The organism is Microbacterium sp. (assembly GCF_031179285.1).
Taxonomy (GTDB): domain Bacteria; phylum Actinomycetota; class Actinomycetes; order Actinomycetales; family Microbacteriaceae; genus Microbacterium.
In genome coordinates this window covers 1-219,197 of the sequence record NZ_JAPSHY010000004.1, presented here as the reverse complement: position 1 = coordinate 219,197, position 219,197 = coordinate 1, and the positions used below count along the sequence as shown (strand labels likewise).

Sequence of the window (219,197 nt, the reverse complement as noted above, 5' to 3'; positions counted from 1 at the left end):
GCATTCGCATGGAAAACGTCACCATCGTCGGCACCGAAGCAGGAGTCCTCGTGCTCGCGACCGAGTCCGGCGAGCGTTTCGCGCTCGCCATCGACGACGTGCTGCATCGCGAGATCCGTCGCGCCACCCGCCAGGGCGAGCCCGCAGGTCACCGTCTCGCGGCGAGCCCCCGAGACATCCAGGCGCAGATCCGCGCCGGGCACACGGCGTCCGAGGTCGCCGAGCTCCTGGGCATCGGCGTGGACGATGTCGCCCGCTTCGAGGGGCCCGTCCTCGCCGAGCGCGAGCACATCATCGACCAGGCACTGGCGGTGCCGGTGCTGATCGGCAGCGAGGTGGAGCCCGACGCGCAGCCGACGTTCGGCGCGGCGATCAGGGCGAAGCTCGCCGAGGTGTCGGCGAGCGACGAGCGCTGGGCGAGCTGGAAGGAGGAATCCGGCTGGGTCGTGAAACTGGAGTTCTCCTCGAACGACGTCGAGCACGATGCACGCTGGAGCTTCGATCCGCGCCGGAGCGCGCTGTCACCGCTCAACGCCGATGCGACTCAGCTGTCGCGTCAGGGGTCGCTTCCGGAGGGTTTGATCCCTCGGCTTCGCGCGGTGGACGCCGATCGCCCCTCCCCGTACAAGGACGACAGCCGCTTCGACTCCGGGGCTTTCGGCCCCCGACTTCTCCCGGCACCCGACGCCGTCGCCGATGAGCCTTCTCAGCCGGAGCGAGCGACCGCGGCCGTGCAGGAGGCGGCGATCAACCGCGCTCCCGAGACGCAGACGACCAGTCCGGAGACCGCCGACCTGCTGGAAGCACTGCGGCGGCGCCGCGGCCAGCGCGAAACGGCACCGCTGATCGAGGATGCCGGTGCCGATCGTGAGACGCCCGACCGCGAGCCGAGCCCTATCGCTCTGTTCGACGCTCTCGAACAGGACAGCGGCGAATCAGGTCCGGAACCGTCTTCCCCCACGTCGGAGCAACCGGGCGAAGCCGGCGGGCGGCGACGCCGACGCAACGTCATGCCCTCCTGGGACGAGATCGTGTTCGGGGCGCGAACCGACGAGTAGGCGTTCCGTCGCGCCCGTGACGACCGGTGGCCGTGAGCGGGATCAGCGACCGAACGCGCCGAGTCGGATGAGCGGCACCCGCTGCTCCTCGGCGGTCATTCCGCCGTGCTGGCCGATCATGCCGCGCCCCCGCTGATCCGCCGCGGTGCCGTCGTACACTGCCCAGACCCCTCTCGACGCGACGAGGAGATCGCCGATACGCGAAGACGCGGACGCCGTCACGACGGTCCCGAACAGTCCAGCGGCGATGGCCTCGTCGCGCGCGAGCACGTCCGCGACACCCTCGAGATCGCTCCGCCAGCGAGCGGTGATCGCGGCGGCATCCGTGCCTTCGTCGAGGTAGACGTGCAGCATCCGTGGCTCGCCGCCGATGTGCCGGACGCCGTCCAGTCGCCCACCCTTCTCGTCCAGCACGACCTGACGATGCACGGGCACGTCGACCATGCCGTGATCCGAGGTGACGAGCACGCCCACCCTGGGCGGCACCGGCACGGACAGCGCCGCGTCGATGCTCTCCAGCGCCGCGACCCACTCGCCGGAGGCGATGCCGTGCTTGTGGCCGGCCTTGTCGACCTCGGGGAGGTAGCAGTACACCAACGAGCCGGGGTGCCCGGCTGCCAGTTCGTATGCCGCCTCGACGCGCTCGCCCGGCGACTTCGCGGCCACGAACGCCGCCCCTCGCAGAGTGGCCCTCGTGAAGCCGCTGTCCTCGTACGCGGCGACGCCGACCGCGAAGCTCTCGCGACCTGCCGCGCCCGCCTTTTCGAAGATCGTCGGCATCGCCTGCCAGGTCTCGGGGTCGAGCCCCTCCGATCCCCATCCGGTGAGCTGGTTCACCAGCACGTCGCGCGCCGGGTCGAGCACCCGGTACCCGACGAGGCCGTGCTCTCCTGGCCAGGACCCGGTGAGAATGCTGGTCAGAGCGGCGGCGGTCGTCGTCGGGAAGACCGACGCTGCCACATCCTTCTTCGCCATGCTGCCTGTCAGCGTTCGCGCGTGACCGGCGTGGGCGCGAAGTCCGATCGCACCGAGTCCGTCGACGAGCACGAGCACGACGGACTGCGCCGAGGGCAGCACCGCGGATTCGCCACGAAGCGAGGCGAACAGGTCGTCCGCCACCCCGACGACGCTCCGGGCTGCGCCAGGGCCGGACGGTAGCATGAGGGACATCCGAGCCAGTCTGACACAGGCCACAGCTACGCCCCCAGGAACTCCATGCCCAAAACTCCTCCGCCCGAGCCCGTCGAGGAACGCATCCAGGACATCGACCTCTCCAGCGAGATGCAGGGTTCATTCCTCGAGTACGCGTACTCGGTCATCTACTCGCGCGCCCTCCCGGACGCCCGCGACGGGCTGAAGCCGGTACAGCGGCGCATTCTGTACCAGATGGCCGAGATGGGACTGCGGCCGGACCGCGGGCACGTGAAGAGCGCTCGGGTGGTCGGCGAGGTGATGGGAAAGCTGCACCCGCACGGTGATTCCGCCATCTACGACGCCCTCGTCAGGCTCGCGCAGGACTTCGCCCTGCGCGTGCCCCTCATCGACGGTCATGGCAACTTCGGCTCCCTCGACGACGGACCGGCGGCGGCGCGTTACACCGAGGCGCGGCTCGCGGCGGCAGCTCTCGCGCTGACCGAGAACCTCGACGAAGACGTGGTCGACTTCGTTCCGAACTACGACGGGCAGTTTCAGCAGCCGGCGGTGCTGCCGGCCGCCTTCCCGAACCTCCTCGTCAACGGTGCGAGCGGTATCGCGGTCGGGATGGCGACGAACATGGCCCCGCACAACCTCATCGAGGTCGTGGCGGCGGCGACGCACCTTCTGGAGAACCCGGACGCGTCGACCGAGGACCTGATGGAGTTCGTTCCGGGTCCGGATTTCCCGTCCGGCGCCATCATCATGGGTCTCGACGGCGTGAAGGACGCGTATCTGACGGGTCGCGGCGCTTTCAAGGTGCGCGGCAAGGTGTCCGTCGAGCCGCTCGGACCGCGGCGCACTGGGATCATCGTTTCCGAGCTTCCGTACATGGTCGGTCCCGAGCGGCTGATCGAGAAGATCCGCGACGCCGTGCAGTCCAAGAAACTGCAGGGCATCAGCGACGTCACCGATCTCACCGATCGCAACCACGGCCTGCGCGTCGCGATCGGCATCAAAACCGGCTTCGACCCCAATGCGGTGCTCGAACAGCTGTACCGGCTGACCCCGCTCGAGGATTCCTTCAACATCAACAACGTCGCCCTCGTCGACGGCCAGCCTCGCACCCTGGGGCTGAAGGAGATGCTGAGCGTCTATGTCGCGCATCGCCTGGAGGTCATCACGCGACGCAGCCGCTACCGACTCGCGCGTCGGCAGGAGAGGCTGCATCTCGTCGAGGGACTGCTCATCGCGATCCTCGACATCGATGAGGTCATCCAGGTCATCCGCTCATCGGACGATTCCGAACAGGCTCGCACACGCCTGCGCGAGGTCTTCGATCTCAGCGAGCTCCAGGCGGAGTACATCCTCGAACTGCGCCTGCGGCGACTGACGAGGTTCTCGCGCATCGAACTCGAGGCGGAGCGCGACGCGCTCAAGGCCGAGATCGCGGCGCTCCAGGAACTGCTCGGCAGCCAGGTGCTGCTCCGCGCCGCAGTGGCGAAGGAACTGGATGCCGCGGCCGATGCCTACGGCACGCCACGGCGAACGCTGCTCATGAACGCCGCACCGCCGAAACCGCGTGCGACGAAGGGTGCGGTCGATCTGCAGATCGCCGACGCTCCCACGGTGCTCGTGCTCTCGACGACGGGCCGGGCGGTGCGGATCGATCTCGCCGAGGGTCAGGAGCTCACTCTCCCCGCCCGTCGCAGCAAGCACGACGCGATCCTCGCTACGGTCGAGACCACGGTGCGCGCCGAGATCGGAGCGCTGACCACCGCAGGTCGCGTCGTGCGCTTCTCCCCCGTGGATCTTCCTTCGGTGCCGGCGAGCTCGGTGCAGCTGGGGGCGGGTACTCCGCTGCGAGAATACCTCGGCATCACCTCGCGTACCGAGAAGGTCCTCGCCCTCGTGCGCTTCGACAGCGAGACGCCGATCGCGCTCGGCACCGCGCAGGGCACCGTCAAGAGAATCGTTCCAGCGAGCCTTCCCGTTCGTCCGGACCTCGAGGTGATCGGCATGAAGGCGGGCGATGCCGTCGTCGGTGCGGCCGAGGCGGCGGACGGCGCCGATCTGGTGTTCGTGACCACGGACGCCCAGCTGCTGCGCTTCTCCGCCGCGGCGGTTCGCCCCCAGGGGGCGCCCGCGGGCGGGATGGCAGGGATCAAGCTCGGTGCTGGCGCGTCGGTGCTCTTCTTCGGCGCCGTGCCCGCTGACGCAGCGGAAGCCGTGGTCGCCACGGTGTCCGGCTCCGACGGCATCCTCCCCGGCACCGACGCGGGACGCGCGAAGGTGACGCCGTTCAGCCAGTATCCGGCGAAGGGGCGCGCCACGGGTGGCGTGCGGGCGCACTCCTTCCTGAAGGGCGAGGATCGCCTCACCGTGGCGTGGGTCGGGCCCTCGCCCGCGCAGGCGGTCGACCCGACCGGCGCCGTACGTCGACTGCCCGAACCCGGGGCACGCCGCGATGCCTCCGGTCAGCCCATCGACGGCGTCATCGGCTCCATCGGCCGCACTCTCATCTGATGCGCGGCACCGTCACCCTCGTGTCGGGCCTGCCCGGGGTCGGCAAGACCTCGGTGAGCAGGGCGCTCGCGGCGGGCTTCGACCGCGGTGTCCACCTCGACACGGACGTGATCGGTGAGCAGTTCATCATCACAGGCCTCGTGCTGCCCGGCGAGGAGCCGCACGATGACGCCGAGCGCCAGCTCTCGTTGCGTCGCGCCAACCTCATCGCGCTGGCCACCAACTTCGCCGAGGCGGGTTTCGACGTCGTCATCTCCGACGTCGTGTTGTGGCAGCAGTTGCTCGACACGTACGTCGATGGGCTGGGTCGGGACCTGCGCTTCATTCTTCTCACCGCTTCCCCGGCAGCGATTTCGGCGCGCGACGCCGCCAGAGACAAACAGGTGGCGGACAGCTGGGCTCATCTGCGAGCGGATCAGGATTCGTGGAACTCCCCCGGGGTCCGCATCGACACCACCGACGAGACGCTCGAGGAGACGGTGACGACGATCAGAGGGCACTGGTCAGATGCGCGCGTTCACCTGCGTCGCGACTGAGGCACAGCGGCTTCACACGCTCGGTCAGGCGAGCTCGGTCGGTGCGGAGTCCTCGCCGAGCCGGGCCAGGCCCTCCGAGAGGATGCCGGAGAGAAGACGGGCGTGAGACCCGTCGGGATCGAGGTCGGGATCGAAGACCGTGACCGACGCACCCCAGGCGCGAGGAGCCACGATCTCGAGGAAGGCGACGAGGTCCTGCGGGGCGAGCCCGCCCGGATCCGGGCTGTCGACCGCGGGCATGTGTGCGGGATCGAGCACATCCACGTCGATCTGCAGCCAGAACCCGCGGCCGATCCCCGGGGTGGACAGGACGCGCGCGGCCGCGCGCGGAGCGCCGTGCAGGATGATCTGATCGGCCGGCAGAGTGAGCGCGATGGTCTCGGTGACCTCCGCGAGCTCCTCGTCGTCACGCCGGCATCCGATGTGCGCCGTCGCCGCCTGGTCGAAATACGGGCCGAGACCGTCGATATCAGCCACCTCGGGGATGTGGGAGCCGATGGCTGCGGCCAGATCCTCGCCCGCAAGCGCGCCGATCGATGCGCTGTTGCCCGGATGGCGGAAGTCCGTATGTCCGTCGACGTGCACCAGACCGCCGCCTCCGGTGACCCGGGTCGCGAGGCCTGCCGCCACCACGAGACTGCAGTCTCCGCCCAGGACGAGGGGCGCCCGGCCCTGCCCCCGGAGCAGGGCGAGACGGTGCGCCAGACGGCGGGCATGATCGATCACGGCGTCCTGGTTGCGGATCGATCCCGCCGGCCGCGAGTCGTCATCGTCGACGTATCTCCCTGGCAGCACCACCCCGCCGTCCACCGCTCCGCGGGAGAAGAACGCCTCATGAAGGCCTGCCTCGCGAAGCGCCTCCGGTGCCTTGGCGGTGCCGGGGACCGCGCTTCGTTGCGGCGGCCGCAGTCCGAGGTTCGTGGGGGCGGAGACGAGCGCGATCATGTCCTCATCATCGCAGTCGGGCGCTACGCGTCGATGGCCTCGCGGGAGAGTCGGTCGGCGGAGTCGATGATGAATTCGCGCCGAGGTGCCACCTCGTTGCCCATCAACAGTTCGAACACGCGTCCCGCCGCCTCGGCATCCTCCATGCGCACCCGACGCAGCAGCCTGCCGCCGCGATCCATCGTCGTCGTCGCCAGCTGCTCGGCATCCATCTCACCCAGACCCTTGTAGCGCTGGATAGGTTCATGCCACCGCTTGCCCGACTTGCGAAGCTTCGCCAGAAGTGCGTGCATCTCCTGCTCGCTGTAAGTGTAGATCGTCTCGTTGGGCTTGGAGCCCGGATTCATCACGATCACCCGGTGAAGCGGCGGCACTGCAGCGTAGACCCGGCCCTCCTCGATGAGCGGTCTCATGTAGCGGAAGAAGAGCGTCAGCAGCAGCGTGCGGATATGAGCCCCGTCGACATCGGCGTCGCTCATCAGGATCACCTTGCCGTAGCGAGCGGCACCGATCTCGAACGAGCGTCCCGAACCGGCGCCGATCACCTGGATGATGGACGCGCACTCCGTGTTCGAGAGCATGTCACCGATCGAGGCCTTCTGCACGTTGAGGATCTTGCCGCGGATCGGCAGCAGGGCCTGGAACTCGCTGTTGCGGGCGTTCTTGGCCGTGCCGAGCGCCGAGTCGCCCTCGACGATGAACAGCTCGCTGCGCTCGACCTCGTTGGTGCGGCAGTCGACGAGCTTGGTCGGCAGCGTCGAGGACTCGAGAGCGTTCTTGCGGCGCTGCGTCTCCTTGTGGGCCCGCGCTGAGACCCGCGCCTTCATCTCGGCGACGATCTTGTCGAGCAGCTGTGTCGCCTGGCTCTTGTCGTCCCGTTTCGACGAGCTGAAGCGCAGTCCCAACTCCTTGCGCACGACCTGGGCGACGATCTGCCGCACAGCCGGCGTCCCGAGGATCTCCTTGGTCTGACCCTCGAACTGCGGTTCCGGCAGGTTCACAGTGAGGACGGCCGTGAGTCCGGCGAGGACGTCGTCCTTCTCCAGCTTGTCATTGCCGACCTTCAGCCGGCGTGCGTTCTGGTCGACCTGAGAACGCAGCACCTTCAGCAGTTCCTGCTCGAAGCCCTGCTGGTGCGTGCCACCCTTGGGCGTGGAGATGATGTTGACGAACGAGCGCAGCGTCGTGTCGTATCCGGTACCCCAGCGAAGGGCGATGTCGACGGCGCACACCCGCTCGACCTCGGTGGCGATCATGTGCCCGTCTGTCTGGAGGACCGGGACGGTCTCGGTGAACCTGCCCTCACCCTGGAGGCGCCAGGTGTCGGTGACCGGCGCGTCTGTCGCGAGATAGTCCACGAACTCGGCGATACCGCCCTCATAGTGATACGAGGTCTCGATCGGCTCCTCGCCGCGCTCGTCCTTGATGACGATCTCGAGCCCCGGCACGAGGAACGCCGTCTGGCGGGCACGGGTCTCGAGCTCTGAGAGCTGGAAGGCGGCATCCTTGGTGAAGATCTGCCGGTCGGCCCAGTAGCGCACGCGCGTGCCCGTGACCCCGCGGGGCGCTTTGCCTGCGATGCGCAGCTCGCTCTTGTCTTCGAAGGGCGAGAACGGCGCGTCGGGTCGCTTGTCGCCCGAGTCCTTGAAGTTGCCCGGCTCACCGCGATGGAAGGACATCGCATACGTCTTGCCGCCGCGATCGACCTCGACGTCCAGCCGCTCCGAGAGCGCGTTCACGACCGAGGCGCCGACGCCGTGCAGCCCACCGGATGCAGCGTACGACCCGCCGCCGAACTTGCCGCCGGCGTGGAGTTTCGTGAAGACCACCTCGACCCCGCTGAGGCCGGTGCGGGGTTCGACGTCGACCGGGATGCCGCGTCCTCTGTCGTGCACTTCGACGCTGCCGTCGGAGTGGAGGATGATGTCGATGCGGTTTCCATTGCCCGCGACGGCCTCATCGACGGCGTTGTCGATGATCTCCCAGAGGCAGTGCATGAGCCCGGGCGATCCGTTCGAGCCGATGTACATGCCTGGGCGCTTGCGGACCGCTTCGAGCCCTTCGAGCACCTGGAGATGATGGGCGGAATACTCGGCGGTCACAGTCCTCGATTCTATTCTCGCGAGGTGCCGCTGCCCTGCAGACACTCCCCATCGGCGCTCAGGAGACGGCATCGGCGTACGCGCTGAGCGAAACACGCCGCGATTCGGGCATGCCCACAGGTATCGCGTGGTTGTATTGAGCACGCTCCACCGTGGACCCGACACCTGAGGAGGCACCGAGATGAACGCTACGACCGAACGTGAGACCGCCGCCGTCGAGTTCCGCCTGACCGCCATGGATCGCTGCGATTCCTGCGGCGCCCAGGCCTACATCGCCGCCGAGGTCAACGGCTCTGAGCTGCTCTTCTGCGCCCACCACGGCCGCAAGTACGAAGAGAAGCTGCGCAGCGTCGCCACCAGCTGGCACGACGAGACCGCTCGTCTCGTCGACGCGGTCTGACAGACCCGCCTGACCGCTGTCGTCTGACCCGTTCGCGGTCCGAGAGGCCGCTCGGGCTCAGACGATGACGCGACGCACACGCGGAGTCAGCCGCGTGAGGATCTCCTCGCCGACGGTGCCGATGCGCTCCGCGAGCGCCGTCGCGCTCTGCTCCCCCTGTTCCCCTGGGCCGAACACCGTCACCTGTTCGCCGCGCTGCATTCCCGACCAACCCGCCACCACAGAAGTCGTCTGACCGATGACGCGCAGCAGGCGCGGGCCGACGGGTGTGCCCACCTCGACGCCGCTGAGGCTGGACGGCAGACCGTCGAAGCTGCCGATCCCCACGATCGCATCCTCGCCGTCGATACCGACGACGGGCGCCGTGAGCGCGGCGATCGGACGGATGCCGTCGAGCTCGGGCCCGTCTGCTGAGCGGATGCCGTAGCAGAACGCGCCGATGCGCGAGATCGAACCGCGCAGCTCCGGCCGCCACCATGACGCCGCCGACGCCGTCAGGTGCAGCAGTTCGGGGGCTCCTCCCGCGCGACGAACGGCATCGACGGCTGCGAGGAACACCTCCTGCGACGCGTCGTCCTCGGCATCGCTGGCCTCGGAGAGATGACTCCAGACGCCCACGATCTCCAGGGCTCCCTCGTCCTCGGCGGTCCGCGCCTCCGCCACGAATGCGTCCCAGTCGGCGGGCAGCACGCCGTTGCGTCGCAGTCCCGAATCGATCTTGAGATGGACGCGCGCCCGCCGCCCCAGCGCTCTGGCACGAGCGATCACGCGGCGGAGATACTCGGCGGTGCCGATCCCGAGGTCGACCTCGTGCATCAGCGCCTCTGCGATCTCACCGTCTGTCGAGGTCGCCCACGCGAAGACGCGCTCGCCCACCGACAGCGCCCGTCGGATGCGCAGGGCCGTCGGGACGTCATAGCCGCCGAACCAGGAGACCCCTGCCTCGGCCGCCTCCTCCACTGCCCACCCCAAGCCATGCCCGTAGGCATCATCCTTCATGACGAGCATCAGCACAGACGGCGTGATGCGGCGCTGCACAGCCGCGATGTTCTCACGAAACTGACCGCGCGAGATCCGCAGGATCGGGCGACTCATACTTCCCACTCCCGCTCAGCGTGTGCCCCCGCCACCGTCACCAGCTCCCCGATGCCGAGCCCGGTGAGGGCGGACCATCGGGCGAGCGCGGGCCCGGCTGGGCCAGCCCCGCCGAAGTACGTCACCTCGGTGCCGACCGGACGCTCCTCACCCTGCAGGTCGACGACGCAGACATCCATCGCGACGCGCCCGATGATGGGACGCAGCGCGCCGTCGACCTCGACGTAGGCGTGGTTGCCGAGGGCGCGCACGATGCCCTGTGCGTAGCCACCGGTCACGAGCGCGACGACCGTGTTTCTGGTGGCGCGGTACGTGTACCCGTACGACACCGCGTCGCCCGCCCCGAGCCTCTTCGTCGACAGCACCCGTCCGGTGAGTCGCAGCACGGGACGTGTCACGAGGACGCCATCGGCATCCGGCAGACCGTAGAGGACGCGCGAGTCGATGTCGGGCTCAGCATCGACGGTCGCGGTCACACCCTCCGCCGCCAGCGCGGCGACCTCGTCGTCGGAGTCGACGAGCACCGCCAGAGCGCCGGCCGCCGACACGACGTGCGCGATCGACAGCACGCCGTGACCCCAGGCGTCCCGTCGCAGATCGGCGATACGGCCTCCGGCCTCGACGGCGGCAGCAGCGGCACCAGTGAGGGCCGATCTCGAGAGCACTGCCCGCGGAAGCGCGCTGCTGCAGGTCACCGTCGCTCCATCCGCCTCATGGTTCATCCCGTCGTGCGCGTGCTCGGAATCAGAGCCCGATCGAGCTGAAGTCCTTGCCGTGCACCAGCCGTTCGATCGCCGAACGGGCACCGCCGGCATACTCGTCCAGCGGTACATGGGATGCTCCGGACGCCCACACGATTCCGCGCCGCGATGTCGCCGTCGCCAGGATCGCGTCCGTCCAGTGCGGGTTCAGCGGCAGCACCGGGCCCTGCACGTTCGTCGCGAAGGCATTGTCGCGACGAACGATCTCGCCGGCGGAACCCGCGTGCTCGAAGCTTCCTCGGCCTGCCGCGACCGTCCCGTACGGGAGTGCGCCGTTGCCGAGCGACCATCGTGAGGCATGATCCTCGAACCCGATCACCCTGCCGTCGGCGGTGTCGACGAGGATGTAGCCGACCTTGCGCTCTCGCGTGCGCTGAACCCGGAACGGGAAGATTCCCAGACCCTCGATCGGGGCGCCTTCGAGCGGCTCGACAGACGCGCTCAGCAGCTCAGCCGAGCCGCCGACCGCCAGCAGCGATCCGCCGTCGGCGACGAAATCAGAAAGCTGCGTCGCCCGTGAGCGCAGATCGTCGATCACGGTGCGCATCGCGGAGAGCGGCCCGTTGCCGAAGACGAGGATGTCGGGGTCTGCGGGGATCGGCTCACCCGCGCTGACGCGGTGGACCTCGGCGGAGACCCCGCCGCGCTCGAGACGCACCTGGAGAGAGCGTGCGTTCCCGCGGTCCCCGGTGATACCGAGTTCGTTCGGATAGAGCTGGATGATTCGCACGGTGTCGCTCATCGACGCGCCACCTCCTGGTCGCCGTGACCGAGAAGCTTTCGGCCGATCATCATGAGTTCGTAATTCACGAACCAGGTCTGGCGGCCGGACGGTGCGGGTTCGAGCGCACGCATGAGGGCGACCGCCTTTTCCATGTCGGGCTCCACGACGCCGATGTCGACGCCGGCGTGCTCGAGGCACAGCGCAAGCTGGTATGCCTTCTCGCCGGTCACCACGTCGACGCGCGGCAGTACGTCGAAGTCGACGTCGTACAACCACGAGACGTCGGGCGTACCCTCGTCGATCGCGATGAGCGCCCGCTCGGGTGCACCCTCGAGCGCGTCGAGGTTCATCTGCAGGCTGGGTGCATTCTTGAACATCACGAACTCGACCTGCTCGCCTGCAGGGTTCCTTCGCAGCGGGATGACCTCGCCGCGGCCATAGGCGGGAGCCATACGAGAGAAGCCCGTCGCTGCTCGGTCGACCGAGAAGTCCTCACCGAGCACTCGGGCAGCCACGGTCAGCGCCGCCGCGGCGTCCGCCGCATAGTGCAGTCCGCGGGCCGGCAGGGTGATCTCGGCCTCCGCATCGCCGACGCGGACGGTCACGTCACGCCCGTGCGCGCGGGTGACCTCTGCGAAGGCATCACGCTCCACCGTGCCGGTGTTGCCGCTGCGGGTGTCGACGGCGTTCGCCAGCCCGTGAGCTGAGGCCGCGACGAGCTCGGGCGAGACACCGAAGAACGACACCTCCGCGCGCATGGTGCTCGTGTCGATCTTGCTGAGGTACGGGTCGTCGCGGTTCACCACCACATGACCGGAGGCGCGCGTCGACGCGTCGAGCATCATGTCGGCGACGCGCTCCGTCTCATAGAAGCGGTACAGCTGATCGACCTGCACGTTCAGCGAGAGGATGACCGTCGGAGAGAGCTGATCTGCGAGATCTGCGGCGTAACCCTCGTCGACCTCGAGCACGGCGACATCGGCTCGGATGCGTCCGGTGAGCGTCGCATCAGCAAGCAGCGCGCTCGTGACCCCCTGCGGCAGGTTCGCCCCGGTGGGGTTCGTGAACACGGTGAGACCATGCGCCCTCAGTACCTCGCTGATCATGTGGGTCGTGGTCGTCTTGCCGTTCGAGCCGAGCACGAACACGACGCCATAGCGGAACTGGTCTGCCAGCGTGGGAAGCAACGAGGGCGCGAGCCGGTTCGTCAGATACCCGGGGAACGCCGAACCGCCGCCCCGCAGGCGCGTCGCGAAGCGAGCGAGCTTCCCGGCAAGGACCGGGAACACGTAGCGGATGCCTGCGGAGCGCGCCTGTGGTGCGCCCGACATCATTCGAGGTAGTCCCGGAGCGACTGCGAACGGCTCGGGTGACGCAGCTTCGCCATCGTCTTCGACTCGATCTGGCGGATGCGCTCCCGCGTCACGCCGAACGTGTCACCGATCTGGTCGAGCGTCTTGGGCTGTCCGTCGCCCAGGCCGAATCGCATGCGGATCACGCCGGCCTCGCGCTCGGAGAGCGAATCGAGCAGCTGCTCGAGCTGGCGCTGCAGCATCGTGAAACCGACGGCATCCGCAGGGACCACCGCCTCGGTGTCCTCGATGAGGTCACCGAACTCGCTGTCGCCGTCCTCGCCGAGAGGAGTGTGCAGCGAGATCGGCTCGCGGCCGTACTTCTGCACCTCGACGACCTTCTCCGGCGTCATGTCCAGCTCGCGGCTGAGCTCTTCCGGGGTGGGTTCGCGACCGAGGTCCTGCAGCATCTGGCGCTGAACGCGGGCGAGCTTGTTGATGACCTCGACCATGTGCACCGGGATGCGGATCGTACGAGCCTGGTCGGCCATCGCGCGAGTGATCGCCTGGCGGATCCACCAGGTGGCATACGTCGAGAACTTGAAGCCCTTGGTGTAGTCGAACTTCTCGACGGCACGGATGAGGCCGAGGTTCCCCTCCTGGATGAGATCGAGGAACTGCATGCCGCGGCCGGTGTAGCGCTTGGCGAGCGACACGACGAGGCGGAGGTTGGCGCCGAGCAGGTGGCTCTTCGCGCGCTGGCCGTCACGGGCGACCCACTGCAGGTCGAGTCCGAGCTGGCTCGCCTTCTCGGCGGCCGACATGGTCGACAGCTTCTCCTCGGCGAACAGGCCGGCCTCGATGCGCATGGCGAGCTCGACCTCTTCGGCCGCGTTCAGCAGCGCGACCTTGCCGATCTGCTTCAGGTAGTCCTTGACCGGGTCGGCGGTGGCACCAGTGATCTGCGTGGAGTAGACCGGGACATCCTCGTCGTCGTTCGATGAGATGACGATGGCGCCGGTGGGCAGCGGCTCAGTGAACGCGGGCTTGCTGTTGTCGTCGTCGTCGTCATCGGACGCCGCGTCTTCAGCGGCGGGAGCGGCCGGAGCCTCTTCATCCTCGACGACGTCGTCGGCCTTCTTCTTCTTGACGGGGGCGCGCTTCGCGGCGGCGCGCTTCGCGGCCGTCTGGGCGACGGGCTTGTCGGCGGCAGCCTCGGGCTGCGCGTCGAGCTCGGGCTCTTCGGCGTTCTTCTTCGTCCGGGTTTTGTTGGTCGTGGCAGGAGTCACGTTTCGCCTTTCACGGGGCCGCAGATCCGCCCCGGGACATTTCGGACACTATTAAGACCCTTGTCAAGTCCGTTCTCCGAAGAGAACGATTGACAACGGGTCAGAGTCCTAGTATCGCACACGTGTGACCACGGGAGCGCATTCCGGCGAAGTTCGCCGAAATCCGCTCAGCCGCGACCCGGTTTGTCTTCATCTCCGGACGGGCGGGACGCCAGATAGCGTTCCAGCTCGGCTGCGAGCTCATCGGCGCTCGGGAGGTCGCGCTCGCTGAATCCGCCTTCGTCGTAGGAGTCGTCGTCGGGATTGCGGCCCGCCATGTACGCGTCGTAACGCCGCTCGAGCGTGTGCACCATCTGCTGCAGCTCGTCGTTTCCGATGACCTGCTCGTCGACGCGGGCGATGTAGTCCTCACGACGCTCGTGCACATCGTCCATGACGAGGACGAGGCCCGTCGCCGCCATCAGCCGCTCGGCTGCGGTGATCACGGCGTCCGGATTCTCGGTCTCCGCGAGGTAGTGCGGTACCAGCAGGACGAAGCCGACCGCGCGATCGCCTCGCTCGGCGAAACGGAACTCCAGCAGGTGACCGGCCGTCGCTGGAACCTGCGTGCGCGGGCGCCACACGGAGTGGGCGACGGTGAGCTCGCGGCGGTTGCCGCTGACAGTGGTGCCGATCGGCCGAGTGTGCGGAACCGGCATGGCGATGGAATGCACCCACGTGAGGCCTGAGATCTCGAACTGGGTCGCGAGGTCGAGAATGGTGTCCGCGAAGGCGTTCCAGGCGAAGTCCGGTTCGTATCCGGCCAGGAGGAGGAACGGCTGGCCGAGCGCATCGGTGGCGAGTGACAGCTCGAGTCGTGCCGGACGGAACTCGGTCAGGTGGTCCTGCTCGAACACGATCACCGGCCGCCGGGCCCGGTAGTCCAGCAGCACGTCGTTGTCGAAGATGACGACCGGCTGCGGCGAGGTCGACTCCCGAAGGTGGTCGATGAGCCCCGAAACGGCGCTTCCGGCGTCGGTGAACCCGGTCAGCAGCATCACCAACGGCAGGCCACGGGGCACCACCGGCGCGTTCGCCACACGTTCGTAGAGGTCTCCGGAGAAGGGCATGTCACCATGCTACGAGCAGCGGCCGATCCGAGGGCGGCGGCGGTCTTGCTGAGAGCGAACACCCCTGGCCGGCTCCCGCGCCGTCCCCATGCCTGATCCCTAGGATGGAAGCATGACGCTTCCCGTGCTGTCGCACACGCCTGATCCGTTCCCCGCAGCCGCCGCCGACGCCGCAGTGCTCGTCGTTCCCGACCTCTCCGAATCCACCGAGTCGCTCGCCGGATTCAGCGGTCTCGCCGAGGCCCTCGAAGCGGTCGGGTTCACCGGATCCGCCTCCTCGTTCGCGCGGGTCCATGCTCCCGAGGTCACCTCGCTGCCGTTCGCCGTGGTCGGCGCAGGTCGCGCTCCGACCGCGCACGCGGTGCGCGACGCCGTCGGCACGGCGATCCGAACCCTCACCGGCTTCGGCACGGTGTCCGTCGGGCTCGCAGCCGGCCTCGAGCAATTCGCCCTCCCCGCGGCAGAGGGGGCGGTCTTCGGTGGGTATCGCTTCGACGACTACCGCACGGAGAAGGGGAAGCCTCGAGCCGAGGCCGTCATCGTGCACAGCGACGCGCTCGTCGACGACGACATCGATCGCACGCAGACGCTCGGTGACGCGATCGCCCTCGTGAAGGATCTCGTCACCGTCCCGGCGGAATGGCAGAGTCCTGCTCAGCTGGCGCAGAGCGCGGCCGACAGTGTGGCGAACCTCGACGTCACGGTCGAGATCCTCGACGAGCAGGCCCTCGAAGATCAGGGCTTCGGCGGCATCCTCGGCGTCGGCAAGGGTTCGGACCGCCCGCCGCGGCTCGTCCGCCTCGAGTACTCCCCTGCCGACGCTGCGCGCCACATCGCATTGGTGGGCAAGGGGATAACGTTCGATACCGGCGGGCTCTCGCTGAAGCCCCCCGCCGGCATGGTCGGCATGAAGTTCGACATGGCGGGGGCGGCCACATGTCTCGCTGCGCTTCGCGCGATCGCGACGCTGCGCCTCCCGGTCCGAGTCACGGCGTGGCTGTGCATCGCGGACAACATGCCGTCCGGCCGTGCGACCCGCCCTGGCGACGTTCTGCGGATGCTCGACGGCTCCACCGTGGAGGTTCTGAACACGGATGCCGAGGGCCGCCTGGTCATGGGCGACGGTCTGGTCGCGGCGAGTCGTGAGAACCCCGACGTCATCATCGATGTCGCCACACTCACCGGCGCGATCATCGCCGCGATCGGGCACCGGCACACCGGAGTCATGGGCGACGACGACACGGTGGCGGAGTTCCTCGCGAGCGCGGAGAGGGCGGGAGAGCCGGCGTGGCACATGCCGCTGCCCGAGTACATGGAGGAGTCGCTCGCCTCGCAGATCGCCGACATGGTGAACTCGAACACGAAGGACAAGTCCGCGGGTGCCTCCTTCGCCGGGCTGTTCCTGCGCCGCTTCGTCGGCAAGGTGTCCGACGCCGAAGACGCGCCCCGCATCCCCTGGGTGCATCTGGACATCGCCGGATCCGGCGAGAACGGCGGTGCGCCATACGGCTTCACCGACAAAGGCCCAACCGGAGCGATGGTCCGATCGATCGTCGCTTTCGCCGAAGCATCCCACACGGAGGCATGACATGACCACGCACAACTTCGACCTCGTCGTCCTCGGCGGCGGCAGCGGGGGGTACGCGGCGGCGCTGCGCGCCAGCGAGCTCGGCAAGTCGGTCGCGCTCATCGAGAAGGACAAGGTCGGCGGCACGTGCCTGCACCGCGGATGCATCCCCACGAAGGCGCTGCTGCACGCGGCGGAAGTCGCTGAGCATGTCCGGGACGCAGCTCACGTCGGCATCAGGGCGACACTGGACGGCATCGATCCCGCCGGCGTCCGTGCGTACCGCGAAAGCATCGTCGCGAAGAAGTTCAAGGGGCTCGAAGGACTGGTGAAGGCTCGCGGGATCACCACTGTCGCGGGATTCGGGCGGCTGCAGGCCGACCGCAGCGTGGCTGTCGGTGACGACATCTATGTGGGCGCCGACGTCGTTCTCGCGACCGGTTCCTACAGCCGCACGCTCCCCGGTCTCGAGATCGGCGGCCGGATCCTCACGAGCGAGCAGGCGCTCGCCCTCGACGAGATCCCCGACCGTGTTCTCATCCTCGGCGGCGGCGTGATCGGCGTCGAGTTCGCCAGCGTGTGGCGCTCCTTCGGGGCCGAGGTGACCATCGTCGAGGCCCTGCCGCATCTCGTGCCGAACGAGGACATCGCCATGAGCAAGGGCCTCGAGCGCGCGTTCCGTCGCCGAGGCATCCAGTACTCCCTCGGTGTGCGGTTCCAGTCCGTCGCGCAGGACGACTCTTCGGTGACGATCACCCTCGAAGACGGCAAGGAGTTCAGCGCGGACTACCTTCTCGTCGCCGTCGGCCGCGGGCCGCTGACTGCCGACCTCGGCTTCGAAGAGGCAGGCGTGGTGCTGGATCGCGGCTTCGTCACCGTCGATCAGGAGCTTCGGACCGGCGTGCCAGGGGTCTGGGCCGTCGGCGACATCGTTCCCGGGCTGCAGCTCGCCCACCGGGGATTCCAGCAGGGCATCGCCGTCGCCGAGCGGATCGCCGGCCTCTCGCCCGCCGTGATCCCCGACAGCCAGATCCCGAAGGTGACGTACTCGAGCCCGGAGGTCGCCTCGGTGGGCGTCACCGAAGAGGCAGCCGTCACCGCGCACGGCACTGACGCGATCTCCTCCTACGAGTACAACCTCGCCGGCAACGGCAAGAGCGAGATCATCGGCACCGGTGGCCTCGTGAAGGTCGTCCGTCTGAAGGACGGACCCGTCATCGGCGTCCACCTGCTCGGCGACCGTGTCGGTGAACTCATCACCGAAGGACAGCTCGCGGTGGCGTGGGAAGCGCACCCCGAGGACATCGCACCGCTCATCCACGCTCACCCCACCCAGAGCGAGGCCCTCGGAGAGGCGTTCCTCGCTCTCGCCGGCAAGCCCTTGCACGCCCTCTGAACACCAATCGGTGTCAGGGTCACTAAGCTAGACAAGCGTCATACAACTTCCTGAAGGAGACTCCGTCATGAGCACATCCGTGGTCCTCCCCGCTCTCGGTGAGAGCGTTACCGAGGGTACGGTCACCCGCTGGCTCAAGCAGGTGGGAGACACCGTGCAGGCGGATGAGGGCCTGCTCGAGATCTCGACCGACAAGGTCGACACCGAGATCCCCTCCCCCGTCAGCGGTGTGATCGAGGAGATCCTCGTCGCCGAGGACGAGACCGTCGAGGTCGGCGCGTTGCTCGCTCGCATCGGCGACGGATCGGCTGCAGCTCCGGCATCCGATGCTCCTGCCGCTGCGGCGGCCGAGGCGGAGACTGCTCCGGCTTCGGAGGCTCCCACTGCCGACGCTCCCACGGATGCAGCACCTCAGGCGGAGGCAGCGCCCGCGGAGGCAGCGCCCGCGGAGGCCGCACCGGCCGACGCCGCACCGGCTCAGCAGGCTCCGGCCGAGCAGAACACCGGCGACACCACCGACATCGTCCTTCCGGAACTCGGTGAGAGCGTCACCGAGGGCACGGTCACCCGCTGGTTGAAGCAGGTGGGCGACTCGGTCGAGGTCGACGAGGCTCTGCTGGAGATCTCCACCGACAAGGTCGACACCGAGATCCCTTCCCCCGTCGCCGGCGTCCTGCAGGAGATCGTCGCCGCAGAGGATGAGACCGTCGAGGTCGGAGCCGTTCTCGCCCGCGTCGGCTCGGGAGCAGCGCCCGCCGCGGCAGCGCCGGCAGCTCCTGCTGCCGCTGAAGCTGCGCCCGCGGCCGCTCAGCCCGCCGCGCCTGCTCCGGCCGCTCCCGCAGCCGCTCCGGCCGCTCCCGCAGCCGCTCCGCCCGCACCGGCGGCTCCCGCCGCGGCGGCCCCCGCTGCACCGGCCGCATCCCAGGCTCCCGCACCCCAGGCTCCCGCGCCCAAGCTGGCGCTGCCCACAGAGAACGACAACCTCTACGTCACCCCGCTCGTGCGTCGCTTGGCGGCACAGCAGGGCGTGGATCTGTCCACCGTCACCGGAACCGGTGTGGGCGGCCGTATCCGCAAGGAAGACGTGCTCAAGGCCGCCGAGACGGCCGCCGCGGCCCCTGCCGCTGCGCCCGCCGCGGCAGCACCGACGCCGCTCGAGGTCTCGCCGCTGCGCGGGACGACCCAGCCGATGTCGCGACTTCGCAAGATGGTCGTGGAGCGCGCCGTCGCCTCGATGCAGCAGACGGCGCAGTTGACGACCGTGGTCGAGGTCGACGTCACGAAGCTCGCGGTCTACCGCGACAGCGTGAAGGCATCCTTCCTCGAGAAGACCGGGGACAAGCTGTCGTTCCTGCCGTTCTTCGTGCTGGCGGCCGCCGAGGCGCTGCAGGCGTTCCCCATCATCAACTCCACGGTGGACGGCGACAAGATCGTCTACCCGGCCACGGAGAACGTCTCGATCGCGGTCGACACCGAGCGGGGGCTCCTCACGCCGGTGCTGCGGGATGCCGCGTCGAAGAACATCGCACAGATCGCACACGAGATCGCCGATCTCGCCGCGCGCACCCGCGACAACAAGTTGAAGCCGGATGAGCTGGCCGGTGGCACATTCACCGTCACCAACACCGGATCGCGCGGTGCGCTGTTCGACACGCCGCTCGTGTTCCTGCCGCAGTCCGCGATCCTCGGCACCGGCGTCGTCGTGAAGCGCCCCGGTCTTTCGAAGGTCGACGGCGTGGACGCGATCTCGGTGCGGTCGTACGTGTACCTCGCGTTGTCCTACGACCACCGGATCATCGACGGTGCGGATGCCGCCCGCTTCCTCGGCGCGGTCAAGGCGCGCCTCGAGGCTGCGGACTTCGCCGCCTCGCTCGGCGCCTGACACCGAGCACGATCAGCCTGGCTGGTCCGCGACGCCATAGACGTCGCGGACCAGCCAGTTCTCGTTGAGCCGGACGAGTACCAGCATCAGCTCGGGTTCGCCCGCCTCGCCGTCCTCTGCCGTCGAGGTCAGTCGGACCACCGCGACATCTCCGTACTCGTCGACCACGGTCAGCTCCCGGGCAGCGTCGACGCGCCCCAGGAGGTCCACCACCCCGCTCGCGCCGGCCGCGACCGCGTCCGGGCACCCCACATCGCCCGCGTCGGCGCACGCACGGATCGTGGCGAGCAGAACGCGCGCCGCCGTCACCGGATCATCGTCAGCCGCAGCCGCAGCCGCGGGCGGCGTAGGCGTCTCGCCCGCGGGAGCGGCCGTCGGGTCGGCCGCTCCCGCCGCCGCACCGGGCTCCTCCGGTACGGCGTCATCGACCGGAGGCGACGCGGTCGCATCGCCCGGGTCGTGGGTCCGGGCGTCGGCCCCGCCGTCAGAGGGCCAGAGCATGCCGACGGCGAGCACCGCCGCTGCTGCCGCGCCCGCGACCACGAGCATCCGCCGGCGCCGCGGTCCGCGCTCTCGCCTCACGACCGCAGGTGCCGCGGGGGCCGCCGCGATGAGCGTCGAGTTGTCGTCTGATCCAGTCGCCCGAGTTCGGAGAACCGACGCTCGACTCCCCAGGCGATCGATCATCCCCGTCGCGTGAGCCCGCGCCGCCGCCGCGAGACGTCCGAACCGCCCGGCTGCACCCGCGGGCGGCTCATCGACGAAGGCGGCCCGCTGCGGGGCGAGGTCCCGCGCCCGCTCCGGGGCGAAGACCTCACGCCGGAGCGGGCGCGGCGCGGCGTTCTCGAAAAGGTCCCGCTCCCATTCCTCCCGAACCCGCGACGCGACCCGCGGCTGCTCGAGCCCCTGATGCACGGCGGCCAGCGTGCGCCCCAGCGCGCGGTCGGCCGCTCCTTCCTGCAGACGAGCGACAACGCGCGCCGCGCCGGTTCGCGCGGTGTCACCCTCACCCAGGACGAACACCGGCCGACCCTCGTCCGTGAGCCACCAGCCGCCGGACGTGCTCGCTCCCCCATCGAGCTCGTCGATTCCCCTCAGCAGGCTGCCGACGAGCGTCGCGATCTCGCCGGCCGACAGCGCGACCCCGGCTGCGCTTCGCCTGCCGAGGAACGTCGTGAGCCGCTCGGAGCACCACGGCAGCAGCACATCGTGCCCATCGGCACGCCGCACCACGTCGACCGGACCGGCAACGTGCTCGGCGCCGGCATACCCCCAGCCGTCCCATCCGCTGAGCGACGCCGCGTCGGTCTGCACCGCGACTCCGCCACCGCGGCTGACGAGAGCACCGGCGAAGGGCCCTTCCTGCGCGTCGAGCGTGCGGATCAGCCGGTGCGCCCCCGGCACCAGCATCCGCTCGCCATCGGCGAGGTCGTCGTCTGTCATGCGCTCAATGACATCGCATCCGGCGACGCGACAGGGCCGCCGCATCCCGAATGTGGACGATATCGACGGATCCGAGAGCTGTGCAGGAGAAGAGGCTCCGACCGGAATCCGCCCGGCGCGAACGCCGACATCGGCGGCATCCGGGACTGGGTAGGCTATTGCCTATGGCAAAGCGTGCTCCCGAACCCGAGAAGCGTCCTGGGTTCTTCTCCCAGATCAAGTCCCTCTTCCGGTTCACGCGTGAGATCTACCGCTGGCTGCCGTGGGCGCAGATCGCGATCCTCCTCGTCGGAATCCTCCTCGGTCTGGTCGTCGGCTACCTCATCCCGCCGTTCCAGGTCTGGACGCTGATCCTCTGGGGTATCACCGGCCTCATGCTCGGTGTGCTCGGCGCACTCTTCCTCATGACCCGCCTGTCGACCAAGGCCATGTACAAGAAGATCGACGGCATGCCCGGTGCCACCGGCCACGTCCTCAGCACGAGCCTCGGTCGAAAGTGGCAGGCGTCCGAGACACCGGTCGGGATCAACCCCAAGACGCAGGAGGCGGTGTACCGCACTGTCGGACGCGGCGGGGTCGTCGTGATCGGTGAGGGCTCGCGCGGCCGCCTGACCCGTCTCATCAACGAGGAGCGCACGAAGGTGCAGCGCGTCGCGCAGGGCGTTCCCGTCACCGTGCTCTATGTCGGCCACGGTGAGGACGACGTCGCGATCGGCGACCTCGCGAAGACGATCAAGAAGCTTCCGAAGGTCGTGGACAAGCCCACCATGGCCGCCGTCATCCGCCGCATCGACTCGGTCTCGCAGTCGCTGTCGTCGCTTCCCATCCCGAAGGGCATCGACCCCACCAAGGTCCGCGCTCAGCGTCCTCGCTGATCACTCGCTTCACGCAGAGCCTCGAACGCGGCCATCGTCTTCAGACGGTGGCCGCGTCTGCGTGGCGCCCTGAGGGTGAGACGCATTTCTCTGCGTGAGACACCACGCCTCACGCGATGTCTCACGCAGGACATGATGTGTCAGGCAACACGTGATGTCTCGCAGCAGGTGATGTCTCACGCAGCAGGTGATGTGTCACGCAGCATGTGATGTCTCACACGGAGATCGAAGCATCATTCCGAGAGCGGCTGGCGGGGAAGGCGACGCACCTTCGCCCGGCGCCGCCTGCGCTCGGGGATCATCGAGCGCATCTCCTCGAGCTTGCCGAAGCAGAACAGGCGGTCCTCCGGCTCCAGGACGACGTGCTTGCGCGGGTTCGGGATCACCGACACGCCACGGTGCAGGGTGAGCACCGTGATGTCGCGCTCCCAGAGTCCCGCCTCGCCCAGCGTCTTGCCGACGAGGTCGGCCGCCCCGTGCACGAGCAGCTCCGCGACGCCGTATCCGGTCGAGACCGTCAGTCGCTGGCGCACATCGATCTCGGGGAAGGCCACCTGACCTGCGATGTAGTCGATGATGGCGCCGGCGACGTCGAGGTTCGTCGCCATCTCGATGCCCTGCAGGCCCGGCGAGGAGTTGACCTCCATCACCAGCGGGCCGTCCTCGCCCTCGAGCATGTCGACCCCCGCGACGCGCAGCCCCATGATCTGCGCCGACCGCACTGCGGCTCTCTCGTAGATCGGGTCGAGCTCGACGCTCTCCACGGAGCCACCGCGATGCACATTCGAGCGGAACTCGTCTCCCGCGGCGGAGCGACGCATCGCGGCGACCACGCGGTCACCGACGACGAGGGCGCGGATGTCTCGCCCACGGCTCTCCGAGATGAACTTCTGGATCAGCACGTTCTGCTTCGTCGAGTGCAGGGTCTCGATGATCGCCTCGGCGACCTTCACCTGCGGGGCGAGAATGACGCCGATCCCCTGCGTGCCCTCAAGGAGTTTGATGACGACGGGCGCCCCGCCCACGCGCTCGATCGCCGGGCGCACATCGGCACGGTTGCGCACGAACGCCGTGGGCGGCATGGCGATGTTGTGCCTCGAGAGGATCTGGTTGGCGCGCAGCTTGTCGCGGGCGCTGGAGATGCCGTTGGCGGTGTTGGGCGTGTAGACGTCCATCTGCTCGAACTGGCGGACGACGGCGGTGCCGAAGTACGTGATCGAGTTGCCGATCCTGGGCAGGATCGCGTCGTAGTCGCTGAGCTGCCTGCCCCGGTAGTGCAGGTCGGGCTCGTCGGCGGTGAGGTCGATGGCGAAGCGGAGGGTGTTGAGGACTTTGACGTTGTGCCCGCGCTGCAGAGCCGCGGCCCGCAGGCGTTGGGTGGAATATGCCTGCGGCGCACGGGAGAGCACGGCGATCTTCACGGAGTTTTCCTGCCAGGATGTATCGGGTGAGTAGGTCGTCCCATTCAAACACCCTTACGGGGTGGCGAGAGTGGGTGAGCCTGCCGGACCTGGGCGTCGAGTGGCTGAAGGCCAAGATCGACACCGGCGCGCGGACCTCCTCGCTCCACGCCTTCGACATCCGGGAGTTCGATCGCGACGGTGCGTCGTGGGTGCGTTTCAAGGTCAAGCCCTGGCAGGACAGCCAAGAGGATGCCGTCGTCGTCGAGTGCCCGGTGCACGACCGCCGCATGGTGCGCAGCTCCTCGGGGCACACGCAGGCGCGCCTCGTGGTGAAGCTGCGGATCCGACTGGTCGAGCGGGAAGTGCTCGCCGAGGTGACGTTGAGCAACCGCGACCAGATGGGCTTCCGCATGCTCATCGGGCGCGAGGCGCTGCGCCGCGGATACATCGTCGACCCGGCGCGATCGTTTCTGGGCGGTCGTGCACCACGGGAAGCACGACGACGCAACCGCGGCCGCGACTGATCGACGGCCTGCCGTGACTCAGGCGCGGATGAGCACCGTGCCGACAAGCTTGTCGTGCAGTCCGCGCTGATCCTCGTCCCAGATGACAGCCGGGATGACGACGACGAGCAACAGGGTGCGCACGATCGGGCGCCACAGACCCACCCAGCTGCCGTCGAGCCGCGCCAGGCGCATCCCGAGGATGCGATGCCCGGGGCTTCCGCCGAGCGTCGGGACGAAGACGATCTGCAGCAGCGCGAACACGAGCATCGGGGCGAACTGCGTGAGGCCCGCCTCGGTGGGCAGGGCGAACTGATCGAAGCCGAGGAACGCGGTGGCGAGGATGGTCGCGGCGGTGTAGTCGATCACGAGCGCGCCGATGCGCCGGCCGATCCGGGCGACGCTGCGATGTCCCGTCCGAGGTAGTCCGAGGCGCTCTCCGGGGTAGGTGTTCACAGCATCCGTCACCTCCCCAGCCTACCCAGCGGCGTAACACGCCGGAAACAAAGCGGATACCGTGGGGAAACGGCCTCGCCGTACTGTGCAGAGTGGCCGTGAAGCCCCGATCCGCTATTCAGGAGTCGTTACCCATGTTCAAAGATTCATCTGAGGTGCTGAGCTACATCAAGGAGAACGACGTCAAATTCCTTGACATTCGTTTCACCGATCTGCCCGGCGTGCAGCAGCACTTCAACATCCCGGCGGCAACCGTCGACGAGGACTTCTTCGTCAACGGTCAGCTGTTCGACGGCTCCTCCATCCGCGGCTTCGCGAGCATCCATGAGTCCGACATGCAGCTCATCCCCGACGTCTCCACCGCGTACGTCGACCCCTTCCGCGAGGCGAGCACCCTCGTGATGCTCTTCGACATCTACAACCCGCGCACCGGCGAGATCTACTCGAAGGACCCGCGCCAGGTCGCGAAGAAGGCCGAGAAGTATCTCGCCTCGACCGGCATCGCCGACACCGCGTACTTCGCGCCGGAGGCCGAGTTCTACCTCTTCGATGACGTGCGCTACGAGGTCACCGCAGGCAAGAGCTTCTACCAGGTCGACTCCGAGGAGGCAGCGTGGAACGCCGGCCGCGAGGAGGAGGGCGGGAACCTCGCCAACAAGACCCCGTACAAGGGCGGCTACTTCCCCGTCTCCCCCGTCGACAAGACCGCCGACCTGCGCGACGACATCACCCTGAAGCTCATCGACGCCGGGTTCATCCTGGAGCGCTCGCACCACGAGGTCGGGACCGCCGGCCAGCAGGAGATCAACTACCGCTTCGACACCATGGTGCACGCGGCCGACGACATCCTGAAGTTCAAGTACATCGTCAAGAACACCGCCGAGCAGTGGGGCAAGGCGGCCACCTTCATGCCGAAGCCGCTGTACGGCGACAACGGTTCCGGAATGCACACGCACCAGTCGCTGTGGAACGACGGTAAGCCGCTGTTCTACGACGAGACCGGATACGGCCAGCTCAGCGACGTCGCTCGCTGGTACATCGGCGGCCTGCTCAAGCACGCGCACGCCGTGCTCGCCTTCACCAACCCGACGCTGAACAGCTACCACCGGCTGGTGAAGCACTTCGAGGCTCCGGTGAACCTCGCCTACTCCGCCGGTAACCGCTCCGCCGCGATCCGCATCCCGCTGACAGGCTCGAACCCGAAGGCGAAGCGCATCGAGTTCCGCGTGCCGGACGCCTCGGGCAACCCGTACCTCGCGTTCGCCGCGCAGCTGATGGCGGGCCTCGACGGCATCAAGAACCGCATCGAGCCGCTCGAGCCGATCGACAAGGACCTGTACGAGCTTCCCCCCGAGGAGGCGAAGAACATCCCGCAGGTGCCGAACTCGCTGCTGGATTCGCTGAACGCCCTCGAGGCCGACCACGACTTCCTGCTCGAGGGCGGCGTGTTCACCAAGGAGCTCATCGAGACCTGGATCTCGTACAAGTACGACAACGAGATCCTCCCCATGGCCCAGCGCCCGCACCCGTTCGAGTACGAGCTGTACTTCGGCGTCTGAGCGCTCATCCGACGACGCAGCAGCCCGCCCCGGCCACCCGCTGAGGCGGGCTGTTCCGTCGCCTTCTGCTTGCAGATCCAGGCATCGAACGCAACCCCGTTGGTTCCCTCATGGTTCTGAATATCGTGCTGGCATGGATGGTATGCAGACGATGGAGAGGACCGAGGTCGTCATCGACGGCGTGAGCCTCCTCCTGGCACAAGAACAGGATCTCGACGATCTGATTCAGCGCTTCGAGGCGGCGGCCAACGGGCCGGCACGCTTCGTGGAGTTCGTCGTCGTCGGAAACCGTCGCATGCGTGTGCTCATCACTCCCGGGGCACGCATCATGATCTCGACCACATCGGTGCCGTACGACCCCCGTGACACCGGAGACGAGTCCGCGCCATGGGGCGGCATGTTCGACCTGGAGACAGGCGTTCTCTAGTCAGCGCGCCCGGCTAGGGTGTCGCCTATGGACATTCCTGAGAAGGGCCGACAGGCAGCTCACGCGCTCATCGATGCGGTCTCGCACAACAGCGACGCGGAATCGCCCGACATCGCACAGGCTCACCGGCATCTCATGGACAGCGGTGCGTTGACGGCTGATGCGCCCGACGGAGCCCCGGCCTCGCTGGACCTGACCCATGTGCTCGGCGCGTCGCTCGTCGCGCTCGACTGGCTCGTCGACGAGGCCTCGCTCTCGTCCGGACGCTCGCGCGAAGAGGTGATCATCGCGCTTCGCGAGTACATCGACTCGTAGAACCGGTGGTCATCCGTCCAGTCCGGTGGACGGACGGGCGCGCAGGTGGATGCGCTTGCCCTCCTTGCTGAAGATCGAGAGGATCTCGGTCGGGCCGGACCCGACCGCCGCCAGCCAATGCGGGATGCGGGTGTCGAACTCGGCGGCCTCGCCCGGACCGAGCGTGACGTCCTGCTCGCCCAGGACGAGCCGAAGGCGCCCCGACAGCACATAGAGCCACTCCTGACCGTCGTGCACCTTCAGATCCGGCACCGGCGTGACTCCAGCCGGGTTCCCCGGGAACGTGATCTTGTACGTCTGCACCGGACTGCTCTCGGGGGAAAGCGTCTCGTACCAGGTCTCCCCCGTGCGCCTGGTGGTGCGGGCAACCCTCGGATCGGGCGCCTTGCGCGGCACGATGTCATCGAGCTCGAGCCTCAGCGCCCGGGCGATCGGCACGACGAGCTCGAGGTTCGGGGCGCGTTTGCCGGCCTCGAGCCGCGAGAGGGTGCTCGCGGAGATTCCTGTGGTTCGCGAGAGGTCGGCGAGGGTCATGCTGCGCTTCTCTCGCCAGTTCTTCAGCCGCGGGCCGATGAGGGCGAGCGATTCGTCGGGCACCATGCGATCCGTTCTTGCTGATTCAGCATGAATAGTTGCCATTAGAGTAGCACCGCTCCACGCTGGGATCATGACACGAGACACACTGAACTCCGAATCACCCTCACCGGACCGCGATGCCCAGCTCATCTCCGCCGAGCGCTGGGACGTCATCATCCTCGGCGGTGGCGCCGCCGGCCTCAGCGCTGCCCTGATCCTCGCTCGCGCGCGCCGTCGCGTGCTCGTGCTCGACGCGCAGGAACCTCGTAACCGGTTCGCCCCTCACATGCACGGCGTGCTGAGCCGCGACGGCTACTCGCCTCTCGACCTCGTCGCCGACGGGCGCCGCGAGGTACGCGCTGCGGATGGCGTCATCGTGCACGCTCGTGCAATCGAGGCCCGCGCAGTCGCCGACGGCTTCGAGGTCGACACCGACAGTGGCGCTCGCGCCACCGCTCGACGACTCATCGTGGCGACCGGGGCCCGCGACCGGCTCCCCGAGATTCCGGGGCTCGCCGAGCATTGGGGCCGCGGCGTCGTCGCCTGCCCCTACTGCGACGGATACGAGGCTTCCGGCCTCGCTATCGGCGTGCTCCTCGGCTCGGCCGCCGGCGTTCACAAAGCACACATGCTCCGCGCGTACTCGAGTGACATCACCGTGTTCACGACCCTCGTCGGGTCACTTCCGGAGCACGACCGGCGGGTCATCGAGCAGCGCGGTATGCGTCTGGAGGATCGAGCGGTCTCGCGCGTCATCTCGGACGGAGACCGGCTGACCGGCGTGGAACTCGCCGACGGCACATCGATTCCTCTCGACGTCGTGTTCGCCGAGCCCACCCTGCAACCCCTCGACGACGTGGTCGGCGGGCTCGGCGCCGACGTCACCGAGACGCCGCTCGGTCCGTGGACCGCCGTGGACGCCTTCGGGCGAACCAGCGTCGCCGGAGTCTGGGCAGTCGGCAATGCCGCCAATCCTGGGGCACTCGTTCCGATCGCGATGGGATCGGGCGCGACCGCGGCGCTCGCGATCAACGGGGAATTCATCGCCGAGGAGGTCGAAGCGGCAGCATCCCGCCTCGCCTCCGAGCAGCGAGTGAACGCCTGATGTCGCCGTCCGCCGAGGACGCCGTCACGGACGCCGCTGAATTCTGGGAGACGCGTTACCTCACGCATCGCGACGAGACCGGGAAGATGTGGAGCGGTCGCGTCAATGCGACCGTCGAACGCGAAGTCACCGGGATCCCGCCGGGCACCGCGCTGGAGCTCGGAAGCGGCGAAGGTGCGGATGCACTGTGGCTGGCAGCGCAGGGGTGGAAGGTCACGGCGGTGGACATCTCGGCAGCCGCGCTCGCCGTCGGGCAGGCACAGGCAGAACAGATGAGGCTCGAGGACCGCATCGATTGGATACGCGCCGATCTCGCGACCTGGCAGCCGCCCGGCGTGTACGACCTCGTGACGTCGGCGTTCTTCCACGCCCCCTTCGACTTCCCCCGCGAGGCCATCCTCCGCCGCGCTGCGGCCGCGGTCGCGCCGGGTGGACAGCTGCTCGTCGTCGGGCACGGGCCATTCGCACCGGGCACAGTCCACGGCCACGACATCGATGCTCCGCCTCTACCCACCTCCGACGAGGTGCTGGCCGCACTGGAACTGCCGGAGGACTGGGACGTCGAGACCGACGGGTTCGTGGAGCGGGTGGTCCGACGGCGCGATGGAACCGAGGTCACACTCACCGACACTGTGCTGCGCGTACGTCGAGGGCGCTGACCGGCAGCCGGTCCGAGAGCCCGCCTCATCATCTCGTCGAGGCGGGCTCTCTCGCGGCGCTCGGCGCTTCGTCAAGGGTCTTGGCCGCGCGACCGCCTAGTGTTCAGATGTCGGAAGTTGTCACACGATCGGGGAGACGAATGCGTCGACGCAGAACTGGCAGCAGCTCGGGGCTGCAGACGCTCATGCCGAGGAAGAACTCGCACTCGGGCGCCTGGAAGGTGAACCCGTTCATGTTCGGGCTCCTCGGGGCGCTGGGCGTTCTCGTCGCTCTGCTGATCGGCGGCATCGTCGGCCAGCTTGCGACCGTGCTCGTGTACATCGGCGTCGCGCTCTTCCTGGCACTCGGGCTCGACCCCATCGTCACGCTCATCGAGCGCAAGCTCCCCCGCCCCGCCGCCGTCGCGATCGTGGTCGTCGGGGTGCTGCTGGTCTTCGCCGGGATCATCCTCGCGATCGTGCCGCTTCTCATCGAACAGGTGACGAATCTGATCGAGAACGGCCCGCAGATGGTCGAGGACATCACCACGAGCGCCTGGTTCCAGGACCTCAGCGCGACGTTCGGGACGACATTCCAGGATGCCGCGACCGGCGTGCTCGACTTCATCCGTGACCCCGGGAATCTGGCCGACATCAGCGGAGGTGTCTTCGCGGTGGGTGCGGGGATCGCCGGCGGCGTCACCGCCGTGACCATCGTCCTCATCCTCACCCTGTACTTCATGGCGTCGCTGCGCAGCATCAAGCGCACTGCCGCCCGCTTCGTGCCGGCCTACCAGCGAGGACGCTTCAGCGGACTGCTCGAAGACGTCTCCGGCGCGGTCGGCCGTTACGTGATCGGGCAGGCCAGCCTCGCACTCATCAACGGCGTCCTGAGCCTGATCTTCCTCAGCATCATCGGCGCGCCCGTCCCGGCGCTTCTCGCCCTGCTCGCCTTCATCGGATCGCTGATCCCGCTGGTGGGCACGCTCAGCGCGTCGATCATCAATGCGCTCGTCTGCCTCGTCGTGTCGCCGGTGACCGCGCTCATCGCCTTCGGCTACTACCTGGTCTACATGCAGATCGAGGCGTACATCCTCAGCCCGCGCATCATGAGCCGCGCCGTCGCCGTCCCGGGTGCCGTCGTGGTGATCGCGGCCGTCGCCGGAGGCGCACTCGGCGGCATCCTCGGTGCGCTGGTGGCGATCCCGGTGGCGGCCAGCATCATCATCATCATTCAGAAGGTGGTGTTCCCGGCGCAGGACGACAAGACCGAGGCGCCGGACGGAGACCTGATCGTCAGTACACCCTGACGGCTGCGGGCTGGATACGTACCTCGAACGAGGTCACCTCCCCCATCTCTTCCCCGTCGACCTCGAACATCTGCGGCGAGTCGAGCTCCACCCGGATGCGCCCCGCCTGCAGATGGTTCGTCGAGTTCGTGTCGACCGCCTCCTGACCGTTGGTGAGGAATCGGCGCAGGCCGTTGTCCCAGATCACCGAGCGGACGGTGTCCATCCACTGCAGCGCGCCCTCCGAGCTGATCAGCAGCATGTCCAGAAGACCGTCGTCCGGGAGTGCGTCCGGGAGCAGCTGCAGACCCCCCTGGATCATGCCGCAGTTGCCGATCAGGAGGGTGTGCCCCTCGAGCTCAGCCGGCTCCCCGTCATCCAGTGTGAGAGTGACCCCGGTCATCTCGGTGCCGGCCAGGGCGCGCCCCATCGCCTCGACGTACGCGAACCACCCGGCGCGGTCCTTCAGGTCCTCGTCGGTCTCCACGAGCATCTGCGCATCCAGCCCGAATCCGATCATGACCGTGAAGGCCAGCTCTCTGCCGCCGTACGTCACCCATCCCAGATCGAGCGGCTGCGCCTCGTTCTCGCGGATGCGTTCGAGAGCGGCCGGTATGTCGTTCAGCGGGATGCGCAGGTTCCTGGCGAGAAGGTTCCCGGTGCCCTGCGGCACGACGCCCAACGCGACCTCGGAACCGGCGAGCCCCTCGGTCACGTGGCGCACGGTGCCATCTCCGCCGACCGCGATCACGACCTCGCATCCGGCCGCCACCGCTTCCGCCGCCATGCCGGTGCCGGGATCGTCAGCGGTGGTCTCCCACCACTGCACGGTGTCCCCGAATGCCTGCTCCACGGCCGCGCGCAGCTCTTCGCCGTCGGTCTTCGTGGGGTTCCAGATGACGCCGATGCGCTTTTCACTCATGGGGCAACTCTGCGGGCTCGGAGGTGTTCGCGCAAATCAGCTCAGCCGTAGAAGAGCTGCTCGAACGCACGACGTGCGCGGCGGGTGACAGCGAGGTAGTCCTCCTCCACTGCCGTGGCGGATCGGTCCGGATAGCCGAGCAGTCGCCCGATGGCGTCGAGCTGCCGCCGATCGGCAGGGAGCATGTCGCTCGTCTGACCGGTGAGGATGGTCATCGCCGACCGGAGCCTGCTCGCGAGCAGCCACGCCTCCCGCAGCAGGACTGCGGCGTCCGCAGGAATGAGGCTGGCGTCGACGGCTGCCTGCAGGGCGGTCAGGGTGGAGGTGGTCCGAAGGGCCGGCACGCGATCGGCGTGCTGCAGCTGCACGAGTTGCACGAGCCATTCGACATCGCTGAGAGAGCCGGGGCCGAGCTTCAGATGCCGTCGGGGGTCGGCGCCCTGAGGGAGCCTCTCCCCCTCGACGCGAGCCTTGATGCGCTTGATCTCGCGGAGCCCCTGCAGATCGACCGTCTCCGGGTAGCGGATCGCATCGGCCATCGCGATGAATTTCGCGATCAGCTTCGCACTCCCCGCGACGCCTCGCGCACGCAGCAGCGCTTGCGCCTCCCATGACAACGACCATCGGCGGTAGTACTCCGCGTACGCCTCGATCGAGCGCACGACCGGGCCGTTCCGCCCTTCCGGACGCAAGTCGGCATCGAGGTCGAGCGGAACACGGTGATCGGTCAGGTGCTCGCGAAGTCCCGCGACGATTTGCGCGGCCAGTGACTGCGCTCGCTGCGGATCGATGCCGTTCGCGTCGTACACGAACAGCACGTCCGCGTCCGACCCGAAGCCGAGTTCCGCCCCACCGAAACGCCCCATGCCGATGACGGCGAAGTCCAGAGCATCATCCTCTGGTCCCACCACTTCGCGCCGGACAGCGCGCAGGGCGGACTGGATGGTGGCGTCGGTGATCTCCGTCAGCGCGGTCGCGATCTCGTCGATCGACAGCACGCCGAGCACCCCGCCCATCGCGGTGCGCAGCAGCTCCCGCCTGCGGAGAGACCGGACGGCCCGCAGCGCGTCACCGACGGTCTCGTGACGTGTCTGGATCGCACGGGCCTCCTCGTCCAGCGCGGTGCGGGCGCGCGGTCGCAGGAGCTCTTCGCTGTCGAGCCACGCGACCGACTCCGGAATGCCCTCCATGAGCTCTCCGACGTACTTCGACGACGACAGCAGGCGCGTCAGGCTCTCCGCAGCGCCCGAGGAGTCCCGCAGCATCCGCAGGAACCACGGGGTGTCACCGAGTCGCTCGCTGATGCGCCGGAAGGCCAGCAGACCGTAGTCCGGATCGCTCCCGTCCGCGAACCACCGCACCATGACCGGCATCAGGTGGCGCTGGATCGTCTTCTTCCGGCTGATGCCACTGGTGAGAGCCCCGATGTGCCGCAGCGCCCCCGCCGGATCACGGAAGCCGATGGCGGCCAGGCGATCGCGTGCCTGCTCCGTCGACAGGGTCCGCTCCTCCTCCGGGAGCGAGGCCACCGCGCTGAGCAGCGGCCGATAGAACAGCCGGGTGTGGATGTCGCGCACCTCGCGCCGCACCGTCTCCCAGCGGGCCCACACCCCGTCGCCGGTGTCGGCGAGTCCCGTGCCGCGGGCGAGCACCCGCAGGCCGGCCGGTGTGCGCGGCATCAGATGGGTCCGGCTCAGCTCCCGCAACTGCAACCGGTGCTCCATCAGCCGCAGGATGCGGTAGTCGTCGGCGAAGATCGCCGCCTCGGCACGCCCGATATAGCCGCCCTCGACGAGAGCGTCCAGGCTCTCGAGCGTGCCGCGCGTGCGCAGCGACGCGTCGGTGAGGCCGTGGACGAGTTGCAGCAGCTGCACCGTGAACTCGATGTCGCGGAGCCCACCCGTTCCGAGCTTGAGCTGGTACGGCGCATCGGAGGGGTCGATGTGCTCCGTCACACGCTCGCGCATCCGCTGCACGCTGTCGACGAAATCCTCTCTCGCCGCACTCGACCAGACCTTCGGCTGCACAGCGGCGATGTACTCCGCGCCGAGGGCCGGATCGCCGGCCAGTGGCCGGGCCTTCAGCAGCGCCTGGAACTCCCAGCTCTTCGCCCAGCGATCGTAATAGGCGAGATGAGATGCGAGGGATCGCACGAGGGCTCCCTGCTTGCCCTCGGGACGCAGCGCGGCATCGACCTCCCAGAGGGGCGGCTCCACCGCGATGCCACCGAGTCCGCGCATCGTCTCTCTCGCGAGGCGTGTGGCGATGTCGATCGCCTTCGGCTCGGCGACGGCATCGTCGTCCGCCGTGCCGCCGACGAAGATCACGTCGACGTCGCTGACGTAGTTCAGCTCTCGCGCGCCGGCCTTGCCCATGCCGATGATGGCGAGTCGGGTCGCAGCGACCTCCGCACGCGGGAAGGTTTCGGCGACGTGTGTGCGGGCGACGGCGAGCCCCGCTTCGAGCGCGGCACCGGCGGCATCGGCGAGAGCGGCGGACACGGCGGCGACCGCTTCGGCAGGCCGATCCCTGCCGAGATCGTACGCGGCGATCGCTGCGATCGAGCGGCGGTAGGCGACACGCAGTGCCACGAGCGCTCCGTCATCGCCGCCGACGGCGAACCCGTCGTGGGCGCCGACTGCGGTGAGAAGACGCTCCCGCAACTGCTCCGCCGTCGGCAGTTCGTCGGACGCTTCGCCCAGAACCGAAACTTCGCCGGGATGACGCAGGAAGAAGGCGGCGAGTCCAGGGGACGCACCGAAGACGCGCCACAGTCGCCGACGCGCAGCGGGATCGTCGATCAGCGCGACCAGGGGTGCGGGGTCGCGCCGCGCGACCCGGAGCAGACCGAGCACCGCCGCATCGGGGTCGGCCGCCCCGACGTCTTCGAGCAGCAGCGAACGCTCGCGCCCGAGCAGCGTCGACAGCTCGGTGAGCCCGGCGGCTGCCTCGCTGAGGTCGGCGAACCCGAGCCGTGCCAGCGCCGAGAGGGAGACGGATCCGTCCGGACGGGCCATGGCGCCTCAGAGCAGCTCGAGGTTGCTCTTCAGCTCGAACGGCGTCACCTGTCCGCGGTACGCCTCCCACTCCTTGCGCTTGTTGAGGAGCACGTAGTTGAAGACCTGCTCGCCCAGTGTCTCGGCGACCAGCTCCGATGCCTCCATGTACTCCAGCGCATGGTCGAGGCTGGCCGGCAACGAAGCGTAACCGAGGGCACGTCGCTCGGCGTCGCTCAGCGACCAGACATTGTTCTCGGCCTCCGGCGGGAGTTCATAGCCCTCTTCGATGCCCTTGAGCCCTGCCGCGAGCATGAGCGCATACGCGAGGTAGGGGTTCGCGGCGGAGTCGATACCGCGGTACTCAACGCGCGACGACTGGCTTTTGTTCGGCTTGTACATCGGCACCCGCACGAGGGCCGACCGGTTCGAGTGGCCCCAGGTGACGAAGCTCGGCGCCTCGTCGCCTCCCCACAGCCGCTTGTACGAGTTGACGAACTGGTTGGTGACGGCGGAGATCTCGTTGGCGTGGCGGAGCAGGCCTGCGATGAAGTGGCGCCCGGTCTTGGAGAGCTGGTACTTCGCGCCCTCCTCGTAGAAGGCGTTCTGGTCGCCTTCGAACAGCGACATGTGCGTGTGCATGCCGCTGCCGGGCTGATCGCTCAGCGGCTTCGGCATGAACGTCGCGTAGACGCCCTGCTCGATCGCGACCTCTTTGATGACCGTTCGGAAGGTCATGATGTTGTCCGCGGTCGTCAGCGCGTCGGCGTATCGCAGATCGATCTCGTTCTGCCCCGGTCCCCCCTCATGGTGGCTGAACTCGACCGAGATGCCGAGGTCCTCGAGCATGCGCACCGATCGGCGGCGGAAGTCGTGCGCGGTGCCGCCCGGCACGTTGTCGAAGTATCCGGCCGAGTCGACCGGAATCGGGCCCTCCGGACCGAACGAGGACGACTTGAGCAGATAGAACTCGATCTCGGGATGAGTGTAGAACGTGAATCCGGCATCCGCCGCCTTCGCGAGCGTGCGCTTGAGCACGTGGCGCGGATCGGCGACCGCCGGCTGACCGTCCGGGGTGGTCAGGTCGCAGAACATGCGGGCCGTCGGATCGATCTCACCGCGCCAGGGCAGCGTCTGGAAGGTGGTCGGGTCGGGCTGCGCGAGCAGATCCGACTCATACGTCCTCGTCAGCCCCTCGATCGCCGAGCCGTCGAACCCGATGCCCTCGGCGAAGGCGCCCTCGACCTCGGCAGGCGCGATCGCGACCGACTTGAGGGTGCCGATGACGTCGGTGAACCACAGGCGGACGAACTTCACGCCGCGCTCCTCGATCGTGCGGAGCACGAAGTCCCTCTGCTTGTCCATGCTCACTCCTCGCCGGCGCCCTTGGCGGAACCCCAGCGTTCGTCCGCGGCTTCCTCCTCCGCCCAGGCGCGCGAACGCTCGGCGAGCTTCTCGGGGGCGTGGGTGGCCTCGGCCTCGGTGTCGAACGGGCCGACCCGGTCGACCGACGGCGAGATCTTGCCGAACTCGACTGTCCCGGTCTCGAGGTTGTACCAGTACTTCTCATCGCCGTCTGACATGGTCCGCCCTTCCTCAGCAACTGTCATCGATCCTAATGGCGCTCCCGCCGGTCGCTAAGCTATCGGCCATGGCAAAAGCGATCGGCGTCGACATCGGCGGCACGGGAATCAAAGCGGGAATCGTCGACCTCACGCACGGCACGATGGAGTCCGAGCGGGTGCGTGTTCCCACCCCCAAGGGAGCTTCACCTCAGGACGTCCTCGAGGCCGTGCGGACGGTGCTGAAGTCTCTCGACGTGCACGACTCGACCCTCCCGCTCGGCGTCGCCTTTCCCGCGATCGTCAAGCGAGGAAAGACGCTCTCCGCGGCGAACGTCTCGAAGGAATGGCTGGACTTCGACGCCGAGCGCTTCTTCCGCGACGGTCTCGAACGCAACATCGTGTTCGTGAACGACGCCGACGCCGCCGGCGTGGCAGAGGCAAGACACGGCGCTGCCAGAGACGTCCGCGGTCTGACGCTGCTGACCACCCTGGGCACCGGGATCGGCTCGGCGTTCCTCTACGACGGCGTGCTGATGCCCAACAGCGAACTGGGGCACCTGCACTTCGGCACGTACGAGTCGGTCGAACAGTGGGCAGCGACGTCGGCCCGGGAGCGTGAGGGCCTCAGCTGGGCGGAGTGGGCCGAGCGCCTGCAGGCGTTCTACTCCCATATCGAGTTCCTCTTCAGCCCCGACCTGTTCGTCGTGGGTGGCGGTGTCTCGAAGAACGCCGGCGACTTCCTTCCGCTGCTCGAGCTCAAGACACCGATCGTCCCGGCGATCCACCGGAACAACTCCGGCATCATCGGCGCGGCATCCCTGGCCGGCGACTGACCCCGAACCTGACGTACGAAGGCCCCGTGACTCTGCAGTCATCGGGGCCTTCGTCGCATCGGGGCGAATGGGCCGACCTGTACGCCGGGTTCTGTTCCGGGGTTCTTCGCCCCTTCGACGGCCATCTCTCTCGGCGACACGTTGCCGTGCCGCTCCAGCGGTCTACCCGAGGACTCGGCGGGCCGCGTCAACATCCTCTGTCTGACCTTGCTCCGGGCGAGGTTTACCTGGCGGGCCGTGTCACCACGACCCCCGGTGGTCTCTTACACCACCCTTTCACCCTTACCGGGACGAGCCCGGCGGTCTACTCTCTGTGGCACTTTCTCGCGGATCACTCCGGGTGGGTGTTACCCACCGCCCTGCCCTGTGGAGCCCGGACGTTCCTCGGTGCGGTCTCCCGCCACGCGACCGTCCAGTCGACCCATTCGCGAGACCCATCCTACTTCGCGGCGGTGAGCGCGATCCGCAGGTCCAGCGGCACATCGATGGGGAACGAGCCGAACAGGCGCCGGGTGGCGACTGCGGCTGCGTCTCGGACGGCGTCGGCCGCGGCATCCGCGCACTCTTCGGGCACGTGCAGGATCACCTCGTCGTGCAGGAAGAAGGCCAGGTGCGCCTCGCGCGCGAACGGGCCGGATGCCGGTGCCGGCGTCAGGGCCTGCGGAAGCTGCCGCAGGCGGTGCCTGATCTCGGCGAGCCAGATCAGCGACCATTCGGCGGCGGTTCCCTGCACCACGAAATTGCGGGTGAAGCGTCCCCAGTCCCGCGCTCGGCGGCGAGCGAGGGCCACCTCCGCAGCGTCGGCATCGGCGGCCGTGGCCTGAGACTGCACCGAGTTCCACTCATCCGATGGCCGCGGCGATGAACGCCCGAGCCACGTGGAGACGATCCCGCCGTCCTCGCCGATGCGAGCCGCGTCGTCGACGAGACCCATCGCCCGCGGATACACCTTGCGCAGCCTCGGCACCAGGCGACCGCTGTCGCCGGTCGTCGCACCGTACATCGCACCGAGTACGGCGTACTTCGCTTCCTCGCGCGTGCTCACCGCGCCGGACTCGACGACTCCGGCATACAGGTCGGCGCCGCGTGCGGCCGTCGCCATCGCCTCATCGCGCGCCATCGCCGCCAGCATCCGGGGTTCCAGCTGCGCGACGTCGGCGACCACCAGCGTCCAGCCGGCGTCGGCGCGCACGGCCGGCCGGAGGCTCCGCGGCACCTGCAGAGCACCGCCGCCGGAGGACGCCCACCGCCCGGTGACGACACCACCGGTGATGTATACGGGGCGGAAGCGGTTCTCGTGCACCCACTCCGCCAGCCACGACCACCCGTTGGCGCTGAGCAGCCGGGAGAGCTTCTTGTAGGCCAGCAACGGCTCGATCACCGGATGCTCGTATTTGGCGAGCTCCCACCGCCCTGTCGATTCGGCATGCACTCCCACGCGATGAAGCGCGCGCAGCAGCCGCGGCTGACTGTCGAGGTGCAGCTGGGGATCGCCCAGCAGCTCGCGCACGCGATCGCCGAGCTCCACCATGCGGCTCGGCAGACCACCCGCGATCGGACGCGTGCCGAGCGTCTCGGTGAGGATCGCCTCGTGCGTCGCCACGTCCCACGGCAGGCCTGCCGCGCGCAGCTCTTCCGCTACGAGGCCGCCGGCCGACTCCGCGGCGCACAGCAACCCGAGGCGCCCGTCGGCGGCAGCACCGATGACCTGACGCTGCGCCCTGTACTGATCGAGGACTTCTGCGACAGGGTCCGCTGCGGCTCGCTCCACGACGTCGAAGAGGGCCGGCGCCTCGGCGATCGGCTCCCGAGAGGTCCAATCGGAGGAAGGGGGAAGCGGATGCGGCACGGCGGCGGTGTCGCGAAGGATCGCGTGGCTCAGCATGAGGTCGTGCGTGCGGGTCATCCGAGCGCCGGCAGACAGAAGTCCGGGGTAGATCTCCCTGGCGCTGCGGATGATCCAACGCGGATTGTCCCGCTCCGCGTCGCGGACCCACTCGGCGAGCACGGACCGCTCCACCGTCACCCACTGTCGCTCGCGCCCCGCCTCGTCGACGTCGATCGCCGTGAACCTGCCGGGTCCGCTCTCGACGAGAGCGATGCGGCGTTCCTCGCGCGGCCCGGGCGGTGATGTCACCGACTCATGCGCTTCGGAGCGCGATCACAGGCCGGACTCCTCCGTGCGGACGAGGATGCAACCGCACTCGGGGCACGAGACGACCGCCTCCGGTGCGGCACGCCGGATGTCATTGAGGTCGGTGCCCGAGAGCATCATGCGGCACCCCTCGCAGGTCGCTCGCGTCAGCAGCGCCGCGCCGGAGTTCTTTGCGGCGCGTCGCTCATATTCGGCGACGAGGTCAGCCGGGAGAGAACCGACGATGGCCGCACGGTCACGCCCGAGTTGCGCTACGAGGTCGGTCGCCGCTGCCATGTCCGCCTTCGCCTGCACGGTGATCGCGGTGCCCTCTGCGGTCGTCGCGTCGATGAGCGCCTGCTGCGCGGCGACGGCGGCCTCGGCATCCTCGAGTCGGCCCATCACATCGAGCTCGGCATCCTCGAGATCACTGAGGCGCTTGGCGAGGCTGGCGAGTTCGTGCTCGAGCGCCTGCGCCTCCTTCGAGTTCGCCGAGGCGGCGAGGCGTTCCGCGTCGCGCGCCCGACGCTGCTCGGCGACCGTGACGTCGGACTCCAATCGCGTGAGCTCGGTGCGTGCGTCGTCGCGCGCTCCGGTCAGCGCGGTGAGTTCGCGCAGCTGCTGCTGGCGGAGCGCCGAGAGCTCACTGATCCTCGCGGCCTGCGCCGGTTGCGTGCGCGCACGCTCGGCCTGCGCGATGCGCCGATCGAGGTCGGCGACGTCGAGCAGGGTGCGCTGGTTTTCGGGGCTGGCGTTCACATTCCCAACTTAGCCGCTGGGGCGACATCCCCGTCGACGTACAGCCAACGACGATCCTCACGCACGAAGCGGCTCCGCTCGCGCAGCATTCCGCGTGCGTCGGTGGCGCGCCAGTGCGCCTCGAACTCGACAACGCCGTCTCGATCGAACGGCCCGCCGCGCTCTGTGTCCACGATGACGAGCCGGCGCCACTCGACGTCGTCCTCGAGTTCGATCGAGTGCGGCCGCGTGGACGGATGCCAGCTGGCGAGCAGGTGGTCGGCCCGGCCGAGGGCGAATGCGGTGTAGCGGGATCGCATCAGCCGCTCCGCGGTAGGTGCGGCCGTGCCGTCGACGACAGGCCCGCAGCACCTGTCGAAACGGTCTCCGGAGAAGCACGGACATGGCGCGTCTCGGAGAGCGCCGGCACCTGCTGAGACCATCGCTCCAGCGTACGCTGGAGGCAACCGACTCGAAGGAGCACCGTGAGCACCCCGTCCGTCACCGTCCCCCTGTTCACCGCGCACAACGGCTTCGCCCTGCCCGCGATCGGGCTCGGTACGTACGGTCTCAACGGCGAGGCCGGCGCTGCGGCCGTCACCACCGCGCTCGGCGCCGGCTATCGACTGGTCGATTCTGCCTTCAACTACGAGAACGAGGGTTCCGTCGGGCGCGGGGTCGCCGACGCGGACGTCGATCGCGCACAGATCATCGTGACCACGAAGCTCCCCGGACGCCATCACCGCACCGAGCGTGCTCGGACGAGCATCGAAGAGAGCCGCTTCCGGCTGGGTCTGGACGCGACCGATCTGCACCTCATCCACTGGCCGAATCCGAGTCAGGACGAGTACGTGCAGGCGTGGAGTGCACTGGTCGACGCGCGGTCACGCGGCACCGTGCGCCAGATCGGAGTCTCCAACTTCCTCCCGGAGCACCTCGAGCGCGTCGAGCGGGAGACGGGCGTGCGCCCGGTCGTGAATCAGATCGAAGTGCACCCCTACTTCCCCCAGGAGGACCAGCTCGCGTACCACCGCGACCGGGGCATCATCACCGAGGCGTGGAGCCCCCTCGGGCGAGGGCGGGAACTGCTCGAGGAACCGGTGATCGTCGAGGTCGCGGCAGCGCACGGGATCACCGCGGCCCAGGCGGTGCTGGCCTGGCATGTCGCGCGCGGCACGGTCGCCATTCCCAAGGCCGCATCCCTCGAGCACCAGATCTCGAACCTCGCTGCCGCGTCCGTGCAGCTTGAAGATGCCGAGGTCGCCGCTATCAGTGCGCTCGGCCGCCCCGATGGCCGGCTGTTCGACGGTGATCCCAGGACGCACGAGGAGTCCTGACCCCGGGTCAGACGGCGGCGGCGACCGCCGCCTTCGCCGTCGAGTGCGTGAACACGAAGCCGGTTTTCTCCAGTACGGCGGGCCGCACGTCGGCATCCGAGACCAGCAGCGAGTCCGTCGCCGCCCGGCTCAGGGCCAGCCGCATCGCCCACGTCGGCGCCGGAAGCCAGAACGGGCGGCGCATGCGCTGAGCGAGCGCGCGGCCGATCTCGTTCGCTGACGCCGGTGTCGGACCCGTCAGGTTCACCGGCCCGTCGAGGTCCGCGTCGATGACGTGCCGGATCGCCCTCACCTCGTCATCGAGGGAGATCCAGGGCCAGATCTGAGTGCCGGGACCGACGGGCCCGGCGACGCCGAACGCCGTCAGCCGGATGAGAGGCGCCAGCACGCCCTGTCGGTGGATGACGGGAGCGGTGCGCAGGAGCGCGATGCGCGCGTCTTCTCCGGCTCGCCGTGCTTCCTCCTCCCAAGCGACGCAGAGCTTCGCGAGGAAGGTGTCTCCGGCGGGTGACTGCTCGGTGAGCACACGGCCGGGAGTGGAACCGTAATAGCCGACCGCGGACGCGGAGACGAACGCGGGAGCGTCAGCAGCGAGTGCGCGCACCGCTGTCGCGATTGTCCTGGTGGATCGGCGGCGAGACCCGACGAGTTCCGCCCGGTAGCGCCGCGTCCACGGGAGCCGCCCGACGCTCGCTCCTCCGAGCGCGACGACCGTGTCCGCACCGGCGAGAACGTCCGGATCGAGGTCCCGCTCCCCCGGCGCCCACTGCCGTTCATTCGCGTGTCGCGGCGGACGTCGCACGAGAGTGGTGACCGTGACGCCGTCGGCTCGAAGCGACTCCGACAGCGCCGAGCCGATGAGTCCCGATCCGCCGCTGATGACGATCCGTCGAGCCATGGCCGCCTCCGATGGTCAGCGAGTGTCGCCCGCATACCGGTGCGATTCCCCCACACTAATCGCGACCGGCGAAGGGTGCCGGTGCCGGACTGAACATGGATGGGAGGATGAGTACGACATCAGCCGGAGAGGCAGAGGGAGGACGGCTGGACTGTGGCCATGAACGTTCCCGAATCGATGGCGCCGTGGCTTCGCGCCGTGGCCGGCGAGGAGTACACCCCCCGACCGGCGCGTGAGCTGACGGTGGGCGAAGTCGCCTCGCTGGTCGGGATCAGCATCCGCACCCTGCATCACTGGGATGCCGTCGGCCTGGTGGTCCCTGACGGACGAACCGCCGGAGGCTACCGTGCCTACTCCGCTGATGATGTGGGACGGATCCACCGCGTGCTGGTGTATCAGGAACTCGGATTCAGCCTCACGCAGATCGGCGACCTGCTCGACGACCCCGCCGTCGATGAGACGGCGCAGCTACGTCAGCAGCGGGCCCTGCTGGAGGAACGCATCGGCAGGCTGCAGCGGATGGCGGGAGCGGTCGATCAGATCCTCTCCTCTCGCGAATCCGGAACGACGCTCACCGCCCGGCAACAGGCCGAGATCTTCGGCCGCGGCTGGCGCGAGGACTGGGCGGTGGAGGCCCGCGAGCGCTGGGGCGCCTCCGATGAGTGGTCGCAGTTCGAGCAGAACGCCACCGGCCTCTCGGATGCCGAACGGCGACGGATGAACGCGGAGGGAGAAGCCCTCTACGCCGAACTGGCAGAAGCGAAGCGCGCCGGGGTCACCGCGGGGAGCGACGCGGCGAACAGTCTCGCGGAGCGTCACCGGGCGATGATCGGTCAGATGTTCGCGTGCACGCACTCGATGCACGTGTGCCTCGGTCGCCACTATGTCGAAGACGGACGATTCCGCGCCCACTTCGACGACCTGGAGCCCGGCCTCGGCGGCTGGCTCGCGACGGTCATCGATGCGAATGCCCGCCGCCACGGGATCGACCCGGCGACCGCCGCCTGGGAGTGAGGCCGGCGGTGCGCCCCGCTTGACCCTGACGTCGCGTCAACCCTCACGCTGAGTGACATGATGCCAGCGACGATCATGGAGACGCCGACCGCCAGGACGTGGGGGCAGTCCGTCGACAGCGCCCGTCATCCGGTCGCGCGACGCACTGCCGATGTGCTGCGCAGTCGCTCAGCGACGCCGAATGTCTTCATCATCGACGACGAGGAGAACATCGCGCAGGCGGTCGAATCCGGCATCCTCCTCGACAGCATCCACGCCACGCACTCCGCCGTTCGCCGTGATCCTCGGCTGCTCGGCGATGTCGACCCCGCCGTGCCCCGCTTCGTCATCTCTGACAGCGTCGCGCGAGACCTTTTCGGCGATCAGAAGCAGGCGCGCGTGTTCGCGATCGCCCGCGCGCCGCGACCGTGGTCACTGGACGAGCTCGCGCGACGGCCGGGCGACATCGTCATCCTCGACGGGGTGCAGCTGGTCGGCAACATCGGGGCGATCGCCCGCACGGCCTGCGCGCTGGGGGCCGCGGGACTCATCCTGCTCGAGAGCGGCCTGCGTACTCCTCTGGACCGTCGCCTCATCCGAGCAAGCCGCGGCCTGGTGTTCGCCACGCCCCTCGTCGTCGCGACCCGCGTGCAGTGCGCCGCCTTCCTCGCACGAGAACGGATCACCATCGCCGCCCTCACGGCGGATGCCGCTCAGCCACTGCACACGATCCGCACCGTCGAGGAGCGCCTCGCCCTCGTTCTCGGTGGTGAACGCCACGGCATCTCCGCTGACCTGGAGGCGGTCACCGACCACCGGTACGCGATCCCGATGAGCTCGAACGTCGAATCGCTGAACGTGTCGGTCGCGGCCGGCATCGCGCTCTACGAGCACCTGAGCCGACACCGCACTCAGTGAGCGGATCGGAGCGAGACTGTCGCCGGTCGCGTGCGCGACGGCGTGCGAGTCCGGCGACGTTCCGCTCCCCGTGCGAACTCGCGCACGACGAACGAGATGAGCACGACGCAGGCCATCAGCATCGCGCAGAAGATGACCGCCACCGCCTCGGCGACGTAGAAGGTGGCCGAGAGCGTCGACTCGCCGGCGCTGCGCAGCACGTTCATCATCGCCCGATCGGCGAGGTCGCGGCGACCGGTGTGGCCAGTGCCATCGTGCTGACGTATGCCGTGGCGCGAGTCCGCACCGTGACCAGCGACCCTGCGGCAGCGGTGAGAAGCGCGTAGGTCGCATCGACCGGCGGCTCTCCGGTCTCGACGTCGTCGCGTTCGATTCCTGCGGACATGACGGGCTCCATTCGTTGTCGGGGCATCTGTGTCCACGATCCCCGACGGAGCCGACCGCGTCATCGTACGGGAGTATCAACTTGCCGTAGTCCGCTGGGACTACGACAGGTGCGAGACGGCGACCACCAGATACGGCACGGACATGGACGTCAGGACGAGATTTCACCCACACGACCGACACCTGAACGGCTGCGGCGCCCGTACATCTCTTCTCGTTGCCGATGAAGCGAAGTCCTTACTCACTTCACCAACGTGCTTTCCGGGTCGCAGACCGAGGCTACAGTGGGCCGGTAGAGCCACCATAGACGGCGCCGGGAGTCGATAAGCGTGACAAGGAAGAACTCCCCGGAAGAGCGCCGGCTCGCGGGTGAGGCCTTCCGCGAGATGTTCGACCTTCACTTCGTGCGGGTCCTTCGATTCGTCGAGGGTCAGGTCTCCGACCACACAGCCGCTGAAGACATCGCGGCGGAGGTCTTCAGCGTGGCATGGCAGAAGTTCGACCGACGCGACCCCTTCGGCCTCCCGTGGCTGATCCGCACGGCCATGCACAAGACACGCGACTTCCAGCGCCGGGAGGACCGGAAGAAGAATGCGATGGCCACTGTCGAGCGGATGGCAGAAGTCGCGTCGGAGCCCGTTGACTCGCTTGACATCATCGCCCTCGAAGAGGCCCTGCGTCAGCTCTCCTCCAGCGACTTCCAGGTCATCCGACTGACGTACTGGGACGGGATGACGGCGGGCGAGGTAGCAGAAACCCTTCGGATTCGCCCGGGGTCGGTGTGGACGCGTCTGCATAGGGCCCGCAACCGACTCAGGAACTTCCTCGATGTCGCGCGGAAGGTAGGTGAGGTCGATGAACGACGATGAGCTCGATGAGAAGCTCCGTCTGCTGAATCCGGCGAGCACGCCCTCCGGGGCGCCGCTCACGGCCCGTCAGCTCGCGGTACGGGAACGGATCATCGCCACACCTGTCCGTCGGCGAACGCTGGTACTCGCTGCTGCGATTACCGCGCCTGTGGCGGCACTGAGCGTCATCGTGACGATGCTCTTCGCGGTGCTCGGGCCCGTTGGGCAGCAGCCGGCAGTGGCCTACGGCCCGGCGCCTCTCTCCTATTCAGAATCACCCCTCACCGCAGAGGAGGCCATTCGCATGGCACAGAACCATCTGGCCGAGGCTGTCAGCCCCGTTCCCCCGGCTCCGCAGCGGGCAGCACAGTCCACGTCATGGCGGCTGGTAGTCAGCGACCAGGGTGAACCCCAGGAGGTCACGTTCATCGAGCCCATCGTGACCGAGCTCTCGTGGCAAGCCGACCTCTCCGGGGTGCGGAGAGTAACTGCGGGCGAGACGTACACGGCGGATGGAGACCAGGCGCTGGCATCAGGACTCAAGCCCGGAACGCTCATCGACGAAACCCACTTCGCTGCCGGCGAGTACCCCGCGATACTTCAGGACGCCGCCCTGCTGGATGAGGAACGTATCCGTGGACTCCTGAACGAGTACGCACCCCTCGCCGCCGGCGCGCCCGCGGGCGATGCTTTCTGGGCCGTGCTGGACGTCTTCGGGGAATGGACCCTCACGAACGAACAGCACGCCAGGTTCCTCGGAGCACTGTTGGACTACCCAAACCTCAAAGTGCTCGGGACGACCCAGGACCGGCTCGGTCGCGACGTACTCGGTCTGCAGGCGAGCATGAGCACGCCCGGTGAGACTGCAACGCTGCTCCTGTCGACCACGACGGGCCGAATCGTCGGCATTGAGACTTCGGTCACGAGCGCTGAGCATCCACTGGCCGTTCCCAAGGGGACGGTCATCGCCTACATCCTCTGGAAGGACAACGCATGATTCGTGCCCTCGCCGCTCTTGCCCTTGCCGTCGGCCTCGCTGGCACTCCCAGCGCTGTCGCCGCCACGCAGGCTCCTGCCGAAGACCCTCATCCGGCCGTTAAGTACGCCCTCGCAGCCGAGCCCGGAGGCATCGCCGTGACCGAGACGAGCGGCTTCTGGCCGGAGCTCGGGATGCGCTTGAACGTACTGCCGTCCGAGCCGCAGGCCGCCGCAGTCCTCGCAGTCGGCGATTGCGCCACCGGCGCCATCTGCGCATACTCGGCAGCAGGTCAGGCGGGGGTGAAGCTGACGTGGTCATCCTGCGGCTCGAAGTCGACGGCAGCGCTCGGAATTGTCGGTTCCATCGCGAACGGTCGCTCTGGCACACTCTCGGCGCGTCAAGGAACGACTGTGAGGGCGTCTGCCGGCTCGAATTCGTACGCCAACGTGCCCGTCTCCTTCCGGGCGTCCATCACGAACGTCTACTGCTGAGCACGCAGACGCCGGATGTTCTCGAGCTGCTCCGCAGTGCCCTTCGGACTGGCGACCCGAGACATGCCCGGCGCCCGCGTCATGTCTGCCGATGCGAGGAAAGGCCCGTGGTTGTCAGCCAAGAGCCGCTCTTTCGCGCGCACGGAGGTGCATCTCAACACCCTCGCAGGGACCGGGCCCATCCAGACACCTGTGATGAGTGCTGCAGGGGTGAGCTGAACGAGGCAGCTCACCCCTGCAGCGAGGGTCGTTTCATCCTCGCCGATGAGGACACCCGGCGTGGACTTCACGCCGCCGGCTCTGTCAACCCTGTAGGCGGCTTCCGCGTTCCGGCGTAGGTTTCCGTCACGAGCTACCGCTCGAGGGCGTCAACCGTCCGATCCGCACAGAAGGAGAACACCATGTCCAACATGCCTCCCACGAACCCTCCCGGTTCAAACCCGTACCCCACAGCTCCTCAGCCCGGTGTGGGCCAGCCCGCGCCGGCTCAGCCCGCCGCTCCGCAGCAGCACCACGTCCCGCAGGCAGGGCAGCAGGGCGGCCCCGCCCCTGCCAAGCAGCACAGGCCTCACCGGTCGTCGGAGACCAAGCCTGCGTTCCTCACGACGGAGTTCTACACGTTCATCTTGGTGTCGCTCGCGATCCTGATCGCGGCAGCAGTCGTCGACAACGGCGAGGACGGGCAGGGCTTCGGAGCCGACAAGGCGTGGTGGTACGTCACCCTTCTCGCCGTCGGCTACATGATCAGCCGGGGCCTGTCGAAGGTGGGCAGCCGCTCGCGGAACCACTCCGACCACTGACACGGACGATGGATGCCGACGCCCATGGGGCGTCGGCATCCGCCATGCATACGGGTGCCGTACGTACTCCGCTGTGGACGTCGCACGCATCCATCATGTGCTGGTGCACCAGCAGCTCTGGTTCAGTCTGAACCGTATTGCTGCGATCGTTGATACGAGCTCAGCCAAGCGTGACCGGCTCGGCAAGGTGAGCCGAGAATCCCGGAGTTCTCCGAGTGGGCCCTGCCGGGATCGAACCGACGACATCCACGGTGTAAACGTGGCGCTCTACCAGCTGAGCTAAAGGCCCTGACGTGCCCAGTCTATCCGTCGCCCGATGCGCGACGGATCTGTCCAAGAGGGCTAGGCTGAAATCGGCGCGCGTTGTGCACAGCCGACAAGGCTGCCCGTGTCGCTTCCCGTTTCCCGGCGAGACCCGCCAGCTTGACGAAAGGCTCCACCGTGACCGTCCACGACCAGGATCCGTACTCCCAGGGCCCCCACGACAGCGATCCGGAGGAGACCGGCGAGTGGCAGCAGTCGCTCGATGAGCTGGTGGATGCGAAGGGCCACGGCCGCGGGCGTGAGATCATGCTCAGCCTGCTCAAGCGCTCCAAGGAACTGCACCTGAATGTGCCGATGGTGCCGACCACGGACTACATCAACACCATCGCACCCGAGAACGAGCCGGAGTTCCCCGGCGACGAAGAGGTCGAGCGCCGCTACCGTGCGTGGATCCGCTGGAATGCCGCGGTCACCGTCCACCGCGCGCAGCGTCCGGGCATCGGCGTCGGGGGTCACATCTCGACCTATGCCTCGTCGGCCGCTCTCTACGAGGTCGGCTTCAACCACTTCTTCCGCGGACTCGACCACCCGGCCGGCGGCGACCAGATCTTCGTCCAGGGTCACGCCTCCCCCGGCATCTATGCCCGCTCCTTCCTCGAGGGCCGGCTCACCGAAGACAACCTCGACGGGTTCCGCCAGGAGCAGTCGCGCGCGCCGCACGGCATCCCCTCGTATCCGCACCCGCGCCAGATGCCCGACTACTGGCAGTTCCCGACCGTCTCGATGGGACTCGGTCCGATCAACGCCATCTATCAGGCGATGTCGAACAAGTACCTCGAGAACCGCGGCATCAAGGACACCGCCGACTCGCAGGTGTGGGCGTTCCTCGGCGACGGCGAGATGGACGAGGTCGAGAGCCGCGGCCAGCTCCAGGTCGCCGCCAACGAGGGCCTGGACAACCTGAACTTCGTCATCAACTGCAACCTGCAGCGCCTGGACGGACCGGTGCGCGGCAACGGCAAGATCATCCAGGAGCTCGAATCCTTCTTCCGGGGCGCCGGCTGGAACGTCATCAAGGTCGTCTGGGGCCGCGAGTGGGACGACCTGCTCGCCCGCGACACCGACGGCGCGCTTCTCAACATCATGAACGTCACGCCCGACGGCGACTACCAGACGTTCAAGACCGAATCCGGCGCGTACATCCGAGAGAACTTCTTCGGACGGGATGAGCGCGCGGCGGCTCTGGTCAAGGACTACACCGACGACCAGATCTGGCAGCTGAAGCGTGGCGGCCACGACTACCGCAAGGTCTACGCGGCATACAAGGCGGCCGCCGAGCACAAGGGGCAGCCGACCGTCATCCTGGCCAAGACGGTGAAGGGTTACGGCCTCGGACCGCACTTCGAGGGCCGCAACGCCACCCACCAGATGAAGAAGATGACGCTGGACAATCTCAAGACGTTCCGCGACACCATGCACATCCCCATCACGGACGCGCAGCTCGAGGAGAACCCGTACCTGCCCCCGTACTACAACCCGGGACCGCAGGACGAGACCATCCAGTACATGCTCGAGCGCCGCAAGAACCTGGGGGGCTTCCTGCCCGAGCGCCGCTCGACCCACGTCGGCCTTTCGCTGCCGGACGACTCCGCCTATGCGCTCCCCAAGAAGGGGTCCGGAACGCAGGAGATCGCGACCACGATGGCGTTCGTCCGCCTGCTGAAGGATCTGCTGCGCTCGAAGGACTTCGGCCACCGGATCGTCCCGATCATCCCCGACGAGGCGCGGACCTTCGGCATGGACGCCTACTTCCCCACGGCGAAGATCTACAACCCCAACGGCCAGCACTACACCTCGGTCGACCGGGAGCTGCTCCTGGCCTACAAGGAGAGCCCGCAGGGTCAGATCGTCCACGTCGGTATCAACGAGGCCGGCGCGCTCGCGGCGTTCACGGCGGCGGGAACGTCGTACGCCACGCACGGCGAGCCGCTCATCCCGATCTACGTCTTCTACTCGATGTTCGGATTCCAGCGCACCGGTGACGCCCAGTGGGCGGCCGCCGACCAGATGGCGCGCGGGTTCATCATGGGTGCGACCGCCGGCCGGACCACGCTGACCGGCGAGGGCCTGCAGCACGCCGACGGTCACTCGCATCTGCTGGCGTCGACCAACCCGGCGACAGTGTCGTACGACCCCGCCTACGGCTACGAGATCGCGCACATCGTGCGCTCAGGGCTCGAGCGGATGTACGGCGGCAACCACCCCGACCCGAACGTGATGTACTACATCACCCTCTACAACGAGCCGCTGGTGCAGCCCGCCGAGCCCGAGGGGGTCGACGTCGACGGGATCGTCCGCGGCATCCACCGCGTCGCCGCGGGCGAAGGCGAAGGCCACCGCGCCCAGCTGCTCGCCTCGGGTGTCGGTCTGCCCTGGGCGCTCGAGGCGCAGGAGCTGCTGAAGAACGACTGGGGCGTGGTCGCCGACGTGTGGTCGGTCACCTCGTGGACAGAGTTGCGTCGCGACGGCCTCGCCGCCGATGAGCACAACTTCCTCCACCCGGACCAGGAGCCCCGCACCGCGTACCTCACCGAGAAGCTGCGCGATGCTCAGGGGCCGGTGGTCGCGGTCAGCGACTACATGCACGCGGTGCAGGATCAGATCCGCCCGTGGGTCCCGCAGCGCTTCGCGACGCTCGGTGCCGACACCTTCGGCTTCTCCGACACCCGCGCCGCCGCGCGCCGCTTCTTCAAGATCGACGGACCGTCGATCGTGGTGCGCACGCTCCAGTCGCTCGCCGAGGACGGTGCCGTCGATCGCTCGCTCGCAGCGCAGGCCATCGAGAAGTACCGCCTGCACGACGTGAACGCCGGGACCAGCGGCAACGCGGGCGGCGAAAGCTGAGCCCTCTGTGACAGGATCTCCCGCCACGGCCATGGACAAGGCCGCTACTCTCGCCTGGCTGCGCCGGATCTCCGGCGACATCGCCTCGGTGACGATCAAGCGGCTCGAGGACACCCTCCCCTGGTACGCCGACATGCCACCGGCCCGACGCTCTGCGGTCGGGTTGGTGGCGCAGGCCGGCATCACCTCGTTCATCCAGTGGTACGAAGACCCGACCTCCACCCCGTGGATCGCCGCGGACATCTTCGCGGCTGCCCCTCGCGAACTGCTTCGGAGCGTCAGCCTGCAGCAGACGCTGCAGCTGATCCGCGTGACGGTCGAAGTGACGGAGGAGCGGGTCGCCGGGCGCGGCAACGACCTCCGAGAGGCGATCCTGCTCTACTCCCGCGACGTCGCGTTCGCCGCCGCGGACGTCTATGCCCGCGCCGCCGAGGCTCGCGGCCTCTGGGACGCACGCCTCGAGGCGCTGGTCGTCGATTCGATCCTCACCGGCGAGGCGGACGAGGAACTGCCCAGCCGCATCGCGGCTCTCGGCTGGCACGGTCATGGCGAGGTCGCTGTGCTGGTGGGAACGACTCCCCCCCAGTTCGACGTCGATCAGGTGCGCCGCACGGCTCGCAAGCTCGCGGTCGACGTGCTCATCGGGGTGCAGGGTTCGCGCCTCGTCCTCGTGCTCGGTCGCGCTCGCATCGCAGGTCAAGAGGGCGAGGAGGACGAACTCGGCTTCCAGGAGATCGCCACCCGCCTGGAGCCCTCGTTCGGACCCGGCTACGTCGTGCTGGGGCCTGCCGTGGCGGCGCTCGTGGACGCGAGCCAGAGTGCGCGCGCGGCCCTCGCCGGATTCGCGGTCGCTCGTGCCTGGCGCAGTGCTCCTCGCCCCGTCGAGGCAGATGATCTGCTTCCGGAGAGAGCGCTGGCCGGCGATCCGCTCGCGAAGCAGACGCTCATCGAGCGGATCTTCCGCCCGCTGCAGGCGCACTCGACCGATCTGGTGACGACGCTGTGGAGTTATCTCGACAACGGACGCTCCCTCGAGGCGACGGCACGCGAACTGTTCGTCCACCCCAACACCGTGCGATACCGCCTCAAACGGGTCAGCGAGGTCATCGGCTGGGATGCCACCGGCCCGCGTGAGGCGCTCATCCTGCAGACGGCGCTCATCCTCGGCTCCATCGGCGCCGCCGAGCAGGTACGTCGCCGGCCTGCGCTGCGCCGCCCTGCCCGCTGAACGACCCGCGGCTGTACGCCACACACAAGCGTTTCCCGCAATCTTGTGATGGATCATCCACCACGGCCCGCCGATCGTTGGCAGACTGGTGAGGTGATTGTCGTCGTATGCCCAGGTCAAGGTTCGCAGACCCCCGGATTCCTCTCGCCATGGCTCGAGTTGGACGGGGTGGCTGACCGCCTCGCCGAATACTCGGATGCGGCAGGCGTCGACCTCCGCGAGCACGGCACGGTCTCGGATGCCGACACGATCCGCGACACGCGCATCGCGCAACCCCTCATCGTGGCGGCGTCGCTCATCGCGGCAGACGCGCTGACCGGGCGCGCGGGCCGCCGCGCCGACGGCATCGCCGGGCACTCGGTGGGTGAGATCGCTGCGCTCGTCGGCAGCGGTGTCGTCGACGCAGCCACCGGGATGCGTCTGGTCGGCATCCGCGGTAGCGCGATGGCGGATGCCGCAGGCCGCACTCCGACGGGGATGAGCGCCGTGCTGGGTGGCGACGAGCAGGCGGTCCTTGATCGCCTCGCGGAACTCGACCTGGCACCGGCGAACTACAACGGCGGAGGTCAGCTCGTCGTCGCCGGAGCACTTCCGGCTCTCGCGGCGCTGGCCGAGCAGCCGGTGAAGGGCACCAGGGTCATCCCGCTGCAGGTCGCCGGAGCGTTCCACACCGCGTACATGGCCTCCGCGGTCGAGGCACTGCGCACGGCCGTGGCAGACGTGAACCCCGCTGATCCCGATATCACCCTGTGGACAAATCGCGACGGCTCGACGGTCACCGACGGGGCTCAGGCGCTCACATACCTTGTCGACCAGGTCTCGTCCCCCGTGCGATGGGACCTCTGCATGGCCTCGTTCGCCGAACACGGCATCACCGGGTTGATCGAGCTCGCCCCCGCCGGCGCTCTCACCGGACTCGCGAAGCGCGGACTGCGCGGTGTTCCGACCGTGGCTGTGAAGACCCCCGAAGACCTTGATGCGGCCGTCGCGCTGCTGAACGGAGAAGCCGCATGACCCCGACGCTGACCCAGAACACGGGTCCCGCCTTCACGCGGATCTACTCCTTCGGCGCCGCGCGTGGCGAACTCACCGTACCGAACAGCGACCTCATCGGTCCGATCGACTCCAGCGACGAATGGATTCAGCAGCGAACCGGCATCGTCACGCGATCCCGCGCCGTCAAGGACACCGACGCGATCGATCTCGCGACGGCTGCTGCTGCTGAGGCCATCGACAAGGGCGGCGTGCCCGCTGAACAGGTCGACCTCGTGATCGTGGCGACGGTGAGCAACCCCAAGCAGACCCCGTCGGTGTCCGCCATCGTCGCCGATCGCGTCGGAGCCAACCCTGCGGCCGCCTACGACGTCAACGCCGCCTGCGCCGGGTACGCCTACGCGATCGCCCAGGCCGATGCCCTCATCCGCGCCGGAGCTGCGCGCTACGCACTGGTCATCGGTGCTGAGAAGCTGTCTGACATCGTCGACCCGACCGATCGCAGCATCTCATTCCTGCTCGGTGACGGCGCCGGCGCCGCGCTCATCGGACCGAGCGAGACGCCGGGAATCGCGCCGGCGGTGTGGGGATCCGATGGCTCCAAGGCCGATGCAGTCGGGATGAACCACACCCTCACCGACTTCCGCGACGGAGCTGCCCCCTGGCCGACGCTCCGGCAGGAGGGCCCGACGGTGTTCCGGTGGGCTGTGTGGGAGATGGCCAAGGTCGCCCGGGAGGCGCTCGAGAGGGCCGGAATCGAGGCATCGGATCTCGCCGCGTTCATCCCACACCAGGCGAACATGCGGATCATCGACGAGTTCGCCAAGCAGCTGGGGCTCCCCGAGACCACCGTCATCGCCCGCGACATCGAGACGACCGGCAACACCTCTGCGGCGTCGATCCCCCTCGCCAGCCACCGCCTGATGGCCGAGCACCCCGAACTCTCCGGCGGGCTCGCCCTGCAGATCGGCTTCGGCGCAGGTCTCGTCTTCGCCGCCCAGGTCGTCGTCCTCCCCTGAGAAGCGGGCGATCTTGCCTAGACTGTTCCACGGTTCCGAATACAACCCGCAAGAAAGAGGAATACCACATGGCTTTCACCAACGATGAGGTCCTCGCCGGCCTCGCAGAGCTCATCACCGACGAGACCGGCATCTCCGCAGACGAGGTCGCCCTCGAGAAGTCGTTCACCGACGACCTCGACATCGACTCCATCTCGATGATGACGATCGTCGTCAACGCCGAAGAGAAGTTCGGTGTCACCATCCCCGACGACGAGGTCAAGAACCTCAAGACCGTCGGCGACGCCGTGAACTTCATCGTCGCGGGCCAGGAGTAACTCCGACGGATGCCACCCCGCTCGTCGAGCGGGCGTGGCGTCCTCACCTCCGTCACCCCGACGCACGTCCGACAAGGAACCACACCCCCATGACCAAGCGCATCGTCGTCACCGGCATCGGCGCCACATCCGCCATCGGCGGGACGGCACCGGACAACTGGACCAACCTGCTCGCCGGGATGTCCGGCACCCGCACGCTCGAACACGACTGGGTTCAGCAGTACGAGCTGCCCGTGACCTTCGCCGCTGAGGCCATGGTCCGGCCCGAAGAGGTCCTCCCCCGGCACGAGGCGAAGCGTCTCGACCCCTCCTCCCAGTTCGCGTTGATCGCGGCGCGGGAAGCGTGGGCGGACGCCGGCTCCCCCGAGGTCGCCCCGGAGCGGCTCGGCGTCGACTTCGCCACCGGCATCGGCGGGCTGTGGACGCTGCTGGACGCCTGGGACACTCTGCGCGAGAAGGGTCCGCGGCGCGTGATGCCGATGACGGTGCCCATGCTGATGCCCAACGCCGCGGCGGGCAACCTCTCACTGCAGTTCCACGCACGCGCGTATGCGCAGACGGTCGTCAGCGCATGTGCCTCCAGCACCGAATCGCTGATCCACGCCTTCCATCACCTGCAGGACGGACTCGCCGACGTCGTGATCGCCGGCGGTACGGAGTCCTCGATCCACCCGATCACGATGGCGTCCTTCGCATCCGCGCAGGCGCTGTCCCGTCGCAACGACGACCCGGCGCACGCCTCCCGGCCCGGCGCCATCGATCGCGACGGCTTCGTGATGGGTGAGGGCGCAGCAGTGCTGATCCTCGAGACCGAGGAGCACGCCACGGCGAGAGGCGCGCGCATCTACGCCTACCTCGTCGGAGGCGGCATCACCGCAGACTCGTACCACATCACCGGCAACGACCCGGAGGGAACGGGAGCGGCACGCGCCGTCATCCAAGCGCTCGAAGAGGCCGGCGCAACTCCCGACCAGGTCACGCACATCAACGCGCACGCCACGTCGACCCCGGTCGGTGACCCGAACGAGTACGTCGCCCTCAAGCGCGTGTTCGGAGACCGGCTCGACGAGATCCCGGTTTCCGCCACCAAGGCGTCGACGGGCCACCTGCTGGGCGGAACGGGTGCCCTGGAGGGTATCTTCGCCATCCTGGCGCTCCGGGACCGTGTCGCACCGCCCACGATCAACATGACCCAGCAGGACCCGGCGGTCCCTTTCCTGCTGTCCGGCGATCCGATCCCGCTCGGCGACGGACCCCAGCTCGCGATCAGCAACTCGTTCGGCTTCGGCGGGCACAACGCCGTCGTCGCATTCGCCAGCGCCGACGACTGAGCGCCCCCACATGAAACGGCCCCCGGTTGATCCGGGGGCCGTTTCGTGTGGGCAGGATTCGCGTTCTCAGGGTCCGGGAGTGATCGCCGGCATCCGATACTGACGCCTCCTGTCCGGGTTCGCCGCGGCTGACCGCTTCCGCCTCAGCCGACCTTGTGCAGCCACACCACGCGGGCGTCATCGCTCGCGTGACGGAACGGCTCCAGCTCCTCGTCCCAGGCAGAGCCCAGGGCGATGTCGAGTTCGCGCTGCAGCTCGACCGCGCTGCCGGCGGCGATCTCCATGGCGTAGCGGATGCGATCCTCGCCGATGACGATGTTGCCGGCGGCATCCGTCTGCGCATAGTGGATGCCGAGGTCGGGCGTGTGCAGCCAGCGGCCGCCGTCGCTGCGCGGTGTCGGGTCCTCCGTGACCTCGAAGCGAAGGTGCTCCCAGCCCCGGATGGCCGTCGCGAGTGCGGCGCCGGTGCCGACGGGCCCGTCCCAGTAGAACTCGGCACGGCGGGCACCTTCGAGCACGGGTTGGTCTGCCCAGTCGAAGTTCACCGCACGACCGATAGCGCGTCCGACCGCCCATTCCAGGTGCGGGCAGAGCGCGCGAGGGGCGGAGTGAATGTACACCACTCCGCGTGCGTAAGCCGTCGCCATGATCTCTCCGTTTCATCAGGTGCGTCTTCCCCAACGACCTGAACCACGAAGCGTGGCGAGAATATGCGGTTATAGGGCGATTATCGCCCACTTCGTGCGGAATCACAAGCGTGTCATTCGGGGGACGAAAGCCCCGGCATCGGCCGGGGCTTTCGTCGGAGCCGAGGACTCTCAGGCTTCGCTCATCGCCTGCTTCACCTGCTGGCCCTTGGCGGCGTAGTAGGCCGCACGCGCGGCGTCCCTGCGCGCCTGCTCGGCATAGCCTGCCTCGAGCACGTCCTGCGGAACCTCGACGTTGGGAACGTCGCTGGTGCCGTGGTACTTCTCGATGTAGGCGTCGAGCTCGGGACCGGAGGTCCACGAGGTGATCAGGCAGTAGCGCGGCTCGTCGCCGTTGTGCGTCGCCGCGTGCCAGAGACGCTGCGTGTCGACGATCAGCTGCGCTCCTGCCGGCAGCGCTATGCGGTACTCGATGCTCGGGTCGGTCCGGTTCTCGCGCAGGACGAAGTAGCTGTCCTTGTCGTCGGTGAGGTTGAAGAATCCTCGGACCACCCAGCCGGTACCGTCGGGGTTCAGACGGTTGTTGTCATCCTGGTGCAGGTTGTAGAGGCACTCGCCGTAGGGAGTGGGCTGCAGTTCGATCACCCGGCAGCGGCCGACGTTGGCGCCGGGTTCCTGCGCGCGGCGCGCGAGATTCGGGGCCTTCGCAACCTGGGAATCGATCCAGACGCCGTCCTTGTCGGTGCGCGGCGGCTTGTGGTTCCAGAAGCCGTTGCACTCGATCTCGCCGAAGGCACTGGCCAGCGGCGCGAATCGGGTGTCGCCCGAAGACTTCCAGTCGTTGTACTCGATATCCAGCCACTCTTTGGGGTCGAGCTCCTGGTCGTAGCTGTCGAGGACGACGAAGCCCTTTTCCTCGAGCGCAGCGGACTTGATGTATCCCATGATCGAGTCATGTTCCTTTCATCGGGGGCCAGCACGTTTTAACAGGCCCTGATAAGGCAAGCCTAACAGCGACACCTGTCTGCTCTCCCGAGGACGCCGCCGGTGAAGCGAATAGACTGATCCGGGCACCGGGCGCGTTCCGGGCGCCCTGCGCTACCGGAGGGTGAGTCACGAGAATGAGCACAGCCACGAACGTCGAGGCGACAGCAGTCAACACGATCGAGTGGCTCGCAACCGGATCCGCGACCATCGTCGTCCCGGTCTATCAGCGCCAGTACCGCTGGGACATCGGCGGGTGCGAGCGGTTGCTCTCGGACGTCCGTGCGGTCGCCGCGGAGGACGACGCCCACCGCCACTTCATCGGCTCGATCCTCTCGGCACGTGACACCGGCACGGCGGGCGATCTGATCCTCATCGACGGCCAGCAGCGCCTCACCACGCTCATGCTGCTCATCGCCGCCCTTCACCACGCCGTGAAGGACAGAGATCCGCAGCTGGCGGCGGATCTCCAGCGCGTGCTCGTCCAGCACGATCAGCCGTCACGCACCAAGCTGCGCCCGCACGACGCCTGGGCTGACCTGTACGAATCGGTCGTGCTGGATCGGCGCAGCGATGCCGAGCGCGAGTCGCGTTTCGACGACAACTACGCGTTCTTCCGCAGTCAGGTCCACGCCGACGAAGCCCCCGCGATCTGGCGGGGCCTGCAGAAGCTCGAGCACGTCTCGATCACGCTCGGTGCCGCGGCGAACGCTCAACAGATCTTCGAGAGCCTGAACTCGACCGGCGAGCCGCTGCGCGATCACGAGCTCATCCACAACTACATCCTGATGGGGCTCACCCACGCCGAACAGCTCGACGTCGAAGCCCGCTTCTGGCTGCCCATCGAGCAGCACACCGGCGAGATGATCGGTGCGTTCTGGCGCCACTACCTCGTCATGACGACGGGGCGCGAGGTCACAGCATCCGGCGAGCACGGTGTCTACAGCGCATTCCGGCAGTCCTTCCCCCGCGTCGACCTCGAGCACCTCCAGGCGGATGCCGCGACGTGGCGTCACTATGCCGAGATCTACGCGACGCTGCTCGATCCCTCCCTCGAGAGCGATGCGGAGATCGCTCGCCAACTGCGATACGTGAACACGTTCGGACGCGCCGCCTACCCGCTGGTGCTGAGCGCCTACAGCGATCATGTGCGCGGCCGGGTCGACCGTGACGAGCTCATCGAGACGCTGGAGCGGATCCAGGCGCTCTACCTGCGCCGCACCCTCGTGAATCTGCCCAATGAGCGCCTGATCGCGCGGCTCTGCCGAGCGCGGGCACAAGGCCGGGACTCACTCACCCGCGCTTTCGCGCGCATCACGCCGTCGGACGAGAGGGTGAGCGCCGTGCTGAAGTACAGCGAACTCCCCCACGCCGCCTACGTGCTGGGACGACTCGAAGGGGTCGAGGATCCGTCGGAGTTCGACGTCGAGCACATCGTGCCGTCGGCACCGGGCGATGCGTGGTCCGGTGACGGCGACCGCTCGTGGAAGGAGTTCTCCGAAGACGAGCAGAACAGTCACCGCGCCCTGACGCCGACCCTCGGCAACCTCACACTGCTCGAGCCCGCCCTCACCGAGCGCGTGTTCGGTGCCTCGTACCCCGTCAAGCGCACGGAGGCGTACTCGCGCAGCGCGGTTCCGGCGACGCGCGAACTCGAATCGACCACGCGGTGGGGCACAGCCGAGATCGCCCAGCGCACAGTCCGCCTCACCTCGGAACTCCTGCGCATCTGGGCACGGCCGAGCCTGCCGGAGATCGACGACGACGGACTGACCCCCATCCTGGATGCGATCCGCCGACGCGGATGGCCGGCCGGCTGGGAGCGGGAGTTCGACTATGTCGAGTATCGCGGCGAACGGTGGGAGGTCTACGACGTCAAGCACCTGTTCAACCGGGTGCTCCGCCGTGCGTGGACCGATGCACGGGAGTCAGCGCTGAGGTACAGCGCACAGCACGGCGGACCCATCTACGACGAGATGGCCTGGAAGGGTCACTGGGACGAGCTCGACGGCTCGCACTTCCTGTACATGGGCTGGGACTCCAACTACATGATGAGCACGGTGCAGGGGGTGCTGGAGGAATCGGGCATGGCCGCGGAGGTCTTCGTCAAGTACTCCTACATCGGCAACGTGATGTGATCACGGCGCCAGTCTTTCGGCTCGGGCTGCACCTAGGCTGGGTCCATGCGCGACGCGATGGCGTGGATCACCCTGGCGACGGTGCTCGTCATGGGACCCGCCCTGCTCATGTTCGGCATGGTGCACACGTTCTCTCGCAAACCCGTCGAGCAGAAGTACCAGGGCACCGGCGGCGGCCTGGGAGGCGCCTTCGACGCCATCTGGATCCCGTCCGCTCACGAGGCGGGGATGGAACGCGACCGGCAGACGCGCCGGACGGCACCCGCGCCCGCTCCCGGCGACCCGCCCGATCGGATCGAAGACGGGCGCATCGTCCTCGACATCTGAGCTCGGCCGCCGAGCCGGTCGGTACGACGACGAAGACCCCGCGCTCCGAGGAGCACGGGGTCTTCTTCTGGCGGAATTACTTGGAGCCGCCGAAGCCCTTGAAGCGCTGGTTGAACTTCTCGACGCGGCCGGCCGAGTCCATGATGCGCTGCTTGCCCGTGTAGAACGGGTGGGAGGCCGAGGAGATCTCGACGTCGATGACGGGGTACTCCACGCCGTCGAGCTCGACGGTCTTGTCGCTGGTGACGGTGGAGCGGGTGAGGAAGGTCTCGCCCGAACCGAGGTCGCGGAACACGACGGCCTTGTAGTCGGGGTGGATGTCAGTCTTCATGGGATTCCTTAGTTGCTGCCCTGGATTGTGCCAGGGACGAGGGAAGTCTGCGGTGCAGAAAGCACCAAGGATCGATTCTAACAGATCGCGCTCAGCCCGCAGCGCGGGCCGCGTAGCGCCCGTCTTCGCCGGTGAGGGCGATCGGCATCCCGAACGTGGCGGACAGCGAGTCGGCCGTCAGCGTCTCGGCGATCGGGCCTGCGGCGACGACCTGCCCGTCGCGAATGAGCATGACGTGGGTGAACCCGACCGGGACCTCCTCGACGTGGTGCGTGACCATCAGCATCGCCGGAGTGCTCGGCGACGACGCGTAACCGCTCAGCAGAGCGAGCAGTTCCTCACGGGAACCGAGATCGAGCGACGCGGTCGGCTCATCCAGCAGCAGCAGCTCGGGGTCGGTCATCACCGCGCGAGCGATCTGGACGCGCTTCTGCTCGCCGTCGCTGAGCGTTCCGAAAGTCCGCTCGGCGAGGTGTTCGAGACGCCAGTCCCGCAGCACCCGCATCGCGCGGCGCTCATCGATGTCCTCGTAGTCCTCGTTCCAGCGTCCGAGCACGGAGTAGGCGGCGGTGAGCACGGTGTCGAGCACCGTCTCATCCCGCGGCACGCGCTTGGCCATCGCCGATGAGGCGAATCCGATACGGGGGCGGAGCTCGAACACGTCGGTTCGCCCCAGCGTCTCCCCCAGGACCGTCACGTTGCCGGACGTCGGGTGCATGAGCGTGTCCGCGAGCTGCAGCAGGGTCGTCTTGCCCGCGCCGTTCGGTCCGAGGATCACCCATCGCTGATCGTCCGAGACCTGCCAGGTCACGTGATCGATGATGTTGCGACCCTCGCGGCGCACGACGACATCGGTGAATTCCAGAGCGATCGGCATGCCCTCAAGCCTATCGGCTCATGCCGTCAGCTCCGCGTAGAGCGCGCGCGTGGCATCGGCGATCGCCATCCAGCTGAACTCACTCCTGGCCCGCTCGCGACCGGCCTCACCGTAGCGGCGCGCCTGCTCTGGATCGGAGACGACCTCCGTGAGCACGGCAGCCAGGTCTGCCACGTAACGGTCGGGATCGATGGGCGTCCCCGTGCCGTCCTGCACCTGCTCGATGGGCACGAGACGACCGGTGACACCGTCGTCGACCACCTCAGGAATGCCGCCGGTGGCGGTTCCGACGACCGCGGCGCCGCACGCCATGGCTTCGAGGTTCACGATGCCGAGCGGCTCGTACACCGACGGGCACACGAAGGTCGTGGCAGCCGCGAGGATCGTCGAGAGCTCGTCTCGAGGCAGCATCTTCTCGATCCAGATGACGCCGTCGCGGCTCTGTTGAAGCAGACGCACGCCGTCCTGCACCTCGGCCATGATCTCCGGGGTGTCCGGGGCCCCCGCGCACAGCACCAGCTGCACGTCCGGCGGCAGCAGCCGCGCCGCCCGCAGAAGATACGGCAGGCCCTTCTGCCGCGTGATGCGACCGACGAACACGACCGAGGGCTTGGCCGGATCCATCCCGATGCTCTGCAGGAATGCGGGGTTCTCGACCGGCCGCCACCGGTCGGTGTCGATGCCGTTGTGAATGACGCGCACGCGCGCAGGCTCGACCAGGGGGTAGCTGCGCAGGATGTCGGCTCGCATACCGGCGCTCACGGCGATCACGGCCGCCGCGTTCTCGTAAGCCAGCTTCTCGATGCCGCTGGAGACCGCGTAGCCGCCGCCGAGTTGCTCGGCCTTCCATGGGCGCAGCGGCTCGAGACTGTGCGCGGTCAGCACGTGCGGGATGCCGTGCAGCTGAGAGGTCAGATGGCCGGCGAAGTTCGCGTACCACGTGTGACTGTGCACCACGTCCGCTTCGGTGATCGCCGAGACGATCTCGAGATCGGTGCCGAGGGTCTGCAGCGCGGCGTTCGCGTCGGCGAGCTCCGCCGGTGCCCGGTAGCTGAAGGTTCCGTCCTCGTCCCGGTCCGCCCCGAACGCACGCACGCGGACGTCGATGCTCGCACGAAGGGCGACGACGAGCTCGGCGACATGCACGCCGGCCCCGCCGTAGATCTCCGGCGGGTATTCCTTCGTGATCATCTCGACTCGCATGCATTAGACGCTAGTGACTCACTTGTCCAGACGCTAGTGAGCCGAACCGCGCGCCCCCTAGTGTGGAGCCATGTCCGCTCCAAAGAAGGTCTTCGGGATCATCCTCGCCGGGGGCGAGGGCAAGCGCCTCATGCCGCTCACCGCCGACCGTGCGAAACCGGCCGTTCCCTTCGGCGGACAGTACCGGCTCATCGACTTCGCGATCTCGAACCTGATCAACTCCGGGCTGCGTCAGGTCGTCGTGCTCACCCAATACAAGTCGCACAGTCTGGATCGGCACATCTCGCAGACCTGGCGGATGTCTGCGCTGCTTGATTCCTACGTCGCCTCGGTCCCGGCGCAGCAGCGCCTCGGAAAGCGCTGGTTCTCCGGTTCGGCCGACGCGATCCTGCAGAGCATGAATCTCATCAACGATGAGAAGCCCGACATCGTCGTGGTCATCGGCGCCGACCACGTCTACCGCATGGACTTCCGCCAGATGCTCGACGCCCACATCGAATCGGGCGCGAAGGCGACCGTCGCCGGCATCCGCCAGCCGCTCGCGATGGCGAACCAGTTCGGAGTCATCGATGCGGATGCCGAGAGCGGTCGCATCAAGCAGTTCCTCGAGAAGCCGACCGACATCGCAGGACTGCCCGACTCCCCGCACGAGATCCTGGCGTCGATGGGCAACTACATCTTCGATGCCGATGCCCTGATCGCCGCGGTGGAATCGGATGGCGAATCTCCGACGTCGGGACACGACATGGGCGGCGACATCGTGCCGTATTTCGTGGATCGCGGCGAGGCCGGCTACTACGACATGAAGCAGAACGACGTGCCGGGCTCGTCGCCGCGCGATCGCTCCTACTGGCGCGATGTGGGAACCATCGACTCGTTCTTCGACGCCCACATGGATCTCATCTCGACACTGCCGATCTTCAACCTGTACAACATGGACTGGCCGATCCATTCCCAGACCGTGAACTCGCCTCCCGCGAAGTTCGTGCGTGATTCCGTGGGCCGGATCGGGAATGCGATCGACTCCATCGTGTCGCTCGGATCCGTGCTCTCGGGCACGCACCTCGAGCGCAGTGTCGTCGGCCCATGGACGCTCGCAGGAGGCGGTTCCACGATCACCGACTCGGTGGTCTTCGATCACGTGCAGCTCGGTTCCGGCTCCCGAGTGCACCGCGCGATCCTCGACAAGAACGTCGTCCTCGCCGACGGTGCGACCGTCGGAGTCGACCGCGAACGCGACCTCGCCCGCGGCTTCACGGTGACCGAGTCGGGACTGACGGTGGTCGGCAAGGGCGTCTTCATCGAGCGCTGAGCCTGCGTCGCGAGCGCTGGAGTGACGCTACGCTCGATCGGGTGACCGCAGCGCGTTTCCTCGTCGTCCTCGATGCCGATTCCACCCTGATCCGCAACGAGGTGATCGAGCTTCTCGCCGATGAGGCGGGACGCGGGCCCGAGGTGCAGGCGGCCACGGAGGCTGCGATGCGCGGAGAGGTGGACTTCGCCGCGAGCCTGCGTTCTCGCGTCTCCGTGCTCCGAGGGGTGTCCGTCGACGCGTACGATCGCGTCCTCGCCAGGATCGAGCCGACACCCGGCGTGCACGAGCTGGTGACCGCGGTACACGATCGCGGAGGCGTGGTGGGCGTCGTCTCGGGCGGTTTCCACGAGATCCTTGACCACGTGGCACCGGCGCTGGGCATCGATCGCTGGCGCGCGAACCGACTTCAGGCCTCAGACGGCGCGCTCACCGGTCTCGTCGACGGAGACATCGTGGATGCCGCGGCGAAAGCAGCATCCCTCACGGAATGGGCGGCCGAGCTCGGCCTCGCGCCGCACGCGACGATCGCCATCGGCGACGGCGCCAACGACCTGCAGATGATGTCCGTCGCGGGGCTCGGTCTGGCCTTCAATGCCAAGCCCGCGGTGCGCGTGGCCGCGAACCTCGTCATCCATGCGCAGGATCTGGCGGAGGTCATCCCCCTGCTGCCATGAGGTCGTCCGTCAGTGGCCCATTCCGAGGCCGCCGTCGACCGGGATGACCGCACCGGAGATGTAGCCGGCGTCGTCTCCCGCCAGCCACGTGACGACGCCTGCGACCTCGTCGGGCGTCGCGAATCGCCCTGCCGGGATGTTGGCCTTGTACTGCTTCTGGGTCTCCTCGGGAAGCTCGGCCGTCATGTCGGTCTCGATGAATCCCGGGGCGACGACGTTGGCGGTGATGCCCCGACCCCCCAGTTCGCGCGTGAGCGAGCGGGCGAAGCCGACCAGGGCGCTCTTGGATGCCGAGTAGTTGACCTGGCCCGCAGAGCCGTAGAGGCCGACCACGCTGGAGATCAGGATCACGCGGCCGAAGCGAGCGCGGAGCATCCCCTTCGAGGCCCGCTTGACCACGCGGAAGGTCCCGCCGAGATTGGTGGCCACCACGCTGTCGAAGTCGTCTTCGCTCATCCGGAGCAGCAGAGTGTCCTTGGTGATGCCCGCGTTGGCCACGACGATCTCGACCGGGCCGAGTTGCTGCTCGACCTCGGTGAAGGCCGCATCGAGCGCCGCGGCATCGGTGACGTCGGCGCGCACGGTGAGCGCGCCCTCCGGGCCGTCGCCGCTGCGTGCGGTGACCGCGACGCGGTATCCCTCGCGCACGAATCGCTCGGCGATCGCGCGGCCGATGCCGCGGTTGCCTCCGGTGACGAGGACGACGCGCTGAGCACTCATGATTCCCACTCCTGATCCGGCCGCCGATTCCGCCGACGCGCCGGAATCGATCCTACCGAGCAAGCCCGCACCGCCGCCTGCCTCGCGTTTGACAGGAGCTCCTCGCACCTGGAACGCTGAGGCGGACGAAAGGCGCGAGTGTGAGCGACGACAGCATCCCCACCCCGGCGGAGAACCCATCTGCACCTCCCGCGCCGCCCGCGCCCCTGAGCGGAGCGGCAGCACCGCCGCCCACCGGTTCGTACGGCGCGCAGCCGACCCAGGCATATCCGGGTGCCGCTCCCTCGTACCCGCCGGCGTACCCCGGCACCACCGCGACCCCGTATCCGGGATCCGCAGCGTCGGTGTCGCCCTCGTATCCGGCGGCACCGCAGGCGTATCCGGGTGCAGCCGGTTCCTACCCCTCCGCCCCGCAGGTCTATGGTTCCCAGAACCCGCAGCCGAGCGGCTACCCGGCCTACGGCGCCGCTCCGGCGTACCCCGGCTATGCGCAGCCCCGGCCGACGAGCGGTCTGGCGATCACCGCTCTGGTGTGCGGTCTCGCCGGACTCATCCTCAGCTGGCTGATCTTCCCGGTCCTGGCGTCCGTCGCCGCCGTGATCACCGGGCACATGGCGCTCGGGCAGACCAAGAAGGACCCCGCACTCGGTGGTCGGGGCATGGCCCTCGCCGGACTCATCCTCGGCTACGCGGTCGTCGGCATCATCCTTCTGATGATCGTCCTCTCACTGGTCAGCATGGTGATCTTCGGCGCGTTCACCCTGCCGTTCCTCTTCAGCTCCTGACCGCCCCAAACCGGGGCCACCGGGCTCGCAGCGGCGTAGGCTGGAGTCATCGTGAAGGCACCACGCCACGCCCCAGCTGTCACCTCCCTGCCGCAGGCGCCGCAGGACGAGGTCGCTCACCGCGTCCGCCGCTATGCGCTGACGATGACCATCAGGATCGTCTGCTTCGCCCTCATGGTCCTCGTGCAGCCGTACGGCTGGTACACGTGGGTCTTCGCGATCGCCGCGGCCGTGCTGCCGTACGTGGCCGTGGTGTTCGCGAACGCGGGCAGCGACAACACGGAACCTGCGGCCGAATCGCCGGTGCAGCAGCTCGCGAGCCCCTCGCCGGAATTGGTCGCGCGTCCCTCCGAGCCGCAGATCATCACGATCCACGAATCACGCGAGAAACGACCGTGATCGCCACGGAATGCTCGCGCGCCGGATGCCGGTCGGCCGCGACGCACCAGGTGGTGTGGCGCAATCCCAGGATTCATGCGCCGGACCGCGAGAAGATCTGGCTCGCCTGCGACGAGCACGTGTCGTTCCTGCATGACTACCTCGCCGCCAGGGACTTCCCGGTGACGATCCGTGGCGGAGCTCCCGCGTGAGCGCACGGATGCTGCGCTGGGGCGTCTATGTCCTCATCGCCATCGGCTTCGCCGTCGCGTGCGCCTTCCTCGCGAATTGGCAGTTCGAACGCAACGAGTCCCGCGCCGAGCAGATCCACCTCGTCGAGGAGAACTACGATGCCTCGCCGGTTCCCCTCGCCGACCTCATGGCGGGCGATGAAGGACTCGACCCCGGCGACGAGTGGCATCCGGCGATCCTCCGCGGCGAGTACCTCGCCGATGACCAGGTGCTCGTGCGCAATCGCCCCCACGGCGGCACCAGCGCCTTCGAAGTGCTGGTTCCCTTCCGCGACGCCGACGGACGGGTTTTCATCGTCGACCGCGGCTGGGTTCCGCCCGGCGACGGGGATGCACCGGACGCCGTGCCGTCACCGCCGCCCGGAGAGGTCGAAGTCGTCGTACGGCTGCGGCCCGGCGAGCCGCTCCCCGCCTCCGGCCGAGGAGCACCGGCGGGTCAGGTGCCCACGATCCACCTCCCCACCGTCGAGAAGGCCGTGGGTGAAGCGGTGATCACCGCCGCATACGGCCAGCTGGTGAGCGAAGAGCCCTCGGCGGATGAGCCTCTCGGAACCTTCACCTCCCCCACCGACGACCCGGGCCCTCACCTCTCGTATGCGGTGCAGTGGATCCTGTTCGCGATCATGGGTTTCATCTTCATCGGGTACATCATCCGGACCGAGATCGTGAAACACCGCGAGGAGGTCGAGGGCGTCGTGACGCCGGCAAGACGCCCGCGTCGCCGGGACCACGATGCCGACACCGAGGACGAGCTGCTCGACGTAGGGTCGCGCTGACCGGGACGCCGCCGTCAGGCTCACTCCGAACGCGCGTCCTCGGCCCACGGCATCCGCTTCTCCGGGTTGCGTGAGCTGTCGTCCGGCAGGTGCGGCAGCCGTTCTCCTCCGGCTCGGACGCACAGCCAGCGCAGTTCCTCTCCGCTGTCCGGCAGCGCGCGCCAGGTGCGCCAGACACCCTGGCCGACCCTGATGACGGTGCCGGGGCCCACCTCGACGACATCATCGTCGAGTCCCATCTGCCCGCGCCCACCGAGGAAGACATACAGCTCCTCGACACGGGAGTGCGTGTGCCAGTAGCCTGCTTCCTCGCCCGGCCGGAGGGCGTTCGCCGACAGTCCGATGTACTGCATGGTCAGTTCGTGGTCGACGATGCGACGACCGTCACGCGATCGGCTCTCGTCGAACCCGCCGAAATGGGAGCGCCACTGGTCCAGGGAGCCGATCTCGACCACTTCGTACTCGCTCATGCGCTGCGCTCTCCGCTCTCTCGGACGTCTGTCGATCCGACGACACCCCGTGCCCACGTGCCGTCACTGCGCGATTCGTAGACGAGGCGCGTATGACGGCGATCCGGCGACCCCTGCCAGAACTCGACCCGGTTCGGCACGACGCGCCACAGCACCCATTGTCCGGGCGCGATGCCTTCGCGGGCGGCGGGCGAGCGTGCGGCGAGATCGGCGGCGCTCTCGTCGGGAGACGCCTCATGGACCGCTCCGCTGAGGCGCACCGCTCGCACCTGCGGCTGCCACCAGAAGTTCAGGGCGGCCATAGGGTGAGCGGCGAGTTGTGCGGCCTTGCGCGACGAACGAGGACCGGCGACCGCCCATCCGCGTTCGTCGACGCCCTTCACAATGAGGGTGCGGGCATCCGGGATGCCGTCGAGTCCGATCGTTGCCAGGGTCGCAGCATGCGGCTCGGGCACACCGGCTTCCACCGCGGCACCGATCCAGTCGAGGAACAGCTCGACCGGGCGCGCGGGAAGGTCGTCGAGGTTCAGCGGCGGTGCCGTACCGGCGAGTGCCGGCTGCGCGCGCAGCCAGGCGGAGACATCAAGGGACTCACGGAGCAACTCTTCTGGCACCTTTCGACTATGCCACCGTTGCGGTGTCACCGGGCGCTTCGACGTGCGTTCGTCTGCCATCGTGCGAACCGTGGGGCCGGCGCCTCCAGGTCACGCCAGTTCGATGAGGTCCTGGTACTCCTGGTTCCAGATGTCCTCGACGCCGTCGGGGAGGATGAGCACCCGCTCCGGATTCAGCGACTGCACCGCTCCCGGGTCGTGCGAGACGAGGACGACGGCGCCCTCGTAGTGCGCGAGCGCGCCGAGGATCTCTTCGCGCGACGCCGGGTCGAGGTTGTTCGTCGGCTCGTCGAGCAGAAGCAGGTTCGCAGACGACACCACCAGGGTCGCCAGCGACAGCCGTGTCTTCTCGCCACCGGAGAGCACCCCGGCGGGCTTCAGCACGTCGTCGCCGGTGAACAGGAAGGACCCGAGCACCTTCCGTGCCTCGGTCTCGGTGATGTGCGGAGCGGCCGAGACCATGTTCTCCAGCACCGACCGCGACACGTCGAGGTTCTCGTGCTCCTGTGCGTAGTATCCGACCTTCAGTCCGTGCCCGGGTTCGAGCTGACCGGTGTCCGGCTTGTCGACGCCGGCGAGCATCCGCAGCAGCGTCGTCTTGCCCGCGCCGTTGAGCCCGAGCACGACGACCTTCGACCCGCGGTCGATCGCGAGATCGACGTCGGTGAAGATCTCCAGCGACCCGTACGATTTCGACAGCCCGGACGCCATGAGAGGCGTCTTGCCGCAGGGTGCGGGCTTCGGGAACCGGAGTTTGGCGACGCGGTCGACCTGACGCACCTCGTCGAGTCCGGCGAGCAGCTTCTCGGCGCGTGCGACCATCTGGTGCGCGGCCGCCGCCTTCGATGCCTTCGCCCCGAAGCGGGCGGCCTGCTGCTGCAGCGTCGTCGCCTTCTTCTCGGCGTTCGCGCGCTCCTTCTTGCGGCGCTCCTCGTCGGCCACCCGCTGGCGCAGGTAGTTCTTCCAGTTCATGTTGTAGATGTCGATCATCTGACGGTTCGCGTCGAGGTAGAACACCCGGTTGACGGTCTCGCCGACCAGTTCGACATCGTGACTGATCACGATGAGACCGCCCTTGTACCCCTTGAGGAACTCGCGCAGCCACACCACGCTGTCGGCGTCGAGGTGGTTGGTGGGCTCATCGAGGATCATGGTCTGCGCATCGGAGAACAGGATGCGCGCCAGTTCGATGCGGCGGCGCTGCCCGCCCGAAAGCGTCGACAGCGGCTGGTCGAGGATGCGGTCGGGCAGCGACAGGTTGTGAGCGATGGAGGCCGCCTGGGCCTCAGCGGCGTACCCGCCCTGCGCCTCGAACTTCTCGGTCAGCGCCGCATACCGCTTCATGGCCTTGGCGGCGACGACGGGGTCTTCCGACGCCATCGCCATCGACGCTTCCGTCATTCCCAGATTCAGCTGCCCGAGTCCGCGTGCATCCAGGATGCGGGTGCGAGCGAGGTCCTCGGGGTTGCCGGTGCGAGGATCCTGCGGCAGGTAGCCGAGTTCGCCGGAACGGTCGACCCGGCCGCCCGAGGGCAGCACGTCGCCCGCCAGCACCTTGGTGAGGGTCGTCTTCCCCGCACCGTTTCGACCGACGAGGCCGATCTTGTCGCCGTCCGCGACGCGGAACGACACGTTCTCCATGAGGAGGCGAGCGCCAACGCGAATCTCGAGGTCGTGCACGGCAAGCACAGCAGGTCGTCCGTTCGTCAGGGGGGGAAGCGGCCGATCGGCCAGCCTCTCAGTATAGTTCGCTCCGCCTGAGCGTTCCGGCACGCGGATATACCTCTGTGGTCTGACGCGGTCGATACCCCAGGGCGATGCCCCACCGGCCGCTCACTTCCTAGCCTGCTGAAGTGGACATCATCAACGAGCTCATCATGCAGACCGTCACCTCGCCCTGGCTGTACGTGATCATGCTCGCGGTGGCCGTGATCGACGGCTTCTTCCCACCCATCCCCAGCGAGACGGTCCTCGTCGCAGCAGCAGCCGTCGGCGCGTCGACGGGCGAGGTCAACATCGTCCTGCTGTGCGCCATCGCGGCAGTCGGAGCTGCCATCGGCGACAACATCGCCTTCGCGATCGGCCGCAGGCTCGGCACCGGACGATTCGCGTGGATGCGGCGCCCGCGCGTCGCCGCGGCGTTCGACCATGCACAGCGAGCGCTCGATCGCAGCAGCGCCGCCCTCATCCTCGGCGCCCGATACATCCCTGTCGGCCGCGTGGCCGTGAACATGTCCGCGGGAGCCCTCGGCTTCCCCTGGCGCAGGTTCCTGCCGTTGAGCATCGTCGCCGGTACGAGCTGGAGCATCTTCAGCGTCGCGATCGGCCTGCTCGCCGGCTCCTGGGTGAAGGATCAGCCGCTGCTCAGCGCCGCCCTCGGCATCGCGCTCGCGCTCCTGATCGGATTGATCATCGATCGCGTGGCAGCGGCACGGCGCCGGCGCGCGGCCAGTCTGCAACTGGCAGGATGAAGACCATGGCGCATCGCCGGCAGCGCACGAGGCGCTCACCGCGGATCAGCCGCCGCACCGCCGTCGTGGCGCTGTGCGTGGCGGTCGTCGCGCTGTACTCGGTGCTCGTGCCCATCCATGCGACGCTCTACGGCACGCCGCTGGCCCTCGCGTTCCTCATCGGCGCCGGCCTGTGCGCCGCACCGCTGCTCGCCCTCTCTCATCCCCGCTCGTCGATCGCCATGTTCTGCGCAGCGGCTTTCGCGCTCTCGCTCCTCGTCGATCGCGACCTCGCCGTCTCCTCTCCCTGGCCCTGGTCGGTGCCGGCACTGCTCACCTTCGTCCTGTTCGTCGGAGTCGTCACCTTCGTGAGCGGCGTCCGACTCGGAGCATTCCCGCTGGTCATCGGCCTCGCCGCCTCTCTCTCCGCTCCGCTGCTTCGCCTGGACATCGTGTCGGCGCCCGGGGCCGCCGGCAGCGCGACGGCCGATCTGATCGTGACGGCGTCGGTGACAGCGGCCGCGCTCGTCATCGCCGCCCTGATCGCCGCTCGCATGCGCGTCGCCGAGGAGCTGACCCGCGAGCGAGAACACAGCGCCATCGAGGAGTCACGGCGCGCCCTCGTCGAGGAACGAACCCGCATCGCACGCGAGTTGCACGACGTCATCGCGCACAGTATGTCGGTCATCCAGGTCCAGGCCTCGACCGCCCGATACCGCCTTGCCGGCATCGATGACGTCGCCGCGGCGGAATTCGACGACATAGCGACGACGGCTCGTGCGTCGCTCACCGAGATGCGGCGGATGCTGGGCGTCCTTCGCACCGAGGACCAGAGCGCTGAGCTCGCCCCGCAGCAGGGCATCTCCGACATCCCGGCGCTCGTCGGCACCATCCGCCGCGCCGGCGTCGATGTCGGCCTCGCCGTCGAGGGCGGCGATGCGGCATCCTCAGCGCCACCGGCGGTGCAGATCGCCGCCTTCCGGATCGTGCAGGAGGCGCTGAGCAATGCCGTTCGCCATGCGCCCGGCTCTGCGGTCACGGTCCGGGTGAGCGCCGACGCCACACGGATACGGATCACCGTGTGGAACGCACCGCCCGCGAGCACGCCACCCGACCGTGGCGCAGGTCACGGCCTGCGCGGCATGCGCGAACGCGCCGAGCTGCTCGGGGGCACGTTCTCCGCGGCCGCCGCCCCGGACGGCGGCTGGACGGTCGAGGCCGAACTGCCCAGCGCCTCCGACGGATTCTCGACATCTGCGACCGCGAGCCGGACCGACTCCCGCTCCGACCTCGTCCACCAGGAGGATGATTCGTGACGATCAGTGTGCTCATCGCCGACGACCAGGCCATGGTGCGTGCCGGATTCGCCGCTCTGCTCGACGCCCATGACGGCATCCACGTCGTGGGGCAGGCGGCGACCGGAGCCGAGGCCGTAACGCTGGCTGCGCGCCTGGATCCGAACGTCATCCTGATGGACGTGCGGATGCCCGAGCTGGATGGCATCGAGGCCACGCGCCGCATCCTGGGGCCCTCGTACCCGGCGGCCCATGTGCCGCGGATCCTCATGCTGACCACGTTCGACATCGACGACTACGTGTACGACGCTCTCGAGGCGGGCGCCAGCGGCTTTCTGCTGAAAGACGCGCTCCCCGAGGAGCTCGTGCACGCGGTCAGGGTCGTCGCCGACGGAGACGCGCTGCTCGCTCCCAGCGTCACACGAAGGATGATCGAGCAGTTCGCAGGTCGGCGGCCTCGCACTCCGCGCGCAGCGACGGCACTGTCCGGTCTCACCGAACGCGAACGCGAAGTTCTCGTCCTCATCGGCTTGGGCCGGTCGAACAGCGAGATCGCCGCCGAGCTGTTCATCGCCGAGCAGACCGTGAAGACGCACGTGGGCAAGGTGCTGGCGAAGCTGAGCCTGCGAGACCGGGTGCACGCTGTGATCCTCGCCTACGACGCCGGTCTCGTCGAGCCCGCCTCCTGACTCACCCCCCGGTAGGGGGTCAAGACAGCACCGGCGGGTGATGCCCGGCCGGTCACCGTCTCCATAGTCTCCTGGGACACCGCTTCCCTAGGAGGACTCATGACCATCGTCCAGGCGCCGCCGTCCGCCGCCGCTCCGGCCCGCCCCGCACGGGCGCTTCGCGACACCGGCATCGACTTCATCCGAGCGCTCTGCGTGGTCGGTGTCGTGCTTCTGCATGCCATCATGGTCGGCGTCACCGTCGTCGACGGCACACCGGTGTTCGAGAACGCCAGCGACGGCACGTGGTGGATCGCGCCGGTCAGCTGGCTGCTCCAGGTGATGCCGTTGTTCTTCATCATCGGCGGATTCTCGGGGCTCATCGCCTATCGAAGGGCACGCGGGCGAGGCGAGGATGCCACCGGATTCGTTGCCGGCCGAATGCACCGCCTGCTGCGCCCGGCGCTGTTCACCATCGGCATGGTCGGCGCGTCGCTGGCTGTGCTCGCCATGATCGGCGTTCCCGCCGACCTCATCGCGATCGCCGGTTTCCGCTACGGACAACCACTGTGGTTCCTCGGAGTGTTCCTGCTCTGCCAGGCGCTGCTCCCCCTTCTCGCCGCCGCTCACGGCCGCGCACCGCTGCTCACCATCGGTGCATTCGCGGCCGCCTCCGTCGGCGTCGACGTGCTGCGCGCTGTCAGCGGCATCGACGGGCTCGGATTCCTGAACCTCGGCTTCGTCTGGATCACCCTCCAGCAGCTCGGATTCTTCTTCGCCGACGGTCGTATCGACGCGCTGAGTCGGCGAACTCGTATCACGGCTGCGGCCGGCGCGTTCGCTCTCCTGCTGTGCACCTTCGCCATGGGTGTCTACTCCCCCGACCTCGTCGCGAACATCAACCCGCCGACGGCGGCCATGCTGCTGGTCGGTGTCATCCATATCGCGCTGGTCTCGCTCCACCGCGACCGGATCGAGCGATTCAGCGGGCGGCCCTACGCCGCGGCCTTCACCGCGTTCGTGACGCGGCGCACGATGACCATCTACCTCTGGCATATGCCGGTATTGCTCGCCATGGCGGGGCTCTCCGCGGTCGTCGCGATCACCACGGGCCTCGCGCTTCCCGAGCTCGGCAGCGTCGAATGGTGGCTGGGACGACCGCTCTGGCTCGTGCTCGCGCTCGGTGTGAGTGCCCTCGTCGCAGTCGCATTCACCCGGTTCGAGACGACGCCAGCGCCGCGGGCCGCCGGATCGGCTCGGCGCATGACACTCGCGGCCTTCGTCGGGCTGAGCGCGGTGCTGATGCTGCTGGTGTTCGGCACATCGGTCGCGACGGCGGCCATCGCCGTCGCGCTCATCCTCGGGTCGCTGCGGCTCGCCAGACGCTCCGACGCTCCGGGGCGCCCGGCGGTGCCGCCGCTCCCGGTCCTCGCCGGATAGTCGCTCATGTCAGTCCTCGCGCTGCGAGCGCATCTCCGACCTCGTCGGCATGCCGGAGCGCGAGGACGAGAAGCGGCACCACCGCTCGCACACCGAGCCTCACGCCCCTGGCGCGCTGCGCCTCTCGCAGCCGATCCGCGAACGAGGCGACGACGGGGGTCATCGCGATGGTCAGCGATATCGCCATGGCCACCGCATCGACGTCGACGCCACGGCGCCGAAGGGGTCGAAGCAGGCGGTGCAGCACGGCGAGGATGTCGGCCATCCGCGTCGTGAGCGTCAGCAGAGCGGCCAGCAGGAGGAGCGCGACGACCCGGCCGGTGCTGACGACGGCCAAGAGGGGTGAGACGAAGACGGCAAGGCCCGCCCCGAGCACGACCACGAGCCAGCGCAGCCGCCAGATCTCCCTCCAGAGCACGGCGACCGGCATCGCCGCGACGAGGTACAGCACAGCGATGCCGGCGAGGGTGAGGCCGATGCTCCAGCCGTCGTGCGGGTAGATCGACAGCACGACGGCGACGACCGAGAGCGCGACCAGCTTCGGGCCCGCGCCGAGGCGGTGGAGGATGCTGGATCCCGGTCGATACAGCAGGATCATCCGCACGCTCGCCGGTAGGAATCGACGATCTCGCAGGGCTCGCCCACGTCGATCAGACGGCCGTCCTCGAACAGGAGCACCGTGTCGCAGCGTTCGGCCAGGCGGAGGTCGTGAGTGACCAGCACGAGTTGCGCGCTCTGCGACAGCAGAAGATCGCCGATCCGCCGCGCGTTTCGCAGGTCGAGGAGCGTCGTCGGTTCATCGGCGACGATCAGCTGCGGGCGGGTGATGAGGACGGACGCGAGCGCGAGCAACTGCTTCTGCCCTCCGGAGAGTGACGACGCCGGCACATCGGCGTGGCCGGCGAGCTCGAAGCGCTCGAGGGTCCGCTCGACGAGCCGCTCGATCTCGACGCGGTCCTTTCCACGCACGGAGAGAGCGAGATCCTCTGCGGGTGTCGGCATGAGGATCTGGGCGTCCGGATTGGTGAACACGAACCCCACCCTCCGCCGAAGCTCCGCGCGATCCGTGGTCGAGTCGAGCCCGTGCACGACGACGGAGCCGGCGGCCGGACGCACGAGCCCGTTGAGGAGCCTGGCGAAAGTGGACTTGCCGGAGCCGTTCGCGCCGATCACCGCGATGTGTCGGGCGGAGAGATCGACGCTCACGTCGCTCAGCACCGGACGCCCGTCGACCTGCACCGAGACACCGTCGAGGGAGATCGTCGGGAGCGTCGTATCAGGCGACACGAGGCCGCACATGGACACCGAATGCCGGAGGGTACGCCCGGCGAAGGGCGAGGGTGAGCATGGTCGCGATCCCTGCCTTGAGGAGGTCGCCCGGCAGGAAGATCAGGCTGGAGATCGCGGCGGGCATGAGATCGAGTCCCAGTACCAGCGCCTGAACGGGAATCCCGAACAGATAGACGGTCAGGATGCCGCCGATCGTCGCACCGAGCGCCATGCGCCACCACGTGATCCGGCCGCCCCGGACGATCAGGCCGATCACCACCGCACCGGCCACCCAACCGAGCAGATACCCGGCTGAGGGGCCGAAGAAGACACCGAGCCCACCGCGTCCGCCGGCGAGAATCGGAAGCCCCACCGCGGCGAGAACCAGCACGATCAGCACAGCGAGCGGTGCCCGTCGCGGTCCGAGCACCGCACCCGCGAGCATGACCCCGAGCGTCTGCGCCGTGATGGGCACTCCTCCGGGGACGGGGATCGTGACCATGCCGAGCACAACGATGAGAGCCGCGAAGATGGCGATACGGGCGAGATCGCGACCGGTGTCTTTCTCCGTCATGTGCGCATCCTTCCCAGAGAGAATCGAGTACCTGAACAGCGTTCACCTGAACGACGTTCACTATACTGGGATCATGAACGCCGCACGACACGATCGCCGAAGTGTGGTCGAGTGTGCCCTCCGGTTGCTCGACGAGGTGGGCCTGCCCGACCTCTCGATGCGCCGCCTCGCGTCAGAGCTCGACGTGCAGCCGAGTGCGCTCTACTGGCACTTCGTCAACAAGCAGTCGTTGCTCGCCGCAGTCGCCGACCGAATCCTCGACGCCGTTCCAGAGCCCGACGCCGACTGGACGGTCGCTGCCACCGCCCGCGCCATCCGAGACGCGCTGCTGGCCTACCGTGACGGCGCCGAGGTCGTGATGAGCACCTACGCTCTCCGGCTCGGCGCTCGGCGGGCGCAGGCAGCCCTCGTGGCCTCGCTCGGCGGCGCTGGCACTGACGCGGCGACGGCAGACGCGGCATTCGAGTTCATCCTGGGGCATGTGACGCTGCTGCAGCAGCGCATGCACGCCCAGAGCATCGGCGCCGTCGATGCGGACGCTGCGGACCCCACGGCAAATGCCGATGAGGTCTTCGAGGCGGGAGTCGCAGCGTTCGCCGCGCTCAGCGCGAGCCGTCGCCGAGTCTGAGGCCGGGGATGAGGGAGATCACCAGCAGCGCGCCGGTGAAGAGGTAGACGCCGGGGAAGCCTGAGCCGGCGAGAGGGAACGCGAGGTAGACGAGGCCCGCGATCGCAATCGTCACCGCGGAACCGGTGGAGTCGGAGATCGACAATGCCGAGGAGTTGAAGCCCTCGTTCGCGGGGGTCGAGTACGCGAGGGTGAGCACCGTCAGTCGCGGATACAGCAAGCCCATTCCCGCACCGGCGAAACCCCATACGATCACCGCCAACCACGGCATCTGGCCCGTGGCCGACACCACCAGCATGCCGAGCACGGCCGCCAGGAGCAGCGGGAGACTGATCGAGACGATGCGCGTGCTGCCGAGGCGGTCGCCGTGACGCCCCTGCACAGCCGATGCGGCCGACCATGCCAGTGCCGCGACCGTGAGGGCGAGACCGGCGATCGTCGGGCTGAAGTCGAACCGGTTCATCAAGAGCTTCGGGACGTACGCTTCCGCCGCGAAGAACGATCCGGCCGCGAGCCCGCGCATGAGGATCACACTGGGCAGCCCGCGCCGCGCACGGAGCGTTCCGGTTGGCAGCAGCCGGACGATGGCGAAACCGAGGATCACGACGGCGGCAAGTGCGGCCGGCCACCCGACCGCCGGCGGGGCCTCGGCAGCGAAGCCGACGGCGACCGCCGACACGGCGACGATGACGGCGAGCAGCAGGCGAACGCCGATTCGCGCCCCGCTCGGAACCGGCGCTCCGACGGCAGGATCGGCGTCTCCGCTCGCCGGATCGGCGGCGTACTCCGCCGCGTCCAGCGACACCTTCCGCAGCCGCACGACGACGAGGACGAACGCGAGGACCGTGAGCACCGCGACGCCGAGGAACGCCCATCGCCAGTGCAGGAACTCGGCCACGGCGAGGAAGGGTCCGATCATCGAGGGCACGACCCATGCGGCCGCGAACGCAGCGAAGATCCGGCCGTGCAGCTCGGGCGGATAGACACGGGCGACCACGACGTAGAGCGCCACGGTCTGCCCGCCCGCCCCGAGACCCTGGATGAGGCGCCCGGCGATGAAGGTGTACATGTCCGGCGCGAACCCCGAGACGACCAGCCCGATCGTGAACAGCACGACCGAGGTGTAGAGGGGCACCCGCGGGCCGGTGCGGTCGCTCCACGCACCCGCCGCGACCATCCCGATGACGCCGGTGGCCAGCGTGCCGGAGAACGCGACGGCGAACAGCGCCTCGCCGTTCAGGTCGTCGCTGACGATCGGCATGACCGTGGTGACCGCCAGCGCTTCGATGGCGGCGAGGAAGATCAGAACGACCGACCCGATGGTGATGCCGAGACGCGTGCGATCCCAGATCGTCGCCGGTGCCGCGACGTTCACGCGCGCGCCAGCGGGGCGATGCGTTCCACGGCCTCGGTGATGATCTCCGGACTCGTGCCGAAGTTCAGACGCACATGGCCTCGACCCTCCTCACCGAAAGCGGGGCCGAAATGCAGTGCCACCTTCGCCTCACGGAGGATGCGGCGCGCCGGATTGTCGCCCCAGCCGAGCGGCGAAAGGTCGATCCACGCGAGATAGCCGGCGTCCGGCATCCGATAGCGAGCGTCGGGGAGATGCGCGTCGAGAAGGTCCCCGAGCAGTCGGCGGTTGCGATCGAGGGTCCGGAGCAGTCCGTCGAGCCAGGCGTCGCTCTCCTCGGCGAATGCCGCAACCGACGCGAGCAGACCGAACTGGCCGGTGCGCCATTCCACCTCGACCGGAAGGCCACGCACGACGGCAGCGGTCGCGTCGGAAGCCGTGACCATGAGTGCGCACTTGAGTCCGGCGAGGTTGAATGCCTTGCTCGCGCTGACGACGGCGTATCCGACGGTGCGCGCGGCATCGGATACCGCGAGGAACGGCGTGAACGCAGTTCCCGGCTGCGACAGTGGTGCGTGAATCTCATCCGAGACCACCGATGCGCCGTACTGGGCGGCGAGGTCCGCAAGGGCGGACAGGGAGGGCGCGCTGTGCGCGGTCCCGGTCGGATTGTGCGGGTTGCAGAGCAGGATCGCCCGAGCTCCACCGGTGAGAGCTCTACGGATGCCGTCGAGATCGAGCTCCCAGCCGGTGCCGGTGTCGCGGAGCGGTACACGCTCGACGATGCCACCCGCCTCGGTGACGAGATCGAAGAAGGGTGGGTACACCGGAGGGGTGACGATGACCCGTTCGCCCGGCGCGACCACACGCCGCAGGATCTCCACGATCCCCATGCTGACGTCGGCCGTGCTTCGCATCGACGTGGGATCAGCCTTCCAGCTGAAGCGCCGAAGGGCGAAATCGGCGTACGACTGCGCGAGGGGTGTCTTCGAGGCGATGTACCCGGTGTCGCCGGCGTCGACGGCGCGGCGAAGTGCCGCGGTGATCGTCGGGGCCAGCGGGAAGTCCGTCTCGGCGACGAACATCGGCAGGACGTCGTCGGGATATTCGCGCCACTTCTCACTGGTGCGGGCACGCAGCTCTGCCAGCGGAAGGGCCGTGACGTCGAGCATCCCTAGATGGCGAAGCCGAGCGCGCGCATCATGTCGCGCCCGTCGTCGGTGATCCGCTCCGGACCCCACGGCGGCATCCATACCCAGTTGATCCGGAACCGGTCGACGACCGAGTCCAGTGCCTGAGCGGTCTGGTCCTCGAGCACGTCGGTGAGGGGGCATCCGGCGCTGGTCAGCGTCATATGGATGACGAGAGCATCGTTCTCGTCATCCCAGGCGAGGTCGTAGATCAGTCCGAGGTCGACGACGTTGATCCCGAGCTCGGGATCCATGACGTCCTTGAGAGCCTCGGTGACCTCGTCGTACTTCGCATCGGTGAGCGTCGCGGTCATACGTCCAGCCTACGCCTCGACGGGGGCGGAGGGGTCGAGGAATCGGTCGTAGCCCTCGTCCTCCAGGCGATCGGCGAGTTCGGGCCCGCCTTCCTCGACGATCTTGCCCGCGACGACGACGTGCACGAAGTCGGGTCGGATGTAGCGCAGGATGCGTGTGTAGTGCGTGATGAGCAGCACGCCCAGTCCGGTCGACTCCTTGGCGCGGTTGACACCCTCGGAAACGATCTTCAGCGCATCGACGTCGAGTCCGGAGTCGGTCTCGTCGAGCACCGCGAACTTCGGCTTCAGGACTTCGAGCTGCAGGATCTCGTGGCGCTTCTTCTCGCCGCCGGAGAAGCCTTCGTTGACATTGCGCTGCGCGAACTTCGGGTCCATGCGCAGGTTGGTCATCGCCTGCTTGACGTCCTTCGTCCACGTGCGGATCGCCGGAGCCTCGCCGTCGAGCGCCGTCTTCGCAGTGCGGAGGAAGTTGGTGACGGTGACGCCGGGGATCTCCACCGGGTACTGCATCGCGAGGAACAGGCCCGCCCGCGCGCGCTCATCGACGCTCATCGCCAGCACGTCCTCACCGTCGAAGGTGATGGAGCCGCCGGTGACGGTGTACTTGGGGTGACCGGCGATCGTGTACGCCAGGGTGGACTTGCCGGAGCCGTTGGGTCCCATGATGGCATGCGTCTCGCCGGTGTTCATCGTGAGGGTGATTCCGTTGAGGATCGGGGTGGTCCCCGCCTCGGTCTCGACCGTCACGTGCAGGTCGCGGATCTCGAGAACAGACATTCAGACTTCCTTAATCACAGTCGGGTCGATGAGCACGTCGTCTCCGTCGATCTCGACGATGTACACGGGGACCGGCTCATAGGCCGGGAGGTTCTGGGGCTTGCCGGTGAGGAGCGAGAATGCGGAGCCGTGCGCCCAGCACTCCACCGTCTCTCCCTCGACGAAGCCTTCGGACAGCGAGATGTCGCCGTGGGTACAGGTGTCACCGATCGCATGGATGACTCCTTCGGAGTCCTTGATCACGGTGATGGGGACGCCGTCCGGCTCGACGCGCAGCGGCATGTCCTGCTGGAGGTCGCTCACGGCGCAGACACGCTGGGCGCTCATGCGCTCACCGCCGCGAGCTCCGTCTCGATCGCTGCCAGCAACTCGGACTCGAGTGCCGGGATGCCGAGCCGCTGGACGATGTCGGTGAGGAAGCCGAGCACGACGAGTCGCCGGGCCTCCTCTTCGGTGATGCCACGTGCCTGCAGATAGAACAACTGCTCGTCGTCGAAGCGTCCGGTCGCGCTGGCGTGACCGGCGCCGAGGATGTCACCCGTCTGGATCTCGAGGTTCGGGATCGAGTCCGCGCGTGCTCCCTCGGTGAGCACCAGATTGCGGTTCGCCTCGTAGGAGTTCGTTCCGGTGGCCTCGGGTCCGATGAGCACGTCGCCGATCCAGACGCTGTGCGCCCCGCCGCCCTGCAGCGCTCCCTTGTAGAGTACGTCGCCGGTGGTGTGGGGGCCCTTGTGATGCAGGTAGACCTGGCTCTCGAGGTGCTGACCGGCATCCGCGTAGGACAGACCGTAGAGGTAGCCCTCAGAACCGGATCCCGCGAGCTCGACGTTCGGGTTCACCCGCACGACGCCGCCGCCGAACGTGATGACGAAGTGCTTCAGCGTGGCGTCCGCGTCGACACGCGCCTGGTGAGCGGCGGTATGGATCGCGTCGTCTTGCCACTGCTGCAGGCTGATCACGGTGAGCTTCGACCCGTCGCGCGCGATGATCTCGACGTTCTGGGAGTACTGCGCCGATCCGGTGTGCTGGAGCACGATCGTGGCGGAGCTGTGCTCCTGCGCCTCGATGACGATGTGGGCGTCTGCGCGTCGCTCGGCTCCCTGGCCGGTGATCCCCACGAGGATCGGTTCCACGACCTCTCGCTCGCGCGGGATGCGGATGTGCAGCGCGTCCGGCGATCCCTGCCAGGCGACAGCCGACGTGACGTCCTCGGGGCGGAAGAACTCTCCCCGAGGCGCTGTGCCGACGGCGAGCGGCTCGGCGATGTACTCGGCCGCGTCACCGAAGTCATAGCGGACGCCGTCGTCATCGGCGGCCGCGAACAGCGACGCGAGACGCGCGACGGGGGTGTGCTTCCAGTTGACCTCTCGCCCTGTCGGCGTTCCGAAGTCCGCCGGTTCGAACGAGTGCGGGCGCTCCGAACGGGTCTGGACGGGAACGAAAGCGTCCGTCAACTGAGCCGCCGGGTCGATGTGTCCGCCGCTCTCGGGCGCGTTGCTGTCCTGCGCCGCCACGGGCGCTGTCGTCGGGGCCGTCATCTAGCCGACACTGCCTTCCATGCCCATCTCGATGAGCTTGTTCAGTTCCATCGCGTACTCCATCGGCAACTCACGCGCGATCGGCTCGATGAAGCCGCGCACGATCATCGCCATCGCCTCGTCCTCCGGCATGCCGCGGGACTGCAGGTAGAACAGCTGCTCCTCGCTCACCTTCGACACGGTCGCCTCGTGCCCGAGCTGCACGTCGTCGACACGGATGTCGATCGCAGGATACGTGTCGGAGCGCGACTTGGTGTCGACGAGCAGGGCGTCGCAGCGCACGGTGTTCGCGGAGTGATGCGCGTTGGCATCCACCCGCACCTCGCCGCGATATCCGGCACGTCCGCCGCCACGGGCGATGGACTTCGACACGATCGAGGACTGCGTGTACGGCGCCATGTGGATCATCTTCGCGCCGGCGTCCTGGTGCTGGCCGGGGCCGGCGAAGGCGACGGACAGGGTCTCGCCCTTGGCGTGCTCGCCCATCAGGTAGATCGACGGGTACTTCATCGTCACCTTGGAGCCGATGTTGCCGTCGACCCACTCCATGGTGGCGCCCTCATGTGCGACGGCGCGCTTGGTGACGAGGTTGTAGACGTTGTTCGACCAGTTCTGGATCGTCGTGTACCGAACGCGGGCGTTCTTCTTCACGATGATCTCGACGACTGCCGAGTGCAGCGAGTCCGACTTGTAGATGGGCGCGGTGCAGCCCTCGATGTAGTGGACGTAGCTGTCCTCGTCGGCGATGATCAGAGTCCGCTCGAACTGACCCATGTTCTCGGTGTTGATGCGGAAGTAGGCCTGAAGCGGGATCTCGACGTGGACGCCCTTGGGCACGTAGACGAAGGACCCACCCGACCAGACGGCGGTGTTGAGGGCCGCGAACTTGTTGTCACCGGCGGGGATGACGGAGCCGAAGTACTCCTCGAAGAACTCGGGGTGCTCGCGAAGCGCCGTGTCGGTGTCCATGAAGATGACGCCCTGCTCTTCCAGGTCCTCACGGATCTGGTGGTAGACCACCTCGGACTCGTACTGCGCGGCGACGCCCGCGACGAGACGCTGGCGCTCGGCCTCGGGAATGCCGAGACGCTCGTAGGTCTCGCGGATCTCCGCGGGCAGATCTTCCCAGGTCTGCGCCTGCTTCTCCGTCGAGCGGACGAAGTACTTGATGTTGTCGAAGTCGATCTCGCTGAGGTCGGCGCCCCAGGTCGGCATCGGCTTGCGACCGAAGAGCTGATATCCCTTGAGACGGGTCTTCAGCATCCATTCGGGTTCGTTCTTGAGCGCGGAGATCCCGCGCACCACCTCTTCGGAGATTCCGCGCTTGGCGATTGCTCCGGCGGCGTCTTCATCGTGCCATCCGAATTCGTAGACCCCCAGGCCGTCAAGCTCCGGGCGGTCGATCAGCACATCCGACATCACACTCTCCTTTTAGGTCCCAACGGTGTCATCCGCCCCGACACACCTGATCCCCGTCGAGTCTGCGGGAGCGGGTGCCGCTGGTGGGCCCTCATCACCGGCGCATCCATCGCGCCTAAACTGTTGTCGATGCTTCAGCGCGGTCAGCGCTCATCGCAACAATCCGATTCTACAGGTTCTGCCTGACAACCGGGCCGGTGTCCGCCCCGTTGCATGCACGGACCGGAGGCCCCATGCCCGAGACCCCGACCCCCCGCGTCATCGACGCCCGAACGCGCGCTCCGCGCTTCTCCGGTGCGCACCCGGTGCAGTTCGGTCGCCCGCTCCGGGTGCTCGCCTGGCTCTCCTTCGTCGCGGAGGTCGTCATCATCGGGACAGGCGGCGCCGTGCGTCTCACCGGCTCGGGGCTCGGGTGCTCTGAATGGCCGCTGTGCACCCCCGAATCCCTGGTGCCGACGCCGGAGCAGGGCATCCACGGCGTGATCGAGTTCGGCAACCGCACCATGACGGGCGTCGTCGGGCTCCTCGCGCTCGCGGTGCTGCTGTTGACGCTGCACGCCCTCGGCGGCCGCCGCCCGGTCATGCGGGCGGTCTGGTTCGCCGTCGGCGGCGTGGTCGCGGCTTTGATCGCCTACGCCGCGACCGATCCGTTCGGGCTGCCTGCGTTCGGATTCGCGTCGGGGGCACTGCTCATCGCCGTTGTCGTGGCAGCCGTCGACTCGCTACGCCGTTGGCCGGCGCGACGCGACCTGTCATCGCTCGCCTGGATCGTCCTCGCGGGTGTCATGGCGCAGGCGGTCGTCGGCGGGCTCACCGTGGTGAGCGAGCTGAACCCGTTCATCGTCGGCTTCCACTACACCTCGTCGCTGCTCCTGGTGTGCGTCACCGCGGCCTATCTGGTGCGTCTGGATGCCACGCCCGGCCGCCGCATCGCCACAGCGCCCGCCTGGTTCCGGATCCTCACCCATTTCACGGGATTGGCGCTGGCGGCGACGATCCTCTTCGGCGTCCTCACCACCGCGTCGGGCCCGCACTCCGGCGACGCCGACGTGCTGCGCGAGGGCTTCGACGCGACGGTGCTGGCGCATGTGCACTCCTGGCCGGGATACATCCTCGCAGCGCTCGTCGTGGCACTCGCCGTCGCGGCCTGGATTCTGCGCCTTCGCGCGCGGGGGTGGCTGCTCGTGCTCATGGTCGCGATCGCGGTTCAGGTCGCGGTGGGCGTCTGGCAGGCGCGCGAAGGACTCCCCGAGGTGCTGGTCGGCATCCACATGGTGCTCGCGTCGCTCTCGGCTGCGGCCTACACCGTCGTCGTCCTGCACCTGAAGCGCGCCGACCCCGCTGCGGGCTGAAGCTCCGAGGCACGACAGCATCCGCAACCTCGACGAGCTCGTCTTCAGCCCCGCCGTGGACACCGGCGAGTGATCGCGCCGCCGGCCGTCGTCAGAACGGAAGCAGCGGGTCGATCGCCACGGCGACGAAGATCAGCGTCAGGTAGGTGATCGATGCGTGGAAGACCCGCATCGGCCGCGGCTCCGTGCCGTGCACCGCGCGGTTGTAGAGGCGGTGGGATTCATAGATGAACCAGCCGCCGAAGACCAGAGCCGAGACCGTGTAGACCAGACCCATGCCGGCGATGGGAACCAGCAGCAGCGAACACGCGACGGTCGCCCAGGCGTAGAGGATGACCTGCAGCCCCACCTGCGAGGCGTTGCGGGTGACGCCGAGCATCGGCACGTCGACGTCGTCGTAGTCATCGCGGTACTTCATCGACAGCGGCCAGTAGTGCGGAGGCGTCCACAGGAAGATCAGCAGGAACAGAACGAAGGCCGGCCAGTCGAGCGAACCGGTGACCGCCGCCCAGCCGATCAGGACGGGGAAGCACCCGGCGATTCCGCCCCATACGATGTTCTGCTCGGTGCGGCGCTTGAGGAGCATCGTGTAGATCACGACGTAGAAGAAGATCGCCACGGCCGAGAGAGTGGCCGCGAGCCAGTTCGTGGTGAGCCACAGCCAGACGGTGGATGCCACTGCCAGCGTCCACGAGAAGATCAGCGCACTGCGTGGCGAGATCTCGCCCGTGACCAGCGGCCGGTTCTCGGTACGGTGCATGTGAGCGTCGATGTCGCGATCGAGGTACATGTTGAACGCTGCGGCGGAACCGGCGCTCATCGAGCCGCCGATGACCGTGGCCAGCACGAGCCAGAGGTCGGGCAAGCCGCCGTGGGCAAGGAACATCACCGGCACGGTGGAGACGAGAAGAAGCTCGAGGACGCGCGGCTTGGTCAGGGCGATATAGGCCCTGACGGTGCGGCCGCGGGACTGCTTCACCACGGTCTGATCAGACGTCGTCGAGATCTCGATCCCCTCCTCCGCGCGTGACTGAGCAACCTCTCAAGTGTATGGCACCGAACAGCGTCATCAACGTTGTAACGCCGCGTAGCAGTGCTGCCTACCCCGCTATGCTGAAACCACTCGCGCGCCCGGCGCTGTGCACCAGTCCGTGACGATGCGGATGCGCCAGGGAATACGGGCGCCCTCGAAACTGTCGGAAAGGGCATGACCGTGTCGCAATTGCAGTGGGATGAGATCGATCGGCGCGCGGTGGACACCGCACGGATCCTGGCGGCCGACGCCGTGGAGAAGGTCGGCAACGGACACCCCGGCACCGCCATGAGCCTCGCTCCGGCGGCATACCTGCTGTACCAGCGGGTGCTGCGCCACGACCCTTCCGACACGGATTGGCTCGGCCGCGACCGGTTCATCCTCTCCGTCGGTCACTCCTCGCTGACGCAGTACGTTCAGCTGTACCTCGGCGGGTTCGGTCTCGAGCTCGACGACCTCAAGTCATTGCGCACCTGGGGCTCCCTCACCCCGGGTCACCCCGAGTACGGCCACACCAAGGGCGTCGAGATCACCACGGGCCCGCTCGGCCAGGGTCTCGCCTCAGCCGTCGGCTTCGCGTACGCCGCACGCTACGAGCGCGGCCTGTTCGATCCGGATGCCGCCGCCGGCAGCAGCCCGTTCGATCACTTCGTGTACGTCATCGCCGGCGACGGCGATCTGCAGGAGGGCGTCACCAGCGAGGCATCGTCGCTCGCCGGCCATCAGCAGCTCGGCAACCTCATCGCGATCTACGACTCGAACCAGATCTCGATCGAGGACGACACGAACGTCGCCTTCACCGAGGACGTCGCCAAGCGGTACGAAGCGTACGGGTGGCAGGTGCAGGTCGTCGACTGGAAGAAGACCGGCGAGTACGTCGAGGATGTCGCCGAGCTGTATGCGGCGATCGAGGCCGCCAAGGCCGAGACCGACCGGCCGTCGCTCATCATCCTCAAGACCATCATCGGCTGGCCCTCGCCCGGCAAGCAGAACTCCGGCAAGATCCACGGCTCCGCGCTGGGCGCCGATGAGCTCGCCGCGACCAAGAAGGTGCTCGGGTTCGACCCCGAGCAGAACTTCGCCGTCGCCGACGAGGTGATCGCCCACACCCGCGGCCTGGCCGACCGCGCCGCCGAGGCACGCGCCGCGTGGCAGGAGTCGTTCGACGCCTGGGCCGCGGCGAACCCCGAGCGCAAGGCTCTGCTCGATCGCCTCGAAGCGGGCGAGCTCCCCGCCGACATCTCACAGGCACTGCCCGTGTTCGAGTCCGGCAAGGAGGTCTCGACGCGCGCCGCTTCCGGCCAGGTCATCAACGCGCTGGCCGCCGCGCTTCCAGAGCTCTGGGGCGGTTCCGCCGACCTCGCCGAGTCGAATCTCACCACGATCAAGGACTCGAAGTCCTTCATCCCCGCGGAGTGGTCGACGCACGAGTGGTCCGGCGCCCCGTACGGGCGCGTCCTCCACTTCGGCATCCGCGAGCACGCTATGGGCGCGATCGTCAACGGCATCGTGCTGCACGGCCCGACCCGCGCGTTCGGCGGCACCTTCCTCATCTTCAGCGACTACATGCGCCCCGCGGTGCGCCTTGCCGCGCTGATGAACGTCCCGAGCATCTTCGTCTGGACCCACGACTCGGTCGCGCTCGGCGAGGATGGCCCGACCCACCAGCCGGTGGAGCAGCTCGCGACACTCCGCGCCATCCCGAACCTCACGATCGTGCGCCCGGCCGACGCGAACGAGACCTCCGTCGCCTGGCTGGAGATCCTCCGCCGCCAGGCCGGCCCCGCCGGTATCGCTCTCACGCGCCAGAACATCCCGGTGTTCGAGCGCGGTGACGATGCGGCCAGCGGCGAGACGTTCGCCGCGGCAGCCCACGCCGTGAAGGGCGCCTACGTCCTGGCCGAGGCGCCCAACGGCTCCCCGGATGTCATCATCATCGCCACCGGATCCGAGGTGCAGCTGGCGGTCGCCGCTCGCAGCGCTCTCGCCGAGGAGGGGGTGAACGCACGCGTGGTGTCCGCTCCGTCGCTGGAATGGTTCGACGAGCAGGACGAGGCCTACCGCGAGAGCGTCCTTCCCGCGTCGGTCACCGCCCGCGTGTCCGTCGAGGCAGGTTCCGTCCTCAGCTGGCGCGGCATCGTCGGGGACCGTGGCCGCTCCGTCGGCATCGACCACTTCGGCGCCTCCGCCGACTACAAGACCCTGTTCGAGAAGTTCGGCATCACCACCGAGGCCGTCGTTGCGGCCGCTCACGAGACCATCGCCGCAAACAGCACCAAGGAGAACGCATGAGCACCCCCACCGCACAGCTCGCCGCCGCCGGCGTCAGCATCTGGCTCGACGACCTCTCCCGCACGCGCATCTCCTCCGGCAACCTCGCCGAGCTGATCGAGTCGAGGAACGTCACCGGCGTCACGACCAACCCGACGATCTTCGCCGGCGCGATCACGAACCCGAACGACACCTCGTACGACGCGCAGGTCAAGGAACTCGCCGCTTCCGGCGCGAGCGCCGAGGATGCCGTCTTCGCGGCGACCACGCAGGACGTCCGCGCAGCGCTGGACGTGTTCCGCCCCGTGTGGGAGGCATCCGGCCACGTGGACGGACGTGTCTCGATCGAGGTCTCGCCCGACCTCGCGCACGACACCGACGGCACGGTGGCCCAGGCCAAGCAGCTGTGGAAAGAGATCGACCGCCCCAACCTGCTGGTGAAGATCCCTGCGACCAAGGCGGGCCTGCCCGCGATCACCGAAGCCATCGCGGCCGGCATCAGCGTCAACGTGACGCTGATCTTCAGCCTCGAACGCTACGCCGACGTCATCGACGCCTACTTGACGGGTCTGGAGCGCGCACACAGCGGCGACTTCGAGCTGTCGAGCATCCACTCGGTCGCCTCGTTCTTCGTCTCGCGTGTCGACTCCGAGACCGACAAGCGTCTCTCGGCGATCGGCACGGATGCCGCGAACGCGCTCAAGAGCAAGGCGGGTCTCGCGAACGCGCGACTGGCCTTCGAGCTGTTCGAGCAGAAGTTCGGTGAGAAGCGTGCGCAGGATCTGCTCAAGCTCGGCGCCAACCTGCAGCGGCCCCTGTGGGCGTCGACCGGCGTGAAGGACCCCGCCCTCCCGGACACCCTGTACGTCACGCAGCTCGTGACGAAGGGCGTCGTCAACACGATGCCGGAGAAGACTCTCGAGGCGACCTTCGATCACGCAGAGATCGAAGGAGACACCATCCGCGGCGGCTACGACGACGCACGCGCCGTGTTCGCGGGCCTCAAGGAGGTCGGCGTCGATTTCGACGACGTCACCCAGGTGCTCGAGGACGAGGGTGTGGCGAAGTTCATCGACTCGTGGCACGATCTGCTCGGTCAGGTCGCCCAGGCTCTGGAGACTCAGCGATGACATTCTCGATCCACACCTCCGGTGCCGCCAAGCGCGCCATCGACGACGTCGTCCCCGGGCTCGTCCGTGACCTCGTCGCGTCGCGCATCACCGGAGGCGACGCGACGCTCTGGGGTCCGGATGCGGAGTCCGAGGCGTCGATCCGGCTCGGCTGGGTCGAAGCCGTGTCGATCTCGCGCCCCCTGGTCGCCGAGATCTCCGCACTGCGGGCCGAGCTCGCAGCCAAGGGTGTGACGCGCGTCGTGCTCGCCGGGATGGGCGGATCATCGCTCGCACCCGAGGTCATCGCGCAGACCGCCGGTGCCCCGCTCACCATCCTCGACTCGACGGCCCCCGGTCAGGTGCTCGCGGCGCTCGACGAAGGCCTGTCAGAGACGGTGCTGGTGGTGTCGTCGAAGTCCGGCTCGACGGTCGAGACCGACTCGCAGCGTCGTACGTTCGAGGCCGCCTTCCGCGATCTCGGCATCGACCCCACCGAGCGCATCGTCGTCGTGACCGACCCTGGCTCGCCTCTCGACGCCTCCGCGCGTGAGGCCGGCTATCGCGTCTTCAACGCCGACCCGAATGTCGGGGGCCGGTACTCCGCGCTCACCGCCTTCGGCCTCGTTCCCAGCGGCCTCGCGGGCGTCGACATCGATGAGCTGCTGAATGAGGCCGAGTCGTCGCTGCTGCAGGTGGCCGTCGATTCCGCCGACAATCCGGCACTCCGACTGGCAGCCGCGATCGCAGGGACGAACCCGCGGCGCGACAAGCTGGGGCTCATCACCGACGGCACCCACATCAACGGCCTGCCCGACTGGATCGAGCAGCTCATCGCCGAGTCGACGGGCAAGGCCGGCACCGGCATCCTGCCCGTCGTCCTCCTGCCCGTCTCGCCGGAGCTCGACGCCGTCCCCGACGACCTGCAGATCGTGCGCATCGTGGACGACGCGAACGAGTTCCATCTGCACGAGCGCCACCCCGGCGAGATCCTCGTCAGCGGCACGCTGGGCGCCCAGTTCATCGTCTGGGAGTACGCCACGGCGATCGCCGGCATCCTGCTCGGCATCAATCCGTTCGATCAGCCCGACGTCGAGTCGGCGAAGGTCGCCGCGCGCGGCCTTCTCGACGCCCGCCCTGAGCAGGCGCCGCCGGCTTTCACCGAGAACGGCGTCGAGGTGCGGGTGTCCGATCCCGCCCTCGCCTCATCCGGCACCGTCGAGGGCGTGCTCGACGCGCTCTGGGCGCAGCTTCCCGCCGAGGGCTACGTCTCCATCCAGGCGTATGTGAATCGACTGGATGTGCCTCAACTGCAGGGTCTGCGCGAACTTGTCGCCGCCGACTCCGGCCGCCCGACCACCTTCGGTTGGGGGCCGCGCTTCCTTCACTCCACCGGGCAGTACCACAAGGGCGGACCCGCCCAGGGCGTGTTCCTGCAGATCCTGGAACGCACCGACGTCGACCTCGAGATCCCGGAGCGACCCTTCACCTTCGGGCAGCTCATCGAGGCGCAGGCCGCCGGTGACGCCGGTGTCCTGGCCGAGCACGGCCGGCCGGTCGTCTCGCTGACGATCACGGACTCGTCGGCTGACGTGCTCGCCCTGTTCGAAGCCGCCCAGAAGTAATCCGTTCAGGAGAATCCCCCACCGATGTCTGTTCCCATCTCGCGCGGGCACAACCCGCTGCGTGACCCCGATGATCGCCGTCTCAACCGGATCGCGGGGCCCAGCGCCCTCGTGATCTTCGGCGTCACCGGTGACCTGTCACGCAAGAAGCTCATGCCCGCGGTCTACGATCTCGCCAATCGCGGCCTGCTTCCGCCCGGCTTCGCACTGGTCGGCTTCGCCCGTCGCGACTGGAAGGATCAGGACTTCGCCCAGGTGGTGTACGAGGCCGTCAAGCAGCACGCGCGCACCCCGTTCCGCGAGGAGACGTGGACGCAGCTGCTGCAGGGCATCCGCTTCGTCTCGGGTGAGTTCGACAACCCGGAGTCGTTCCGCAAGCTTCGCGAGACCGTCGACCAGCTGGACGTCGAGCGGGGGACGATGGGCAACCACGCGTTCTACCTGTCGATCCCGCCGAAGGACTTCCCCGTCGTCGCCAAGCAGCTCAAAGACTCCGGTCTGGTCGGCGATGACGACGATGACGACCAGTGCTGGCGTCGTGTCGTCATCGAGAAGCCGTTCGGACACGACCTCGAGTCGGCGCGGGAGCTCAACGACGCCCTCGAGGTGGCATTCTCGGCGGACTCGATCTTCCGGATCGACCACTACCTCGGCAAGGAGACGGTCCAGAACATCCTGGCGCTGCGCTTCGCCAACGAGCTGTACGAGCCCCTCTGGAACCGCAACTACGTCGACCACGTGCAGATCACCATGGCCGAAGACATCGGAGTGGGCGGTCGGGCCGGATACTACGACGGAGTCGGCGCCGCTCGCGACGTCATCCAGAACCACCTTCTGCAGCTGCTCGCGCTCACCGCGATGGAGGAGCCGATCAGCCTTTCCGCCGAGCATCTGCGTGCCGAGAAGGAGAAGGTCCTCGCCGCCGTCCACGTGCCCGATGACCTCTCGCTGGCGACGGCGCGGGGGCAGTACGCCGGCGGCTGGCAGGGCGGCGAGCAGGTCACCGGTTTCCTGGACGAAGACGGGATGAACCCGGAGTCGGCGACAGAGACCTATGCCGCGATCAAGCTCGAGATCGACACGCGACGCTGGGCCGGGGTGCCGTTCTACCTGCGAACCGGCAAGCGCCTGGGCCGACGCGTGACCGAGGTCGCCGTTGTCTTCAAACGTGCGCCGGAGCACCTGTTCGGCCGGTCGAACGCCTCCGAACTCGGCCAGAATGCGCTCGTCATCCGGGTGCAGCCCGATGAGGGCGTGACGATCCGCTTCGGCTCGAAGGTGCCGGGCAACGGCACGAACGTCCGCGACGTCACGATGGACTTCGGATACGGGCATGCGTTCACCGAGGCGAGCCCCGAGGCGTACGAGCGGCTCATCCTCGATGTGCTCCTCGGCGACCCGCCGCTGTTCCCGCGTCATGAGGAGGTCGAGCTCTCCTGGAAGATCCTCGACCCCGTGGAGAAGTACTGGGCAGCCGTCGGCGGTCCGGTGGAGCAGTACGCGCCCGGTTCGTGGGGTCCGGCATCTGCCGATGACCTGCTGGCGCGCGACGGACGAGTCTGGAGACGCCCGTGATCATCGATCTTCCCGACACCACCGTCAGCCAGGTCGCCAAGCAGCTCGTGAAGGTGCGCGAGGAGGGCGGCGCTGTCGCCCTCGGGCGCGTCCTCACGCTCGTGATCTCCGCCCGCAACGGCGTCGCGGAAGCGGCGATCGATGCGGCGAACGATGCCTCCCGCGAGCACCCCATGCGCGTCATCGTGCTCACCACCGGCGACGGCGAGTCCCGTCTCGACGCGCAGATCCGTGTCGGCGGGGATGCCGGAGCGAGCGAGGTCGTGGTGCTTCGCGCCTTCGGCGATGCCGCCAGCAACGAGGAGACTCTGATCACGGGACTCCTGCTGCCGGATGCGCCGGTGGTGGCGTGGTGGCCGGAAGAGGCCCCCGCGGCTCCGGCCCGGTCTCCGCTCGGCCGGATCGCACAGCGACGCATCACGGATGCCGCCACCGCTGATGACGTACGCGACCGTCTTGCGGTCCTCGGCGACACGCACGAGCCGGGCGACACCGACCTCTCATGGACCCGGCTGACTCATTGGCGCGAGCAGCTCGCCGCCGTGCTCGACCAGCCGCCGTTCGACGAGGTGACGGCCGTCGAGGTGCGAGGTGCATCGGCATCGCCGTCGACCGCTCTGCTCGCCGCGTGGCTGCAGATGGCGCTGGAGGTGCCGGTGCGCTGGTCCTACGAAGACCCTGAGCACTGGCAGGAGGGCATCAAGTCGGTGCGCCTGACGCGCGCGGGCGGCGACATCCTGCTGGAGCGTCCGAGCCCCGGTGTCGCCGTGCTCACGCAGCCCGAGCAGCCCGACCACGACCTCCACCTGCCTCGTCGCACGCTGCGCGAGTGCCTGGCTGAGGAGCTGCGCCGGCTCGACCCCGACGTCCTGTACGGTCGAGTGATAACCGAGGGCTGGGAGAAGCTGGGTCCGCCCGAGACAGGAGCGTGAACTCGATGGAAGCTGCGTCCGCAGAGAAGCGGGTCGTCGTCGAAGCCACTCCGGCGGCCGTCGCCGCTCGGGTGGCCGACCGGTTCCTCACCCGGCTCCGCGCGCGTACGCGCAACGGCCGCATCGCGCACATCGCCCTCACCGGCGGCTCGATGGGGGCGGCCGTGCTGCAGGCGACCGCCCGCGATCCTCGATCGGCCGAGATCGACTGGTCGCTCGTGCACTTCTGGTGGGGCGACGAGCGCTATGTCCCTCGCGACGACCCGGACCGCAACTCGCTGCAGTCGCGTCGGGCGCTTCTGGACCACATCCCGGTTCCGGCGGAGAACGTGCACGAGGTCGCTGGCCCCGACAGCGGGCTCTCGCTGGACGAGGCGGCAGAGGCGTACGCCGCCGAGCTCGCCCGCTACGGTGGCGACCAGCACCCGTGGCCGTCCTTCGCTGTCTGCTTCCTCGGCGTCGGGCCCGACGGTCACATCGCGTCACTGTTCCCCGATCGGCCTGAGGTGGCGGTCACCGACGTCGCAGCCCTCGCGGTGCGCGACTCCCCCAAGCCTCCCCCCGAGCGGGTGAGCCTGACTCGACCGGTGCTGAACCACTCCAAGCGCGTCTGGCTCGTCCTCACCGGTGCCGACAAGGCATCCGCTCTCGGACTCGCCCTCGCCGGCGCCAGCTATGCGAGCGTTCCCGCCGCCGGTGCGAAGGGACGAAAGCGCACGGTGTTCTTCGTCGACGAAGCCGCGGCTGCCGAGGTCTCCCCGGACCTCATCGATCCCGCTTACTGATCCTTCTCGGTGCTGTCCCGGTTGCTGCCACGACGGATGCCGAGTTCCTGACTGTCGCTGAGCACCTGGGGGTGGAACCGAGCGAGCCCGACGACGCCCCAGACGGCGATGGCGCCCGCGACGGCGAAGATGACGAGAACCCATGGCGGCGCAGCTGCGGCCTCGCCGAGCACCACCATGCCGATGAGCACGGCGATCAGCGGGTCGACGACCGTGAGACCCGCGATGACGAGATCGGGCGGGCCCGAGCTGTAGGCGGTCTGCACGAAGTAGGCGCCCGCCGCGGCGGCCGCGATGAGGGCGATCACGCACACCACGGTGATCCACTCGAAGTTGCCGGCCTGCACCCGCTTGATGACGACCTTCGCGAGAGTGGCGACGAATCCGTAGAGGACTCCCGCGCCGATCACGTAGAACAGGGCGCGCATGCGGTGCCGCAGGATCAGCCAGCAGGCGCCGAGAATGATGATCACGACGAGCAGCACAGCGAGGATCGTGAACAGCCCGGTGTCGGTGACCTTCTTCTCGGTGGCGAAGATCGCCGCGAAGAAGACGAAGAGGAAGATGCCGCCGACGCAGCACGCGATCGCGGTGATCGACTGCCTGGTGGGCGAATGACCCGAGATGCGGGCGTTGAGGAGCGTCGTGATGACGAGAGCGATCGCGCCGAGGGGCTGCACGACGATCAGCGGCGCCTGGACGAGCGCGGCGAGCTGGCAGATCACGGCGAGGACGAGCATCAGCGTGCCGACGATCCACGACGGCCGTGTCAGCAGGCTGCGCATCTGGCCCATACTGAGGCCGCTCGCCCCATCAGAACCGCTCAGCCGCTCGACTTTCTCCACGCCGCGGTGCTGATATTGCGCACCCAGCGACATGAACACCGCTCCTGCGAGAGCAAGTGGAATGCCGAGCAGCAGCCCCGGGTTCTGGAAGGCGCCGACGAGCTGGTCGCCGACGTCTCCTGCCGTGTTCATCCACACCCCAACACTCACAGTAAGACCCTACCCGGAGGATCGCGCGCAGTAGGGTTGTGGCGTGGCTGTACTTCCGATTCGCATCATGGGCGACCCCGTTCTCCACTCCCCCGCTGCCGTCGTTGAAGAGATCGATGACGACATCCGTCGGCTGGTGGCCGACATGTTCGAAACCATGGATGCCGCCCCTGGCGTGGGCCTCGCGGCCCCGCAGGTAGGGGTCCCCCTGCGCATCTACACGTACGCCTATGTGGACGACGATGACGAGCCGTGGCGAGGAGTCCTCATCAACCCGGTGCTGTGGATGGCGCCCCTCGAACCGGGTGAGCCGGACCCCGATCTCGAAGCAGAAGGATGTCTCTCCTTCCCCGGCGAACGGTTCCCGCTTCGGCGCTCCGAGCGGGTGCTCGTCACGGCGACCGATCTCGATGGCGCCGATGTACGCATCGAGGTCGACGGATGGCGGGCTCGCATCATGCAGCACGAGTTCGACCACCTCGACGGCATCCTCTACGTCGATCGGCTGTCGGACCGCGACTGGAAGACGGTGCAGAAGATCGCGAAGAAGCGAGGCTGGGGTCGCGCCGGCGTGAGCTGGATGCCGGGCGTCGACGACCTCGAGGGATAGCTGTCAGCTGACGCATAGCATCCCCGGAGTTGCGGCATAGACTTCCCGCCGGATAGCGTTCTGAGGCAGGTGTCTTCGCGCCCGCTCACCAGACACCGAGGGAACACATCATGATGAAGCTGCGCACGCGACGCTCGCTGGCCCTGGCAGGCGCGGCCCTCGCCCTCTCGATCGCACTGAGTGGCTGCAGTGCCATCGGCGACATGCTGAGCGGCGCTCCTCAGGACGCGCAGCGTGACGAGGAGACCGGCGCCGTCGTCGAGGACGACACGATCGACATCTTCGCCTTGAAGGTCGGCGACTGCAAGATGGACTCCGGCACCGAGCTGCTCGAGAGCGCCGACGTCGTCCCCTGCGACCAGCCGCACGACGAAGAGGTCTACCACGAGATCACCATGCCCGACGGCGAGTTCTCCGAGGCGAACATCGAAGCGGCATCAGAGGAGTGCGTCGGCGAGCCGTTCACCACGTTCGTCGGCATCGCGTTCGACGTCTCGGTCCTCGAGGTATACCCCATCACTCCGACCAAGGAGACCTGGGAGCAGATGAACGACCGCATCATCCAGTGCGTCATCTATGACGCAGCGGGCCCGGTCGAGGGTTCGCTGGCCGGCGCTGCGCGCTGAGGCCCTTCTTCTCAACGAGGATCTTCCACTGCTGTCCCGATCGTCCCGGTCGTCCCTGCCGCCCCGGTCGTCGCCGCCGTCGCATCGCTGCCGAACCAGATCTTGATCGCGGCCCAGGCGGACGCGGCGATCGGCACGGCGATGACCGCACCGATGATGCCGCCGAGGATCGTGCCGATGGTGAGGGCGAGCAGGATGACGAGGGCATGCAGTCTGAGTGACTTGCCCATCACGACCGGCTGCAGAAGGTCGCCCTCCAGCTGATTGACCGCGATGACGACGATCACGACGATGAGGGCGACCACCGGACCGTTCGCGACGAGGGCGACAAGAGCCGCCAGGATGCCGGCGACGGTCGCCCCGACGATCGGGACGAACGCGCCGAGGAAGACGAGAACCGCCAGCGGCAGGGCGAGCGGCACGTGCATGATCAGGAGCGCGACTCCGATCACGACGGCGTCGACCGCCGCGACGATCGCGGTGCCGCGCACATAGCTGCCGAGGACCTCGATGATCCGTGATCCCGCCTGCAACGTCTTGCGACGGGTGGACCCGCGCAGCCGCGCGGTGAGGAACGACCAGATGCGGTCGCCGTCCTTGAGGAAGAAGAAGAGGACGACCAGGACCAGCACGGACCCCGTCAGTACCTCGCCCACGGCCGACACTCCGGCGATCGCGCCGGAACCGAACTCGCTCGTGGTGAAGAACCCGAGGATGGCCTCCCGCGCCTCGGTGAGTCGGTCCGCGCTGATCGGAAGGTTCAGCCCGGAGAGCCACTTCTGCAGGGCTTCGAGACCCTCGGCGGCGCTGGCGGCGAGCTCGGACCATTGAGATCGGACAGCGAAGACGATCGCCGTCAACACCGCGCCCAGGACGGTCAGCGCGCCGATGAGGGTGATCCAGGTCCCCAGCATCCGCGGTACGCGTCGAGTGTGGAGGAAGTTCACGAACGGGCCGACGGCGGCGGCGATGATGAGGGCGATGAGCACCGGGATCACGACGAGTTTCAGCTGCACCATCGCATAGACGACGGCGGTGGCGAGGATGAGGATGAGGATCGCTTGAGCGCTCCTCGTCGCCACGCGGCCCAGGGAGTCCGACCAGACGCTCGTTCTCGGCTCGGCGTCGGCGTCGAATGCGACCTGCGCTCTCTTCCACATGATTCGACTGTAGAGATCGGAGACGCGAGGACCACAGGGTTGACAATCCCTGTCGGAAGCGGCGCCCGCCATCGGGGCGGAGACCTGAGCGGGGACGGCGTCGTCACGACGAAGGCGCCCCATCCCACTGCTGGGATCGGGCGCCTTCTGCGTTGGCTCCCCGGCTTGGACTCGAACCAAGAACCTGCCGGTTAACAGCCGGCTGCTCTGCCAATTGAGCTACCGAGGAATGTGCTCCGCTGCGCGGGCAACTCGACAAGCTTAGCAAACTCCGAACGATGCTCGTGACACCCGACACGCCTTCCACACGGCGATTCGGGGGGCGATCAGTGTCGCGAATCCGCCTCGGCGTTCGGGGCCCACAGCAGGTCTTTGCCGACCCCTCTCGCGACGACGTGCCCTCCTCGGAGCATCAGCGTCTCGGCGTTCAGTTCGCGGATGAAGGCGGCGTCGTTGGTGACGAGCAGGGCGGCCATCCCCTGCTCCTCACGGCGTCGGGTGATCGCCTCGAAGACGACGGGCCGCACCTCGAGGTCGAGGTTGGCGAGTGGCTCGTCGGCGATGAGAACCCTCGGTTCGAGCACGAAGGAGCGAGCGATCGCGACGCGCTGCCGCATGCCTGCGCTCAGCTCATAGGGGAACTTCGCGGCGGTGCCCAGCGGCAAGTGGAGCTCATCGAGCAGCGTGGCGACCCGGATCGAGAGAGCCTTGGTGTTCACGCGCTTCTCGCGGATGAGGATCGGCTCGGCGATGACCTCGTTGACGGTCAGGCGGGGCGGCAGATCGGCGCCTGCGCCCTGCGGGACGAAACCGGTGAGGTAGGTGAGCACCCGATGCTTGCGCCCGGGCTTTCGCACATCGACGCCGCACACCTGGGCACTCCCCCCGACGACGCGCACAGACGGATCGGTCGAACCCGCGAGCGCCGCCACCAGCGTGGACTTCCCCGAGCCGGTGGGCCCTGCCACGCAGATCAGCTCACCGGGCCCCAGGGCGAAGCTGACACCGTCGACGGCGCGCGTGGGTGATCCGTGCCCGACCCGGTCGATCACCAGATCGGCGCAGTCGATGGCGTTCGAGGACTCGGGCCGGCGGGACATGTCTCCATCCTGCCCTGCGTGGCGGGTACCGCCGGTTACGACTCGGCGAAGCGCTGACGCTCGACGTCGAGATCGCGAAGGCGCATCCGCAGAGCACGTCCGCCGTCGGAGTCGGCTGGCACACGCTGCAGGGCCGAGCTCAGCTCGAACTTGTCCTGCTCGATCCGTCGCACGATCAGGCGGCGAGCGAGGTCGGTGGCCGAAGCGACCGCGCCCTCCTCGTTCTTCGCCGGGAAGGGCGTCATCAGCAGCTCGCCGGCGAGGGAGCGATAAGGCTCCCTCACGCCGTTGACCGCGTCTGTCGCCCAGCCGTGCCGCGTCCGGTCGCCGGCTGCCGCCACCGTCTGCCGCACCGCCTCGAGTGCGGGCGTGCGGAACTCGTGCGCGAGAGCGCTCGACAGCAGCTCCTGCTCCACCTGGTGGCCGTACTGCAGCGCGCCCATGAGCGCATCGCGCTCCAGCGCCGCATCGGCCGTGCGCGGAAGGCTTCTCAGCGTCACCGTCGGGATTCCCCCCGGAGCTTCGGCGGATGCCAGTTCACGCCGAACCGCAGAATGGCCTCCGCCCCGGGCCGCGCGTTCCACTTCGGTACGCACCTCGGTGGGGTCCATTCCGAGTCGCCGCGCCAGCACCCGCTCGTAGCCCGGCCGCAGCAGCTGATCGCGGATCTCGGCGACGATCGGGGCGGCGGCCCGGAGGGCGCCGACCCTGCCCTCGACTGTCGCCAGGTCGTAGCCGGCGAGTCGCCGGTCGATCGCGAACTCGAACATCGGCACCTTGGCCTCCATCAGCCCGCGGACGGCCGCGTCACCCCGCTGCAGGCGCAGGTCGCACGGGTCGAGCCCGTCGGGCGCGACCGCGACGAAGGTCTGGGCGTTGAACCGGTCGTCTTCGGTGAAGGCGCGAAGCGCTGCCTTCTGGCCGGCCTCGTCACCGTCGAAGGTGAACACCACTTCACCGGAGGCGTTGTCGTCTCCCATCACGCGTCGCAGCACCTTGATGTGATCGCCGCCGAAGGCCGTGCCGCAGGTCGCGATCGCGGTCGTGATCCCGGCGAGGTGGCACGCCATCACATCCGTGTAGCCCTCCACGACCACGACACGCCGGGGGTCGCCTCGCGAGATGTCACGCTTGGCGAGGTCGAGCCCGTAGAGCACCTGCGCCTTCTTGTAGATCGGGGTCTCCGGCGTGTTCAGATACTTCGGGCCCTGGTCGTCATCGAAGAGCTTCCTCGCGCCGAAACCGATCGTCTGCCCCGACACGTCGCGGATGGGCCAGACCAGACGGCCGCGGAAGCGGTCGTACACGCCACGCTGGCCGGTCGAGACAAGGCCGGCGGCGCTCAGCTCATCGCGGGTGAATCCCTGCGCTGTCAGCGCCTTCAGCATCCCGTCCCATCCGCGCGGAGCGAAGCCCACTCCGAAGTGCGCCGCCGCTCCGGCGTCGAAGCCGCGTTCGCCGAGGAAGCGGCGGCCGATCTCGGCCTCCGGTGACAGCAGCTGCGCACGGAAGAACTCCGCGGCGGCGGTGTTCGCGGCATACAGCCGGCTGCGACCGCTCGTCTCCGGCGCCGAACCGCCGTCCTCGTAGTGCAACGGGTAGCCGAGCCGGCCGGCGAGGCGCTCGACGGCCTCGGTGAAACTCACGTGGTCCATCGCTCGTAAGAATGAGTACACATCCCCCGACTCACCGCAGCCGAAGCAGTGGTAGTAGCCGACCTGCGGCCGCACATGGAAGCTCGGGCTCTTCTCGTCGTGGAACGGGCACAGCCCCTTCAGCGAACCGACGCCGGCTGACTTCAGTGCGACGCGCTCTCCGACGATGTCGGCGATGTTGGTCCGCGCCTTCACCTCGTCGACGTCGGCCTGGCGGATGCGCGGCATCAGCCGGCTCCTTCGACGACGGGCTGCCGCACAGTGTGCCGCTTCGAACCGGGATGCAGGTGTCGCGGAGTCCAGATCCCGACCTCGGCCGGATCGATCTCGCCGACCAGACGGTTGTGCCAGTCGATGGCGCTTTGGTCGGTGAGGCTGGCGACCTGATCGACGACGACTCTGGCACGTTCGGCGTCGGTGGTCGCCGCGAGGAAGTCGGCCGCGAAGGCGGGTTCGAGCACATCGGCGCCGGCGGACCACAGTGCATCCGTCGACCACAGCGAGTCGGCGAGACGCCGCAGCACGCGGCGCTGCTCCTTGTAGACACCCTTGCGTGCGTCGATGGTCACGATCGCCTGCCCCATGATGCCCTTCAGCACCGCGATCTCGGCCTCGACCACGCGCGGTACGACCACGTGCGCGTTGTAGCGGACGAGCGCCGATCCGCCATAGGCCTCGCGCGTCGCCGAGACGGCCGCCCTGGCGAACCGCCCGATCAGGTCGCTCGTGAGGTTCTTGAGGCGTGCGAGGTCGCGCCGCGAGCGGTCGAAGGACTCGAGCCACATCGACTGCGTCGAGAGCCGGTACAGCGCATCGGCGAGCTCGTCGCGGGTGAAGTCGTATCCCACCCACTGCTGGATCCGGCCGACCAGTGCGTCGTGCGCTGACGGGTCGGAGAGCTGGGCGACGTCAACGTATCCGTTGACGATGGCGTCTTCGAAATCGTGCACGGAGTAGCCGATGTCGTCGGAGAGGTCCATGATCTCGGCCTCGATGCAGCGCAGGCGGCCCGGTGCTCCCTCGCGCATCCAGCGGAAGACGTCCTCGTCCTCCGGGTACACGCCGAATTTCAACCGGCCGCTGGGGTCGGGGACGGGGCTGTCCACCGTCCACGGGTACTTGCACGTCGCGTCCAGACTCGCCCTGGTGAGGTTCAGCCCCACCGAACGCTCGTCGTCATCGAGCACCTTCGCCTCGAGGCGGGTGAGGATGCGCAGCGACTGCGCATTACCCTCGAAGCCGCCGATGTGCGCTGCCCACTCGTTCAGCGCGCGTTCGCCGTTGTGACCGAACGGCGGGTGGCCGAGATCGTGGCTGAGACACGCCGTGTCGACGACGTCGGCGGCGACGCCGAGCGCCGTCGCGAGTTCGCGTCCGACCTGTGCGACCTCGAGAGAGTGGGTGAGCCGATTGCGCGCGAAGTCAGCGGTGCTCGCAGGACTGAGCACCTGCGTCTTCGCCGCGAGTCGGCGCAGCGCCGCGGAGTGCAGGACGCGTGCCCGATCCCGGGCGAAGTCATCGCGCTCGGACCGGTGCGTCTCCGCGAAGAACCGCTCGGCGTCACGCGGATCGTAGCCGTCGGCGCGCGCGCTCCGCGAGGTCGGAGCGGACCCGGCGAACGCGGGCTCAGCCACCACTGTTCTCGGTCTCCGCTCCGCGCATCATCGCAGACGCCGACGCCGCGATCTCCCGCGATTCGAGCCAGCGCTCCGGCAGCGCGGGCCGCTTGGGCCGGCCCGAGCGACCGCGCTGCCCTTCGGCATCCGCTCCCGGGTACGGGGCCGTGTGGTCGAGGCGTGCGAGCAGCTCATCGATCTCGGCGAGGCTAGACGCGGTGGCAAGTCCCGTGCGGATGTCGCCGCCGACAGGGTAGCCCTTGAAATACCACGCCACGTGCTTGCGGACGTCGCGGCATCCGCGATCCTCGTCCTCGAAGAAGTCCACGAGCAGTTCGGCATGTCTGCGGAACGCATCGGCGACGAAACCGAGGGTGGCGTCGACGGGGCGAGACTCGGCACCGAATGCCGCTGCGAGCTCGCCGAACAGCCACGGCCGCCCGAGACAGCCGCGGCCGACGACCACCCCGTCGCAGTCGGTCTCCGCCATCATCCTGACGGCATCCTCCGCCGACCAGATGTCGCCGTTGCCGAGGACCGGGATGCTGGTCACCGCCTGCTTGAGTTCGCCGATGGCGTTCCAGTCGGCGTATCCGGAGTAGAACTCGCTCGCGGTGCGGGCGTGGAGTGAGACGGCAGCAGCACCGGCATCCTCGGCGGCGCGGCCGGCTTCGAGGTAGGTGAGGTGATCGGGATCGATTCCCTTGCGCATCTTGACCGTGAGCGGCACGGAGCCCGCTGCCTTCACGGCCTGGTCGACGATGTCGGCGAACAGCGACGTCTTCCAGGGCAGGGCTGCTCCCCCGCCCTTGCGGGTGACCTTGGGAACCGGGCATCCGAAGTTCAGATCGATGTGGTCGGCGTGATCCTCGGCGACGATGATGCGTACGGCATCCGCGATCGTCTGCGGGTCGACACCGTAGAGCTGGATCGACCGCGGCGTCTCGCTCTCGTGATGGCGGATGAGCCGCATCGTGGTCTCGTTGCGCTCGACGAGGGCGCGAGAGGTGATCATCTCGCTCACGTAGAGGCCGGCACCGTATTCACGGCACAGGCGACGGAATGCGGTGTTGGTGATGCCCGCCATGGGTGCGAGGACGACAGGCACGTCGAGGGCGATCGGGCCGATGCGCAGCGGGCGCACGGAAGCAGGAGCAAGAGTCATGACTCATCCATTCTCCCAGACCTCGGGCCTTCGGCGGGCGGGCGCATCTAGGCTGGGGAAATGACCGAAATCGCAGTCCGCTCGATCCCGTTCACAGACGCGCAGGGGGTCGAGAAGACCCTCGACGATCTCGGTGCAGATGTGGTGCTGGTGGTGAATGTGGCCTCGAAGTGCGGCCTGACGCCGCAGTACGAGCAGCTCGAAGAACTGCAGCGCCGCTATGGCGATCGCGGATTCACTGTGCTCGGGTTCCCGAGCAACCAGTTCCTCCAGGAGCCGGGGTCGGTCGACGCGATCATGGAGTTCTGCTCCACCACGTACGGGGTGACCTTCCCGATCAACGACAAGGTGAAGGTGAACGGCAGGAACGCCACCGAGCTCTACAAGGCGCTGAAGCAGACACCCGATGCCGGTGGCAAGGCCGGGCGCGTCGAGTGGAACTTCGAGAAGTTCCTCGTGCTGCCCGACGGCGAGGTGCGGCGTTTCCGCCCGAAGCAGAAACCCGACGACCCCGAGATCGTTCGAGCGATCGAGTCGGCGCTGGTGAGATAGAGCGGCTGACGTCGCTTCGGAGCTGACCCGGGCCGCTGCGGCGTTGCCTAGGCGTCGATCCACACAGCGGCGTTCACGTCGGCCAATCGCCTGGATGGTTCTCGGCGAGACGGTCTCTACGCCTCTTTATGGCTGTCCGACGTCGTTGCTTCGCGCCTTGGCCGGGGCGTGGCCGGGGAAGTCGGTCTCTCCGATGCCACCGGATCCGTAGAACGCCTCGACGAACTGACCTGCCTGTGTCACGAGCTCCGTCGCTGCGAGCTGACCTGAAGACGGTGCCACCGTGAACCCATAGGTGCCGTCAGCCGGGCCGTTGAGCCACGCGAAGTCATAGCTCGCGCCGCCGTCCGGTTGGATTCGTTCGGTGATTCGAAACAGCTCCCCCTGCACGACGACCTCGAACGGATCCATTTCGCGATTCTAGGTCTGACCGGTCGACGCTCGAGACGCCACCGCATGCGCGGGCAGCGAAGCAGTACGTCAGAGGTTACGGAATCGGCGGGTGAGTGCCTGTCGATTCGCGCTGCCGATCTGGCGTTTCGATCCTTTGATCTCGGAGCTGCTTTTCCGACGGGGATCTGGGGTTTGAATGTCGGTGGTTGCTGTTGTAATGAGGGTATGACGGCGCTGATGGACGCAACGATCGAGCAGGTGGACGCACTGGGTGCGCTCACCGAGTCGGTGGTGGAGATCGAGCGGACCATCAGCAGTCTGCAGGCCGCGCGGGACGGGATGCTCGCGGTCGGGGCGCGGTTGGCGCTGCAGGTCGCCCAGCAGGCCGGGCACCCGGACTTCGGGGATCTGGCGTTGCGGACGGTGGCTGCGGAGTTCGGGGCGGCGTTGCGGGTCAGCGACCGCACCGTGCAACGCCGGATGGCTGCCGCATCGTTCCTGGTGGAACGGTTTCCGTTGGTGTGGCAGGCGCAGGGCGCCGGGCGGATCACCGCCAACCATGCCCGGGTGATCGTCGACGCCGGCGAACACCTCCAAAACCCCGCCGATCGGGATGCGTACTCGGCCCAGTTGGTCGAGTTCGCCGAGTCGGAGTCGCCGAACCGGGTCGCACGGCTTGCCCGTCGGGTCGCGGAACGCTTCCAACCCCGCCCCCTCGAAGACCGGCACCGGGATGCCAGGGAACAGCGGCACGTGTGGGTGAACGATCTGACCGACGGGATGGCGGAGCTGGGCCTGCTCGGCCCGGCGACGCTCGTGCACGGTGCGTATGACCGCCTCACCCAGATGGCACAAAGTGTGCAACGAGCGGATGCTGAGCTCGCCGGTGTCGGGTCTGCTGAGCTCGCCGGGGTCGGGTCTGCTGGTCTCGGGCACGGTGACGCTACCGTCGACTCAGGCACGGAGCGCCCCGACGAGGCCAGCACCGTCGACCAGGACTCCCGCGACCCCCGCACCATCGACCAGGCCCGCTGTGATCTCGCGCTCGACCTGCTCCTCACCGGGACACCCGCCGGGCACGACACCCCCGACGGTATCCTGGCCGCGATCACCGGACACGTCTCCATCACGGTCCCCGTCCTCACCCTCATCGGCCAGGGCGACACCCCGGCGGAACTCGACGGCACCTGCCCCATCGACCCCGCCACCGCGAAGACTCTCGCGGGGGCGGCATCCGGATGGGACCGGATCCTCACCCACCCGATCACCGGAGCCATCCTCACCGTCGACCGATACCGCCCCACCGCCGACCTCAAACGGCACCTGACCGCCCGGGATCAACGTTGCCGGTTCCCGACCTGCGGAATGCCCGCCCGCGACAGCGACCTCGACCACACCCGAGACGCCGCGCACGGCGGGCCCACCACCGACACGAACCTCGGCGCCCTCTGCCGAAGGCACCACACCCTCAAACACCACACCCCCTGGCACGTCGAACACCTCCACGGAGGCGTGTACACCTGGACCAGCCCCACCGGCCGCACCTACACCGACCACCCACCACCGCAAAACACCGTCACCTTCACCGACGACGAGAGCGACATGGTCGCGCCGTTCTAGCAGCGATCCATCACCCGGGGCGGCACGTTGTTCAGGAAGTTGACGTCCTGCGGGGCCACGCGGCCCACTCGGCGGAACGGCCTCGGAGGGCGGACCTCGCAGCCTTGACACCTTCCGCCGGGATGTCTCGAGCGCGAGATAGTCCGGACGAAGCGCCGTCGGGGTAGGTGAGCGAGTAACCGATCGACGGGCGGCGTCCTCTTCCGACGGCTTCCCGGTAGCGCCCCGCGACGACTGCCAGCACGTCCCGCTCGAGGCGATCTGCTTCCGTCGCCCAATCGGAATCGCAGGCGTCGCAGCCGCAGACCGGGTAGCGGAAGTCGTGCAGCACACCGGCGTGCACGACCACGGCGGGGTAGTCGGTGAACACGAAAGTCAGCGCTGCGCACGCCGGGTCGACTGCCCGGACGCGCACGGCACGAATCACTCCTGGTGTCGAGTGGAGGAGATCAGACGCTGCCCCCATGTCATCCACCACTTCCACATCGCACGAGTCGCGCAGATACGCGATGAGTGCGTCGGCGACGATGTGGAGCGGCGCGAACCGGTCCGGATGCGTCACGACCGAGTACGTATCGTCCGGTGGTGAACCGCTCCACCGATCCCCGTACTCGATGATCTGCCCGTCGGCGTCGCGAAAGACGAGCGCATCGATCGACGGGCGCTGGTAAGAGGTCACTCTCTCATGATCCCTCACCCCAGCGAGAGGCCCCGTGTTCGACGCCGCCGGTCACTCGCGGACCAACCGCTCAGACGGCCGCGACCTCGGACTCACCGGCACCGCGCTTGGCCCAGAGGTCCCGCAACACGTTCTCGAAAGCAGCGGGCGGCTGAGCGCCGCTGATGCCGTACTGACCGTCGATGACGAAGAACGGAACCCCCTGGATGCCGTATGCGCGAGCCTGATCCTGGTCCTGACGGACAGCCGGCAGGTAGCGCTCAGAGACCAGAGCCTCTCGCGCCTGATCCGCATCCAACCCCACCTCGGCGGCGAGCTCGACGAGGTCATCGATACGGCCGACATGCCGGCCCTCGGTGAAGTAGGCCGACATCAGCCGCTCCTCCATCTCGTGCTGACGTCCTTCAGCCTTCGCGAAATGCAGCAGCTCATGCGCCTTGACTGTGTTGGTGTGCTGGAGCAGGTCGAACCGGTACTCCAGACCCGCAGACGCTGCGACACCGGTGACATGGGTCAACATCTGCTCGACCTGCTCGCGCGGCATCCCCTTGTGACCCGCGAGGAAATCGACCTCGTCACCGTCGAAATCGACGGGAGTGTCGGGCGAGAGCTCGAACGAGTGGAACGTCACCGTCACCTCCGGCGCGTCCTCGTCGGACGCGACCGCAGTCAGGCCCGTCTCGAGATTGCGCTTGCCGATGTAGCACCATGGGCAGGCGATGTCGGACCAGACGTCGATCGAGATGGGTTCACTCACACATTCATCCAACCGTATGAACCACGGAGGTATTCCGCCGGTAGAATCCACGGATGCTCTCTGCCGACGATCCCCTCCCAGTGCAGCCGGACCGCATCCTCATCGCCGGCGTCTCCGGATCCGGCAAGACGACCCTCGCCCGCCACATCGAGCAGCTGTGGGGTGTGCGGCATATCGAGATCGACGCCCTCTACCACGGCCCCGGATGGGTCCCTCGCCCGTCGTTCCTCGACGATGTGCGCGCCTTCGCCGCCGAGGATCGATGGGTCACCGAATGGCAGTACACGAGCAAGGGCACCGACACGATCCTGGCGCCCCGCGCCCAGCTGCTGCTGTGGCTCGACTATCCCTATCGCGTGGTGCGCACGCGGCTCCTGCGCCGCACGCTCGGTCGCGGCATCCTGCGCACGCCGCTGTGGAACGGCAACGTCGAGAAGCCCATCTGGCGGATGATCGGAGGAGCTCCGGAGGAGAACATCCTGCGCTGGCAGACCGACACCCTGCACACATGGGCGGAGCGGATGCCGAAGGTGGTCGAAGACTACCCTCACCTCACGGTCGTGCGTCTGCGCCACCCCCGCGAGACCGAGCGGTGGCTGCAGGCCCGCTCTCAGGGGCCGGAAGCGCCCGGGGCGTCGACGGCGCCGCCGAAGCGGCGATCCCGCGACAGGTAGACGCCGATGGCCCGCCACAACTCCTCGCGGGAGAAGTCCGGCCACAGCGTGTCGAGGAACACCATCTCGGCGTAGGCCGACTGCCACAGCAGGAAGTTCGATGTGCGCTGCTCACCGGAGCTCCGCAGGAACAGGTCGACGTCCGGCATGTCCGGCACGTACAGGTGCCGACGGATCATCTTCTCCGAGATCGCCGACGGCTTCACCCTGCCGGCCGCGACGTCCTCTGCGATCTCACGCATCGCGTCGACGAGTTCGATCCGGCCGCCATAGTTCACGCACATCGTGAGGGTCAGCGTGTCGTTGCCCTCGGTGAGCTGTTCGGCGTACTGCAGCTCCTTGATGACGCTGCCCCACAGTCGCGGCTTGCGGCCGGCCCAGCGGACACGCACACCCCACTCATTGAGCTGATCCCGCCGTCGATGCAGCACATCGCGGTTGTAGCCCATGAGGAAGCGCACCTCGTCGGGAGAGCGCGCCCAGTTCTCCGTCGAGAACGCGTAGACCGACAGGTGCTTCACGCCAGCCTGGATCGCACCGGCGACGACATCGAGCAGCACCTCCTCGCCCGCCTTGTGACCCTCGATCCGGCTGAGGCCCCGCCGATTCGCCCATCGGCCGTTGCCGTCCATGACGATCGCGACGTGCTCCGGAACCGCCCGGAACTCCGGTGGATGGAGCCCTGTCCAGTCCAGCGGGCGATACGCCACGGCATCCCTGTGCGTATACGGCTTCGGGGTCACCGTGCTCCCTCCCGAGGCGGTTCGGAGATATGGGCGAGCGAGCGGATGCCGCGCTCGAGATGCCACTGGGCGTACGCGGCGACCAGTCCGGATGCCGCGGCCGTCGCCGCCGGAGAGGCGGCGTCCACCGCCTCCCACTCCCCCGCCATCAGCGATCTCAGCAGCGCCAACGTCGTCTCGGCGATCCGCGGGCTGCCGGCGGGTGCGCATTCGGGGCACACCAGTCCGCCGAGCTGACCGACGAACGCGGTATGGGGACCGGGAGCGGCACACCGAGCGCAGTCGTCGAGCGACGGCGCCCAACCCGACAGCGCCATCACGCGCAGAAGATATGAATCCAGGATGCTGCGTGGTGCATGCTCGCCGCGAGAGAGGGCCCGCAGCCCTCCCACGAGCAACAGGTACTGCTGCGGGGTGGCTTCTGCATCGCTCAACCGGTCCGCCGTCTCGACCATCGCGCTCGCAGAGGTGAACCGGTCGTAGTGCGCCGCGATCTCCGCGCCGTACGAACCGAGCGACTCCGCCTGCTGCACGATGTCGAGGGAGCGGCCCTGGTAGAGCTGCACGTCGGCCACCATGAACGGCTCCAGGCGAGAACCGAACTTCGACGAGGTGCGCCTGACGCCTTTCGCGACGGCGCGGACCTTCCCGTGCCGGCGAGAGAGCATGGTGACGATGCGATCGGCCTCACCCAGTTTGTGAGTGCGCAGGATCACCGCTTCATCTCGATAGGTGGGCACCGTTCGATTATCCTCCGTGCGGGACAATAGGCGGGTGACCGAACCGCAGTTCTTCATTCCCCTCTGGGCCGACCTCCTGGGCGTGGGGCTCGGCGGCATTCAGGGTGCGATGTTCGCGTCCGGCTTCCAGGGCCAGCGCCGCCTCGATCTGCTCGGCGTCGCGATCATCGGCATCCTCATCGGGATGGGCGGAGGACTCATCCGCGACCTGCTGCTCGGGCAGCCGCCCGCGACGCTTCAGAACAACTGGTACCTGGTCACGGCAGGAGGTGCCGCGATCATCGGGATGCTGCTGGCCGGCCTGCTTCACCGCGCGAACGCGATCATCGTCGGCCTCGACGCGGTCGTCATCGGGATGTTCGGCGCATTCGGCACCAGCAAGGCGCTGGGACTGGGCGTTCCCGCGGTGCCCGCTGTGTTCATCGGTGTATGCGCAGCCGTCGGTGGCAGCGTCCTCCGAGACGTCATCATGGGGCTGCCGGTCGCGATCATGCACGTCGGTTCGCTCTACGCCGTGGCAGCGGGCCTCGGCTGCACCGCGATCGTCATCTCGCACGCGGTCGGAGTGAACCTCGCGGTGGCGGGCATCATCGGCATCGTCGTCACGGCGATCATCCGGGTGCTCGCGGTGATGTTCGATCTCTCGCTTCCGGAACAGCGCCGTCTCTACCGCCGCAAGGTGGCGGCAGAGACGGGCACCATTCCGATCGTCAAGCCCTGAGCGCGGGAAGGGACGTGCTTCAGACCCCGGCGAGCTCGTGCTGGCGCGAGCGGATCGACCGGTTCACACCCGACACGATCGCCTTGAGCGACGCCGTCGAGATGTCGCCGTCGATGCCGACGCCCCAGAGCCGCTGGTCTCCCACCTGCAGCTCGACGTAGGCGGCCGCCTGCGCGTCACCGCCGGCGCTGAGGGCGTGCTCGACGTAGTCGTAGACCGTGATGTCGAATCCCTGCGCCCGCAGCACCTCGACGAACGCGGCGACCGGTCCGTTGCCGGAGCCGGAGACCGCCAGTTGCTGCTCGTCGTCGCGGAGCACGACGTCGAGCACGACTTCGCCCGACATGTCGCTGCGGGTCTGGGTTGCGAGCAGTTCGAACCGACCCCACTTGGCCGACGCGTCGGCGGCCGGCAGGTACTCATCGCTGAAGATGCCCCAGATCGCGTCGCTGGTGACCTCGCCGCCCTCTTCGTCCGTCTTCGCCTGCACCACGCCGGAGAACTCGATCTGGAGCTTCCGCGGCAGATCGATCGCGTGATCCGCCTTCAGCAGGTATGCCACCCCGCCCTTGCCGGACTGCGAGTTCACGCGGATGACCGCCTCATAGGAGCGGCCGAGATCCTTCGGGTCGACCGGGAGGTATGGCACCGCCCACTCGATCTCGTCGACCGACACGCCCTCGGCCGCGGCCCGGGCCTCCATCGCCTCGAAGCCCTTCTTGATCGCGTCCTGGTGCGATCCGCTGAAGGCGGTGAAGACGAGATCGCCGGCCCAGGGGCTGCGCTCGGGAACCGGCAGCTGGTTGCAGTACTCGACCGTGCGCTTGACCTGGTCGATGTCGCTGAAGTCGATCTGTGGATCGATCCCCTGGGTGAACATGTTGATGCCGAGAGCGACGAGGTCGACGTTGCCGGTGCGCTCGCCGTTTCCGAAGAGGCAGCCCTCGATGCGATCGGCCCCGGCCATGTAACCGAGTTCGGCGGCGGCGATCGCGGTTCCGCGATCGTTGTGCGGATGAAGCGACAGGATGACGTTCTCGCGATGATTCAGATGACGGCTCATCCACTCGATCGAATCGGCGTAGACATTCGGCGTCGCCATCTCGACGGTCGCCGGCAGGTTGATGATCACCTTGCGCTCTGGCGTGGGCTCGAACACCTCGATCACCTGGTTGCAGATGTCGGCGGCGAACTCCAGCTCGGTGCCGGTGTAGCTCTCCGGGGAGTATTCGTAGAAGACCTGCGTTTCGGGGATGCGCTTCTCGAACTCGCGGCACAGCCGCGCACCCTCGAGGGCGATGTCGATGATGCCCTGCTTGTCGGTGCGGAAGACCACATCGCGCTGCAGCACGCTCGTGGAGTTGTAGAGGTGCACGATCGCCTGCTTGGCGCCGGCGATGGCCTCGTAGGTGCGCTCGATGAGATGCTCGCGGGCCTGCGTCAGCACCTGGATCGTGACGTCGTCGGGGATCAGATCCTCTTCGATGAGCTGGCGCACGAAGTCGAAGTCGGTCTGGCTGGCCGAGGGGAAACCGACTTCGATTTCCTTGTATCCCATACCGACGAGCAGTTCGAACATGACGCGTTTGCGCTCGGGCGACATCGGGTCGATGAGCGCCTGATTGCCGTCACGGAGGTCGACGGCGCACCACCGAGGCGCCTGGGTGATGCGGGCGTCGGGCCAGGTGCGGTCCGGCAGGTGGACGTTGATCTGCTCGTGGAACGGCCGGTACTTGTGGATCGGCATCGCAGACGAGCGCTGAGTGTTCTGCATGATGGGGCTTCTTCTCTTCGTCGAATGATCGGGCCAACACGAGCGCCGCGACGAGGAAGGCCCTAGCTCTCAGGACTCGTCGCGGCAGCTAAGAAGAAGCAGACCGCCGAAAGGCATGGGGCAATGCTAGCAGGAGGCGACGTTCGATCCGACGACGTTGAGACGATCGAGCCCGACTCGACACTCCCAGGCATGAGCACATCGCAGCACCGCTACCTCCTCGCCGCAGCATCCGTCGTGGCTCTCCTCGTCCTGAGTGCGTGCGCCGCCGCCCCCGGATCCGCGGCACCGACGAACTCGCCGGCCTCGGGACAGAGCCTTGAAGACGCGCGGCCCGCCCCTCCCCCCGGTCCCGTCTCGGGCACAGGAACGGTGATCGACGCCGGCGGCGATGTGCAGCTCTGCCTCGGAGCGATCATGGAGTCCTATCCACCGCAGTGCCTCGGCATCCCGATCGACGACTGGAGCTGGGACGGTGTCGAGGGAAGGGAGACGAGTGGGGACGTCACGTGGGGCGCGTATGCGATCCGCGGCACCTACGACGGGAAGCGATTCACGAACACGGATCCACCGATCCCGCTCGCGCTGTTCGACCCACCGGCCGCCGAGGATCCGACGGACGGCAGGGACGGCTCGACCGACGAGGCGGAGCTCACCCGCATCCAGGATGAGGTCGCCGCCGCTCTCGGACCCGATGCGCTCAGCGTATGGACGGAGCGCGGCTACGTCTGGCTGGGAGTGGTGTGGGATGACGGCACGATCCAGGATGCCGCAGACGCCGAGTACGGCGAGGGTGTCGTGATCGTCACGCCGGCGCTGCGGACGACCGAATAGCCGCCTCGTCCGTCAGAATCCGAGCCTGCCGAGCTGCTTGGGATCCCGCTGCCACTCCTTGGCGACCTTCACGTGCAGGCCGAGGAACACCCGGGTGCCGATCAGCTCCTCGATGCCCGCCCGGGCGCGGGCGCCGACATCACGCAGTCGCTTTCCCTTGTGGCCGATGATGATCGCCTTCTGGCTGTCCCGTTCCACGACGAGAGACGCGTGCACGTCGGTGAGGTCGCTTCCCTCGCGCGGTGAGATCTCATCGAGGACGACGGCGATGGAGTGCGGCAGCTCGTCACGCACACCGTCGAGTGCTGCTTCGCGGATGATCTCGGCGATACGGTCCGCGTCCGACTCGTCCGTGGTCACGCCTTCGCCGTACAGCGCAGGCCCCATAGGCATGAGAGACAGCACCTCGTCGCAGAGGACCTCGAGCTGGTCTCGCGTGAGAGCAGACAACGGGATGACCGCAGCCCAATCCTCGCGGAGCGAATCCACCTCCAGCAGGCGTTCGGTGATCTCGTCCCGCCCGGCAGCATCCGTCTTGGTCACGATGGCGATCTTCTTGGCGCGAGGATAACCATCGAGCGACGCGGCGATCCTGCGGTCGCCGGGGCCGACCTTCTCGGTGGCGGGAACGCAGAACCCGATGACGTCGACGTCTCCGAGCACCTGCTCCACCAGATCGTTCAGTCGCTCCCCGAGAAGCGTGCGCGGCTTGTGGATACCGGGAGTGTCCACGATGACGAGCTGTCCCTGCGGGCGATTCACGATCCCGCGGATGGCCCGCCTGGTGGTCTGCGGCTTCTCGCTGGTGATCGCGATCTTCTCGCCGACGAGCGCGTTCGTGAGCGTGGACTTGCCCACGTTCGGCCGCCCCACGAACGTCACGAAGCCGCTTCGCATCTGGTCAGTCATCTTCAGATCCTTCCACGTCCGTCGAGGCGCGCTCGACGAACACGGTCGCGATGCCGCGGCCCCGGCCGCGGGAAGCGCCGCCGGTCAGCACCAGTCCGTCGATCGTCGCGGTCGATCCCGGTTGAGGCACCTGCCCGAGCGCCTTGCCGAGCAGGCCGCCGATCGAGTCGACATCGTCGTCCCCGAGCTCCAGGCCGAACAGGTCGCCGACGTCTTCCAACGGCGACCGCGCGTTCACGCGATATCGTCCGTCGCCGAGCTCGACCATCTCGGACGAGACGCGGTCGTACTCGTCTGAGATCTCGCCGACGAGCTCCTCGATGAGGTCTTCGAGGGTCACGAGGCCCGAGATGCCGCCGTGTTCGTCGACGACGAGACAGACATGAACGGCATCGCGCTTCATCTGCTGAAGCAGCGTCTCCGCCCGCATCGACTCCGGCACGAACGTCGCCGGCCGCGCGATGGGTCGTACCGAGGCATTGCGCCACGCGTTCTCATCACGGAACGCGAACTGCACGAGATCCTTGAGATACAGCACGCCGACCACGTCATCGGCATCATCGTCGACGACCGGCATCCGCGAGACGCCCCGGTTCAAGAACAGCGCCATCGCCTCGCTCGTGGAAGCGGTGGCATCGACGGTCACCATGTCGGTGCGCGGCACCATGACGGCGCGGACGAACTGATCCGTGAAGTCGAAGACCGAATGGATGAGGTCGCGGTCGTCGGCTTCGATGAGGTCGTTGGATGCCGCTTCGTCGACCATGCTCAGCAGCTGTTCCTCGGACGTGAACGAGCTGCGCCCCGTCCCCGGCGTCACCCGGTTTCCGAGGATCACCAGCGCCTGCGCGAGCGGCCCGAGCAGGATGCGAAGCCCTCGCACGATCGGCGCGTTGGCGCGGAGGATGCGATCCGCGTGGTGACGGCCGAACGTGCGGGGGCTCGCGCCGACGAGGACGAACGTGATGCCCGTCATCAGGACGGCGGCGGCGAGCATCGCCCACCAGATGTTGTTGAAGATGTCGGTGAAGGCGACGGTGACGAGCACCGCCGCTGTGGTCTCGGCGAGCACTCGGATGAACGCGACCGCGTTGACGTGCGCGTCGGGGTCGGCCGCGATCCTTGCGAGCTGCCCGGCGTTTCGGCCCTCCGACCCCATCTCCTCGAGGTCGGAGCGAGAGGTGACACCGAAGGCCGCGTCGATCGCCGCCATCAGACCGCCGAACGCGACGAGCAGGACCGCGCCGACGAGAAGAAACGCCGCCGTCATCGTCGGTGTTCGGACGCGGCGAAGCCCTCGATGAGCTCGCGCTGCAGACCGAACATCTCGCGCTCCTCCTCGGGCTCGGCATGATCGAACCCGAGCAGGTGCAGCAGGCCATGCGTGGTGAGCAGGATGAGTTCGTCCATGAGCGAGTGCCCGGCCGCCTGTGCCTGCGCTTCCGCGACCTGCGGGCAGAGCACGATGTCGCCGAGCAGCCCGGGCGCCGTGGGGCGATCCTCGCTGCCGGGGCGCAGCTCGTCCATCGGGAAGCTCAGCACGTCGGTCGGGCCCGGCTCATCCATCCACTGCACGTGGAGGGCTTCCATGGCGCCCTCGTCGACGAGGACGATGGCCACCTCGGCGTCGGGACTGACGTGAAGCTGCGCGAGATTGAAGTCGGTCAGCCGCTGCAGCACCGTCTCGTCGACGTCGATGGCCGACTCGTTGTTGATCTCGATCATGACAGCCCTCGTTTCGGCATCCGGTCCCGCGGCCCCGGGCGCTGTGCGCCGCGGCGCTCGGCGCGGTTCGCGAACTCCGCCGCCTGCTCGCGCTCGAATCGCTGCGCGGTGCGACGTTCGTCGTACTCGCTGTACGCGTCGACGATGCGACCGACGAGCGAATGGCGCACGACGTCGTCGCTGGTGAGACGGGAGAAGTGGATGTCCTCGATGTCGCCGAGGACGCGGGTCACCAGCCTCAGCCCTGACGAGCCCTGAGGAAGGTCGACCTGCGTGATGTCGCCGGTGACGACCATCTTCGTGCCGAAGCCGAGCCGCGTCAGGAACATCTTCATCTGTTCGGGTGTGGTGTTCTGCGCCTCATCGAGCACCACGAACGAATCGTTGAGCGTCCGCCCTCGCATGTACGCCAGCGGAGCGACCTCGATCGTCCCCGTCGCCATCAGACGCGGCACGATCTCGGGATCCATCATCTCGTTCAGCGCGTCGTACAGCGGTCGCAGGTACGGATCGATCTTGTCGGTGAGCGTTCCTGGAAGGAAGCCCAGCCGCTCCCCCGCCTCGACCGCGGGACGGGTGAGGATGATCCGCGTGACCTCCTTGCGCTGCAGCGCCTGCACGGCCTTCGCCATCGCCAGGTAGGTCTTTCCCGTGCCGGCAGGACCGATGCCGAAGACGATCGTGTTCTCCTCGATCGCGTCGACGTACTCCTTCTGCCCGAGGGTCTTCGGTCGGATGACCTTGCCCCTGGTCGACAGGATCGCCTCGCCGAGCACCTCGCTCGGGCGGGGCCCGCCCTCGGTGCGCAGCATCCGAGCAGAGTTCGCGACGTCGCTCGGCACGAGATCGTGCCCGGCCTTGGTCATGGCCAGCAGCTCGTCGACGAGGGAGCGCGCCTTTCCGACTGCCGCAGTCGCGCCGCTCAGGGTGATCTCGTTGCCGCGGACGAGGACCTGCACGGCGGGATGCTCCCTCTCGAGCATCCGCAGCAGACGGTCCTGCGGGCCGAGAAGCTGCACCATCGCGACTCCGTCGGCGTAGATCTTCTCCACGGACTCGGGCGTGTTCACGTTCGGGCTCCGCTCCGCGGGTGTGTTCTCGTCAGGCACCGACGCTCTTCTCATTCAGGCCACCGGCCAGCACATGCGCATGGACGTGGAAGACGGTCTGTCCGGCGTTGGCGCCGGTGTTGAAGACGAGGCGGAAGTCGCCGTCGTCCGTGTGCTCCTGCGCGAGCCGGGTCGCGAAGGCGATGAGCTCGGAAAGGAGTGCGGGGTCACCGGCTGCAAGCTCGGTCACGTCGCGGAATTCGGATGTCTTGGGGATGACGAGCAGGTGCACCGGAGCCTGCGGGGCGATGTCGCGAAGGGCGAAGAGGCGGTCAGTCTCGGCGAGGATCTCACCGGGGATGTCCCCGTCCAGGATGCGCGTGAAGATCGAGCGTTCCGTCATGGCCTCAGTCTAGTCGGCGCCTTGCAGACTGAGCCCGGGGCTGCGCTGGTCACCATCGTCCCAGCGCCACCGACAGGACCGCGATGGCGGCGGGACCGGCCGTCGAGGTGCGCAGCACCGTGTCGCCGAGCAACACACGCTCGGCACCGGCATCCGTCAGCCGCCGCAGCTCGTCATCCGCAATGCCTCCCTCAGGCCCGACCACCAGCAGGATGTCCCTGTCATCGGGGGTGATGTCCGACAGCCTCACGTCGGCTGTGGGATCCAAGACCAGCACTCGCTGGGTGGACGCGCGCTCGGCGAGCTGACTCGTCGACTCGGGAGCGGTGACCTCCGGTACCCACGGACGGTGAGCCTGCTTGGCCGCTTCGCGTACGATCGACGTCCAGCGTTCCCTGCCCTTGATCGCCTTCGCGCCCTCCCAGCGCGAGATGCTGCGGGCTGCCTGCCATGGCACGATCGCGTCGACGCCGAGCTCGCACGCGGCCTGGACAGCGAGTTCGTCCCTGTCCCCCTTGGCGAGAGCCTGCACCAGGACGATGCGGGCGCCCGGTGCGTCGAGGACGGACCGATCGTCGATGCGCACATCGACCCGGGTCGCGGAGACATCGTGCACGGTTCCCGAAAGCCACACTCCGGCGCCGTCACCGAGGGTGACCTGCTCACCGACGCGCAACCGGCGAACCACGGCGGCATGCTTCGCCTCGGCGCCCGTGAGCGAGACGACATCGCCCGCGACGGCACCGGAGGCGGACTCGACGATGAAGTGCAGCGGCATGACTCAGTGTCCGCGGAAGCGGTCGCGCAGCTTCGAGAAGAGCCCCTGCTGGAACTGCGCGAGCTGCGGACCGGGTGCCTTCGACTTCTTCGCGAAGTCCTCGATCAATGCTCGCTGAGCGGAGTCGAGCCTGGTGGGGGTCACCACCTGCACACCGACCCGGAGGTCGCCGCGCTGGGTGCCTCGCAGCGGGGTGATGCCGCGGCCCTTGATGGTCAGCACGTCACCGGACTGCACGCCGGGACGGATCTCGAGCTCCACCGGTCCGTCGAGGCCCTCGATGGCGGTCTCCGTGCCCAGGATCGCGTCGGTCATCGCGACCTCGAGCGTTGCGAGGAGGTCATCGCCCTCCCGGCTGAAGGCCGGGTGCGGGGCCACATGCACCTCGACGTACAGGTCGCCGTTGGGACCGCCTGCCTTGCCGACCTCGCCGGAGCCCGGGAGCTGAAGGCGGAGCCCGGTCTCGACTCCCGACGGGATGTCGAGCGAGACAGTGCGGCGCGAGCGCACGCGTCCCTGCCCGCCGCAGGTGGGGCACGGGTACGGGATGGTGGTGCCGTAGCCCTCGCAGCTTCCGCAGGGCTGGGACGTGACCACATTCCCGAGGAGGCTGCGCACCTGACGCTGCACGTGACCCGATCCCCCGCAGATGTCGCAGGTGACGGGTGAGGTGCCCTCCTGGCAGCAGGAGCCATGGCAGGTCTCGCAGAGCACCGCGGTGTCGACCTCGATGTCGCGGTGAGCGCCGAAGACGACGTCGCCGAGCTCGAGGTTCACCCTGACCAGTGCATCCTGGCCGCGCTCCCGGCGCGAGCGCGGCCGCGCTCCGCGTCCGCCACCCTGGGCCGCGCCGAAGAACGTCTCGAAGATGTCGCCGAATCCTCCGAAGCCGCCGAAGTCCCCACCCGCGCCGTCTCCGCCGCCCATGTCGTAACGTCGGCGCGACTCATCGTCGCTGAGCACGTCATAGGCGTGCGTGACGAGCTTGAAGCGCTCGGCCGCATCTTCGCCTGGGTTCACATCCGGGTGGAGCTGCCGCGCAAGCCGTCGATAGGCCTTCTTGATCTCGTCCGTCGAAGCGTCACGGGACACCCCGAGAACGTCATAGTGGTCCGCCACAATCACCTTTCCGCATGTGCGCGTTCATCGGGGAGCCGCTCAGCGACTCGCCTCGTCCTCATCGAGCAGTCGCGACAGGTAGCGGGCGACCGCCCGCGCTGCTGCGAGATTGCTCGGATAGTCCATGCGGGTCGGCCCCATCACGCCGACCCTCGCGGTTCCGCTGGGAGCCGCGTAGTTGCTCGCGACGATCGACGCCTCGCCGAGCCCGAAAGGAGCGTTCTCGGTGCCGATGCTCGCGGCGAGGCCGTGCTCGTCCGTCACCATCTCGCTCATGAGGCGCAGCAGCGTCACCTGCTCCTCGATCGCCTCGAGGAGAGGGTGGATGCTTCCGCGGAAGTCCTGTTCGCGGCGGGCGAGAGTCGCGGCCCCCGCCATCACGAGCTTCTCCTGCCGGAACTCGCCCAGCTCGTCGACGACGATCCCGGCGAGCGTGTGCAGGGCCGCATCCCGCGGGTTCGCGTCCGCACCGGAGAGCAATGTCTGCAGGCGCTCGGCCGCATCGCTGACCGCCCGCCCGGTGATCAGTGCCGACAGCCGCGCACGGAGCACCGCCAGGTCGGCCTCATCGACATCGACGGGAAGCTGCGCGATTCGCTGCGAGACGCCACCTGCATCGGTGACGAGCACCACGAGGAGCCGGTTCGGTGCCAGTGCGACGAGTTCGAGGTGCGTCAGGTGAGCGCGCGCGAACGACGGGTACTGCGCGAGCGCGACCTGGCCGGTGAGCTGCGTGAGCACGCGCACAGTGCGCGCCATCAGGTCGTCGAGGTCGGCGGGAGCGGCGAGGAAGGACTCGATCGCGGTGCGCTGCGCGACGGAGAGCGGGCGCAACTGGGCCAGGTGGTCGACGAAGACGCGGTACCCCTTGTCGGTGGGAACCCGACCCGACGAGGTGTGCGGCGCCGCGATGAGCTCCTCGTCCTCGAGCTGCGCCATGTCATTGCGGATGGTCGCCGCTGAGACGCCGAAGGAGTAGCGGTCGACGATCGTCCTGCTGCCGACCGGTTCATGGGTCTCGACGTAGTCCTGCACGATCGCGCGAAGGACCTGCAGCCCTCGTTCTGTGACCATCGCCTTCCCTCCCGCTGTCCGTACGTGCGCTGGCACTCGAATGATCCGAGTGCCAATTCTACCCCTCGGCGCCTGAGATCGCGCTCGTTCGAGCCGTCAGTCGGTCAGCTCGCGCACGACGGCATCAGCGAGGAGCCGCCCCCGCAGCGTCAGCCGGACACGTCCGCGCAGCGCGGACGCGGCGTCCACGAGACCGTCGGCGATGAGACCGGCGACCTTCGCGCGGTTCTGAGGCGGCAGGTCCGCCACCGCGAACCCCTCGGCGAGCCGGCTCTCGAGGAGGATCCGCTCCAGCATCCGCGCGCTCTCGCCCGGACGCTCGGTGCCGGCGGCCGGTGATGTGAAGGCCGCGAGCCGCTGTGCGTACGCCGCAGGGTGCTTCACGTTCCACCACCGGAGCCCCGCGACGTGGCTGTGAGCGCCGGGGCCGAAGCCCCACCAGTCACTCCCCCTCCAGTACGCGAGGTTATGCCGGGAGCGCAGTTCGGGCCGGCGCGCCCAGTTGCTCACCTCGTACCAGTCGAAGCCGCCGGCGGCGAGACGCTCATCGGCGAGCTCGTACATGTCGGCCTGCACGTCGTCGTCCGGGGTGGGAACCTCTCCGCGACGGATCTGACGGGCGAGTTTGGTGCCGTCCTCGATGATCAGTGCGTAGGCCGAGATGTGGTCCGACTCGAGTTCGAGCGCCGCATCGAGCGATCTGCCCCAGTCATCGAGGGTCTCCCCCGGGGCGCCGTAGATGAGGTCCACGCTGACGGCAAGCCCCGCATCCTTCGCCGCGGCGACCGCGGTGGGCACGTTCTCCGGCTGATGCGTGCGGTCGAGAGCCGCCAGCACGTGCGGCACCGCGGACTGCATCCCGATCGACAACCGCGTCACCCCAGCGGCCGCGAGGGTCTGAGCGACCTCGGGTGTCACCGTGTCCGGGTTGGCCTCCACCGTGACCTCCGCGCCGTCGGCCAGGCCGAAGGCGGCGACCGCCTCCCCCAGCATCCGTGCGAGGTCCCCGGGGGGAAGCAGTGTCGGGGTGCCGCCGCCGAAGAAGACGGTGTCCATCGGGCGGAGCGCTCCCGCGTCACCGAGCACCTTTCGCGCGAGATCGATCTCGCCCGTCAGCGTGGCGGCGTAGTCCTCCTGGCGCGCCCCGCGAAGCTCGCCCGAGGTGTAGGTGTTGAAGTCGCAATAGCCGCAGCGCACGCGGCAGAACGGGATGTGAAGGTAGGCCGAGAAGGGCACCGCCCTGTCGATGGGCAGATCGGCCGGCAGCCGGCCATCGATGGGGGCGGGGTCACCGAGAGGGAGGGACGCGCCCATCAGAGAGTGCGCGCCATCAGACGGGGGTCGCGTACAGCGGGGAGATCGCCCGGAGGTAGCGGGCGAACAGCTCGCGGCGCCGACGCTTCACCAGCGGTGGCAGCATGCGATAGGCGAGCGCGTTGGGAGCGTCGAATGCGCGCACCGTGAACCAGACCTCGTCGTTTCCCTCACGCCAGTCGACATCGAAGGACTCCTCGCCGCTGACGACGGAACCGCCGACGGTGCCGAGCACGAACCCGATCCGGCGGGCTTCTTCGGTCACCGAGATCACCCGGAGCTCCGCATCGGCACGCATCCCCGCCACCCGTCCACGCAGTCGCAGGGTCATGCCCGGACCGACGAACGGGGTGCCCTCGGCGTCGAACCGCTGCTCCACATCGCGCTTGCTCGGCGCGATCGGGTTTCCTTCAGCGTCGAAACTGACACCGGCGTAGGCGGGCCCGGGGGCTGGACGGACGTCCTCGATGCCGAGACCCGCTGCGCGTTGCGCCGTCCATGACAGCAGCGCCTCACCGGCGGACTGGAAGCGTTCGGCACCGCTGCCGATCCGCCACGATTCCTCCGCCGGGATGCTGCGCTCCGGCGGGTACTGCATCAGATCGGGCGCGTGGGTCGCACCCACGGCCGCATAGTCAACCGTGTCGTCTCGGAATGTCCCGCGCCGCATGCGTTCCAGCCTACTTCGCGTTGCCTGGGCGATCACCCCCACGCGCCGCCGGATGCCGGCATCCGGCCGTGAGCTACTTCTTGTCCTTGCCCTCGACGTCACCGGAGAGCGCGGCGATGAACGCTTCCTGCGGGACTTCGACCCGTCCGACCATCTTCATGCGCTTCTTACCCTCCTTCTGCTTCTCGAGGAGCTTGCGCTTTCGGGTGATGTCGCCGCCGTAGCACTTGGCGAGCACGTCCTTGCGGATGGCGCGGATGGTCTCGCGGGCGATGATCCGCGCGCCGATCGCCGCCTGGATGGGCACCTCGAACTGCTGACGAGGGATGAGCTTGCGCAGGCGCTCCGCCATCAGCGTGCCGTACGCATAGGCCTTGTCGCGGTGCACGATCGAGCTGAACGCATCGACCTTGTCGCCCTGCAGGAGGATGTCGACCTTCACGAGGTCAGCGTCCTGCTGCCCGGACGGTTCGTAATCGAGCGACGCATACCCCTGCGTCTTCGACTTGAGCTGATCGAAGAAGTCGAACACGATCTCGCCGAGAGGGATGTTGTAGCGCAGTTCGACGCGCTCCTCGGAGAAGTACTCCATGCCCAGGAGCGTCCCGCGCCGCGATTGGCAGAGCTCCATGACCGTGCCCACGTAGTCCTTGGGCAGCAGGATCGCCGCCTTCACCATGGGCTCGGCGACAGTGGCGACCCGCCCGTCGGGGTACTCGCTCGGGTTCGTGACCATGACCTTCTCACCGGTGTCGGTGGTCACCTCGTAGATCACGCTCGGAGCGGTGGTGATGAGATCGAGATCGAACTCGCGCGCCAGACGCTCCGTGATGATCTCGAGGTGGAGCAGCCCCAGGAATCCGCATCGGAACCCGAAGCCGAGCGCCACTGATGTCTCGGGCTCGTACACCAGGGACGCATCCGAGAGCTTCAGCTTGTCGAGCGCCTCGCGCAGTTCGCCGTAGTCGCTGCCGTCGATCGGGTACAGCCCGGAGTAGACCATCGGCTTCGGATCGGTGTACCCGGGAAGAGCATCGGATGCCGGCTTCCGGGCCGTCGTCACGGTGTCGCCGACCTTCGACAGGCGCACATCCTTCACACCGGTGATGAGGTAACCGACCTCGCCGACGCCGAGGCCCTTCGACGGGACCGGCTCGGGGCTCGACACGCCGATCTCTAGGAGGTCGTGCGTCGCGCGCGTCGACATCATCTGGATCCGCTCGCGCGGCTCCAGGGAGCCGTCGATCATGCGGACGTAGGTGACGACGCCGCGGTAGGCGTCGTAGACGGAGTCGAAGATCATCGCGCGGGCCGGCGCTTGCGGATCGCCGCTCGGCGCCGGGATCTGCTGCACGAGGCGATCGAGCAGCTCCTCGACGCCGACTCCGGTCTTGCCGGACACGCGCAGTACGTCCTCCGGCCGGCCCCCGATGAGTGAGGCGAGTTCCTTCGCGTACTTATCCGGGTCGGCGGCCGGCAGGTCGATCTTGTTGAGCACCGGGATGATGTGGAGGTCGTTCTCCAGCGCGAGGTAGAGGTTCGCGAGCGTCTGGGCCTCGATCCCTTGAGCTGCGTCGACGAGAAGGATGGCGCCTTCGCAAGCCGCGAGAGAGCGGGAGACCTCGTAGGTGAAGTCGACGTGGCCGGGAGTGTCGATCATGTTGAGCGCGAAGGTCTGCCCGTCGAGCTCCCACGGCATCCGAACGGCCTGGCTCTTGATGGTGATGCCGCGTTCGCGCTCGATGTCCATGCGGTCCAGGTACTGCGCCCGCATGTCGCGGTCGGAGACCACGCCCGTGATCTGCAGCATGCGGTCGGCCAGCGTCGACTTGCCGTGATCGATGTGGGCGATGATGCAGAAATTGCGGATCTGCGGGGCCGGGGTCGCGGCAGGCTGCAGCGGAGTGTGAGCGCGTGGGGACATGTCCCCACGATTCTACGGTCAGGGGAGGCTAATCCTCGATTCGCTCGAACCGGTGATAGTCTCCCGAGGTTGCACCGGACCGAACACTGACACTGAATCCCGCAGTCGTCACGACTCAGTCACAGCGCGGAACCGGGCGCCACTTCGCATGAATCCGCGGATGGTGCTTGAATTGCATCCGACCCAGCGTTGCGTCGGCAGATCCCGGGCGCGTCTGTAGAAGAGAAAGAATCATCACCTTGATCAAGTATCTGTTGCGCCGCATCGCGGGGTGGGTGCTGATGATCGTCGTCGCGACGAACATCACCTACTTCCTCGCCTGGCTGTATCTCGATCCTGAGAACAACTACGTCGGGCGCCGGCCGCCGAAGACCGCCGAGGAGATCGCCGCTCTTCTCGAGCCGCGCAACCTCAGCGAGAGCGTTCCGCTCCTCGAGCGCTGGTGGAACTGGTTCTCCGCCATCCTGTTCCGGTGGGACTGGGGGCGCGGGCCGACGGGTGACTTCGTGAACGAGCAGGTCGCGTACCGGATCTGGGTCAGCGCGGAGCTGGTTCTGGGCGCGACGATCCTCACGACCGTCCTCGGCATCGCGCTCGGTGTCTACACCGCATCACGGCAGTACAAGCTCGCCGACCGCATCGGTCAGGCGACGTCGATCATCACCATGAACATCCCGGTGGTGGTCGCCGGCCTCGCGATCGTGCTGCTCGCGATCGGCTTCAACAACCTCGTCGGCGTCCGGGTGTTCTATGTCACCGGTTCCGCCAGTCAGGGGGTCGAGGGCTTCTTCCCGGTCCTCGTCGACGTGCTGCAGCATGTGACGCTGCCGACACTCGCGCTCGTGCTCACCGGTTACGCCGGCATCCACTTCCTGCAGCGCTCACTGCTGCTCGACAACATCAAGGCCGACTACGTGCGCACGGCTCGCGCCAAGGGCCTCACGAAGCAGCAGGCGATCCGCAAGCACGCCCTTCGCACCTCGCTGATCCCGGTCACCACGCAGGTCGCGTTCACGATTCCGCTGGTGTTCACCGGCGCGGTGCTGACGGAGACCATCTTCAACTGGAACGGCATGGGCAAGTACTTCCTGAACGCCCTCAACAACAACGACATCCACGGCACCGTCGCGATCGCGGCGTTCGGCGCCCTGATGACGGCAATCGGCGCGATCCTCGCCGACATCGCCGTGGTGATCCTCGATCCGAGAGTGCGGGTGAGCTGATGTCCGTCGAGATGCTGGGGATGACCCCCGAACTGGGCAAGGAATCGACCCCACCGACACGGCGCAAACGCACGTCGAAGTGGACGCTTTACAGCCGCCGGTTCATGCGCAACCGCGGAGCGGTCGTCGGGCTCGTCGTCCTCGCCGCCCTCGTGCTGTTCGCGATCATCGGCCCGCTGGTCGCGCAGTACAGCCACACCGACCTCGACTTCCTGGCGCTGCGCAAAGGCCCGTCGGCCGAGCACTGGTTCGGCACGAACGGATCGGGCAACGACAACTTCGCCCAGGTGGCCGTCGGCCTGCAGCGCTCGATGATGATCGCCCTGCTCGTCGCGCTCGGCACCACGGTGGTCTCCGCGATCGTCGGCGCGACCGCCGCGTTCTTCCGTGGGCCCTACGAGCGCATCATGCTGATCGTCATCCACTTCATGATGGTGGTGCCGAACTTCCTCATCCTCGCGATGATCTCGAACGACGTCGGCGGCAACTGGCTCGTCATCTCGCTGGTGATGATCTTCGTGGTCGGCTGGTTCATGCCCGCCCGCATCATCTGGACGCTGTCGCTGTCGCTCCGGGAGCGCGAGTACATCCATGCGGCCCGCTACGCGGGCATCTCCGGCTTCCGGATCGTGCTGCGGCACATGCTGCCGAACATCGGATCGCTGCTGGTGATCAACTTCACCCTCGGCGTCGTCTCCGCGGTGCTCACCGAGACCGCCCTGTCGTTCCTCGGCTTCGGCGTGAAGCTGCCCGACGTCTCGCTCGGCGCGCTCATCGGCTACGGCTCGAGCACGCTCGCGAGCGCACCCTGGTTGTTCTACTTCCCGGCGGCGGCTCTGACGATGCTCACCGTCTCGATGGCACTCATCGCCGACGGACTGCGCGACGCCCTCGATCCGACTTCGGCGGCTGGAGGTCGCGCATGAGTACTGTCCTTTCCGTCCGCGACCTCACGGTCACCTTCCCCTCCGAGGCCGGGCGCGTCGACGCCGTCCGCGGCGTCTCGTTCGATCTCGAAGCCGGCAAGACCCTCGGCATCGTCGGCGAGTCCGGCTCGGGGAAGTCCGTCACGTCGCTCGCCATCATGGGCCTGCTCGATGACAACGCCAAGGTCACCGGGTCGATCGTCTTCGACGGGCAGGAGCTTCTCGGCAAGTCCGACAAGCAGCTGTCGACAATCCGCGGCAACGGCATGGCGATGGTCTTCCAGGATCCGCTCACGTCTTTGACGCCGGTGTTCACCATCGGAGATCAGCTGATCGAGGCTCTCACCGTGCACCGCCGCCTCTCCAAGCGCGAGGCGTGGGAGCGCTCGGTCGAGCTGTTGAAGCTCGTCGGCATCCCCGAGGCCGAGCGGCGGATGAAGGCGTTCCCCCACGAATTCTCCGGCGGCATGCGCCAGCGCGTGGTCATCGCCATCGCGATGGCCAACAACCCGAAGCTGATCATCGCCGACGAGCCGACCACGGCGCTCGACGTCACGATCCAGGCGCAGATCCTCGATCTGATGGACAAGGCGCAGGAGGAGACCGGCGCCGCGATGATGATGATCACCCACGACATGGGGGTCGTCGCCAAGACGGCCGACGACGTGCTGGTGATGTACGCGGGCAAGCCGGTCGAGCACGCCCCCGTGAGAGAGACCTTTTACCACACGCGGATGCCGTACTCGATCGGGCTCCTGGGCGCCATCCCCCGCGTCGACAAGACCGAGAAGGTGCCCCTGATCCCCATCAAGGGCAACCCGCCGCTGCTCATCAATCTCCCCGACGCGTGCCCGTTCGCCAACCGCTGCCCGATCGCGATCGATGCGTGCCTGCAGGGCGAGCCCGAACTCCTCCCGGTACCGACCCCGGGCGGTGAGCCGCACACCGCCGCGTGCATCCGCGCGCACGAGATCGAGGACGGCGGCGTTCTGGGTGGCCTGCCCGTCTTCCCGCTGCCCGTCATCCCGGAGAGCCCGCTGGCCGCCCTCCCCCGCGAACAGCGCCCGATCACCCTCGAGGCCGTCAACCTCTCGAAGACCTTCCCGCTGCTGAAGGGCGCTTTCCTCAAGCGCAAGGTCGGCGAGGTGCGCGCGGTCAAGGGAATCAGCTTCGATGTGCGCGAGGGTGAGACGCTCGCCATCGTCGGCGAGTCCGGCAGCGGCAAGACCACCACGCTCCTGCAGATCATGGATCTCGTCGAGCAGGAGGACGGTGACATCCGCATCGCCGGCAAGAGCGTCAAGGACATCCGCAACCGCTCCGAGGAGCGGGAGCTGCGCCGCAACCTGCAGATCGTGTTCCAGGACCCGATGGGTGCGCTGGATCCGCGTATGACCGTGTGGGACATCATCGCCGAGCCGATGTTCGCGATCGGGATGGGCAAAGACGAGGTCCAGGACCGCGTCGAAGAGCTCATGGGACTCGTGGGTCTCGATCCCGCCCACAGCGATCGTTTCCCGACCGCGTTCTCGGGTGGTCAGCGGCAGCGCATCGGCATCGCCCGCGCGCTCTCGACCAACCCGAAGGTGGTCGTGCTGGATGAACCGGTCTCCGCGCTCGACGTGTCGATCCAGGCCGGCGTCATAAATCTGCTCGACGAGCTGAAAGCGAAGCTGGGGCTGTCGTACCTCTTCGTGGCTCACGATCTCGCCGTCGTGCGTCACATCGCAGACCGCGTCGCGGTGATGTACAAGGGGGAGTTCGTCGAACATGGAGACGTGGATCAGGTGTTCGATGATCCGCAGCATCCCTACACCAAGGCACTGCTCTCGGCGATCCCCATCCCGGATCCTGACATCGAGCGCACACGTCAGCGCATCATCCTCCCCGTCGAAGGTTTCGACGCGCTGGATATCGCGGGCTGACGCGCGCGGCATGTGCACAGTCCGATAACGGTTCGGTGCCCATGCGATGCGCGCGTGCGGGGCAGAGCTATTCTGCCCCTATCCCAAGTAAGGCCGACAGGCACTAAGGAGTACCATGAAACGGCATCAGAAGCTGATGGGGATCGTCGCTCTCGGCGGCACCCTCGCACTCGCCATGAGCGGTTGCGCAGCGGGCAACGGTAACGGCGGCGGCGAAGGCGGCGAGGGCGAAGCCCCCAAGACCGTCACCGGAGCTGACTACAACCCCCAGCCGCGCGAGAACCTTCAGCAGGGCGGCGAGCTGCGCATCCCCGTCCCGAACATCGCGGAGCAGACCAACTACTTCCACAGCGACGGCGACGCCCGCATCACGCAGATCGGAACCTGGTTCCGCCCGCAGGTGCTGCTGATGGACCCGGACGGCACGATCAAACCGAACCCGGCGTACCTCGACGACTACAGCTTCGGCATCGAGGACGGCAAGACCGTCCTGCACTTCAAGGTCAACGAGAAGGCAGTCTGGAACGACGGCACGCCGATCGACGTGACCGCGTTCGAGAACACCTGGAAGGCCAACAGCGGCGAGGACGAGGCGTACCTGCCCAACGCCACCGACGGCTGGAAGGAAATCGAGTCGGTCGAGGCCGGCGAGAACGAGCGCGACGTCATCGTGACGTTCAAGGGCGAGTTCGCCTGGCCCGAGATGGTCTTCTCGCAGCTGCTCCACCCCGCGGTGAACACCGCCGAGCTCTTCAACACCGCCTTCCTCGGCGACTGGCACCCGGAGTGGGCTGCTGGCCCCTACACGGTCGAGTCGTACGACAAGACCGGTGGCGTGGTCAACCTCGTCCCGAACGACAAGTGGTGGGGCGAAGAGCCGCTCCTCGACAAGGTCACCTTCATCCAGATGGAGCCGACCGCGGCCGTCAACGCCCTGCGCAACGACGAGGTCGACATGGCCGAGACCGGCAGCGCCGAGCTGCTCGCACAGGTCGAGGACCTCGAGGGCGTCGAGACGTACAGCGGCCAGGCAACCGCCAACGCGCTGTTCACGCTGAACTCCGAGACTCCTGCCCTGGCAGACCTCGAGGTTCGCGAGGCCATCATGACCGCGATCAACCTCGAGCAGGTCAAGGAGATCGCCTTCAACGGCCTGAACTACACCGAGGAGCCCGCAGGGTCCCTCACGCTGTTCTCGTTCCAGCCTGACTACTTCAACGCTCTGGAAGAGGCAGGCCGCAAGGACGGCGACACCGAGGGTGCGAACAAGATCCTCGATGACGCGGGCTGGGTCGCCGGCGACGACGGCATCCGCGAGAAGGACGGCGTTCGCCTGTCGATCGTCTTCCCGAACCACAGCGACACCGAGACGGCCCGTGCGCGTACCGTCGCGGTGCAGGCTCAGCTGAAGGAGATCGGCGTCGAGGTGCAGGTGGACCAGCGCCCGTCCGCTGACTTCGCCGAGGACTACACGACGAAGAACTGGGATCTGTTCTTCCTCAACTTCACGTCCTCCGACCCGTTCGGTGCCGCCTGGTTCTGCCAGCTGTACTGCTCGGACAGCGGTCTGAACCTGTCGGGTACCGGCACCGAGGAGATCGACAAGCGGATCCACGAGGAGATCGAGACGATCTCCGACCCGGAGGAGCAGACCAAGGCCGCGATGAAGCTCGAGGCCGAGATCTTCGCCGAGACCTGGGGTGTCATCCCCGCGTTCAACGGCCCGGAGATCTGGACCGTCAAGGAGGGTCTCGCCAACCTCACGCCCGAGCCCTACGTGGGTCTCGACCTCTTCGGCATCACGCCGGTGGAGAACGTGGGCTACGAGAAGTGATCCCATCGGGCACTGAGCAGGTCTGAGTGTCCCGGAGCGGGGTCGGTGGTTCGTCCACCGGCCCCGCTTTCTCTATGCTGGCTGCTGTGAACGTCCAGGTCGTCTTCGTGCACGGCATCCGCACATCCCGGACGATGTGGCTCTCGCAGGAGGCCCATCTCGAAGAGCGCGGCATCCGGTCGGTGGCGATCGATCTTCCCGGTCACGGTGCGACTCTCGGCGATCCCTTCGCGATCGAGAAGGCCCTCGCTGCCGTCGATCGCGCTGTCCGCACCGCTGCCGTCGACGGTCCGGTGCTGCTGGTCGGTCACTCGATGGGCGGTCTGCTCGCACTTTCCGTCGCGGGAAGTGAAGAGCCCCCGCCGGTCGCCGGAGTCGTCGCGGCGTCATGTACCGCATTCCCCCGCGGTGCCGCCCTTCGCACCTATCGTCTGCTGGCCAGTGCGATGAATGCCCTTCCCGGGCGTGGGTCCTGGCTGACGAAGCGTGTCCTTGCCGCCACCTTGCCGGTCGAGACGCGGGAGCACTTCGGCGCGGGAGGCTATGCGTACGATGCGCAGGATGCCGCCCTCAGCAGCCTCGTCTCTCTCGACCTCACCGCGTCCCTGACGCGGATAGGGGTTCCGCTGTGGTACGTGAACGGTCAGTGGGATCAGCTGCGCGTGAACGAGGCGCAGTTCCTGCGCCTCACCCCTCATGCCGAGCTCATCGTCGTCCCGCGGACGACGCATCTGGTCACCGCGATGCGGCCCGGCATCTTCAATGCTGTGCTGGACCTGGCGGTGGCGTCGATCGTGACCCGGGAGTCGGAGGGCGCCATTTCGCGACCGGAGCCCGACTACTGATAGACTCGACTCTTGGCTTGCGTGTGGGTTCTTCCCTCACGATCGCCGCGCAGCAGCCCTCTTCTGCCGCCGGCACTCCATCACACACCTGTACAGAAAGCGTCCACACGTGGCAAACATCAAGTCGCAGATCAAGCGCAACAAGACCAACGAGAAGGCTCACGAGCGCAACAAGGCCGTCAAGAGCGAGCTGAAGACGCTCATCCGCTCCACCCGCACCGCTGTCGCCGGTGGCGACAAGGCTGCCGCCGAGGCCGCCCTGAAGGCCGCTTCGCGCAAGCTCGACAAGGCCGTCAGCAAGGGCGTGCTGCACAAGAACCAGGCGGCGAACCGCAAGTCGGCCATCGCCAAGCAGGTCGCCGCTCTCTGAGCCGCATCCGCGTGAAGAAGCCCGCCCCTTCCGGGGCGGGCTTCTTCGCGTTCAGGCCGGCTCACTCGCCGAACGGCTGACGGGTGGCGATCACCGTCACCATGCGCTCGAGGGCGAAGATCGGGTCGCGCGCCGCGCCCTTGACCTCGGCGTCCGCGCGAGCGGTCGCCTGGATCGCCATGCCGAGCGACCGCTCGTTCCAGCCGGCGAGGTCGCGACGTGCGCGATCGACCTGCCAGTCCTTCATGCCCAGGCGCTGCGCCAGCTGACGACTGGCTTCGCGGTTGCCGGCCACGCGCGCCATGGTGCGCAGCTTCATGGCGAACGCCGCGACCATCGGCACCGGGTCAGCACCAGACGAGAGCGCATGCCGCAGCGCGACGAGGGCCTCACCGTAGCGACCTGCGATGGCAGTGTCGGCCACCACGAAAGCCGACACCTCGACTCGGCCGCCGTAGTACTTGGTGACCACCTCTTCGGTGATGTCGCCCTCCACGTCGCCGATGAGCTGCTGGCAGGCGGCCGCAAGTTCCGTGAGGTCGTCCGCGAACGCCGAGACGAGGGCGCGAAGAGCCGTGGGAGCGATCCGCTTCTTCGCCGTGCGGAACTCTCCCGCGGCGAAATCGACCCGGTCGCTGTCACGCTTGATGGCGGGGCAGGCGATCTCGATGCCACCGCCGGTGCCGGCGCGCAACGCATCGAGCAGCTTCTTGCCGCGCACCGTCGCGCCGGTGTGGCGGAGAATGACCGTCGCGCCCTCCTGCGGCTGATCGAGGTAGGACACCGCCTCCTGCAGGAAGGCGTCAGAGCATTTCTCGACGCCGGCCACCCGCACGAGGCGGGGTTCGCCGAAGAGCGACGGGGAGGTCAGCGCCAGCAGCGAACCGGGAGCGTAGTCGTCGGCGCGGATGTCACTGACCTCGAGCGCAGGATCTTCGGCGCGAAGGTAGTCTCGCACTCCGGCGATCGCCCTCTCGGCGCAGATCTCTTCGGGGCCGGAAACCAGGACCAGCGGGGCCGGGCGAGGCTCACGCCACGATACCTGCGGGACCTTCGTCGCCTTCGTGCCTGCTCTCGACGGGGTACGCGCAGCGGCCATGCAGCCAGCCTACCCGGGGTCGCCGACGCCCGACCCCGAAGCCGGTTCCTCGTCCACCGCGCGCTCGGTCCACACCTCGAGCCGTCCGTCGCGCACCCCGACGAGGATCAGACCCTGCGTGTCCGTGCGCAGCACGTGCGCGCCTGCGGCCGCGAGGACGTCGAGCGTCTCCTGTCGCGGATGCCCGTAGTCGTTGTCGGCGCCGGCGCTGAACAGCGCCGCCGAGGGGGCGAGTACCTCGTACAGACCCGCGTCCTGATCGGCACTGCCGTGGTGCGCCACCTTGACGACGGGGTAAGGCCCGCGCAGTGCCCCGCTGCCCAGAAGCATGCGCTGCGGGAGTGCCGAGAGATCACCGAGGAACACCGAGCGCGGCACTTCTCCCCCGCCGATGTCGATCACGACACTCGCATCGTTTCCCGCGGGAAACGCGGCCGAGTTCATCCTGGGCCACAGCACACGCCACGATGCTGCGCCCAGGTCGCCGCGCATGCCCGCCGACGCCTCGACGAGCGCGGCCCCGGCCGCAGTAAGGTCGGCCAGCATGCGCTCATCCTCCGGCTCCGCCGCCGGCCCATGCATCACCGTGTCCACCCGACCCATCACCGCCTTCACGCCGCCGACGTGATCCAGGTCGAAGTGCGTCAGCACGAGTAGGTCGACGCGATCGACGCCGAGCGACCGCAGGCACTTCTCCAGCGGTGCCGGCTCCGGCCCGGTGTCGATGAGTGCGATCGAGCCTTTCGAGCGGACCACCAGGGCGTCGCCCTGACCCACGTCGCACGCGGCGATCGCCCAGCCGGCGGGAGTGGTGGCGGTGGCCAGAGGACCCGCGAGAATGAGATGCGCTCCCCCGAGCGACACGCTGATGATCACGACGCCGGCCGCGCCGACCCTGGCGATGCGGAGACGCGCGGGGATCTGTGAAGGTCGAAGCGCCACGAGCGCGAGCGCACCGCTCAGCACCGCTACAAGCAGTGCGCTTCCGATTCCCGGAACGACCAGCAGTTGCGCAACAGGCAGCTGGGCGGTCGTGCCCGCTGTCGAGGCGATCCATGCCGAAGGCAACCACGCGGACGCCACCAGCAGATCCGCCAGCACGGGAATCGGCGCCGCCAGGCATGCGAGCAGCCCGATGACCGTGGCCAGCGGCGCGGCGGGGGCCGCGAGAAGGTTGGCCGCGATGCCGATGATCGACTGCTGCTCGGCGAAGAGCGCGATGATCGGCCCGCAGACGAGCTGGGCAGACAGAGGTACCGCGATCGCCAGTGCCAAGGCCTCCGGCATCCATCGACCGAGCCCCGCGGCCAGCGGGCGTGCGAGCACGACGAGGGCCGCCGAGGCGGCTGCCGACAGCGCGAAGCCGGGGGTCGCCGCCAGCCACGGGTCTGCGAGGAGGATCGCCGTGACACTGAGCGAGAGCACTCCGATCCCCGCGCTCGGGCGACCGAGCATGACGGCGAGCATCGCGACAGCTGCCATCACTCCGGCACGCACGACGCTGGGCTCCGGCGTGACCAGCACCACGAACGACGCGAGTGCGGTGAGTGACAGCACTACGCGGAGCGTGCGGCCACCGCCACAGAGCGCGGTCACCCAGAACGCGGCTCCGACGACGATCGCGCAGTTCGCTCCGCTGACGGCGGTGAGGTGACTCAGACCGCTCGTGCGCATGTCGTCGTTCAGCTCCGGCGTCACCGCGCGGGTATCGCCGACCGCGAGACCCGGGAGGAGCCCCGCCCCGGGCTCGGGGAGGCGTAGCGAACGCTCCACGAAGTCGTGTCTGACGCGTGCCGCCACGCCGAACGCTCCCGACGCGGGTCGAAGGATCTCGGCCCGGTTCGTGAAGATGATGAGCGCCGCCCGCTCGCCGGCATCCGTCGCTTCTGCTTCGCCGACCACTCGCAACTGCGCGCCGAGGTCGAACCCGTCATCGGGTTCCACACCGACGCGCATCGACACCGAGACCGGCGTCGCCCTTCCCGGGGGCCCCGCGTGAGTCGTCTGCACGTCGAACCAGAGCCGGCCGTCCTTCCCGACGGATGAGGATGAGCTGACCTCGGCGAGCACCTCGACCACCCGACCGTCGTGGAGGGCGACACTGTCGCGCGGCGGCTGAGCGAGGGCGACGCCTGCGGCCATCGAACCGGCCGTCGCGAACAGCAGCAGCGCGAGCGCGCCGCGCCCATCCGGCCTCGCCCGCCGCCGTCCGAGCAGCACCCACAGCGCCACGCCGGACAGCGCGGCGCACGCTGCGGCGCACCCCCAGGCCACGGCCGGGGCGAGCACGCAGAGCAGCGCGGCCGACCACACCGTCACCACCAACGGCACCAGCCGCAGCTCGCGTCGCCTCACACCCGCACCCCGTCACGAAGCCCGGCGAGCATCTTCTCGCCGATGCCAGGGACCGCGAGCAGATCGTCGACGGAGGTGAAGCGGCCGTTCTCCTCGCGCCAGGCGATGATCCGCTCGGCGAGTGCGGGCCCGATACGTGGCAGCGTCTCGAGCGCGGCCTGATCGGCGGTGTTCAGATCGATCCGGGCGTCTGCCTGAGGCAGCGGCGGGGCGCCGGGCCGGACGCCCGCGCCACCCACGGGCGGCACGATGATCTGCTCGCCGTCGGTCACGACCCGAGCGAGATTCACGGCCTGCAGATCCGCGGCATCGGTCGTGCCACCGGCCGCGGCCAGCGCGTCGATCAGCCGCGCGTCGAGGTGGAGGACGTACAGCCCGGGTTCGTGCACCTCACCGAGCACGTGCACATACAGTTCACCGTCAGGGACAGCCGACGCGCCGCCCTTGTCGTCGTCCATCGGCAGTGACTGCGCCGGCGGTGCCTGACCGCGGAGGATGCCCATTCCCACCGCGACCGAGAGCACGACCAGCGCGAGCACGATCGCCGCGCCGATGCTCAGCCGCCGGCGCGACCGTCCGTCGGATGCGGGTTCACTCGCTGTCACCCGACCACGCTAGGACTCCGCATCCGTCGGCCCGGCGGCGTATGCCACGATCCGTGGAGAGGGAGTGGCGCCGCGTTCCTGTGCAGACCGGATCGGCTGGCACTCCGGACGCGGCGCCCGAGCTCAGCCCTTGACCGCGAAGCTCACGATCTTCGGTGCACGCACGATGACCCGCATGATCTCCCTGTCGCCGATCGACCGGATCACGCGCTCATCGGCGCGAGCGAGCGCTTCGAGCTCCGCCTCGCCGATCCGGGCAGGGACCTCGAGCTGCGCCCGCACCTTGCCACCCACCTGCACGACCGCCGTCACCGTGTCTTCGACGAGGAGCGCCGGGTCGGCTGAACGCCACGTCACCAGGCCCACCGAGGGCTCGTGACCCAGCATCTCCCACATCTCCTCGGCGGTATGCGGGGCGAACAGATCGAGGATCATCGCAGTGACTTCCGCCGCCTCACGGACGGCAGGGTCGGCAGGGCCGGCACCGGTGTCGATGGTCTTCCTGATCGCGTTGACCAGTTCCATGAGGCGAGCGATGACGACGTTGAGCTTGGTCTGCTCCACCAATCCCGGGGCATCCGCCAGCAGTCGGTGCGTGATCCGCCGCAGCGCCTGATCGCCCTGCGCCCAGATCACATCCGGGTCGCTCGTCACGTCCCGCGCCACGCGCCATGCGCGTGCCAGGAACTTCTGCGCACCAGCGGTGGAGACGTCCTCCCAGTGGATGTCGTCTTCGACCGGCCCGGCGAAGGCGATCGCCACGCGAACCACGTCGGCACCCGGGTCCTGCATGCTGGCGGCGAACTCGACGAGGTTCCCCTTGCTCTTCGACATCTTCGAGCCGTCGAGCAGCACCATGCCCTGGTTGATCAGGGTGGTGAAGGGCTCGGTGAAGTCGATGAGCCCCATGTCGAAGAGCACCTTGGTGATGAACCGCGCATACAGCAGGTGGAGGATGGCATGCTCGACGCCACCGATGTAGGAATCGACGGGAGCCCACCGGTCGGCTTCCGCAGGGTCGAAGGCGACCTGGTCGCTGCCGGGCGAGAGGAACCGCAGGAAGTACCAGGAGCTGTCGACGAACGTGTCCATGGTGTCGGGGTCGCGGAGCACCGGATCGCCCGTCTTCGGGTCGACGGTGCGGACCCAGGATTCGGCCGCACCCAGGGGCGACGAGCCCTTCGGAGACAGGTCGAGTCCCTCGACCCCGGGGAGCCGCACGGGCAGCTGGTCCTCGGGAACGGGGACGATGCCGCCGTCCTCGGTGTGCAGCATGGGGATCGGGGTGCCCCAGAACCGCTGGCGGGAGATCAGCCAGTCGCGCAGGCGGTAGTTCTTCGCCGCGCGGCCGGTGCCGGCCGCCTCCAGCTGCTCGATCGCCCGAGCGATGGCGTTGCGCTTGGAGAGACCGTTGAGCGCTCCCGAGTTGATGAGCCGACCGTCGCCGGTCAGGGCGATCCCGGTGCTGGAGGGGTGCTGCTCCTCGAGGGCCGCACCAGTGTCGATCGGCACGCCGTCCTCGTCGACCTCGATGACCGGCATGGCTCCGGTGATCGGAGCGGTGGTGTCGACGACGACCTTCACCGGCAGGTCGAAGGCGCGCGCGAAATCGAGGTCGCGCTGATCGTGTGCGGGTACCGCCATGACCGCGCCGTGTCCGTAGTCGGCGAGCACGTAGTCGGCTGCCCAGATCGGAAGTCGTTCGCCGTTGACCGGATTGACCGCGTAGCGCTCGAGGAAGACGCCGGTCTTCGGGCGATCGGTGGCCTGCCGGTCGATGTCGGACTCCTTCTGCACCTGCGTCAGGTAGTCCGGGAACCGCTGGCGCACCTCGGCCGGTGCATCGGCGGCGAGCTCGGCGGCGAGGTCCGAATCGGGTGCCACGACGAAGAACGTCGCGCCGTGCAGGGTGTCCGGGCGGGTGGAGAAGACCGTGACGGGCTCGTCACGTCCCTCGATGCGGAAGTCGACGTCGGCGCCGACGGATCGGCCGATCCAGTTGCGCTGCATCTGCAGCACCTTGTGCGGCCAGAAGCCTTCCAGCTGGTTCAGGTCGTCCAGCAGGCGGTCGGCGTAGTCGGTGATCTTGAAGTACCACTGGGTGAGCTTCTTCTTCACGACCTCGGCGCCGCATCGTTCGCAGCGGCCGTCGATGACCTGCTCGTTGGCGAGCACGGTCTGGTCGTTCGGGCACCAGTTCACCGGGCTCTTCTTGCGGTAGGCCAGTCCGCGCTCGTAGAGCTTCAGGAACAGCCACTGGTTCCAGCGGTAGTACTCCGGGTCGGAGGTGTGCAGCACCCTCGACCAGTCGTACGAGGTGCCGAACTCCTTGAGGCTCTGCTTCTGCTGAGCGATGTTCGCGTACGTCCACTCCCGCGGATCGGCTCCTCGCTTGATCGCCGCGTTCTCGGCCGGCAAGCCGAAGGAGTCCCACCCGATCGGGTTGAGCACGTTGTGCCCGCGGTGCCTCCAGAAGCGCGCCACGATGTCGACGTAGGCGTAGTTCTCGGCGTGCCCCATGTGCATGTCGCCGGACGGGTACGGGAACATCCCGAGCACGTACTTGCGCGGGCGTGTGTCGTCGCTGCTCCCTGTGCGGAACGTGTCGTTGTCTGCCCAGTACTTCTGCCACTTGGTCTGGATGGCGTGGGCTGACATCGGCTCGTCTGCGGAAGGTGAGGTCACATGCTCGGACAACGAAAACGACCAATCTGAGAAGAAGAGCGGGGTCAGTTCAGGATATCGGAACCCCAGTGCCCGGGCAGGACGGCGCCGAGCGCTGCCAGCGGCGCCCGCGCCTTGGTCGCGACCTCGGCGACCTCGTCCGTCGCCACCGAACCCCAGGTGATCCCGCCGCCGGCGCCCACCACGGCGCTCTCCCCCTCGATGACGATGCTGCGGATGACCATCGCGAGATCCAGCGAGCCGTCGTCGCCGATGTAGCCGAAGCACCCGGCATACACTCCGCGCGGGCCACCCTCCAGCTCGTGCAGCCGCGTCATGGCAGAGAGCTTGGGAGCGCCGGTCATGCTCCCCGCAGGAAACGCCGCCTCGAGCAGCTGCCCTACCGTGGTGCCCTGAGCTGCGATGCCGCTCACCGTGCTCACCAGCTGGTGCACCGCCGGGTAGCTCTCGACCTGCCAGAGCCCGTCGACGCGGATCGACCCCGGCTCGCACACCCGCGAGAGGTCGTTGCGCATGAGGTCGACGATCATCACGTTCTCCGCGCGCTCCTTCTCGCTGGCGGACAGTTCCGCCGCGAGCGCGGCGTCGCTCTGCGCGTCCCGGCCCCGCGGTCGGGTGCCCTTGATCGGCCGGGTGCGGATCACCCCGCCCGCTGCGTGCAGGAACTGCTCCGGGCTCGCGCTCAGCAGGCTGCGGCCGTCGATCCGGACGAAACCGCCGTGATGCGCGGGCGTGGCCTCCCGCAGGCGGAGGTAGGCGGTGAGGGGATCATGCCGGCCGGCGACCGTGAATCGAGTCGTCAGGCAGAGCTGGTAAGCGATACCCGCACGGATGAGGTCCCGGCACCGCTGGATGAGCCTCGCGTACTCATCCGGTTCGTGCCTGGCGTGCGCGGGGAGCGCCGCGCGGGACGCGACCGCGGGCGTTGAGACGCGGGCCTGGGGGGCGCGCTGCTCGTCGGCGTCGACGAATCGTGCCCAGTCCTCCAGGTCGTCGTCGTCCGCCAGCAGCCAGACGCGATTCTCCGCGTGATCGAAGGCGGCGACCCGCTGGGCACGGATCCACCGGCCTCCCGCGGCGTCCGCCTCTGCGGTCGGCGCCCCGGCCCGTCGCGCTCCGCTCTCGTAGTCGCACCATCCCACCCACCCGCCGCCGAACGGGGGCGAGCCCCGGTCGGGGGTCGTCGACGGTGCCCCGGGTGTGGCGTCGAGACGCACGTCGGCCGGCAGCTCCGCGCGCTCGCCGGTGCCCATGAAGCTCCAGCCCTCCGTCGCGCCGGCTCCGGCATCCAGCCAGAAGACCTCCGCTGACGTGGCCTCGAGAGCCACGAACAGCGACACCGGGTCGACGGGCCGGGCGAGGGCGCGGGCGGACAGGCGATCGAGCACGTTTCCCAGCGTAGAGCCGCGGCGCTCCCGTATCCTCATGGGGTGGATGACCTCCTGCTCTGGCTGTTCGATGTCGTGCGGTCCATCGACCCGGTCACCCGCACGCTTCTGGCCGGCCTCGCGGTCATGCTGGAGACCAGCATCCTCATCGGGCTCATCGTCCCCGGCGACACCATCGTGATCATCGCCTCGATGGGCGTCTCCACCCCGCTCGAGGGCGTCGCCATAGGCGTCGCCGTCGTCATCGGCGCCCTGATCGGCGAGAGCATCGGCTTCGGCCTCGGTCGCTGGCTGGGGCCCCGCATCCGCAGCTCGTGGGTGGGAAGACGCATCGGCGAGCGCAACTGGATCCGCGCAGAGAACTACCTCCGGCGCCGCGGCGGCGTCGCGATCTTCCTCTCCCGGTTCCTGCCGGTCCTGCACTCGCTCGTCCCGCTGACGGTGGGCATGAGCGCCTACCCCTATCGCAGATTCCTCGCATGGACGGCACCCGCGTGCATCCTGTGGGCCGCCGCGTATGTGAGCGTCACCTCTCTCGCCGCGGGCGGGTTCCGTGAACTCGTCGACCGCGTGCACTATGCCGGTTACCTGTTCGTCGGGGCGATCGCCCTGTTCCTGCTGCTGGTGTTCCTCGGCAAGAGGCTGATCTACCGGATCGAGGCCCGCCATATCGACACGGCGGAGACGGACGCCGCGACCGACGTGAAAGACTGAGGCGATGCCTTCCGCTACCCCGGCACCCCGGATCCACTGGTTCGCCCGACTCGAGCACCGCATTCACGTGTGGCGCGAGCGTCGCGCGCGCCGTCGCGGCCGCACCGCGACGATCCTCCCGTTCCCGGGATACGGCGGACCGGGATGGGTGCGCGTCGTCGGCCGGGTGCTGATCGTGCGTCCTCAGCGTGCGGCGAAGAACGGTGAGCCCGCGAGCGTGCGCGGGTGGCGCAGTTTCGTCGGAATCCCGGTGAGCTTCGCGAATGTCAGGATCGACATCGGCGGCACCGTGCATGAGGTGGCCGCCGACCGCGGCGGCGTCATCGACACCAGGATCGAGGCGGATCTGCCCGCCGGATGGCAGACCTTCACGATCTCGGTCGAGGGGCAGGAGCCCGTCGAGGCGACCGCGTTCGTCGCCGCCCCCGGCATCCATTTCGGCGTGGTCTCCGACGTCGACGACACGGTGATGGTGACAGCTCTCCCCCGCCCGTTCATCGCCTTCTGGAACTCCTTCGTCCTCGACGAGCATGCTCGCCTCCCGGTTCCCGGGATGGCCGTGCTGTTGGATCAGTTGCTCCGCGAGCATCCGGGAGCTCCGATGGTCTACCTCTCCACCGGGGCATGGAACGTCGCTCCGACGCTCAAACGGTTCCTCGGCCGGCACCTCTTCCCGGCAGGGGCCATGCTGCTCACCGATTGGGGCCCGACACACGACCGCTGGTTCCGCAGCGGCAGAGACCACAAGCTCAGCAACCTGCGGCGTCTGGCCGTCGAGTTCCCCGATGTGAAGTGGCTGCTCATCGGCGACGATGGTCAGCACGACGAGGCGATCTACACGCAGTTCATGCAGGAGCACCCGGAATCCGTCGCCGGCGTCGCCATCCGGCGACTGCTTCCCGCCGAGGCCGTCCTCGCCGGTGGACGCGCCGAACCCGAGCCGCACGCGGCCGACTCCGCACCATGGGTGAGCGCCGAGGACGGCGCGGGCCTCCGCGACCAGCTGAGCGACGTCGGCATCCTGCGCTGAGACGCAGCTCTGGAAAGCGACGGCACAGCGATGGCGCAGCAGGAGGCGGCCCTCTCCGAACAGGAGTGGCAGGGGCTCGAGGAGGCTCACCAGCAACGCGCCGATGAGCTGACCGCAGAACATCGTGCGCGCGCGGCTCGAGGCGAAAAGCACCCGGTCTGGGACTTCCTGTTCACCTACTACTCCTACAAGCCCGCACAGCTTCGCCGATGGCATCCCGGGGCGGGCGTGCAACTCCAGCAGGCTCCGGAACGTTTGGGGTGGCGCTGGTACCGTGCGGGCTCAGACGAGGCAAGCGCGGTACCCGACGCCGACGCGTTCGCGACCGAGAAGCCGGAGCTCGCAGGACTCATCGAGCGGATGCTGCGACGCACGGCGTCGCGCCCAGGACAGTTCGGATGTTTCGGGCTGCATGAGTGGGCGATGGTCTATCGCGCCGACGAGCACCGGCACCCCGTGCCCCTGCGGCTCGGACGGTCGGGCACGGATGCCGTCGTCGAGAGCCATGATCTGCGGTGCACGCACTTCGACGCCTTCCGCTTCTTCACGCCGGCCGCCGCTCCCCGCAATCGGTCAGCCCTGGATCGGTCGTCACAGCAGCTGTTCGAGCAGCCGGGTTGCCTGCACGCGGGCATGGACCTGTACAAATGGGCGATGAAGCTCGGCCCGCTCGTGCCGGGCGACCTGGTGCTCGACTCCTTCGAACTGGCCCGGGACATCCGCCTGCTCGACATGCAGGCAGCCCCCTACGACCTGGCCGCCTGGGGTGTGGCGCCGGTGCGGATCGAGACGGCGGACGGCAAGGCCGAGTACGTGCGCCGCCAGCGGTCGTTCGCCGAGCGTGGTGCGGTGCTGCGGACCCGACTGCTGTCCGCCTGGCTCGGTCAGGACGCCGGCTCGCATTCGCCGCAGGGCGCCCAGACGGCGCCCGCGGCGGCGAGTTCCAGCCGAAGTGTCAGCACACGCTCCGCTGCCTCCTGAAGGCGCTCCGCCGGCAATGTTCCGGCCTCGACGGCGGCCGTGATCCCGGCGACGATCTGGCTCGCCGTCGCGGGGGTCGAGTGAGCGATCGTGAGCACGAGATCGTTGCCGGCCGAGAGCGCCGCCACCGCATTGGCGACGGGGTCTGCGTATGCGGCGATGCCGGTGGACTGCAGCATGCCGAGATCGTCCGTCACCGTGACGCCGTCGAAGCCCAGGTCGTCTCGGGCGATCTCATGCCATCGTGCCGACAGCGAGGCCGGAGCCGGGTCGACAGCCGTGTACGCGAGATGCCCGAACATGAGAAGCGACGCGCCGGCATCGATGCCGGCCACGAACGGCACGGCATCGGCGGCTCTCCACTGCTCGAGCGTGATGGGTGTCGACGGGATGAGCTCGTGCGAATCGCCGGGAGCGGCGCCGTGCCCGGGAAAGTGCTTCAGCGTGGAAGCGACCACCGGCTCCTCAGCCGTCACCGCTGCCGCCACGCGCTCGGCTGCGGTGGCGGGGTCGGCGCCGAGGGAGCGGCCGAAGATGAACGACGACCGATCGGCGGTCGTGTCGGCGACGACCCCGAAGTTCACGTTCGCTCCCCCGCGGGCGACGAGAGCCGCGCGGCCGGTGAATGCCGCTGCCGTGTCGGCAGGCGGCGCACCCTTCAGTGTCGGCGCGGCCGCGAATCCGTCCCAGTTCAACCGCGAGACCGGGCCGCCTTCCTGGTCGATGGCGATCAGGGGCGGGATGCCGCCGTCGCCGATGAGCGCCGCCGTGACCGATCTGAGCGCGTCCTCCGTCTCCGGTACATTCGCGCCCATCAGGATGAAGCCGCCGAGTCCGCCATCCTGGGCCATGTAGCCCGCAAGAGCGGCGGTGTCGCTCGAGGCGATGTGACCCATGACGACGCTCGCCGCCTGCTCCTGGGTGGTCATGCTCGAGACCATCGCCGCCGCTCGCTCGACGGGAGCCGCAGCCGCCGTCATCGGCACGGGTGCGGCTGCGGGAACCGCTGGCCCGGTTTCTCGCGAGGGGCTCTGCGTGAGGAAGACGGACGCGACGATCGCCGCCGCCGCGGCGGCTCGGATCAGAACAGCCCGGCCCATGTCTTCACTCTATGTCGCGCCCTCTTGCTGCCAGTCAGCAGCCGATGGCCGTGTCGATCGCCAGGGCAGATCCCCGCGGACCGTTGCCGAACCGGATCGTCCGTCCGATCGTGCACGGCTCCCGGAGCGCCGCGACGATGACGGCGGCGACGTCTGCACGCGATACCTCGCCGCGCCCGTCGGGGTCGAGCTCGATGCGGCCGGTCGGTTCGTCGAGGGTGAGAGTGCCGGGGCCCAGGATCGTGCCGTCCAGGTCGGCGTTCCGGAGGTGCTCGTCGGCGGCCCACTTGGCGTCCGCATAGGGAAAGAATCCGTCATCCTCCGCCACACCGTGATCGGCCGTCGATCCGATCCAGGAGACCATGACGTAGCGGCGGACCTCCGCGCTCGCCGCCGCATCCATGGTGCGGATGGCGGCATCGCGGTCGACCGCGTAGGTGCGCTCCGGGCTTCCGCCACCCGCGCCTGCCGACCAGACGACCGCGTCGTGTCCCCGGATGATCTGGGCCAACGCCGCCACGTCGAGCTGCTCGACATCCGCCACCACTGCCGCCGCCCCGGTGGCTTCCACGTCGGCGACATGGTCGGGGTTGCGGATGATGGCGGTCACCTCGTCGCCCCGCTCGACGAGGAGAGGTGCGAGCAGGAGAGCGATGCGGCCGTGGCCGCCGAAGACGATGACGCGGGACAAGGTGTTCTCCTCTGGTCTGCGGATCACGCTCGCGGATCGTGGATCGCGATCGCGGGGTGTGACTTGGAACGATACTCGTCTCGGCTCGAGATCCATTGCGATCAGCCGATCTCGAGCGCTGCCCCCTGTCGCGAGAGCGCCCGCTGCACGCCTCGAGCCGCCGTGCGGCCGGCGCGGTTCGCACCGATCGTGCTCGCCGACGGGCCGTAGCCGACGAGCTGGATGCGAGGATCACGAACCGCGGCGGTCCCGCGGCCGTTCCGGTCGAGCTGGATGCCGCCGGATTCGCTGCGCAGACGCAGTGGTGCGAGGTGCCCGATCGCCGGACGGAATCCTGTCGCCCAGAGGATGACATCGACCCGCTCGAAGCGGCCGTCCGCCCAGCGCACTCCATCCGGTTCGATGCGGGAGAACATCGGCAGCCGGGAGCGGTAGGCGCCCAGCCGCTCAGCGTCACGCTCCTGCGGACGGAACATGAGACCCGTCACGCTGACCACACTCTGCGGCGGGAGTCCCTGGGCCACGCGCTCCTCCACGAGCGCGACGGCCGCGGCTCCGGCCTCGGGCGTGAAGTCGTCCGTCCGCCACACGGGGACGCGTCTGGTCGCCCACAGGGTCTCGGTGATCGGCGCGAGCGCCCCGAGGAACTGCACCGCGGAGGCGCCGCCGCCGACGACGAGGACACGCTTGCCGATGAAGTGTTCGGGGCCCGGGTAATCCACGGTGTGCAACTGCTCACCGAGGAACGTCTCCATACCCGGGTAGTGCGGCAGGAACGGGTGGGTCCATGTCCCCGTGGCGCTGACGAGCGTCCGGGAGCGCCAGCTTCGCGCGCCGGCGTGGACGACGAGAGCGCCGTCTTCGTCGGTGACGCGATCGACGCGGACGGGACGGATCACCCGCAGCCCGTGCTCCTGCTCGTACGCGTCGAAGTACTGCGGGACGACGACATTGGCTCGGCGGCCGTCTCTCGGCGGAGGGGCGGAACCGGGAAGCTCGGCGACGCCGTGCACGTCTCGCATGGTCAGTGCGTCCCAGCGATGCCGCCATGCGCCGCCCGGTTGCTCGTCGGCGTCGAGGACGACGTGGTCGATGCCGAGCCGGGTGAGATGGAAGGATGCCGACAGGCCCGCTTGCCCCGCTCCGATCACCACGCTCTCGAGAATGCTCACAGTTCTCATCAACGCCCGGAGCAGCGCGGTTGTTCCGTTGCGGGCCGCCGCACGATTGGCCTTCGAGCGGATCGGTGTAGTACGCTTTTCGAGTTGCCCCGGCGGTTTCGGGACAGCGTCTGGGCCTGTGGCGCAGCTGGTAGCGCACCTGCATGGCATGCAGGGGGTCAGGGGTTCGAGTCCCCTCAGGTCCACCAGAGAATCCCGCGTGAGATCGCGGGATTTCTTCGTTTCTCGGGGCTCTCCCGCCGCCGACGCTAGCGCGCCCGTTCGCGTCGGTCAACCCGTTCCTTCGCGGGCTCACACGGTCCTACCGTGGTCGCACCACGACGAAAGGACGCGACCATGTCGAACACACCCACCCCTCCGATTCTGCCGTTCCCGGACGGCGAACCGTCCGAAGAGGTCCCGACGACGGAGGTCGACGGCGACGAGCTGCTGGATCCGGATGTCGATGACGACCAGATCGACAGCGCTGCCGCCGACCGCGTGGCAACCACCGACACGTACGACGAGGAAGACGAACTCTGAGTTCCTCAGCGGGCAGGCTCAGCACGCCGCCGAACCTGCCCGCCTGCGTGAATCCGCTCGATCCCCGAGCGGAGGCCTTCAGGTCGCCAGCAGCGGGGGCAGGTGCGGGATAGACACCGGACGCGTCGCTCGGCTCACGCCCTGCATCCGTTCGACCTCTTCGAGCACTTCGAATGCGGAACCGTAGAACGATGAGAGGGGAAGCTCTCGCAGCCAGACCACCTCGACCTCGGTCTCGGCGAGCTCGTAGACGCACGCGACGACATGACGAGGGTCGTCCGCCTGATACCGCAGGTCGTTGATCACCCACTCCGATGGCGTGATCCGTCGCAATGCGAACCTGGGATCCGGTGCTCCTGACATCTGGCGGCCCTCCAAGACTCTCTCCCCAAGGCGAGTGTCCGTGAGTTGCCGCAGGCAATGTAGACCCTTGACACTTCGCCGTCTTGCTGTCAGGCGTCGAAGACCTCGTCCACCATCGTGATGCCTCCGGTCGAGTTCGCGGAGTGCATGAGTTCCTCGATCCACCGCGAGTTGAGGGCGGGCGGTTCCGCTTCGTCGAAGGTGAACCGCAGCGGGATCGCAGGGTGCAGCCAGATGGTCGAACGCCCGCCCGGTTCGTCCTCAGCGTGCTTCCAGGACAGCGTGAAGCTCTCCTGCCGGCGCAGCTTGGTGGCGATGACCACCTTCAGGTGCGCCAGAGCGCGATCCTCGAGGTGGATCGGACGCGCTTCGCCGTCGTACAGGAGTGTGCCCATTCCTGAACCGTAGCGCAGTTCGGAGGATGCCCGGCAGCGTCCTGTGAGCTACTCGCCCGCGACCGTCTCGGTGAGGTGGATGGGAACGACGGGACAGTCCTTCCAGAGGCGCTCGAGCCCGTAATAGACCCGTTCCTCCTGATGGAAGACATGCACGATGAGGTCGCCGAAGTCGAGCAGCACCCAGCGAGCCTCCGCCCGACCTTCTCGGCGGACGCGCTTGTGCCCCGACTCGATGAGTCGGTCTTCGATCTCATCGGCGATCGCAGCGACGTTGCGCTCGCTGTTTCCGGTGACGAGCAGGAAGATGTCAACGAGCGGCAGGGGCTCGGAGACGTTCAGCGCGATGAGGTCCTCTCCGCCTTTGGAGGCGGCGGCGTCCGCTGCGAGTTGCAGCATCTCTTCAGCGGTTTCAGGTGATTGCATCAGAACACATTCGTGGTGAAGGCGACGATGAGAGCGACCGCCAAGGCGAGGGCCAGACCACCGGCGGTGATCGCCAGAGTCAGCATGAGCTTGTTGCCCTTTTCGGGGGCGGGAGGCCGGATGACTTCGCCGGCGGATTTGATCGTGCTGACCGCGGAGCTCGCGGCGATCGGAGTGGGCGACGACGCCGGCGGCAGTTCGCCGTCGATCAGCACGGCGTCGACCTCTCGGCCGTCCGTCGTGCCGTGGGCGTGACCCTGGGAACCGAGGCCCTGCGGGAGCTCATACGAGCCGGTGACGAGCACTTCGCCGGTGGCTGCGACCGGCCCCGAGAGCGAGCCGCCGTTCGTTCCCTGCGTGAAGATGAGGGCGCTCGGCGCGATGTGCTGCGACCCGGTCGAATCGTTCACCGTCAGCAACTCGTCGAAAGAGGGCGAGAACGGCTTGTGTTCGATCTCTTCGCTGAGCAGCCCCTGCCCGAAGCCGGGGTTCACCGTGGGGCGCTCGTCGGCGGTGACCTCGGAATCATCATCGTCTCCGACGTCGGCGAGGACGTCGTCGTCGGATGGCCCTTCGGACGGCGTCGTCCCGATGCCCAGCACGTCGACGATGTCGTCACCGGATGCGTTCTGCGACGGCTCGACGGGCTCGCCCGTCAGCGGAGTCCGGGTCGTCGCTCCACCGGCAGTGGCACTGACCGGGACCGAATCGACCTCGTCGTCGACGACATCGCTCTCGTCGTCATCGGGCGTGCCGAACCGAGGGACCTCCGAGACGATCTCCGCCTCGACGGTCTTTCCCCGGGCGACGTCTTCGGTCGGCGCCACGGGCTCGAGGGCCTCGACCTGGACGAGCTGCTCGGCTGCATCGGCGGGCTCATCGGCCTCCGCGGGCTCGGCGGCCTCCGCAGGCTCGGTGACGCCGCCGGCATCCACCGCGAACGTCGGCTCCGAGGGGGCGGGGACGTCTTCCTGCGGTGAGGGATCGGATACAGGCACCGACCCGGTTCTGCTTCGCTCCTTCTCCCTGACCTGGCGGCGGGTGAGCGGCGTCGAGAAGGCGCCAGCGGGGTCGGTGTCCGATGCCAGCGAGCTGTCTGCGGCCAGCTCGGTCCGCGGCTCGGAAGGAGCCGGCGGAGAAGGCGGCGAAGGCGGCGCTGCCGCGGCAGCGGCCGCCTCGTCGGGGCTGATGACCGGCGTGGAACCGGTCAGCCGGATCTCGCGCAACTGCTTGCGCGTCAGCGGACCCTGTCCTTGCTGATCCGATTTACTCATGCCTTGCTCCGATACAGATGATGCTTCGCGATGTACTGAACGACCCCATCGGGGACCAGGTACCAGACGGGCTCGTCGTCGCGGACCCGCTGCCGGCAGTTCGTCGACGAGATCGACAGGGCCGGCACCTCAAGCTGGCTGACGTCGCTGGGCGGGAGGCCGTCCGTGCTCAGGACGTGTCCTGGGCGGGAGACCGCGACGAAATGAGCCAGGTCCCACAACTCATCATGGTCTCTCCAACTGAGAATTTGCGCTATGGCGTCGGCGCCGGTGATGAAGAAGAGTTCGGCGTCGGGGCGCTCGCGCTTCAGATCCCGCAGCGTGTCGATCGTGTAGGTGGGCCCAGCGCGATCGATGTCGACCCTGCTGACGGTGAAATCGGGGTTGGATGCCGTCGCGATCACCGTCATCAGATAGCGGTGCTCGCTGGGGGTGACCTCTTCCTTCTGCCAGGGGCGACCGGTGGGGACGAAGACCACCTCGTCGAGATCGAAGGAGTGCGCGACCTCGCTGGCTGCGACCAGGTGCCCGTGATGGATCGGGTCGAAGGTGCCGCCCATCACGCCGATGCGCGGAGCACGCGAGGTCATCGTCTTCATAGGGGCCTAGTGGCCGTGCCCTGCCCCGTGGCCGTCCTTGCCGTGCTTCGCAGCCCACGCCTCGGCCTTGGCCGAGTGCCGGTTGGCGACGTTGCGGTACGAGAGCGTGACGAACCCGAGGAACGCGAACACGATCGCGGCGATGACACCGAAGATGAGGGTCTCGAGAGCGACGTTTCCGTGGTGCTCCGTTTCAGCTGCGGCCATCGCCATCTGTGCGACGAGGTTCATCATTGCTCCGTTTCGTGACCGGGTGCGAGAAGACGCCTGTCCATCCTATCGGTCAGCCGCGTGTCTGACCCGAGCCACGCGCCAGCCACTTGGTGCTCGTCAACTCGCCCAGGCCCATGGGACCTCTAGCATGCAGCTTCTGGGTCGAGATGCCCACCTCTGCACCGAACCCGAACTCGCCACCGTCCGTAAAGCGCGTGGATGCGTTGACCATCACCACCGCCGAATCGACCTCGGCGAGGAACCTCTCCGCGTTGCGGGAATCCGTCGTGATGATCGACTCCGTGTGACCGGTGCTGTACCGGCGGATGTGTTCGAGCGCATCGTCCAGCGTGTCGACGACCTTGATCGCGACATCCAGACTCAGGTACTCGGTGGCCCAGTCCTCCTCGGTGGCGGGGATGACACTCGTGACGAGACCCGCGACGACGTCGTCGCCGTGGATGGCCACCCCCTCGCTCTGCAGCGCGCTCGCGACGAGCGGGATGAGGCGGGACGCGGCGGCGCGCAGGACCAGCACCGTCTCGACCGCGTTGCAGACGCTCGGGCGCTGCACCTTCGCGTTGACGACGATGTCGCATGCCCAGTCCGCCGGTGCGGTCTCGTCGAGCACGATGTGCACGTTCCCCGCCCCGGTCTCGATGACCGGCACGGTGGACTCGGTGACGACGGTCTCGATGAGGCCGGCGCTTCCCCTGGGCACCAGCACGTCGATCAGCCCGCGCCCGTGCATCAGAGCCTTGGCGCCATCACGGCCGAAGTCGTCGACGGTCTGGATCGCCTCGCGGGTGATTCCCGCCCCCGCCAGCGCATCCCGCATCACCTCGACGAGGACGGCGTTGGACTCGAGAGCCGCGCTGCCGCCGCGGAGCACGACCGCGTTCCCTGAACGCAGTGCGAGGGCGGCGATGTCGACGGTCACGTTCGGTCGCGCCTCGTAGATCGCGCCGACGACACCGAACGGCACGCGCACCTGCTCGAGGGCGACGCCGTTCGGCATCCGATGCCCGCCGACGACCTGTCCGACCGGGTCGGCGAGGCCGGCCACCTCGCGGACGGCGGTGGCGAGGGCCGCCACTCGCTTCTCGTCCAGCCGAAGCCGATCGATCAGCGAATCGCCGATGCCTTCCTGCCGTCCTCGGACGATGTCGAGCTCGTTCGCGGCGATGATGCGATCGGCGTGCGTCTCGAGCGCCACAGCGATGGCCTCGAGCGCCCGGGCCTTGTCGTTGCTGGTGAGTGCCGCGGTGGCGCGGGAGGCCTCCTTGGCACGCTCCAGGCGCACGCGAGGGGTCTGGTCGGTCATCGGTCCAGTTTAGTCAGCGGCGGGTTCGAACCACGTGCCGATGTCGTCTCCGGCGAGAGCGCGATCGACGAGGTCTGCGCTGGTCACCAGCACCCCGATCCCGGATGCCGCCGCAAGGCGCGCGGCGGAGACCTTCGTCGCCGCTCCCCCGGTGCCGACGCTGTTGACCACGGTGGCGCCGAACTCGAGACCGCTGAGATCGGCGTCCGCCGCGACGACGTCGATCGGCTCCGCCCGAGGGTCGGAGGGAGGCTTGGTGTACAACGACTCGATGTCGCTGAGAAGCACGAGAGCATCGGCGTCGATCAGCCGGGCCACGAGCGCGCCGAGGCGGTCGTTGTCACCGAAGCGGATCTCCTGGGTCGCGACCGTGTCGTTCTCGTTCACGATGGGGATGATCCGCAGCCCCAGCAGTCGCTCCATCGCCCGTCGCGCGTTGCTGCGCGAGGTGGGGTTCTCGAGGTCGCCGGTGGTGAGAAGCACCTGGCCCGCGATGATGCCGAAGGAGTGAAGGGCCTGCTGATACCGGTAGATGAGAACGTTCTGCCCGACGGCGGCCGCCGCCTGCTGGGTGGCGAGGTCGGTGGGGCGCGCGTCGAGCTTGAGGAAGGGGATGCCGGAGGCGATGGCCCCCGATGAGACCAGCACGACCTCTGCTCCGCGTGCGTGCGCCGCGGCCAGCGCCTCGACGAGCACCGGGATGCGCCACGACGACTCACCGCTGATCGACGACGACCCGACCTTCACGACGATCCGCGTGGCGGTGGCGAGATCCGCCCTGACGCGAGCCGTCACTCTTCGTCTCCGGTATTGCTGGCGAGGCGCTTGGCCTCCAGTTCCGCCCGCGCTTCGGCCTTGGCATCCATCCGCTCGTAGTACTGTTCGCGGCGCTCGGTGGTCGTGCGGCGCCCGTTCGGGGCGAGCCGGGGATCGGTGCCGCGGGGAGCGGTCATCAGTTCGGCCGCGGAGCGCATCGTGGGCTCCCAGTCGAAGATGATCCCCTCGCCCTCGCCGATGACGACGGTCGATCCCGGCGTCGCGCCCAGACGGAACAGCTCGTCCTCGACGCCCAGCTTCTCGAGCCTGTCGGCGAGGTAGCCGATCGCCTCTTCGTTCTGGAAGTCGGTCTGCTGCACCCAGCGCACCGGCTTCTCGCCGAGGATGCGATAGATGTTGCCGTACGAGCCGCCGTCGACGCGGATGGTGAAGTCCTTCTTCGACCCCTTGGGGCGGATGACCACACGCTCGCGGGGAGCCTCGACCGCCATTTCGGCGCGATGCTTCTCGACGATCTCCCCGAGCGCGAAGGTGAGCGGTCGGAGCCCTTCATGGGAGACCGTGGAGATCTCGAACACCCGATACCCGCGGGCCTCGAGGTCGGGGCGGACGAGATCGGCGAGCTCACGAGCCTCGGGGACGTCGATCTTGTTCAGGGCGACGAGCTGAGGGCGCTCCAGGAGGGGCGTCTGACCCTCGGGCACCTCATAGGCGGCCAGCTCGGCCAGAATCACGTCGAGGTCGGAGATCGGGTCGCGTCCGGATTCGAGCGTGGCACAGTCCAGCACGTGCAGCAGCGCGGAGCACCGCTCCACGTGGCGGAGGAACTCGAGCCCCAGTCCTCGGCCTTCGCTGGCTCCCTCGATCAGCCCTGGCACGTCGGCCACCGTGTAGCGCGCCTCGCCGGCCTGGACGACCCCGAGGTTGGGGTGCAGCGTCGTGAAGGGGTAGTCCGCGATCTTCGGCCGCGCGGCGGAGATCGCGCCGATGAGGCTCGACTTGCCGGCCGACGGGTAACCGACCAGCGCGACATCGGCGACGGTCTTGAGCTCGAGCACGACGTCGCCCTCGAAGCCGGGCGTGCCCAGTAGCGCGAAGCCGGGCGCCTTGCGCTTCGGTGAGGCGAGGGCGGCGTTTCCGAGGCCGCCCTGTCCGCCCTTGGCGACGACGAACCGCTCCCCCGGGATGATCATGTCGATCAGCACTTCCCCGTCGGGGGTCTTGACGACGGTGCCGACAGGCACGGGCAGCTCGAGAGTCTCGCCGAGTGCGCCCGAGCGGTGATCTCCCATGCCGGGCCCGCCGTTGCCGGACGAACGATGCGGCGAGTGGTGATAGTTCAACAGCGTGCCGGTCTGCGGGTCAGCGACGAGCACGATGTCGCCACCGTCTCCGCCGTTGCCGCCGTCCGGGCCGCCGAGAGGCTTGAACTTCTCGCGGTGCACCGAGACACAGCCGCCGCCGCCCTTGCCCGCCCGCAGATGCAGCGTCACGGTGTCGACGAAGGTGACCATGGGTGTTTCTCCTAGATTCCTGTGCTCGTCTGAGCGCAGATACGCGGACGGGGCGAGCCGAAGCCCGCCCCGAACCGGATGATTGTGCTGTGCTGCGGTTACTCGGCAGCAGCGACGATGTTGACGACCTTGCGGCCGCCCTTCGCCCCGAACTGCACTGCGCCCGCCGCGAGAGCGAACAGCGTGTCGTCGCCGCCACGGCCGACGTTCACGCCGGGGTGGAAGTGAGTTCCGCGCTGGCGGACGATGATCTCGCCGGCGAGGACCTGCTGACCGCCGAAGCGCTTGACGCCGAGTCGCTGTGCGTTGGAGTCACGACCGTTTCGGGTGGAGCTTGCGCCCTTTTTGTGTGCCATGTCCTTGTCGCCTCCGTGCTTACTTGATGCCGGTGATCTTGACGCGCGTGAGCTCCTGGCGGTGGCCCTGACGCTTCTTGTAACCGGTCTTGTTCTTGTACTTCTGGATAATGATCTTCGGGCCGCGGAGGTTGCCGATGACCTCGGCGGTGACCTTGACCTTCGCCAGGGTGTCAGCGTCGGTGGTCACCGTGGTGCCGTCGACGAGCAGCACTGCGGGCAGCTCGATCTTCTCGCCCTGGGCAGCCTGAACACGGTCGAGCTGAACGATCGTGCCGACCTCGACCTTCTCCTGCCGGCCACCGGCGCGCACTACTGCGTAAACCACTTCATACCTGTTTCGTTGGGGAGCACGGGGCTCCGAGAATCTCACGGGAAGACTGTTGCTTGCATACGTCGCCGGGCGACGGGTGCGAATGCAAGACTCTCCGCACCGACCGACGAGGACGGGGCGGCATACGCACCAAGGGACTACTTTACCGGATGCCGGACGATGCCGCAAAGCGGGCTCAGCGGTGTGTTCCGACGACGGCGCATGCGCCGCCGTGAACGTAGGATCGCGGGATGAGCGTTCTCGTCGACGAACCGGTCTGGCCCGCGCACGGCCGGCTCTGGGCTCACCTCGTCAGTGACGAGAGTCTGGCCGAACTGCACGCGTTCGCGCAGATGCACGCGATCCCGGCGCGCTCGTTCGACCTCGACCACTACGACGTGCCCGAGGAGATCATCCCGCGTCTGCTCGCCGGCGGCGCCGAACAGGTCGGCGGCAAAGAGCTGGTGCGGAGGCTGATCGCCTCAGGACTCCGGGTTCCCGCTCGCGACCGGCGCTGACGACTCACCGTTCACGGCGATCGGCGTGCCGGTGAGGCCAGCCGTGCTCACCCGCCGGCGTCCTCTGCCCTGCCCCGGGGCCTTCGGCTCCGGAAGGGCGTCGAGCACCGAGTCGAGGAGCTGCTCGGCCTGGCTCCGGGCGGGCTTGCGCTCGGAAGTGCGCTTCTTGCGTGGCTTCTTCGCGCGTTCCTGCGGCTCCTGATCGACAGCTTCAAGAGGCGCCTGATCGGGGGTGCCCTCGGCGGTCGCGGCGAGGGTGGAGGCGGCGATCTGTGCGAGCGCCGACTTCGCACCCTCGGGGATGCTGTGCGTGACGTTGCTCGCAGCCGGAGCGCTCTGGGTCTGACCGTTGCCGCCGCGCTGGCGCCTTCCCGCCTGACCGCTGCCGTTGCCGTTGCCGTTGCCGTTGCTGCGGTGTTTGACGACCGGGTCGTGGTGCACGATGACGCCGCGTCCGGCGCAGACCTCGCACGCCTCGCTGAACGTTTCGAGCAGACCGAGGCCCAGCTTCTTCCGGGTCATCTGCACCAGTCCGAGCGATGTCACCTCGGCGACCTGGTGCTTCGTCCGGTCGCGGCTCAGGCACTCGACGAGACGGCGCAGAACGAGGTCGCGGTTCGACTCGAGCACCATATCGATGAAGTCGACGACGATGATGCCGCCGATGTCGCGCAGTCGCAGCTGGCGGACGATCTCCTCGGCGGCCTCGAGGTTGTTCTTGGTGACGGTCTCTTCGAGGTTTCCGCCGGAACCCACGAACTTCCCGGTGTTGACGTCGACGACGGTCATCGCCTCGGTGCGGTCGATGACGAGCGAGCCGCCGGAGGGGAGCCAGACCTTCCGGTCCAGCGCCTTCTCGATCTGCTCGGTGATGCGGAACGCATCGAAGGGGTCGGTCTCGTCTTCGTACGCCTCCACGCGCTCGAGGAGGTCGGGGGCGACGCTCTCGAGGTATGCCCGGATGGTCTGCTGCGAATCCTCACCCTGGATGAGCATCTTCGTGAAGTCCTCGTTGAAGACATCCCGGACGATCTTGACCAGAAGATCGGGCTCGGCGTGCAGGAGGGCAGGCGCCTGCTGATTCTCGATCTGCTTCTGGATGTGCTCCCACTGGGTGGTGAGGCGCTGGACGTCACGGGTGAGCTGATCCTCGGTGGCTCCCTCGGCGGCCGTGCGAACGATCACACCACTGGATTCAGGGAGCACTTCCTTGAGGATGCGCTTGAGCCTGGCCCGTTCATTGTCGGGAAGCTTGCGGCTGATGCCGTTCATGGAGCCACCGGGGACGTACACGAGGTACCGGCCCGGCAGCGAGATCTGGCTCGTCAGGCGAGCACCCTTATGGCCGATCGGGTCCTTGGTGACCTGCACGAGCACGCGATCGCCCGGCTTGAGCGCCAGTTCGATCCGTCGCGGCTGGTTGCCGGTCTCGACGCCGTCCCAGTCGACCTCGCCGGAGTACAGCACGGCGTTGCGGCCGCGGCCGATGTCGACGAAGGCGGCCTCCATGCTCGGAAGCACGTTCTGCACCCGTCCGAGGTACACGTTGCCGATGAGCGACGCGTCCTGGTTGCGGGCGACGTAGTGCTCGACCAGCACGCCGTCTTCGAGCACGCCGATCTGGGTGCGGCCGTTCTTCGACCGGACGACCATCTTGCGGTCGACGGATTCGCGGCGTGCGAGGAACTCGGCCTCGGTCACCACGGGGCGACGGCGACCGGCGTCGCGCCCGTCACGGCGGCGCTGCTTCTTCGCCTCGAGACGCGTGGAGCCCTTGATGGCCTTCGGCTCGGTGATGTACTCGACGACGCGCTGACGCTGGCGAGGCTCGTCACGCTGCTCGTCCCCGTCCGATCCTCCGCGACGTCGGCGTCCGCGTCGACCGGAGGCGACGTCGTCCTGCTCACGTTCGGCGAGCCGATCAGCGTTGCGGTCGCTGCTGCGATCACGGCCCGGGCGTGCCGGCAGCGGCACGATCTCCGGGGCGTAGAAGGCGAGTCGCGTGGAAACCTGCGACACGAAGACCTCGGGGAGCAGCCCGAGCGAGACGGCGGTCGGCGGCTGCGGTGAAGCCGCGGCACTGCCGACGTCGGAGTCGGACGGATCGGCAGTCTCTCCGGCGGCCGCCTCGGTGGCGACCGTGTCGGTGGCTACGGCGTCGGCATCCGCATCGGTAGCGATGCTCTCGGCATCCGCCTCCGTGGCGACGGCGTCGGATGCATCCGGCTCGGCGGCGTCCGCCTCGGCGTCGACCTCAGGCGCTGCCGCGTCTGTGACCTGCTCGGAAACCGCGTCCGCCTCGGTTTCCGCAGCCGGCTCGCCCTGGGCAGCGGCGCCACCCGCGACGTCGGCATCGGCGTCGGCCGGGTCCTCGGACACTGTCGCGCCCTGGGGATCGGTGTGCTCCGTCAAAGGCTCCGGGGTGTCAGCCGGGAACTCGAGGGTAGGGGCGTTGTTGTCATTGTTCTCATCGGCCATCTCTGGCTAACTCCCTGCGTGCGGCGCTGGGCCACACGAAATCTCGTGCGACACCCTCGGGTGTCGCGAACTCACTCGATGTGCGACCGGCTCATGGCTCTGGTCACGTGGGGCATAGGGCCCCGAAGTCTGCGGCGATGCGTATCACGGGCGGACCGTGCGGTGCATCACAGGTCATTATCGCATGGGGTGCGTGATCCGCGTGCATCGCCCGTCCCGAAGCGATCGCGTCTCACGTCCCGCGCATAGCCGGCGCTGAGATAATCGCCGTATGAGCGAGCACCGCACCCGCCCCGTCGTCTATGCCGTCTGGCTGATCATCGCCAGCGTGGTCGGCTGGTTCGCGGCGTTCCAGCTCACGGTCGAGAAGTTCGTTCTCCTCGAGAGCCCGGGCACCGATCTGAGCTGCGATATCAGCGCCTTCATCCAGTGTGGCAAGAATCTCGAGTCCTGGCAGGGCGAAGTGTTCGGATTTCCGAACCCGATTCTCGGCATCACCGGCTGGGTGGCGCCGCTCGTCGTGGGCGTCGCCGTGCTCGCCGGCGCTCACTTTCCGCGCTGGTTCTGGCTGACCTTCGGCGCCGGGGTGACGTTCGCATTCGGCTTCGTCTGCTGGCTGATCGCACAGAGCCTGTTCGTGCTGACGGTGCTCTGCCCCTGGTGCATGGTGACATGGGCCGTGACGATCCCGACCTTCTTCGCGACGATGCTCCACCTCGTCCGCAACGGCGCCTTCACGCGGTCCGCGAAGGCGCAGGAGCGCGCCGGCACACTGATGGTCTGGGTGCCGCTCGCCAGTGTCCTCGCCTACGCGCTCATCCTCGTGCTGGCGCAGCTGGCCGGCATCGACATGGTCGGCGAGATCGAGCGGGCCCTGTTCTGAATCGACAAAGCCCGCCGGACCGACTCTGATCGGAACGACGGGCCTCTTGTCGAACGGACGGTTCAGTCGAACCAGATCGACAGCTCACGCGCGGCCGACTCCGGGCTGTCCGAGCCGTGCACGAGGTTCTGCTGCACGGCGAGACCCCAGTCGCGACCGAAGTCGCCACGGATGGTTCCCGGGGCAGCAGTCGTCGGGTCGGTGGTGCCGGCGAGCGAACGGAAGCCTTCGATCACACGGTTGCCCGCGAGGCGGATGGCGACCGACGGCCCGGAGAGCATGAACTCCAGCAGCGGCTCGTAGAACGGTTTGCCCTCGTGCTCTGCGTAGTGGGCCGCGAGGAGGTCGCGGTCGGGATCGACCAGCCGGATGTCGACGAGCGCGTATCCCTTCGCTTCGATGCGGGCGAGGATCGTGCCGGTGAGCCCGCGGGCGACGCCGTCGGGCTTGACGAGGACGAGCGTTTCTTCGGTGGCCATGTCATTCACTCTCTGTCTGAGTCTCTGTCTCGGTGTGGAGCCGGCGGGGCTCAGCGGGGCGTCGTGCGTCCAGCCGGGCCCCCACGATCGTCGCATACGCCCACATGCCGCCGAAAATCAGCGCGACCAGTGCGACAGCCGGGAGGAGGAAGGCCGAGAGCGCGATGATGACCTGCAGCGTCCATCCCACGGTGATCGCCCACGGACGGGTGATCATGCCCGCGGTGGCCAGGCACGCGAGCGCCACCACCGCGGCTCCCACGATCGCCCACCACTGCTCGATTCCGGCGGGCAGCGCCTTGAGGCCGAAGATGGTCAGACCGACGAGCAGCACCACGACCGCCTCGAAGCCGAGCACGATCGGGGCGAGTTTTTGAACGAGCGTCCGCGGCGAACGCGCGGGCCGGACACGAGCATTCACGCGCGCCACCCCGACTTCCAGTCCTCGGCCTCGGACAGCGCGATCGCCTCGCCGGCGAGCACCACCGATCCCGCGATGGCGACGGCGCGGCGATCCGATGACGATGCCCACTCCCTGGCGGCGTCGGCGGCTTCGGCGAGCGTCGGGTGCACGGTGACGCGGTGTCCCGATCGTTCGACGAGGTCGGCCACGGCATCCGCGTCGCTGGCGCGCTCGGAGTCGGGAGCGGTCGCGAAGACGTGCGCGGCGGCGGGGGCCAGGCGCGAGACGATACCGGCGGCGTCCTTGTCGGAGAGCACCCCGAGCACGATCCCCCATTCGTCGAAGTCGAAGCTGTCGTCGAGGGCCTGCGCGAGGGCGGCAGCCCCGTGCGGGTTGTGAGCGGCATCGACGACCACGGTCGGGCCGATGCCGACCAGCTGGAGGCGTCCCGGCGACGTCGCCGCCTGCAGCCCCTCCGAGACGATGTCGCCGGCGATCTGCTGCGCACCGCCGCCGATGAGCGACTCGACGGCGGCGACCGCGAGGGCGGCGTTGTGGCCCTGGTGCGCCCCATAGAGCGGCAGGTACTCCTCGACGTACTCCCCCGCAAGGCCCCGGATGGTGAGGAGCTGTCCCCCGACGGCGAGCTTCTGATCGGCGAGGCCGAACTCCGTCCCTTCGAAGGCGATCGTGGCATCCCTGTCGGCGGCGGCACGGCGCAGGACCGCCGCGGCCTCAGGCGGCTGCTCGGCCGAGACGACGGCCGCGCCCTCCTTGATGATCCCCGCCTTGACGCGGGCGATCTCGGAGATCGTGTCGCCGAGACGGTCGGCATGGTCGATGTCGATCGGTGTGAAGACTGCGACGTCACCGTCGGCGGTGTTCGTCGAATCCCACTCCCCTCCCATCCCGACCTCGAGCACGAGCACGTCGACGGGCGCGTCGGCGGCAGCGACGAAGGCGAGCACCGTGAGGAGTTCGAAGAACGTCAGCGCCGCATCGCCGGCCGCCTCGAGCTCGGCGTCGACGATGTCGACGAAGGGCTCGATCTCGTCCCACGCGTCGGCGACAGCGGCGTCGGCGATGGGTTCCCCGTCGATCACGATGCGTTCGGTGAAGCGTTCCAGATGCGGACTGGTGAACAGCCCTGTGCGCAGACCGTGGGCGCGCAGCAGGCTTTCGATCATCCGAGCTGTGGACGTCTTGCCGTTCGTGCCCGTGATGTGCACGACGCGGTAGGTGCGCTGGGGATCATCGAGGAAGGCGAGGATGCGTGCGGTCCGCTCTTTTCGCGGCTGCACCCATCGCTCACCCGCCCGGGTCAGCAGCGCTTCATAGACGGCGTCGGCGCGCTGGCGTTCGCTCACGATGTCGCCACCGCTTCGCTCACCACGGTGGCATCGATCGTCACGATGATCGGTGCCTTCGCAGCGCCGAGCGCGCGGACGCCCGAACGGAACACTCCGTCGCCGGGACTGGTCACGGTGTCGACGAGCATCTCCATGTCCTCCGTCGCCTGCACCGCGAAGCCGATCGCCAGGGTCTCCCCCGCGATCAGCTCGGCGTGCGCGTTCAGAGCCGCCGCATCCTGCGGCGCGACGTTGAGAGCGAGACCGATGCGGTCGCTGACGTCGAGTCCGGCGTTCTTCCTGGCCTCCTGCACAACGCGGATCGCGTCGCGAGCGAGGCCCTCCGCCTCGAGTTCCGGGGTCGTCCGCGTGTCGAGCAGCACGAAGCCGCCCGACGGCACGATGGCCAGAGCCTCGCCTTCGGGGCGCCCCGTCGTCTCCAGTGCGAGCTCGTACTCGGAAGGCTCCAGAGCGACGCCGCCCGCTGTGACCGCCCCGTCGACCTCCGACCAGTCGCCGGCCTTGGCCGCCCTGATCACCGTCTGGACGTTCTTGCCGAGCCGCGGGCCCGCCGCCCTCGCGTTCACGCTCAGCCGGTGACTGATGCCGTACTCGGCAGCAGTCGTCGGCGTCAGCGGCACGGTCTCGACGGCCTTGACGTTCAGTTCGTCGCGCAGGATCTCCTCGAACTGCGCCAGCGCTTCCGCCTGCGGCGAGACCACCGTGAAGCGCGCCAGCGGAAGCCGCACGCGCAGCTTCTCCTTCTTGCGGAGGGCATTGCCGACACTGGACAGCTCGCGGACGGCATCCATCGCGTCACGGATGTCATCGGCCGCGGGGAAGGCGGCGGCATCCGGCCAATCGGCGAGATGGACGCTGCGCTGTCCGGTGAGGCCCTGCCACACCCGTTCGCTCACGAGAGGCACCAGCGGCGCCGCCACGCGCGTGAGCGTCTCCAACACCGTGTAGAGCGTGTCGAACGCGTCGCGGCTGCGCGGATCGTCGGTCACTCCCATCCAGAACCGGTCACGGGAGCGGCGGATGTACCAGTTCGTCAGCACTTCGGCGAAGTCCCGCAGTCGCGCGGCGGCCGTCGTGGAGTCCAGGCCCTCGAGGTCTGCCTTCACCTCGCGGACGAGGTCACCGGTGCGGGCGAGGATGTACCGGTCGAGCACGTCCGTCGAGTCCGTTCGCCAAGTCGCGTCGTACCCGCCGCCGTCCGCGCCGCCCGCGGCGTTCGCATACGTGGCGAAGAAGTACCACGAACTCCACAGCGGCAACAGGAACTCGCGGACGCCGGCGCGGATGCCTTCCTCCGTGACGACGAGGTTGCCGCCGCGCAGCACGGAGCTCGACATCAGGAACCAGCGCATCGCATCGGAGCCGTCGCGGTCGAAGACCTCGCTGACGTCGGGGTAGTTGCGCAGTGACTTCGACATCTTGTAGCCGTCGCTGCCGAGGACGATGCCGTGGCAGCTGACGCCGGTGAAGGCCGGACGGTCGAACAGCGCCGTCGAGAGCACGTGCATGACGTAGAACCAGCCGCGGGTCTGCCCGATGTACTCCACGATGAAGTCCGCCGGCGCGTGCGCATCGAACCACTCCTGGTTCTCGAACGGGTAGTGCACCTGCGCGTACGGCATGGAGCCGGAATCGAACCACACGTCGAAGACGTCCTCGATGCGCCGCATCGTGCTCCGGCCGGTGGGATCGTCGGGGTTCGGCCGGGTGAGATCGTCGATGTACGGGCGGTGCAGGTCGACCTCGCCCTCGGCGTTGCGCGGCAGTGTGCCGAAGTCGCGCTCCAGCTCTTCCAGCGAGCCGTATGCGTCCACGCGGGGGTACTCGGGGTCGTCGCTCTTCCAGATCGGGATGGGCGATCCCCAGTACCGGTTGCGGCTGATCGACCAGTCGCGGGCGCCCTCGAGCCACTTGCCGAACTGCCCGTCCTTGACGTTCTCCGGCACCCACGTGATCTGCTCGTTGTTGGCGAGCATCCTGTCCTTGATGTCGGTGACGCGGATGAACCAGCTCGACACCGCCTTGTAGATCAGGGGATTCCGGCAGCGCCAGCAGTGCGGGTACGAGTGCTCGTAGCTCTGCAGGCGTACGAGGCGTCCGTCGTCGCGGATCAGGCGCACGAGAGCGGAGTTGGCATCCATCCACAGCTCGCCGGCCACATCCGTGACATTCGGCAGGAAGCGTCCGCCGTCGTCCAGCGAGATGATGGTCGGGATGCCGGCGGCCTCGGCGACGCGCTGATCGTCCTCACCGTAGGCGGGTGCCTGGTGGACGATGCCGGTGCCGTCCGTGGTCGTGACGTAGTCGTCGATGAGGATGCGCCAGGCGTGGTGCGTGCCGTAGGTGTCCGCGTCCGCGTAGTAGTCGAACAGGCGGTCGTAGGCGACGTCCTGCAGCTCCGCACCCTTGAGGGTGGCGTCTACGGCCGCCAGCGCGTCATCGGCCGACTCGTAGCCGAGATCCTTGGCGTAGCCGCCGACGAGGTCGCGGGCGAGGAGGTACCGGTGGGCGGACGCCTCGACCGCCACGCGATCGGCTTCGGGGGCCGCGCGCCCCTGCTTCACGTCTGCGGCGCCCTCCGGCCCCGCAGGCAGCACGACGTAGTCGATGTCCGGTCCGACGGCGAGCGCGAGGTTCGTCGGCAGGGTCCACGGCGTCGTCGTCCAGGCGAGGGCGCGGACGCCGGTGAGGCCGAGCGACTCGGCCTTGGCGCCCACGAGCGGGAACGTCACCGTGACCGACGGATCCTGGCGCATCTGATACACGTCGTCGTCCATGCGCAGTTCGTGCGCCGACAGCGGGGTCTCATCGCGCCAGCAGTAGGGCAGCACGCGATAGCCCTCGTAGGCCAGCCCCTTGTCGTACAGCGTCTTGAAGGCCCAGAGCACGCTCTCCATGTACCCGAGGTCGAGGGTCTTGTAGCCACGCTCGAAGTCGACCCACCGTGCCTGACGGGTGACGTAGTCCTGCCACTCGTGGGTGTAGGCGAGCACGGAGTCGCGCGCCTTCGCGTTGAACGTGCCGACGCCCATGGCTTCGATCTCGCTCTTCTCCGTGATGCCGAGCTGCTTCATCGCCTCGAGCTCCGCCGGGAGCCCGTGCGTGTCCCAGCCGAAGACCCGGTCGACCCGGTGCCCGGTCATGGTCTGGAATCGAGGGAAGACGTCCTTGGCATAACCGGTGAGGAGGTGTCCGTAGTGCGGCAGTCCGTTGGCGAATGGCGGGCCGTCGTAGAACACCCATTCCGGGGCGCCGTCACGCTGCTCGATCGAGGCGCGGAAGGTGCCGTCGGCCTCCCAGAAGTCGAGCACTTCGCGTTCGATCTCGGGAAAGCGCGGGCTCGGTACGACCGAGTTCGTCGAGGAGTCGGCGGCGGGGCCGAAGGAGGAGGTGCGCGGGTAGGTCATGTCGTCTCGCAGTGATCGTCGTGGCGGATGCTGCTGCAGGGACGATCCTCGCGGACCGCGGTACCACCCCACGTGCCCCGCCTCACGGCGGTGCCACTCTCACTGCGGCTGTGACGGGCCTGCCCCGCTCGGTTCTACTGAGTCTCGCGACCGTTCTTCCGAGAGCTCCCCGGTGATGGCCGGATCGATGCTCGTAACCCCAGTCTACGCGCAGGGCCCGGTCCCGGCATCCTAGGCTCGAGGAATGGCACGCTCCCCCGAATCCCCGGTCCCGCCGCGCGTCACGCGTCCGGATCTGCCTGACACGCTCGCGGCGGCCGTTCCGTCCCGCCGCGCCGACCTGCTGGCGGCGCGTCTCGTGCTCGACGGCGAGGCGGATCTCGCGTACGCATCACTGGAGCAGTGCGTGATCACCGCGGATGCCGGAACCGTCGATCTCACCGGCGCCACGCTGCTCGACGTCGCGATGACAGACGTCAGACTGGCCTCTCTCGTCCTTCGCGGCGCGAGCATCCGGCGCCTTCGCATCTCGGGAGGGAGGATCGGGACCCTGGATCTCAGCGGCAGCCGCATCGCCGAACTCGACCTCCGCGACGTCCGCATCGACTATCTGACGCTCAGCGGTGCGCGCGTGGACGACGCCGAGGTGACCGGGTGCAGCATCCGCACTCTCGACATGCCTCAGGCCGAACTCACCCGCGTCCGGTTCACGAGCGCGACGGCCGATGAGGTCGATCCGCGCGGCATGCGCGCCGCCGACGTCGATCTGAGAGGCCTCGACGCTCTGGCGTTCCTCGACGCGAACAGCCTCCGCGGCACGACGCTGACGCCCTTCCAGGTGCAGCAGCTCGCACCGACGATCGCCGCGGGTCTCGGGATCCTCATCAAGGACTGACACCGACGCCGTCTCACTCCGGTCGCGCGCTCGCTGCGAGCAGCTCACGCGTGAAGGGATGCTGCGGCGAGGAGAACACCTCGGCCGTGGCGCCCTGCTCGACGATCCGTCCGTCCTGCATCACGAGCACCTCGTCGGCGACGGCGAGGACGACATCGAGGTCGTGCGAGACGAAGACCATCGTCAGCCCGCGATCCTCCTGCAGGCGGCGCAGCAGCTGCAGAATCCGTTCCCGCACGGAGGGGTCGAGCGCCGACACCGGCTCGTCGAGCACCAGCACATCAGGCTCAGCGGCGAGTGCACGGGCGATCGCGGCGCGCTGCCGCTGGCCGCCGGAGAGTGCGGACGGGCGGCGCCCCGCGAGCACCGGGTCCAGGCCGACCTCGGCGAGCAGTCGCGCCATCCGCCCGGGGCGCTGTCGTCGCGGCACTCCTCCGGCGCTGAGCGCCTCGTCCAGTGAACGCCCGATCGTCCAGCGCGGGTCGAACGCGCCGAGCGGGTTCTGATGCACCAGCTGCACCGGACGAGCACCGTGCCGGAGCAGCTCACCGGAGTCAGGAGCCTGGATCCCGACGATCATCCGCGCGAGCGTGGTCTTGCCGGAGCCGGATTCGCCGACGATCCCGAGCGTGCGCCCGCGACGCACCGTGAATGACGCTGTCGAGACTGCTGCGGTCGACCCGAACGACTTCGACGCCGCCACCGCTTCGACCACCGGCTCTGTCCTTGCCACGGCGACCACGCGCGGCTCGTGCACCGTAGCGGCGATGAGCTCCCTGGTGTGCTCGTGCTGGGGTGCGTGGAGAACCTGGCCGACCGTGCCTGATTCGACGACTCGCCCGTCCTGCATCACCAGCACGCGGTCCGCGACGCGGCGGACGGCGGCGAAGTCATGGCTGATGAACACGACGGCGGTGCCGCTCGCCGCGATCTGTCGCAGCAGATCGAGGATCCGTGCCTGCACAGTGGCGTCGAGCGCTGTCGTCGGCTCGTCCGCGATCAGCACCGACGGGTTCACCGCGAGCGCCGAGGCGATCAGTGCCCTCTGGCGCAGTCCGCCTGAGAGCTGATGCGAGTACTGCGACACCCGCTCCTGCGGATGCGGCAGGGAGACGGCTGTCAGGATCTCGAGCACGCGGGCGCGACGCTCTGCCCGTGTCATGCGCCGATGGATCGCGAGCGGTTCAGCCACCTCGGCGCCGATGGTGCGCAACGGATCCAGTGACACCAGCGCGTCCTGCGACACGAGAGCGATCCGCTCTCCTCGAAGCTTCCGCCATGTGCGCTCGTCGAGCCCGCGAGCGTCGACCCCGTCGATGGTCAGGACGGAGGCGCTCACCGTCGATCCGGAGGGCGTGAGTCCGAGCAGCGCCCGGGCGGTGAGCGACTTGCCAGCCCCCGACTCCCCGACGATCGCCACGCACTCCCCCGGTTCGACGGAGAAGGAGATGGAGTCCACAGGCGTCGTACCGCCGATGGTGATCGTCAGATCGCCGACCTCGAGTGCACTCATGATGAGCGGCCCTCCGCTCGGGCGCGCAGGGTGCGGCCGACGATGGTCGCCGACACGACGGTGAGCGTGATCGCGATGCCGGGGAACACCGAGATCCACCATGCCTGCGCCAGGAAGTTCCGGCCGCTGGCGAGCATCAGACCCCACTCCGGTGCGGGCTCAGCGGGCCCGAGACCGAGGAAGCTGAGTCCGGCCGCGGCGAGGATGCTGGACCCGATGCCGATGGTGGCGAGCACGCTCAGCGAACCGAGAACACCCGGCACCACGTGCCTGGCGAAGGCGAGCGCGGGGGCAACGCCGAGGATTCGCGCCGCTTCCACGTGTTCGGCGGCGGCGAGGGTCCGGGTCTGCACGCGCCCCAGGCGCACATAGACGGGAGCCGCGGCGAGGGTGACCGCGACCGCCACGTTCAGCGGACCCGGTCCGAGCACCGCGACGACGATGAGTGCGACCAGGAACTCGGGGAAGGCGAGCAGAACATCCGTCACGCGCATGGCGGCCACATCGACGATGCGGGGAGCGATGCCGGCCACTGTCCCGATCGCCAGACCGAGGACCAGGGCGAGTCCGGTGGCGAGCAGCCCGATCCCGACGGATCGGCCGGTGCCGTGCACGACCCTGCTGAAGACGTCCCTTCCGCTCTGATCGGTACCGAACAGGTGCTCTGCGCTCGGGGCCTGCAGGGCGCCGCGAACGTCGGTCTGCAGCGGGTCGCGAGCCGAGATCAGATCCGGTGCGACGGCCGCGAGGGCGATGATCGCCAGCACGAGGAGGGCGGCGCCGAACAGCACGCGACGACCGGCGCTCACGGGCGCGTCCTCGCCGTTTCCGCCCGCACCCGCGGATCGATCACCGGATGCAGCAGTTCGACGACGATGTTGACCACGACGAACGCGAACGCACTCAGCAGGATGATGCCGCCGAGCACCGGCAGGTCGCGATCGGTGATCGCGGAGAGGGTGACCCTGCCGAGCCCGGGGCGTGCGAAGACCGTCTCGACCAGCACCGCACCTCCCAGGAGCGATCCGACCAGATACGCCGTGAGGGTGAGAGCGCCCGCCGCGCCGTGGCGCAGCGTGTGATGCACGGTGAGACGGACGTGGCCTGCGCCCCGCGCCCTGACGGAGGTCGCGAACGGTTGGCGCTGCGCATGCTCCATCCCGTCGCGCAGCACCTGCCCGAGAAGGGCCGCGACCGGCAGCGCGAGCGTGACCGCGGGCAGCACGATGGTCGCCGGGTTGCGCGTGCCGGAGACCGGGAACCACCCGAGGCCGAAGGCGAAGACGCTCAGCAGCACCAGACCGATCCAGAACACGGGCGATGAGAGCAGTACCAGCTCCGTCGCCGCGACGATCCCGCGAGAGACGGGCCCCCGCGCCACCAGGGCCGCGCTCAGGGCGAGCACCACCGCGATGAGCATCGCGAGCGCCGTGAGCTGCAGCGTGGAGCCGAGCTGGCGTCCGATCACCTCGGCGACCGGCATCCTGAGCTGATACGACTCGCCGAGGTCACCTCTGATCAGCTGACCCAGATAGGTGACGTACTGCTCGAACACCGGCCGGTCCAGGCCCAGTTCCGCTCGGATCGCATCCTTGACGCCCTCACTCACCTGCGCCTGCGGGCCGAGCATGACGTCGACCGGATCGCCGGGGATGATGCGCAAAGCCAGGAAGGCGAGCGTCGCCGCTCCCCAGAGCACGACGACGACGGATGCCGCGTGCCCGACGATCTTCCTGATCATTCCGCTCCTGACACCGGCATCGTATCGCCGATGCGGGGCCGGATCACTCGACCGTCACACCGAAGAACAACGGGCGACCGTAGAGGTCGAACATCACATCGGAGACGCGCTCGCCGACCGCCGTGATGCTGGAGGGCACGTACAGCGGCACGATGGCGGCGTGCGTCGCATTCCACTGCTGAAGCCGGCCGTACACGTCCGCGCGCGCGGCGGCATCCGTGGTCGACACGCCCTGTTCGAGCAGCGCGTCGATCTCGGAGTCCGAGACCTGGGAGGCGTTCTGGAACCCTTCGCTGTGCAGGTGGTTGCGCAGCAGATCGGCGTCCACGCCGGAGAAGCTCCAGTCGGTCAAGTCGAACGTCTTCGGCTCGTACTGCTCGTTGTATGCGCCCGGTTCGAGCTTCTCCAGCTGCACCTCGAACCCGATCGCCTTCAGATCCGACTGGATGGCGTTCGCGAGCGCCGCGCGGTCGTCCGGCACGGGCGTCCAGGCGATCCAGCGAGCCGACAGTCGCCGGCCCTCCTTCATGCGGATGCCGTCGGCGTCGCGCTGGGTCCAGCCCGCCTCGTCGAGCAGCCGGTTCGCGGCATCGACGTCCATGGGCCAGGTGCCTTCGAGCGACTCGTCGTAGCCCGGCGTCGTCGGCCCCAGCACGCTCCACGCCCGCGGGTACTCTCCGAAGAAGATCTCCTCGACGGCGGCATCGATGTCGATCCCTCGTGCGAATGCCTGGCGTACCTTCTCGTCGGCGAAGACCCCGTGCTTCTCGTTGAGATAGAGCGAATACGGCAGCCCGGGCTCTTCGACCGTTTCCACCGTCACGCCGTCGCCGAGGGTGCCGGCGAGGTTCGGCGGGATCTGACTGACGAGGTCGGCCTCGCCCGAGGTCACGACCCCGGCTCGCACCGACGGCTCCGGGAGGATCTGCACGCGCAGGGTGCCGAACCCGGGCTTCTCCGCGCCGGCGGGAGCCCAGTCGTACTCATCGTTCGCCGTGTACACGATCTCCTGGTCGGGCGTGTACTCGGTCAGCTCGAAGGGACCGGTGCCCACCGTGATGCCGGGTCCGCCCGCTTTCAGCTCGTCCGCCGACTCCGCCAGCGCCTTCGGCGAATAGAAACCGAGTTGGGCGGTGCTCGCCGCCTGGAGGAACGGCGCATACGGCTGCGAGAAGCGCACCGTGACGGTGTGCTCGTCGACGACGTGCGTGCCGGCATAGAACTCTCCGCCCAGCATGCTCGCCGCCTGGGCCGACTCCGTCTCGGGGTCGATGATGCGATCGAAGTTGGCCTTCACGGCCTCAGCGTCGAAGGGCTCGCCGTCATGGAAGGTCACATCGTCGCGGAGCGTGAAGGTGTACTCGGTGCTGTCATCCGAGACTTTCCACTCGGTGGCAAGCCACGGCGCGAAGGTGCCGTCTGGCTTCTGGAAGACGAGCGAGTCGAGCACGGACCGCTGCACCATCGCCGAGATGTCGAGCTGGCTCGTCTGCGGGTCCATATGCCCGGAGGAGAGCAGGCTGCCGTCGACGCCCCAGACGACCTCACCGCCGGACTCCTCCGTGGCGCCGGGGGACGCGCAGGAACTCAGGACGACCGCCGCCAGGGCGGAAACGGCGAAGAAGGGCAGGAGACGACGCCGAAGCGAGATGCGCATGGAGAGTCCTCGGGAAGAACGATGGGTGACATCTCAGTCTACGGCGAGTTTATGGACCGGGTCGATTTACCGGCCCGTGGCGTGAACGGCCTCTCCGCGCGCGTCCGGCAGGACGACGCGATGATGATCCGAGGGGCGCGACGGCTCGTCCGTGTCGCTTCGGCGACCGCGCGTCGCTGCGGCGATCGACAGTTCCTGGATCCGCGGGATCGGGAGCCCGATCATCCGCAGGTCGACGAGCAGGTCGGCGCTCTCTCCCTCGATGCGCCAGCGCATATCCGCCTCGGTTCCGGCCGTCAAGACGCGATCCGAGAACGTCGGCTGCTCGGTGCGGAGGCCGCCGATCTCCGCGAGGACCGCCGCCAGTCGGAAATCGCGGATCTCTGCGGGAATGTCACGGAGGACGTTGTCGGCGAACCCGGATACGTCGGCGAAGCTCCTCCCCTTGCGCAACGCGGCATCGACGTGTCGTGCAGCGTCGACGGTCGCGGTCCACGGGCGAACGACGGCGGAGGGCGCCTGCACGCCCTCGAGAACATCACGAAGCACGGCTGAGGCGATGACACCGGCGCCGAAGTCGTCGGAATTGCCGAATGCGACCGCACCCAGGCCCGTTGCGGCGTGCCAGCGCATGTGCGAGGAGAACCCCGGGAGGCCACCGGCATGCTGGATCACCCGACCGAAGCGGCGATCCTCCTCGATCACGACCCCGTACCCGTAACCGGCGGCCAGCAGATCCCTGTCGCCGAATCGGTCTGCGTGCAGGGGAATCGGCGTGTGCATCTCCTGCAGCTCCCGGCGCGATCGAGGCGCGAGCACCTCGGGCCGGACGGGGTCATCCGACAGAGCGGAGCCGAGGAACCACATCCAGGCCGCGATGTCATCGACGGTGCTGAACATGCTCCCGATGCAGGCCAGCGCCCCTGACCCGACGAACGGCTCGGAGATGAAGGTCTCGCCGTCATCGAACGTGCGCTCACCCTGAGCGAGCAGCGGTGTCGGATAACCGTCCGCGACATAGGCGGTGCTGCCGAGCCCCAGCGGATCCAGGATGCGCTCCCGCACGACCTCCTCCACCGCCCTCCCGGTCACGGATTCGATGGCTCGGCCGAGCAGCGATATCCCGAGGTTCGAGTACTGATATGTCGTCCCCGGAGCGGCGGTGAGCCGGATTCCGTCCGCGAGCATCGCCATCAGCTCCGAACGGGAGGCACCGAGGTTCCGATCGGCCCAGGCGTTGTCCTCGCCGAGGCCGGCACGGTTCGACAGCAGCATCGCACCGGTGACCGTGACGGGAGTGCCGTCGTGGTGCATCACCACGTCAGGAAGGTAGATCGTGATGGGGGCGTGCAGATCCAGGACGCCGTCATCGCGGAGCGCGAGGACGGCGGCACCGAGAAAGCTCTTCGACATCGAGGCGATCCGGAACACCGTGTCCCTCGTCGTCCGGCGTCCGCCGCGGTTCGCGTTGCCGTGGGTGAGGACGGCGCGCACCTCGCCCCTCTCGCAGACCGCGGCGATCGCGCCCGGAGCCCGTCGCCGCGCCCCGTCGTCCATTCCGCGCTCGAGCGCTGCCGTCGCGATGCCGACGAAGTCGTCGGTCGTCATCGGTTCGCCCGATCGGTCACCTCGTCGGCGAAGGCGTCCACCATCCGACGGCTCGCTGTGGTGTTCTCCGTGTCGACGGCCTCCGCCGCGGCGATCATCCCGGCGAGCGAGCGACCCTCTCCGCGAAGCGCGGCATCGTCCCAGCGAGCGAGGTCGGCAGCGGCCGCCTCGGGGTGGAACTGCACGCCGCGCACATGCCGGCCCAGCCGGAAGGCCTGAATCTCGACGGCGTCACTCGACGCCAGCAGAACCGCATCGGGCGGGAGCCGGGTGATCATGTCCTGATGGTTCTCGATCATCGGCGCACCGTCGCCGAGCGCCCGTATCACCTCGTCATCTCGCCCGGCGGCCGTGGGGTGGATCGCGGTCGCGCCGCGCTCGACCGGACCGGTCCGCGCTCGCACCTCGCCGCCGGCGACATGAGCGAGGAGCTGACCGCCGAGACAGATCCCGAGGGTGGGCAGGTCGGCGGCGATGGCCTCCACGGCGAGCGCCCGCTCGGCCGGCAACCACGGCGCCTGCTGGTCGTCGTCCGGCATGAGTCCGCCCCCGAGGAGTACCAGCCCGTCGTACCCCTGCAAGTCCCTCGGAAGCTCCTGCTCCTCGCCGGTCACGGCGACGATCTGGACGCCGCGCTCCTCGAGCCAGCCGGCCAGCCGTCGAGGCCCCGATGACCGGGAGTTGAGCACCACCAGCACGCGCGCCGTCATCGCGTCCGCTCCCGCTGCGTCGTGTCGACAGCCGGAACGAGGGCCGCAGCGGTCGGGGCCGGCGCCAGCCCGTCGAGGAAGGCGATGTGGTCGGCATCCGACGCTTCCAGCACACGCAGGATGTTGCCGTGCGCGGTCGCGGCGAGGTCGTCGTCGGACCAGCCTCTGCGGCGGAGCTCGGCGAACAGCGCGGGATAGCACGAGACGTCTTCGAGGCCTTCAGGCATCTCGTCGGTGCCGTCGTAGTCACCGCCGATGCCCACCGCCGCGATTCCCGCGACGTCGCGGATGTGGTCGAGGTGATCCGCGGCATCCGCGATGCCGACGGGCGGTGGTTGCCCTTCCTGTCCTGCCTGCCACCAGTCGCGCCTCGCCTGTGACAGGAAGGTCGGCACGAAAGCCGCCATCACGACGCCGCCCTGGGCGCCGATGGCTTCGAGGACGTCGTCCGGCACGTTGCGAGGATGATCGCACAGAGCCAGCGCGCCGGAATGACTCACCACCACGGGACGAGTGGTCTCCTCGAGAGCCGCACGCATCGTGGTCGGCGCCACGTGGGCGAGATCGACGAGGACGCCGATGCGATTCATCTCGCGCACGACCTCGCGTCCGAAGTCGCTCAGGCCACCGTGTCTGTTCTCGCCGGTGGCGGAGTCCGCCCATGCGATGGTGTGCGACCAGGTGAGTGTCATGTAGCGCGCTCCGAGGCGTGCGAACTGCCGGAGCACCGCGAGCGATCCGCCGAGCTGATCTCCCCCCTCGATACCGATGAACGACGCGATCCGGCCGTCGGCGATCGCCCGGCGGGCGTCCGCCGCGGTGCGCGCGAATGCGAGCCTCGACGGATGGGCATCGATCAGACGCTGGACGAAATCGATCTGCTCCAGAGTCGCCACCACCTGTTCGGCACCCTCGAGCACGGAATCGACCCACACCGACCAGAACTGCCCTGCCACTCCCCCCGCCTCGAGGCGCGGGATGTCGGTGTGCAGCTCGGGAACAGACCCGGCGAGCGCCTCGACGTCGTAGCCGAGCCCGAGCCGGCTCGCCCAGGCGAGGTCGTTGTGGCCGTCGATCACCGCCGGGTCGGAGATCCGCCTGCGCGCGCTGTCCATCTCGTGCCTTCCCTGCATCGTCGGCGTGTCAGACTCTCGCCGCCATCGAGCGGGCCTGCTCCCCCATCGTCGCGGAGTCGAAGGTCCGCGAGGCGTCATGGATGATCGTGTCGACGAGAACTTCGTGTCCGATTCCTGGCGCGCGCGGCACACGTACCCGTCCTTCCACTGCCACGACGGCCGGATCCACGATGTCATCGGCGTAGTACTTGTCAGACCCGGACACATCGGAGGGAAGCAGGAAATTCGGCAGGGACGAGATCGCCACGTTCGCCGCACGCCCGATGCCGAACTCGTGCATGCCGCCGCACCACACCGGGACACCGGCGTCGGCCGCGAGGTCGTGCGCCGCTCGCGCGATGGTCAGGCCTCCCATGCGCGATACCTTGATGTTGAGGATGCGGCCCGCCGCGAGGGTGATCATCGTGCGCAGGTCGCCCAGGTCGACGATCGACTCGTCCAGGCACACCGCCGTCGCGATCCGCTGCTGCAGCCTCGCGTGGGCGACGAAGTCCCGCGGTGCGAAGGGCTGCTCGATCATCGTCAGGTCCTCCCGATCCAGCGCCAGGAACACCGCGGCCGATGCATCCTCGTCCGGGTAGGCGCCGTTCGCATCGACATGCAGCTCGAGGTCGGGGTATGCGGAGCGAACCGCTCGAACCGGCTCGATGTCCCAGCCCGGCGCGATCTTGAGCTTGATGCGCGGGTAGCCGGCCGCCGTCTGACGCTCCACCTGCGCGAGCAGATCATCGATCGACGGCTCGATCCCCAGGGAGACTCCCGCGACCACCTCTTCCCGGGTTCCGCCGAGTGCATCCGCCAGGGCGATCCCCTGAGAGCGGGCGAACAGATCCCAGAGCGCGCTGGAGAAGCCGGCCTTCGCGAACTCGTTGCCGCGAACCCGCCCCCATGCGGCTTCCATCTCCGGTGGGTCTTCGCCCTCGTGCCCGAGCAGCATGGGGGCGAGATGACCGGTGGCCACCTCCCACGCGGTGGCGGTCGTCTCCGCCCCGTAGAAGGGTTCGCTGGGCGATGCGATCTCACCCCAGCCCACGCGGCCGTCCGCCTCGGTGATCTCGACGAGGATGTGCTCGAGACTCGACTTGCGATGGGAACTGGTCTCAAAGCTGTGCAACAGCGGCAGGCGCAGGGCGAACAGCCGCACTCTGGCGATCTTCATGCGTCCTCGCCGGTGCTCCGCTGCCGCTTCGCCCCGTCGGGTGCGTACAGGCCCAGGCGAGCGACCAGGCGGTCGCGTTCAGCGAGCCTGCGCCGGGCGCCCTTCGCGCTCGCGGTCGTCAGCGTACTCAGCAGGTGGCAGACAGCTGCCACCGGCGTCGGAGAGTCCGCGTAGCTTGCGGATCCGGTGTGGACGCGGATCAGAGTCGTCGCGATCGGGGCGAGCGGTGCATCCTCGCTGTCGGTGATGACGACGAGCTCACCCCCCGCCTCGCGGAACAGGCGTCCGAGGCGAACCGTCTCCTCGCGGTAGCGACGCAGCGAGAACACGATGAGCACGTCGGATGCCCGCACATCCGTCAGCACGGTCAGCGGCTGCAGGGCATGGCCGTCCACGAGGAAGACGTTGGAGAGCGTGGCCGACAGATCGGCGTTGAGAAGCTGAGCGTATGCCGACGCCTTGCCCTCGCCGGCGATGTACCGGCGCCTGGCCCCGAGGATGGACGCCGCTGCCCGCGGCACCTGGCCTGATCCGCTGAGCTCCTCGAAGGTCCTGGCGAGCGAGCGCTGCTCGGCATCGATGATCCGTGCCTGGATGCTCTCCGCGGAGAGGTTGGTGCGGATGCGTTCGCCGTACCGGTCTCCCGGCGACACCAGGTCGCGATCCAGATGGGTCTCGTCGGTCATGGCTTCCTCTCCCGGGGAACAGCGAGGTACGCGGCAGTCTCCTCATCGACGCGCATCGCGGCCACGAACACCAGGCCGTCGTGGAGAGACGCGGCGAGGGCCTGTCCGACGGCCGCGCGCACCGAGGACCTCTCCTCCGACGCAACCGCGGCAGGCAGAGCGATCCAGCGCGCGGCGTCCGTCGCGGTCGACGTTCCCCAGTCGGTGCGGGTCAGCACCGGCGGCCGGGCTTCCCGGACGGCGCGGTAAGGGTCGGCCGTCTCGCTCAGATCCCAGGAGACCACGAGCCGGTCGGTGTCGGGCCGGCCGTAGTAGTCCGGTTCGAAGGCGATCCCGACCGCTCCCAGGGAGCTGAGGTTGAAGTGCGCGTTGCGTGCGATCAGGGGATCGAACGTCCATCTCATGGATCGCTGCCCCCAGCGGCGTGCGATGTCGCGCTGTGCGAACTTGAGGGCATGCCCGACACCACGGCCCTGATGAGCGGGATCCACCGCGGCCGCCTGCGAATAGTGGAAGTCCTCGCCGCGGGCGTCGCGGCCTGCGAATCCGTAGGCGAAGCCGATGAGTGCACCGTCCGGCGCGAACGCACCGACGGCGGAGCCGCCGTTGCGGGCGAGGGCACTCAGCAGATTCGGGTTGAGCGAATAGTCGCGGTCGGTGTACTCGAACACCCTCGTGTAGAGCGCGGCAGCGTCGCGGAATTCGGAGTACGCGGTCAGCTGCCGGCAGCTGAATCCGACGCCGGCGGCGGATTCCACCAGGGAGTGGGGCACGATACGTTTCCTAAAATTGGTGGATCGTCACGTTGCGAGTGATGTTATCGGCGTCTTGCGGGGCAATCAAGAGCTGGATACGGTTCGTAACTGTGAACCACCGTCGCTCCGCACCCGGATCTGCTCCCTCCTCGAGCGACGCGCTCGCATTGGTTCGAGAGCTCGTGCACATCGAAACACCCAGCTACGACGCGGCGGCGAGCGTCCGGATCAGCGATCTTCTCGCAGAGCACTTCGCCGCCGCCGGGGCGTCCGTGGAGCGTACGCGGACCGATGCCGGCATCCACCTCGTGGCCGACATCGCCGGCGCCGGCGATCCCTGGCTGCTCGTCGGCCACACCGATACCGTCTGGCCGACGGGTTCGCTCACGGGCGCCGTGCCCTGGTCCGTCTCCGGCGACGTCGTGAGGGGGCCGGGGGCGTTCGACATGAAGGCCGGGATCGTCGTCATGCTGCTCGCGCTGACGCGAATACGACCCCTGCCGGTGGCGGAACGACGCGCAGTGCGGGTCGTTCTCGTCTGCGATGAAGAGGTCGGCTCGCCGGAATCGACACCCCTCTTGCGCGAGAGCGCCCTGGGCGCCGCGGCGGTCCTCGGCTTCGAATCGCCGCATCCGGACGGTGCGTTCAAGGTCGGCCGTCGCGGCAGCACGCGGGTGCGCCTGAGCGTGACCGGTCGCGCGGCGCACGCAGCGCTCGACCCGGAGAACGGCATCTCAGCGGTGGACGAACTCGTCGATCAGCTGATCCGCGTCCGAGCCATCACGGCCAGCGACGCCCTGCCCGGCCCCGTCCTGTGCAACACCGGCACGGTCAGCGGCGGCTCGAGAACCAACGTCGTGGCGGCGCGCGCTGAGGCTGAACTCGGGCTGCGGTTCACGGATCCGCAGACGGAGCGGATCGTACTCGCCGACCTCGCGGGTCTCACTCCCCTGCGAGACGGCGCCGTCGTCCACGCAGAGGTGCTCAGCTCACGACCCGCATGGCTGGCATCCGCCGGCGACGAGGCGCTGCTGCGGAGCATCTCTGCCGCAGCGTCCGACCTCGGCCAGCACATCGAGGGACGCCCGGCCGCCGGCGCGGGTGACACCAACCTGCTCGGCAGCCTCGGCATCCCGACCGTCGACGGTTTCGGGCCGCAGGGGGCAGGCGCGCACTCCACGGACGAGCACTTTCTGCTGTCATCGCTGATGAAGCGTGTCGAGCTCCTGAGCGCACTGCTGAGACTCGGCGAAAGCTGAGCATCGACAGTTTCGCGAGGATACGTTACGCATCCTCGCCCGCTTGACGCGGCCATTCGTGTCGGATCGCATCCGATCTGATCACTCGTCGGTAGCGAGTCACGCCCGTTTCCCCCGCAATCGCGCCGCGTCCGCAATCTGCCATCTCTGTTCAGCATCCGCGGAACGACACGGTGTGGGCGGCACCCACGGAGATTTCTCGAGCCGATACGCATCAGATGTCTTGACCTGGAGGCCGACTTCCGCTTGCATAGACCCCACCGACCCGACTTCACCGTGGAAATCGGGCGGCGCTCGAAGGGACTCGATTCATGCGCTCTGCCCCCCGCTCTCGAACCGCGCGCTGCCTGACCGCGGCCGCACTCGCCTCCGCGCTGCTCATCGGCGGCCCGGCCGGTGCCGCACAGGCCCAGGCCGTCGGAGCCGCGTCCACCGCTCCCGCCGAGGACGCCGACACCACGACGCTTCGCATCGCGACCTCGGGGTTCGTCGACACGTTCAACCCGTTCATCTCGATCTATCTCACACCGACCAACATCATCCGCTATGTCTACGAGTCGCTCGTCCAGAACGACGCCGAGGACGGCTCCCCCACCAAGGGCCTTGCCGACAGCTGGGAAGCCAGCGACGGAGGACGCACCTGGACGTTCACCCTGCAGGACGACCTCGTCTGGTCGGACGGCGAGCCGATCACCTCGGCCGACGTGAAGTTCACCTACGACCAGATGATGACCGTTCCGGCGCTGGGAACCGCCAACGGCAACCTGGTCTCGAACTTCGACACCGTCGAGGCGCCGGATGACAAGACGGTCGTCATCAAACTGAAGACCCCGCAGGCTCCGAACCCGGGTTCCGAGATCCCCATCGTGCCGAAGCACATCTGGGAGGAGGTCGAGGACCCGACCACCTTTGCGAACGACACCGACGTCGTCGGCTCCGGCCCGTTCCTTCTGAAGAGCTATGCCGCCAACCAGTCGATCGAACTCGAGGCGAATGAGGAGTTCTGGCGCGGCGCACCCAAGATCGACGGCATCCAGTACGTCTACTACACGAACTCGGACGCCCAGGTGCAGGCACTCAAGGCTGGTGACGTCGACCTCGTCACGGGCCTCACGCCGACGCAGTTCGACGCACTGCAGAACGTCGAAGGCGTCACGACGCACTCGGGCGAGGGGCGGCGCTTCCACTCCCTCAGCATCAACCTCGGTCAGCAGACGCGCGAGAACGAGCCGTACGGCACGGGCAGCGAAGCGCTGAAGGATGTCAACGTCCGCCAGGCGATCCGGCTCGGCACCGACATCGAGACCCTCCTCGACAAGGTGCTCGCCGGAGAGGGCACGCTGGCGACGAGCTTCATCCCCGCTTCGTTCCCGAAATGGCACCTCCCCGAGGACCACCCGGCGATCATGCCGTTCGATCCCGACGCCGCGAAGGCGAAGCTCGACGACGCAGGCTGGACCCCCGGCGCCGACGGCATCCGCGAGAAGGACGGTCAGAAGCTCGCGCTCCGGCTGCTCATCGATGCCGAAGACTCGAACGAGCAGTCCATCTCGGACTTCTTCGTCCCGTGGATGAAGGACATCGGCATCCAGATCACCGTCGAATCGACCGACTCCGACACGATCAGCGCCAAGGCCGTCAGCGGCGACTACGACCTGTACTTCAGCGGCTGGTCCGTGAACCCCGACCCTGACTATCAGCTCGGCATCAACACGTGCTTCAACCTGCCGACCTCCACGGACGGCTCCGGCGGCACCACGCAGGACGGATACTGCAACCCCGAGTTCGACGAACTCTACGCCGAGCAGCGGTCAGAGCTCGACGAGGAGAAGCGGCAGGAGATCGTGCAGGAGATGCTCGCGCTCAACTACACCGACACGGCTCAGGTGGCCACCTGGTACGCCAACTCGCTCGAGGCGTACCGCTCGGACCGCTTCACGGGATTCACTCTGCAGCCGAAGGACACCGGCATCATCGCGAACCAGGCCGGCTATTGGGGCTACCTCACGGTCGAGCCCGTCGAGGGAGCGACCGAAGGCGGCACCGGCACGAACACGGGTCTCATCATCGGCGGCGTCATCGTCGGCGTCATCCTCGTCGGCGGTCTGGTCTTCTTCCTCGTCCGCCGTCGCAACATGGCCGACGTCGAGTGATTCCCCGCGAAGACGCCGTGACCGGGCGCTCGGCGGCCGGTCACGGCGTCTTCGCTCCGCCGTCGAAGGAGACCCCATGACCAACGCGGTCCCCCCGTCCACCTCCGCCATCGCCACGAGCGCGGCGGCCGAGGAGCAGCCCAGGGACATCAGCGCCCTGCGCTACCTGGGGGTGAAACTCGGCGGCGCCGCCATCAGCATGGCGATGGTCATCCTGCTGGGGTTCTTCGCCTTCAAGATCCTGCCCGGCGATCCGGTGGCCTCCATCGCCCGAGAGCGAGGCATGAGTGCGGAGCAGGCGCAGCAGCTGCGCGAACAGCTCGGACTCGACCGCCCCCTGTGGCAACAGTTCTCCGACTACCTCGGCAACGTCTTCACCTTGAACTTCGGCACGAGCTACGTCTACCGCACCTCGGTGTCCGACCTCATCGGCCAGTACTTCTGGAACACGATCCTGCTCACCGGCACCGCCGCGGTCCTCGCGATCGCTCTCGGACTGTGGCTCGGCCAGAAGGCGGCGTGGAAGCACGGCTCGACGTTCGACCGGATCGTCTCCGGCACGTCGCTGGTCTTCTGGTCGGTGCCGACCTTCTGGCTCGCGCTGATCCTGCTCATGGTGTTCGGCGGAACGCTGCACTGGTTCCCGACCGGCGGCATGGTGTCACCGAATCCTCCGGATGACACCGTCGGCATCGTCCTGGATGTGATCTCGCACATGGTGCTGCCGGTGATCACGATGGTGGCGGTGGTCTACGCGCAGTACCTCATGATCATGCGCAGCTCGCTGCTCGAGGAGATGGGTGGCGACTACCTCACCACCGCGCGCGCCAAGGGCCTGCGCGAAGACCTCGTCCGCCGTCGCCACGCGGTGCCGAACGCCCTCCTTCCGACGGTCACGCTCGTCTTCATGCACATCGGGGGCCTCATCGCCGGTGCGGTGACGGTCGAGACCGTCTTCTCATGGCCGGGGCTCGGCAAGCTCACCTTCGAAGCGATCTCGGGGCCCGATCTGCCGCTCCTGCAGGGCACCTTCGTCGTCTTCTCGGCGATCATCATCGTGATGAATCTCATCGCCGATCTCATCTACCGCCAGCTCGATCCGAGGGTGAGGCGCGCATGACCTCCACGTCCCCCGGCCTCCGCTCGCCGCGTGCCATGGCCTGGCATCGCCGCAGCGTCGCCTTCGCCGAATTCTGCCGACAGTTCGTCGGCCACCGCGCCGGCATGATCGGCCTCATCTTCCTCGCGATCGTCGCCGTGATCGCGATCGGGGCACCGGTGATCGCGCCGGAGCGGATGCTGGATGTGACGAAGCTCGTCGACGTTCAGCGCTTCGCTCCCCCGTCCTGGGAGCATCCGCTCGGCACCGACCATCAGGGGCGCGAACTCTGGGTGCGTATGGTGTGGGGGGCCCGCGTCTCCCTGCTCGTGGGCCTCGCCGCGACGGCGATGTCGATGCTGATCGGCACACTCGTCGGGATCTCGGCCGGGCACTTCACCGGCTTCACGGGTGCCCTCATGATGCGGGTCATCGACTTCTTCCTCGTGCTGCCGTCGTTGATCCTCGCGATCGTCCTCTCCTCCGTGCTGAGCCGGGGGGTATGGACGATCATCATCGCGATCGGTCTCACGTCGTGGGCGGGCACAGCCCGCGTCGTCCGCGCGCAGACCCTGTCGGTGGAGTCACGTGACTACATCGAGCGTTCACGCGCTCTGGGAGCCGGACACTGGCACATCATCGTGAAGCACCTTCTCCCGGGCGTGCTGCCACTGGTGATGGCGAACACGACGCTCACCGTCGGTTCGGCCATCATCGCCGAGTCCACGCTTGCCTTCCTCGGGCTCGGCGACACGACGCTGCAGTCATGGGGGTCGATCCTCAAGAACGCCATGGACGTGTCGGCTGCGACGAGCGGCTACTGGTGGTACGTCCTCGCGCCCGGCGTCGCGATCGTCCTCGTCGTGCTGGCCTTCACGCTGATGGGTCGAGCGATCGAGAACATCACGAACCCGAACCTGAGGAGCCGTTGATGCCCGACCTCGTCTTCGACGACGTTTCGATCACCTACCGGACCACCGCGTCGGCCCGCGCGGTCCGCTCCGAGCGCGACGAGATCACCGCCGTACGCAACGTGTCGCTCACGCTGCCCGCCGGAGGCACGCTCGGGATCGCGGGTGAGTCAGGCTCGGGCAAGTCCACGCTCGCCATGAGCGTGCTGCGGCTGCTGCCCCGCAACGCCACACTGACCGGACGGGTCATGCTCGGCGACGAGGACGTCGCAGACCTGTCTTTCGGCCGACTGCGCGCGGTCCGCTGGGCGCAGACGTCGATCGTGTTCCAGGGGGCGATGCACTCGTTGAACCCGGTGCGGACCGTGGGTTGGCAGATCGTCGAAGCACTCGAGCTGCATGTCGCGGACGAATGGCGCACCGAGAAGGCGCGCAAGGCCCGAGCACTGGAACTGCTCGCGGTGGTGGACCTGCCGGCGCACAAATTCGACTCCTATCCGCACGAACTCTCCGGCGGGCAGAAGCAGCGCGTGATGATCGCGATGGCCCTGGCGTGCGACCCCGAGATCATCATCGCCGACGAGCCGACCACCGCGCTCGACGTGATCGTGCAGAAGCAGATCCTCGACATGATCTCGCGCCTGGTCTCGGAGCGCGGCATCTCGATGCTGATGATCAGTCATGATCTGTCGGTGCTCGCCACGGCGTGCGACCGGATCGCCATCATGCGCGACGGTGACCTCGTCGAGGTGGGAGACGCCTACACGATCTGCACCGCGCCGGCCGAACCATATACGCAGCAACTGGCGGACGCCTTCCCGACCATCGGTGACCCGGCCTCACGGCTGGCGCCGGTCACCCGGCACGGACGAGACGCCGACGAGGTGCCAGAGTCCCCGAGAAGCGATGAGGTGCTGCTCGAGGCCCGCAATCTCTCGGTCACGTATCGCAGCGGCGGCCAGACGGTGCGCGCAGTGCGAGACGTGGATCTCGCGGTGCACCGCGGCGAGATCGTGGCGCTCGTCGGACAGTCGGGGTCCGGAAAGTCGACCCTCGCCCGTGCGCTCATGGGACTGCAGCCGACCGACCCGGGGTCGGAGATCCTCTTCGCAGGCGCCCGGATCCCGGCCAAGGGCCGCGCGCTGGCCGACTTCCGCTCGCACGTGCAGCTGGTGCTTCAGGATCCATGGGCGGCGCTGAACCCGAAGCACAGCGTGTATGAGTCGGTCGCCGAGGGCTTGCGGGTGCAGCGGTATCCCGGCGACGAACGCGAGCGGGTGACCCAGAGCCTCGCCGAGGCGGAACTGACCCCTCCAGAGCGATACTTCGCCGCGATCCCGCAGGAGCTCAGCGGTGGACAGCGTCAGCGCGTCGTCATCGCCGGTGCGCTGGCCGTCTCACCGCAGATGCTGATCGCCGATGAACCCGTCGCTTCGCTCGACGCCTCCGTGCGCGGCGAGATCCTGGGGCTGCTGCTGTCTCTTCGCCGTCGGCTGGGGCTCTCGGCGCTGGTCATCACGCACGACCTCGGTCTGGCGTGGAACATCGCCGACAGCGTCGCAGTGATGTACCACGGCGAGATCGTGGAGCGCGGCAGCACCGAGAAAATCCTGCTCGACCCGCAGCACGAGTACACGCGGCAGCTGCTGGCCGCGGCCCCGCGCATCGAGGAGCGGTCGGTGTGAGCGCACCGGAACTCGAGGCGTACCTCGACACCGCGCCGCTGCGACCGGGCGACACCGTGGCGCTCGTCTCTCCCGCAGGCCCCGGAAACGAAGAGAGCCTGCAACGCGCGATCGGGTACTACGAGGACTGGGGGCTGCGGGTGAAGGTCGGCGCGCACGTCCTCACCCCCCATCCGCGTGCCTCCTACCTCGCGGGCCCCGACGACGATCGGCGAGCGGATCTCGTGGCAGCCTGGCTCGATCCCGACGTGGATGCCGTCGTCACGGTGCGCGGCGGGTACGGCGCACTGCGTCTGCTGGACGGGATCGACTGGACGCGGATGCGGTCGGCGGCTCGGCGCCGGGACGGGCGTCCGAAGCTGCTGACCGGGTCGTCCGACGTCACGGCCCTTCATGAGGCGGTTCGCGCCCACATCGATGTACCGACGCTGTTCTGCCCGATGGCGGGCACCAACGTCTTCCGCGACTCCACCGCGATCCGCGACGACGTCCATCGCTGGCTGTTCGAACCGTGGCGTGGTCGTGCTCTGATCGGTCCGAAGACAGAGGTGATGGCTCCCGGCCGCGCGGTCGGGCGATTCGGCGGAGGGAACCTGAGCCTGCTCGCAGCCGCCGTCGGCGCGCCGGAGTCGGCATCGCCCGCCGGCGGCATCCTCTTCCTCGAGGACATCACCGAGGAGCCGTATCGCCTGGACGGCTACCTGACGCAATTGCGTCGGGCGGGACGACTTTCTGCCGCCGCGGGCATCGTGCTGGGTTCGTGGCACGAGTGCGGTGACCCCGCACTCGTGAGGGCCCTCATGCAGGAGGAACTGGGTGATGCCGGCATCCCGGTCCTGTGGGAGCAGGGATTCGGTCACGATCCCGACGCGCTCAGCATCCCGCTGGGAGTCGACGGTGTGCTCGATGCGACCGGTGAGCAACCTCTCCTGACCGTCGGAGTCCCGGCGTGATCACGCTGCCCCCGCTGGATTCGCGCGCGACATGGTCGGTGCGCATCGTCGACGCCGTCGACGGCCGCGTGCTCGCGGAGCACGGACCTCATGTGCAGTGCGAGACGGCGAGCATCGGCAAGATCTTCCTGCTGATCGAGGTGGCGCGTCGCCTGGAGGAGGGAACTCTTGTCGCAGACGAGAGCATCGTGATCCCGGAAGAGCATCGCGTCGAGGACTCCGGGCTGCTGTACCGGATGAAGAATCAGAACGTCTGCATCGAGGATGCGGCTCTCCTCGTCGGCGCGGTCAGCGACAACCTCGCCACGAACGCCCTCATCCATCGATGCGGTCTCGACGCCGTGCGCGCGGTGGCACCGGCGCTCGGCTACGAGCAGACATCGCTGCACGACTACATCCGCAACGAGCGTACGCCCGACCTGCCCTGGACTCCCTCCTACGGGACGGCGGCGGAACTCGCCGATCTGATGCGGCGCCTCGGCGCCGGCGAGGCTTTCTCGCCGGGGATCTCGGCCCGGGTGCTGTCGTGGCTGAGCGCAGACGTCGACACATCGATGGTCGCCGACGCGTTCCTGCTCGATCCGCTCGCACATGCCGAGGCCGAGTATCAGGGCATGACCCTCCGGCACAAGACCGGCAGCGTCGGGTTCGCTCGGGTCGACGTCGGACACCTCAGCGGCTCGGCCGCCGCGGTCGCGTACGCCGTCGCCGCGAACTGGAAGCGGTCGCCGGTGGACCTGCGCGCTTCTGTCACCGACGCCATGCGGGCAATCGGTGAGCACATCCGCGCGCATGTGACGGGGCGGCCGCGCCACGAAGGCGACAAATGAGCGGCTGGGGCACCTTCGACCCGCCTTCGGCCCTCGGCACCCGCTGGTCGATCCTCGTGACCGACGTCGACTCCGGTCGGGTGCTGCTCCGCCACGATCCCGATGCGGTGATGAACACGGCCAGCGTCGGCAAGATCTTCCTCCTTCACCGCCTGCTCACCGAGGTCGACGCCGGCACCCGCTCCCTCGAGGAACGTGTCGCGCGCCGACCGGTGGAATGGATGGACGACTCTGGGCTGTGGTACCTGCTCCAGGCGAGCGAGTTGTCGCTGTACGACATCGCAGCTCTCATCGGTGCGGTCAGCGACAACGCAGCCACCAACACCCTGTGCCGGGTCGTCGGCCTGCCGGTCGTTCAGGACCACACGCGCTCGCTGGGCTACACGGCTTCCGGACTCGACGACATCGTCCGGTGGCCGCGTCCGCCCGGCGCCGCGCCCACCCTCTCGCACGGGACAGCGGAGGAGTTGGTCCGATTCGTCTCGCGGCTTGTGCGCGCCGAGGATCTCAGCGCATCATCCGCGGATACTCTGCAGCGCTGGCTGGGCGCCGGAATGGACCTGTCGATGGTCGCCTCGGCCTTCGGACTCGACCCCCTGGCGCACTACGCGTACGATCGCGGGGTCTGGCTGTGGAACAAGACGGGCACGATGTCCACCGTCCGCGCCGACGTGGGAGTCGTCATGTCGCCGACCCGCCGCATCGCGTACGCGGTTCTCGCGAACTGGAACCGCGGTGAAGACGGCCGCGATGCCGTCCTCGCCGCGATGCGAGACATCGGCGACCTGATCCGCGAAGAGCTCACCTCCTCGTGACGTCACCGCCGCTCGTGGCGGCCGCCGGTTAGACTGGGCGCACCAACCACACTCAGGCACGCTCACACAGTGCCGCATACATCGCTTGAGGAGACCTCCATGCCTGCTTCCGAACCGGCGCTCGGCCAGATTCCCGACAAGCCCGCACTCGAAGGCCTCGAAGCGAAGTGGGACTCCGCATGGTCGGAGCAGGGCACGTATCTGTTCGACCGCGTCCGCGCCGCCGCCGTGGGACGCGAGGGCGTCTACTCGATCGACACGCCGCCCCCGACGGCATCCGGAAGCCTGCACATCGGTCACGTCTTCTCCTACACCCACACCGATGTGAAGGCCCGCTTCGAGCGGATGCGCGGGAAGACGGTGTTCTACCCGATGGGGTGGGACGACAACGGCCTGCCGACCGAGCGCCGTGTGCAGAACTACTACGGCGTGCGCTGCGACCCCTCGCTGCCGTACGATACCGACTTCACTCCCCCGTTCGAAGGCGGCGACAACAAGTCCAGCCGAGCCGCCGACCAGGTGCCGATCAGCCGGCGCAACTTCATCGAACTGTGCGAGCGCCTGACCGTCGAAGACGAGAAGCAGTTCGAAGCGCTGTTCCGCCAGCTCGGGTTGAGCGTCGACTGGACCCAGACGTATCGCACGATCTCGGACGACGCGATCCGGCAGAGCCAGCTCGCCTTCCTGCGCAACATCGAGCGTGGTGAGGCGTACCAGGCATTGGCTCCGACGCTGTGGGACATCGACTTCCGCTCCGCGATCGCCCAGGCGGAGCTCGAGGACCGCGACCAGCAGGCGGCGTTCCACACCATCGCGTTCCCGTTCGCGGACGGCTCCGGTTCGATCGCCGTCGACACGACGCGGCCAGAGCTGCTGCCGGCCTGCATCGCGATCGTGACGCACCCGGACGGGCCTCACAAACACCTCATCGGCACGAAGGTGAAGACTCCGTTCTTCGGTGCCGAGATCGAGATCCACGGGCATCACCTCGCTCAGCCCGACAAGGGCACCGGTGCCGCCATGGTCTGCACCTTCGGCGACGTGACCGACATCATCTGGTGGCGGGAGCTGCGCACGGCCGGGGGCGAGCACCTGCCGAACATGACCACGATCGGTCTCGACGGCCGCTTTCTCCCGTCGGCACCGTCGTCCGTCGCCGATCAGGACGCCGCCTCCTGGTATGCCGACAACCTCGCGGGTAAGACGGTGTTCAGCGCGCGCAAGGCGATCGTGGAGAAGCTGCAGGAGACCGGCGACATGACCGCTGTCGGCAAGCCTTTCAACCATGCCGTGAAGTTCTTCGAGAAGGGCGACCGTCCGCTCGAGATCGTCTCCACCCGCCAGTGGTATATCCGCAACGGTGCGCGCGACGGGCACCTGCGCGACGAGCTCATCGGCCGCGGCAAGGAGCTGTCCTGGCACCCCGACTTCATGCGGGTTCGCTACGAGAACTGGGTGGGAGGTCTCACGGGCGACTGGCTGGTGTCGCGCCAGCGGTTCTTCGGCGTGCCGATCCCACTCTGGTACGCGCTGGATGAGAACGGCGACCGTGACTACGACCGCGTGCTCGTGCCCGACGCGGCAGCCCTTCCCATCGACCCGACCATCGATGCGCCGGCCGGCTACACCGAGGACCAGCGCGGGGCGCCCGGCGGGTTCGATGCCGAGGCCGACATCCTCGACACGTGGGCGACCTCTTCACTCACCCCTCAGCTCGCGGCCGGCTGGCAGCGCGACGAGGAACTGTGGAACCTCACCGCTCCCTTCGACCTGCGACCGCAGGGGCAGGACATCATCCGGACCTGGCTCTTCTCGACCATGCTCCGCTCGACTCTCGAAGACGGCCGTGCGCCGTGGCGCAATGCCGCAATCAGTGGCTTCATCGTCGACCCCGACCGCAAGAAGATGTCGAAGTCCAAGGGCAACGTGGTCACCCCCGCAGACATCCTCGCAAGTCACGGATCCGACGCCGTGCGCTATTGGGCTGCATCCAGCCGTCTCGGTATGGACGCCGCCTTCGACCCGCAGAATCCCACGCAGGTGAAGATCGGCCGCCGCCTTGCCATCAAGGTGCTCAACGCCGCCAAGTTCGTGCTGTCGTTCCCGGTTCCCGAAGGCGCTCAGGTCACGCACGCGCTGGATGCGTCGATGCTGACGGCGCTCGACGGCGTGATCCGCGACGCGACGAAGGCGTTCGAGAACTACGACCAGGCACGTGCGCTCGAAGTGACGGAGGCGTTCTTCTGGACTTTCTGCGACGACTACCTGGAGCTCGTGAAGGAGCGCGCATACAACCAGGCCGACGTCGGACAGGCCTCTGCGGCCCTCGCCCTGCGTCTGGCGTTGTCGTCGCTGCTGCGGCTGCTCGCACCGGTGCTGTCCTTCGCCACGGAGGAGGCGTGGTCGTGGTTCGAGGAGGGCTCGGTGCACACCGCCGCATGGCCGGATCCCCTGGGGATCGATGGTGACCCCGCCGTGCTGAGCGCCGCGAGCGAGGCGCTCATCGGCATCCGGAGGGCGAAGACGGAGGCGAAGGCTTCGCAGAAGACGCCGGTGTCCCGCGCGGCCATCGCCGCGCCGGCGGCGAAGCTCGATGCGCTGCGCGCCGCCGCCGACGACCTGCGGGCCGTCGGCCGGATCGTCGATCTGGAATTCACCGAGGCCGCGGACTTCGCCGTCACGGCGATCGAGCTCGCACCGGCGGAGGAGCCCTGATGCAACTCGGCACCCGATGGGCGACCGGCGCCGAACCACCCGCCTCCGTGCCTGCGCTCCTGCGCCCCGCCATCGCAGCGGTCGAGGCCAGAGGGCTCAGCGGACACTGGACACTGACGTGGCTCGAAGGCCGCGCGACAGCCGAACTCGACGCCGGATGGGAAGTGCTGCAGACCTCGTCGGGCGAGGTGGTGGCGCGCCCGTTCGAGGACTGAGCACTGTCGCCCGGTCAGCGCTCCGGCAGGCCCAGCTGCGCCAGCGCGTGATCGACAGCGTGCGGGTCGTGCCGGCTCGTCTGCTGTTGGCGGAGCAGGTCCAGGGCGATGAGGCGCCGTTCGGCTCGTCGCTCCACCCGCTGCTCGACGAAGGCGGTGAGCCGATGGGCCACGCGAAGGACGCCGAGCTCCACCGGGGTCGGCGCGGTGATGTGCACAGTGACGCTGGTCATGATTCCTCCGATTCCGTCGCGAGGGATTCGGACGATCCCTCCGCTGTCTTCGTCTTCGCGGTGCTCGGCAGGTCGAAGATCTCGGTTCGCAGCGAGATCCGACGCACGTCGGGCCCCGTCTGTCCCCGGAAACGGGCGATGGCGCTGTCGACGAGTGCGTTCAACTCCTCGCGCAGCTGCGCAACCTGCGTGGCGGTCATATCCAGGCTGGTGGTGATCACCAGTCCGGCGTCGCGCCACTCCTCCGGCTCATCGGCTTGGGAGCGATTGACGTACTCCATGAGCGTCTCGTGTCGCAGCCGGAAGAACTCGCTGGTGACGATCTGTGCGGCCGCGCGGTTCGATGGCGTCATCGTGTCGTCGGGACCGGGGAAGTCGATGCGTCCCTTCGGTCGCTCCCACCAGCGCTCCCGTGCCGTGCCGCGCCCCTCGACCTCACGAATGAGGTCGTGTGCCGCAAGTGCCCGGAGGTGATAGCTGGTGGATCCCGATGTCTCGCCGACCAGAGCCGCCAGCGAGCTCGCGGTCTGCGGTCCGCGCACGCTCAGCAGGTCGAAGATCCGTACCCGCAGAGGGTGGGCCAGCGCCTTCAGCGCGCTGGCATCCAGGGTGCGGATCTGCTCGTCGTTCGTCATGTACGCAACGATACCTTTGCAAACACTTCTTTGCAAGAGTTTCTTTGCAAGAGCTGCTTTGCAAGAGTTCTTCGCAAGGTGTGGTTCGGAGACGAGGCGCTGCGCTGGTCCCACTCGGCGGCGAACGGCGCACCCCTAGGCTCGAAGGATGACCGACGCCACGAATCCCCTGCTGCTGCCCTCACATCTCCCCCACGGCCTTCCGGACTACAGCGCAATCCGTCACGAGCATTACCTTCCCGCGTTCCGTATCGCGTTCGAAGAGCATCGACGCGAGATCGATCGGATTATCAAGGTCCGTTCGGTGCCGACTTTCGAGAACACAATCGAAGCGCTGGAACGGTCGGGAGAGCTGCTCGACCGCGTCGCTCATGTGTTCTACACCGTCAGTTCCGCCGATGCGACGCCGCAGATCCAGGAGGTCGACTCGGAACTGGCGCCCCTGATGGCAGCGCACCGGGATGCGATCACGCTGAACGGACAGCTGTACCGGCGAGTGCAGCAGGTCCACGCACAGTTGGACTCGCTGCCGCTCGACGCGGAGCAGCGGTATCTCGTCGAGCGCCACCATCGCGAGATGTCGCACGCCGGAGCGAGACTCGATGACGCCGCCAAGGCCCGTCTGACCGAACTGAATCAGCGACTGTCCACCCTCAGCAACCTCTTCGAGCGAAACCTCCTCGCAGACACGAACGAGCTCGCCGTGGTGTTCGACACCGCAGAAGAGCTCGACGGGCTCGCAGCCGGCGAGATCTCCGCGGCCGCGCGTGCCGCCGACGAGCGGGGGCTTGCGGGACGCTTCCTCGTACCCCTTCCGCTGTTCACCGGTCATCCGTACCTGGCTCAGCTGCGAGACCGTGGGTCGCGTCGCCGGATTCTCGACGCATCACGCGCTCGAGGATCGCGGGACAACGGCAACGACAACCGCCCGGTGCTCACCGAGATCGCGCGACTTCGCGCCGAGCGTGCGGCACTGCTCGGCTACGATTCGCACGCGGCGTACGTCACCGCGGATGAGACGGCAGGCAATCCGCTGGCCGTCGAGCGGATGCTGCGCGAGCTCGCCGTGCCGGCCGCGCGCAACGCCGCGGCAGAGAAGCAATCGCTGCAGGCGGTCGTCGATGAGACCGAGCCCGAACCGTTCGAGGTCGAGGCTCACGACTGGGCGTACTACACCGAGCTGGTCCGGTCCGCCCGCTACGCGATCGACACGAGCGCGCTTCGGCCATGGTTCGAGGCGGAGCGCGTGCTGCACGACGGCGTGTTCTACGCGGCGACGAGGCTGTACGGGGTGACCTTCACCGAACGCCGTGATCTGACCGCCTATCACCCGGGGGCACGTGTGTTCGAGGTCCACAACGAAGACGGCGCTGCCGTGGGTCTCTACGTGCTCGATCTCTATACCCGCGACACAAAGCGCGGCGGTGCGTGGATGAACTCCATCGTGAGCCAGTCCCGCCTTCGCGCGAGTGCTCCTGTCGTCGTGAACAACCTCAACGTCCCGCAGCCGGCCGACGGGGAGCCGACCCTGCTCACACTCGATGAGGTGACGACTCTGTTCCACGAGTTCGGTCACGCGCTGCACGGCCTGTTCGCAACCGTCACCTATCCGCACTTCGCCGGGACGAACGTGTTTCGCGATTTCGTCGAGTTCCCGAGCCAGGTCAACGAGATGTGGATCCTCTGGCCGGAGGTGCTCGACAACTACGCCAGGCACCACGAGACGGGCGAGAAGCTGGGTGCTGCGATCGTGGAGCGGCTGCGGGCGACGCAGACGTTCAATCAGGGGCACGCGACGAGCGAATACCTGGCTGCGGCCTGGCTCGATCAAGCATGGCACCGCCTTTCGGCATCCGACACGGTCGACGATGTCGCCGCTTTCGAAGCCGACGCGCTCGCTGACATCGGACTGGATGATCCCGCCGTTCCCACCCGCTACTCCTCGCCCTACTTCGCGCACGTGTTCTCCGGCGGCTACAGTGCCGGCTATTACTCGTACATCTGGAGCGAGGTCCTCGACGCCGACACCGTCGACTGGTTTCGGGAGAACGGTGGACTCAGGCGGGAGAACGGCGACCGCTTCCGCTCACGGTTGCTCGGCGTCGGCGGATCGAAGGATCCGCTCGCGGCCTATCGGGACTTCCGCGGGCGGGATGCCGAGATCGCACCGCTGCTCAAGCGCCGAGGCCTGGAAACCTGATGAGTGAGGACCTGCTGAAATCGATCCGAGAGGCTTTCGACGAACGCGCCGCGAACTATGACGAGAGCGCCATGCATCAGGCCCTCGCCGCGTCGGTCGCGGACTTCCTTGATCTGACCGGCGTGCAGACGGTTCTCGATGTCGGGACGGGCACCGGTCTCCTGCTCAGGTTCCTGGATCGACGCTCACCCGGGTTGGATCTGATCGGCGCCGACCTGTCGCCGGGCATGCTCGCTGTGGCATCCGAGAAGCTCACGAACGCCACCTGGATCGAGGCGGATGCCACGTCTCTTCCCCTCCCGGACGCGTCCATCGACCTCATCACCTGTGTCACGGCGCTCCACATGATTCCCGACATGGCGGCGACGATCAGGGAATGGCGCCGACTCCTTCGTCAGGAAGGTTGCCTGGTCACTGCGACGTTCCTCCGGGACCGGGGTCGCCCCGGTCCCGGATCGCCTCCCCCGTACCCGGTCGATCACGAGCGCTTCGATTCCGTCGAATCGCTGGCGGCGACGGTCGCGCCGTTCGGGTTCGGACTCAGCCGCCACGAGGAATGGCGCCACCGCGAGGAAGCCGTGCTGATCGCCGAACTCACTCCCCGTGCGCCCCTGGAAGCCCAGGCGGCACGGCAGCGTCCATCGTGATGACCGAGGGGCTGGTCGTTGCGCCCTCAGGGCGCCACCGTCAGCGCCCCAGCCACTCCATGGCCTTGTACCAGGTGAGCTGGTGGTAGCTCTGCCCGAGGTGATCGCCCAGCCCGTCGGGCGACAGGACGTGCACGGAGATCGACTCGTTCTCGTCCGGCGAGGGCTCGGCCACTCGCGAACACCCTCGCGCGAGGAAGTGGTGGACGCGGTTCGTATGAGTGCCGAAGTTCGCCCAGGTGGCGCCGAGATCGATCATCTCGGAGGCTTCGTATCCGGTCTCTTCGAGGAGTTCTCTGGCTGCGGCATCCACCGCTGACTCCCCCGTCTCGACTCCGCCGCCGATCGTGCCCACCGCGACGACTCCAGCTCCGTGCCGATACTCCTCGACGACGATCGCGTTGTCGTTGCGGTCGAGCGCGAGCACCGAGACCCAGTCGCTGTACTCCAGCACGTAGTAGGGCGCGATCGTGCGACCACTCGAGTCCGCGCACTGATCCGCCCGCAGCTGGATCCAGCGATCGGTGACGACGGTCTCGCTCGAGAGGATCGTCCAGGGCGAGGGGCGCGTTCTCACGCGCTCTTGCGCTTGCGCTCCATGATGATCGTGGGCGGTGCACCTTCGTCGACCGCGGCGCGGGTGACGATGACCTTGGCGACGTCGTCTGCCGAGGGGATCTCGAACATGATCGGGCCCAGCACGTCTTCGAGGATGGCGCGGAGGCCGCGCGCTCCGGTCTTGCGCTCGACCGCGAGATCGGCGATCGACCGCAGCGCCTCTTCGTCGAACTCGAGCTGAACGCCGTCGAGCTCGAACATGCGCTGGTACTGCTTGACGAGGGCGTTGCGGGGACCCGTGAGGATCTCCATCAGCGCGGCCTGATCCAGCGGCGAGACGTTCGTGACGACCGGAAGGCGGCCGATGAATTCGGGGATGAGCCCGAACTTGTGCAGGTCTTCCGGGAGCACCTCGCTGAAGAGGTCGAGATCCTTCGTCTTGTCGTGAAGCGGAGCCCCGAAGCCGATGCCGTGCTTGCCGACCCGCGAGGAGACGATGTCTTCGAGTCCGGCGAACGCGCCGGCCACGATGAACAGCACGTTCGTCGTGTCGATCTGCAGGAACTCCTGGTGCGGGTGCTTGCGACCGCCCTGAGGGGGAACCGACGCGACGGTGCCCTCGATGATCTTCAGCAGCGCCTGCTGCACGCCCTCGCCCGAGACGTCCCGGGTGATGGAGGGGTTCTCCGCCTTACGGGCGATCTTGTCGACCTCGTCGATGTAGATGATGCCCTGCTCGGCGCGCTTGACGTCGTAGTCGGCAGCCTGGATGAGCTTGAGGAGGATGTTCTCGACGTCTTCGCCGACGTAGCCGGCCTCGGTGAGGGCGGTGGCGTCAGCGACCGCGAACGGAACGTTCAGGCGCTTCGCGAGGGTCTGCGCGAGATAGGTCTTGCCGCAACCGGTTGGGCCGATGAGCAGGATGTTGCTCTTCGCGATCTCGACCTCTTCGGCCTTCTGCTCGGCCGTCTGGAGAGTTCCGTGCGCGCGCACGCGCTTGTAGTGGTTGTAGACCGCTACGGCGAGAGCGCGCTTCGCCGGCTCCTGGCCGACGACGTACTCCTCGAGGAATGAGAAGATCTCGCGCGGCTTCGGCAGCTCGAATTCGGTCGCCCCTTCGGCGGAGGACTCCGCCATCCGCTCCTCGATGATCTCGTTGCACAGTTCGACGCACTCGTCGCAGATGTACACTCCGGGTCCAGCGATGAGCTGCTGCACCTGCTTTTGGCTCTTTCCGCAGAACGAGCATTTGAACAGGTCAGCGCTTTCACCGATGCGGGCCATGCGCGTCCTCCTAGCGGGGATCCAGAGATCGTCATCTGAGCCTAACCGCTGCATCCGACACCGGGACGCATTGGCGCGGACTCGATTCGGGCCATGAGAGCGACGGGCCCGGCCCGCGATGTGCAGACCGGGCCCGTCGGATCGGAATCCGGTCAGAGCACGCTCTTGGTGTGCCAGACCGTCTTCACCTCGGTGAAGGCATTGATCCGTTCCGGCGAGGCGATGACCTCGCCCGGTGCGAGCACGCGTTTCAGCGTGTCAGCCGCGGCGACCTGAAGGTCGATCCAATCGAGCTCGCCCGCCCCCGCCAGGTCGAGGGCGTTGACGTCCTGGTGCGAGGCGAGCCACGGCGCGATCTCGGCCGGCGACCCCGTCAGCACGTTGACCACTCCCCCGGGCAGGTCGCTCGTGGCCAGCACCTCAGCCAAGCTGATCGCAGACAGCGGATGCCGCTCGCTGGCCACCACGACGACGGTGTTGCCGGGGACCAGCGCCGGAGCGACGACCGAGACCAGTCCGAGCAGCGCCGAATCCTGCGGGGCGATGATCGCCACGACGCCGGTCGGTTCGGGGACGGAGATGTTGAAGTAGGGACCGGCGACGGGGTTCGCGTTGCCGGCGACCTGCGCGTACTTGTCGCACCAGCCCGCGTACCAGACCCACAGGTCGATCGCGGCGTCGACCTGTGCTTGCGCTGCACCCGTCGAGCCGCCCTCCTGTGCGACGATCTCGTCGATGAACTGCGCACGGCGCCCCTCGAGCACCTCGGCGACGCGGTAGAGCACCTGTCCTCGGTTGTATGCGGTCGCACCCGACCACCCCTTGACGGCCGCGCGGGCAGCCACCACGGCGTCCCTCGCATCCTTGCGCGAACCCTTCGCAGCGTTCGCGAGGAACGCGCCCTTCGGGGAGACGACCTCGTACGTGCGGCCGGACTCGCTCCTCGGAAACGCGCCCCCGATGGCGAGCTTGTAGGTCTTCGGCACAGCCAGTCGCCTGCTCATGCTGCGGCTCCCTTCAGGTACGCGGTCAGTCCCTGCCGGCCGCCCTCGCGGCCGTACCCGGATTCCTTGTATCCGCCGAACGGGCTCGACGGGTCGAAACGGTTGAAGGTGTTCGCCCACACCACTCCGGCACGCAGCCGATCGGCGACGGCGAGGATGCGCGAGCCCTTGTCCGACCAGATGCCGGCGGAGAGACCGTACGGGGTGTTATTCGCCTTCGCGATGGCTTCGGCGGGCGTGCGGAACGTGAGCACCGACAGCACGGGTCCGAAGACCTCGTCCCGGGCGATGCGGTGCGAGGCCTCGACGCCCGTGAAGATGGTCGGAGCGAACCAGAAGCCCTTCTCGGGGATGACGCAGTCGGCCGTCCAGCGCTCCGCCCCCTCGGCCTCGCCGATGTCGCTCAGCTCACGGATGCGCGCGAGTTGAGTGGCGGAGTTGATCGCGCCGATGTCGGTGTTCTTGTCGAGCGGATCGCCGAGCCGCAGCGTCGACAGCCGGTTCTTCAGGCGGTCGATCACCTCGTCGTGGATCGATTCCTGCACCAGCAGCCGGCTGCCGGCGCAGCAGACGTGGCCCTGGTTGAAGAAGATGCCGTTGACGATGCCCTCGACGGCCTGGTCGACGGGAGCGTCATCGAAGACGATGTTCGCCGCCTTCCCGCCCAGTTCGAGGGTCAGCTTCTTCGGCGTGCCGGCGACCGCGCGAGCGATGTCGCGCCCCACGCCGGTGGATCCGGTGAAGGCGACCTTGTCGACATCGGGATGACGGACCAGTGCCGCTCCGGTCGAGCCTGCGCCGGTGACGATGTTCACCACGCCGGCCGGGAGATCGGCCTGCTGCAGGATCTCGGCGAAGATGAGAGCGGTGAGCGGGGTGGTCTCCGCGGGCTTCAGCACGACGGTGTTGCCGGCGGCGAGAGCCGGCGCAAGTTTCCACGCCAGCATCAGCAGCGGGAAGTTCCACGGGATGACCTGACCTGCCACACCGAGCGATTGCGGATTGGCACCGAGACCGGCGTAGTCCAGCTTGTCAGCCCACCCGGCGTAGTAGAAGAACCACGCCGCGACGAGCGGAACGTCGACGTCGCGGCTCTCCTTGATCGGCTTGCCGTTGTCGAGGCTTTCTGCGACGGCGAGTTCACGCGCGCGTTCCTGAACGAGGCGCGCGATGCGGAAGAGATACTTGCCCCGATCCCGTCCGCTCATCCGCGACCACGTCTTCTCGTATGCCCGGCGCGCCGCGGCGACCGCTCGATCGACATCCTCATCGCTCGCCGACGCGATCTCGGCGATGCGCGTTTCGTCTGCGGGAGAGATGGTGGCGAAGCTGTCGCCGGAGCCGTCGACGAACTCGCCGCCGATGAAGAGCCCGTAGCTGTCCTTGAGGTTCAGCAGCGCCTTCGATTCCGGCGCAGGAGCGTATTCCAGGAATGACATGAGAGGTCCTAGTCGATCGTGACGTAGTCGGGGCCGGAGTAGTGGCCGGTGGTGAGCTTCTGACGCTGCAGCAGCACGTCGTTGAGCAGGCTCGACGCTCCGAAGCGGAACAGGTGCGGCTCGAGCCATTCCTCGCCGACCGTCTCGGCGACCGTGACGAGGTACTTGATCGCATCCTTGGACGAGCGGATGCCGCCGGCGGGCTTCACGCCGATCTTCTCACCCGTCGCCTGATGCCAGTCGCGCACCGTCTCCAGCATGAGCAGCGTGGTCGGCAGGGTGGCCGCGGGCTGCACCTTCCCCGTCGACGTCTTGATGAAGTCGCCGCCGGCGAGGATTCCGAGCCAGGATGCGCGTTTGATGTTGTCGTAGGTGTTCAGCTCGCCGGTCTCGAGGATGACCTTCAGCGAGGCGTAGCTGCCGTCCGCGCGCCGACAGGCCTCCTTGACGCGCGAGATCTGATCGAACACCAGACCGTACCGGCCGGAGAGGAAGGCCCCCCGGTCGATCACCATGTCGATCTCGTCCGCGCCGGCGGCGACGGCCTCCGCCGTGTCGGCGAGTTTGATGTCTACCGAGGCGCGGCCGCTCGGGAAGGCGGTGGCGACGGCGGCGACCGAGATGAGCCCGTCGTCCGGATCGCCGTGCCGGTCGCCCAGGGCAGCGACCGCATCGCCGACCATGTCGCCGTAGACGCAGACCGCCGCCACCTTCGGACACGTCGGATCCGCAGCATCCGGATTCTTCGCCTTCGCCACGAGCGAGCGCACCTTGCCGGGTGTGTCCGCTCCCTCGAGCGTGGTGAGGTCGATCAGCCGGATGATCGTGTCCAGGGCCCAGGCCTTGGACGTCGTCTTGATCGAGCGCGTACCGAGTCCGGCTGCGCGCTGCTCCAGTCCCACCGCGTCGACGCCCGGGAGTCCGTGCAGGAACCGGCGCAGCGTCAAGTCGTCGGGCTCACCGCCCAGCACATCCACCGCGGATCGGCGGCTCAATTCCTTGGTCGTCACTGTTCCTCCAACAATGCTCGGGCTGTGGTCTCATCGGTCACCAGCACGCTGCACAGGCCGCAGGTCACGACTGTACGCGCGATGTCGTGCTTGGCAGCGCCCGCCGTGACGAAGATCGCGTGCGACGCGGTTCGCAGCCGCTCGAGTCTCACACCGACGGTGCGGGCGTCAAGTTGCGGGTCGACGACGTTCCCTTCGGCGTCGATGTAACGGCCCAGAACGTCGCCGACGGCGCCGCGGCGGGCGAGCTCCTCGACCTCAGCGGCCGTCAGGTAGCCATTCTCGACGTGTGCTGACGTGCCGTCGGCGGGGCCGGCGGAGAAGAGGTATGCCTGCGCGTCGGCGGCCTGCTCCAGGATGGCCGCGACAGTGCGGTCGGCCTCGATCGCCTTCTTCGTCTCCACGCGTTCCAGGATCGCGGGGCTCGGGAGCAGAGCGACGTGGCCGGCGGCCCGCTGTGCGATCGTCGCCGCCAGGCTGGCGGCTCCTCCAGAGCGGCGATTGAGGCTCACTCCGCCGTTGAGCTGCACGACGGTGACGCCGTTCGCCCAACCGTCGGGGAGCGCCTCGGCCACGGCGGTCAACGTGCGTCCCCAGCTGACCGCGAGGGTGCGCGGTACGGGCCGAAGTGCCGTGAGGTGGTCGGCCGCAGCCTGGGCGACGCGCTCCAGCCGACTGCGCTCATCGTCTGGTGTGGGCACGACGACGGCGTCGGACAGACCGTACCGCTCCGAGAGCGCTCGCTCCAGTCCGAGCCGGCGGGCTCGTGGGTGCACGATCTCGATGCGCACGATGCCTCGGTCCCGCGCCTGCGTGAGCAGACGCCCCACCTTCCATCGGGAGATGCCGAGGAGTGCGCCGATCTCGTCCTGCGTCTTGTTCTCGTCGTAGGTCAGCTCGGCGACCCGGACCATCAGCAGTTCATCGTCCACGGCATCCTCCTCTCTGTTCGAGGGTACGCCGCAGGTCAACTCCTGCGCATGTGGATGCGCAGATGAGCAGAGCGGACGCGGTGCGCGCACGGATGCGCGGGTATGCGCCCGTTGCACGCGAGACCTGCGACGACGTCACCGGGAGCGGGTCACGGATCCCGCACGGCCGAGCGCGGCCGTCACCAGCGCCGGATTGCCCGAAGCCCGCGAGCCGTCCGGGAGGACGAGAGTGTCCTCGAGACCGATCCGGGTCTCGAGACCGAGGTCGATCGCGAGGTCGAGTGCCGGCCAGGCGGAACGCTCCTCGCCGTGCAGCAGGATCGCCGCCTGCGGGGCCGCCTCGCTCGCGACGGCGATCAGCTCGAATGCCGCCCGCCCCACCTCGTCACGGTCGACATCGGGCAGCTCCACGAGGATTCGAAAGCATGCTCCGCGCGACGGTGACGACGCGAACCGGCGAGCCGCCTGAGCGTTCCAGAGTCCCGCCTCGACATCGACGCCGTGGGCGAGAAGAAGGTGCGCGACCTCTTCGGCGCCCTCTTCATGCCAGTTGACGGATGCGAAATCGGGGAGGACAAGCCATTCCGCCACCCACTCGGAGCGGGTGGCGGCGTCGGGGGCGCCCCACTCCCCCGTCGTCACCCCGACCGGGACGCCGGGGCAGAGGTCACGGAGCGCCGAGACCCATGTTCCGACATCGCGAGGGCGCAGGCTGTCGGCACCGCGATCGTCCTTGGGGTGCACGTGCAGTGATCGCGCCCCCGCCGACACGGCACCGATGGCCTCCTCCGCGAGTACCGCGTCGACCATGATCGCGAGTCGTCCGTGCTCGAAGCGGCCCCGCGCACCGTTCAGACAGGCCTGCAGTCGCATGCGACCAGGCTAGCTCGGTCAGAGAGCCGGGCATGCAGAAGGGGCGGCAGTCGGCGACTGCCGCCCCTTTCTGACCGGATGCTACGGGCGCTTGCGCGTCGTGAGCACCTGGTCGACGATGCCGTACTCGAGCGCCTGCGCGGCCGAGAGGATGTTGTCGCGGTCGATGTCGCGGTTGACCTGCTCGACGGGGCGGTTCGTGTGCGATGCCAGCGTCTCTTCGAGCCAGGTACGCATCCGCAGGATCTCCGCCGCCTGGATCTCGATGTCGGACGCCTGTCCCTGACCCGCCTCGCCCATCGCGGGCTGGTGGATCAGCACCCGGGCGTTCGGCAGTGCGAGGCGCTTACCGGGAGCGCCCGCCGCCAGCAGCACGGCGGCAGCGGATGCGGCCTGACCGAGCACGACGGTCTGGATCTGCGGTGCGACGTACTGCATCGTGTCGTAGATCGCCGTCATCGCCGTGAAGGAACCACCGGGCGAGTTGATGTACATCGTGATGTCGCGCTCGGCGTCCTGACTCTCGAGGACGAGGAGCTGGGCCATGACGTCATCGGCGGAGGCGTCGTCGACCTGCACGCCCAGGAAGATCACACGATCTTCGAAGAGCTTGTTGTACGGGTCCTGGCGCTTGAAGCCGTATGCGGTGCGCTCTTCGAACTGCGGGAGCACGTAGCGGCTGGACGGCAGGTTTCCGGCGGATTGGAAAGTGGGAGTGTACATAGAGGTCCTTTCGAATCCGGTCATTCTGCGGAATCCGCAGTGCCGCCGCCGCCGGTCACGTCGCTGGCGTGCTCGCGGATGTGGTCGACGAAGCCGTACTCGAGCGCCTCGTCGGCGGTGAACCAGCGGTCGCGGTCACCGTCGGCGTTGATCTGCTCGACCGACTTGCCCGTCTGGGCTGCGGTGATCTCGGCGAGGCGCTTCTTCATCGAGAGGATGAGCTGCGCCTGCGTCTGGATGTCGCTCGCCGTGCCGCCGAAACCGCCGTGCGGCTGGTGCAGGAGCACCCGAGCATTCGGGGTGATGTAGCGCTTGCCCTTGGTGCCGCTGGTGAGCAGGAGCTGCCCCATCGATGCGGCCATGCCGATGCCCACGGTGACGATGTCGTTCGGGACGAACTGCATCGTGTCGTAGATCGCCATGCCTGCGGTGATGGAGCCACCGGGCGAGTTGATGTAGAGGTAGATGTCCTTCTCTGAGTCTTCTGCGGCGAGAAGAAGGATCTTCGCGCAGATCTCGTTGGCGTTCTCGTCACGCACCTCTGAGCCAAGCCAGATGATGCGATCCTTCAGCAGCCTGTCGAAGACGCTCGTCGCGACGAGGGGTTCTGCAGCCATGTCAGCTCCTGTTTCCGTGTTTCGGTGATTTCGAATCTACCGGCGTCAACGCGGCGCCCCGGCCGTGTTCGCCGTCGGCATATCAGCGTGGCGGAGCGGTGAGTTCCCGGGCGTACGCGGCGACCGACCGCGTGTAACGCGGCAGGTGCGGTGCCAGAGCTTCGAGTGCGATGGCGGCGCCTGCGCGGGCGTCGCCCTGTGACACCAGCGTCAGTGCGTAGAAGGCGGATGCGGCATCGCTCAGGGCGCCGCCGCGTTCGCGCTCCGCCTTCAGCAACTCCGCGCTCTCGCCGAAGTGTCCGAGGTTGCGCAGCGTGCTGGCCAGCTGAATCGTGGCCTGTGCCCGACGGTCCTCGTCGAGCCCGGCTGCCAGCGCCTCGCGGTAGAGGGGCTCAGCCTGCGCCTCGAGTCCGGCGGTGTCCCTGGCGCCGGCGCGTTCGAAGAGGGCGAGCGGGTCATCCGGGTCGCGCTCCGATGCGATGGCATCGATCGCATCGATGCGATCGGCATCGGTGAGCGCGTCGTCCGCCCAGACTGCGTCGATCCGCTGCTGCCAGTCGGTCATATTCTCCTCCTCAGACGCGAGAAGGCGGATGCCGCAGCATCCGCCTTCTCGTCGACCATCTGCTGTGATCACTCGGCCTTGTCGGCAGCCTTCTTGGCCGGAGCCTTCTTGGCGGCAGCCTTCTTGGCCGGCTTCTCGTAAGCGGAGTCGTCAGCCTTCTTCGCGGCGGCAGCCTTCTTCGCCGGTGCCTTCTTCGCCGGCTTCTCCTCAGACGCGGCCTCGTCAGCCTCGTCGTCGACGACGATGAAGTCCGAGAGGTCCACGGTCTTGCCGTTGGTGTCGATGACGGTGACCTTGCCGAGGGCGATCGCGATCGCCTTGTTGCGAGCGACCTCCCCGACGAGCGCGGGAAGCTGGTTCGAGGACTGCAGCGCCTCGACGAACTCCTGCGGTGCCATGCCGTACTGGGCGGCGGACTGGATGAGGTACTGGCTCAGCTCCTCCTGCGAGACCTGCACATCCGCCTGCTCGGCGATGGTGTCGAGGAGGACCTGTGTGCGGAACTGCTTCTCGCTCGCCTCTGTCACCTCGGCGCGATGCTCGTCGTCCTCGAGGCGGCCTTCACCCTCGAGGTGGCTGTGCACCTCGTCCTCGATGAGCTTCGGCGGCACCGGGATGTCGATCTGCTCGAGCAGCGTCTCGACGAGCTTGTCGCGCGCGGCCGAACCCTGCGCGAACACGCCCTGCTGAGCGACCCGCTCGGCAAGGCTCTCGCGAAGCTCGCCGATGGTGTCGAACTCGCTCGCGATCTGAGCGAAGTCGTCATCCGCTTCCGGGAGCTCGCGCTCCTTGACCGCCTTGACGGTCACCGAGACCTCGGCCTCGGAACCGGCGTGGTCACCGCCGACGAGCGACGAACGGAAGGTGGTGTCCTCACCGGCGGTGAGCGACTCGATCGCGTCGTCGATGCCCTCGAGCAGCTCGCCGGAGCCGACCTCGTACGAGACGCCCTCGGCGCGATCGATCTCGGCACCGTCGATGGTCGCGACGAGGTCGAGCTCGACGAAGTCACCCTTCGCGGCGGGGCGATCGACCGGCACGAGTGTGCCGAAGCGAGCGCGCAGGCGGTCGAGCTCCTCGTCGAGGGCCGACTCGTCGGTCTCGACGGCATCGACCGTCACGGTGATGCCGTCGAGCGGCGGGATCTCGATGTCGGGGCGGACATCCACCTCGATGTCGACGAGCAGGTCGCCGGAGAAGTCCTTCTCGTTCGGCCACTCGACGATCTCGGCCGCGGGACGACCCACGACGCGGAGCTTGTGCTCGGCAGTGGCAGCACGGAAGAACTGGTCGAGTCCTTCGTTCACAGCGTGCTCGATGACGGCGCCCCGTCCGATGCGCTGATCGATGATGGGCGCCGGAACCTTGCCCTTGCGGAAGCCGGGGATCTGGACGTCCTGCGCGATGTGCTCGTAGGCGTGCGCGATGCTGGGCTTGAGGTCGTCCGGGGTGACCGTGATGCTGAGCTTGACCCGGGTCGGGGTCAGCTTCTCGACGGTGCTGTTGGCCATGCTTGTGTGCTCTCCTTGTGATTCCCGCGCTGAATCGCGGCTGTGAAGGCTATGGGTGCCGTGTCGGGGCGACAGGAGTTGAACCTGCGACCTCCCGCTCCCAAAGCGGGCGCTCTACCAAGCTGAGCTACGCCCCGGGGAATCCGCACGCAGATTCAGCCCCATGAAGTCTAACGGACGAGAACCACCTCGACAGTCCGCTATGATCGAACGGTCGGTCCTGATCCTGTCGAAGGACCGATTCGGGGATGTAGCTCAATGGTAGAGCCTCAGTCTTCCAAACTGATGGTGCGGGTTCGATTCCCGTCATCCCCTCCGCCGCGAAGGCCCCCGCCGAAAGGTTGGGGGCCTTCGGTCTTCCCTGACTAGAATCGCAGCAACCGCGCGGCAGTGCGGCGACAGGGGGATTCCGTGACCGACTCGACTTCGCTCGGTGGGCAGCAAGTGCCGGCCGCGGCGCGCGCGGGTTTCGAACCGGTCCCTGGCGGACACGTGGTTCCTGCCCGTCTCTCGGGCGGCGCGCCGTCCGCCGTCAGGGCGCGGAAGAAGCACACCGGTGCGATCCTCGGCTCCCTCGGTGCCGTTGTCGCCGCGGCGGCCATCATCGTCGTGCAGCTGATCGCCAACGTCGGCTACGACGACGCCGAAACGGCCTACGCGGACTCGGCCGCCACCGCCGCGACGCTGCGCTCCGACCTGAGCGCCGAACTCGACGCGCTGCGTTCGACCACGGAGAGCGCGACCCTGGTGATCCAGAGCGACTCCGGTCTGCTGTTGGACGCCGGCTCGCGGGATGCACTCGCTGCCGCGGCGGCGGAGAGCGAGACGACGGCATCCGAAGCCGACGAACTCGTCAGCGTCACCCTCCCGGGCGCGGGCGAGAAGCCGTTCTGGTTCTGGCAGCTGTTCGGCGCGGCTCAGCAGCTCGACGGCTACCGAGCGGATGCCGAGGAACACGCTGAGGACCTTCAGGACGGCACCGACGGGGTGGCTGCCGAGGCATCGGAGCTCACCGATGCCGGAGTGGCGGCACTCACCGCCGCCGCGGGCGCCGCCGCCCCGTTCGAGGCGGCGCATATCAATGCCAGGAACCTCGACGTGATCGCCCTCCGAGACACCGCCGAGGAAGCAGCGGCGACGACCGCTCTCGACGCCTATGCCGTCGACGTCTTCTCCTCTCTGAACGCCGCCGCCACGCAGGTCATCGCCTCTGAGCAGGCCGAACTCGCCGAGAAGGCCGGACCGCTGCAGGGCGCGCGGCTGGAGGTCGAGGCGTTCGCCCGCTCACTGGCCCCCGGTGTGCTCCTCGACTTCGACTGGGCGCCGCTGGTCAACGGCTTCGGCTACGACGGCGGGATGGGCGGCTACGCGACCTGGTGGTACGGCGATCCGGGATATGCCACGATCCAACTGTCGAACTCCGTCGCCGAGCAGTGGCCGGCCGCACGCAGCCAGGCGCTGGTCGCGCATGAGGTCGGGCACGCCATCAGCGTCAGGTGCGCCGACATGTACGACTCCTCCACGCAGGACAGCATCGAGAACTGGGCGACCGCGTGGGCCATCAGCATGGGATTCACGGATGACGCCAATGGCGTCTGGGCGTACGGCTATCCCCCGCAGTCGTACATCGATGCCGCCGCCGCCTGCCGCTGACACCCGCGTTGCCCCGGCGAAAGCAGAAACCGCCACGAGTGAGTCGTGGCGGTTTCCTGAGTCAGAGTCGGGTCACTGGCCCCGGCGCTCGCGCAGCTGAGTGAGAGCGTCTTCCAGAAGCTGGACGGCCTCCTCGTCAGTGCGGCGCTCCTTCACGTACGCGAGGTGAGTCTTGTACGGCTCGGCCTTCGCGAGGGCCGGCGGGTTCTCCTTGTCGCGTCCGGCGGGAAGACCGGACTGCGGGTGATCGATCGTCTCGGGGATCTCCTCTTCCGGGAGACCCGCTGCGAAATAGCGCACGGTCTCGTTGCCGAGACCATCCCAGTACGACACCGCGATGCGGTCCGCATGGTAGCCGTGGTCCTGCTCGCCCATGGGGCCGGAGCCCACACGTGTTCCGCGAATGGCGTTGCCACCGGTAGCCATCAGATCACCTCGAATTTCGTGATGAGGCCCAGCGCGACGATCGCGACGAACCATGCGAGCGCCAGGACGACAGTGAAGCGATTGAGGTTCCGCTCCGCAAGGCCCGACGATCCGACCGCGGACGACATACCTCCGCCGAACATGTCGGACAGGCCACCACCGCGGCCCTTGTGGAGGAGGATGAGGAGAGTCAGCAGGACGCTGGTTATGCCCAGCACCACCTGCAGGACGAACTCGAGAATCTGCACGAGGGATTGCCTTTCGCTCGGGCCGAAGTGCCCGCGTAACGGTCAAGTATACGGTGTGGCGGGATGCAGGCCCCGCCACACTCACACGCCGACGTGCTTCTGGTATCGGATGATCGCGCCGAACTCGTCGACCACGAGGCTCGCCCCGCCGACGAGCGCGCCGTCGACGTCGGGTTCGCGCATGAAGCTGGCGATGTTCGCCGCCTTCACCGATCCGCCGTAGAGGACGCGGGTGCGCGCGGCGGCGTCGTCGCCGAGGACCTTCGCGATGACTCCGCGCAGGGCGGCGCAGACGTCCTGCGCCTGCTGCGGCGTCGCGGCCTGGCCAGAGCCGATGGCCCAGACCGGCTCGTACGCCACCACGATGTCGGCGTCCCTCGGCAATCCCTGGAGGGCGGCTTCGAGCTGACCCGCCGGAACGGCGCTGGCGCCGAACTTCTCCAGGTCATCGGCGGTCTCTCCCACGCAGATCACCGGGACCAGACCGTGCTTGACGGCAGCCGTGACCTTCGCGGCCACGATCTCGTCGGATTCGGCGTGATACTCACGGCGCTCCGAGTGGCCGATGATGACGTACTTCACGTCGAGCTTGGCGAGAAACGCGCCGGACACTTCACCCGTGTAGGCACCCGAATCGTGGGCGGAGACGTCCTGCGCGCCGAGCGCGAACGGGATCTTGTCGGCGTCGATCAGCGTCTGGACGCTGCGGATGTCGGTGTACGGCGGGAACACCGCCACCTCGACCGATCCGTCCTCGTGCTTGGCATCCTTCAACGTCCAGTGCAGCTTCTGCACGAACGCGACCGCCTGCAGGTGATCGAGATTCATCTTCCAGTTTCCCGCGATCAGCGGGGTACGAGTGTTCACGCCCATCCGAGCACCTCCAGGCCGGGTAGCTTCTTGCCCTCGAGGAACTCGAGGCTGGCGCCTCCGCCCGTCGAGATGTGACCGAATCGGTCGTCGGAGAATCCGAGCTGCCGCACCGCGGCCGCCGAATCGCCGCCGCCGACGACACTGAGTCCGTCGACCTCCGTCAGCGCCTGTGCGACCGCTCTCGTCCCCTCCGCGAAGGCGGGGAATTCGAAGACGCCCATGGGGCCGTTCCAGAACACCGTCGCGGAGCTGCGGATCACCTCGGCGAACCGTGCCGCCGTCTCGGGCCCGATGTCGAGGCCGATGCCGGATGCTCCGAACGCGGTCTCCTGGATCGCCTCGGCGCGTGCGGTCTCGTGCGCGGCGTCCGCGGCGAACGACGCCGCCACCACGACGTCGGTCGGGAGCACGAGTTCGACCCCGCGCTTCTCCGCCTCGGCGATGTAGCCGCGCACCGTGTCGAGCTGGTCCTCCTCGAGCAGGCTGGAAGCGACCTCATGCCCCTGCGCCTTGAGGAAGGTGAACAGCATCCCCCCGCCGACCAGGATCCGGTCCACGCGCGGCAGGAGGTGCGAGATGACGCCCAGCTTGTCACTGACCTTGGACCCGCCGAGCACGACCGCGTACGGGCGCTCCGGGTTCTCGGTCAACCGGTCCAGCACATCGAGTTCGGCGGCGATGAGCAGGCCCGCAGCCGACGGCAGCGCCTGGGCGAGTTCGTACACGCTCGCCTGCTTGCGGTGGACGACGCCGAACCCGTCGGAGACGAGCACATCGCCGAGCTTCGCGAGCTCCGCGGCGAACGCGCCGCGCGTCGCGTCGTCCTTGGCCGTCTCCCCCGCGTTGAACCGCAGGTTCTCGATGACGACGACGCCGCCATCCTCGAGCGACGCGACCGCCTCGCTCGCGGACTCTCCGACCGTGTCACGTGCGAACGCGACCGGCTTGCCGAGCAACTCGGACAGGCGTTGCGCCACAGGCTCGAGGCTGAACTGCGGATCGGGCGCGCCGTCAGGGCGGCCGAGGTGGGAGCACACGACCACGCGTGCTCCCGCGTTGATGAGGGCGTTCAGAGTCGGCAGCGAGGCGCGTACACGGCCATCGTCCGCTATGACCCCGTCCCGCAGGGGGACGTTGAGATCACAACGGACGATGACGCGCTTGCCCTCGAGCGAACCCAGAGAATCCAGGGTGCGCAGAGTCATCGCGAGCTCAGAGACGATCTGCGACGTACTCGGTGAGGTCGACCAGACGGTTGGAGTAGCCCCACTCGTTGTCGTACCAGCTCGAGACCTTGACCAGGTTTCCGCTGACGTTGGTCAGGGTCGAATCGAAGATCGACGAGTGCGGGTTGTGCACGATGTCGCTCGAGACGATGTCGTCGGCGTTGTACTGCAGGTAGCCCGCGAGGCGTCCCTCGTCAGCGGCCTTCTTGTAGGCGGCGTTGATCACGTCGGCGGTGAGGTCCTCACGCTCGGTGATGAGGGTGAGATCGACGATCGAGCCGACGGGAACCGGAACGCGGTACGACGAGCCGCTGAGCTTGCCGTTGAGCTCGGGCAGGACCGCGCCGATCGCCTTCGCAGCTCCCGTGGATGCGGGGACGATGTTGATCGCAGCGGCGCGTGCGCGGCGCAGATCGCCGTGCGGGCCGTCCTGGAGATTCTGGTCTGCGGTGTACGCGTGAGCGGTCATCATGAATCCGCGGACGATGCCGAACTCGTCGTTGAAGACCTTGGCGAGCGGTGCCAGGCAGTTGGTGGTGCACGACGCGTTGGAGATGATGTGGTCCGTCTCCGGGTTGTACGTCTCCTCGTTCACGCCCATGACGATGGTGCGGTCGTCGCCCGTGGCGGGAGCGGAGATGAGAACCTTCTTCGCGCCGGCCTCGATGTGCTTCTTCGCGAGCTCAGCCTTGGTGAAGAAGCCGGTCGACTCGATGACGATGTCGACCCCGAGCTCGCCCCACGGGAGGTTAGCGGGGTCGCGCTCAGCGAAGGCCTTGATCTGCTTGCCGTTGACGGTGATGCTTTCCTCGTCATAGCTGATCTCCGCGTCGAGAACGCCTGCCGAGGAGTCGTACTTGAGCAGGTGCGCGAGGGTCTTGTTGTCGGTGAGGTCGTTGACCGCGACGATTTCGAGGTCCGCGCCCTGCGCGAGAGCCGCGCGGAAATAGTTGCGTCCGATGCGGCCGAAGCCGTTGATACCGATCTTGACAGACACGAAGGTCTCCTGATTTTCTCGAGCGCTCGCGCGCGGGTTTCACTTGAGAAGCATGGACAACGGCGTCCCGACGGGCGAGATGTCCGTCGGGACGCCCGTCTTGTTTACGACAGTACCAGCAGGCCGTTCGTCTGCTTGCGGGCGACGTCGAGACGCTGGGCGACGTTCTCCCAGTTGGCGATGTTCCACGCCGCCTTGACGTAGTCGGCCTTGACGTTGAGGTAGTCGAGGTAGAAGGCGTGCTCCCACATGTCGAGCTGGAAGAGCGGGATGGTTCCCTGCGCGGTGTTGGACTGCTGATCGAACAGCTGCTGGATGATCAGGCGCGACCCGATCGAGTCCCAGCTGAGAACGGCCCAGCCGGAGCCCTGGATGCCGATCGCTGCTGCCGTGAAGTGAGCCTGGAACTTCTCGAAAGAGCCGAAGAACTCATCGATGGCCGCCTTCAGTTCGCCCTCGGGCTGACCGCCGCCGTTCGGCGACAGGTTGGTCCAGAAGATCGAGTGGTTGACGTGGCCGCCGAGGTTGAACGCGAGGTCCTTCTCAAGCTTGTTGACGTTCGCCAGGTTGCCGCTGTCGCGGGCTTCGGCAAGCTGCTCCAGTGCCGTGTTCGCACCGGCGACGTAGGTGGCGTGGTGCTTGTCATGGTGCAGTTCCATGATCTTGCCGCTGATGTGCGGCTCAAGGGCTGCGAAGTCGTACGGAAGGTCGGGGAGCGTGTAGGTTGCCATATCGCTTTCATCCAATCCGCGCCGCGCCGCGGCGCTTGCCGATCCTCCAACACCACCGATGTGCGGTGTGGAGCAGACGTAACTCATCCTACTGACGGCAACACGGTCGCGGCCCGGATCCTTCCGGCGATGACGAACCCGCTGAGCGAAGCGCGGTCGTCGCTCAGACGTCGAGTCCCGCCGGCACGGCGGACTCGGTTCCCGGGATGCCCTCCTGCTGCGCACGCTTGTCGGCGGTTGCGAGCAGGCGACGGATGCGGCCGGCGACCGCGTCCTTCGTCAGTGGCGGATCGGCGTGGTGGCCGAGCTCATCGAGACTCGCGTCACGGTGTGCGAGGCGCAGCTCTCCCGCCAGCCGGAGGTGATCGGGGACGTCGTCACCCAGGATCTCGAGCGCACGCTCGACGCGTGCGCACGCGGCGACCGCGGCCTGCGCGGAACGGCGAAGGTTCGCGTCGTCGAAGTTGACCAGGCGATTCACCCCGGCCCGGACCTCGCGGCGCTGGCGGAGCTCCTCCCACGCCACGGCGGTGCGGTGAGCGCCCATCTCGGCGAGGATCGTCCGGATCGCCTCTCCCTCACGGACGACGACGCGCGGCATCCCGCGCACTTCTCGCGCTTTCGCGGCCACACCGAGACGGTGTGCGGCGCCGACGAGCGCCATGGCGGCCTCCGACGAGGGGCACGCGACCTCGAGCATGGCGGAGCGACCGGGTTCGCTCAGGGTCCCGGCGGCCAGGAAGGCACCGCGCCAGAGCCCGGCGACCTCGTCGCGCGATCCCGTGGTGAGCCGGTTCGGAAGGCCACGCACCGGGCGGCGACGCTGATCGAGAAGACCGGTCTGCCTCGCGAGGGTCTCGCCAGCGGCGATGACGCGGACCGCCCACCTGGCGCCGTCGTTCGCCGTGCTCGACTGCACCTGGGCGATCTCAGGCCGAACACCGTAGATCTCGGCGAGATCGCGGGCGACACGGCGGGCGAGGGTCTCGGCATCCACCTCCGCCTCCACGGCGACACGGCCGGCGATCGAATGCAGCCCGCCGGCGAACCGGAGGATCGCGGTGACCTCCGCGACCCGCACCGTGGGGGGTGCATTGCGGATGCTGACCAGCTCAGCCTTGACGTCGGTGGTTAGTGCCACGAGACTCCTCTACGCTCACGCGCCGGATCGCGACGCAAACGACTAGCCTACTCGGCCGCGCGCCCTGCTACTCGCGGCCGAGATCGCGATGACGGACGTTCACGGCCACCCCGGGGATCGCCGAAAGACGGCGCGCCAGCTCCTCCGACATCGCAACCGATCGGTGCTTGCCGCCGGTGCAGCCGATCGCGATGGTGGAGTGACTCTTGTTCTCGCGCTGGTATCCCTCGAGCACCGGCGTGAGAGCCGCCGCATAGGCGTCGAGGAACTCCGACGCCCCCTGTCGGGAGAGCACATAGTCGACCACCTCGGCGTCCTGACCGGTGAGGCCGCGCAGCTCTTCGTTCCAGAACGGATTGGGCAGGAAGCGCATGTCGGCGACGAGGTCGACGTCGGTGGGAAGGCCGTACTTGAACCCGAAGCTCAGCAGCGTCACGCGGTGCCGTGCCGCCCCCTCCTCGGAGAACAGCTCGGAGACCTGCGTCGCCAGCTGGTGGATGTTGAGGTTCGAGGTGTCGATGACCATGTCGGCCGCCTCGCGGATCGCCGCGAGCTTCGATCGCTCGATGCGGATGCCGTCGAGGAGGGTGCCGTCGCCCTGAAGCGGGTGCGGTCGCCGCACCGACTCGAATCGACGCACCAGCACATCGTCCGACGCGTCGAGGAAGAGCACGCGAACCGATCCGCGCGAGCGGAGGGCGCGGGCGACACCGGGGAAATCGTCGAAGAGGTTGCGACCGCGCACGTCGACGACCGCCGCGACCTTCGGCAGAGCGCCGCCACCCATGTCCGTGAGATCGAGCAGCGGGCGAAGGATCTGAGGGGGCAGGTTGTCGACGACGTACCAGCCCAGGTCTTCCAGCGCGTTGGCCACCGTCGTGCGGCCGGCGCCGGACATCCCCGTGACGATGAGGAACTCGCCCTTGTCCCCGTCTGTCATGTGCTTCCTCTCCCCTGTCTTCACAAGACTAGCGACTGGAGAGATGCGCGTGGATGTTCTGAGCGAGCACCGGCCCGATTCCCGGGACCTCCTGGATCGCGTCGGGGTGCGCGGCGCGCAGAGCCGTGACCGAACCGAAGTGTTTCAGCAGCGTCTTGATCCGCGCACCGCCGAGGCCCGGCACTTCGGCCAGGACGGTGGTGATGTTTCTCTTGCGCTTCTTGCGCTGATGGACGATGGCGAACCGGTGCGCCTCGTCGCGCAACCGCTGCAGCAGATAGAGCGACTCGCTCGTGCGGGGCAGGATCACCGGGAAATCCTCGCCCGGCAGCCAGATCTCCTCCAGCCGCTTGGCGATCCCGCACACGGCGATCTCGGTGTGGCCGGCGTCCTGCAGTGCTCGCGCCGCGGCTTCGACCTGGGGCTTCCCGCCGTCCACGACCAGCAGCTGAGGGGGGTATGCGAACCGCGGCTTCCTCCGCCCGCCCTCGATCTCCTCTTCCTCCAGAACCTCCGGCCGGTCGAGGTGGGCAAGCCGGCGGCGCAGCACCTGGTACATCGAGTCGGTGTCGTCGGTCGTCTCGGCGATGTTGAACGAGCGGTACTGGTCCTTGCGAGGCAGTCCGTCCTCGAAGACGACCATCGAGGCGACGACATTGGTGCCGCCGAGATGCGAGATGTCGAAGCACTCGATCCGAAGCGGGGCCTCTTCGAGGTCGAGCGCCTGCTGCAGGTCGGTGAGCGCCTGGGTGCGCGCCACGTAGTCGCTCGTGCGACGGGTCTTGTGGCGGATCAGCGCCTGCTGGGCGTTCAGGGTGGCATTGCGCATGAGGTCTGCCCGCTGCCCGCGCTGGGCGACGGCGATCTCGACCTTCCTTCCCCGTCGTTCGCGCAGCCACAGTTCCAGCTCGGCCGCATCATCGGGAAGGGTCGGCACGAGGATGCGGCGCGGCACGTCTTCAGCCTCGCCGTACGCCCGCTGCAGCACCTGGTCGACGAGCTCACCGGTGGAGATGTCGATCTCCTTCTCGATCGTCATCGCGCGCACACCGCGAACGCGGCCGCCGCGGATCACGAAGTGCTGCACGGCCGCCGCGAGTTCGTCCTCGGCGATGCCGAAGAGGTCGGCGTCCTCATCGGCGGCGAGCACGAGCGCACTCTTGCCGAGCACTGCCTCGATCGCGGAGAGTTTGTCGCGGTACTTCGCCGCCGCCTCGTAGTCCATCGCCGCAGAGGCCGCCAGCATCCGGGTGCGCAGTTCCTTGGTGAACCGCTCGTCGCCACCCGCCATGAATGCGACGAAGTCGTCGACCATGGCCCGATGCTCTTCGATGGTGACCGTCATCGAACAGGGCCCGCCGCACTTGCCGATCTGGCCGGGAAAGCAGGGACGACCGGTCTGCATGGCGCGCTTGTAGCTCGCGTCGCTGCAGGTGCGGATCGGGAACGCCTTGATCATCAGGTCGATCGTGTCGTGCACGGCCCACACCTTCGGATAGGGACCGAAGTATCTCGCGCCCGGGATGCGATGGTTGCGCGTCACGAGCACTCGCGGCGCCTCATCGCCCAGGGTGACGGCCATGAACGGGTACGACTTGTCGTCGCGGTAGCGGACGTTGAACGGCGGATCGAACTCCTTGATCCACATGTACTCGAGTTGCAGCGAGTCGACGTCGGTGGGAACGACGGTCCATTCGACGGATGCCGCCGTCGTGACCATCCTGCGGGTGCGCTCGTGCAGCGTACGCAGCGGAGCGAAGTAGTTCGACAGGCGCTGACGGAGGTTCTTCGCCTTGCCCACGTACAGCACACGCCCGTCGGCATCACGGAACCGGTACACGCCGGGGTCGGTCGGGATCTCCCCCGCCCTCGGCTTGTACGGGAGGACGTCGGCCATCAGCTGGCCTTCCGCGCTGCGCGCCCTTCGCCCAGGATCTCCGCGAGGAACTGGCCGGTGTGGCTTTCCTCGACACGCGCGATCTGCTCCGGTGTCCCCGTCGCGAGGATCTGGCCGCCGCCCGAGCCGCCCTCCGGCCCCAGGTCGATGACCCAGTCGGCCGACTTGATGACGTCGAGGTTGTGCTCGATGACGATCACCGTGTTGCCCTTGTCGACGAGACCGTTGAGCACCTCGAGGAGCTTTCGGACGTCTTCGAAGTGGAGGCCTGTGGTCGGCTCGTCGAGCACGTAGATGCTGCGGCCGTTGCTGCGTCGCTGGAGCTCGGTGGCGAGCTTCACCCGCTGCGCCTCACCACCGGAGAGCGTCGTCGCCGACTGGCCGAGGCGGACGTATCCCAGACCGACGTCGACGAGCGTCTTCATGTAGCGGTGGATGGCCTGGATCGGCTCGAAGAACTCGGCGGCCTCCTCGATGGGCATTTCCAGCACCTCGGCGATGTTCTTGCCCTTGTAGTGCACCGCGAGCGTGTCGCGGTTGTACCGCTTGCCGTGGCAGACCTCGCAGTCGACGTAGACGTCGGGGAGGAAGTTCATCTCGATCTTGATGGTGCCGTCGCCAGAGCACGCCTCGCAGCGCCCTCCCTTGACGTTGAAGCTGAACCGGCCGGGCTGGTAGCCGCGCACCTTCGCTTCTGGCGTCTCGCTGAACAGGTTGCGGATCCGGTCGAACACTCCGGTGTACGTCGCCGGGTTCGAGCGAGGGGTGCGACCGATCGGAGCCTGGTCGACGTGCACCACCTTGTCGAGGTTGTCGAGACCGGTCACGCGGGTGTGCTTGCCGGGAACGGTACGGGCGCCGTTGAGCCGGGACGCGAGGACCTGATAGAGGATGTCGTTCACGAGCGACGACTTGCCGGAGCCGCTCACGCCGGTGACGGCGGTGAGCACACCGAGGGGGAAGTCGGCGGTGACGTTCCTGAGGTTGTTGGCCCGCGCGCCGACGACGCTCAGCATCCGCTTCCGATCGATCTTGCGACGCTTGCCGGGCATCGGGATCTCGCGGCGGCCCGAGAGGTAGTCCCCGGTCATCGATGCGGTGTCTCCGAGCAGCGCGGAGTACGGTCCGGAGTGCACGACCTCGCCGCCGTTGACGCCGGCGCCCGGGCCGATGTCGACGACCCAGTCGGCCGCTTCGATGGTCTCCTCGTCGTGCTCGACGACGATGAGGGTGTTGCCGAGGTCGCGGAGCTTGATCAGCGTGTCGATGAGGCGGCGGTTGTCGCGCTGGTGCAGCCCGATGGACGGCTCGTCGAGCACGTAGAGGACGCCGGTGAGCCCGGAGCCGATCTGCGTCGCGAGGCGGATGCGCTGCGCTTCCCCTCCGGAGAGCGACCCCGCCGAGCGGCTGAGGTTGAGATACGAGAGCCCGACCTGCAACAGGAAGTCGAGTCGGAGCCGGATCTCGCGCAGGACCTGGGCTGCGATCTGAGCCTCGCGGTCGGTGAGGACGAGCTTCTCCATGAACGCGCGCGCGTCGGCGAGGCTGAGGTGGGAGACCTCGGCGATCGAGTGTCCGTGCACCTGCACGGCGAGGACCTCGGGCTTCAGCCGGTTACCGTCGCAGACGGGGCACGGTACCTCACGAAGGTACTCGCCCCAGCGGTTGCGCTGGTTGTCGGACTCCGCCTGCAGATACTGTCGCTCGATGTACGGGACGACGCCTTCGAACCCCGAGGCGTAGCGCATCTCGCGGCCGTAGCGGTTCTTCCACTTGACGGTGACCTTGTAGTTCTCGCCGCGCAGGATCGCGTCCTGCACGTCGGAGTGGAGCTTGCGCCACGGAGTGTCGAGCGAAAAGTCCAGGTCACGGGCGAGGCCCTCGAGCAGTCGCTCGTAGTACTGGAAGAGTCCCTTGCCCTGCGTCGTCCATGGGATGATGACGCCCTCGCGGATGGAGAGGTCTTCGTCGCCGAGCATCAGATCGACGTCGACCGACATCCGGGTGCCGAGACCGGAGCATGCCGGGCAGGCGCCGAACGGCGCGTTGAACGAGAACGTGCGGGGCTCGATCTCGGTGAGCGTCAATTCGTGGCCGTTGGGGCACGCGAGCTTCTCGGAGAACGTCTGCCAGGCGTCGTCGCCCTCGCCGTCGACGAAGTTCACCTGCACGACGCCGCCCGCCAGTCCCAGGGCGGTCTCGACGGAGTCCGTGACCCGCCCGAGGATGTCGGGAGCCGCCACCAGACGGTCGACGACGACGGCGATGTCGTGCTTGTAGCTCTTCTTGAGGGTCGGAGGCTCGGCGAGCTGGATCAGGTCGCCGTCGACGATCGCGCGCGAGTAGCCCTTCGCGCCGAGCTCGCGGAACAGGTCGACGAATTCGCCCTTCTTCTGCGAGACGATGGGCGCGACGATCTGGTAGCGGGTGCGCTCGGGCAGCTCCATGAGCTGGTCGGCGATCTGCTGCACCGTCTGCCGCTGGATCTTCTCACCGCACTCGGGGCAGTGAGGGATGCCGATGCGGGCCCAGAGCAGCCGCATGTAGTCGTAGATCTCGGTGATCGTGCCGACCGTGGAGCGGGGGTTGCGGTTCGTGGACTTCTGGTCGATCGACACCGCCGGGCTCAGCCCCTCGATGAAATCGACATCCGGACGATCGACCTGTCCGAGGAACTGGCGCGCGTAGGCGCTCAGAGACTCGACGTACCGACGCTGACCTTCGGCGAAGATCGTGTCGAAGGCGAGGCTGGACTTGCCGGAGCCGGACAGGCCGGTGAACACGACGAGCGAGTCGCGTGGGATGTCGATGTCGACGTTCTTGAGGTTGTGCACGCGGGCACCGCGAACACTGAGTTTTCCGGAGGAGGCAACGGGGACGATGGGCACCGAACAAGTCTACGAGGGGCTACTGACACTGGCTCTCAGACAGCCGTTCCGGGCACCACTCGCAGCGCTCTCTCAGACCGACGCGGGCCGACGACCCGCGAACGGAGACAACCCGTCACGTAGGGCGGAGATCTCCGCCACGCCCATGCCGACAGCCTCCATGACACGTTCAGGCACCTTGAGGGCGCGTTCACGGAGAGCGCGGCCGGCCTCGGTGAGGGTGATGTCGAGCCGGCGTTCGTCCGTGCTGCTGCGCTCTCGTACCACGAGCCCCTCTGCTTCCAGGCGCTTGATGAGCGGCGAGACGGTTGCCGGCTCGAGGGCGAGATCGGCTGCGAGGTCGTTCAGCGTGCGTGGCGATCGCTCCCACAGCGCCAGCATCACCAGGTACTGAGGATGTGTGAGCCCAAGTGGCTCGAGAATCGGCCGATAGATCGCCACCACGTTGCGCGCGGCGGTGACCAGCGCGAAGCAGAGCTGGTTCTCCAGGCGGAGCAGTTCATCCGGTGACGCCGTCATGCACCCGACTATACAAGGCACGAATAATTAGTACACTAAGCATATGGATAAGGACAAGCCACGCTCCCCCCTGCGCACGCGCATCCGCGAGGCGGGCGGACTCTATTCGTGGTTCAACACGAACCTGGTGCGGCTGGCAGGTCCGGCATCCGTCGGCCCGTACGAAAAGACGCCGCCCCCGAGCGCTGCCGAGCGCGCCGAACGCGCGTGCCCGCTGTGCGGAGCGCCGATGACCGAGCACCAGATCGACCGTTCCGGAGCCAAGCCGCTCGTGCATTGCCCCTGACCACGGCGCGGTCTCTCCCGCAGCGTCAAACCGTCGGCCGGCACGGCGGCGCACTGCCTCGCCGCTCAGGCGTGGCCGGCGCGTTCCATCGCTCGCAGCTCCTTCTTCATGTCCTGCACCTCGTCGCGAAGACGACCGGCGAGCTCGAACTTCAATTCGGCGGCAGCCGCGAGCATCTGGTCGGTGAGGTCTTTGATCGTCGCCTCGAGCTGATCCGCCCCTTCGGCCGCGATCCCGGTGCGACGCAGGTTCGGGGTCGGCGACTTGCCCTTGCCCGAGGCGCGACCGCGACTGGAGAGGAGGTCGGCCGTGTCGGCTCCTTCGCGCGCCAGAGCATCGGTGATGTCGGCGATGCGCTTGCGGAGCGGCTGCGGGTCGATGCCGTTGGCCAGGTTGTAAGCGACCTGCTTCTCCCGGCGGCGGTCGGTCTCCTCGATGGCCTTCGCCATCGAATCGGTGATCCTGTCGGCGTACATGTGCACTTCGCCCGAGACGTTACGGGCGGCACGGCCGATGGTCTGGATCAGCGAGGTGCCGGAGCGGAGGAAGCCTTCCTTGTCGGCATCCAGGATCGCGACCAGCGACACCTCGGGAAGGTCGAGGCCCTCACGCAGCAGGTTGATGCCCACGAGCACGTCGTACACGCCCGAGCGCAGTTCACTGAGCAACTCGACGCGTCGCAGTGTGTCGACGTCGGAATGCAGATACCTCACACGCACGCCATGCTCACCGAGGAAGTCCGTGAGTTCCTCGGCCATCTTCTTCGTCAGTGTCGTGACGAGGATCCGCTCGTCACGACCCACGCGGATCCGGATCTCCTCGAGCAGGTCGTCGATCTGCCCCTTCGACGGTTTCACGATGATCTGCGGGTCGACGAGACCGGTCGGACGGATGATCTGCTCGACGATGCCGTCGGCGATCCCCATCTCGTACTTACCGGGCGTCGCCGACAGATACACGGTCTGGCCGATCCGGTTCTTGAACTCATCCCAGCGCAGCGGGCGATTGTCCATCGCGCTCGGCAACCGGAAGCCGTGGTCGACGAGGGTTCGTTTGCGGGAGGCGTCTCCCTCGTACATCGCTCCGATCTGGGGAACGGTGACGTGTGACTCGTCGATGACCAGGAGGAAGTCGTCCGGGAAGAAGTCGAGGAGCGTGTGGGGCGGCTCGCCCGGCATCCGCCCGTCCATGTGGCGAGAGTAGTTCTCGATGCCGGAGCAGAACCCGAGTTGCTGCAGCATCTCGAGATCGAACGTCGTTCGCATGCGCAGACGCTGTGCCTCGAGCAGCTTGCCCTGCCGCTCGAACTCGGCGAGGCGCTCTTCGAGCTCGTGTTCGATGGTGCCGATGGAGCGCTGGATCACATCGGTGCCGGCGACGTAGTGCGACGCGGGGAAGATCGGCACCGCATCGAGCTTCTCGATGACCTCACCGGTGAGCGGATGCAGTGAATACAGTGCCTCGATCTCGTCACCGAACAGTTCGATGCGGATGGCGTGCTCCTCGTAGACCGGGATGATCTCGATCGTGTCGCCGCGAACCCGGAAGTTGCCGCGAGAGAAGTCGACGTCGTTGCGGTTGTACTGCATCGCGATGAACTGCCGGATCAGGGCGTCGCGGTCGTAACGCTCCCCCACCTGGAGAGCGACCATCGCCCGGAGATACTCCTCGGGAGCTCCGAGACCGTAGATGCATGACACGGTGGAGACCACGACGACGTCGCGGCGCGACAGCAGCGAGTTGGTCGTCGAGTGCCGCAAGCGCTCCACCTCGGCGTTGATGGAGGAGTCCTTCTCGATGAAGGTGTCGGTCTGCGGAACGTACGCCTCGGGCTGGTAGTAGTCGTAGTACGAGACGAAGTACTCGACGGCGTTGTTGGGCATGAGCTCGCGGAACTCGTTCGCCAGCTGCGCAGCGAGGGTCTTGTTATGCGCGAGCACGAGGGTGGGACGCTGCACCTGCTCGACCAGCCAGGCCGTGGTCGCGGACTTGCCGGTTCCGGTGGCACCCAGAAGCACCACATCGGTCTCGCCTGCGTTGATACGCGCGGCGAGCTCGGAGATCGCCTGCGGCTGGTCGCCCGCCGGCGTGTACTCGCTGATGACCTCGAAAGGACGGACACTGCGCGTGGGTTGCATACCTCCAGCCTACGAGGGGGCACAGACACCGGGGCGGTCGATCGGGTCCAGACCTGGAGTGGTGACATGATCGGGGTCGTCTGCGGATTGCTCGTGCTGGAGCGTGGCAGAGAGGATCTCCGCACTCGATTCGGTCGACGATGTCGTGCATCGTGGCCTCGCCGTGCACCTGCTTCGGTTGCGGGACGGCGCAGGGAGAGGGACGACGCCTCTCAGCCTCCGGCCGGTCTCCAAACGTAGGGCGTCGTGGTGGAGACCTTGATCAACCCCGACCGCTCGAGGATGGGGCGGGAGAACTCCGTCGAGTCCGACTGCAGGTAGCGCTTGCCGAGAGCGAGCGCGGATCGCGCGCGTTCGGCGGTCAGTGCGCGGTAGATGCCCCGCCCGCGCCACTCCGGCAGGGTCGAGCCGCCCCAGAGCCCCGCGAACTCCGTGCCGTCCACCGGCTCCAGGCGCCCCGCGCTCACCACGTGCCCGTCGTACGTGGCGAGCCAGAACTCGACGGATGTGCCCTCGCGCAGACGCTGGGCGGTCATCGCTGCCCTGGCCGCCCACTTCGGATCGCCGAACACCGTCCCCTGCATCTCTTCCATCGCCCAGACGTCCGCGTCTGACCGTGCCCGCCGGATCTTGATTCCAGCCGGCACCGGGATCGGCTCCGCGAGCAGCGCCGCCTCGCCGATCATGATCGACTCCGGCTCCTCCGGCACGAAACCGCGCGCGGTGAGCGCTTGATGCAGACCCGGCGCTCGATCGTGGCCCCTCGTCTTCCACTCGACCGCGGTGATCCCTGGCACGGTCCGGAAGTGAGCGACGACGGCATCGACGAGCGCGCCGAGATCGTCCGCCGCTTCCAGCCCACGATAGGTGACGAAGCCGCGACCGCCGGGGAACAGCGCCATGCGCAGTGGTCCATGCACGACGACGTCGCGCGCGCCGTTCGTCTCGGCACCGGTGCGCAGCTGCGCGTCGTACGCCTCCAGATATCGCTGTCTCATCAGGCGGCCCTTAGGCTTTCCCACAAGGCATCGGTCTGCGCGAGCGTCTCATCGAGAGAACCCGCCGTGTCGATGACGACATCGGCGATCGCGAGGCGCTTGTCGTCGGACACCTGCGCGGCGATCCGCTGTTCCGCTGCATCCGGCGTCATGCCGCGCAGATCGACGAGCCGACGCAGCCGTTCTTCGGCGGGGGCGTGGGCGACGACGATCATGTCCCACGGATCATCGACACGAGCTTCGACGAGAAGCGGCACGTCGTAGACGACCACTCCCGAAGGATCGGCGTCGAACGCCGCCTGGAACCTGCGCTGCGACTCGGCGCGGACGGCGGGATGCACGATGTGGTTCAGGCGGGTGAGCAGATCGGGCGCCCCGAACACCTTGGCCCCCAGCGCGGCACGATCGAGCTCGCCGTTCGTCGCCACGACCTCCGGGCCGAACGCCTCGGCGATCCGTGCGAGGACTTCACCGCCGGGGGCCTGCACATCACGCACGACCTGGTCGGCGTCGACGATCACGGCACCGTGCGCGGCGAGTCGACGTGCGATGGTCGATTTGCCGGATGCGATGCCGCCGGTCAGTGCGATGAGAGGCATGCTCCCATCCTGTCACGGGGCCGCCCGCCGGCATCCGCGCCTTGCATGCGAAACGGGCCGCCACCCGAAGGTGACGACCCGTTCCGAAGCGTCGTGCTTACGCGTTGCCGCCCGAGAGCTTCTCACGCAGTGCCGCAAGTGCCTCGTCGTCGGCGAGGGTGCCCGCGCCGGTCGCCTCGCTGGCGAAGACCTGGCCACCGAAGTCGGCGCCGGCCTCAGCCTCGGCCTCGGCCGCCTTGGCGACCTGAGCCTTGTGAGCCTCCCAGCGAGCCTGGGCCGCAGCGTACTCCTGCTCCCATGCCTCGCGCTGAGCGTCGAAGCCTTCCTTCCAGGCACCGGTCTCGGCGTCGAAGCCCTCCGGGTACTTGTACTCGCCGTTCTCGTCGTACTCGGCGAGCATGCCGTACAGCGCCGGGTCGAACTCGGTGCCGTTGGGGTCGACCGACTCGTTCGCCTGCTTGAGCGAGAGCGAGATGCGGCGGCGCTCGAGGTCGATGTCGATGACCTTGACGAAGACCTCTTCGCCGACCGACACGACCTGCTCGGCCAGCTCGACGTGCTTGCTGGAGAGCTCGGAGATGTGGACGAGGCCCTCGATGCCGTCTGCGACGCGCACGAACGCACCGAACGGAACGAGCTTGGTGACCTTACCCGGCGTGACCTGACCGATCGCGTGGGTACGGGCGAAGACCTGCCACGGGTCCTCCTGCGTCGCCTTGAGCGACAGGGAGACGCGCTCGCGGTCGAGGTCGACCTCGAGGATCTCGACGGTGACCTCCTGGCCCACCTCGACGACCTCGGAGGCGTGCTCGATGTGCTTCCACGAGAGCTCGGAGACGTGCACGAGGCCGTCAACGCCACCGAGGTCGACGAACGCACCGAAGTTGACGATCGACGACACGACACCCTTGCGGACCTGACCCTTGTGCAGGTTGTTCAGGAACGTGGTGCGCGACTCCGACTGCGTCTGCTCGAGCAGCGCACGGCGGCTGAGGACGACGTTGTTGCGGTTCTTGTCGAGCTCGAGAATCTTGGCCTCGATCTCCTGACCGAGGTACGGCGTGAGGTCGCGGACGCGGCGCAGCTCGATGAGCGATGCCGGGAGGAAGCCGCGGAGGCCGATGTCGACGATGAGTCCACCCTTGACGACCTCGATGACCGTACCGGTGACGACGCCGTCGTTCTCCTTGATCTTCTCGACGTCTCCCCAGGCACGCTCGTACTGTGCGCGCTTCTTGGAGAGGATCAGACGGCCTTCCTTGTCCTCCTTCTGGAGAACGAGGGCCTCGACCAGGTCGCCGACGGCGACGACCTCATTGGGGTCGACGTCGTGCTTGATGGAGAGTTCGCGGGAGGGGATGACACCCTCGGTCTTGTATCCGACGTCGAGCAGAACCTCATCGCGGTCGATCTTGACGATCGTCCCCTCGATGATGTCGCCGTCGTTGAAGAACTTCAGGGTCTTCTCGACCGCGGCCAGGAAGTCCTCAGCAGATCCGATGTCGTTGATGGCGACCTGCTTGGTGGCCGGGGCGGTCGTTGCGGTAGTCATGTAGTGGGTTGTCCTTGTTGGATGGA

At 68.0% G+C, this 219,197-nt stretch carries 211 protein-coding genes, 5 tRNA genes and 1 other RNA gene; 85 read left to right on the top strand and 132 right to left on the bottom strand.

What is annotated here, in order from left to right:
* The coding region (sepH, locus tag RIN18_RS04480; protein ID WP_309102744.1) for a septation protein SepH at window positions 1-1,058 on the top strand (1,058 nt) is incomplete at its 5' end.
* A gap of 42 nt (window positions 1,059-1,100) precedes the next feature.
* Here the strand turns inward: sepH and RIN18_RS04475 are convergent.
* Window positions 1,101-2,228 (bottom strand): alkaline phosphatase family protein, encoded by a 1,128-nt coding sequence (locus RIN18_RS04475; RefSeq protein ID WP_309102743.1) that lies wholly within the window; start codon window positions 2,226-2,228, stop codon window positions 1,101-1,103.
* 45 nt (window positions 2,229-2,273) lie between these two features.
* On the opposite strand from RIN18_RS04475, the gene RIN18_RS04470 reads away from it, so the two are divergent.
* Together RIN18_RS04470 and RIN18_RS04465 are read left to right on the top strand one after the other, a co-directional pair.
* A complete protein-coding gene (locus tag RIN18_RS04470) occupies window positions 2,274-4,718 on the top strand; it encodes a DNA topoisomerase (ATP-hydrolyzing) (protein ID WP_309102742.1) in 2,445 nt (814 codons plus the stop codon).
* Window positions 4,718-5,254, top strand: coding sequence for an AAA family ATPase (locus RIN18_RS04465; protein ID WP_309102741.1), 537 nt, complete (start codon window positions 4,718-4,720; stop codon window positions 5,252-5,254). The genes RIN18_RS04470 and RIN18_RS04465 overlap by 1 nt, the downstream gene beginning before the upstream one ends.
* Before the next feature lie 24 nt (window positions 5,255-5,278).
* Here the strand turns inward: RIN18_RS04465 and RIN18_RS04460 are convergent, their stop codons facing one another.
* Together RIN18_RS04460 and RIN18_RS04455 are read right to left on the bottom strand one after the other, a co-directional pair.
* The gene (locus RIN18_RS04460) at window positions 5,279-6,199 is read right to left on the bottom strand and encodes an arginase family protein (RefSeq protein ID WP_309102740.1); all 921 of its coding nucleotides are present in this window, start codon (window positions 6,197-6,199) and stop codon (window positions 5,279-5,281) included.
* A 23-nt stretch (window positions 6,200-6,222) separates the two neighbouring features.
* Entirely contained in the window at window positions 6,223-8,301 is a 2,079-nt protein-coding gene (locus RIN18_RS04455; protein WP_309102739.1) for a DNA topoisomerase IV subunit B, read from the bottom strand.
* A 181-nt stretch (window positions 8,302-8,482) separates the two neighbouring features.
* On the opposite strand from RIN18_RS04455, the gene RIN18_RS04450 reads away from it, so the two are divergent.
* Entirely contained in the window at window positions 8,483-8,701 is a 219-nt protein-coding gene (locus RIN18_RS04450) for a hypothetical protein (RefSeq protein ID WP_309102738.1), read from the top strand.
* Window positions 8,702-8,758: 57 nt separating this feature from the next.
* On the opposite strand, the gene RIN18_RS04445 is transcribed toward RIN18_RS04450, so the two are convergent.
* The 6 genes from RIN18_RS04445 to RIN18_RS04420 all read right to left on the bottom strand — a co-directional run bounded on the left by RIN18_RS04445 (window position 8,759) and on the right by RIN18_RS04420 (window position 14,971).
* Entirely contained in the window at window positions 8,759-9,796 is a 1,038-nt protein-coding gene (locus tag RIN18_RS04445) for an alanine racemase (protein ID WP_309102737.1), read from the bottom strand.
* Window positions 9,793-10,491 (bottom strand): alanine racemase C-terminal domain-containing protein, encoded by a 699-nt coding sequence (locus RIN18_RS04440; protein ID WP_309102736.1) that lies wholly within the window; start codon window positions 10,489-10,491, stop codon window positions 9,793-9,795. Before RIN18_RS04440 ends, RIN18_RS04445 begins: the two co-directional genes overlap by 4 nt.
* A gap of 49 nt (window positions 10,492-10,540) precedes the next feature.
* Window positions 10,541-11,299 carry a glutamine amidotransferase gene (locus RIN18_RS04435; protein WP_309102735.1) on the bottom strand — a complete coding sequence of 253 codons (759 nt, stop codon included), beginning with the start codon at window positions 11,297-11,299 and terminating at the stop codon, window positions 10,541-10,543.
* Window positions 11,296-12,612: a MurT ligase domain-containing protein gene (locus RIN18_RS04430; RefSeq protein ID WP_309102734.1), complete on the bottom strand. Its 1,317-nt coding sequence runs from the start codon at window positions 12,610-12,612 to the stop codon at window positions 11,296-11,298. Before RIN18_RS04430 ends, RIN18_RS04435 begins: the two co-directional genes overlap by 4 nt.
* Window positions 12,612-13,862 (bottom strand): RNA polymerase sigma factor, encoded by a 1,251-nt coding sequence (locus RIN18_RS04425; protein WP_309102733.1) that lies wholly within the window; start codon window positions 13,860-13,862, stop codon window positions 12,612-12,614. Before RIN18_RS04425 ends, RIN18_RS04430 begins: the two co-directional genes overlap by 1 nt.
* Before the next feature lie 167 nt (window positions 13,863-14,029).
* Complete coding sequence (locus tag RIN18_RS04420; RefSeq protein ID WP_309102732.1) at window positions 14,030-14,971, bottom strand: PAC2 family protein; 942 nt, start codon at window positions 14,969-14,971, stop codon at window positions 14,030-14,032.
* A 112-nt stretch (window positions 14,972-15,083) separates the two neighbouring features.
* On the opposite strand from RIN18_RS04420, the gene RIN18_RS04415 reads away from it, so the two are divergent.
* From RIN18_RS04415 to sucB, 3 genes are all read left to right on the top strand, one after another.
* Window positions 15,084-16,559 (top strand): leucyl aminopeptidase, encoded by a 1,476-nt coding sequence (locus RIN18_RS04415; protein ID WP_309102731.1) that lies wholly within the window; start codon window positions 15,084-15,086, stop codon window positions 16,557-16,559.
* Window position 16,560: 1 nt separating this feature from the next.
* Window positions 16,561-17,934, top strand: coding sequence for a dihydrolipoyl dehydrogenase (lpdA, locus tag RIN18_RS04410; RefSeq protein ID WP_309102730.1), 1,374 nt, complete (start codon window positions 16,561-16,563; stop codon window positions 17,932-17,934).
* A 67-nt stretch (window positions 17,935-18,001) separates the two neighbouring features.
* The gene (sucB, locus tag RIN18_RS04405; RefSeq protein WP_309102729.1) at window positions 18,002-19,816 is read left to right on the top strand and encodes a 2-oxoglutarate dehydrogenase, E2 component, dihydrolipoamide succinyltransferase; all 1,815 of its coding nucleotides are present in this window, start codon (window positions 18,002-18,004) and stop codon (window positions 19,814-19,816) included.
* A 12-nt stretch (window positions 19,817-19,828) separates the two neighbouring features.
* On the opposite strand, the gene RIN18_RS04400 is transcribed toward sucB, so the two are convergent.
* Window positions 19,829-21,259: a hypothetical protein gene (locus RIN18_RS04400; protein WP_309102728.1), complete on the bottom strand. Its 1,431-nt coding sequence runs from the start codon at window positions 21,257-21,259 to the stop codon at window positions 19,829-19,831.
* 164 nt (window positions 21,260-21,423) lie between these two features.
* Here RIN18_RS04400 and RIN18_RS04395 point away from each other — a divergent pair, with 164 nt between their 5' ends.
* Window positions 21,424-22,134: a DUF4191 family protein gene (locus tag RIN18_RS04395; protein WP_309102727.1), complete on the top strand. Its 711-nt coding sequence runs from the start codon at window positions 21,424-21,426 to the stop codon at window positions 22,132-22,134.
* Between the two features lie 233 nt (window positions 22,135-22,367).
* Here RIN18_RS04395 and RIN18_RS04390 read toward each other — a convergent pair whose 3' ends face one another.
* Window positions 22,368-23,555 carry a RimK family alpha-L-glutamate ligase gene (locus tag RIN18_RS04390; protein ID WP_309102726.1) on the bottom strand — a complete coding sequence of 396 codons (1,188 nt, stop codon included), beginning with the start codon at window positions 23,553-23,555 and terminating at the stop codon, window positions 22,368-22,370.
* Window positions 23,556-23,572: 17 nt separating this feature from the next.
* Here RIN18_RS04390 and RIN18_RS04385 point away from each other — a divergent pair, with 17 nt between their 5' ends.
* The gene (locus RIN18_RS04385; protein WP_309102725.1) at window positions 23,573-24,061 is read left to right on the top strand and encodes an ATP-dependent zinc protease; all 489 of its coding nucleotides are present in this window, start codon (window positions 23,573-23,575) and stop codon (window positions 24,059-24,061) included.
* An 18-nt stretch (window positions 24,062-24,079) separates the two neighbouring features.
* Here RIN18_RS04385 and RIN18_RS04380 read toward each other — a convergent pair whose 3' ends face one another.
* Window positions 24,080-24,508 carry an RDD family protein gene (locus RIN18_RS04380; protein ID WP_309102724.1) on the bottom strand — a complete coding sequence of 143 codons (429 nt, stop codon included), beginning with the start codon at window positions 24,506-24,508 and terminating at the stop codon, window positions 24,080-24,082.
* Between the two features lie 122 nt (window positions 24,509-24,630).
* Here RIN18_RS04380 and glnA (RIN18_RS04375) point away from each other — a divergent pair, with 122 nt between their 5' ends.
* The 3 genes from glnA (RIN18_RS04375) (at window position 24,631) to RIN18_RS04365 (ending at window position 26,797) form a co-directional block, all read left to right on the top strand.
* Window positions 24,631-26,055 (top strand): type I glutamate--ammonia ligase, encoded by a 1,425-nt coding sequence (gene glnA, locus RIN18_RS04375; protein ID WP_309102723.1) that lies wholly within the window; start codon window positions 24,631-24,633, stop codon window positions 26,053-26,055.
* Window positions 26,056-26,188: 133 nt separating this feature from the next.
* Window positions 26,189-26,482, top strand: a complete 294-nt coding sequence (locus tag RIN18_RS04370; RefSeq protein WP_309102722.1) for a hypothetical protein — start codon at window positions 26,189-26,191, stop codon at window positions 26,480-26,482.
* 27 nt (window positions 26,483-26,509) lie between these two features.
* Window positions 26,510-26,797: a hypothetical protein gene (locus RIN18_RS04365; protein WP_309102721.1), complete on the top strand. Its 288-nt coding sequence runs from the start codon at window positions 26,510-26,512 to the stop codon at window positions 26,795-26,797.
* A gap of 9 nt (window positions 26,798-26,806) precedes the next feature.
* Here RIN18_RS04365 and RIN18_RS04360 read toward each other — a convergent pair whose 3' ends face one another.
* Window positions 26,807-27,397 (bottom strand): helix-turn-helix domain-containing protein, encoded by a 591-nt coding sequence (locus tag RIN18_RS04360; protein WP_375163490.1) that lies wholly within the window; start codon window positions 27,395-27,397, stop codon window positions 26,807-26,809.
* 67 nt (window positions 27,398-27,464) lie between these two features.
* On the opposite strand from RIN18_RS04360, the gene RIN18_RS04355 reads away from it, so the two are divergent.
* From RIN18_RS04355 to RIN18_RS04345, 3 genes are all read left to right on the top strand, one after another.
* Window positions 27,465-28,478, top strand: a complete 1,014-nt coding sequence (locus RIN18_RS04355; protein ID WP_309102719.1) for an NAD(P)/FAD-dependent oxidoreductase — start codon at window positions 27,465-27,467, stop codon at window positions 28,476-28,478.
* Entirely contained in the window at window positions 28,478-29,137 is a 660-nt protein-coding gene (locus RIN18_RS04350; protein WP_309102718.1) for a class I SAM-dependent methyltransferase, read from the top strand. The genes RIN18_RS04355 and RIN18_RS04350 overlap by 1 nt, the downstream gene beginning before the upstream one ends.
* A 185-nt stretch (window positions 29,138-29,322) precedes the next feature.
* Window positions 29,323-30,426 (top strand): AI-2E family transporter, encoded by a 1,104-nt coding sequence (locus tag RIN18_RS04345; protein ID WP_309102717.1) that lies wholly within the window; start codon window positions 29,323-29,325, stop codon window positions 30,424-30,426.
* Here the strand turns inward: RIN18_RS04345 and RIN18_RS04340 are convergent.
* The 4 genes from RIN18_RS04340 to RIN18_RS04325 are packed head-to-tail and all read right to left on the bottom strand — an operon-like array spanning window position 30,413 to window position 35,906.
* Window positions 30,413-31,327 (bottom strand): diacylglycerol kinase family lipid kinase, encoded by a 915-nt coding sequence (locus RIN18_RS04340; RefSeq protein WP_309102716.1) that lies wholly within the window; start codon window positions 31,325-31,327, stop codon window positions 30,413-30,415. The two genes, RIN18_RS04345 and RIN18_RS04340, sit on opposite strands and share 14 nt — an antisense overlap.
* A 41-nt stretch (window positions 31,328-31,368) precedes the next feature.
* Window positions 31,369-34,344 carry a bifunctional [glutamine synthetase] adenylyltransferase/[glutamine synthetase]-adenylyl-L-tyrosine phosphorylase gene (locus RIN18_RS04335; protein WP_309102715.1) on the bottom strand — a complete coding sequence of 992 codons (2,976 nt, stop codon included), beginning with the start codon at window positions 34,342-34,344 and terminating at the stop codon, window positions 31,369-31,371.
* 6 nt (window positions 34,345-34,350) lie between these two features.
* Window positions 34,351-35,688, bottom strand: a complete 1,338-nt coding sequence (gene glnA / locus RIN18_RS04330) for a type I glutamate--ammonia ligase (protein ID WP_309102714.1) — start codon at window positions 35,686-35,688, stop codon at window positions 34,351-34,353.
* Between the two features lie 2 nt (window positions 35,689-35,690).
* Window positions 35,691-35,906, bottom strand: a complete 216-nt coding sequence (locus RIN18_RS04325; protein ID WP_309102713.1) for an SPOR domain-containing protein — start codon at window positions 35,904-35,906, stop codon at window positions 35,691-35,693.
* Between the two features lie 68 nt (window positions 35,907-35,974).
* Between RIN18_RS04325 and ppgK the strand changes: the two genes are divergently transcribed.
* Complete coding sequence (ppgK, locus tag RIN18_RS04320; RefSeq protein ID WP_309102712.1) at window positions 35,975-36,721, top strand: polyphosphate--glucose phosphotransferase; 747 nt, start codon at window positions 35,975-35,977, stop codon at window positions 36,719-36,721.
* 64 nt (window positions 36,722-36,785) lie between these two features.
* Here ppgK and rnpB read toward each other — a convergent pair.
* The 4 genes from rnpB to RIN18_RS04300 all read right to left on the bottom strand — a co-directional run bounded on the left by rnpB (window position 36,786) and on the right by RIN18_RS04300 (window position 40,036).
* An RNA gene (rnpB, locus tag RIN18_RS04315) (RNase P RNA component class A) lies at window positions 36,786-37,145 on the bottom strand.
* 15 nt (window positions 37,146-37,160) lie between these two features.
* Window positions 37,161-38,858: a bifunctional 3'-5' exonuclease/DNA polymerase gene (locus RIN18_RS04310; protein ID WP_309102711.1), complete on the bottom strand. Its 1,698-nt coding sequence runs from the start codon at window positions 38,856-38,858 to the stop codon at window positions 37,161-37,163.
* A 24-nt stretch (window positions 38,859-38,882) separates the two neighbouring features.
* Window positions 38,883-39,614 (bottom strand): C4-type zinc ribbon domain-containing protein, encoded by a 732-nt coding sequence (locus RIN18_RS04305; protein WP_309102710.1) that lies wholly within the window; start codon window positions 39,612-39,614, stop codon window positions 38,883-38,885.
* Window positions 39,611-40,036, bottom strand: coding sequence for a YchJ family metal-binding protein (locus tag RIN18_RS04300; RefSeq protein WP_309102709.1), 426 nt, complete (start codon window positions 40,034-40,036; stop codon window positions 39,611-39,613). The genes RIN18_RS04305 and RIN18_RS04300 overlap by 4 nt, the downstream gene beginning before the upstream one ends.
* Before the next feature lie 42 nt (window positions 40,037-40,078).
* On the opposite strand from RIN18_RS04300, the gene RIN18_RS04295 reads away from it, so the two are divergent.
* Complete coding sequence (locus RIN18_RS04295; protein WP_309102708.1) at window positions 40,079-40,930, top strand: aldo/keto reductase; 852 nt, start codon at window positions 40,079-40,081, stop codon at window positions 40,928-40,930.
* A 7-nt stretch (window positions 40,931-40,937) separates the two neighbouring features.
* Here RIN18_RS04295 and RIN18_RS04290 read toward each other — a convergent pair whose 3' ends face one another.
* Entirely contained in the window at window positions 40,938-41,828 is an 891-nt protein-coding gene (locus RIN18_RS04290; RefSeq protein WP_309102707.1) for a TIGR01777 family oxidoreductase, read from the bottom strand.
* Between the two features lie 159 nt (window positions 41,829-41,987).
* Here RIN18_RS04290 and RIN18_RS04285 point away from each other — a divergent pair, with 159 nt between their 5' ends.
* Window positions 41,988-42,842 carry a MerR family transcriptional regulator gene (locus RIN18_RS04285; RefSeq protein WP_309102706.1) on the top strand — a complete coding sequence of 285 codons (855 nt, stop codon included), beginning with the start codon at window positions 41,988-41,990 and terminating at the stop codon, window positions 42,840-42,842.
* 57 nt (window positions 42,843-42,899) lie between these two features.
* Complete coding sequence (locus RIN18_RS04280; protein ID WP_309102705.1) at window positions 42,900-43,739, top strand: TrmH family RNA methyltransferase; 840 nt, start codon at window positions 42,900-42,902, stop codon at window positions 43,737-43,739.
* On the opposite strand, the gene RIN18_RS04275 is transcribed toward RIN18_RS04280, so the two are convergent.
* Complete coding sequence (locus RIN18_RS04275; RefSeq protein ID WP_309102704.1) at window positions 43,733-43,948, bottom strand: hypothetical protein; 216 nt, start codon at window positions 43,946-43,948, stop codon at window positions 43,733-43,735. The two genes, RIN18_RS04280 and RIN18_RS04275, sit on opposite strands and share 7 nt — an antisense overlap.
* The gene (locus tag RIN18_RS04270) at window positions 43,945-44,124 is read right to left on the bottom strand and encodes a hypothetical protein (RefSeq protein WP_309102703.1); all 180 of its coding nucleotides are present in this window, start codon (window positions 44,122-44,124) and stop codon (window positions 43,945-43,947) included. The genes RIN18_RS04275 and RIN18_RS04270 overlap by 4 nt, the downstream gene beginning before the upstream one ends.
* Window positions 44,125-44,452: 328 nt before the next feature.
* Here RIN18_RS04270 and RIN18_RS04265 point away from each other — a divergent pair, with 328 nt between their 5' ends.
* The 4 genes from RIN18_RS04265 to RIN18_RS04250 all read left to right on the top strand — a co-directional run bounded on the left by RIN18_RS04265 (window position 44,453) and on the right by RIN18_RS04250 (window position 47,241).
* Entirely contained in the window at window positions 44,453-44,992 is a 540-nt protein-coding gene (locus RIN18_RS04265) for a sigma-70 family RNA polymerase sigma factor (protein ID WP_309102702.1), read from the top strand.
* Window positions 44,979-45,968 (top strand): hypothetical protein, encoded by a 990-nt coding sequence (locus tag RIN18_RS04260; RefSeq protein ID WP_309102701.1) that lies wholly within the window; start codon window positions 44,979-44,981, stop codon window positions 45,966-45,968. Before RIN18_RS04265 ends, RIN18_RS04260 begins: the two co-directional genes overlap by 14 nt.
* Complete coding sequence (locus RIN18_RS04255) at window positions 45,965-46,441, top strand: hypothetical protein (protein WP_309102700.1); 477 nt, start codon at window positions 45,965-45,967, stop codon at window positions 46,439-46,441. The genes RIN18_RS04260 and RIN18_RS04255 overlap by 4 nt, the downstream gene beginning before the upstream one ends.
* Before the next feature lie 401 nt (window positions 46,442-46,842).
* On the top strand, window positions 46,843-47,241 hold the full coding sequence (locus tag RIN18_RS04250; RefSeq protein WP_309102699.1) for a hypothetical protein: 399 nt from the start codon (window positions 46,843-46,845) through the stop codon (window positions 47,239-47,241).
* Between the two features lie 216 nt (window positions 47,242-47,457).
* Here RIN18_RS04250 and RIN18_RS04245 read toward each other — a convergent pair.
* A tRNA-Val gene (locus RIN18_RS04245) sits at window positions 47,458-47,530 on the bottom strand.
* A 152-nt stretch (window positions 47,531-47,682) separates the two neighbouring features.
* On the opposite strand from RIN18_RS04245, the gene aceE reads away from it, so the two are divergent.
* From aceE to RIN18_RS04215, 6 genes are all read left to right on the top strand, one after another.
* A complete protein-coding gene (gene aceE / locus RIN18_RS04240) occupies window positions 47,683-50,409 on the top strand; it encodes a pyruvate dehydrogenase (acetyl-transferring), homodimeric type (protein WP_309102698.1) in 2,727 nt (908 codons plus the stop codon).
* Window positions 50,410-50,440: 31 nt separating this feature from the next.
* The gene (locus RIN18_RS04235; RefSeq protein ID WP_309102749.1) at window positions 50,441-51,637 is read left to right on the top strand and encodes a helix-turn-helix domain-containing protein; all 1,197 of its coding nucleotides are present in this window, start codon (window positions 50,441-50,443) and stop codon (window positions 51,635-51,637) included.
* 93 nt (window positions 51,638-51,730) lie between these two features.
* Window positions 51,731-52,651 carry an ACP S-malonyltransferase gene (locus RIN18_RS04230; protein WP_309102697.1) on the top strand — a complete coding sequence of 307 codons (921 nt, stop codon included), beginning with the start codon at window positions 51,731-51,733 and terminating at the stop codon, window positions 52,649-52,651.
* Window positions 52,648-53,649 (top strand): beta-ketoacyl-ACP synthase III, encoded by a 1,002-nt coding sequence (locus RIN18_RS04225; RefSeq protein WP_309102696.1) that lies wholly within the window; start codon window positions 52,648-52,650, stop codon window positions 53,647-53,649. Before RIN18_RS04230 ends, RIN18_RS04225 begins: the two co-directional genes overlap by 4 nt.
* Window positions 53,650-53,717: 68 nt before the next feature.
* Window positions 53,718-53,966 carry an acyl carrier protein gene (locus tag RIN18_RS04220; protein WP_102192880.1) on the top strand — a complete coding sequence of 83 codons (249 nt, stop codon included), beginning with the start codon at window positions 53,718-53,720 and terminating at the stop codon, window positions 53,964-53,966.
* Window positions 53,967-54,055: 89 nt separating this feature from the next.
* A complete protein-coding gene (locus tag RIN18_RS04215; RefSeq protein WP_309102695.1) occupies window positions 54,056-55,297 on the top strand; it encodes a beta-ketoacyl-ACP synthase II in 1,242 nt (413 codons plus the stop codon).
* Window positions 55,298-55,440: 143 nt separating this feature from the next.
* Here RIN18_RS04215 and RIN18_RS04210 read toward each other — a convergent pair whose 3' ends face one another.
* Together RIN18_RS04210 and RIN18_RS04205 are read right to left on the bottom strand one after the other, a co-directional pair.
* A complete protein-coding gene (locus tag RIN18_RS04210) occupies window positions 55,441-55,944 on the bottom strand; it encodes a DUF3145 domain-containing protein (RefSeq protein WP_309102694.1) in 504 nt (167 codons plus the stop codon).
* A gap of 171 nt (window positions 55,945-56,115) precedes the next feature.
* Window positions 56,116-56,889: a hypothetical protein gene (locus RIN18_RS04205; RefSeq protein WP_309102693.1), complete on the bottom strand. Its 774-nt coding sequence runs from the start codon at window positions 56,887-56,889 to the stop codon at window positions 56,116-56,118.
* Window positions 56,890-57,065: 176 nt separating this feature from the next.
* Between RIN18_RS04205 and RIN18_RS04200 the strand changes: the two genes are divergently transcribed.
* The gene (locus RIN18_RS04200) at window positions 57,066-59,066 is read left to right on the top strand and encodes a DUF262 domain-containing protein (RefSeq protein WP_309102692.1); all 2,001 of its coding nucleotides are present in this window, start codon (window positions 57,066-57,068) and stop codon (window positions 59,064-59,066) included.
* Between the two features lie 45 nt (window positions 59,067-59,111).
* Entirely contained in the window at window positions 59,112-59,393 is a 282-nt protein-coding gene (locus RIN18_RS04195) for a hypothetical protein (RefSeq protein ID WP_309102691.1), read from the top strand.
* Between the two features lie 76 nt (window positions 59,394-59,469).
* Here the strand turns inward: RIN18_RS04195 and RIN18_RS04190 are convergent, their stop codons facing one another.
* The 3 genes from RIN18_RS04190 to glgA all read right to left on the bottom strand — a co-directional run bounded on the left by RIN18_RS04190 (window position 59,470) and on the right by glgA (window position 61,804).
* Complete coding sequence (locus RIN18_RS04190) at window positions 59,470-59,724, bottom strand: type B 50S ribosomal protein L31 (protein ID WP_309102690.1); 255 nt, start codon at window positions 59,722-59,724, stop codon at window positions 59,470-59,472.
* A gap of 91 nt (window positions 59,725-59,815) precedes the next feature.
* On the bottom strand, window positions 59,816-60,601 hold the full coding sequence (locus tag RIN18_RS04185; protein ID WP_309102689.1) for an ABC transporter ATP-binding protein: 786 nt from the start codon (window positions 60,599-60,601) through the stop codon (window positions 59,816-59,818).
* An 18-nt stretch (window positions 60,602-60,619) separates the two neighbouring features.
* Complete coding sequence (gene glgA / locus RIN18_RS04180; RefSeq protein WP_309102688.1) at window positions 60,620-61,804, bottom strand: glycogen synthase; 1,185 nt, start codon at window positions 61,802-61,804, stop codon at window positions 60,620-60,622.
* A 70-nt stretch (window positions 61,805-61,874) separates the two neighbouring features.
* Here glgA and RIN18_RS04175 point away from each other — a divergent pair, with 70 nt between their 5' ends.
* Together RIN18_RS04175 and serB are read left to right on the top strand one after the other, a co-directional pair.
* The gene (locus tag RIN18_RS04175) at window positions 61,875-63,116 is read left to right on the top strand and encodes a glucose-1-phosphate adenylyltransferase (protein ID WP_309102687.1); all 1,242 of its coding nucleotides are present in this window, start codon (window positions 61,875-61,877) and stop codon (window positions 63,114-63,116) included.
* 41 nt (window positions 63,117-63,157) lie between these two features.
* Window positions 63,158-63,793 carry a phosphoserine phosphatase SerB gene (serB, locus tag RIN18_RS04170; protein WP_309102686.1) on the top strand — a complete coding sequence of 212 codons (636 nt, stop codon included), beginning with the start codon at window positions 63,158-63,160 and terminating at the stop codon, window positions 63,791-63,793.
* Window positions 63,794-63,802: 9 nt separating this feature from the next.
* Here the strand turns inward: serB and fabG are convergent, their stop codons facing one another.
* The gene (gene fabG, locus RIN18_RS04165; protein ID WP_309102685.1) at window positions 63,803-64,513 is read right to left on the bottom strand and encodes a 3-oxoacyl-ACP reductase FabG; all 711 of its coding nucleotides are present in this window, start codon (window positions 64,511-64,513) and stop codon (window positions 63,803-63,805) included.
* 140 nt (window positions 64,514-64,653) lie between these two features.
* Here fabG and RIN18_RS04160 point away from each other — a divergent pair, with 140 nt between their 5' ends.
* From RIN18_RS04160 to RIN18_RS04145, 4 genes are read left to right on the top strand one after another with little or no spacing between them, the layout of a single operon-like run.
* Window positions 64,654-65,298, top strand: a complete 645-nt coding sequence (locus RIN18_RS04160) for a DUF4190 domain-containing protein (protein WP_309102684.1) — start codon at window positions 64,654-64,656, stop codon at window positions 65,296-65,298.
* A 51-nt stretch (window positions 65,299-65,349) separates the two neighbouring features.
* Complete coding sequence (locus RIN18_RS04155) at window positions 65,350-65,697, top strand: DUF3099 domain-containing protein (RefSeq protein ID WP_309102683.1); 348 nt, start codon at window positions 65,350-65,352, stop codon at window positions 65,695-65,697.
* The gene (locus RIN18_RS04150) at window positions 65,694-65,888 is read left to right on the top strand and encodes a hypothetical protein (RefSeq protein ID WP_309102682.1); all 195 of its coding nucleotides are present in this window, start codon (window positions 65,694-65,696) and stop codon (window positions 65,886-65,888) included. Before RIN18_RS04155 ends, RIN18_RS04150 begins: the two co-directional genes overlap by 4 nt.
* Entirely contained in the window at window positions 65,885-66,703 is an 819-nt protein-coding gene (locus RIN18_RS04145) for an SURF1 family protein (RefSeq protein WP_309102681.1), read from the top strand. Before RIN18_RS04150 ends, RIN18_RS04145 begins: the two co-directional genes overlap by 4 nt.
* Window positions 66,704-66,723: 20 nt before the next feature.
* Here RIN18_RS04145 and RIN18_RS04140 read toward each other — a convergent pair whose 3' ends face one another.
* Genes RIN18_RS04140 through RIN18_RS04130 form a run of 3 tightly spaced genes read right to left on the bottom strand, consistent with a single transcriptional unit; the run spans window position 66,724 to window position 69,476 of the window.
* Window positions 66,724-67,173: a cupin domain-containing protein gene (locus tag RIN18_RS04140; protein ID WP_309102680.1), complete on the bottom strand. Its 450-nt coding sequence runs from the start codon at window positions 67,171-67,173 to the stop codon at window positions 66,724-66,726.
* A complete protein-coding gene (locus tag RIN18_RS04135) occupies window positions 67,170-67,847 on the bottom strand; it encodes a pyridoxamine 5'-phosphate oxidase family protein (RefSeq protein WP_309102679.1) in 678 nt (225 codons plus the stop codon). Before RIN18_RS04135 ends, RIN18_RS04140 begins: the two co-directional genes overlap by 4 nt.
* A gap of 30 nt (window positions 67,848-67,877) precedes the next feature.
* Entirely contained in the window at window positions 67,878-69,476 is a 1,599-nt protein-coding gene (locus RIN18_RS04130) for an ABC-F family ATP-binding cassette domain-containing protein (RefSeq protein ID WP_309102678.1), read from the bottom strand.
* Between the two features lie 164 nt (window positions 69,477-69,640).
* On the opposite strand from RIN18_RS04130, the gene RIN18_RS04125 reads away from it, so the two are divergent.
* From RIN18_RS04125 to RIN18_RS04110, 4 genes are all read left to right on the top strand, one after another.
* Window positions 69,641-70,258 (top strand): VTT domain-containing protein, encoded by a 618-nt coding sequence (locus RIN18_RS04125; protein WP_309102677.1) that lies wholly within the window; start codon window positions 69,641-69,643, stop codon window positions 70,256-70,258.
* Window positions 70,259-70,263: 5 nt separating this feature from the next.
* Entirely contained in the window at window positions 70,264-71,553 is a 1,290-nt protein-coding gene (locus RIN18_RS04120; RefSeq protein ID WP_309102676.1) for a sensor histidine kinase, read from the top strand.
* Complete coding sequence (locus RIN18_RS04115) at window positions 71,550-72,221, top strand: response regulator transcription factor (protein WP_309102675.1); 672 nt, start codon at window positions 71,550-71,552, stop codon at window positions 72,219-72,221. Before RIN18_RS04120 ends, RIN18_RS04115 begins: the two co-directional genes overlap by 4 nt.
* A gap of 99 nt (window positions 72,222-72,320) precedes the next feature.
* Window positions 72,321-73,640, top strand: a complete 1,320-nt coding sequence (locus tag RIN18_RS04110) for an acyltransferase (RefSeq protein WP_309102674.1) — start codon at window positions 72,321-72,323, stop codon at window positions 73,638-73,640.
* Between the two features lie 4 nt (window positions 73,641-73,644).
* On the opposite strand, the gene RIN18_RS04105 is transcribed toward RIN18_RS04110, so the two are convergent.
* From RIN18_RS04105 to RIN18_RS04095, 3 genes are read right to left on the bottom strand one after another with little or no spacing between them, the layout of a single operon-like run.
* The gene (locus RIN18_RS04105) at window positions 73,645-74,238 is read right to left on the bottom strand and encodes a CbiQ family ECF transporter T component (protein ID WP_309102673.1); all 594 of its coding nucleotides are present in this window, start codon (window positions 74,236-74,238) and stop codon (window positions 73,645-73,647) included.
* The gene (locus RIN18_RS04100; protein WP_309102672.1) at window positions 74,235-74,927 is read right to left on the bottom strand and encodes an ABC transporter ATP-binding protein; all 693 of its coding nucleotides are present in this window, start codon (window positions 74,925-74,927) and stop codon (window positions 74,235-74,237) included. Before RIN18_RS04100 ends, RIN18_RS04105 begins: the two co-directional genes overlap by 4 nt.
* Window positions 74,917-75,483, bottom strand: coding sequence for a biotin transporter BioY (locus RIN18_RS04095; protein ID WP_309102671.1), 567 nt, complete (start codon window positions 75,481-75,483; stop codon window positions 74,917-74,919). The genes RIN18_RS04100 and RIN18_RS04095 overlap by 11 nt, the downstream gene beginning before the upstream one ends.
* A 73-nt stretch (window positions 75,484-75,556) precedes the next feature.
* On the opposite strand from RIN18_RS04095, the gene RIN18_RS04090 reads away from it, so the two are divergent.
* Complete coding sequence (locus RIN18_RS04090; RefSeq protein ID WP_309102670.1) at window positions 75,557-76,111, top strand: TetR family transcriptional regulator; 555 nt, start codon at window positions 75,557-75,559, stop codon at window positions 76,109-76,111.
* Here the strand turns inward: RIN18_RS04090 and RIN18_RS04085 are convergent.
* The 7 genes from RIN18_RS04085 to sufB are packed head-to-tail and all read right to left on the bottom strand — an operon-like array spanning window position 76,086 to window position 82,706.
* Window positions 76,086-77,486: an MFS transporter gene (locus RIN18_RS04085; RefSeq protein WP_309102669.1), complete on the bottom strand. Its 1,401-nt coding sequence runs from the start codon at window positions 77,484-77,486 to the stop codon at window positions 76,086-76,088. The two genes, RIN18_RS04090 and RIN18_RS04085, sit on opposite strands and share 26 nt — an antisense overlap.
* On the bottom strand, window positions 77,483-78,637 hold the full coding sequence (locus RIN18_RS04080; protein WP_309102668.1) for an aminotransferase class I/II-fold pyridoxal phosphate-dependent enzyme: 1,155 nt from the start codon (window positions 78,635-78,637) through the stop codon (window positions 77,483-77,485). Before RIN18_RS04080 ends, RIN18_RS04085 begins: the two co-directional genes overlap by 4 nt.
* A 2-nt stretch (window positions 78,638-78,639) precedes the next feature.
* A complete protein-coding gene (locus RIN18_RS04075) occupies window positions 78,640-78,969 on the bottom strand; it encodes a metal-sulfur cluster assembly factor (RefSeq protein WP_201469981.1) in 330 nt (109 codons plus the stop codon).
* 9 nt (window positions 78,970-78,978) lie between these two features.
* Window positions 78,979-79,749, bottom strand: coding sequence for a Fe-S cluster assembly ATPase SufC (gene sufC / locus RIN18_RS04070; protein WP_309102667.1), 771 nt, complete (start codon window positions 79,747-79,749; stop codon window positions 78,979-78,981).
* Window positions 79,750-80,076: a non-heme iron oxygenase ferredoxin subunit gene (locus RIN18_RS04065; RefSeq protein ID WP_309102666.1), complete on the bottom strand. Its 327-nt coding sequence runs from the start codon at window positions 80,074-80,076 to the stop codon at window positions 79,750-79,752. It abuts the gene before it with no gap.
* Window positions 80,073-81,287 (bottom strand): Fe-S cluster assembly protein SufD, encoded by a 1,215-nt coding sequence (gene sufD / locus RIN18_RS04060; protein WP_309102665.1) that lies wholly within the window; start codon window positions 81,285-81,287, stop codon window positions 80,073-80,075. Before sufD ends, RIN18_RS04065 begins: the two co-directional genes overlap by 4 nt.
* Window positions 81,288-82,706: a Fe-S cluster assembly protein SufB gene (gene sufB, locus RIN18_RS04055; RefSeq protein ID WP_309102664.1), complete on the bottom strand. Its 1,419-nt coding sequence runs from the start codon at window positions 82,704-82,706 to the stop codon at window positions 81,288-81,290. It lies immediately after the preceding gene.
* Between the two features lie 233 nt (window positions 82,707-82,939).
* Here sufB and RIN18_RS04050 point away from each other — a divergent pair, with 233 nt between their 5' ends.
* Complete coding sequence (locus RIN18_RS04050) at window positions 82,940-84,058, top strand: COX15/CtaA family protein (RefSeq protein WP_309102663.1); 1,119 nt, start codon at window positions 82,940-82,942, stop codon at window positions 84,056-84,058.
* Between the two features lie 91 nt (window positions 84,059-84,149).
* Here the strand turns inward: RIN18_RS04050 and RIN18_RS04045 are convergent, their stop codons facing one another.
* The gene (locus tag RIN18_RS04045; protein ID WP_309102748.1) at window positions 84,150-85,070 is read right to left on the bottom strand and encodes a heme o synthase; all 921 of its coding nucleotides are present in this window, start codon (window positions 85,068-85,070) and stop codon (window positions 84,150-84,152) included.
* 201 nt (window positions 85,071-85,271) lie between these two features.
* Between RIN18_RS04045 and tkt the strand changes: the two genes are divergently transcribed.
* From tkt to pgl, 6 genes are read left to right on the top strand one after another with little or no spacing between them, the layout of a single operon-like run.
* Window positions 85,272-87,383: a transketolase gene (tkt, locus tag RIN18_RS04040; RefSeq protein ID WP_309102747.1), complete on the top strand. Its 2,112-nt coding sequence runs from the start codon at window positions 85,272-85,274 to the stop codon at window positions 87,381-87,383.
* Entirely contained in the window at window positions 87,380-88,492 is a 1,113-nt protein-coding gene (gene tal, locus RIN18_RS04035; protein ID WP_309102662.1) for a transaldolase, read from the top strand. Before tkt ends, tal begins: the two co-directional genes overlap by 4 nt.
* Entirely contained in the window at window positions 88,489-90,096 is a 1,608-nt protein-coding gene (locus tag RIN18_RS04030; protein WP_309102661.1) for a glucose-6-phosphate isomerase, read from the top strand. Before tal ends, RIN18_RS04030 begins: the two co-directional genes overlap by 4 nt.
* 24 nt (window positions 90,097-90,120) lie before the next feature.
* Entirely contained in the window at window positions 90,121-91,671 is a 1,551-nt protein-coding gene (gene zwf / locus RIN18_RS04025) for a glucose-6-phosphate dehydrogenase (RefSeq protein WP_309102660.1), read from the top strand.
* Window positions 91,668-92,603 carry a glucose-6-phosphate dehydrogenase assembly protein OpcA gene (locus RIN18_RS04020; RefSeq protein WP_309102659.1) on the top strand — a complete coding sequence of 312 codons (936 nt, stop codon included), beginning with the start codon at window positions 91,668-91,670 and terminating at the stop codon, window positions 92,601-92,603. Before zwf ends, RIN18_RS04020 begins: the two co-directional genes overlap by 4 nt.
* A 5-nt stretch (window positions 92,604-92,608) precedes the next feature.
* Entirely contained in the window at window positions 92,609-93,388 is a 780-nt protein-coding gene (pgl, locus tag RIN18_RS04015) for a 6-phosphogluconolactonase (RefSeq protein WP_309102658.1), read from the top strand.
* Here pgl and RIN18_RS04010 read toward each other — a convergent pair.
* Window positions 93,382-94,365 (bottom strand): DMT family transporter, encoded by a 984-nt coding sequence (locus RIN18_RS04010; protein ID WP_309102746.1) that lies wholly within the window; start codon window positions 94,363-94,365, stop codon window positions 93,382-93,384. The two genes, pgl and RIN18_RS04010, sit on opposite strands and share 7 nt — an antisense overlap.
* A 61-nt stretch (window positions 94,366-94,426) precedes the next feature.
* On the opposite strand from RIN18_RS04010, the gene def reads away from it, so the two are divergent.
* The gene (gene def, locus RIN18_RS04005) at window positions 94,427-94,993 is read left to right on the top strand and encodes a peptide deformylase (protein WP_309102657.1); all 567 of its coding nucleotides are present in this window, start codon (window positions 94,427-94,429) and stop codon (window positions 94,991-94,993) included.
* Between the two features lie 110 nt (window positions 94,994-95,103).
* The gene (locus RIN18_RS04000; RefSeq protein WP_309102656.1) at window positions 95,104-95,619 is read left to right on the top strand and encodes a septum formation family protein; all 516 of its coding nucleotides are present in this window, start codon (window positions 95,104-95,106) and stop codon (window positions 95,617-95,619) included.
* Between the two features lie 11 nt (window positions 95,620-95,630).
* Here the strand turns inward: RIN18_RS04000 and RIN18_RS03995 are convergent, their stop codons facing one another.
* The 6 genes from RIN18_RS03995 to dusB form a co-directional block, all read right to left on the bottom strand.
* Window positions 95,631-96,779, bottom strand: coding sequence for an AI-2E family transporter (locus tag RIN18_RS03995; protein WP_309102655.1), 1,149 nt, complete (start codon window positions 96,777-96,779; stop codon window positions 95,631-95,633).
* Between the two features lie 153 nt (window positions 96,780-96,932).
* Window positions 96,933-97,008: transfer RNA gene (locus RIN18_RS03990), tRNA-Asn, on the bottom strand.
* Window positions 97,009-97,105: 97 nt separating this feature from the next.
* On the bottom strand, window positions 97,106-97,879 hold the full coding sequence (locus RIN18_RS03985; protein WP_309102654.1) for an ATP-binding cassette domain-containing protein: 774 nt from the start codon (window positions 97,877-97,879) through the stop codon (window positions 97,106-97,108).
* 35 nt (window positions 97,880-97,914) lie between these two features.
* Window positions 97,915-99,762, bottom strand: coding sequence for a DNA primase (gene dnaG / locus RIN18_RS03980; protein ID WP_309102653.1), 1,848 nt, complete (start codon window positions 99,760-99,762; stop codon window positions 97,915-97,917).
* Window positions 99,762-101,168: a deoxyguanosinetriphosphate triphosphohydrolase gene (locus RIN18_RS03975; RefSeq protein WP_309102652.1), complete on the bottom strand. Its 1,407-nt coding sequence runs from the start codon at window positions 101,166-101,168 to the stop codon at window positions 99,762-99,764. Before RIN18_RS03975 ends, dnaG begins: the two co-directional genes overlap by 1 nt.
* Window positions 101,161-102,315 carry a tRNA dihydrouridine synthase DusB gene (gene dusB / locus RIN18_RS03970; protein WP_309102651.1) on the bottom strand — a complete coding sequence of 385 codons (1,155 nt, stop codon included), beginning with the start codon at window positions 102,313-102,315 and terminating at the stop codon, window positions 101,161-101,163. The genes RIN18_RS03975 and dusB overlap by 8 nt, the downstream gene beginning before the upstream one ends.
* Window positions 102,316-102,375: 60 nt before the next feature.
* On the opposite strand from dusB, the gene RIN18_RS03965 reads away from it, so the two are divergent.
* Window positions 102,376-102,867 (top strand): glutathione peroxidase, encoded by a 492-nt coding sequence (locus RIN18_RS03965; RefSeq protein ID WP_309102650.1) that lies wholly within the window; start codon window positions 102,376-102,378, stop codon window positions 102,865-102,867.
* Window positions 102,868-102,993: 126 nt separating this feature from the next.
* On the opposite strand, the gene RIN18_RS03960 is transcribed toward RIN18_RS03965, so the two are convergent.
* Window positions 102,994-103,278: a hypothetical protein gene (locus RIN18_RS03960; protein WP_309102649.1), complete on the bottom strand. Its 285-nt coding sequence runs from the start codon at window positions 103,276-103,278 to the stop codon at window positions 102,994-102,996.
* 219 nt (window positions 103,279-103,497) lie between these two features.
* Here RIN18_RS03960 and RIN18_RS03955 point away from each other — a divergent pair, with 219 nt between their 5' ends.
* A complete protein-coding gene (locus tag RIN18_RS03955) occupies window positions 103,498-104,880 on the top strand; it encodes a DUF222 domain-containing protein (protein ID WP_309102648.1) in 1,383 nt (460 codons plus the stop codon).
* Window positions 104,881-104,911: 31 nt separating this feature from the next.
* Here RIN18_RS03955 and RIN18_RS03950 read toward each other — a convergent pair whose 3' ends face one another.
* Both RIN18_RS03950 and RIN18_RS03945 read right to left on the bottom strand, forming a co-directional pair.
* Complete coding sequence (locus RIN18_RS03950) at window positions 104,912-105,559, bottom strand: DUF6226 family protein (RefSeq protein WP_309102647.1); 648 nt, start codon at window positions 105,557-105,559, stop codon at window positions 104,912-104,914.
* Window positions 105,560-105,629: 70 nt separating this feature from the next.
* Complete coding sequence (locus RIN18_RS03945; protein WP_309102646.1) at window positions 105,630-106,316, bottom strand: DsbA family oxidoreductase; 687 nt, start codon at window positions 106,314-106,316, stop codon at window positions 105,630-105,632.
* A gap of 53 nt (window positions 106,317-106,369) precedes the next feature.
* Between RIN18_RS03945 and RIN18_RS03940 the strand changes: the two genes are divergently transcribed.
* Window positions 106,370-106,990, top strand: coding sequence for an AAA family ATPase (locus tag RIN18_RS03940; RefSeq protein ID WP_309102645.1), 621 nt, complete (start codon window positions 106,370-106,372; stop codon window positions 106,988-106,990).
* Here RIN18_RS03940 and RIN18_RS03935 read toward each other — a convergent pair.
* Window positions 106,927-107,733 carry an isoprenyl transferase gene (locus RIN18_RS03935; RefSeq protein ID WP_309102644.1) on the bottom strand — a complete coding sequence of 269 codons (807 nt, stop codon included), beginning with the start codon at window positions 107,731-107,733 and terminating at the stop codon, window positions 106,927-106,929. The two genes, RIN18_RS03940 and RIN18_RS03935, sit on opposite strands and share 64 nt — an antisense overlap.
* Window positions 107,730-108,473 (bottom strand): DNA repair protein RecO, encoded by a 744-nt coding sequence (gene recO / locus RIN18_RS03930; protein ID WP_309102643.1) that lies wholly within the window; start codon window positions 108,471-108,473, stop codon window positions 107,730-107,732. The genes RIN18_RS03935 and recO overlap by 4 nt, the downstream gene beginning before the upstream one ends.
* 34 nt (window positions 108,474-108,507) lie before the next feature.
* Here recO and RIN18_RS03925 point away from each other — a divergent pair, with 34 nt between their 5' ends.
* The gene (locus RIN18_RS03925) at window positions 108,508-109,194 is read left to right on the top strand and encodes a TRIC cation channel family protein (RefSeq protein WP_309102642.1); all 687 of its coding nucleotides are present in this window, start codon (window positions 108,508-108,510) and stop codon (window positions 109,192-109,194) included.
* 19 nt (window positions 109,195-109,213) lie between these two features.
* Here the strand turns inward: RIN18_RS03925 and leuA are convergent, their stop codons facing one another.
* Window positions 109,214-110,968: a 2-isopropylmalate synthase gene (gene leuA, locus RIN18_RS03920; RefSeq protein WP_309102641.1), complete on the bottom strand. Its 1,755-nt coding sequence runs from the start codon at window positions 110,966-110,968 to the stop codon at window positions 109,214-109,216.
* Window positions 110,969-111,160: 192 nt separating this feature from the next.
* Between leuA and RIN18_RS03915 the strand changes: the two genes are divergently transcribed.
* Window positions 111,161-111,802, top strand: a complete 642-nt coding sequence (locus RIN18_RS03915; protein WP_309102640.1) for a hypothetical protein — start codon at window positions 111,161-111,163, stop codon at window positions 111,800-111,802.
* Window positions 111,803-111,814: 12 nt separating this feature from the next.
* On the opposite strand, the gene era is transcribed toward RIN18_RS03915, so the two are convergent.
* From era to lepA, 11 genes are all read right to left on the bottom strand, one after another.
* Window positions 111,815-112,711, bottom strand: a complete 897-nt coding sequence (era, locus tag RIN18_RS03910) for a GTPase Era (protein WP_309102639.1) — start codon at window positions 112,709-112,711, stop codon at window positions 111,815-111,817.
* The gene (locus tag RIN18_RS03905; protein WP_309102638.1) at window positions 112,704-113,981 is read right to left on the bottom strand and encodes a hemolysin family protein; all 1,278 of its coding nucleotides are present in this window, start codon (window positions 113,979-113,981) and stop codon (window positions 112,704-112,706) included. Before RIN18_RS03905 ends, era begins: the two co-directional genes overlap by 8 nt.
* Entirely contained in the window at window positions 113,978-114,436 is a 459-nt protein-coding gene (gene ybeY, locus RIN18_RS03900) for an rRNA maturation RNase YbeY (RefSeq protein ID WP_309102637.1), read from the bottom strand. The genes RIN18_RS03905 and ybeY overlap by 4 nt, the downstream gene beginning before the upstream one ends.
* A complete protein-coding gene (locus RIN18_RS03895) occupies window positions 114,433-115,458 on the bottom strand; it encodes a PhoH family protein (RefSeq protein ID WP_309102745.1) in 1,026 nt (341 codons plus the stop codon). The genes ybeY and RIN18_RS03895 overlap by 4 nt, the downstream gene beginning before the upstream one ends.
* Window positions 115,459-115,537: 79 nt before the next feature.
* Entirely contained in the window at window positions 115,538-115,888 is a 351-nt protein-coding gene (locus RIN18_RS03890) for an HIT domain-containing protein (RefSeq protein ID WP_309102636.1), read from the bottom strand.
* 49 nt (window positions 115,889-115,937) lie between these two features.
* On the bottom strand, window positions 115,938-116,666 hold the full coding sequence (locus tag RIN18_RS03885) for a 16S rRNA (uracil(1498)-N(3))-methyltransferase (protein WP_309102635.1): 729 nt from the start codon (window positions 116,664-116,666) through the stop codon (window positions 115,938-115,940).
* A 3-nt stretch (window positions 116,667-116,669) separates the two neighbouring features.
* Complete coding sequence (dnaJ, locus tag RIN18_RS03880; protein ID WP_309102634.1) at window positions 116,670-117,785, bottom strand: molecular chaperone DnaJ; 1,116 nt, start codon at window positions 117,783-117,785, stop codon at window positions 116,670-116,672.
* 39 nt (window positions 117,786-117,824) lie between these two features.
* The gene (gene hrcA, locus RIN18_RS03875) at window positions 117,825-118,859 is read right to left on the bottom strand and encodes a heat-inducible transcriptional repressor HrcA (RefSeq protein ID WP_309102633.1); all 1,035 of its coding nucleotides are present in this window, start codon (window positions 118,857-118,859) and stop codon (window positions 117,825-117,827) included.
* Between the two features lie 96 nt (window positions 118,860-118,955).
* Window positions 118,956-120,173, bottom strand: coding sequence for a radical SAM family heme chaperone HemW (gene hemW / locus RIN18_RS03870; protein WP_309102632.1), 1,218 nt, complete (start codon window positions 120,171-120,173; stop codon window positions 118,956-118,958).
* 16 nt (window positions 120,174-120,189) lie between these two features.
* Window positions 120,190-120,843: a DUF1990 family protein gene (locus RIN18_RS03865; protein ID WP_309102631.1), complete on the bottom strand. Its 654-nt coding sequence runs from the start codon at window positions 120,841-120,843 to the stop codon at window positions 120,190-120,192.
* Between the two features lie 73 nt (window positions 120,844-120,916).
* Window positions 120,917-122,767: a translation elongation factor 4 gene (gene lepA / locus RIN18_RS03860; protein WP_309102630.1), complete on the bottom strand. Its 1,851-nt coding sequence runs from the start codon at window positions 122,765-122,767 to the stop codon at window positions 120,917-120,919.
* Window positions 122,768-123,006: 239 nt separating this feature from the next.
* Here lepA and RIN18_RS03855 point away from each other — a divergent pair, with 239 nt between their 5' ends.
* From RIN18_RS03855 to rpsT, 6 genes are all read left to right on the top strand, one after another.
* A complete protein-coding gene (locus RIN18_RS03855) occupies window positions 123,007-123,990 on the top strand; it encodes an ABC transporter permease (RefSeq protein ID WP_309102629.1) in 984 nt (327 codons plus the stop codon).
* The gene (locus RIN18_RS03850) at window positions 123,990-124,916 is read left to right on the top strand and encodes an ABC transporter permease (RefSeq protein WP_309102628.1); all 927 of its coding nucleotides are present in this window, start codon (window positions 123,990-123,992) and stop codon (window positions 124,914-124,916) included. The genes RIN18_RS03855 and RIN18_RS03850 overlap by 1 nt, the downstream gene beginning before the upstream one ends.
* Entirely contained in the window at window positions 124,913-126,841 is a 1,929-nt protein-coding gene (locus RIN18_RS03845) for an ABC transporter ATP-binding protein (protein WP_309102627.1), read from the top strand. The genes RIN18_RS03850 and RIN18_RS03845 overlap by 4 nt, the downstream gene beginning before the upstream one ends.
* A gap of 115 nt (window positions 126,842-126,956) precedes the next feature.
* Window positions 126,957-128,675, top strand: a complete 1,719-nt coding sequence (locus RIN18_RS03840) for an ABC transporter family substrate-binding protein (protein WP_309102626.1) — start codon at window positions 126,957-126,959, stop codon at window positions 128,673-128,675.
* An 86-nt stretch (window positions 128,676-128,761) separates the two neighbouring features.
* A complete protein-coding gene (locus RIN18_RS03835) occupies window positions 128,762-129,520 on the top strand; it encodes an alpha/beta hydrolase (protein WP_309102625.1) in 759 nt (252 codons plus the stop codon).
* Window positions 129,521-129,629: 109 nt separating this feature from the next.
* A complete protein-coding gene (gene rpsT / locus RIN18_RS03830; protein WP_309102624.1) occupies window positions 129,630-129,890 on the top strand; it encodes a 30S ribosomal protein S20 in 261 nt (86 codons plus the stop codon).
* A 61-nt stretch (window positions 129,891-129,951) separates the two neighbouring features.
* Here the strand turns inward: rpsT and holA are convergent, their stop codons facing one another.
* From holA to RIN18_RS03805, 5 genes are all read right to left on the bottom strand, one after another.
* Window positions 129,952-130,989 (bottom strand): DNA polymerase III subunit delta, encoded by a 1,038-nt coding sequence (holA, locus tag RIN18_RS03825; protein WP_309102623.1) that lies wholly within the window; start codon window positions 130,987-130,989, stop codon window positions 129,952-129,954.
* A gap of 9 nt (window positions 130,990-130,998) precedes the next feature.
* Entirely contained in the window at window positions 130,999-133,344 is a 2,346-nt protein-coding gene (locus RIN18_RS03820; RefSeq protein WP_309102622.1) for a ComEC/Rec2 family competence protein, read from the bottom strand.
* Entirely contained in the window at window positions 133,341-133,949 is a 609-nt protein-coding gene (locus RIN18_RS03815) for a ComEA family DNA-binding protein (RefSeq protein ID WP_309102621.1), read from the bottom strand. The genes RIN18_RS03820 and RIN18_RS03815 overlap by 4 nt, the downstream gene beginning before the upstream one ends.
* Before the next feature lie 123 nt (window positions 133,950-134,072).
* Window positions 134,073-136,607, bottom strand: coding sequence for a leucine--tRNA ligase (gene leuS / locus RIN18_RS03810; protein ID WP_309102620.1), 2,535 nt, complete (start codon window positions 136,605-136,607; stop codon window positions 134,073-134,075).
* A gap of 71 nt (window positions 136,608-136,678) precedes the next feature.
* Window positions 136,679-138,022: an anthranilate synthase component I family protein gene (locus RIN18_RS03805; protein WP_309102619.1), complete on the bottom strand. Its 1,344-nt coding sequence runs from the start codon at window positions 138,020-138,022 to the stop codon at window positions 136,679-136,681.
* 42 nt (window positions 138,023-138,064) lie between these two features.
* Between RIN18_RS03805 and RIN18_RS03800 the strand changes: the two genes are divergently transcribed.
* From RIN18_RS03800 to RIN18_RS03790, 3 genes are read left to right on the top strand one after another with little or no spacing between them, the layout of a single operon-like run.
* Complete coding sequence (locus RIN18_RS03800) at window positions 138,065-138,736, top strand: DedA family protein (RefSeq protein WP_309102618.1); 672 nt, start codon at window positions 138,065-138,067, stop codon at window positions 138,734-138,736.
* A 4-nt stretch (window positions 138,737-138,740) separates the two neighbouring features.
* Window positions 138,741-139,766, top strand: coding sequence for a phosphatase domain-containing protein (locus RIN18_RS03795; protein ID WP_309102617.1), 1,026 nt, complete (start codon window positions 138,741-138,743; stop codon window positions 139,764-139,766).
* A 30-nt stretch (window positions 139,767-139,796) separates the two neighbouring features.
* Window positions 139,797-140,747 (top strand): 3-methyladenine DNA glycosylase, encoded by a 951-nt coding sequence (locus tag RIN18_RS03790; RefSeq protein ID WP_309102616.1) that lies wholly within the window; start codon window positions 139,797-139,799, stop codon window positions 140,745-140,747.
* Here RIN18_RS03790 and RIN18_RS03785 read toward each other — a convergent pair.
* From RIN18_RS03785 to RIN18_RS03775, 3 genes are all read right to left on the bottom strand, one after another.
* On the bottom strand, window positions 140,651-141,847 hold the full coding sequence (locus RIN18_RS03785) for a glycoside hydrolase family 3 N-terminal domain-containing protein (protein ID WP_309102615.1): 1,197 nt from the start codon (window positions 141,845-141,847) through the stop codon (window positions 140,651-140,653). The two genes, RIN18_RS03790 and RIN18_RS03785, sit on opposite strands and share 97 nt — an antisense overlap.
* A gap of 34 nt (window positions 141,848-141,881) precedes the next feature.
* Window positions 141,882-142,538, bottom strand: a complete 657-nt coding sequence (locus RIN18_RS03780) for an SDR family oxidoreductase (RefSeq protein ID WP_309102614.1) — start codon at window positions 142,536-142,538, stop codon at window positions 141,882-141,884.
* 101 nt (window positions 142,539-142,639) lie between these two features.
* Entirely contained in the window at window positions 142,640-143,710 is a 1,071-nt protein-coding gene (locus tag RIN18_RS03775; protein ID WP_309102613.1) for an NAD(P)-binding domain-containing protein, read from the bottom strand.
* Window positions 143,711-143,831: 121 nt separating this feature from the next.
* Here RIN18_RS03775 and RIN18_RS03770 point away from each other — a divergent pair.
* Together RIN18_RS03770 and RIN18_RS03765 are read left to right on the top strand one after the other, a co-directional pair.
* Window positions 143,832-143,907 (top strand) — tRNA-Ala (locus RIN18_RS03770).
* A gap of 148 nt (window positions 143,908-144,055) precedes the next feature.
* The gene (locus RIN18_RS03765; protein WP_309102612.1) at window positions 144,056-144,241 is read left to right on the top strand and encodes a hypothetical protein; all 186 of its coding nucleotides are present in this window, start codon (window positions 144,056-144,058) and stop codon (window positions 144,239-144,241) included.
* A 78-nt stretch (window positions 144,242-144,319) separates the two neighbouring features.
* On the opposite strand, the gene RIN18_RS03760 is transcribed toward RIN18_RS03765, so the two are convergent.
* The 11 genes from RIN18_RS03760 to rplU form a co-directional block, all read right to left on the bottom strand.
* A complete protein-coding gene (locus tag RIN18_RS03760; protein ID WP_309102611.1) occupies window positions 144,320-144,604 on the bottom strand; it encodes a hypothetical protein in 285 nt (94 codons plus the stop codon).
* Window positions 144,605-144,693: 89 nt separating this feature from the next.
* A complete protein-coding gene (locus tag RIN18_RS03755) occupies window positions 144,694-144,999 on the bottom strand; it encodes a hypothetical protein (RefSeq protein ID WP_309102610.1) in 306 nt (101 codons plus the stop codon).
* Window positions 145,000-145,047: 48 nt separating this feature from the next.
* The gene (gene rsfS, locus RIN18_RS03750; protein WP_309102609.1) at window positions 145,048-145,425 is read right to left on the bottom strand and encodes a ribosome silencing factor; all 378 of its coding nucleotides are present in this window, start codon (window positions 145,423-145,425) and stop codon (window positions 145,048-145,050) included.
* On the bottom strand, window positions 145,425-146,699 hold the full coding sequence (locus RIN18_RS03745; RefSeq protein WP_309102608.1) for a hypothetical protein: 1,275 nt from the start codon (window positions 146,697-146,699) through the stop codon (window positions 145,425-145,427). Before RIN18_RS03745 ends, rsfS begins: the two co-directional genes overlap by 1 nt.
* Window positions 146,696-147,289 carry a nicotinate-nucleotide adenylyltransferase gene (nadD, locus tag RIN18_RS03740; protein ID WP_309102607.1) on the bottom strand — a complete coding sequence of 198 codons (594 nt, stop codon included), beginning with the start codon at window positions 147,287-147,289 and terminating at the stop codon, window positions 146,696-146,698. Before nadD ends, RIN18_RS03745 begins: the two co-directional genes overlap by 4 nt.
* Before the next feature lie 15 nt (window positions 147,290-147,304).
* The gene (locus RIN18_RS03735; RefSeq protein ID WP_309102606.1) at window positions 147,305-147,529 is read right to left on the bottom strand and encodes a hypothetical protein; all 225 of its coding nucleotides are present in this window, start codon (window positions 147,527-147,529) and stop codon (window positions 147,305-147,307) included.
* Between the two features lie 52 nt (window positions 147,530-147,581).
* Window positions 147,582-148,835, bottom strand: a complete 1,254-nt coding sequence (locus RIN18_RS03730) for a glutamate-5-semialdehyde dehydrogenase (RefSeq protein ID WP_309102605.1) — start codon at window positions 148,833-148,835, stop codon at window positions 147,582-147,584.
* Between the two features lie 9 nt (window positions 148,836-148,844).
* Window positions 148,845-149,630, bottom strand: coding sequence for a glutamate 5-kinase (gene proB / locus RIN18_RS03725; RefSeq protein ID WP_309102604.1), 786 nt, complete (start codon window positions 149,628-149,630; stop codon window positions 148,845-148,847).
* On the bottom strand, window positions 149,627-151,126 hold the full coding sequence (gene obgE / locus RIN18_RS03720) for a GTPase ObgE (protein ID WP_309102603.1): 1,500 nt from the start codon (window positions 151,124-151,126) through the stop codon (window positions 149,627-149,629). Before obgE ends, proB begins: the two co-directional genes overlap by 4 nt.
* Before the next feature lie 98 nt (window positions 151,127-151,224).
* On the bottom strand, window positions 151,225-151,482 hold the full coding sequence (gene rpmA / locus RIN18_RS03715) for a 50S ribosomal protein L27 (protein ID WP_028501603.1): 258 nt from the start codon (window positions 151,480-151,482) through the stop codon (window positions 151,225-151,227).
* 19 nt (window positions 151,483-151,501) lie between these two features.
* Entirely contained in the window at window positions 151,502-151,810 is a 309-nt protein-coding gene (gene rplU, locus RIN18_RS03710; RefSeq protein ID WP_309102602.1) for a 50S ribosomal protein L21, read from the bottom strand.
* Between the two features lie 236 nt (window positions 151,811-152,046).
* Between rplU and RIN18_RS03705 the strand changes: the two genes are divergently transcribed.
* Entirely contained in the window at window positions 152,047-152,313 is a 267-nt protein-coding gene (locus RIN18_RS03705; protein WP_309102601.1) for a DUF4031 domain-containing protein, read from the top strand.
* On the opposite strand, the gene RIN18_RS03700 is transcribed toward RIN18_RS03705, so the two are convergent.
* The gene (locus RIN18_RS03700; RefSeq protein ID WP_309102600.1) at window positions 152,278-154,791 is read right to left on the bottom strand and encodes an Rne/Rng family ribonuclease; all 2,514 of its coding nucleotides are present in this window, start codon (window positions 154,789-154,791) and stop codon (window positions 152,278-152,280) included. The genes RIN18_RS03705 and RIN18_RS03700 overlap by 36 nt on opposite strands.
* 271 nt (window positions 154,792-155,062) lie before the next feature.
* Between RIN18_RS03700 and RIN18_RS03695 the strand changes: the two genes are divergently transcribed.
* A complete protein-coding gene (locus RIN18_RS03695) occupies window positions 155,063-155,674 on the top strand; it encodes a vitamin K epoxide reductase family protein (protein ID WP_309102599.1) in 612 nt (203 codons plus the stop codon).
* A gap of 62 nt (window positions 155,675-155,736) precedes the next feature.
* Here the strand turns inward: RIN18_RS03695 and ndk are convergent, their stop codons facing one another.
* From ndk to ileS, 4 genes are read right to left on the bottom strand one after another with little or no spacing between them, the layout of a single operon-like run.
* A complete protein-coding gene (gene ndk, locus RIN18_RS03690) occupies window positions 155,737-156,153 on the bottom strand; it encodes a nucleoside-diphosphate kinase (protein WP_309102598.1) in 417 nt (138 codons plus the stop codon).
* A gap of 1 nt (window position 156,154) precedes the next feature.
* The gene (locus tag RIN18_RS03685) at window positions 156,155-156,574 is read right to left on the bottom strand and encodes a DUF4233 domain-containing protein (RefSeq protein ID WP_309102597.1); all 420 of its coding nucleotides are present in this window, start codon (window positions 156,572-156,574) and stop codon (window positions 156,155-156,157) included.
* A complete protein-coding gene (locus RIN18_RS03680) occupies window positions 156,571-157,923 on the bottom strand; it encodes a folylpolyglutamate synthase/dihydrofolate synthase family protein (RefSeq protein ID WP_309102596.1) in 1,353 nt (450 codons plus the stop codon). Before RIN18_RS03680 ends, RIN18_RS03685 begins: the two co-directional genes overlap by 4 nt.
* Window positions 157,920-161,333 (bottom strand): isoleucine--tRNA ligase, encoded by a 3,414-nt coding sequence (gene ileS / locus RIN18_RS03675; RefSeq protein WP_309102595.1) that lies wholly within the window; start codon window positions 161,331-161,333, stop codon window positions 157,920-157,922. Before ileS ends, RIN18_RS03680 begins: the two co-directional genes overlap by 4 nt.
* Before the next feature lie 244 nt (window positions 161,334-161,577).
* Between ileS and RIN18_RS03670 the strand changes: the two genes are divergently transcribed.
* The gene (locus RIN18_RS03670) at window positions 161,578-162,228 is read left to right on the top strand and encodes a pentapeptide repeat-containing protein (RefSeq protein WP_309102594.1); all 651 of its coding nucleotides are present in this window, start codon (window positions 161,578-161,580) and stop codon (window positions 162,226-162,228) included.
* 13 nt (window positions 162,229-162,241) lie between these two features.
* Here the strand turns inward: RIN18_RS03670 and RIN18_RS03665 are convergent, their stop codons facing one another.
* The 10 genes from RIN18_RS03665 to RIN18_RS03620 form a co-directional block, all read right to left on the bottom strand.
* Window positions 162,242-163,741 carry an ABC transporter ATP-binding protein gene (locus RIN18_RS03665; RefSeq protein WP_309102593.1) on the bottom strand — a complete coding sequence of 500 codons (1,500 nt, stop codon included), beginning with the start codon at window positions 163,739-163,741 and terminating at the stop codon, window positions 162,242-162,244.
* A complete protein-coding gene (locus RIN18_RS03660) occupies window positions 163,738-164,550 on the bottom strand; it encodes an ABC transporter permease (protein WP_309102592.1) in 813 nt (270 codons plus the stop codon). The genes RIN18_RS03665 and RIN18_RS03660 overlap by 4 nt, the downstream gene beginning before the upstream one ends.
* Complete coding sequence (locus RIN18_RS03655) at window positions 164,547-165,482, bottom strand: ABC transporter permease (protein ID WP_309102591.1); 936 nt, start codon at window positions 165,480-165,482, stop codon at window positions 164,547-164,549. The genes RIN18_RS03660 and RIN18_RS03655 overlap by 4 nt, the downstream gene beginning before the upstream one ends.
* A gap of 43 nt (window positions 165,483-165,525) precedes the next feature.
* On the bottom strand, window positions 165,526-167,139 hold the full coding sequence (locus RIN18_RS03650; RefSeq protein WP_309102590.1) for an ABC transporter substrate-binding protein: 1,614 nt from the start codon (window positions 167,137-167,139) through the stop codon (window positions 165,526-165,528).
* A gap of 66 nt (window positions 167,140-167,205) precedes the next feature.
* Entirely contained in the window at window positions 167,206-168,747 is a 1,542-nt protein-coding gene (locus tag RIN18_RS03645) for a serine hydrolase domain-containing protein (RefSeq protein WP_309102589.1), read from the bottom strand.
* Entirely contained in the window at window positions 168,744-169,457 is a 714-nt protein-coding gene (locus tag RIN18_RS03640; protein ID WP_309102588.1) for a type 1 glutamine amidotransferase, read from the bottom strand. Before RIN18_RS03640 ends, RIN18_RS03645 begins: the two co-directional genes overlap by 4 nt.
* Window positions 169,454-170,572, bottom strand: a complete 1,119-nt coding sequence (locus RIN18_RS03635; protein ID WP_309102587.1) for a dipeptidase — start codon at window positions 170,570-170,572, stop codon at window positions 169,454-169,456. Before RIN18_RS03635 ends, RIN18_RS03640 begins: the two co-directional genes overlap by 4 nt.
* A 28-nt stretch (window positions 170,573-170,600) precedes the next feature.
* A complete protein-coding gene (menC, locus tag RIN18_RS03630; RefSeq protein WP_309102586.1) occupies window positions 170,601-171,752 on the bottom strand; it encodes an o-succinylbenzoate synthase in 1,152 nt (383 codons plus the stop codon).
* Window positions 171,749-172,438: an SIS domain-containing protein gene (locus RIN18_RS03625; protein ID WP_309102585.1), complete on the bottom strand. Its 690-nt coding sequence runs from the start codon at window positions 172,436-172,438 to the stop codon at window positions 171,749-171,751. The genes menC and RIN18_RS03625 overlap by 4 nt, the downstream gene beginning before the upstream one ends.
* Window positions 172,435-173,211 (bottom strand): GNAT family N-acetyltransferase, encoded by a 777-nt coding sequence (locus tag RIN18_RS03620; protein WP_309102584.1) that lies wholly within the window; start codon window positions 173,209-173,211, stop codon window positions 172,435-172,437. Before RIN18_RS03620 ends, RIN18_RS03625 begins: the two co-directional genes overlap by 4 nt.
* A 164-nt stretch (window positions 173,212-173,375) precedes the next feature.
* On the opposite strand from RIN18_RS03620, the gene RIN18_RS03615 reads away from it, so the two are divergent.
* The 10 genes from RIN18_RS03615 to RIN18_RS03570 all read left to right on the top strand — a co-directional run bounded on the left by RIN18_RS03615 (window position 173,376) and on the right by RIN18_RS03570 (window position 185,828).
* Window positions 173,376-174,452, top strand: coding sequence for a M20/M25/M40 family metallo-hydrolase (locus RIN18_RS03615; protein WP_309102583.1), 1,077 nt, complete (start codon window positions 173,376-173,378; stop codon window positions 174,450-174,452).
* Between the two features lie 311 nt (window positions 174,453-174,763).
* The gene (locus tag RIN18_RS03610; protein ID WP_309102582.1) at window positions 174,764-176,605 is read left to right on the top strand and encodes an ABC transporter substrate-binding protein; all 1,842 of its coding nucleotides are present in this window, start codon (window positions 174,764-174,766) and stop codon (window positions 176,603-176,605) included.
* Between the two features lie 76 nt (window positions 176,606-176,681).
* Complete coding sequence (locus RIN18_RS03605; protein WP_309102581.1) at window positions 176,682-177,725, top strand: ABC transporter permease; 1,044 nt, start codon at window positions 176,682-176,684, stop codon at window positions 177,723-177,725.
* Window positions 177,722-178,636 (top strand): ABC transporter permease, encoded by a 915-nt coding sequence (locus RIN18_RS03600; RefSeq protein WP_309102580.1) that lies wholly within the window; start codon window positions 177,722-177,724, stop codon window positions 178,634-178,636. Before RIN18_RS03605 ends, RIN18_RS03600 begins: the two co-directional genes overlap by 4 nt.
* On the top strand, window positions 178,636-180,300 hold the full coding sequence (locus tag RIN18_RS03595) for an ABC transporter ATP-binding protein (RefSeq protein WP_309102579.1): 1,665 nt from the start codon (window positions 178,636-178,638) through the stop codon (window positions 180,298-180,300). Before RIN18_RS03600 ends, RIN18_RS03595 begins: the two co-directional genes overlap by 1 nt.
* A complete protein-coding gene (locus tag RIN18_RS03590; RefSeq protein ID WP_309102578.1) occupies window positions 180,297-181,253 on the top strand; it encodes an LD-carboxypeptidase in 957 nt (318 codons plus the stop codon). The genes RIN18_RS03595 and RIN18_RS03590 overlap by 4 nt, the downstream gene beginning before the upstream one ends.
* A complete protein-coding gene (locus RIN18_RS03585) occupies window positions 181,250-182,083 on the top strand; it encodes a serine hydrolase (RefSeq protein WP_309102577.1) in 834 nt (277 codons plus the stop codon). Before RIN18_RS03590 ends, RIN18_RS03585 begins: the two co-directional genes overlap by 4 nt.
* A complete protein-coding gene (locus RIN18_RS03580; RefSeq protein WP_309102576.1) occupies window positions 182,080-182,898 on the top strand; it encodes a serine hydrolase in 819 nt (272 codons plus the stop codon). Before RIN18_RS03585 ends, RIN18_RS03580 begins: the two co-directional genes overlap by 4 nt.
* A 99-nt stretch (window positions 182,899-182,997) precedes the next feature.
* On the top strand, window positions 182,998-185,613 hold the full coding sequence (valS, locus tag RIN18_RS03575; RefSeq protein WP_309102575.1) for a valine--tRNA ligase: 2,616 nt from the start codon (window positions 182,998-183,000) through the stop codon (window positions 185,611-185,613).
* Complete coding sequence (locus RIN18_RS03570) at window positions 185,613-185,828, top strand: hypothetical protein (protein WP_309102574.1); 216 nt, start codon at window positions 185,613-185,615, stop codon at window positions 185,826-185,828. Before valS ends, RIN18_RS03570 begins: the two co-directional genes overlap by 1 nt.
* Before the next feature lie 14 nt (window positions 185,829-185,842).
* Here the strand turns inward: RIN18_RS03570 and RIN18_RS03565 are convergent, their stop codons facing one another.
* Together RIN18_RS03565 and RIN18_RS03560 are read right to left on the bottom strand one after the other, a co-directional pair.
* Window positions 185,843-186,061: a hypothetical protein gene (locus RIN18_RS03565; protein WP_309102573.1), complete on the bottom strand. Its 219-nt coding sequence runs from the start codon at window positions 186,059-186,061 to the stop codon at window positions 185,843-185,845.
* Window positions 186,058-186,696, bottom strand: a complete 639-nt coding sequence (locus tag RIN18_RS03560) for a helix-turn-helix domain-containing protein (RefSeq protein WP_309102572.1) — start codon at window positions 186,694-186,696, stop codon at window positions 186,058-186,060. The genes RIN18_RS03565 and RIN18_RS03560 overlap by 4 nt, the downstream gene beginning before the upstream one ends.
* A 148-nt stretch (window positions 186,697-186,844) precedes the next feature.
* Between RIN18_RS03560 and RIN18_RS03555 the strand changes: the two genes are divergently transcribed.
* Both RIN18_RS03555 and RIN18_RS03550 read left to right on the top strand, forming a co-directional pair.
* Complete coding sequence (locus tag RIN18_RS03555) at window positions 186,845-188,896, top strand: M3 family metallopeptidase (RefSeq protein WP_309102571.1); 2,052 nt, start codon at window positions 186,845-186,847, stop codon at window positions 188,894-188,896.
* Window positions 188,896-189,543: a class I SAM-dependent methyltransferase gene (locus RIN18_RS03550; RefSeq protein ID WP_309102570.1), complete on the top strand. Its 648-nt coding sequence runs from the start codon at window positions 188,896-188,898 to the stop codon at window positions 189,541-189,543. Before RIN18_RS03555 ends, RIN18_RS03550 begins: the two co-directional genes overlap by 1 nt.
* 40 nt (window positions 189,544-189,583) lie before the next feature.
* Here RIN18_RS03550 and RIN18_RS03545 read toward each other — a convergent pair whose 3' ends face one another.
* The 12 genes from RIN18_RS03545 to RIN18_RS03490 all read right to left on the bottom strand — a co-directional run bounded on the left by RIN18_RS03545 (window position 189,584) and on the right by RIN18_RS03490 (window position 200,196).
* Window positions 189,584-190,120, bottom strand: coding sequence for an NUDIX hydrolase (locus RIN18_RS03545; RefSeq protein WP_309102569.1), 537 nt, complete (start codon window positions 190,118-190,120; stop codon window positions 189,584-189,586).
* Window positions 190,117-191,385, bottom strand: coding sequence for an ATP-dependent Clp protease ATP-binding subunit ClpX (gene clpX / locus RIN18_RS03540; protein ID WP_309102568.1), 1,269 nt, complete (start codon window positions 191,383-191,385; stop codon window positions 190,117-190,119). Before clpX ends, RIN18_RS03545 begins: the two co-directional genes overlap by 4 nt.
* A 152-nt stretch (window positions 191,386-191,537) precedes the next feature.
* The gene (locus tag RIN18_RS03535) at window positions 191,538-192,389 is read right to left on the bottom strand and encodes an aldehyde dehydrogenase family protein (RefSeq protein ID WP_309102567.1); all 852 of its coding nucleotides are present in this window, start codon (window positions 192,387-192,389) and stop codon (window positions 191,538-191,540) included.
* The gene (locus RIN18_RS03530; protein ID WP_309102566.1) at window positions 192,386-193,828 is read right to left on the bottom strand and encodes an aldehyde dehydrogenase family protein; all 1,443 of its coding nucleotides are present in this window, start codon (window positions 193,826-193,828) and stop codon (window positions 192,386-192,388) included. Before RIN18_RS03530 ends, RIN18_RS03535 begins: the two co-directional genes overlap by 4 nt.
* A gap of 8 nt (window positions 193,829-193,836) precedes the next feature.
* On the bottom strand, window positions 193,837-194,838 hold the full coding sequence (deoC, locus tag RIN18_RS03525) for a deoxyribose-phosphate aldolase (protein ID WP_309102565.1): 1,002 nt from the start codon (window positions 194,836-194,838) through the stop codon (window positions 193,837-193,839).
* Complete coding sequence (locus RIN18_RS03520) at window positions 194,835-195,770, bottom strand: sugar-binding transcriptional regulator (RefSeq protein ID WP_309102564.1); 936 nt, start codon at window positions 195,768-195,770, stop codon at window positions 194,835-194,837. The genes deoC and RIN18_RS03520 overlap by 4 nt, the downstream gene beginning before the upstream one ends.
* 135 nt (window positions 195,771-195,905) lie before the next feature.
* Window positions 195,906-196,643 carry a 3-keto-5-aminohexanoate cleavage protein gene (locus RIN18_RS03515; protein ID WP_309102563.1) on the bottom strand — a complete coding sequence of 246 codons (738 nt, stop codon included), beginning with the start codon at window positions 196,641-196,643 and terminating at the stop codon, window positions 195,906-195,908.
* An 81-nt stretch (window positions 196,644-196,724) separates the two neighbouring features.
* Window positions 196,725-197,366: an ATP-dependent Clp protease proteolytic subunit gene (locus RIN18_RS03510; protein ID WP_309102562.1), complete on the bottom strand. Its 642-nt coding sequence runs from the start codon at window positions 197,364-197,366 to the stop codon at window positions 196,725-196,727.
* A gap of 20 nt (window positions 197,367-197,386) precedes the next feature.
* Entirely contained in the window at window positions 197,387-197,983 is a 597-nt protein-coding gene (locus tag RIN18_RS03505; RefSeq protein ID WP_309102561.1) for an ATP-dependent Clp protease proteolytic subunit, read from the bottom strand.
* Window positions 197,984-198,065: 82 nt separating this feature from the next.
* Window positions 198,066-198,548 carry a tetratricopeptide repeat protein gene (locus tag RIN18_RS03500; RefSeq protein WP_309102560.1) on the bottom strand — a complete coding sequence of 161 codons (483 nt, stop codon included), beginning with the start codon at window positions 198,546-198,548 and terminating at the stop codon, window positions 198,066-198,068.
* A gap of 68 nt (window positions 198,549-198,616) precedes the next feature.
* Complete coding sequence (gene tig, locus RIN18_RS03495) at window positions 198,617-200,059, bottom strand: trigger factor (protein ID WP_309102559.1); 1,443 nt, start codon at window positions 200,057-200,059, stop codon at window positions 198,617-198,619.
* A gap of 63 nt (window positions 200,060-200,122) precedes the next feature.
* Window positions 200,123-200,196, bottom strand: a tRNA-Pro gene (locus RIN18_RS03490).
* Between the two features lie 107 nt (window positions 200,197-200,303).
* Between RIN18_RS03490 and RIN18_RS03485 the strand changes: the two genes are divergently transcribed.
* Both RIN18_RS03485 and RIN18_RS03480 read left to right on the top strand, forming a co-directional pair.
* Window positions 200,304-200,374 (top strand) — tRNA-Gly (locus tag RIN18_RS03485).
* Window positions 200,375-200,470: 96 nt separating this feature from the next.
* On the top strand, window positions 200,471-201,712 hold the full coding sequence (locus RIN18_RS03480) for a hypothetical protein (RefSeq protein WP_309102558.1): 1,242 nt from the start codon (window positions 200,471-200,473) through the stop codon (window positions 201,710-201,712).
* A 72-nt stretch (window positions 201,713-201,784) separates the two neighbouring features.
* Here RIN18_RS03480 and RIN18_RS03475 read toward each other — a convergent pair whose 3' ends face one another.
* From RIN18_RS03475 to RIN18_RS03425, 11 genes are all read right to left on the bottom strand, one after another.
* Window positions 201,785-202,138 (bottom strand): RNA polymerase-binding protein RbpA, encoded by a 354-nt coding sequence (locus RIN18_RS03475; protein WP_116636738.1) that lies wholly within the window; start codon window positions 202,136-202,138, stop codon window positions 201,785-201,787.
* On the bottom strand, window positions 202,138-202,386 hold the full coding sequence (gene secG, locus RIN18_RS03470) for a preprotein translocase subunit SecG (protein ID WP_309102557.1): 249 nt from the start codon (window positions 202,384-202,386) through the stop codon (window positions 202,138-202,140). Before secG ends, RIN18_RS03475 begins: the two co-directional genes overlap by 1 nt.
* Window positions 202,387-202,467: 81 nt before the next feature.
* Window positions 202,468-203,259: a triose-phosphate isomerase gene (tpiA, locus tag RIN18_RS03465; protein ID WP_309102556.1), complete on the bottom strand. Its 792-nt coding sequence runs from the start codon at window positions 203,257-203,259 to the stop codon at window positions 202,468-202,470.
* Complete coding sequence (locus RIN18_RS03460; protein ID WP_309102555.1) at window positions 203,250-204,464, bottom strand: phosphoglycerate kinase; 1,215 nt, start codon at window positions 204,462-204,464, stop codon at window positions 203,250-203,252. The genes tpiA and RIN18_RS03460 overlap by 10 nt, the downstream gene beginning before the upstream one ends.
* A gap of 7 nt (window positions 204,465-204,471) precedes the next feature.
* Window positions 204,472-205,482: a type I glyceraldehyde-3-phosphate dehydrogenase gene (gap, locus tag RIN18_RS03455; RefSeq protein ID WP_309102554.1), complete on the bottom strand. Its 1,011-nt coding sequence runs from the start codon at window positions 205,480-205,482 to the stop codon at window positions 204,472-204,474.
* A gap of 104 nt (window positions 205,483-205,586) precedes the next feature.
* Window positions 205,587-206,213 carry a superoxide dismutase gene (locus RIN18_RS03450; protein WP_309102553.1) on the bottom strand — a complete coding sequence of 209 codons (627 nt, stop codon included), beginning with the start codon at window positions 206,211-206,213 and terminating at the stop codon, window positions 205,587-205,589.
* A 163-nt stretch (window positions 206,214-206,376) separates the two neighbouring features.
* Window positions 206,377-207,354 carry a DNA-binding protein WhiA gene (whiA, locus tag RIN18_RS03445; protein WP_309102552.1) on the bottom strand — a complete coding sequence of 326 codons (978 nt, stop codon included), beginning with the start codon at window positions 207,352-207,354 and terminating at the stop codon, window positions 206,377-206,379.
* Between the two features lie 67 nt (window positions 207,355-207,421).
* Window positions 207,422-208,294 carry an RNase adapter RapZ gene (rapZ, locus tag RIN18_RS03440; RefSeq protein ID WP_309102551.1) on the bottom strand — a complete coding sequence of 291 codons (873 nt, stop codon included), beginning with the start codon at window positions 208,292-208,294 and terminating at the stop codon, window positions 207,422-207,424.
* Between the two features lie 28 nt (window positions 208,295-208,322).
* Window positions 208,323-210,191, bottom strand: a complete 1,869-nt coding sequence (uvrC, locus tag RIN18_RS03435) for an excinuclease ABC subunit UvrC (protein ID WP_309102550.1) — start codon at window positions 210,189-210,191, stop codon at window positions 208,323-208,325.
* On the bottom strand, window positions 210,191-213,079 hold the full coding sequence (gene uvrA, locus RIN18_RS03430) for an excinuclease ABC subunit UvrA (RefSeq protein ID WP_309102549.1): 2,889 nt from the start codon (window positions 213,077-213,079) through the stop codon (window positions 210,191-210,193). Before uvrA ends, uvrC begins: the two co-directional genes overlap by 1 nt.
* Window positions 213,080-213,151: 72 nt before the next feature.
* Window positions 213,152-213,598, bottom strand: a complete 447-nt coding sequence (locus RIN18_RS03425) for a MarR family transcriptional regulator (RefSeq protein ID WP_309102548.1) — start codon at window positions 213,596-213,598, stop codon at window positions 213,152-213,154.
* A 43-nt stretch (window positions 213,599-213,641) separates the two neighbouring features.
* Here RIN18_RS03425 and RIN18_RS03420 point away from each other — a divergent pair, with 43 nt between their 5' ends.
* Window positions 213,642-213,884 carry a hypothetical protein gene (locus tag RIN18_RS03420; RefSeq protein ID WP_309102547.1) on the top strand — a complete coding sequence of 81 codons (243 nt, stop codon included), beginning with the start codon at window positions 213,642-213,644 and terminating at the stop codon, window positions 213,882-213,884.
* Between the two features lie 65 nt (window positions 213,885-213,949).
* Here RIN18_RS03420 and uvrB read toward each other — a convergent pair whose 3' ends face one another.
* The 4 genes from uvrB to rpsA form a co-directional block, all read right to left on the bottom strand.
* On the bottom strand, window positions 213,950-216,022 hold the full coding sequence (gene uvrB / locus RIN18_RS03415; RefSeq protein WP_309102546.1) for an excinuclease ABC subunit UvrB: 2,073 nt from the start codon (window positions 216,020-216,022) through the stop codon (window positions 213,950-213,952).
* A gap of 212 nt (window positions 216,023-216,234) precedes the next feature.
* Window positions 216,235-217,020: a GNAT family N-acetyltransferase gene (locus RIN18_RS03410; protein WP_309102545.1), complete on the bottom strand. Its 786-nt coding sequence runs from the start codon at window positions 217,018-217,020 to the stop codon at window positions 216,235-216,237.
* The gene (gene coaE, locus RIN18_RS03405) at window positions 217,020-217,619 is read right to left on the bottom strand and encodes a dephospho-CoA kinase (protein ID WP_309102544.1); all 600 of its coding nucleotides are present in this window, start codon (window positions 217,617-217,619) and stop codon (window positions 217,020-217,022) included. The genes RIN18_RS03410 and coaE overlap by 1 nt, the downstream gene beginning before the upstream one ends.
* A 97-nt stretch (window positions 217,620-217,716) precedes the next feature.
* The gene (rpsA, locus tag RIN18_RS03400; protein ID WP_309102543.1) at window positions 217,717-219,171 is read right to left on the bottom strand and encodes a 30S ribosomal protein S1; all 1,455 of its coding nucleotides are present in this window, start codon (window positions 219,169-219,171) and stop codon (window positions 217,717-217,719) included.
* Between the last annotated feature and the right edge of the window lie 26 nt (window positions 219,172-219,197).

Excerpts from the sequence above, each read along its gene's own strand:
- RIN18_RS04475 (WP_309102743.1), bottom strand. The coding sequence starts at position 2,228 with ATGTCCCTCATGCTACCGTCCGGCCCTGGCGCAGCCCGGAGCGTCGTC.
- RIN18_RS04470 (WP_309102742.1), top strand. The coding sequence starts at position 2,274 with ATGCCCAAAACTCCTCCGCCCGAGCCCGTCGAGGAACGCATCCAGGAC.
- RIN18_RS04465 (WP_309102741.1), top strand. The coding sequence starts at position 4,718 with ATGCGCGGCACCGTCACCCTCGTGTCGGGCCTGCCCGGGGTCGGCAAG.
- RIN18_RS04460 (WP_309102740.1), bottom strand. The coding sequence starts at position 6,199 with ATGATCGCGCTCGTCTCCGCCCCCACGAACCTCGGACTGCGGCCGCCG.
- RIN18_RS04450 (WP_309102738.1), top strand. The coding sequence starts at position 8,483 with ATGAACGCTACGACCGAACGTGAGACCGCCGCCGTCGAGTTCCGCCTG.
- RIN18_RS04445 (WP_309102737.1), bottom strand. The coding sequence starts at position 9,796 with ATGAGTCGCCCGATCCTGCGGATCTCGCGCGGTCAGTTTCGTGAGAAC.
- RIN18_RS04435 (WP_309102735.1), bottom strand. The coding sequence starts at position 11,299 with ATGAGCGACACCGTGCGAATCATCCAGCTCTATCCGAACGAACTCGGT.
- RIN18_RS04430 (WP_309102734.1), bottom strand. The coding sequence starts at position 12,612 with ATGTCGGGCGCACCACAGGCGCGCTCCGCAGGCATCCGCTACGTGTTC.
- RIN18_RS04420 (WP_309102732.1), bottom strand. The coding sequence starts at position 14,971 with ATGCCCTTCTCCGGAGACCTCTACGAACGTGTGGCGAACGCGCCGGTG.
- RIN18_RS04415 (WP_309102731.1), top strand. The coding sequence starts at position 15,084 with ATGACGCTTCCCGTGCTGTCGCACACGCCTGATCCGTTCCCCGCAGCC.
- lpdA (WP_309102730.1), top strand. The coding sequence starts at position 16,561 with ATGACCACGCACAACTTCGACCTCGTCGTCCTCGGCGGCGGCAGCGGG.
- sucB (WP_309102729.1), top strand. The coding sequence starts at position 18,002 with ATGAGCACATCCGTGGTCCTCCCCGCTCTCGGTGAGAGCGTTACCGAG.
- RIN18_RS04400 (WP_309102728.1), bottom strand. The coding sequence starts at position 21,259 with ATGACAGACGACGACCTCGCCGATGGCGAGCGGATGCTGGTGCCGGGG.
- RIN18_RS04395 (WP_309102727.1), top strand. The coding sequence starts at position 21,424 with ATGGCAAAGCGTGCTCCCGAACCCGAGAAGCGTCCTGGGTTCTTCTCC.
- RIN18_RS04385 (WP_309102725.1), top strand. The coding sequence starts at position 23,573 with ATGTATCGGGTGAGTAGGTCGTCCCATTCAAACACCCTTACGGGGTGG.
- glnA (WP_309102723.1), top strand. The coding sequence starts at position 24,631 with ATGTTCAAAGATTCATCTGAGGTGCTGAGCTACATCAAGGAGAACGAC.
- RIN18_RS04370 (WP_309102722.1), top strand. The coding sequence starts at position 26,189 with ATGGATGGTATGCAGACGATGGAGAGGACCGAGGTCGTCATCGACGGC.
- RIN18_RS04365 (WP_309102721.1), top strand. The coding sequence starts at position 26,510 with ATGGACATTCCTGAGAAGGGCCGACAGGCAGCTCACGCGCTCATCGAT.
- RIN18_RS04360 (WP_375163490.1), bottom strand. The coding sequence starts at position 27,397 with ATGGTGCCCGACGAATCGCTCGCCCTCATCGGCCCGCGGCTGAAGAAC.
- RIN18_RS04355 (WP_309102719.1), top strand. The coding sequence starts at position 27,465 with ATGACACGAGACACACTGAACTCCGAATCACCCTCACCGGACCGCGAT.
- RIN18_RS04350 (WP_309102718.1), top strand. The coding sequence starts at position 28,478 with ATGTCGCCGTCCGCCGAGGACGCCGTCACGGACGCCGCTGAATTCTGG.
- RIN18_RS04345 (WP_309102717.1), top strand. The coding sequence starts at position 29,323 with ATGCCGAGGAAGAACTCGCACTCGGGCGCCTGGAAGGTGAACCCGTTC.
- RIN18_RS04340 (WP_309102716.1), bottom strand. The coding sequence starts at position 31,327 with ATGAGTGAAAAGCGCATCGGCGTCATCTGGAACCCCACGAAGACCGAC.
- RIN18_RS04335 (WP_309102715.1), bottom strand. The coding sequence starts at position 34,344 with ATGGCCCGTCCGGACGGATCCGTCTCCCTCTCGGCGCTGGCACGGCTC.
- glnA (WP_309102714.1), bottom strand. The coding sequence starts at position 35,688 with ATGGACAAGCAGAGGGACTTCGTGCTCCGCACGATCGAGGAGCGCGGC.
- RIN18_RS04325 (WP_309102713.1), bottom strand. The coding sequence starts at position 35,906 with ATGTCAGACGGCGATGAGAAGTACTGGTACAACCTCGAGACCGGGACA.
- ppgK (WP_309102712.1), top strand. The coding sequence starts at position 35,975 with ATGGCAAAAGCGATCGGCGTCGACATCGGCGGCACGGGAATCAAAGCG.
- RIN18_RS04300 (WP_309102709.1), bottom strand. The coding sequence starts at position 40,036 with ATGGTCTCAGCAGGTGCCGGCGCTCTCCGAGACGCGCCATGTCCGTGC.
- RIN18_RS04290 (WP_309102707.1), bottom strand. The coding sequence starts at position 41,828 with ATGGCTCGACGGATCGTCATCAGCGGCGGATCGGGACTCATCGGCTCG.
- RIN18_RS04285 (WP_309102706.1), top strand. The coding sequence starts at position 41,988 with ATGAACGTTCCCGAATCGATGGCGCCGTGGCTTCGCGCCGTGGCCGGC.
- RIN18_RS04280 (WP_309102705.1), top strand. The coding sequence starts at position 42,900 with ATGATGCCAGCGACGATCATGGAGACGCCGACCGCCAGGACGTGGGGG.
- RIN18_RS04275 (WP_309102704.1), bottom strand. The coding sequence starts at position 43,948 with ATGATGAACGTGCTGCGCAGCGCCGGCGAGTCGACGCTCTCGGCCACC.
- RIN18_RS04270 (WP_309102703.1), bottom strand. The coding sequence starts at position 44,124 with ATGTCCGCAGGAATCGAACGCGACGACGTCGAGACCGGAGAGCCGCCG.
- RIN18_RS04260 (WP_309102701.1), top strand. The coding sequence starts at position 44,979 with ATGAACGACGATGAGCTCGATGAGAAGCTCCGTCTGCTGAATCCGGCG.
- RIN18_RS04255 (WP_309102700.1), top strand. The coding sequence starts at position 45,965 with ATGATTCGTGCCCTCGCCGCTCTTGCCCTTGCCGTCGGCCTCGCTGGC.
- RIN18_RS04250 (WP_309102699.1), top strand. The coding sequence starts at position 46,843 with ATGTCCAACATGCCTCCCACGAACCCTCCCGGTTCAAACCCGTACCCC.
- RIN18_RS04235 (WP_309102749.1), top strand. The coding sequence starts at position 50,441 with ATGGACAAGGCCGCTACTCTCGCCTGGCTGCGCCGGATCTCCGGCGAC.
- RIN18_RS04225 (WP_309102696.1), top strand. The coding sequence starts at position 52,648 with ATGACCCCGACGCTGACCCAGAACACGGGTCCCGCCTTCACGCGGATC.
- RIN18_RS04220 (WP_102192880.1), top strand. The coding sequence starts at position 53,718 with ATGGCTTTCACCAACGATGAGGTCCTCGCCGGCCTCGCAGAGCTCATC.
- RIN18_RS04215 (WP_309102695.1), top strand. The coding sequence starts at position 54,056 with ATGACCAAGCGCATCGTCGTCACCGGCATCGGCGCCACATCCGCCATC.
- RIN18_RS04210 (WP_309102694.1), bottom strand. The coding sequence starts at position 55,944 with ATGGCGACGGCTTACGCACGCGGAGTGGTGTACATTCACTCCGCCCCT.
- RIN18_RS04205 (WP_309102693.1), bottom strand. The coding sequence starts at position 56,889 with ATGGGATACATCAAGTCCGCTGCGCTCGAGGAAAAGGGCTTCGTCGTC.
- RIN18_RS04200 (WP_309102692.1), top strand. The coding sequence starts at position 57,066 with ATGAGCACAGCCACGAACGTCGAGGCGACAGCAGTCAACACGATCGAG.
- RIN18_RS04195 (WP_309102691.1), top strand. The coding sequence starts at position 59,112 with ATGCGCGACGCGATGGCGTGGATCACCCTGGCGACGGTGCTCGTCATG.
- RIN18_RS04190 (WP_309102690.1), bottom strand. The coding sequence starts at position 59,724 with ATGAAGACTGACATCCACCCCGACTACAAGGCCGTCGTGTTCCGCGAC.
- RIN18_RS04185 (WP_309102689.1), bottom strand. The coding sequence starts at position 60,601 with ATGCCGATCGCTCTGGAATTCACCGATGTCGTCGTGCGCCGCGAGGGT.
- glgA (WP_309102688.1), bottom strand. The coding sequence starts at position 61,804 with ATGCGAGTCGAGATGATCACGAAGGAATACCCGCCGGAGATCTACGGC.
- RIN18_RS04175 (WP_309102687.1), top strand. The coding sequence starts at position 61,875 with ATGTCCGCTCCAAAGAAGGTCTTCGGGATCATCCTCGCCGGGGGCGAG.
- fabG (WP_309102685.1), bottom strand. The coding sequence starts at position 64,513 with ATGAGTGCTCAGCGCGTCGTCCTCGTCACCGGAGGCAACCGCGGCATC.
- RIN18_RS04140 (WP_309102680.1), bottom strand. The coding sequence starts at position 67,173 with ATGAGCGAGTACGAAGTGGTCGAGATCGGCTCCCTGGACCAGTGGCGC.
- RIN18_RS04135 (WP_309102679.1), bottom strand. The coding sequence starts at position 67,847 with ATGGCAGACGAACGCACGTCGAAGCGCCCGGTGACACCGCAACGGTGG.
- RIN18_RS04120 (WP_309102676.1), top strand. The coding sequence starts at position 70,264 with ATGGCGCATCGCCGGCAGCGCACGAGGCGCTCACCGCGGATCAGCCGC.
- RIN18_RS04110 (WP_309102674.1), top strand. The coding sequence starts at position 72,321 with ATGACCATCGTCCAGGCGCCGCCGTCCGCCGCCGCTCCGGCCCGCCCC.
- RIN18_RS04105 (WP_309102673.1), bottom strand. The coding sequence starts at position 74,238 with ATGATCCTGCTGTATCGACCGGGATCCAGCATCCTCCACCGCCTCGGC.
- RIN18_RS04095 (WP_309102671.1), bottom strand. The coding sequence starts at position 75,483 with ATGACGGAGAAAGACACCGGTCGCGATCTCGCCCGTATCGCCATCTTC.
- RIN18_RS04090 (WP_309102670.1), top strand. The coding sequence starts at position 75,557 with ATGAACGCCGCACGACACGATCGCCGAAGTGTGGTCGAGTGTGCCCTC.
- RIN18_RS04080 (WP_309102668.1), bottom strand. The coding sequence starts at position 78,637 with ATGCTCGACGTCACGGCCCTTCCGCTGGCAGAGCTGCGTGCCCGCACC.
- RIN18_RS04075 (WP_201469981.1), bottom strand. The coding sequence starts at position 78,969 with ATGACCGCGACGCTCACCGATGCGAAGTACGACGAGGTCACCGAGGCT.
- sufC (WP_309102667.1), bottom strand. The coding sequence starts at position 79,749 with ATGTCTGTTCTCGAGATCCGCGACCTGCACGTGACGGTCGAGACCGAG.
- RIN18_RS04065 (WP_309102666.1), bottom strand. The coding sequence starts at position 80,076 with ATGAGCGCCCAGCGTGTCTGCGCCGTGAGCGACCTCCAGCAGGACATG.
- sufD (WP_309102665.1), bottom strand. The coding sequence starts at position 81,287 with ATGACGGCCCCGACGACAGCGCCCGTGGCGGCGCAGGACAGCAACGCG.
- sufB (WP_309102664.1), bottom strand. The coding sequence starts at position 82,706 with ATGTCGGATGTGCTGATCGACCGCCCGGAGCTTGACGGCCTGGGGGTC.
- RIN18_RS04050 (WP_309102663.1), top strand. The coding sequence starts at position 82,940 with ATGCCCGAGACCCCGACCCCCCGCGTCATCGACGCCCGAACGCGCGCT.
- tal (WP_309102662.1), top strand. The coding sequence starts at position 87,380 with ATGAGCACCCCCACCGCACAGCTCGCCGCCGCCGGCGTCAGCATCTGG.
- RIN18_RS04030 (WP_309102661.1), top strand. The coding sequence starts at position 88,489 with ATGACATTCTCGATCCACACCTCCGGTGCCGCCAAGCGCGCCATCGAC.
- zwf (WP_309102660.1), top strand. The coding sequence starts at position 90,121 with ATGTCTGTTCCCATCTCGCGCGGGCACAACCCGCTGCGTGACCCCGAT.
- pgl (WP_309102658.1), top strand. The coding sequence starts at position 92,609 with ATGGAAGCTGCGTCCGCAGAGAAGCGGGTCGTCGTCGAAGCCACTCCG.
- RIN18_RS04010 (WP_309102746.1), bottom strand. The coding sequence starts at position 94,365 with ATGAACACGGCAGGAGACGTCGGCGACCAGCTCGTCGGCGCCTTCCAG.
- RIN18_RS04000 (WP_309102656.1), top strand. The coding sequence starts at position 95,104 with ATGATGAAGCTGCGCACGCGACGCTCGCTGGCCCTGGCAGGCGCGGCC.
- RIN18_RS03995 (WP_309102655.1), bottom strand. The coding sequence starts at position 96,779 with ATGTGGAAGAGAGCGCAGGTCGCATTCGACGCCGACGCCGAGCCGAGA.
- RIN18_RS03985 (WP_309102654.1), bottom strand. The coding sequence starts at position 97,879 with ATGTCCCGCCGGCCCGAGTCCTCGAACGCCATCGACTGCGCCGATCTG.
- dnaG (WP_309102653.1), bottom strand. The coding sequence starts at position 99,762 with ATGCCGCGCATCCGCCAGGCCGACGTCGACGAGGTGAAGGCGCGGACC.
- dusB (WP_309102651.1), bottom strand. The coding sequence starts at position 102,315 with ATGACTCTTGCTCCTGCTTCCGTGCGCCCGCTGCGCATCGGCCCGATC.
- RIN18_RS03965 (WP_309102650.1), top strand. The coding sequence starts at position 102,376 with ATGACCGAAATCGCAGTCCGCTCGATCCCGTTCACAGACGCGCAGGGG.
- RIN18_RS03960 (WP_309102649.1), bottom strand. The coding sequence starts at position 103,278 with ATGGATCCGTTCGAGGTCGTCGTGCAGGGGGAGCTGTTTCGAATCACC.
- RIN18_RS03955 (WP_309102648.1), top strand. The coding sequence starts at position 103,498 with ATGGACGCAACGATCGAGCAGGTGGACGCACTGGGTGCGCTCACCGAG.
- RIN18_RS03940 (WP_309102645.1), top strand. The coding sequence starts at position 106,370 with ATGCTCTCTGCCGACGATCCCCTCCCAGTGCAGCCGGACCGCATCCTC.
- leuA (WP_309102641.1), bottom strand. The coding sequence starts at position 110,968 with ATGCAGAACACTCAGCGCTCGTCTGCGATGCCGATCCACAAGTACCGG.
- RIN18_RS03915 (WP_309102640.1), top strand. The coding sequence starts at position 111,161 with ATGAGCACATCGCAGCACCGCTACCTCCTCGCCGCAGCATCCGTCGTG.
- era (WP_309102639.1), bottom strand. The coding sequence starts at position 112,711 with ATGACTGACCAGATGCGAAGCGGCTTCGTGACGTTCGTGGGGCGGCCG.
- RIN18_RS03905 (WP_309102638.1), bottom strand. The coding sequence starts at position 113,981 with ATGACGGCGGCGTTTCTTCTCGTCGGCGCGGTCCTGCTCGTCGCGTTC.
- ybeY (WP_309102637.1), bottom strand. The coding sequence starts at position 114,436 with ATGATCGAGATCAACAACGAGTCGGCCATCGACGTCGACGAGACGGTG.
- RIN18_RS03895 (WP_309102745.1), bottom strand. The coding sequence starts at position 115,458 with ATGGTGCAGCTTCTCGGCCCGCAGGACCGTCTGCTGCGGATGCTCGAG.
- RIN18_RS03890 (WP_309102636.1), bottom strand. The coding sequence starts at position 115,888 with ATGACGGAACGCTCGATCTTCACGCGCATCCTGGACGGGGACATCCCC.
- RIN18_RS03885 (WP_309102635.1), bottom strand. The coding sequence starts at position 116,666 with ATGCCGCTGCACTTCATCGTCGAGTCCGCCTCCGGTGCCGTCGCGGGC.
- hrcA (WP_309102633.1), bottom strand. The coding sequence starts at position 118,859 with ATGGTCACAGAACGAGGGCTGCAGGTCCTTCGCGCGATCGTGCAGGAC.
- hemW (WP_309102632.1), bottom strand. The coding sequence starts at position 120,173 with ATGGGCGCGTCCCTCCCTCTCGGTGACCCCGCCCCCATCGATGGCCGG.
- RIN18_RS03865 (WP_309102631.1), bottom strand. The coding sequence starts at position 120,843 with ATGCGGCGCGGGACATTCCGAGACGACACGGTTGACTATGCGGCCGTG.
- lepA (WP_309102630.1), bottom strand. The coding sequence starts at position 122,767 with ATGTCCCCACGCGCTCACACTCCGCTGCAGCCTGCCGCGACCCCGGCC.
- RIN18_RS03850 (WP_309102628.1), top strand. The coding sequence starts at position 123,990 with ATGTCCGTCGAGATGCTGGGGATGACCCCCGAACTGGGCAAGGAATCG.
- RIN18_RS03845 (WP_309102627.1), top strand. The coding sequence starts at position 124,913 with ATGAGTACTGTCCTTTCCGTCCGCGACCTCACGGTCACCTTCCCCTCC.
- RIN18_RS03840 (WP_309102626.1), top strand. The coding sequence starts at position 126,957 with ATGAAACGGCATCAGAAGCTGATGGGGATCGTCGCTCTCGGCGGCACC.
- holA (WP_309102623.1), bottom strand. The coding sequence starts at position 130,989 with ATGGCCGCTGCGCGTACCCCGTCGAGAGCAGGCACGAAGGCGACGAAG.
- leuS (WP_309102620.1), bottom strand. The coding sequence starts at position 136,607 with ATGTCAGCCCACGCCATCCAGACCAAGTGGCAGAAGTACTGGGCAGAC.
- RIN18_RS03795 (WP_309102617.1), top strand. The coding sequence starts at position 138,741 with ATGCCTTCCGCTACCCCGGCACCCCGGATCCACTGGTTCGCCCGACTC.
- RIN18_RS03790 (WP_309102616.1), top strand. The coding sequence starts at position 139,797 with ATGGCGCAGCAGGAGGCGGCCCTCTCCGAACAGGAGTGGCAGGGGCTC.
- RIN18_RS03785 (WP_309102615.1), bottom strand. The coding sequence starts at position 141,847 with ATGGGCCGGGCTGTTCTGATCCGAGCCGCCGCGGCGGCGGCGATCGTC.
- RIN18_RS03765 (WP_309102612.1), top strand. The coding sequence starts at position 144,056 with ATGTCGAACACACCCACCCCTCCGATTCTGCCGTTCCCGGACGGCGAA.
- RIN18_RS03760 (WP_309102611.1), bottom strand. The coding sequence starts at position 144,604 with ATGTCAGGAGCACCGGATCCCAGGTTCGCATTGCGACGGATCACGCCA.
- RIN18_RS03755 (WP_309102610.1), bottom strand. The coding sequence starts at position 144,999 with ATGGGCACACTCCTGTACGACGGCGAAGCGCGTCCGATCCACCTCGAG.
- rsfS (WP_309102609.1), bottom strand. The coding sequence starts at position 145,425 with ATGCAATCACCTGAAACCGCTGAAGAGATGCTGCAACTCGCAGCGGAC.
- RIN18_RS03745 (WP_309102608.1), bottom strand. The coding sequence starts at position 146,699 with ATGAGTAAATCGGATCAGCAAGGACAGGGTCCGCTGACGCGCAAGCAG.
- nadD (WP_309102607.1), bottom strand. The coding sequence starts at position 147,289 with ATGACCTCGCGTGCTCCGCGCATCGGCGTGATGGGCGGCACCTTCGAC.
- RIN18_RS03735 (WP_309102606.1), bottom strand. The coding sequence starts at position 147,529 with ATGAACCTCGTCGCACAGATGGCGATGGCCGCAGCTGAAACGGAGCAC.
- RIN18_RS03730 (WP_309102605.1), bottom strand. The coding sequence starts at position 148,835 with ATGACCGACCAGACCCCTCGCGTGCGCCTGGAGCGTGCCAAGGAGGCC.
- obgE (WP_309102603.1), bottom strand. The coding sequence starts at position 151,126 with ATGGTCACCTTCGTCGACACCGTGACGCTGCATCTGCGGGCGGGCAAG.
- rpmA (WP_028501603.1), bottom strand. The coding sequence starts at position 151,482 with ATGGCACACAAAAAGGGCGCAAGCTCCACCCGAAACGGTCGTGACTCC.
- RIN18_RS03705 (WP_309102601.1), top strand. The coding sequence starts at position 152,047 with ATGAGCGTTCTCGTCGACGAACCGGTCTGGCCCGCGCACGGCCGGCTC.
- RIN18_RS03700 (WP_309102600.1), bottom strand. The coding sequence starts at position 154,791 with ATGGCCGATGAGAACAATGACAACAACGCCCCTACCCTCGAGTTCCCG.
- RIN18_RS03695 (WP_309102599.1), top strand. The coding sequence starts at position 155,063 with ATGAGCGAGCACCGCACCCGCCCCGTCGTCTATGCCGTCTGGCTGATC.
- ndk (WP_309102598.1), bottom strand. The coding sequence starts at position 156,153 with ATGGCCACCGAAGAAACGCTCGTCCTCGTCAAGCCCGACGGCGTCGCC.
- ileS (WP_309102595.1), bottom strand. The coding sequence starts at position 161,333 with ATGACCTACCCGCGCACCTCCTCCTTCGGCCCCGCCGCCGACTCCTCG.
- RIN18_RS03670 (WP_309102594.1), top strand. The coding sequence starts at position 161,578 with ATGGCACGCTCCCCCGAATCCCCGGTCCCGCCGCGCGTCACGCGTCCG.
- RIN18_RS03665 (WP_309102593.1), bottom strand. The coding sequence starts at position 163,741 with ATGAGTGCACTCGAGGTCGGCGATCTGACGATCACCATCGGCGGTACG.
- RIN18_RS03655 (WP_309102591.1), bottom strand. The coding sequence starts at position 165,482 with ATGATCAGGAAGATCGTCGGGCACGCGGCATCCGTCGTCGTCGTGCTC.
- RIN18_RS03650 (WP_309102590.1), bottom strand. The coding sequence starts at position 167,139 with ATGCGCATCTCGCTTCGGCGTCGTCTCCTGCCCTTCTTCGCCGTTTCC.
- RIN18_RS03645 (WP_309102589.1), bottom strand. The coding sequence starts at position 168,747 with ATGACGACCGACGACTTCGTCGGCATCGCGACGGCAGCGCTCGAGCGC.
- RIN18_RS03640 (WP_309102588.1), bottom strand. The coding sequence starts at position 169,457 with ATGACGGCGCGCGTGCTGGTGGTGCTCAACTCCCGGTCATCGGGGCCT.
- RIN18_RS03635 (WP_309102587.1), bottom strand. The coding sequence starts at position 170,572 with ATGGACAGCGCGCGCAGGCGGATCTCCGACCCGGCGGTGATCGACGGC.
- menC (WP_309102586.1), bottom strand. The coding sequence starts at position 171,752 with ATGAAGATCGCCAGAGTGCGGCTGTTCGCCCTGCGCCTGCCGCTGTTG.
- RIN18_RS03625 (WP_309102585.1), bottom strand. The coding sequence starts at position 172,438 with ATGACCGACGAGACCCATCTGGATCGCGACCTGGTGTCGCCGGGAGAC.
- RIN18_RS03610 (WP_309102582.1), top strand. The coding sequence starts at position 174,764 with ATGCGCTCTGCCCCCCGCTCTCGAACCGCGCGCTGCCTGACCGCGGCC.
- RIN18_RS03605 (WP_309102581.1), top strand. The coding sequence starts at position 176,682 with ATGACCAACGCGGTCCCCCCGTCCACCTCCGCCATCGCCACGAGCGCG.
- RIN18_RS03600 (WP_309102580.1), top strand. The coding sequence starts at position 177,722 with ATGACCTCCACGTCCCCCGGCCTCCGCTCGCCGCGTGCCATGGCCTGG.
- RIN18_RS03595 (WP_309102579.1), top strand. The coding sequence starts at position 178,636 with ATGCCCGACCTCGTCTTCGACGACGTTTCGATCACCTACCGGACCACC.
- RIN18_RS03580 (WP_309102576.1), top strand. The coding sequence starts at position 182,080 with ATGAGCGGCTGGGGCACCTTCGACCCGCCTTCGGCCCTCGGCACCCGC.
- valS (WP_309102575.1), top strand. The coding sequence starts at position 182,998 with ATGCCTGCTTCCGAACCGGCGCTCGGCCAGATTCCCGACAAGCCCGCA.
- RIN18_RS03570 (WP_309102574.1), top strand. The coding sequence starts at position 185,613 with ATGCAACTCGGCACCCGATGGGCGACCGGCGCCGAACCACCCGCCTCC.
- RIN18_RS03565 (WP_309102573.1), bottom strand. The coding sequence starts at position 186,061 with ATGACCAGCGTCACTGTGCACATCACCGCGCCGACCCCGGTGGAGCTC.
- RIN18_RS03560 (WP_309102572.1), bottom strand. The coding sequence starts at position 186,696 with ATGACGAACGACGAGCAGATCCGCACCCTGGATGCCAGCGCGCTGAAG.
- RIN18_RS03555 (WP_309102571.1), top strand. The coding sequence starts at position 186,845 with ATGACCGACGCCACGAATCCCCTGCTGCTGCCCTCACATCTCCCCCAC.
- RIN18_RS03550 (WP_309102570.1), top strand. The coding sequence starts at position 188,896 with ATGAGTGAGGACCTGCTGAAATCGATCCGAGAGGCTTTCGACGAACGC.
- clpX (WP_309102568.1), bottom strand. The coding sequence starts at position 191,385 with ATGGCCCGCATCGGTGAAAGCGCTGACCTGTTCAAATGCTCGTTCTGC.
- RIN18_RS03535 (WP_309102567.1), bottom strand. The coding sequence starts at position 192,389 with ATGAGCAGGCGACTGGCTGTGCCGAAGACCTACAAGCTCGCCATCGGG.
- RIN18_RS03530 (WP_309102566.1), bottom strand. The coding sequence starts at position 193,828 with ATGTCATTCCTGGAATACGCTCCTGCGCCGGAATCGAAGGCGCTGCTG.
- RIN18_RS03515 (WP_309102563.1), bottom strand. The coding sequence starts at position 196,643 with ATGCGACTGCAGGCCTGTCTGAACGGTGCGCGGGGCCGCTTCGAGCAC.
- RIN18_RS03510 (WP_309102562.1), bottom strand. The coding sequence starts at position 197,366 with ATGTACACTCCCACTTTCCAATCCGCCGGAAACCTGCCGTCCAGCCGC.
- RIN18_RS03505 (WP_309102561.1), bottom strand. The coding sequence starts at position 197,983 with ATGGCTGCAGAACCCCTCGTCGCGACGAGCGTCTTCGACAGGCTGCTG.
- RIN18_RS03500 (WP_309102560.1), bottom strand. The coding sequence starts at position 198,548 with ATGACCGACTGGCAGCAGCGGATCGACGCAGTCTGGGCGGACGACGCG.
- tig (WP_309102559.1), bottom strand. The coding sequence starts at position 200,059 with ATGGCCAACAGCACCGTCGAGAAGCTGACCCCGACCCGGGTCAAGCTC.
- RIN18_RS03475 (WP_116636738.1), bottom strand. The coding sequence starts at position 202,138 with ATGGCTACCGGTGGCAACGCCATTCGCGGAACACGTGTGGGCTCCGGC.
- tpiA (WP_309102556.1), bottom strand. The coding sequence starts at position 203,259 with ATGGGCGTGAACACTCGTACCCCGCTGATCGCGGGAAACTGGAAGATG.
- RIN18_RS03460 (WP_309102555.1), bottom strand. The coding sequence starts at position 204,464 with ATGACTCTGCGCACCCTGGATTCTCTGGGTTCGCTCGAGGGCAAGCGC.
- RIN18_RS03450 (WP_309102553.1), bottom strand. The coding sequence starts at position 206,213 with ATGGCAACCTACACGCTCCCCGACCTTCCGTACGACTTCGCAGCCCTT.
- rapZ (WP_309102551.1), bottom strand. The coding sequence starts at position 208,294 with ATGACAGACGGGGACAAGGGCGAGTTCCTCATCGTCACGGGGATGTCC.
- uvrC (WP_309102550.1), bottom strand. The coding sequence starts at position 210,191 with ATGGCCGACGTCCTCCCGTACAAGCCGAGGGCGGGGGAGATCCCGACC.
- RIN18_RS03425 (WP_309102548.1), bottom strand. The coding sequence starts at position 213,598 with ATGACGGCGTCACCGGATGAACTGCTCCGCCTGGAGAACCAGCTCTGC.
- RIN18_RS03420 (WP_309102547.1), top strand. The coding sequence starts at position 213,642 with ATGGATAAGGACAAGCCACGCTCCCCCCTGCGCACGCGCATCCGCGAG.
- uvrB (WP_309102546.1), bottom strand. The coding sequence starts at position 216,022 with ATGCAACCCACGCGCAGTGTCCGTCCTTTCGAGGTCATCAGCGAGTAC.
- RIN18_RS03410 (WP_309102545.1), bottom strand. The coding sequence starts at position 217,020 with ATGAGACAGCGATATCTGGAGGCGTACGACGCGCAGCTGCGCACCGGT.
- coaE (WP_309102544.1), bottom strand. The coding sequence starts at position 217,619 with ATGCCTCTCATCGCACTGACCGGCGGCATCGCATCCGGCAAATCGACC.
- rpsA (WP_309102543.1), bottom strand. The coding sequence starts at position 219,171 with ATGACTACCGCAACGACCGCCCCGGCCACCAAGCAGGTCGCCATCAAC.